General features: G+C 73.5%; 189 protein-coding genes, 4 pseudogenes and 1 riboswitch (1 of these 194 only partly in view). Of the genes and pseudogenes, 107 read left to right on the forward strand and 86 right to left on the reverse strand.

Annotated features, from left to right (window positions below; translation table 11 throughout):
• Positions 1 to 286: 286 nt before the first annotated feature.
• Positions 287 to 2,065 (reverse strand): B12-binding domain-containing radical SAM protein, encoded by a 1,779-nt coding sequence (locus ACZ3ZE_RS26655; protein ID WP_361625946.1) that lies wholly within the window; start codon positions 2,063 to 2,065, stop codon positions 287 to 289.
• A 350-nt stretch (positions 2,066 to 2,415) separates the two neighbouring features.
• Between ACZ3ZE_RS26655 and ACZ3ZE_RS26660 the strand changes: the two genes are divergently transcribed.
• Genes ACZ3ZE_RS26660 through ACZ3ZE_RS26675 form a run of 4 tightly spaced genes read left to right on the forward strand, consistent with a single transcriptional unit; the run spans position 2,416 to position 6,319 of the window.
• Positions 2,416 to 3,501, forward strand: coding sequence for a sugar ABC transporter substrate-binding protein (locus tag ACZ3ZE_RS26660; protein WP_361167647.1), 1,086 nt, complete (start codon positions 2,416 to 2,418; stop codon positions 3,499 to 3,501).
• A 15-nt stretch (positions 3,502 to 3,516) separates the two neighbouring features.
• A complete protein-coding gene (locus tag ACZ3ZE_RS26665; protein ID WP_361167650.1) occupies positions 3,517 to 4,326 on the forward strand; it encodes an ATP-binding cassette domain-containing protein in 810 nt (269 codons plus the stop codon).
• A complete protein-coding gene (locus tag ACZ3ZE_RS26670; protein WP_442304951.1) occupies positions 4,323 to 5,654 on the forward strand; it encodes a sugar ABC transporter permease in 1,332 nt (443 codons plus the stop codon). The genes ACZ3ZE_RS26665 and ACZ3ZE_RS26670 overlap by 4 nt, the downstream gene beginning before the upstream one ends.
• 56 nt (positions 5,655 to 5,710) lie before the next feature.
• Positions 5,711 to 6,319, forward strand: a complete 609-nt coding sequence (locus tag ACZ3ZE_RS26675) for a GNAT family N-acetyltransferase (protein WP_361167653.1) — start codon at positions 5,711 to 5,713, stop codon at positions 6,317 to 6,319.
• A gap of 83 nt (positions 6,320 to 6,402) precedes the next feature.
• Here ACZ3ZE_RS26675 and ACZ3ZE_RS26680 read toward each other — a convergent pair whose 3' ends face one another.
• Positions 6,403 to 7,617: a S8 family peptidase gene (locus tag ACZ3ZE_RS26680; RefSeq protein WP_361167656.1), complete on the reverse strand. Its 1,215-nt coding sequence runs from the start codon at positions 7,615 to 7,617 to the stop codon at positions 6,403 to 6,405.
• A gap of 364 nt (positions 7,618 to 7,981) precedes the next feature.
• On the opposite strand from ACZ3ZE_RS26680, the gene ACZ3ZE_RS26685 reads away from it, so the two are divergent.
• Positions 7,982 to 9,139 (forward strand): PP2C family protein-serine/threonine phosphatase, encoded by a 1,158-nt coding sequence (locus tag ACZ3ZE_RS26685; protein WP_361625949.1) that lies wholly within the window; start codon positions 7,982 to 7,984, stop codon positions 9,137 to 9,139.
• Positions 9,140 to 9,213: 74 nt separating this feature from the next.
• On the opposite strand, the gene ACZ3ZE_RS26690 is transcribed toward ACZ3ZE_RS26685, so the two are convergent.
• Positions 9,214 to 9,762, reverse strand: a complete 549-nt coding sequence (locus ACZ3ZE_RS26690; RefSeq protein WP_361625952.1) for a GNAT family N-acetyltransferase — start codon at positions 9,760 to 9,762, stop codon at positions 9,214 to 9,216.
• 110 nt (positions 9,763 to 9,872) lie between these two features.
• Between ACZ3ZE_RS26690 and ACZ3ZE_RS26695 the strand changes: the two genes are divergently transcribed.
• Positions 9,873 to 10,289, forward strand: coding sequence for a hypothetical protein (locus tag ACZ3ZE_RS26695; protein WP_361625955.1), 417 nt, complete (start codon positions 9,873 to 9,875; stop codon positions 10,287 to 10,289).
• A 115-nt stretch (positions 10,290 to 10,404) separates the two neighbouring features.
• The gene (locus ACZ3ZE_RS26700) at positions 10,405 to 11,025 is read left to right on the forward strand and encodes a DUF998 domain-containing protein (RefSeq protein ID WP_361625958.1); all 621 of its coding nucleotides are present in this window, start codon (positions 10,405 to 10,407) and stop codon (positions 11,023 to 11,025) included.
• Positions 11,026 to 11,084: 59 nt separating this feature from the next.
• Here the strand turns inward: ACZ3ZE_RS26700 and ACZ3ZE_RS26705 are convergent, their stop codons facing one another.
• From ACZ3ZE_RS26705 to ACZ3ZE_RS26715, 3 genes are all read right to left on the reverse strand, one after another.
• On the reverse strand, positions 11,085 to 13,883 hold the full coding sequence (locus tag ACZ3ZE_RS26705; protein WP_467260980.1) for an alpha/beta hydrolase: 2,799 nt from the start codon (positions 13,881 to 13,883) through the stop codon (positions 11,085 to 11,087).
• 193 nt (positions 13,884 to 14,076) lie between these two features.
• Complete coding sequence (locus tag ACZ3ZE_RS26710; protein ID WP_467260982.1) at positions 14,077 to 14,922, reverse strand: alkaline phosphatase family protein; 846 nt, start codon at positions 14,920 to 14,922, stop codon at positions 14,077 to 14,079.
• 151 nt (positions 14,923 to 15,073) lie between these two features.
• On the reverse strand, positions 15,074 to 17,203 hold the full coding sequence (locus tag ACZ3ZE_RS26715) for an alpha-galactosidase (protein ID WP_361167677.1): 2,130 nt from the start codon (positions 17,201 to 17,203) through the stop codon (positions 15,074 to 15,076).
• A 175-nt stretch (positions 17,204 to 17,378) separates the two neighbouring features.
• Here ACZ3ZE_RS26715 and ACZ3ZE_RS26720 point away from each other — a divergent pair, with 175 nt between their 5' ends.
• The 9 genes from ACZ3ZE_RS26720 (at position 17,379) to ACZ3ZE_RS26760 (ending at position 30,069) form a co-directional block, all read left to right on the forward strand.
• Positions 17,379 to 18,569, forward strand: a complete 1,191-nt coding sequence (locus ACZ3ZE_RS26720; protein WP_361167680.1) for an ROK family transcriptional regulator — start codon at positions 17,379 to 17,381, stop codon at positions 18,567 to 18,569.
• 159 nt (positions 18,570 to 18,728) lie between these two features.
• On the forward strand, positions 18,729 to 20,009 hold the full coding sequence (locus tag ACZ3ZE_RS26725; protein ID WP_361167683.1) for an ABC transporter substrate-binding protein: 1,281 nt from the start codon (positions 18,729 to 18,731) through the stop codon (positions 20,007 to 20,009).
• Entirely contained in the window at positions 20,009 to 21,058 is a 1,050-nt protein-coding gene (locus ACZ3ZE_RS26730) for a carbohydrate ABC transporter permease (protein WP_467260984.1), read from the forward strand. The genes ACZ3ZE_RS26725 and ACZ3ZE_RS26730 overlap by 1 nt, the downstream gene beginning before the upstream one ends.
• A 7-nt stretch (positions 21,059 to 21,065) precedes the next feature.
• On the forward strand, positions 21,066 to 21,908 hold the full coding sequence (locus tag ACZ3ZE_RS26735) for a carbohydrate ABC transporter permease (RefSeq protein WP_361179298.1): 843 nt from the start codon (positions 21,066 to 21,068) through the stop codon (positions 21,906 to 21,908).
• A gap of 106 nt (positions 21,909 to 22,014) precedes the next feature.
• Entirely contained in the window at positions 22,015 to 23,955 is a 1,941-nt protein-coding gene (locus ACZ3ZE_RS26740; RefSeq protein ID WP_467260986.1) for a glycoside hydrolase family 5 protein, read from the forward strand.
• A 69-nt stretch (positions 23,956 to 24,024) separates the two neighbouring features.
• Entirely contained in the window at positions 24,025 to 25,779 is a 1,755-nt protein-coding gene (locus tag ACZ3ZE_RS26745) for a beta-galactosidase (protein ID WP_467260988.1), read from the forward strand.
• Between the two features lie 76 nt (positions 25,780 to 25,855).
• Entirely contained in the window at positions 25,856 to 28,921 is a 3,066-nt protein-coding gene (locus tag ACZ3ZE_RS26750; RefSeq protein ID WP_467260990.1) for an alpha-mannosidase, read from the forward strand.
• Positions 28,918 to 29,595 carry an HAD family hydrolase gene (locus ACZ3ZE_RS26755; RefSeq protein ID WP_442304198.1) on the forward strand — a complete coding sequence of 226 codons (678 nt, stop codon included), beginning with the start codon at positions 28,918 to 28,920 and terminating at the stop codon, positions 29,593 to 29,595. Before ACZ3ZE_RS26750 ends, ACZ3ZE_RS26755 begins: the two co-directional genes overlap by 4 nt.
• A gap of 63 nt (positions 29,596 to 29,658) precedes the next feature.
• On the forward strand, positions 29,659 to 30,069 hold the full coding sequence (locus tag ACZ3ZE_RS26760) for a RidA family protein (protein ID WP_467260992.1): 411 nt from the start codon (positions 29,659 to 29,661) through the stop codon (positions 30,067 to 30,069).
• A 7-nt stretch (positions 30,070 to 30,076) separates the two neighbouring features.
• On the opposite strand, the gene ACZ3ZE_RS26765 is transcribed toward ACZ3ZE_RS26760, so the two are convergent.
• Together ACZ3ZE_RS26765 and ACZ3ZE_RS26770 are read right to left on the reverse strand one after the other, a co-directional pair.
• Entirely contained in the window at positions 30,077 to 32,686 is a 2,610-nt protein-coding gene (locus ACZ3ZE_RS26765) for a SpoIIE family protein phosphatase (RefSeq protein ID WP_467260994.1), read from the reverse strand.
• The gene (locus tag ACZ3ZE_RS26770) at positions 32,683 to 34,776 is read right to left on the reverse strand and encodes a SpoIIE family protein phosphatase (protein WP_467260996.1); all 2,094 of its coding nucleotides are present in this window, start codon (positions 34,774 to 34,776) and stop codon (positions 32,683 to 32,685) included. The genes ACZ3ZE_RS26765 and ACZ3ZE_RS26770 overlap by 4 nt, the downstream gene beginning before the upstream one ends.
• Positions 34,777 to 35,070: 294 nt before the next feature.
• Between ACZ3ZE_RS26770 and ACZ3ZE_RS26775 the strand changes: the two genes are divergently transcribed.
• From ACZ3ZE_RS26775 to ACZ3ZE_RS26790, 4 genes are all read left to right on the forward strand, one after another.
• Entirely contained in the window at positions 35,071 to 36,387 is a 1,317-nt protein-coding gene (locus ACZ3ZE_RS26775) for a globin domain-containing protein (RefSeq protein ID WP_467260998.1), read from the forward strand.
• Positions 36,384 to 37,187, forward strand: a complete 804-nt coding sequence (locus ACZ3ZE_RS26780) for a pyridoxamine 5'-phosphate oxidase family protein (protein WP_361628327.1) — start codon at positions 36,384 to 36,386, stop codon at positions 37,185 to 37,187. The genes ACZ3ZE_RS26775 and ACZ3ZE_RS26780 overlap by 4 nt, the downstream gene beginning before the upstream one ends.
• Positions 37,188 to 37,458: 271 nt before the next feature.
• Positions 37,459 to 37,613, forward strand: a riboswitch (cyclic di-AMP (ydaO/yuaA leader).
• 4 nt (positions 37,614 to 37,617) lie between these two features.
• A complete protein-coding gene (locus tag ACZ3ZE_RS26785) occupies positions 37,618 to 38,535 on the forward strand; it encodes a LysM peptidoglycan-binding domain-containing protein (RefSeq protein ID WP_467261000.1) in 918 nt (305 codons plus the stop codon).
• Between the two features lie 110 nt (positions 38,536 to 38,645).
• On the forward strand, positions 38,646 to 39,575 hold the full coding sequence (locus ACZ3ZE_RS26790; RefSeq protein WP_467261002.1) for an oxidoreductase: 930 nt from the start codon (positions 38,646 to 38,648) through the stop codon (positions 39,573 to 39,575).
• A 97-nt stretch (positions 39,576 to 39,672) separates the two neighbouring features.
• Here the strand turns inward: ACZ3ZE_RS26790 and ACZ3ZE_RS26795 are convergent, their stop codons facing one another.
• The 3 genes from ACZ3ZE_RS26795 to ACZ3ZE_RS26805 all read right to left on the reverse strand — a co-directional run bounded on the left by ACZ3ZE_RS26795 (position 39,673) and on the right by ACZ3ZE_RS26805 (position 43,440).
• Positions 39,673 to 41,016, reverse strand: a complete 1,344-nt coding sequence (locus tag ACZ3ZE_RS26795; RefSeq protein ID WP_467261004.1) for an amidohydrolase — start codon at positions 41,014 to 41,016, stop codon at positions 39,673 to 39,675.
• Positions 41,017 to 41,183: 167 nt separating this feature from the next.
• Positions 41,184 to 41,867, reverse strand: coding sequence for a GntR family transcriptional regulator (locus tag ACZ3ZE_RS26800; RefSeq protein ID WP_467261006.1), 684 nt, complete (start codon positions 41,865 to 41,867; stop codon positions 41,184 to 41,186).
• An 82-nt stretch (positions 41,868 to 41,949) separates the two neighbouring features.
• Positions 41,950 to 43,440 (reverse strand): MFS transporter, encoded by a 1,491-nt coding sequence (locus ACZ3ZE_RS26805; protein ID WP_361179326.1) that lies wholly within the window; start codon positions 43,438 to 43,440, stop codon positions 41,950 to 41,952.
• Positions 43,441 to 43,598: 158 nt separating this feature from the next.
• On the opposite strand from ACZ3ZE_RS26805, the gene ACZ3ZE_RS26810 reads away from it, so the two are divergent.
• Positions 43,599 to 44,102: a MarR family winged helix-turn-helix transcriptional regulator gene (locus ACZ3ZE_RS26810; RefSeq protein ID WP_361179329.1), complete on the forward strand. Its 504-nt coding sequence runs from the start codon at positions 43,599 to 43,601 to the stop codon at positions 44,100 to 44,102.
• On the opposite strand, the gene ACZ3ZE_RS26815 is transcribed toward ACZ3ZE_RS26810, so the two are convergent.
• From ACZ3ZE_RS26815 to ACZ3ZE_RS26830, 4 genes are all read right to left on the reverse strand, one after another.
• On the reverse strand, positions 44,045 to 45,241 hold the full coding sequence (locus ACZ3ZE_RS26815; protein WP_361179331.1) for an ABC transporter permease: 1,197 nt from the start codon (positions 45,239 to 45,241) through the stop codon (positions 44,045 to 44,047). The two genes, ACZ3ZE_RS26810 and ACZ3ZE_RS26815, sit on opposite strands and share 58 nt — an antisense overlap.
• Positions 45,238 to 45,960, reverse strand: coding sequence for an ABC transporter ATP-binding protein (locus ACZ3ZE_RS26820; RefSeq protein WP_361179429.1), 723 nt, complete (start codon positions 45,958 to 45,960; stop codon positions 45,238 to 45,240). Before ACZ3ZE_RS26820 ends, ACZ3ZE_RS26815 begins: the two co-directional genes overlap by 4 nt.
• A gap of 80 nt (positions 45,961 to 46,040) precedes the next feature.
• A complete protein-coding gene (locus ACZ3ZE_RS26825) occupies positions 46,041 to 47,129 on the reverse strand; it encodes a peptidoglycan-binding protein (RefSeq protein WP_361628315.1) in 1,089 nt (362 codons plus the stop codon).
• Complete coding sequence (locus ACZ3ZE_RS26830) at positions 47,126 to 47,827, reverse strand: hypothetical protein (RefSeq protein WP_363292018.1); 702 nt, start codon at positions 47,825 to 47,827, stop codon at positions 47,126 to 47,128. The genes ACZ3ZE_RS26825 and ACZ3ZE_RS26830 overlap by 4 nt, the downstream gene beginning before the upstream one ends.
• 155 nt (positions 47,828 to 47,982) lie before the next feature.
• On the opposite strand from ACZ3ZE_RS26830, the gene ACZ3ZE_RS26835 reads away from it, so the two are divergent.
• From ACZ3ZE_RS26835 to ACZ3ZE_RS26845, 3 genes are read left to right on the forward strand one after another with little or no spacing between them, the layout of a single operon-like run.
• Positions 47,983 to 48,672: a response regulator transcription factor gene (locus ACZ3ZE_RS26835; protein WP_361179337.1), complete on the forward strand. Its 690-nt coding sequence runs from the start codon at positions 47,983 to 47,985 to the stop codon at positions 48,670 to 48,672.
• Positions 48,669 to 50,252, forward strand: a complete 1,584-nt coding sequence (locus tag ACZ3ZE_RS26840; RefSeq protein WP_467261008.1) for an ATP-binding protein — start codon at positions 48,669 to 48,671, stop codon at positions 50,250 to 50,252. Before ACZ3ZE_RS26835 ends, ACZ3ZE_RS26840 begins: the two co-directional genes overlap by 4 nt.
• Complete coding sequence (locus tag ACZ3ZE_RS26845) at positions 50,249 to 50,770, forward strand: hypothetical protein (protein ID WP_361179342.1); 522 nt, start codon at positions 50,249 to 50,251, stop codon at positions 50,768 to 50,770. Before ACZ3ZE_RS26840 ends, ACZ3ZE_RS26845 begins: the two co-directional genes overlap by 4 nt.
• A 13-nt stretch (positions 50,771 to 50,783) precedes the next feature.
• Here ACZ3ZE_RS26845 and ACZ3ZE_RS26850 read toward each other — a convergent pair whose 3' ends face one another.
• Positions 50,784 to 51,167: a VOC family protein gene (locus ACZ3ZE_RS26850; RefSeq protein WP_361179344.1), complete on the reverse strand. Its 384-nt coding sequence runs from the start codon at positions 51,165 to 51,167 to the stop codon at positions 50,784 to 50,786.
• 76 nt (positions 51,168 to 51,243) lie between these two features.
• Between ACZ3ZE_RS26850 and ACZ3ZE_RS26855 the strand changes: the two genes are divergently transcribed.
• Positions 51,244 to 51,768: a hypothetical protein gene (locus ACZ3ZE_RS26855; protein ID WP_361628303.1), complete on the forward strand. Its 525-nt coding sequence runs from the start codon at positions 51,244 to 51,246 to the stop codon at positions 51,766 to 51,768.
• Here the strand turns inward: ACZ3ZE_RS26855 and ACZ3ZE_RS26860 are convergent.
• Positions 51,761 to 52,723 (reverse strand): SMP-30/gluconolactonase/LRE family protein, encoded by a 963-nt coding sequence (locus tag ACZ3ZE_RS26860; RefSeq protein ID WP_467261335.1) that lies wholly within the window; start codon positions 52,721 to 52,723, stop codon positions 51,761 to 51,763. The two genes, ACZ3ZE_RS26855 and ACZ3ZE_RS26860, sit on opposite strands and share 8 nt — an antisense overlap.
• 125 nt (positions 52,724 to 52,848) lie before the next feature.
• Here ACZ3ZE_RS26860 and ACZ3ZE_RS26865 point away from each other — a divergent pair, with 125 nt between their 5' ends.
• Entirely contained in the window at positions 52,849 to 53,286 is a 438-nt protein-coding gene (locus ACZ3ZE_RS26865) for an Lrp/AsnC family transcriptional regulator (RefSeq protein ID WP_361179348.1), read from the forward strand.
• Positions 53,287 to 53,358: 72 nt separating this feature from the next.
• On the opposite strand, the gene ACZ3ZE_RS26870 is transcribed toward ACZ3ZE_RS26865, so the two are convergent.
• A complete protein-coding gene (locus ACZ3ZE_RS26870) occupies positions 53,359 to 54,672 on the reverse strand; it encodes a nitric oxide synthase oxygenase (RefSeq protein WP_361179350.1) in 1,314 nt (437 codons plus the stop codon).
• Positions 54,673 to 54,805: 133 nt separating this feature from the next.
• Here ACZ3ZE_RS26870 and ACZ3ZE_RS26875 point away from each other — a divergent pair, with 133 nt between their 5' ends.
• Entirely contained in the window at positions 54,806 to 56,077 is a 1,272-nt protein-coding gene (locus ACZ3ZE_RS26875) for a phospholipase D-like domain-containing protein (protein WP_467261010.1), read from the forward strand.
• A gap of 40 nt (positions 56,078 to 56,117) precedes the next feature.
• The gene (locus tag ACZ3ZE_RS26880; RefSeq protein WP_361628294.1) at positions 56,118 to 56,522 is read left to right on the forward strand and encodes a type II toxin-antitoxin system PemK/MazF family toxin; all 405 of its coding nucleotides are present in this window, start codon (positions 56,118 to 56,120) and stop codon (positions 56,520 to 56,522) included.
• Positions 56,523 to 56,635: 113 nt separating this feature from the next.
• On the opposite strand, the gene ACZ3ZE_RS26885 is transcribed toward ACZ3ZE_RS26880, so the two are convergent.
• Positions 56,636 to 58,633: an ABC transporter ATP-binding protein gene (locus tag ACZ3ZE_RS26885; protein ID WP_467261012.1), complete on the reverse strand. Its 1,998-nt coding sequence runs from the start codon at positions 58,631 to 58,633 to the stop codon at positions 56,636 to 56,638.
• A gap of 126 nt (positions 58,634 to 58,759) precedes the next feature.
• Positions 58,760 to 59,191: a hypothetical protein gene (locus tag ACZ3ZE_RS26890; RefSeq protein ID WP_467261014.1), complete on the reverse strand. Its 432-nt coding sequence runs from the start codon at positions 59,189 to 59,191 to the stop codon at positions 58,760 to 58,762.
• A 198-nt stretch (positions 59,192 to 59,389) separates the two neighbouring features.
• Between ACZ3ZE_RS26890 and ACZ3ZE_RS26895 the strand changes: the two genes are divergently transcribed.
• Positions 59,390 to 60,652, forward strand: a complete 1,263-nt coding sequence (locus tag ACZ3ZE_RS26895; protein WP_361628285.1) for a sensor histidine kinase — start codon at positions 59,390 to 59,392, stop codon at positions 60,650 to 60,652.
• Complete coding sequence (locus ACZ3ZE_RS26900) at positions 60,637 to 61,302, forward strand: response regulator transcription factor (RefSeq protein ID WP_361628282.1); 666 nt, start codon at positions 60,637 to 60,639, stop codon at positions 61,300 to 61,302. The genes ACZ3ZE_RS26895 and ACZ3ZE_RS26900 overlap by 16 nt, the downstream gene beginning before the upstream one ends.
• A 57-nt stretch (positions 61,303 to 61,359) precedes the next feature.
• Here ACZ3ZE_RS26900 and ACZ3ZE_RS26905 read toward each other — a convergent pair whose 3' ends face one another.
• The 4 genes from ACZ3ZE_RS26905 to ACZ3ZE_RS26920 all read right to left on the reverse strand — a co-directional run bounded on the left by ACZ3ZE_RS26905 (position 61,360) and on the right by ACZ3ZE_RS26920 (position 65,914).
• Positions 61,360 to 63,039, reverse strand: coding sequence for an alpha/beta hydrolase (locus tag ACZ3ZE_RS26905; protein ID WP_467261016.1), 1,680 nt, complete (start codon positions 63,037 to 63,039; stop codon positions 61,360 to 61,362).
• A 231-nt stretch (positions 63,040 to 63,270) separates the two neighbouring features.
• Positions 63,271 to 64,614, reverse strand: a complete 1,344-nt coding sequence (locus tag ACZ3ZE_RS26910; protein WP_361628276.1) for a sensor histidine kinase — start codon at positions 64,612 to 64,614, stop codon at positions 63,271 to 63,273.
• A gap of 56 nt (positions 64,615 to 64,670) precedes the next feature.
• Positions 64,671 to 65,345 (reverse strand): response regulator transcription factor, encoded by a 675-nt coding sequence (locus ACZ3ZE_RS26915; RefSeq protein WP_361179370.1) that lies wholly within the window; start codon positions 65,343 to 65,345, stop codon positions 64,671 to 64,673.
• Positions 65,346 to 65,350: 5 nt separating this feature from the next.
• Positions 65,351 to 65,914 carry an NUDIX hydrolase gene (locus ACZ3ZE_RS26920; RefSeq protein WP_467261018.1) on the reverse strand — a complete coding sequence of 188 codons (564 nt, stop codon included), beginning with the start codon at positions 65,912 to 65,914 and terminating at the stop codon, positions 65,351 to 65,353.
• 397 nt (positions 65,915 to 66,311) lie between these two features.
• Between ACZ3ZE_RS26920 and ACZ3ZE_RS26925 the strand changes: the two genes are divergently transcribed.
• Complete coding sequence (locus ACZ3ZE_RS26925) at positions 66,312 to 67,730, forward strand: amidase (RefSeq protein ID WP_361628270.1); 1,419 nt, start codon at positions 66,312 to 66,314, stop codon at positions 67,728 to 67,730.
• A 160-nt stretch (positions 67,731 to 67,890) separates the two neighbouring features.
• Positions 67,891 to 68,964 (forward strand): chitinase, encoded by a 1,074-nt coding sequence (locus ACZ3ZE_RS26930; protein WP_467261020.1) that lies wholly within the window; start codon positions 67,891 to 67,893, stop codon positions 68,962 to 68,964.
• A gap of 145 nt (positions 68,965 to 69,109) precedes the next feature.
• Here the strand turns inward: ACZ3ZE_RS26930 and ACZ3ZE_RS26935 are convergent, their stop codons facing one another.
• Both ACZ3ZE_RS26935 and ACZ3ZE_RS26940 read right to left on the reverse strand, forming a co-directional pair.
• Positions 69,110 to 70,681, reverse strand: a complete 1,572-nt coding sequence (locus ACZ3ZE_RS26935; RefSeq protein WP_467261022.1) for a glycerol-3-phosphate dehydrogenase/oxidase — start codon at positions 70,679 to 70,681, stop codon at positions 69,110 to 69,112.
• On the reverse strand, positions 70,678 to 71,277 hold the full coding sequence (locus ACZ3ZE_RS26940; protein WP_361179383.1) for a TetR/AcrR family transcriptional regulator: 600 nt from the start codon (positions 71,275 to 71,277) through the stop codon (positions 70,678 to 70,680). Before ACZ3ZE_RS26940 ends, ACZ3ZE_RS26935 begins: the two co-directional genes overlap by 4 nt.
• 74 nt (positions 71,278 to 71,351) lie before the next feature.
• Between ACZ3ZE_RS26940 and ACZ3ZE_RS26945 the strand changes: the two genes are divergently transcribed.
• Together ACZ3ZE_RS26945 and ACZ3ZE_RS26950 are read left to right on the forward strand one after the other, a co-directional pair.
• A complete protein-coding gene (locus ACZ3ZE_RS26945) occupies positions 71,352 to 72,947 on the forward strand; it encodes an FAD-binding oxidoreductase (RefSeq protein ID WP_361628264.1) in 1,596 nt (531 codons plus the stop codon).
• Between the two features lie 68 nt (positions 72,948 to 73,015).
• On the forward strand, positions 73,016 to 73,897 hold the full coding sequence (locus ACZ3ZE_RS26950) for a diacylglycerol/lipid kinase family protein (RefSeq protein ID WP_361179387.1): 882 nt from the start codon (positions 73,016 to 73,018) through the stop codon (positions 73,895 to 73,897).
• On the opposite strand, the gene ACZ3ZE_RS26955 is transcribed toward ACZ3ZE_RS26950, so the two are convergent.
• Positions 73,881 to 75,062, reverse strand: coding sequence for an alpha/beta hydrolase (locus ACZ3ZE_RS26955; RefSeq protein ID WP_467261024.1), 1,182 nt, complete (start codon positions 75,060 to 75,062; stop codon positions 73,881 to 73,883). The two genes, ACZ3ZE_RS26950 and ACZ3ZE_RS26955, sit on opposite strands and share 17 nt — an antisense overlap.
• Positions 75,063 to 75,147: 85 nt before the next feature.
• Between ACZ3ZE_RS26955 and ACZ3ZE_RS26960 the strand changes: the two genes are divergently transcribed.
• The 3 genes from ACZ3ZE_RS26960 (at position 75,148) to ACZ3ZE_RS26970 (ending at position 78,653) form a co-directional block, all read left to right on the forward strand.
• Entirely contained in the window at positions 75,148 to 76,116 is a 969-nt protein-coding gene (locus ACZ3ZE_RS26960; protein ID WP_361628258.1) for a winged helix-turn-helix domain-containing protein, read from the forward strand.
• 261 nt (positions 76,117 to 76,377) lie between these two features.
• Positions 76,378 to 77,529 carry a tetratricopeptide repeat protein gene (locus ACZ3ZE_RS26965; RefSeq protein ID WP_361179393.1) on the forward strand — a complete coding sequence of 384 codons (1,152 nt, stop codon included), beginning with the start codon at positions 76,378 to 76,380 and terminating at the stop codon, positions 77,527 to 77,529.
• Positions 77,530 to 77,630: 101 nt separating this feature from the next.
• A complete protein-coding gene (locus ACZ3ZE_RS26970; RefSeq protein ID WP_361179434.1) occupies positions 77,631 to 78,653 on the forward strand; it encodes a polyprenyl synthetase family protein in 1,023 nt (340 codons plus the stop codon).
• Positions 78,654 to 78,780: 127 nt separating this feature from the next.
• Here ACZ3ZE_RS26970 and ACZ3ZE_RS26975 read toward each other — a convergent pair whose 3' ends face one another.
• The gene (locus ACZ3ZE_RS26975) at positions 78,781 to 82,140 is read right to left on the reverse strand and encodes a S8 family peptidase (RefSeq protein ID WP_467261026.1); all 3,360 of its coding nucleotides are present in this window, start codon (positions 82,138 to 82,140) and stop codon (positions 78,781 to 78,783) included.
• A 395-nt stretch (positions 82,141 to 82,535) separates the two neighbouring features.
• Positions 82,536 to 83,006: an Lrp/AsnC family transcriptional regulator gene (locus ACZ3ZE_RS26980; protein ID WP_329417861.1), complete on the reverse strand. Its 471-nt coding sequence runs from the start codon at positions 83,004 to 83,006 to the stop codon at positions 82,536 to 82,538.
• A 147-nt stretch (positions 83,007 to 83,153) separates the two neighbouring features.
• Between ACZ3ZE_RS26980 and ACZ3ZE_RS26985 the strand changes: the two genes are divergently transcribed.
• Together ACZ3ZE_RS26985 and ACZ3ZE_RS26990 are read left to right on the forward strand one after the other, a co-directional pair.
• Positions 83,154 to 84,107, forward strand: a complete 954-nt coding sequence (locus ACZ3ZE_RS26985; RefSeq protein WP_467261028.1) for a DMT family transporter — start codon at positions 83,154 to 83,156, stop codon at positions 84,105 to 84,107.
• Complete coding sequence (locus ACZ3ZE_RS26990; protein WP_467261030.1) at positions 84,100 to 85,275, forward strand: amino acid aminotransferase; 1,176 nt, start codon at positions 84,100 to 84,102, stop codon at positions 85,273 to 85,275. Before ACZ3ZE_RS26985 ends, ACZ3ZE_RS26990 begins: the two co-directional genes overlap by 8 nt.
• 75 nt (positions 85,276 to 85,350) lie before the next feature.
• Here the strand turns inward: ACZ3ZE_RS26990 and ACZ3ZE_RS26995 are convergent, their stop codons facing one another.
• The 3 genes from ACZ3ZE_RS26995 to ACZ3ZE_RS27005 form a co-directional block, all read right to left on the reverse strand.
• Entirely contained in the window at positions 85,351 to 86,871 is a 1,521-nt protein-coding gene (locus ACZ3ZE_RS26995) for a carboxylesterase/lipase family protein (protein ID WP_442304216.1), read from the reverse strand.
• A 178-nt stretch (positions 86,872 to 87,049) separates the two neighbouring features.
• Complete coding sequence (locus tag ACZ3ZE_RS27000; protein WP_361179401.1) at positions 87,050 to 87,520, reverse strand: hypothetical protein; 471 nt, start codon at positions 87,518 to 87,520, stop codon at positions 87,050 to 87,052.
• 94 nt (positions 87,521 to 87,614) lie between these two features.
• The gene (locus tag ACZ3ZE_RS27005) at positions 87,615 to 88,232 is read right to left on the reverse strand and encodes a hypothetical protein (RefSeq protein WP_442304217.1); all 618 of its coding nucleotides are present in this window, start codon (positions 88,230 to 88,232) and stop codon (positions 87,615 to 87,617) included.
• Between the two features lie 47 nt (positions 88,233 to 88,279).
• Here ACZ3ZE_RS27005 and ACZ3ZE_RS27010 point away from each other — a divergent pair.
• A pseudogene (locus ACZ3ZE_RS27010) lies at positions 88,280 to 88,488 on the forward strand (GNAT family N-acetyltransferase); the annotation flags it as partial.
• Positions 88,489 to 88,529: 41 nt separating this feature from the next.
• Here ACZ3ZE_RS27010 and ACZ3ZE_RS27015 read toward each other — a convergent pair.
• From ACZ3ZE_RS27015 to ACZ3ZE_RS27025, 3 genes and pseudogenes are all read right to left on the reverse strand, one after another.
• Positions 88,530 to 88,847: a YqfO family protein gene (locus ACZ3ZE_RS27015; protein ID WP_361179405.1), complete on the reverse strand. Its 318-nt coding sequence runs from the start codon at positions 88,845 to 88,847 to the stop codon at positions 88,530 to 88,532.
• Between the two features lie 57 nt (positions 88,848 to 88,904).
• Positions 88,905 to 89,186, reverse strand: a pseudogene (locus ACZ3ZE_RS27020) (SDR family NAD(P)-dependent oxidoreductase); the annotation flags it as partial.
• 74 nt (positions 89,187 to 89,260) lie between these two features.
• The gene (locus tag ACZ3ZE_RS27025; protein WP_361179408.1) at positions 89,261 to 89,854 is read right to left on the reverse strand and encodes a TetR/AcrR family transcriptional regulator; all 594 of its coding nucleotides are present in this window, start codon (positions 89,852 to 89,854) and stop codon (positions 89,261 to 89,263) included.
• Between the two features lie 88 nt (positions 89,855 to 89,942).
• Here ACZ3ZE_RS27025 and ACZ3ZE_RS27030 point away from each other — a divergent pair, with 88 nt between their 5' ends.
• Both ACZ3ZE_RS27030 and ACZ3ZE_RS27035 read left to right on the forward strand, forming a co-directional pair.
• Positions 89,943 to 90,293, forward strand: coding sequence for a hypothetical protein (locus tag ACZ3ZE_RS27030; protein WP_361179410.1), 351 nt, complete (start codon positions 89,943 to 89,945; stop codon positions 90,291 to 90,293).
• A gap of 110 nt (positions 90,294 to 90,403) precedes the next feature.
• Entirely contained in the window at positions 90,404 to 92,986 is a 2,583-nt protein-coding gene (locus tag ACZ3ZE_RS27035) for a DUF7507 domain-containing protein (RefSeq protein ID WP_467261032.1), read from the forward strand.
• 84 nt (positions 92,987 to 93,070) lie between these two features.
• Here the strand turns inward: ACZ3ZE_RS27035 and ACZ3ZE_RS27040 are convergent, their stop codons facing one another.
• The gene (locus tag ACZ3ZE_RS27040; protein ID WP_361179414.1) at positions 93,071 to 93,865 is read right to left on the reverse strand and encodes an SGNH/GDSL hydrolase family protein; all 795 of its coding nucleotides are present in this window, start codon (positions 93,863 to 93,865) and stop codon (positions 93,071 to 93,073) included.
• Positions 93,866 to 94,224: 359 nt separating this feature from the next.
• Between ACZ3ZE_RS27040 and ACZ3ZE_RS27045 the strand changes: the two genes are divergently transcribed.
• The 7 genes from ACZ3ZE_RS27045 to ACZ3ZE_RS27075 all read left to right on the forward strand — a co-directional run bounded on the left by ACZ3ZE_RS27045 (position 94,225) and on the right by ACZ3ZE_RS27075 (position 102,816).
• On the forward strand, positions 94,225 to 95,658 hold the full coding sequence (locus ACZ3ZE_RS27045; protein ID WP_467261034.1) for an aminotransferase class V-fold PLP-dependent enzyme: 1,434 nt from the start codon (positions 94,225 to 94,227) through the stop codon (positions 95,656 to 95,658).
• On the forward strand, positions 95,634 to 96,977 hold the full coding sequence (locus tag ACZ3ZE_RS27050; protein ID WP_361179418.1) for an ABC transporter substrate-binding protein: 1,344 nt from the start codon (positions 95,634 to 95,636) through the stop codon (positions 96,975 to 96,977). The genes ACZ3ZE_RS27045 and ACZ3ZE_RS27050 overlap by 25 nt, the downstream gene beginning before the upstream one ends.
• A gap of 2 nt (positions 96,978 to 96,979) precedes the next feature.
• A complete protein-coding gene (locus tag ACZ3ZE_RS27055) occupies positions 96,980 to 97,987 on the forward strand; it encodes a carbohydrate ABC transporter permease (RefSeq protein WP_361628231.1) in 1,008 nt (335 codons plus the stop codon).
• The gene (locus ACZ3ZE_RS27060; RefSeq protein WP_361179422.1) at positions 97,984 to 98,799 is read left to right on the forward strand and encodes a carbohydrate ABC transporter permease; all 816 of its coding nucleotides are present in this window, start codon (positions 97,984 to 97,986) and stop codon (positions 98,797 to 98,799) included. Before ACZ3ZE_RS27055 ends, ACZ3ZE_RS27060 begins: the two co-directional genes overlap by 4 nt.
• 5 nt (positions 98,800 to 98,804) lie before the next feature.
• Entirely contained in the window at positions 98,805 to 100,658 is a 1,854-nt protein-coding gene (locus tag ACZ3ZE_RS27065) for a glycoside hydrolase family 36 protein (protein WP_467261036.1), read from the forward strand.
• A gap of 69 nt (positions 100,659 to 100,727) precedes the next feature.
• Positions 100,728 to 101,756 (forward strand): LacI family DNA-binding transcriptional regulator, encoded by a 1,029-nt coding sequence (locus ACZ3ZE_RS27070; protein WP_361179427.1) that lies wholly within the window; start codon positions 100,728 to 100,730, stop codon positions 101,754 to 101,756.
• Between the two features lie 103 nt (positions 101,757 to 101,859).
• On the forward strand, positions 101,860 to 102,816 hold the full coding sequence (locus ACZ3ZE_RS27075) for an IS481 family transposase (protein ID WP_467261038.1): 957 nt from the start codon (positions 101,860 to 101,862) through the stop codon (positions 102,814 to 102,816).
• A gap of 4 nt (positions 102,817 to 102,820) precedes the next feature.
• Here ACZ3ZE_RS27075 and ACZ3ZE_RS27080 read toward each other — a convergent pair whose 3' ends face one another.
• Complete coding sequence (locus ACZ3ZE_RS27080) at positions 102,821 to 103,246, reverse strand: MarR family winged helix-turn-helix transcriptional regulator (protein ID WP_361177177.1); 426 nt, start codon at positions 103,244 to 103,246, stop codon at positions 102,821 to 102,823.
• A gap of 136 nt (positions 103,247 to 103,382) precedes the next feature.
• On the opposite strand from ACZ3ZE_RS27080, the gene ACZ3ZE_RS27085 reads away from it, so the two are divergent.
• The 4 genes from ACZ3ZE_RS27085 to ACZ3ZE_RS27100 are packed head-to-tail and all read left to right on the forward strand — an operon-like array spanning position 103,383 to position 108,014.
• Positions 103,383 to 104,246: a crotonase/enoyl-CoA hydratase family protein gene (locus tag ACZ3ZE_RS27085; protein WP_467261040.1), complete on the forward strand. Its 864-nt coding sequence runs from the start codon at positions 103,383 to 103,385 to the stop codon at positions 104,244 to 104,246.
• Entirely contained in the window at positions 104,243 to 106,264 is a 2,022-nt protein-coding gene (locus tag ACZ3ZE_RS27090) for an acetoacetate--CoA ligase (RefSeq protein ID WP_467261042.1), read from the forward strand. The genes ACZ3ZE_RS27085 and ACZ3ZE_RS27090 overlap by 4 nt, the downstream gene beginning before the upstream one ends.
• A complete protein-coding gene (locus ACZ3ZE_RS27095) occupies positions 106,261 to 107,145 on the forward strand; it encodes a 3-hydroxyacyl-CoA dehydrogenase NAD-binding domain-containing protein (protein WP_467261044.1) in 885 nt (294 codons plus the stop codon). Before ACZ3ZE_RS27090 ends, ACZ3ZE_RS27095 begins: the two co-directional genes overlap by 4 nt.
• Positions 107,146 to 107,153: 8 nt before the next feature.
• The gene (locus ACZ3ZE_RS27100) at positions 107,154 to 108,014 is read left to right on the forward strand and encodes an amidohydrolase family protein (protein ID WP_467261337.1); all 861 of its coding nucleotides are present in this window, start codon (positions 107,154 to 107,156) and stop codon (positions 108,012 to 108,014) included.
• 65 nt (positions 108,015 to 108,079) lie between these two features.
• Here ACZ3ZE_RS27100 and ACZ3ZE_RS27105 read toward each other — a convergent pair whose 3' ends face one another.
• From ACZ3ZE_RS27105 to ACZ3ZE_RS27130, 6 genes are all read right to left on the reverse strand, one after another.
• Positions 108,080 to 108,487: a rho GDP-dissociation inhibitor gene (locus tag ACZ3ZE_RS27105; RefSeq protein ID WP_361177185.1), complete on the reverse strand. Its 408-nt coding sequence runs from the start codon at positions 108,485 to 108,487 to the stop codon at positions 108,080 to 108,082.
• Positions 108,488 to 108,698: 211 nt separating this feature from the next.
• Positions 108,699 to 108,854 carry a hydrophobic protein gene (locus tag ACZ3ZE_RS27110; protein WP_361177187.1) on the reverse strand — a complete coding sequence of 52 codons (156 nt, stop codon included), beginning with the start codon at positions 108,852 to 108,854 and terminating at the stop codon, positions 108,699 to 108,701.
• 221 nt (positions 108,855 to 109,075) lie between these two features.
• A complete protein-coding gene (locus ACZ3ZE_RS27115) occupies positions 109,076 to 109,666 on the reverse strand; it encodes an SRPBCC family protein (protein WP_467261046.1) in 591 nt (196 codons plus the stop codon).
• A 160-nt stretch (positions 109,667 to 109,826) separates the two neighbouring features.
• Positions 109,827 to 110,135, reverse strand: a complete 309-nt coding sequence (locus ACZ3ZE_RS27120; protein WP_361177438.1) for a hypothetical protein — start codon at positions 110,133 to 110,135, stop codon at positions 109,827 to 109,829.
• A 62-nt stretch (positions 110,136 to 110,197) separates the two neighbouring features.
• Positions 110,198 to 110,821 carry an RNA polymerase sigma factor gene (locus ACZ3ZE_RS27125; protein WP_361627262.1) on the reverse strand — a complete coding sequence of 208 codons (624 nt, stop codon included), beginning with the start codon at positions 110,819 to 110,821 and terminating at the stop codon, positions 110,198 to 110,200.
• A 380-nt stretch (positions 110,822 to 111,201) separates the two neighbouring features.
• Positions 111,202 to 111,981, reverse strand: coding sequence for an NAD(P)H-dependent oxidoreductase (locus ACZ3ZE_RS27130; protein WP_361177193.1), 780 nt, complete (start codon positions 111,979 to 111,981; stop codon positions 111,202 to 111,204).
• Between the two features lie 137 nt (positions 111,982 to 112,118).
• Between ACZ3ZE_RS27130 and ACZ3ZE_RS27135 the strand changes: the two genes are divergently transcribed.
• Together ACZ3ZE_RS27135 and ACZ3ZE_RS27140 are read left to right on the forward strand one after the other, a co-directional pair.
• Positions 112,119 to 112,982 (forward strand): helix-turn-helix transcriptional regulator, encoded by an 864-nt coding sequence (locus ACZ3ZE_RS27135; RefSeq protein ID WP_361177195.1) that lies wholly within the window; start codon positions 112,119 to 112,121, stop codon positions 112,980 to 112,982.
• Between the two features lie 100 nt (positions 112,983 to 113,082).
• On the forward strand, positions 113,083 to 113,760 hold the full coding sequence (locus tag ACZ3ZE_RS27140) for a DUF998 domain-containing protein (protein ID WP_467261048.1): 678 nt from the start codon (positions 113,083 to 113,085) through the stop codon (positions 113,758 to 113,760).
• 9 nt (positions 113,761 to 113,769) lie between these two features.
• Here ACZ3ZE_RS27140 and lanL read toward each other — a convergent pair whose 3' ends face one another.
• The gene (gene lanL, locus ACZ3ZE_RS27145; protein WP_467261049.1) at positions 113,770 to 116,313 is read right to left on the reverse strand and encodes a class IV lanthionine synthetase LanL; all 2,544 of its coding nucleotides are present in this window, start codon (positions 116,311 to 116,313) and stop codon (positions 113,770 to 113,772) included.
• 2 nt (positions 116,314 to 116,315) lie between these two features.
• Entirely contained in the window at positions 116,316 to 116,498 is a 183-nt protein-coding gene (locus tag ACZ3ZE_RS27150; RefSeq protein ID WP_361177201.1) for an SflA family class IV lanthipeptide, read from the reverse strand.
• Between the two features lie 212 nt (positions 116,499 to 116,710).
• Here ACZ3ZE_RS27150 and ACZ3ZE_RS27155 point away from each other — a divergent pair, with 212 nt between their 5' ends.
• Entirely contained in the window at positions 116,711 to 117,901 is a 1,191-nt protein-coding gene (locus tag ACZ3ZE_RS27155) for a M20 family metallopeptidase (protein WP_467261051.1), read from the forward strand.
• Positions 117,902 to 118,050: 149 nt separating this feature from the next.
• On the opposite strand, the gene ACZ3ZE_RS27160 is transcribed toward ACZ3ZE_RS27155, so the two are convergent.
• Both ACZ3ZE_RS27160 and ACZ3ZE_RS27165 read right to left on the reverse strand, forming a co-directional pair.
• Positions 118,051 to 119,280, reverse strand: coding sequence for an FUSC family protein (locus ACZ3ZE_RS27160; RefSeq protein WP_361627277.1), 1,230 nt, complete (start codon positions 119,278 to 119,280; stop codon positions 118,051 to 118,053).
• Positions 119,281 to 119,608: 328 nt separating this feature from the next.
• Entirely contained in the window at positions 119,609 to 120,343 is a 735-nt protein-coding gene (locus tag ACZ3ZE_RS27165) for an SOS response-associated peptidase (protein WP_361627280.1), read from the reverse strand.
• Between the two features lie 188 nt (positions 120,344 to 120,531).
• On the opposite strand from ACZ3ZE_RS27165, the gene ACZ3ZE_RS27170 reads away from it, so the two are divergent.
• The 4 genes from ACZ3ZE_RS27170 (at position 120,532) to ACZ3ZE_RS27185 (ending at position 124,689) form a co-directional block, all read left to right on the forward strand.
• Entirely contained in the window at positions 120,532 to 121,395 is an 864-nt protein-coding gene (locus ACZ3ZE_RS27170; protein ID WP_361177209.1) for an isocitrate lyase/PEP mutase family protein, read from the forward strand.
• Between the two features lie 680 nt (positions 121,396 to 122,075).
• Positions 122,076 to 122,609: a peptidoglycan-binding domain-containing protein gene (locus ACZ3ZE_RS27175; RefSeq protein WP_467261053.1), complete on the forward strand. Its 534-nt coding sequence runs from the start codon at positions 122,076 to 122,078 to the stop codon at positions 122,607 to 122,609.
• A gap of 124 nt (positions 122,610 to 122,733) precedes the next feature.
• On the forward strand, positions 122,734 to 124,137 hold the full coding sequence (locus ACZ3ZE_RS27180) for a choice-of-anchor A family protein (protein ID WP_467261055.1): 1,404 nt from the start codon (positions 122,734 to 122,736) through the stop codon (positions 124,135 to 124,137).
• A gap of 72 nt (positions 124,138 to 124,209) precedes the next feature.
• The gene (locus tag ACZ3ZE_RS27185; protein ID WP_361177214.1) at positions 124,210 to 124,689 is read left to right on the forward strand and encodes a hypothetical protein; all 480 of its coding nucleotides are present in this window, start codon (positions 124,210 to 124,212) and stop codon (positions 124,687 to 124,689) included.
• Between the two features lie 54 nt (positions 124,690 to 124,743).
• Here ACZ3ZE_RS27185 and bla read toward each other — a convergent pair whose 3' ends face one another.
• From bla to ACZ3ZE_RS27210, 5 genes are all read right to left on the reverse strand, one after another.
• The gene (gene bla / locus ACZ3ZE_RS27190) at positions 124,744 to 125,706 is read right to left on the reverse strand and encodes a class A beta-lactamase (protein WP_467261057.1); all 963 of its coding nucleotides are present in this window, start codon (positions 125,704 to 125,706) and stop codon (positions 124,744 to 124,746) included.
• On the reverse strand, positions 125,703 to 126,854 hold the full coding sequence (locus ACZ3ZE_RS27195; protein WP_467261059.1) for a hypothetical protein: 1,152 nt from the start codon (positions 126,852 to 126,854) through the stop codon (positions 125,703 to 125,705). The genes bla and ACZ3ZE_RS27195 overlap by 4 nt, the downstream gene beginning before the upstream one ends.
• A 112-nt stretch (positions 126,855 to 126,966) precedes the next feature.
• Positions 126,967 to 128,586, reverse strand: a complete 1,620-nt coding sequence (locus tag ACZ3ZE_RS27200; RefSeq protein ID WP_363291989.1) for a hypothetical protein — start codon at positions 128,584 to 128,586, stop codon at positions 126,967 to 126,969.
• Positions 128,587 to 128,683: 97 nt separating this feature from the next.
• Entirely contained in the window at positions 128,684 to 129,472 is a 789-nt protein-coding gene (locus ACZ3ZE_RS27205) for a hypothetical protein (RefSeq protein ID WP_467261060.1), read from the reverse strand.
• Positions 129,469 to 130,257 (reverse strand): hypothetical protein, encoded by a 789-nt coding sequence (locus tag ACZ3ZE_RS27210; protein WP_363291987.1) that lies wholly within the window; start codon positions 130,255 to 130,257, stop codon positions 129,469 to 129,471. The genes ACZ3ZE_RS27205 and ACZ3ZE_RS27210 overlap by 4 nt, the downstream gene beginning before the upstream one ends.
• 223 nt (positions 130,258 to 130,480) lie before the next feature.
• Between ACZ3ZE_RS27210 and ACZ3ZE_RS27215 the strand changes: the two genes are divergently transcribed.
• The gene (locus ACZ3ZE_RS27215; protein ID WP_467261062.1) at positions 130,481 to 131,230 is read left to right on the forward strand and encodes a 4Fe-4S single cluster domain-containing protein; all 750 of its coding nucleotides are present in this window, start codon (positions 130,481 to 130,483) and stop codon (positions 131,228 to 131,230) included.
• On the opposite strand, the gene ACZ3ZE_RS27220 is transcribed toward ACZ3ZE_RS27215, so the two are convergent.
• Positions 131,205 to 132,446 carry a macro domain-containing protein gene (locus tag ACZ3ZE_RS27220; protein WP_467261064.1) on the reverse strand — a complete coding sequence of 414 codons (1,242 nt, stop codon included), beginning with the start codon at positions 132,444 to 132,446 and terminating at the stop codon, positions 131,205 to 131,207. The genes ACZ3ZE_RS27215 and ACZ3ZE_RS27220 overlap by 26 nt on opposite strands.
• 196 nt (positions 132,447 to 132,642) lie before the next feature.
• Here ACZ3ZE_RS27220 and ACZ3ZE_RS27225 point away from each other — a divergent pair, with 196 nt between their 5' ends.
• The 4 genes from ACZ3ZE_RS27225 to ACZ3ZE_RS27240 are packed head-to-tail and all read left to right on the forward strand — an operon-like array spanning position 132,643 to position 139,461.
• Positions 132,643 to 134,979: a serine/threonine protein kinase gene (locus ACZ3ZE_RS27225; RefSeq protein ID WP_467261066.1), complete on the forward strand. Its 2,337-nt coding sequence runs from the start codon at positions 132,643 to 132,645 to the stop codon at positions 134,977 to 134,979.
• On the forward strand, positions 134,976 to 136,760 hold the full coding sequence (locus ACZ3ZE_RS27230) for a hypothetical protein (protein ID WP_467261067.1): 1,785 nt from the start codon (positions 134,976 to 134,978) through the stop codon (positions 136,758 to 136,760). Before ACZ3ZE_RS27225 ends, ACZ3ZE_RS27230 begins: the two co-directional genes overlap by 4 nt.
• Entirely contained in the window at positions 136,757 to 138,946 is a 2,190-nt protein-coding gene (locus tag ACZ3ZE_RS27235) for an AAA family ATPase (RefSeq protein WP_467261069.1), read from the forward strand. The genes ACZ3ZE_RS27230 and ACZ3ZE_RS27235 overlap by 4 nt, the downstream gene beginning before the upstream one ends.
• Positions 138,943 to 139,461 (forward strand): FHA domain-containing protein, encoded by a 519-nt coding sequence (locus ACZ3ZE_RS27240; RefSeq protein WP_361627322.1) that lies wholly within the window; start codon positions 138,943 to 138,945, stop codon positions 139,459 to 139,461. Before ACZ3ZE_RS27235 ends, ACZ3ZE_RS27240 begins: the two co-directional genes overlap by 4 nt.
• A 100-nt stretch (positions 139,462 to 139,561) precedes the next feature.
• On the opposite strand, the gene ACZ3ZE_RS27245 is transcribed toward ACZ3ZE_RS27240, so the two are convergent.
• The 3 genes from ACZ3ZE_RS27245 to ACZ3ZE_RS27255 are packed head-to-tail and all read right to left on the reverse strand — an operon-like array spanning position 139,562 to position 144,491.
• Complete coding sequence (locus tag ACZ3ZE_RS27245) at positions 139,562 to 140,227, reverse strand: RES family NAD+ phosphorylase (RefSeq protein WP_361177238.1); 666 nt, start codon at positions 140,225 to 140,227, stop codon at positions 139,562 to 139,564.
• The gene (locus ACZ3ZE_RS27250) at positions 140,227 to 140,865 is read right to left on the reverse strand and encodes a hypothetical protein (protein WP_467261071.1); all 639 of its coding nucleotides are present in this window, start codon (positions 140,863 to 140,865) and stop codon (positions 140,227 to 140,229) included. Before ACZ3ZE_RS27250 ends, ACZ3ZE_RS27245 begins: the two co-directional genes overlap by 1 nt.
• Positions 140,862 to 144,491, reverse strand: coding sequence for a CHAT domain-containing protein (locus ACZ3ZE_RS27255; protein ID WP_467261073.1), 3,630 nt, complete (start codon positions 144,489 to 144,491; stop codon positions 140,862 to 140,864). The genes ACZ3ZE_RS27250 and ACZ3ZE_RS27255 overlap by 4 nt, the downstream gene beginning before the upstream one ends.
• A gap of 299 nt (positions 144,492 to 144,790) precedes the next feature.
• Between ACZ3ZE_RS27255 and ACZ3ZE_RS27260 the strand changes: the two genes are divergently transcribed.
• The 3 genes from ACZ3ZE_RS27260 to ACZ3ZE_RS27270 all read left to right on the forward strand — a co-directional run bounded on the left by ACZ3ZE_RS27260 (position 144,791) and on the right by ACZ3ZE_RS27270 (position 148,296).
• Positions 144,791 to 145,093 (forward strand): hypothetical protein, encoded by a 303-nt coding sequence (locus tag ACZ3ZE_RS27260; RefSeq protein ID WP_361627335.1) that lies wholly within the window; start codon positions 144,791 to 144,793, stop codon positions 145,091 to 145,093.
• Positions 145,090 to 145,743 (forward strand): hypothetical protein, encoded by a 654-nt coding sequence (locus ACZ3ZE_RS27265; RefSeq protein ID WP_361177245.1) that lies wholly within the window; start codon positions 145,090 to 145,092, stop codon positions 145,741 to 145,743. Before ACZ3ZE_RS27260 ends, ACZ3ZE_RS27265 begins: the two co-directional genes overlap by 4 nt.
• A 291-nt stretch (positions 145,744 to 146,034) precedes the next feature.
• Positions 146,035 to 148,296 (forward strand): WD40 repeat domain-containing serine/threonine protein kinase, encoded by a 2,262-nt coding sequence (locus tag ACZ3ZE_RS27270; RefSeq protein ID WP_467261075.1) that lies wholly within the window; start codon positions 146,035 to 146,037, stop codon positions 148,294 to 148,296.
• 12 nt (positions 148,297 to 148,308) lie between these two features.
• Here ACZ3ZE_RS27270 and ACZ3ZE_RS27275 read toward each other — a convergent pair whose 3' ends face one another.
• From ACZ3ZE_RS27275 to ACZ3ZE_RS27285, 3 genes are all read right to left on the reverse strand, one after another.
• Positions 148,309 to 148,890 (reverse strand): hypothetical protein, encoded by a 582-nt coding sequence (locus ACZ3ZE_RS27275; protein WP_467261077.1) that lies wholly within the window; start codon positions 148,888 to 148,890, stop codon positions 148,309 to 148,311.
• Positions 148,891 to 148,916: 26 nt separating this feature from the next.
• Positions 148,917 to 149,903: an aldo/keto reductase gene (locus tag ACZ3ZE_RS27280; RefSeq protein ID WP_361177251.1), complete on the reverse strand. Its 987-nt coding sequence runs from the start codon at positions 149,901 to 149,903 to the stop codon at positions 148,917 to 148,919.
• A gap of 171 nt (positions 149,904 to 150,074) precedes the next feature.
• Entirely contained in the window at positions 150,075 to 150,479 is a 405-nt protein-coding gene (locus ACZ3ZE_RS27285; RefSeq protein ID WP_361177253.1) for a VOC family protein, read from the reverse strand.
• Between the two features lie 211 nt (positions 150,480 to 150,690).
• Here ACZ3ZE_RS27285 and ACZ3ZE_RS27290 point away from each other — a divergent pair, with 211 nt between their 5' ends.
• The 5 genes from ACZ3ZE_RS27290 (at position 150,691) to ACZ3ZE_RS27310 (ending at position 164,051) form a co-directional block, all read left to right on the forward strand.
• A complete protein-coding gene (locus ACZ3ZE_RS27290; protein WP_361177255.1) occupies positions 150,691 to 151,557 on the forward strand; it encodes a DUF4132 domain-containing protein in 867 nt (288 codons plus the stop codon).
• Between the two features lie 5 nt (positions 151,558 to 151,562).
• Positions 151,563 to 156,467, forward strand: a complete 4,905-nt coding sequence (locus ACZ3ZE_RS27295; RefSeq protein WP_467261338.1) for a DNA-binding protein — start codon at positions 151,563 to 151,565, stop codon at positions 156,465 to 156,467.
• 191 nt (positions 156,468 to 156,658) lie between these two features.
• A complete protein-coding gene (locus ACZ3ZE_RS27300) occupies positions 156,659 to 157,813 on the forward strand; it encodes an ATP-binding protein (RefSeq protein WP_467261079.1) in 1,155 nt (384 codons plus the stop codon).
• A complete protein-coding gene (locus ACZ3ZE_RS27305; protein ID WP_467261080.1) occupies positions 157,810 to 162,135 on the forward strand; it encodes a DUF5682 family protein in 4,326 nt (1,441 codons plus the stop codon). The genes ACZ3ZE_RS27300 and ACZ3ZE_RS27305 overlap by 4 nt, the downstream gene beginning before the upstream one ends.
• A complete protein-coding gene (locus ACZ3ZE_RS27310; protein WP_467261082.1) occupies positions 162,132 to 164,051 on the forward strand; it encodes a hypothetical protein in 1,920 nt (639 codons plus the stop codon). The genes ACZ3ZE_RS27305 and ACZ3ZE_RS27310 overlap by 4 nt, the downstream gene beginning before the upstream one ends.
• A 114-nt stretch (positions 164,052 to 164,165) precedes the next feature.
• On the opposite strand, the gene ACZ3ZE_RS27315 is transcribed toward ACZ3ZE_RS27310, so the two are convergent.
• Positions 164,166 to 164,729, reverse strand: a complete 564-nt coding sequence (locus ACZ3ZE_RS27315; RefSeq protein WP_361177263.1) for a hypothetical protein — start codon at positions 164,727 to 164,729, stop codon at positions 164,166 to 164,168.
• Between the two features lie 273 nt (positions 164,730 to 165,002).
• On the opposite strand from ACZ3ZE_RS27315, the gene ligA reads away from it, so the two are divergent.
• Complete coding sequence (gene ligA / locus ACZ3ZE_RS27320) at positions 165,003 to 167,078, forward strand: NAD-dependent DNA ligase LigA (RefSeq protein ID WP_361177265.1); 2,076 nt, start codon at positions 165,003 to 165,005, stop codon at positions 167,076 to 167,078.
• Between the two features lie 20 nt (positions 167,079 to 167,098).
• Here the strand turns inward: ligA and ACZ3ZE_RS27325 are convergent, their stop codons facing one another.
• From ACZ3ZE_RS27325 to ACZ3ZE_RS27340, 4 genes and pseudogenes are all read right to left on the reverse strand, one after another.
• Positions 167,099 to 167,539, reverse strand: a complete 441-nt coding sequence (locus tag ACZ3ZE_RS27325) for a VOC family protein (RefSeq protein WP_361177267.1) — start codon at positions 167,537 to 167,539, stop codon at positions 167,099 to 167,101.
• 256 nt (positions 167,540 to 167,795) lie between these two features.
• Positions 167,796 to 168,071 (reverse strand): annotated as a pseudogene (locus ACZ3ZE_RS27330) (EF-Tu C-terminal domain-related protein); the annotation flags it as partial.
• 45 nt (positions 168,072 to 168,116) lie between these two features.
• A complete protein-coding gene (locus tag ACZ3ZE_RS27335; protein WP_442304239.1) occupies positions 168,117 to 169,067 on the reverse strand; it encodes a M56 family metallopeptidase in 951 nt (316 codons plus the stop codon).
• A 12-nt stretch (positions 169,068 to 169,079) separates the two neighbouring features.
• Positions 169,080 to 169,472, reverse strand: a complete 393-nt coding sequence (locus tag ACZ3ZE_RS27340; protein WP_361177271.1) for a BlaI/MecI/CopY family transcriptional regulator — start codon at positions 169,470 to 169,472, stop codon at positions 169,080 to 169,082.
• A gap of 80 nt (positions 169,473 to 169,552) precedes the next feature.
• Here ACZ3ZE_RS27340 and ACZ3ZE_RS27345 point away from each other — a divergent pair, with 80 nt between their 5' ends.
• Positions 169,553 to 170,260 (forward strand): DedA family protein, encoded by a 708-nt coding sequence (locus ACZ3ZE_RS27345; RefSeq protein WP_467261340.1) that lies wholly within the window; start codon positions 169,553 to 169,555, stop codon positions 170,258 to 170,260.
• Positions 170,261 to 170,340: 80 nt separating this feature from the next.
• The gene (locus ACZ3ZE_RS27350) at positions 170,341 to 171,177 is read left to right on the forward strand and encodes an undecaprenyl-diphosphate phosphatase (RefSeq protein ID WP_361177274.1); all 837 of its coding nucleotides are present in this window, start codon (positions 170,341 to 170,343) and stop codon (positions 171,175 to 171,177) included.
• Between the two features lie 57 nt (positions 171,178 to 171,234).
• Here ACZ3ZE_RS27350 and ACZ3ZE_RS27355 read toward each other — a convergent pair whose 3' ends face one another.
• Positions 171,235 to 171,654, reverse strand: a complete 420-nt coding sequence (locus ACZ3ZE_RS27355) for an ArsI/CadI family heavy metal resistance metalloenzyme (protein ID WP_361177276.1) — start codon at positions 171,652 to 171,654, stop codon at positions 171,235 to 171,237.
• A gap of 90 nt (positions 171,655 to 171,744) precedes the next feature.
• Here ACZ3ZE_RS27355 and ACZ3ZE_RS27360 point away from each other — a divergent pair, with 90 nt between their 5' ends.
• From ACZ3ZE_RS27360 to ACZ3ZE_RS27370, 3 genes are read left to right on the forward strand one after another with little or no spacing between them, the layout of a single operon-like run.
• Positions 171,745 to 172,128, forward strand: a complete 384-nt coding sequence (locus ACZ3ZE_RS27360) for an ArsR/SmtB family transcription factor (protein WP_361177278.1) — start codon at positions 171,745 to 171,747, stop codon at positions 172,126 to 172,128.
• Entirely contained in the window at positions 172,125 to 172,898 is a 774-nt protein-coding gene (locus ACZ3ZE_RS27365; RefSeq protein WP_361627368.1) for an MIP/aquaporin family protein, read from the forward strand. Before ACZ3ZE_RS27360 ends, ACZ3ZE_RS27365 begins: the two co-directional genes overlap by 4 nt.
• Positions 172,898 to 173,317: an arsenate reductase ArsC gene (locus ACZ3ZE_RS27370; RefSeq protein WP_361177282.1), complete on the forward strand. Its 420-nt coding sequence runs from the start codon at positions 172,898 to 172,900 to the stop codon at positions 173,315 to 173,317. The genes ACZ3ZE_RS27365 and ACZ3ZE_RS27370 overlap by 1 nt, the downstream gene beginning before the upstream one ends.
• 57 nt (positions 173,318 to 173,374) lie before the next feature.
• Here the strand turns inward: ACZ3ZE_RS27370 and ACZ3ZE_RS27375 are convergent, their stop codons facing one another.
• Entirely contained in the window at positions 173,375 to 174,625 is a 1,251-nt protein-coding gene (locus ACZ3ZE_RS27375; RefSeq protein WP_467261084.1) for an MFS transporter, read from the reverse strand.
• Between the two features lie 161 nt (positions 174,626 to 174,786).
• On the opposite strand from ACZ3ZE_RS27375, the pseudogene ACZ3ZE_RS27380 reads away from it, so the two are divergent.
• Positions 174,787 to 175,206, forward strand: a pseudogene (locus ACZ3ZE_RS27380) (HAD-IA family hydrolase); the annotation flags it as partial.
• A gap of 87 nt (positions 175,207 to 175,293) precedes the next feature.
• Here the strand turns inward: ACZ3ZE_RS27380 and ACZ3ZE_RS27385 are convergent.
• From ACZ3ZE_RS27385 to ACZ3ZE_RS27400, 4 genes are read right to left on the reverse strand one after another with little or no spacing between them, the layout of a single operon-like run.
• On the reverse strand, positions 175,294 to 176,364 hold the full coding sequence (locus tag ACZ3ZE_RS27385) for an acyl-CoA dehydrogenase family protein (protein ID WP_361177286.1): 1,071 nt from the start codon (positions 176,362 to 176,364) through the stop codon (positions 175,294 to 175,296).
• A 49-nt stretch (positions 176,365 to 176,413) separates the two neighbouring features.
• A complete protein-coding gene (locus ACZ3ZE_RS27390) occupies positions 176,414 to 177,454 on the reverse strand; it encodes an acyl-CoA dehydrogenase family protein (RefSeq protein ID WP_467261085.1) in 1,041 nt (346 codons plus the stop codon).
• A complete protein-coding gene (locus ACZ3ZE_RS27395; protein ID WP_467261087.1) occupies positions 177,454 to 178,623 on the reverse strand; it encodes an acyl-CoA dehydrogenase family protein in 1,170 nt (389 codons plus the stop codon). The genes ACZ3ZE_RS27390 and ACZ3ZE_RS27395 overlap by 1 nt, the downstream gene beginning before the upstream one ends.
• Positions 178,623 to 179,480, reverse strand: a complete 858-nt coding sequence (locus tag ACZ3ZE_RS27400) for an enoyl-CoA hydratase (RefSeq protein WP_361177292.1) — start codon at positions 179,478 to 179,480, stop codon at positions 178,623 to 178,625. Before ACZ3ZE_RS27400 ends, ACZ3ZE_RS27395 begins: the two co-directional genes overlap by 1 nt.
• A gap of 45 nt (positions 179,481 to 179,525) precedes the next feature.
• Between ACZ3ZE_RS27400 and ACZ3ZE_RS27405 the strand changes: the two genes are divergently transcribed.
• The 4 genes from ACZ3ZE_RS27405 to ACZ3ZE_RS27420 all read left to right on the forward strand — a co-directional run bounded on the left by ACZ3ZE_RS27405 (position 179,526) and on the right by ACZ3ZE_RS27420 (position 183,342).
• The gene (locus ACZ3ZE_RS27405) at positions 179,526 to 180,695 is read left to right on the forward strand and encodes an acyl-CoA dehydrogenase family protein (protein ID WP_361177294.1); all 1,170 of its coding nucleotides are present in this window, start codon (positions 179,526 to 179,528) and stop codon (positions 180,693 to 180,695) included.
• Positions 180,692 to 181,480, forward strand: a complete 789-nt coding sequence (locus ACZ3ZE_RS27410) for an SDR family oxidoreductase (protein WP_363293034.1) — start codon at positions 180,692 to 180,694, stop codon at positions 181,478 to 181,480. The genes ACZ3ZE_RS27405 and ACZ3ZE_RS27410 overlap by 4 nt, the downstream gene beginning before the upstream one ends.
• Positions 181,477 to 182,082 (forward strand): TetR/AcrR family transcriptional regulator, encoded by a 606-nt coding sequence (locus ACZ3ZE_RS27415; RefSeq protein WP_361177298.1) that lies wholly within the window; start codon positions 181,477 to 181,479, stop codon positions 182,080 to 182,082. The genes ACZ3ZE_RS27410 and ACZ3ZE_RS27415 overlap by 4 nt, the downstream gene beginning before the upstream one ends.
• Before the next feature lie 102 nt (positions 182,083 to 182,184).
• Positions 182,185 to 183,342 (forward strand): acetyl-CoA C-acetyltransferase, encoded by a 1,158-nt coding sequence (locus ACZ3ZE_RS27420; protein WP_467261089.1) that lies wholly within the window; start codon positions 182,185 to 182,187, stop codon positions 183,340 to 183,342.
• A gap of 187 nt (positions 183,343 to 183,529) precedes the next feature.
• On the opposite strand, the gene ACZ3ZE_RS27425 is transcribed toward ACZ3ZE_RS27420, so the two are convergent.
• The 4 genes from ACZ3ZE_RS27425 to ACZ3ZE_RS27440 are packed head-to-tail and all read right to left on the reverse strand — an operon-like array spanning position 183,530 to position 187,024.
• Entirely contained in the window at positions 183,530 to 184,594 is a 1,065-nt protein-coding gene (locus tag ACZ3ZE_RS27425; RefSeq protein WP_361177302.1) for an NAD(P)H-dependent flavin oxidoreductase, read from the reverse strand.
• Positions 184,591 to 185,385 carry a CoA-transferase subunit beta gene (locus ACZ3ZE_RS27430; protein ID WP_467261091.1) on the reverse strand — a complete coding sequence of 265 codons (795 nt, stop codon included), beginning with the start codon at positions 185,383 to 185,385 and terminating at the stop codon, positions 184,591 to 184,593. Before ACZ3ZE_RS27430 ends, ACZ3ZE_RS27425 begins: the two co-directional genes overlap by 4 nt.
• On the reverse strand, positions 185,382 to 186,230 hold the full coding sequence (locus tag ACZ3ZE_RS27435) for a CoA transferase subunit A (RefSeq protein WP_442304263.1): 849 nt from the start codon (positions 186,228 to 186,230) through the stop codon (positions 185,382 to 185,384). Before ACZ3ZE_RS27435 ends, ACZ3ZE_RS27430 begins: the two co-directional genes overlap by 4 nt.
• Before the next feature lie 14 nt (positions 186,231 to 186,244).
• The gene (locus ACZ3ZE_RS27440; protein ID WP_467261093.1) at positions 186,245 to 187,024 is read right to left on the reverse strand and encodes an enoyl-CoA hydratase family protein; all 780 of its coding nucleotides are present in this window, start codon (positions 187,022 to 187,024) and stop codon (positions 186,245 to 186,247) included.
• A gap of 78 nt (positions 187,025 to 187,102) precedes the next feature.
• Here ACZ3ZE_RS27440 and ACZ3ZE_RS27445 point away from each other — a divergent pair, with 78 nt between their 5' ends.
• From ACZ3ZE_RS27445 to ACZ3ZE_RS27480, 8 genes are all read left to right on the forward strand, one after another.
• Positions 187,103 to 187,879, forward strand: a complete 777-nt coding sequence (locus tag ACZ3ZE_RS27445; protein WP_361627398.1) for an SDR family oxidoreductase — start codon at positions 187,103 to 187,105, stop codon at positions 187,877 to 187,879.
• A gap of 25 nt (positions 187,880 to 187,904) precedes the next feature.
• Positions 187,905 to 188,816 (forward strand): SDR family oxidoreductase, encoded by a 912-nt coding sequence (locus tag ACZ3ZE_RS27450; RefSeq protein WP_363293040.1) that lies wholly within the window; start codon positions 187,905 to 187,907, stop codon positions 188,814 to 188,816.
• A gap of 535 nt (positions 188,817 to 189,351) precedes the next feature.
• On the forward strand, positions 189,352 to 190,137 hold the full coding sequence (locus ACZ3ZE_RS27455; protein ID WP_467261095.1) for a 2-keto-4-pentenoate hydratase: 786 nt from the start codon (positions 189,352 to 189,354) through the stop codon (positions 190,135 to 190,137).
• A gap of 7 nt (positions 190,138 to 190,144) precedes the next feature.
• The gene (locus tag ACZ3ZE_RS27460; protein WP_467261097.1) at positions 190,145 to 191,056 is read left to right on the forward strand and encodes an acetaldehyde dehydrogenase (acetylating); all 912 of its coding nucleotides are present in this window, start codon (positions 190,145 to 190,147) and stop codon (positions 191,054 to 191,056) included.
• A gap of 12 nt (positions 191,057 to 191,068) precedes the next feature.
• Positions 191,069 to 192,091 (forward strand): 4-hydroxy-2-oxovalerate aldolase, encoded by a 1,023-nt coding sequence (gene dmpG, locus ACZ3ZE_RS27465; protein WP_467261099.1) that lies wholly within the window; start codon positions 191,069 to 191,071, stop codon positions 192,089 to 192,091.
• A 33-nt stretch (positions 192,092 to 192,124) separates the two neighbouring features.
• Positions 192,125 to 193,276, forward strand: coding sequence for a Rieske 2Fe-2S domain-containing protein (locus tag ACZ3ZE_RS27470; protein ID WP_467261101.1), 1,152 nt, complete (start codon positions 192,125 to 192,127; stop codon positions 193,274 to 193,276).
• 1 nt (position 193,277) lies between these two features.
• Entirely contained in the window at positions 193,278 to 193,583 is a 306-nt protein-coding gene (locus tag ACZ3ZE_RS27475; protein ID WP_361177320.1) for a hypothetical protein, read from the forward strand.
• Positions 193,576 to 194,622, forward strand: a complete 1,047-nt coding sequence (locus tag ACZ3ZE_RS27480) for a 2Fe-2S iron-sulfur cluster-binding protein (protein WP_467261102.1) — start codon at positions 193,576 to 193,578, stop codon at positions 194,620 to 194,622. Before ACZ3ZE_RS27475 ends, ACZ3ZE_RS27480 begins: the two co-directional genes overlap by 8 nt.
• Before the next feature lie 108 nt (positions 194,623 to 194,730).
• Here ACZ3ZE_RS27480 and ACZ3ZE_RS27485 read toward each other — a convergent pair whose 3' ends face one another.
• Positions 194,731 to 195,612, reverse strand: a complete 882-nt coding sequence (locus ACZ3ZE_RS27485) for an IclR family transcriptional regulator (protein ID WP_363293044.1) — start codon at positions 195,610 to 195,612, stop codon at positions 194,731 to 194,733.
• Positions 195,613 to 195,796: 184 nt separating this feature from the next.
• On the opposite strand from ACZ3ZE_RS27485, the gene hsaA (ACZ3ZE_RS27490) reads away from it, so the two are divergent.
• From hsaA (ACZ3ZE_RS27490) to ACZ3ZE_RS27525, 8 genes are all read left to right on the forward strand, one after another.
• Positions 195,797 to 196,984 carry a 3-hydroxy-9,10-secoandrosta-1,3,5(10)-triene-9,17-dione monooxygenase oxygenase subunit gene (gene hsaA / locus ACZ3ZE_RS27490; protein ID WP_467261104.1) on the forward strand — a complete coding sequence of 396 codons (1,188 nt, stop codon included), beginning with the start codon at positions 195,797 to 195,799 and terminating at the stop codon, positions 196,982 to 196,984.
• A gap of 294 nt (positions 196,985 to 197,278) precedes the next feature.
• Entirely contained in the window at positions 197,279 to 198,448 is a 1,170-nt protein-coding gene (gene hsaA, locus ACZ3ZE_RS27495; RefSeq protein WP_361177328.1) for a 3-hydroxy-9,10-secoandrosta-1,3,5(10)-triene-9,17-dione monooxygenase oxygenase subunit, read from the forward strand.
• Between the two features lie 12 nt (positions 198,449 to 198,460).
• On the forward strand, positions 198,461 to 199,333 hold the full coding sequence (gene hsaD / locus ACZ3ZE_RS27500; RefSeq protein WP_467261106.1) for a 4,5:9,10-diseco-3-hydroxy-5,9,17-trioxoandrosta-1(10),2-diene-4-oate hydrolase: 873 nt from the start codon (positions 198,461 to 198,463) through the stop codon (positions 199,331 to 199,333).
• Positions 199,334 to 199,358: 25 nt separating this feature from the next.
• Positions 199,359 to 200,252: a VOC family protein gene (locus tag ACZ3ZE_RS27505; RefSeq protein ID WP_361177332.1), complete on the forward strand. Its 894-nt coding sequence runs from the start codon at positions 199,359 to 199,361 to the stop codon at positions 200,250 to 200,252.
• Positions 200,240 to 200,728: a flavin reductase family protein gene (locus ACZ3ZE_RS27510; protein ID WP_361177334.1), complete on the forward strand. Its 489-nt coding sequence runs from the start codon at positions 200,240 to 200,242 to the stop codon at positions 200,726 to 200,728. Before ACZ3ZE_RS27505 ends, ACZ3ZE_RS27510 begins: the two co-directional genes overlap by 13 nt.
• 404 nt (positions 200,729 to 201,132) lie before the next feature.
• Entirely contained in the window at positions 201,133 to 202,812 is a 1,680-nt protein-coding gene (locus ACZ3ZE_RS27515) for an FAD-dependent oxidoreductase (RefSeq protein ID WP_467261108.1), read from the forward strand.
• Positions 202,813 to 202,885: 73 nt separating this feature from the next.
• Entirely contained in the window at positions 202,886 to 203,650 is a 765-nt protein-coding gene (locus tag ACZ3ZE_RS27520) for a glucose 1-dehydrogenase (protein ID WP_467261110.1), read from the forward strand.
• Positions 203,647 to 204,561 (forward strand): alpha/beta hydrolase, encoded by a 915-nt coding sequence (locus ACZ3ZE_RS27525; protein ID WP_467261112.1) that lies wholly within the window; start codon positions 203,647 to 203,649, stop codon positions 204,559 to 204,561. Before ACZ3ZE_RS27520 ends, ACZ3ZE_RS27525 begins: the two co-directional genes overlap by 4 nt.
• Before the next feature lie 83 nt (positions 204,562 to 204,644).
• Here ACZ3ZE_RS27525 and ACZ3ZE_RS27530 read toward each other — a convergent pair whose 3' ends face one another.
• The 4 genes from ACZ3ZE_RS27530 to ACZ3ZE_RS27545 all read right to left on the reverse strand — a co-directional run bounded on the left by ACZ3ZE_RS27530 (position 204,645) and on the right by ACZ3ZE_RS27545 (position 209,176).
• Entirely contained in the window at positions 204,645 to 206,366 is a 1,722-nt protein-coding gene (locus tag ACZ3ZE_RS27530; protein WP_467261114.1) for a flavin-containing monooxygenase, read from the reverse strand.
• A gap of 12 nt (positions 206,367 to 206,378) precedes the next feature.
• Positions 206,379 to 207,935: a FadD3 family acyl-CoA ligase gene (locus ACZ3ZE_RS27535; RefSeq protein WP_467261116.1), complete on the reverse strand. Its 1,557-nt coding sequence runs from the start codon at positions 207,933 to 207,935 to the stop codon at positions 206,379 to 206,381.
• Positions 207,936 to 208,009: 74 nt separating this feature from the next.
• Entirely contained in the window at positions 208,010 to 208,195 is a 186-nt protein-coding gene (locus ACZ3ZE_RS27540) for a hypothetical protein (RefSeq protein ID WP_361177448.1), read from the reverse strand.
• 123 nt (positions 208,196 to 208,318) lie between these two features.
• Positions 208,319 to 209,176, reverse strand: a complete 858-nt coding sequence (locus ACZ3ZE_RS27545) for an alpha/beta fold hydrolase (protein WP_361177346.1) — start codon at positions 209,174 to 209,176, stop codon at positions 208,319 to 208,321.
• Between the two features lie 75 nt (positions 209,177 to 209,251).
• Between ACZ3ZE_RS27545 and ACZ3ZE_RS27550 the strand changes: the two genes are divergently transcribed.
• On the forward strand, positions 209,252 to 210,094 hold the full coding sequence (locus ACZ3ZE_RS27550) for an AraC family transcriptional regulator (protein WP_467261118.1): 843 nt from the start codon (positions 209,252 to 209,254) through the stop codon (positions 210,092 to 210,094).
• A 199-nt stretch (positions 210,095 to 210,293) separates the two neighbouring features.
• On the opposite strand, the gene ACZ3ZE_RS27555 is transcribed toward ACZ3ZE_RS27550, so the two are convergent.
• A complete protein-coding gene (locus ACZ3ZE_RS27555; RefSeq protein ID WP_467261120.1) occupies positions 210,294 to 210,698 on the reverse strand; it encodes a DUF4345 domain-containing protein in 405 nt (134 codons plus the stop codon).
• 86 nt (positions 210,699 to 210,784) lie between these two features.
• Between ACZ3ZE_RS27555 and ACZ3ZE_RS27560 the strand changes: the two genes are divergently transcribed.
• A complete protein-coding gene (locus ACZ3ZE_RS27560; RefSeq protein WP_467261122.1) occupies positions 210,785 to 211,405 on the forward strand; it encodes a TetR/AcrR family transcriptional regulator in 621 nt (206 codons plus the stop codon).
• A gap of 52 nt (positions 211,406 to 211,457) precedes the next feature.
• Here ACZ3ZE_RS27560 and ACZ3ZE_RS27565 read toward each other — a convergent pair whose 3' ends face one another.
• A complete protein-coding gene (locus ACZ3ZE_RS27565) occupies positions 211,458 to 212,216 on the reverse strand; it encodes a DeoR/GlpR family DNA-binding transcription regulator (protein WP_361177354.1) in 759 nt (252 codons plus the stop codon).
• Positions 212,217 to 212,264: 48 nt separating this feature from the next.
• Between ACZ3ZE_RS27565 and ACZ3ZE_RS27570 the strand changes: the two genes are divergently transcribed.
• The 5 genes from ACZ3ZE_RS27570 to ACZ3ZE_RS27590 all read left to right on the forward strand — a co-directional run bounded on the left by ACZ3ZE_RS27570 (position 212,265) and on the right by ACZ3ZE_RS27590 (position 216,173).
• A complete protein-coding gene (locus tag ACZ3ZE_RS27570) occupies positions 212,265 to 212,648 on the forward strand; it encodes a DUF4406 domain-containing protein (RefSeq protein ID WP_361177356.1) in 384 nt (127 codons plus the stop codon).
• Complete coding sequence (locus tag ACZ3ZE_RS27575) at positions 212,645 to 213,319, forward strand: NUDIX domain-containing protein (protein ID WP_361177358.1); 675 nt, start codon at positions 212,645 to 212,647, stop codon at positions 213,317 to 213,319. Before ACZ3ZE_RS27570 ends, ACZ3ZE_RS27575 begins: the two co-directional genes overlap by 4 nt.
• Before the next feature lie 121 nt (positions 213,320 to 213,440).
• A complete protein-coding gene (locus ACZ3ZE_RS27580; protein ID WP_467261124.1) occupies positions 213,441 to 214,238 on the forward strand; it encodes a lysostaphin resistance A-like protein in 798 nt (265 codons plus the stop codon).
• 73 nt (positions 214,239 to 214,311) lie between these two features.
• Entirely contained in the window at positions 214,312 to 215,577 is a 1,266-nt protein-coding gene (locus tag ACZ3ZE_RS27585; RefSeq protein WP_467261126.1) for a sensor histidine kinase, read from the forward strand.
• Positions 215,529 to 216,173 (forward strand): response regulator transcription factor, encoded by a 645-nt coding sequence (locus tag ACZ3ZE_RS27590; RefSeq protein WP_361177364.1) that lies wholly within the window; start codon positions 215,529 to 215,531, stop codon positions 216,171 to 216,173. The genes ACZ3ZE_RS27585 and ACZ3ZE_RS27590 overlap by 49 nt, the downstream gene beginning before the upstream one ends.
• 59 nt (positions 216,174 to 216,232) lie before the next feature.
• On the opposite strand, the gene ACZ3ZE_RS27595 is transcribed toward ACZ3ZE_RS27590, so the two are convergent.
• The 5 genes in view from ACZ3ZE_RS27595 to ACZ3ZE_RS27615 are tightly spaced (at most 11 nt apart) and all read right to left on the reverse strand, a layout consistent with a single transcriptional unit that may run on beyond the window.
• Positions 216,233 to 217,315, reverse strand: a complete 1,083-nt coding sequence (locus ACZ3ZE_RS27595) for a Rieske 2Fe-2S domain-containing protein (protein WP_361177366.1) — start codon at positions 217,313 to 217,315, stop codon at positions 216,233 to 216,235.
• Positions 217,312 to 218,367 (reverse strand): MDR family NADP-dependent oxidoreductase, encoded by a 1,056-nt coding sequence (locus ACZ3ZE_RS27600; protein WP_361177368.1) that lies wholly within the window; start codon positions 218,365 to 218,367, stop codon positions 217,312 to 217,314. Before ACZ3ZE_RS27600 ends, ACZ3ZE_RS27595 begins: the two co-directional genes overlap by 4 nt.
• Positions 218,364 to 220,007 carry a phytoene desaturase family protein gene (locus tag ACZ3ZE_RS27605; RefSeq protein ID WP_467261342.1) on the reverse strand — a complete coding sequence of 548 codons (1,644 nt, stop codon included), beginning with the start codon at positions 220,005 to 220,007 and terminating at the stop codon, positions 218,364 to 218,366. Before ACZ3ZE_RS27605 ends, ACZ3ZE_RS27600 begins: the two co-directional genes overlap by 4 nt.
• A gap of 11 nt (positions 220,008 to 220,018) precedes the next feature.
• Positions 220,019 to 221,704: a phytoene desaturase family protein gene (locus tag ACZ3ZE_RS27610; protein WP_361177370.1), complete on the reverse strand. Its 1,686-nt coding sequence runs from the start codon at positions 221,702 to 221,704 to the stop codon at positions 220,019 to 220,021.
• Positions 221,691 to 227,157, reverse strand: the 3' portion of a protein-coding gene (locus ACZ3ZE_RS27615) for an amino acid adenylation domain-containing protein (protein WP_467261128.1). It continues 3,920 nt past the right edge of the window; only the last 5,467 of its 9,387 coding nucleotides appear in the window; the start codon falls outside the window, past its right edge — the gene reads right to left on this strand; the stop codon is at positions 221,691 to 221,693. The genes ACZ3ZE_RS27610 and ACZ3ZE_RS27615 overlap by 14 nt, the downstream gene beginning before the upstream one ends.

Raw genomic sequence — 227,157 nt, forward strand, 5'->3', positions numbered from 1 at the left:
TCCTCCACACCTACAACCACCACCGCAGCCACACCGCACTCGACGGACACCCGCCCATCAGCCGCGTCAACAACCCTGCAGGTCAATACACCTAGGGCCTGCCGTCAAACTCCCGTCTGCCCCACGACGCCTGGCACGCGCTCTCGCCGCACCGGGCGAAAGCCCAGGTACGGTCCAGTACGAGGGCTTCCACCCGGCACACCGAGAGCACGCACCAGACGCCGCGGGGCCGCCCTTCGGGCAACGACGGGAGTTTGACGACAGGCCCTAGCGGGCCGCCGGCCGGTCAGGCGTCCACCGGCCACGTCCCCCTGCGGACCATTTCGGTCACCTTGTCGGCGCCGTTGGCCCGCACGAGGAGTTCCAGGCGCATCCGCTCGATGTCCTCCGCGCTCCACTTCTCCGTGGCCATGGTCGCCTTCTCGTGCGACCAGCCGTTGTCGTAGTGCCGTACGACGTAGTCCTTCTGGAAGTCCCACATCTTCGTGCCCGGGAGCGGGGTGACGATGAACGGGTTCGCGTACGCCATGCCGTGGCCCATCAGCGTCACCGCGTAGTCGATGGTCTTCTCGATCTGCTCCAGCGACTCGACGTACGGTGCGACGCCGGGCCGTTCGGGCGGATTGACGAAGCCGAGCATGAATCCGCCGGTGACCTGGATCCCGTACTCGGTGAACATCTCGACGATCTCGCCGGTGGCCTGCTGGAAGGCGTTGAGCCGCGGCTTGCCCGACTGCTCCAGGCTGTCCTCGTTGGCGCTCTCCACCGCGAGGTACACGCTGTAGCAGCCGCCGTCGGCCATCGCCTTGATGAGGGCCCGGCAGGTCAGCCCGCCGCGCATCGCGGCCAGCACGTTGCGGAAGTTGGGGTTGCGCCGCTCCGACTCGGCCATGGTGGCGGCGAACTCCTCGCCCAGGTGCAGCAGCACCAGGTTGAACAGGCTCAGGCCGCCCTCCTCGACCCACGGCAGGTCGTGCTTGCGGAGCAGCTCGAAGACCCGCATCGCGTACAGCGGATCGTGCAGCAGGTGGTCGTCCTCGATGAGGACCTCGGTCACGCCGTGCTTGGTGATCTCCCCGAGGTGCAGGTCGAACCAGTCGGTGCCGAGCGCCCGCCACGGCCCGTTGACCATCGGGATGTAGCAGAAGTCGCAGCCGACGTTGCAGCCGATCGTCGAGAAGATCTGCGCCCACGAGCCGTGCGCCCGCACCCGCTTGCCGGAGGAGTGGTACGCCTGCCCGTACTGGCCCATGTCCAGCAGCCCGAAGTCGGGCAGCGGCATCATCCCGAGCCGCTGGTCGAGCCCCTGACGCTTCGGCAGGATCCGCATGTACGGGGAGGAGGCCGTCGTCCGGACCACGGCGCCGTCCGCGCGGCGGTACGCGAGGCCCGGTACGGCGTCGATGTCACCGCCCTCCTCGGTCAGCGCCTGCAACAGGGCGGTGAAGGTCTGGTCGGCCTCGTTGATGACCACGTGGTCGAAGGGGGAGTCGGGCACCGAGTAGCGCCAGTCGCCGCTGGGGTGCGCCCCGCCGGTGACCGTCACGATCGACGGGTCGATGTCCTTGACCAGGTCGGCGAGGGCCCGGGCGTTGCCCCACTGGACGGTGTAGATGCACTGGACGCCGACCACGTCAGGATCGAACTCCTCGATGATCGCCCGGAGTTGGGCGTCGTCGAGGCCGTAGCGGACCAGGTTGCTGCCGCCCCCGAGGTCGACCAGGTGCCGCTCCTGCTCCCAGCCGGCGAAGGGCGAGTCGACGATCTTCACCTCGAAGCCGGAGAGCCGGGCGTTGGTGGCGATGCGCAGCAGACCGATCGGTGTGCCGGCCCGCTTCATGACCTCGAAGGTGTCCAGGCCGAGCGCCCGGAAGCTGCTCCGTTCCGGGGAGGGCTCCACGACCCGCGTGTACGAGGGCACGAGCAGCAGGACCCGCGGCGACTCGCCGCGGGCGCGCCGCCGGGCGCCGGAGACCGAGGTGCGCAGAGAGGGGCGGCCCAGGTGCCGCAGCGGCCGGCGCTGCGGGGCGCTGGAGAAGGTGACGGAAGGGTTCTCGATGAGCACGGGCGAAGGGGAAACGTTTCGCGACACGAGCGCTCCATCTGTCCGATGCGAATGGACAATGAGCTCAGATCGTGACCCCCCGCGGACCACCGGGGCGGTGTTTCCCCGGTCAATGGCGTGAATTCACGCGCCCGAAGCCCCACGCGTCCGAATCCGACGGAAAGTCCGGTACGGCCCGTGACTCCGCGGCCACCCCAGGTGAAACGGGACTCCGCCCCCGAGTCCCCCGCGCCGGGCGCGAAATGGTCGCCGCGGGGGGTTGGGGCTAATGTCGAGATATAGGCCAGAGGTGCGCCCGCGCCCCCGCGGTCTCGGAGGCGGACTCGCGCGGCGTGCGAAAGGAGCCTCCCATGACCCGTACATTGCGCGCCGCGATCGCCCTGGCGGGGACCGCGGCCCTCTCCCTGGGAGTGGTGTCGACCAGCGGGGCCCTGGGCTCCGCGCCGACGAAGGCCGACGAGGTGAAGATCGGCCTGCTGCTGCCGGAGAGCAAGACCACCCGGTACGAGAAGTTCGACCGGCCGTACATCGAGGCGAAGATCCAGCAGCTGGCGCCGGGTGCCCATGTCGACTACTACAACGCCGCGGAGAGCGCCACGACCCAGCAGCAGCAGGTCAACACCGCGCTCGCCAAGGGCGACAAGGTGCTGATCCTCGACGCGGTGGACGCCAAGTCGATCCAGTCCTCCGTGCAGAAGGCCCATGACGCCGGCGTGAAGGTCGTGGCGTACGACCGCCTCGCGCAGGGTCCGGTCGACTCCTACGTCTCGTACGACAACCACGAGGTCGGCAGGATGCAGGGCATGGCGCTGCTCGACGCGCTCGGCGCCAAGGCCCAGAGCGGCGAGATCGTGATGCACAACGGGTCGCCGACCGACCCCAACGCGGGCGAGTTCAAGGCCGGTGCGCACTCCGTGCTCGACGGCAAGGTGAAGATCGGCAAGGAGTACGACACCCCCAACTGGGACCCGAACAACGCCAACCAGCAGATGTCCGGCGCCATCAGCGCACTCGGCAAGGACAAGATCGTCGGTGTCTACTCGGCCAACGACGGTCTGGCCGCCGGTATCTCCACCGCCCTCAAGGCGGCGGGCCTGAACGTTCCGTTGACCGGCCAGGACGCCCAACTCGACGCGATCCAGCGGATCCTGCTGGGCACGCAGACCATCACCATCCAGAAGCCGTACAAGCCCGAGGCGGACATCGCGGCGACGATGGCCGTCGACTTCGCCCAGGGCAAGTCGCTGCCGGCCGACCTGACCCCCGTCACCAAGACCAGCGGCAGCGGCCAGAAGGTGCCGTCCAACCTGCTCAAGCCGGTCGTCGTCAACAAGGACAACATCAAGGACACGGTCGTCAAGGACGGCATGTACACGGTCCAGGAGATCTGCACACCGACCTATGCGGCAGCGTGCAAGCAGGCCGGCCTGACGTAGTCGGAGGCGGTGGAATTGCCGGAAGCACCTGTGCTCACCCTGCGGGGGGTCTCCAAGCGGTTCGGCGCGGTCCAGGCCCTGTCCGGGTTCGACCTGGAGGTCCATCCCGGTGAGGTCGTCGCCCTGGTCGGCGACAACGGCGCCGGGAAGTCGACCGCCGTCAAGACGATCGCCGGGGTCAACCCGCCCGACGAGGGGGTCATCGAATGGCAGGGGCGGCCGGTCTCGATCGGCCGCCCGCACGACGCCCAGAACCTCGGCATCGCGACCGTGTACCAGGACCTCGCCCTGTGCGACAACCTCGACGTGGTCGGCAACCTCTTCCTCGGCAGGGAGCTGCGCCACTTCGGCGTGCTCGACGAGGTCCGCATGGAGCAGCGCTCCCGCGAACTGCTGGAGACCCTGTCCATCCGCATCCCCAGCGTCCGCATCCCCGTGGCCTCCCTCTCCGGCGGCCAGCGCCAGACCGTGGCGATCGCGCGGTCCCTGATCGGCGACCCCAAGGTCGTCATCCTGGACGAACCGACCGCCGCGCTCGGCGTGGAGCAGACCGCCGAGGTCCTCGACCTCGTCGAACGGCTCCGTGTCCAGGGCCTGGGCACCATCCTCATCAGCCACAACATGGTCGACGTGATGGCCGTCGCCGACCGGATCGCGGTGCTCCGGCTCGGCCGGAACAACGGGTTCTTCGACAAGCGCTCCACCACGACCGAGGAGATCATCTCCGCGATCACCGGAGCCAGCGACAGCGCCGTCACCCGCCGCCAGGCCCGTATCCGCGAGGAGCGGGAGGCGCGCGGGGAGCGTCGGGAGGAGGAGCGATGAGGCGCGCCGGAGGTCCCGACGACCGGGACCGCGAGTTCGGCGGTCCGGCGGGCGGCGGCGAACGCGCCGCCGCCGACGCGGCCGCGCAGCGGGCCGCCCCCGAGGCGATGCCCGCCGTCGACAGCCGGCTGATCGTCCGTGAGGAGGGACTGCGCGGTTACGCCGCCGAGTTCCGCCGCAAGCTGCGCAGCGGCGAACTGGGCTCGCTGCCCGTCGTGGTCGCCGTCATCATCATCTGGACGGTGTTCGGCAGCCTCGACAGCGCGTTCCTCTCCGCGCAGAACCTCTCCGACCTCAGCCAGCAGATCGTCGGCACCGGCATGATCGCCGTCGGCATCGTCTTCGTCCTGCTGCTCGGCGAGATCGACCTGTCCGTCGGCTCGGTCAGCGGCCTGTGCGCCGCCATCTTCGCCGTGCTCAACGTCATCAACGGCATGAACCAGTGGCTCGCGCTGCTGGTCGCGCTCGTCGGGGGAGCGGTCGTCGGTCTCATCCACGGATTCTTCTTCGCCAAAGTGGGCGTGCCCGCCTTCGTCGTCACCCTGGCGGGCAACCTCGCCTGGAACGGCCTCATGCTGCAGGTGCTGGGCAGCAGCGGCACCGTCAACATCCCCAGCGAGAGCATCGTCTCCAAGCTGTACTCGACGATCTTCCACAGCCCCGCGACCGCCTATGTCGTCGCGGGCGTCGGCGTCGGCCTGTTCCTGCTCGCCTCGCTGCTCGACGCCAAGCGCCGCCAGGCGGCCCGGGTGCCGTTCCGGCCGGTCGCCGAGATCGTGCTGCGCACCGTCGTGATCGGCGCGATCGCCTTCGCCACCGCGTACATCCTCAACCAGTACCAGGGCCTCCCTCTGGCGCTGCTCATCTTCCTGATCCTGCTGGTCGTCCTGGACTTCGTGCTGCGGCGCACCCGGTACGGGCGTCAGATCTTCGCGGTCGGCGGCAACATCGAGGGTGCCCGGAGGGCCGGCATCAGCGTGCCGTTCATCCGGATGAGCGTCTTCACCATCTCCGGTCTGATGGCGGCCGTCGGCGGTCTCTTCCTGGCGGGCCAGATCCAGTCCGCGAGCCAGACCTCCGGCGGCGGCAACCTGCTGATGAACGTCATCGCGGCCGCCGTCATCGGCGGCACCAGCCTGTTCGGCGGCCGGGGTTCGGTCTGGTCGGCGCTGCTGGGCGCGCTGGTCATCGGCTCGATCCAGTCGGGCATGAACATCATGGGTGTCAGCAACGCCGTCCAGTTCATGATCACCGGCGCGGTGCTGCTCGCCGCCGTGGTCGTCGACTCGGTGTCCCGGCGCAGCCAGAAGGCCGCGGGACGCGCCTGACGACGAAGGGGGACCCCGCGCGGGATTTCAAGATCATCTCGTGCAGAATGAGCCGTATGACCCTGACGAACATACCCAAGACGGCCACGGTCGACGACGCTGCACTCATCAGCGCCCTTCTGACCAGCGCCTTCGACGACGATCCGATGATGCGCTGGTTCTTCCCCGAGGACGCCTCCCGCGCGGCCTCGCTGAGCCGCTACTTCACCACGATCTTCACCCGCCAGTACGTCCACCACGGCGTGTGCGAGCGCACCGACGCGGCCGTCTCGTTCTGGGTGCCCGCCGAGGCGCAGGAGAAGGCCGTGCCCGACGCGGACACCATCGAGGAGCTCAAGAGCATCCTCGGCGACCGTGTCGCGCAGTTCGGCGCGGCCGTCGAGACCGCCGCCGCGCACACGCCCCAGGAGCCCCACTGGTCCCTGTCGCTCATCGGCGCCGACCCGGCCGCCCAGGGTCAGGGTCACGGCTCCGCGCTGCTGCGCTCGGGTCTGGCCCAGGCCGACGCGGCCGGCATGCCGGTGTACCTGGAGTCCTCCAAGGCGGCCAACCTCCCCGTCTACGAGCACTTCGGCTTCACCGTGCGCGAGGAGGTGCCGCTGCCCGGCGACGGCCCGATGCTCTGGGGCATGTGGCGCGAGCCGCGCCGCCCGGCCGACGCGTAACGGGAACAACGGGAACAACGGGAAGGGGTAACGCCCCGGAGGCCGCTGGGCCTCCGGGGCGTCGCCGCCGTCCGCGGCGGTGCTTACGGAACGAGGCGCAGCAGGCGGTTCGGGGAACCGCTGCCCGGGCTGGTCACCTTGTTCGGGGTGGCGCCGTTGACCAGGGCCGCGGCGACCTGTGCCGGAGTGGCGGAGGTGTGGCCGGCGAGGTAGACGGCCGCGGCGCCCGCCACGTGCGGGGTGGCCATCGAGGTGCCGGAGATGGTGTTGGTCGCCGTGTCGCTGGTGTTCCAGCCCGCGGTGATCGAGACGCCGGGGGCGAAGAGGTCGAGCACCGACCCGTAGTTCGACCAGCTCGCCTTGGCGTCCGCGCTGTCGGTGGCGCCGACGGTGAGGGCGGCGGCGACCCGGGCCGGGGACGAGGAGGACGCGTTCGTACCTGAGTTGCCGGCGGCGACCGCGTACGTGACGCCGTCCGCGATGGAGTTCTTCACCGCGTTGTCGAGCGCCGTGGAGGCGCCCCCGCCGAGCGAGAGGTTGGCGACGGCCGGCGCGCCCGCGGCGTGGTTCGCCGTCACCCAGTCGATGCCCGCGATGACCCCGGCGGTGGTGCCGGAGCCGTTGTTGTCGAGCACCCGGACGGCCACGATCTTCGCGGCCTTCGCCACGCCGTACGTCTTCCCGGCGATGGTGGTGGCGACGTGCGTGCCGTGCCCGTTGCCGTCCTGCGCGACGGAGTCGCCCTCGACCGCGTCGTACCCGTTCACGGCGCGCCCGGCGATCTCGGTGTGGCTGATCCGGACACCGGTGTCGATGACGTACGCGGTGACGCCCGCACCCGCGCTGTCCGGGTAGGTGTACGTGCCGGAGAGCGGCAGGGCGGCCTGGTCGATGCGGTCCAGGCCCCAGGGGGCGTTGGACTGCGTCGCGTCGGCGCGCACGACCTGGTCCTGCTCGACGGACGCGACGGCCGGGTCGGCGGCGAGGCGGCGGGCCGCGCCGGCGTCGAGCCGGGCGGTGTAGCCGTTGAGCGCCGAGCCGAAGGTCTTGCCGACCGTGCCGCCGTAACCGGCTATGAGGCCACGCCCCTTGGTGGAGGCGGCCTTGAAGCCGGCGCCCTGCTTGAGGGTGACGATGTAGCTGCCGGGCACCGCGTCGGCCGAGCCGGCGGCGAGCACGACGCCCTCGGCGGGGGCGGCCTGGGCGGGCAGGGCGGCGAAGGTGCCCAGGAGGGCCGCCGCGGTGGCGGCGGAGAGCGTCACGGCCAGGCGGGTCTTGGAGTTCTGATGAAGTGCCATTACGAGGGAGTCCTCCTCTTGGCGGCGCACCCGGGGCGGGCGGCGCGACGGTGGGGGTGGCGTGCGCTCGCACGCACCGCCGGGGACGGGGGTGTTCCGTTCCCGGCGTGAGCAGCAGCCTGGTCGCGCCACGGGCGGTAGCTCAAGGGAGTTGGGGTCTTGTCATGCATCCGCCATGCCGCCGCAATCGAAGCGGTGATGAACGCGGAGGAACCGGACGGTGAAAGGGTGAAGCCCGGCCATGGCCGTAAACGGCCGACGGGGCGGAACCGCCGGGCCCGCCCTCGGGGGCGCGCCCGCGCGTGCCGCGCCGTGAGTCGGGGCAAACGGGACATACTCCCATCTCCTGGGGTATGCCTTTCACATGGATCCCCACCGGCAGGCCTCCGCCGCCCCCCGCCTCACCCGGCGCGGCGGCCGACTGCTGCTCGCCGTGCCCTTCGCGATCATCGCGGTGGTCACCGTCGTGGACGTCCTGTCACCGCCCGACGTGCACCTGGGGCCGTTCCTGATCGCCGCCCCCGCCGTGACGGCCTCGTTCGCGGGCGCGCGCATGACCGCCTTCGTCGGCGCGGTCGCGGTGGTCGCCCAGTCGGTGGTGGCGGTCTCGCGGACCAGCATCACCGACCTCAACCACACCTACCAGATCATCGCGCTGGTCCTGATCTCGGTCATCGCGACCTTCTTCGCCCACCTGCGCGAGCGGGACGAGGAAAGGGTGCGGCGGCTGCGCTCCATCGCCCACGCCGCGCAGAGCGTCGTCCTGCGCCCCCTGCCGCACCGCGCCGGGCCGCTGCACATCGCCTCCGTCTACCTCGCGGCGGAGGAGGAGGCGCAGATGGGCGGCGACCTGTACGCGGCGGCCCGCACCGCGGACGGGACACGGCTGCTGATCGGGGACGCCCGCGGCAAGGGCCTCGACGCGATCGGCGAGGCCTCCCTCGTCCTGGGCGCCTTCCGGGTCACCGCCCGCCGCGAACAGGAGCTGCCGGACCTCATCGGGCACCTGGAGGCGGGCGTCGGCTCGGGCGAGGTGAAGGAGGAGGAACCGGGCACGGGAGCCGGAGCCGAGGAGGCGGAGGACACCTCGGACGAGGCCTTCGTCACCGCGCTGGTCCTCGACATCCCCGACCGCGAGCCCGTCGTACGGCTCGTCAACTGCGGGCACCCGCCGCCGCTGCTCCTGCGCCAGGGCCGGGTGATCCCCCTCGACACCGCCGACGCGAGCCCCCCGCTGGGCCTGTCCGACGTCCTCGCGCCCGCCGTCACCGTGGAGACCTTCCCCTTCGACGTCGGCGACGTGCTGCTCCTCTACACCGACGGGGTCGTCGAGGCCCGGGACACCTCCCGCGCCTTCTACCCGCTGACGGAGCGGCTCACGGCCTGGGTCGGGGACGACCCGCCGACCCTCCTCGGGCGCCTGCGCGCCGACCTCCAGGCGTACGCGGGCGGCCACCTCGGCGACGACGCGGCGCTCGTCGCCGTCGAGCGCCTCGCCCCGGAGCCGCGGCCGAAGCCGTAGTCGAAGTCTCAGCCGTAGCCGTAGCCGTAGCCGTAGCCGTAGCCGTGCCCGTGGCCGAAGGGGCCGCGTACGGCTCAGACCTCCGGGAGCGACGGGTGGGGCGTCCACGGCTGCGGCGCGCTGATCGCCCAGCGCTCGTGGTCCCGCCAGTCCCCGTCGATGTAGAGGTAGGCGGGCGACATCCCCTCGTACCGGAAGCCGAGCCGCCGGACCAGCGCCAGCGACGGCTTGTTCCCCGGCTGGATGTTGGCCTCCAGCCGGTGCAGCCGCAGCTCGGTGAAGGCGTGCTCCATGATGAGGGCGATCCCCTCGGACATGTACCCGTGCCCCGCGGACGGCGCGAAGGCCGCGTAGCCGAGGGACGCGCCCTGGTAGCGCCCCCGGATGATCGAGTTGATGTTGACCGTCCCGGCGGCGGCACCCGTCTCCCGGACCCGGATCAGGAAGCCCCGGTTGGAGTCGTCGTCGAAGCGGCGCATCCAGACCCGGAACGCGTCCGCGGTCGCGGGCAGCTGCATCCACGGCCCGTACAGCTCGGCGCTGGCACGCACGAGCGCGCAGAACTCGTCCTGGTCGGACAGGGTGAGCGGGTGGAGTTCGACCCGTGGCGGAGAGTTGACCATGGGGCCAACGGTAGGGGACCGCTCCCCGAGGCGTACCGCCACCGGGTCCGCCGCGGCCGTCACGTCCGGGGAGCGCAACCGAGGGAGGCGCGCCCGCGTCCCTGCCGGGTATGAGCGACGAACCGGCACCGGCCGAGCGAACGCCCGCGGACGGGGAGGCCCATGACGTGGCGTCCGCCGACGGCACCACCGCCGAGAGCGCGGGCGGCTGCCTGCTGACCGCCGCGGGAGCCCTCGCGGGGCTCGTCTACTGGGCGCCGCGGGCCTCCTTCAGCATCGACGGCGGTTTCGAGGGGCACGCACGCGACCTGAGCGTGGTCTTCGTGGACCTCCCGCTCATCCTCCTCGGCGCCACCGTGCTGCCTCTCGTCGCCTGGCTGCTGACGCTCCGCCGCGGGCACCGGCCGCGCGGCCCCTGGACGGCCGCCCTCGCCGCCCTGCTCGTCCTCGCCCTCTTCCTGTACGGCGTGGACGCCTGCTGGCACCCCCGGCAGCTGCCCGACCCCGGCTACCGGGGAAGGCTCTGAGCATCCGGCGGGGGAGGGACGGCGGCGGGGCCCGGCGCGTACCGTTCGGACCCACCTGCCCACGCGAGCGCGCCGGAGAAACGATGCGGCCCACCGGCGTGGTTACGGTGGGCCGATGCGACGCGTTCCCCGGTGGGCCCTGTTCTCCTCGGGGTGCGCCCCGATCCTCCTGATCGGCGGCTGGACGATCGCGGGCCTGCTCCAAGGGCCCGGCTACGACCCCGTCAGCCAGACCATCAGCGTCCTCGCCGCGTACGGGGCGCCGGGTTCGTGGGTGATGACCGGTGCGCTGTTCGGCCTCGGCGTCTGCCACCTGTTCACCGCCTGGGGGCTGCGGGCCGCCGCGCTCGCCGGACGCGTCGCCCTGGCCGCCGGCGGCGTGACCGCGCTGGTCGTCGCCCTGCTCCCCGCGCCCCTCAGCGGAGGCTCCCTGCGGCACGGCTCGGTCGCCGCCGTCGGCTTCGCGCTCCTGGCGGTGTGGCCCGTGCTCGCCGTCGAACGCGCGGGACCGGCGCCGTGGGGCCTGCGGCCCGTGCCCGCCGTCGGGGTGACGGCGCTGATGGGGCTCGGCGCGGGCTGGTTCCTCGTCGACATGCAGCGGCACGGCGCCGTGGGCGTCGCCGAACGCCTGGTGACCTGCGTGCAGTCCGTCTGGCCCCTGGTGGTCGTGGTCTCCTGCCTGCTGTACGCGAAAGGCGGACACCGGCCCCCGAAGGGCCCGGCGTCCGCCTCCTGATCAGGTCAGGTCAGGTCGGGTCAGTCAGTTCAGTTCAGTTCAGTTCAGGTCAGGGCGCGTCACACCGCGTCCCGCACCGTCCCCGTGACCACCGGGCCCAGGACCGGGTCCCAGTTGGCGTCGTACGTGGTCAGCTGACCACGCAGCGACTCGGCCGGCTCGGCGATCCCGTCCTTGACGGTCGGGATCCGCAGTTCCGTGCTCGTCTGCCCGGCCGCGATGTTCATCCCCAGGTACAGGCCGCTGCCCTCCATCGCCTGCGACAGCGCCACGGGCGGGTCCGGCACGTGCCCGAGCTGCTCCTCCAGCCAGGCCCGGTCGACGTCCGCCGTGGACAGCTCGGCGCCGCCGGTCACGGGCTCCAGCACGAGCGCGCCCATGATGTCGACGTCGGCGGGCTCCGAGAGCTTCATCCGCCAGGTCAGGGCCGCGCCCTCGGTCACGTCGTCCGCGACGGGCGTCAGGGTCACCTTCGGCATGGGGTCGTCGTTCCGCGCGGTCACCCCGCCGCGGTGGGCGCCGACCACGACGCCGCGCACCGCCTTCACGAACGCGTCCTGCGACAGGTCGTAGCCGAAGCGGGTGTTGCCCCGCACCGTGACCGGGACGACGATGTCCTGGCGCCCGGGGCGCACCGTCACCAGACGGGAGGTCACCTGGTCGCTGTCGGGCTTGGGGACGAACAGGCGCACCTGGCCGCTGCCCTGGCCGGAGACCCGGACCGGCACCCGGTACGTGCGGACCCCCGAGTCGCCCTCCTTGACCGACAGGCGCCCGATGTCGACGCGCGCCAGCGCGGCCGGGCGGACCGCCGGAGTACCCGGGCGCCAGCCCCACGCGTCCATCAGCCAGGCACGGCCGTCGCGGCTGCGCGGGGTCAGTTCGAGCGAGACGACGCGCTTCAGGTCGAGACGGGCCCGGGACGCCGCGGACAGCGGTACGCGGATCTCGCGCGCCCACGAGGACGCGGTCCGGGGGCTGCCCGGCATGCCGTCGACGCGGGTGCGGCCCAGCACCGCGCGCTTCCCTGCGGCGTCGGTCACGGCGACGTCCAGCTCGGTGCCGGTGCTGTTCGGCGGCACGATCAGACGCAGCGCCAGGGACTCGGAGCCGGCCAGCGAGACCGGCCGCTTCGAGCGGACGGAGACAGGCGTGCCCGGGCGGACCCAGCGCAGCGCGACGGCGTCACGGCCGGGTTCGGGCGAGGCCTCCCAGTACACGAAGTGCGGCGAGCCGCCCTCCTCGGGCGGCAGGCAGGAGCGGGCGGCGTCCGGGTCGACCTGGGCGCACAGGCGCCCGCCGCCGCCGGACACCGTGACCGAGGGGCCCGGCAGGAAGGCCGGTGTGCGCTGCGCGCCGACGGCGTGGGTGAGGACCTGCGCCGGGTCGGCCGAGGGGGCGCGCCGGCCGGTGCCGTCGAGGAGCGGCCGGACCTTGTCGTCCCCGCCGACGAACAGCCGGGCGGCGGCGGCGATGTAGGTGGCGCCCGCGGTCTGCTGCTGCGGGGCGGTCAGCCGGGTCCGGGTGCCGGGGGTGCAGAGCGGGTCGGTGCCGTCCTCGGACGAGAAGTCGTCGTAGGCGAACGCCTTCGCCTGGCCCGGGGTCCACTCGCTGTTGAAGTAGTTGTGGTTCGCGCCGACCATGTAGACCGCGCTGTGCAGGGCGGCGCCCTGGCTGACGCCCCGGGTGCCGTCGACGTACACCTGGCCCTGGAGGTCGGACACGTCGCCGTCGCAGCCCGGCAGGATCGTCGCGGAGGGCACGTCGGGGGCGGGGTTCTGGCCGAAGATCGTGGGTCCGATGAGGACGTTGCCGCGGATCTTCCAGCGCACGGGGCCGCGGTAGCCGTCCTGGTCGGCCGGGGCCGGGTACAGGCTGTCGAGCGCCGCCCGGTTGACGCCCTCGCCGCCACGGGAGTGGCCGACGAGCAGGACGCGGGAGAGGTCGGCGGGGGCGGTGGCGCGGACGACGGCCGGCGCGGAGGGCCGGTTCGCCGCCCACGTGGCCCAGCGGGCGAGGTGCTGGCGCACGAGGGAGGAGCGGGCCTGCGCGCCGCCGTCCTCTGCCTGCCAGTCCTGCCCGTTGATGCCGTTGGCGGAGACGGACACCGTCACGTAACCCTGTGAGGCCAGCAGCTTCTGGGCCTTGAGGTACCCCTGGTGGCTGGGTATCGGCTGGGTGCCGGCGGCGCAGGGCCACTCGCCGGTCATGTCCTCGGTGCCGGGCTTGTAGCAGGTGGCGTGGCGGCCGTGCAGGAACAGGGCCACCGGGCGCCGGCCCGGAGCGTCGGTCGGGCCGACGACCATGGCGCGCATCTCGACGGGCTTGGCGAAGCCGGGCAACGAGACGGAACGCAGGGCGTATTCGCCGCTGGTCGTCCGGTACGGGCCGGACTTGCCCGGGTCCACCGGGTTCGCGGGCAGCGAGGCCCGCGGCCGCGCGGCCGGGGCCGACGGGCGGTTGTGGGCCGAGCGGGCGGGCGCGGCGGCGTCGAGCCGCCGGCCGCCGGCCGTCACCCGCAGGTCGGAGTCCTTGTCGATCCGGACGTCGCCGAGGGGCAACCGGAAGGTCCGGCCGTCCCCTTGGGCCTCCGGAAGGCCGAGCAGCCGGTCCCCGGCGCGGAACTCGACCCGGGCGTCGCCCATGCGGACGGGCTCGGGCGAGGTCCACACCAGGTGGCTGTCGGCGCCGGTCCCGGAGATCTGCCAGCCCGCGGGGAGGCCGGAGTCCCCGGCCCGGCTCCCCGGCGACGCCGACGGTGATCCCGGTGACGGCTGCGCGAACGCCGGCAAGGGCGACGCAGCCGCCAGGGCGAGCAGCGCCACGGCGGTGGTCACGCCGCGTGTGACACGTATCAAAGCGGTCTTCCTCACGATCGGTCTCGTGAGGGCACCTGCGGTGTCCCGGTCCCCCGGGGATCCCCCGTCCCTGGTGCCCCCCTCGTCCCGTGAGGACGGTGGGAGAGACCTGTGGGTTGCCTCAAGACAGCGTCAAAAACCCGCCAGGGAAAGGAAAAGACTTCCGGCCGCGTGCGAGTGGGGTGGGGACGGCTCAGACGGCGAAGGGCCGGCCGTCCAGGGTCCAGTGCGAGTCCGGGGCGATGCCGAGAGCGGTGTAGACGTGGGCGGCGACGTCGGCGTGGTGCAGCGGGCCCGACGGGGCCTTCCCCGCGGGCAGACCGGGGCCGCACGCCGCGATCCAGGCGGTGCGCTCGAGCGCGCTGCGCCCGCCGTGGCCGCCCTCGTCCCGGTGCCCGTGGTCGGTGACCGCGATGACCGTCCACTCCTCGCCCGCGCGCTCGCGCCGCGCGCGCACGGCGTCGAGGACGCGGCCGAGGCGCTGGTCCGCGGCCTCGACCGCCGCCCGGTACTCCTTGCCGCAGCCGACGAAGTGGGCGGTCTCGTCGACGGCGCCGAGGTACACGAAGCCGGCGTGGAGTTCCTCGTCGAGGCCCAGGAGGTGTTCCGCCTCGGCGGTCACCCGCTCGTCGACCTCCTCCCAGGCCTCGGGGGTGTCCGCGGCCGGGGCGACGTAGCCGAGGCGGGTGGGCGCGACGAACAGCGGGCCGCCCTCCTGGGCGAGGAAGAGCGGCGCCCACCCGCCGACCGCGAAGGTCCGGCGTCCGCACTCGGCGGCGAGGCGGGTCGTGAAGTCCGGGAAGACGTCGAGGCGGTTGCCGTCGAGGCGGTTGCCCCAGACGCCGTGCTTGGTGACGCCGACGCCGGTGACGATCGTCGTCCAGCAGGGGCCCGACATCGTCGGGGTGACGTCGTCCACCTCGACGGGTGCGAGGAAGCCCGCGCGGGCGATCCCGTCGAGGTGCGGGGTGTCCAGCTCCGGGAGCAGGTCGAGGCGTACGCCGTCGATGCCGATCACCAGAACGCGGGAGGTCTCCATGGGTGGTCCAAAGGGTCGTGGGTGGGCGCGGGACAGGCGCCGGGCGGTCGCGGGAGCGGCCCGGCGACCGTACGGTCAAGGGGGACGAGCAGGGGGAGGGGGGCGACGGAGCCGCCAGGACACCCGACGCCGGCGCGGGGCGTCCGCGCGCTCAGGCGGGTGTGACGCGCCGCAGCCGGATCAGCCGGCTCGCGTGGTCCCCGTCGGGCAGGCGCGGGTCGATGCCCTGGTGGACCAGGACGGCCCCGCTGTGCGTCTCGTCCAGGTCGAGGTCCAGGTAGCGCGCCGTCGGGTCGAGCGCGGGCAGCCGCACCGGGGCCGGCGCGTGGCCGAAGCGGGTCGTGGGGCGCCAGGCGAGGAGCACGTGGTCGCTGCCGTCGGGCGCCGCGTAGTGGACGGCCCGGACCGGTCCGTCCGGGGCGACGCGATGCTGGATCCCGCGCTGGACGAGCGGACGGATCTCCTTGTAGAGCGCGACGAGTTCGGCGGCCTCCGTCAGCTCCTCGTCGGTCCACTCGGTCAGGTTCCCGCCGATGCCCAGGGCCCCGGCCATGGCGACATGGAAGCGGAAGCGCAGCGGGGTGCGCCGGCCGGTGGTGATGTTGGGGCTGTCGGTGACCCAGGCGGCCATGGCCCGCGCGGGGAAGAGCTGGCTGAAGCCGTGCTGGATGCCGATGCGGTCGACGGGGTCGGTGTTGTCGGAGATCCAGGCCTGGTCCGTACGGGAGAGGACACCGAGGTCGACCCGGCCGCCGCCGCCCGCGCACGCCTCGATCCGCAGCCCGGGGTGCTCGGCCCGCAGCCGGTCCATGATCCGGTAGAGGGCCCGGGTGTGGTCGATCCAGAGGCGGTCGGGGTCGGGATGACCGGCCCATCCGGCCTCGGTGAAGGCCCGGTTGGCGTCCCACTTGAGCCAGTCGACCCGGTGGGCGCGCACCAGTCCGTCGAGGGTCTGCCAGGCCCAGGCCTCCACTTCGGGGCGGGCGAAGTTCAGCACCAGCTGGTTGCGGAGTTCGGTGGCGTCGAGCTCGGGGGAGTGGAGGACCCAGTCGGGGTGCGCGCGGTAGAGCTCGCTGTCGCGGTTGACCATCTCCGGCTCCACCCAGAGCCCGAAGTCCATGCCGAGCCGGTGCACCTCGTCGGCGAGCGGGGTCAGGCCCTCGGGGAAGGCCTCGTGGCGCGGGGTCCAGTCGCCGAGTCCGGCCTCGTCGCTGCGGCGGGCGCCGAACCAGCCGTCGTCCAGGACGAACAGCTCGGCCCCGAGACCGGCGGCGAGCCGGGCCAGCCGGATCTGCCCGGCCTGGTCGACGTCGAAGCCCGTCGCCTCCCAGGAGTTGTAGAGCACCGGCCGGTCCCGCTCGGGCTCGGGCAGCACATGCCGGCGCAGGTGCTCGTGCCAGCCGCGACTGGCCGCGCCGAAGCCGTCCCCCGTGTACAGACCGGCGTACGTCGGGGTGCGCAGCGTCTCGCCCGGGGCCAGCGTCCAGCGGAGCCCCTCGTGGCCGAAGCCGCCGGTCCAGGTGGTGCGGCCGACCGGGTCGCGGTGGACGGTGACGCGCCAGCTGCCGCTCCAGGCGAGGGCGGTGCTCCACACCTCGCCGCGCTCCTCGGTGGTGGTGCCGTCGTCCAGGGCCAGCCAGGGGCCGGCGTGGTGGCCGGTGATCCCCCGACGGCTGGTCAGCACGGTCTCGGCGACCGGGAGCCGGTCGCCCTGGAGCTGGAACTCGCTGTTCCAGCCGCCCACCAGATGGCTCAGGCGGTAGTCGGCCAGCGGGGGCGCGGTCCACGAGGCCGAGTCCAGCCGTTCGACGGTGACGGGCAGCGCCGGATCGGCGTCGGGCGCGGTGTGGGTGAGCTCCGTCCAGCGCTCGACGACGTCGCTGTCGGGCCGGACCCGGTAGCAGAGCTCGGTGCGCAGCGGGCGGCGCCGGTCGTCGAGCCGCAGCCGCAGTTCGCCGCCGTCGACGGAGGCTCCCGCGAAGCGCCACTGAACGCCCCGGGTGCCGTCCGCGAAGCGGACCTGGAGGCCGGCCGGACCGAACCGGGCGCCGCTCTGGGGCGCGAGCTCGTCGGCGGCCGCGTCGGCCTCGAAGCTGCTCGCGGCGGGCGACACCGCCTGCGGGAGCGCGGCGAGGGCGGCGCTGTCGAGCGGACGCCCCCAGTACAGGTGCCGCGGACTGCCGTCGGCGCCGATGAGCACCGCGTACAGGCTGTTCGGCGTGCGCAGGACCGCGAGGCCGAGCGCGGGATCGAAGGTGACGGGCGGGAGCGTGTCGAGCACGGATGAGTCCCCTGACGTGCGGAGAGGTACGGGGGTGGGCCGGGGCTGCGTGGCGTGAACGCGCCGTCGGCGAAGGCCCCTTGGCGGAAGGCACGGAGGCGGCCACGAGCGTAGGGCGAGCCCGGTCGTGAAATCAATACTGGAAGAAGTTATTTATTTGCTCTAGGTTTCACCCGTGTTTCGACATCACTCCCGGCCTCTGGTCAGCGCACCCGCCGAAACCGCGGTCCTCGCCCTCCTGTTGGCGGAAGGACCGCTCAGCAGGGTGGAGCTGGCACGACGCACCGGACTCTCCTCGACGGCCGTCACCAAGGCGGCCCGGCCGCTCATCGACGACGGCTACCTCTACGAACTCCCGCCGGAGCGCACCGCTCCCGGCGCCGGACGGCCCGTCAACCCCCTGGCGGTCTCCCCCGACCGGGAGTTCTTCGTGGGCGTCAAGGTCAGCCCCGACCACCTCTTCGGCGCGGTCTGCGACCTGCGGGCCGGGATCCGTGTCACGGCGAGGCTGCCCCTGGCCGACTGCCGGCCCGACACCGTAGCGGCGGTGTTCAGCGCACTGCTCGACGAACTCCTTGACAACCAGCCGGAGTTCCGCGAACGTACCCGGCACGTCGGGGTCGCCGTCTCCGGTGACGTCGACCGCGAATGCGGCCTGGTCCGCCACTCCGGCCTCCTCGGCTGGAGCGACGTCCCGCTCGCCGCACTGCTCACTGCCGCCACCGGCCTCGCCGTCACCGTGGAGAACGACGTACGGGCCCTGACCGTCGCCGAGCACTGGTTCGGCGAGGGCATCGGCACCGGCTACTTCGCCCTGGTCACCATCGGCGCGGGCATCGGATCCGCCCTCGTCGTCAACGGGGAGCTGCTCCGGGGCGCCTACGGCGTCTCCGGCGAGGTCGGACACATCTGCGTCGACCAGACCGGACCGCGCTGTCGCTGCGGCGCGAACGGCTGCGTCGAGGCTTTCGCGTCCACCGAGGCGATCCTCCACGCGGTCCGCGACGCCACCTCACGGCCCGATCTGGCCTTCGAGGAGGTCGTCGAACTGGCCCGCGAGGGCGACCCGGCGGCCCGCGAGGCCTTCGCACGGGCGGGCCGCGCCATCGGCGTCGGCATCGCCACCCTGGTCAACCTGGTCGGCCCGGAACGCGTGGTGGTCAGCGGGGAAGGACTCGCCGCCTACGACCTGTTCGGCCGCCACATCAAGGACGCCTTCGCCGCCCACGCCTTCGGCGCGGCCTCCCGGTGCCCGCTGCTGCTCCGCCCGCTGCCCTGGGAGGAGTGGTCCCGCGGCGCCGCCGCCGTCGCCATCCAGGCGCTCTTCCCGCAGTACGCGGCCACCGCCGCGACCGGCTCCGGCTGAACCGCCGGACCGCCACCACGGCTCGCGCGGCCCACCCCGTTCGCGCGCGGCCACCCCGTACCACTCCCTGGCCGACGCCCTCCACTGCCGGCAAGCACTGTCGAAGGCGCCGGCCAGGTAGCACACCCGCCCCGCCCCACCCTCACAGAAGGATGCGACATGAGCGCACGCAGAGCCGAGCTTAGCCGACGGGGGTTCCTCACCGGATCGCTGCTGGTCGCCGCCGGAACCGTCCTGACCAGCGCCTGCAGCACCGACCCCACCGGCGCGTCCGGTTCCGGCGCGAAGACCACCCTCAACGTCTGGTACCACGCCTACGGCGAGACCGGCACCCAGCAGGCCGCGCTCCGCTACGCGACCGCCTTCACCAAGGCCCACCCGGACATCGCGGTGAAGGTCACCTGGGTCCCCGGCGACTACTCCGGCAAGCTCAACGCGACGCTCCTCACCGACGCCGCCCCCGACGTCTTCGAGATCGGCGACTTCAGCGAGGGCATGGCCCGCCGCGGCCAGCTCGCCGTCCTGGACGACGTGTACGGCACCGCCAAGACCGACTTCAACAGCAACGCGATCGACTCGGTCACCGTCGACGGCAAGCTGTACGGCGTCAAGATGATCGACGACGTCATCATGCTGTACTACCGCAAGAGCGTCCTGGCCAAGGCCGGCATCACCCCGCCCACCACCTTCGACGGCCTCGTCGCCGCGGCGAAGGCCCTGACCACCTCGAAGAGCAAGGGCCTGTTCGTCGGCAACGACGGCATCGGCGACTCCGCGAGCAACGCCGTCTGGTCCAACGGCGGCGAACTCGTCAGCCGCGACGGCAAGGTGGGCTTCGGCACGCCCCAGGCCCTGGAGGCACTGACCGGGCTGCGGCGCCTGCACGACGACAAGTCACTGCTGCTCGGCTTCACCACCGACTGGTGGGACCCGGCCGCCTTCAACCAGGGCGTCGTGCCGATGCAGTGGTGCGGCCTGTGGGCCATGCCCGCCGTCAGGGACGCCCTCGGCGACGACTTCGGCGTCGTCCCGTGGCCCGCCTTCAAGGCCGGCGGCACGCCCGTCGTCCGGGTCGGCGGCTGGACCAGCTGCGTCAACGCCAAGAGCGCGAAGATCGACGCGGCGAAGAAGTTCGTCCAGTGGCTGTGGGTCCAGCAGGCCGACCTGCAGAAGGACTTCGCCGAGAGCTACGGCTTCCACGTGCCGCCGCGCAGGTCCGTGGCGGCCACCACCAGGAAGCTCTCCGACGGCACCGCCAAGGAGACCGTCACCCTCGCCGACCGGTACGGCAAGCACAACCCGGGCACCTGGGACACCGCCGTCAGCAGCGCCTTCAACGCCGCCGCCGTCAAGATCGCCGCAGGCGACGGCGACCCCGCCGCCCTCCTCGCCGAGGCGGTCAAGAAGGCCCAGGGCGAGATCGACAAGCAGCGCGCCTGATGGAACCGGCTCCGGAACTCACCCTTCCGTCCGCGCGTGCCGGGGGCCCCGCGCCCGGCACGCGGGGCGCGGACCGCATCCGCCGTCCCGGCGCCGGCCGACCGAGCGGCGGCCGGCGCCGGGACGGCCGGCCGCCGGCCCACCGGCCCCGCGCGGGCCGGTCCGGATGGCTCGCCTTCGCCCTGCTGACCGCGCCCATGCTGGTCGGCCTGGCGATCTTCAAATACGTCGCGATCGGCTGGAGCTTCCTGCTCAGCCTCAGCGACGCCCGCGGCAGCATCGCACTCGGCCACTGGGTCGGACTCGACAACTACACCACCCTCCTGGCCGACCGGGCCTTCCGCGACTCCCTGGTGCAGATCCTCGTCTTCACCGCCTTCATCGTGCCGGTCACCTTCGCCGCCTCCCTCGGACTCGCCCTGCTGGTCCACCGGGTGCGGCGGGGCCGGGCCCTGGTGCGCACCGCCTTCCTCATCCCGACGGCCGTCTCCTACGTCGCGGCCTCGCTGCTGTGGAAGATGAGCCTGTTCAACGGCCTGCCCGCCGGCATCGCCAACACGATCGGCGGCTGGTTCGGAGCGGACCCGGTCCCCTGGCTGCAGACGACGTCACCCCCGCTGTACTGGATCGTCCTCGTCACCCTGCGGCTATGGCTCCAGGTCGGCTTCTACATGGTGCTGTTCCTCGCCGGACTCCAGGCCATCCCCAGGGAGATCCACGAGGCCGCCGTCCTCGACGGCGCCACCGGCTTCAAGATGTTCCGCAGGATCACCCTGCCGTTGCTCCGCAACACCTCCGTCGCCGTCCTGATGCTCCTGTTCATCGCCGCCTTCCAGGCCTTCGACGAGTTCTACAACCTCTTCAACAGCGGCCTGTCCGGCACCGGCACCGCCCCCGTCCAGACGCCGCTGGTCCACCTGTACAACACCGCCATGGGCAGCCAGAACTACGGTCTCGGCTCCGCCGGAGCCTTCGTGCTCACCGCCCTCATCGTCGGAGTGACGCTGATCCAGGGCCGGTTCACGGGGTTCGGCAAGAGCGAAGGATGAGCCACACATGACCCTTCCCGGACTCTCCCGAGCCCTCCGCCTCGTCACCCGCGGACTCCTCGTCGGCGTCCTGACGGCGGTCTTCCTCGCGCCGTTCTACCTGATGCTGCGCAACTCGCTGATGGACTCCCAGGGCCTGACCGCACCCGACTGGACGTGGTGGCCCTCGACCACTCACTTCGAGAACTTCACCGCGCTCTTCGACGACCCCACCGTCTCGATGGCGCAGGCCCTCGGGAACTCGCTGCTGATCGCCGCGATCACCGCCCCCGTCTCCACCCTGCTGGCCTCCGCGGCCGGCTACGCCTTCGCCCGGATCCCCGTACCGGGCCGCGGCGTCCTGCTGGCCCTGGTGGTGGCCACCCTGATGATCCCGGGCTCGGTCACCTTCGTGCCGACCTTCGTCGTCGTCGGCTCCATGGGCGGCGTGAACACGCTGTGGGGCATCATCGTGCCGGGCCTGTTCAACCCCTTCGCGGTCCTGCTGTTCCGCAACTTCTACCTCCAGTTCCCGGCCGAGATCGAGGAGGCCGGACGACTCGACGGCCTCGGCTGGTTCGGCCTGTACGGGCGGATCGCCCTGCCGAGCTCCGGGGCGATGCTCGCCTCGCTCGGCGCCCTGTCCTTCATCGAGAGCTGGAACTCCTTCCTGTGGCCCCTGGTCATCGGGCAGGACCCGTCGGCATGGACCGCGCAGATCGCCCTGTCGACCTTCCTCACCTCCCAGACCGTCAACCTGCCGGGCCTCTTCGCCGGCGCCGTCGTCACCATCACGCCCCTGGTCGTCATGTTCCTGGTCGCCCAGCGGTACATCGTCGAAGGCATCGCCACCAGCGGCCTCAAGGGCTGACGCACCCCCGCACCCCGTACCCGCAACCCGGTACCGCACCCCCCGTACGCGTACCCCGCACCCTTCCCCCAGAGCAGGCACCACACCCCCTCCACAAGGAGCCCCCGTGATACCTGGCACACTGCTCCGACGCGCGACCGCGGCCCTGGCCACGGTCTCCGCGCTGCTCATCGGCGCCCCCGTGGCGGACGCCGCCCCCTCCTCCGAACCGGCCGTCGCGGCGGCCCCCACCGTCCTCACCGGGCCGCAGCTCGCCGCCTCCTGGACCGGACCGCTCAGCACCCGCGGCCGGTGGGTCGTCGACGCCACGGGCAACCGCTTCAAGCTGAAGTCCGGCAACTGGGCCGGCGCCCAGGGCACCTACGAAGGCAGCGGTGACGTCAACGACGTCACCAACCACCAGGCCGACCAGATGTCGCACAACATCCCCCTCGGCCTCGACCGCACCCCGATCGACCGGATCCTGGCCGACTTCCACGCCCTCGGCCTGAACAGCATCCGGCTCCCGTTCGCCAACGCCGTGGTGCACGACACGGTCCCCGTCCCCGACTCCGCGGTCACCGCCAACCCGCAGCTCAAGGGCAAGACGCCGCTCCAGGTCATGGACTCCGTGGTCGCCGCGCTCACCGCCGACGGCTTCGCGGTCATCCTGAACAACCACACCACCAGCTACCGCTTCTGCTGCGGCCTGGACGGCAACGAGCGCTGGAACAGCGGCCAGACCACCCGCCAGTGGATCGACGACTGGGTGTTCCTCGCCAAGCGGTACCAGAACAACACCCGCGTCGTCGGCGCCGACCTGCGCAACGAGGTCCGCCGCGACACCTGGAACGACAGCAACTGGGGCTGGGGCAACGACTTCGACCTCAACAAGGCCTTCGAGGAGGCCGGCAACGAGATCCTCCGGGCCGACCCGGACCTCCTGATCGTCATGGAGGGCATCAACTGGCAGGGCATCCCGACCGACATCTCGCCCCACGGGCGCCCGATGCTCACCCCCGTCGCCACCCTCTCCAACACACTGATCCACTCCGACAAGCTGGTGTACGCGGCGCACTTCTACGGCTACACCGGCCCGAACCACACCGGCGCCACCGGCACGGGCGAGACCCACGACCCGCGCTACGAGGAGCTCACCCCCGAGCAGCTCGTCAAGGCCGTCGACGACGAGGCCCTGTTCGTGACCCGCGAGGGCCAGCACTTCACCGCCCCCGTCTGGATCAGCGAGTTCGGCGCCGGCGGCCGGGGCGCCGTCGACGCCCCGGAACGCGCCTGGTTCGCCCGCTTCACCGACATCCTGGTCCGCAACGACTCCGACTTCGCGATCTGGCCGCTGGTCGGCTGGACCAACGCCGCCGGCACGAACCAGGACACCTGGGCCATGGTCAACTACAACGCGGCCGGAACCCGGCTCGGCGTCCTCGACCCCGGTGACTGGCGCGCCGCCGACTGGACCAAGCTGGTCGAGGCCCCCGCCCGCTCGGGCCGCGTCGACGTCACGCCCCGCTGGAACATGCTCAACCTGGACTACGGCGACTACGACGTCTCCGCCACCATGCTCGCCAAGCCCGACTGGTCCGCCGGCAACCGCAAGGGCAACTGCCCCGACACCCAGCGCCTGGTCGGCCTCGGCCGCAGCGACAGCCGCGGCCTGTGCACCGACGCCGGACAGCCCGCCAAGGCGACCGGCGCCTGGACCACCGTCACCGACGAGCGGTACGTCACCGGCGGCGACTGGGCCGCCGGCTACAACAAGCTCCAGTGCCCCGACCGCACCTTCGCCGTCGGCTACAGCGTGAAGAGCAACGCCATGTCGGCCCTGCTCTGCGCGCCCGCCACGGCCACCCTGCCCACCAACGGGCGCGTGCTCTGGTTCGACCACGGCGACAACCGGCCCGCCACCGGCGGCTCGAACGCCAGCGACTGGGCCCCCGGCTACTACAAGGGGCAGTGCGCCGACGGCGAGTACCTCGCCGGAGTCGCCTTCACCTGGAAGTGGAACCACGGCGGCGTCCCCGACGCCCTGCTGTGCCGGCCGCTCGCCTGACCAGCAGCCCGACGCACACCCGATCCACCTGAACACGCTTCGCTGAGCTCCCCGAGGAGTACCACCGCCATGCCCCGACTGGAGATCGCCGACGACGGCTTCCGTCTCGACGACCGCCCGTTCCGGATCGTCTCCGGCGCCCTGCACTACTTCCGCGTCCACCCGGAGCAGTGGGCGGACCGCCTCCACAAGGCACGGCTCCTCGGCCTCAACACGGTCGAGACCTACGTCCCGTGGAACCTGCACGCCCCGCACCCCGGGGAGTTCCACTGGGACGCGGGTCTCGACCTGCCCCGCTTCCTCGACCTGGCCGCCGCCGAAGGACTCCACGTCCTGCTCCGGCCCGGCCCCTACATCTGCGCGGAGTGGGAGGGCGGCGGCCTGCCGTCCTGGCTGCTCGCCGAGGACGACATCGTCCTGCGCAGCCGCGACCCGCGCTTCCTGAGCGCCGTCGACGCCTACCTCGGCGCCCTCCTGCCCCCGCTCCACCGGTACCTCGCCGGCAACGGCGGACCGATCCTCGCCGTCCAGCTGGAGAACGAGTACGGCGCCCACGGCGACGACACCGCCTACCTGGCCGCACTCGCCGAGCTGCTGCGCCGGCACGGAGTCGACGTCCCCCTCTTCACCTGCGACCAGCCCGCCGACCTGGCCCGCGGTGGCCTCGACGGCGTCCTCGCCACCGCCAACTTCGGCAGCCGCACCGCCGAGGGCCTCGCCGCGCTCCGCGCCCACCAGCCCCGGGGCCCGCTGATGTGCTCCGAGTTCTGGATCGGCTGGTTCGACCGCTGGGGCGGCATCCACACCCGCCGCGACCCCGCCGACGCCGCGGCCGAGCTGGACACGCTGCTCGCCGCCGGAGCCTCCGTCAACATCTACATGTTCCACGGCGGCACCAACTTCGGCTTCACCAACGGCGCCAACGACAAGGGCACCTACCGCCCCACCGTCACCTCCTACGACTACGACTCCCTCCTCGACGAGGCCGGCGACCCGACCGACAAGTACCGCGCCTTCCGCGAGGTCATCGCCCGCCACGCCCCCGTGCCCGACGAGCCCGTCCCCCCGGCCGCCCCCAAAGCCGCCTACGGCAGGGTCGAACTCCCGTACACCGCACCGCTGCTGGCACAGGCCGACGCCCTCGGCACCCCCGAGAAGGCCGGCCGGCCGCTCACCATGGAGGAGCTCGGCCAGTCATTCGGCTTCGTCCTGTACGAGACCGAACTGACCGACCCCGGACCGGCGCTGCTGCACGCCGAGCGGGTCCACGACCGCGCCCAGGTCTTCGTCGACGGGCAGCCGGTCGGCGTCCTGGAGCGCGAGAACCACGAACACGCCCTCGCCTTCACCGTGCCCCGGCCGGGCGCCACCCTCACCGTCCTCGTCGAGAACCAGGGCCGGGTCAACTACGGGGCGGCCCTCCACGACCGCAAGGGCCTGCTCGGCCGCGTCACCGTCAACGGGCACCGGCCCGCCGCCTGGCACAGCCGCGCCCTGCCCCTCGACCGCCTCGACACCCTCGCGTACGCGCCCTTCGCCCCCGGGACCCCGCCCGTCGGGCCCGCGTTCCACCGCGGCACCTTCACCGTCGACGCACCCGCCGACACCTACCTGCACCTGGACGGCTGGACCAAGGGCCTGGCCTGGATCAACGGCTTCCCGCTCGGCCGCTACTGGTCCCGCGGCCCGCAGGCCGCCCTGTACGTCCCGGCGCCCGTCCTGCGCGACGGCGAGAACGAGCTCACCGTCCTCGAACTCCACGCCTCCACCGGCCGCCACGTCCGGCTGAGCGACACCCCCGCCCTGGGCGCCACCGAGGAGTGACCCTCGGCGCGCCAGCCACGGCCGCGCCCGCCCGCTCCTCCCGTTCCCCCGCCCCGACCGCCCCGACGGAGCCGCCATGCACAGCAACCGACGCCTGATCGAACAGCGCCTCGACCGCGTCCTGAACCAGCGCATCCGCCCCGCCGCCCACGCCCGCACGACCCCGCTCCAGGTGCGGATCTGGGACGTCCCCGGCGAGCCCGTACCCGTCGCGGAGGGCCTGGCCGCCCCCTACCGGCCCGTCGCCGTCGGGCACCGGTGGGGGCCGGCCTGGACCACCAGCTGGTTCGAGGTCAGCGGGCGGGTGCCCGCGGAATGGGCGGGGCGGCGGGTCGAGGCCGTCGTCGACCTCGGCTTCGACGTGACCGGCGCGGGCTTCTCCACCGAAGGCCTCGTCCACCGGCCCGACGGCACCGTGATCAAGGCCCTCAACCCGCGCAACTCCTGGATCCCCGTCGGCGACCCCGTCACCGGCGGCGAGACCTTCACCTGCTACGTCGAGGCCGCCGCCAACCCCACCGTCCCCTTCCCCGGCGAGGGCCAGCACGCCCCGACCCTCGCCGGGGCCCGGCCCGACTGGCTCACCGGCGGCGACGACAGCCGGGGCGCCGGGGAGGACCCGCTCTACCGGCTCCGCCGCGCCGACCTCGCCGTCTTCGAGCAGGACGTCTGGGAACTCGCCCAGGACCTCGACGTCCTCGGGCAGCTCATGCACGAGCTGCCCGAGGGCTCCGAGCGCCGCTGGCAGATCCTGTACGCGGTCGAGCGCGCCCTCGACGCCGTCGACCTCCAGGACATCGCCGGGACCGCGCCCGCCGCCCGCGACGCCCTGCGGCCCGCGCTCGCCGCCCGCGCCGCCGACAGCGCCCACCGGGTCTCCGCCGTCGGCCACGCGCACATCGACACCGCCTGGCTGTGGCCGCTGCGCGAGGCGTCCCGCAAGGTCGCCAGGACCGTCTCCAACGTCACCCAGCTCATGGACGACCACCCGGACTTCCGCTTCGCCATGTCCCAGGCCCAGCAGCTGGCCTGGCTCAAGGAACGCCGCCCGGAGATCTACGCGCGGGTGCGCGAGAAGGTGGCCGCCGGGCAGTTCCTGCCCGTGGGCAGCCTGTGGGTGGAACCCGACACCAACATCACCGGTGGCGAGGCCTTCGCCCGGCAGCTGATCCACGGCAAGCGCTTCTACGCGCGGGAGTTCGGCGTCGAGACCGAGGAGATGTGGCTCCCCGACACCTTCGGCTACAACGCGGCCATGCCCCAGCTGATGAAGCTGGCCGGGGTGCGCTGGTTCCTCACCCAGAAGATCTCCTGGAACACCACCAACAAGTTCCCCCACCACACCTTCTGGTGGGAGGGCATCGACGGCACCCGGATCTTCACCCACTTCCCGCCCTCCGACACGTACAACGCCGAGGTCACCCCGGGCGAACTCGCCCACGCCGTCCGCAACTTCCAGGACAAGGGCGCCGCCAACAGCTCCCTCCTGCCCTTCGGCTACGGTGACGGCGGCGGCGGCCCCACCCGCGAGATGCTCGCCCGGACGCAGCGCCTCGCCGACCTCGAAGGCGCCCCCAAGGTCGTCGTCGAACCGCCGTCCGACTTCTTCGCCCGCGCCCACGCCGAGTACCCCGACGCGCCCGTCTGGCTCGGCGAGCTCTACCTCGAGTTCCACCGGGGCACGCTGACCAGCCAGCTGCGCACCAAGCAGGGCAACCGGCGCAGCGAGCACCTGCTGCGCGAAGCCGAACTGTGGGCGGCCACGGCGACCGTGCGCACCGGCACCCCCTACCCGTACGACGCCCTCGACCGGCTGTGGCAGACGGTCCTCCTCCACCAGTTCCACGACATCCTGCCCGGCTCCTCCATCGCCTGGGTGCACCGCGAGGCCGAGGAGACGTACGAGGCCGTCACCGGCGAGCTCGAACGGCTCGTCGACACGGCCCAGCGCACCCTCGCGGGCCCCGGACCCGGCACCGTCGTCTTCAACGGCGCCCCCTTCGCCCGGGGCGGCGTCGACGCCTTCGGCGCCACCCCGCGCGCCGAAGACCCCCACCCGGCCGTCCCGCCCGTGCCCCACGGCACCGGGCACCTGCTCGACAACGGCCTGGTGCGCTTCGAGATCGACGCCCGCGGTCTCGTCGTCTCGGCCGTCGACCTCGACGCCGGCCGCGAGGCCCTGGCCCCCGGCACGGCCGCCAACCTGCTCCAGCTCCACCAGGACTTCCCCAACGAGTACGACGCCTGGGACATCGACGCCTTCTACCGCAACACCGTCCGCGACCTCACCGAAGCCGACTCCGTGACCGCCGTCGACGAAGGCGTCCTGGTCCTGCGCACCTTCGGCGACTCCCGCGTCCGCCAGCTCCTCTCCCTGCGCGAGGGCGCCCGTCGCCTCGACATCGACACCGAGATCGACTGGCACGAGCGCGAGAAGCTCCTGAAGGCCGCCTTCCCCCTCGACGTCCGCGCCGACCACTCGACCGCCGAGATCCCCTTCGGCCACGTCAAGCGCCCCACCCACACCAACACCAGCTGGGACGCCGCCAAGTTCGAGATCTGCGCCCACCGCTTCCTCCACGTCGGCGAACAGGACTGGGGCGCGGCCCTGGTCAACGACTCCACCTACGGACACGACGTCACCCGGGACGTGCGCGAGGACGACGGCGGCACCACCACGACCGTCCGCCTCACCCTCCTGCGCGCCCCCCGCTTCCCCGACCCGGACGCCGACCAGGGCCGGCACCGGCTGCGCTACGCCCTCGTCGTCGGAGCGGACATCGCCGACGCCGTCCGCGAGGGCTACGCCGCCAACCTGCCCGAGCGGGCCGTCCCCGGCTCCGCACCCGTGGCGCCGCTCGTCGGCACGGACCACGCGGGCGTCGTCGTCGAGGCCGTCAAGCTGGCCGACGACCGCTCCGGCGACGTCGTCGTCCGCCTCTACGAAGCCCACGGGGCCCGCGCCCGCACCGTCCTCACCACCGGCTTCCCCTGGACCGGCGTCACCACCACCGACCTCCTGGAACGCCCCCTCGACGCCGAAGCCCCCGAGGGGCCGGCCGCGACGGGCGACCGCGGGCTCCCCCTGACCCTGCGCCCGTTCGAGATCCGCACCCTCCGCTTCACCCGGGAGGACGCGTGAGAGCGGTCCTCTTCGACATGGACGGCACCCTCGTCGACACCGAACGCCTCTGGCAGCAGGCCGTCGAGGAGGAGGCCCGACGGCTCGGCCTCACCCTCGGGGACGCCGACATCGCCTTCGTCCGCGGGCGAGCGATCGACGACACCGCCCTGCACCTCGCCGGGCTCACCGGCGCGCCCACCGACCCGCCCCGGCTCTCCGCCGCCCTCGGGGAACGCTTCGCGGAACTCGTCCGAGGACAGGTCGTCCCGCTGCCGGGCGCCCTGGAACTGCTGGCCGCGCTCCGCACCGCCGGCGTGCCCACCGCGCTCGTCTCGGCCTCGCCCCGGCCCGTCGTCGACACCGTCCTCGACACCCTCGGACGCCACTGGTTCACCACCTCCGTCGCCGAGGGCGAGACCCCGCGCACCAAGCCCGCCCCCGACCCGTATCAGTCGGCCCTCGCCACCCTCGGCCTCACCCCGGACGCGTGCGTGGCCGTCGAGGACACCCCGACCGGAGTCGCCTCCGCCGAAGCGGCGGGGTGCGCCGTCGTGGCCGTCCCCTCGCTCACCGCCATCGCGCCGGGACCGCGCCGCCGGGTGGTCCGCAGCCTGCTGGACGTGGACCTCGCGCTGCTGCGGGAGGTGGCGGCGGACCCGGGAAATCCCGTCGAGCGCGCGGGCGATCTCTGACAGGGTGACCCCCGTCCCGTAACGCCGCCCGATCCGCCCGCTCACCCCCTGAAAGGGCCCTCCATGCCGAGTGCCGTCGAGTTGATCCGCTCCGCCTCCCTGTCCGACGTCGCCGAGTACGCCTACGCGGCCACCGCCCCGGCCGAGGCGCGGCTGATCTTCCTCGCCGGGGCCTGCCCGCTCGACGCGGACGGCGCCACCGTGGCCGTCGGGGACGTCGCGGGACAGGCCGCCCAGGCCGTGGCGAACCTGCGCACCGCCCTCGCGGACGCCGGCGCCACCTTGCAGGACGTCATCAGCACCCGCGTGCTCGTCGCCACCCACCGGCAGGCGGACCTGGTGGTGGCGTGGGAGGTGGTCCGCGACGCGTTCGGCGACCACGACGTGCCCAGCACCCTGATGGGTGTGACGGTGCTCGGCTACCACGACCAGCTCGTGGAGATCGAGGCCGTCGCGGCGGTGCTCGACTCCTGAGGACCCGTCAGCGCGGGAGCTCCTGCTCGGCCCAGATCGTCTTCCCGCGACGGCTGTAGCGGCTGCCCCAACGGGTCGTCAGCTGGGCCACCAGGTACAGACCCCGGCCGCCCTCGTCGGTCAGCCGCGCCCGGCGCATGCGCGGGTGGGTGGCGCTCGGGTCGGACACCTCGCAGATCAGCCGGCCGGCCCGGATGAGACGTACCTCGACCGGGCCGCCCGCGTAACGGATCGCGTTGGTGACCAGCTCGCTCAGCACCAGCTCGGTGGTGAAGACGAGTTCGTCGAGATCCCACGCCCGCAACTGCGCCGCCGCGGCCTCGCGCACCTGCCCGACCGCCGCCGGATCGGCCTCCACCGGCCAGGAGACCGCGTCCTCCGGCGGGACCGTACGGGTACGGGCCAGCAGCAGGGTCACATCGTCCGCGAGCCCGACGACGGGCCGGCCCGCCACGATCTCCCGGCCCAGCTCCCGCAACGGGCGCGCCAGGGCACCCGGCCGGGCCAGCCGGGCGGCCAGTTCGGCCATGCCCGCGTCCAGGTCGCCGTCCCGGCCCTCGATCAGGCCGTCGGTGTACAGCGCGAGGACGCTGCCGGGGGCCAGGTCGACCTCCGTGGCCTCGAACGGCAGTCCGCCGACGCCCAACGGCGGCCCCGGGTCAACCGGCAGATACGACACATGGCCCGCCGGATCCGCCACCACCGGCGGGGGATGCCCGGCGGACGCCACCGAGCAGCGCCGCGAGACCGGATCGTAGATCGCGTACGCGCAGGTCGCCCCGGTCGTCGAGGAGGCGTGCCGGTCCCGCCACCCGTCGGCGTCCGGGTCGTCGTCGTCCGCGGGGTACGCCGGGTCCGCCGGGTCCGACGGCTCCTCGGACTCGGCCGGCAACTGGGCGACCAGGTCGTCCAGATGGGCGAGCAGCTCGTCGGGTTCGAGGTCGAGGTCCGCGAGGGTGCGCACGGCCGTACGCAGCCGGCCCATCGTCGCGGTCGCCGCCAGGCCGTGCCCGACCACGTCGCCCACGACCAGGGCGACCCGCGCGGACGACAGCGGGATCACGTCGAACCAGTCCCCGCCGACCCCGGTCGCGGTCCCGGCCGGGAGATAGACGGCGGACGTGCTCGCCCCGGGCGTCTCGCTCTGCGTCGGCGGCAGCATGCTCCGCTGGAGCCCCACGGCCGCCCGGTGCTCCCGCGTGAACCGCCGGGCGTTGTCGAGCGCGAGGGCGGCCCGGGCGGCGATCTCACGCAGCAGATCCCGGTCGGGCGCCTGGTAGGGTCCCCGGTCGGCGTTCCGGCCCAGCGACACCCGGCCGAGCACCATCCCGCGCGCCCGGAGCGGGACGGTCATGGTCATCGGATAGCCGCCGACCGCCTGGATGTCGACACCCGGCCCGGTGAGGGGGCTGTCGCCGGCGGGGACGGCGGCCAGGACGACGTCGGCGGGGAGGAGGGGGACGGGGTCGGCGGGTGTCCCGGTGCCGGGGGACGGCCCGGGGTTCGCGCGGCTTGCGGCGGGGCCGGCTTCCGGCCCGCTGTCGAAGGGCCCGGCGGGTCCGGCGTCCGTGCCGCTCCCGGGGCGGCTGGTGGTTCCGGTCGTGGTTCCGCTCCCGGGGTGGCCGGCCGCTCCGCTCGCCGCGCCGCTCCCGCCGTCCCCGGCCGCGTCCGGCAGGCGTCCCGCCACCGCGGTCCGGCGCAGCAGCAGGCGGCCCTCGCGGTCGGGCACCGGTTCCTCGCCGTGGGCCACGCCGTCGGCGATCTCCACGACGGCCAGGTCCCCCAGGCCGGGCACCAGCGCGGCGGCCAGTTCCCGGCCGGTGTCGGTGACCGACAGGGAACGCCCGACGGACGCGGTGGCGCGGTGCAGCAGCGCGAGGCGTTCGGCCGACCGGCGCAGTTCGGTCATGTCGGTGAACAGCGCGGTCAGTCCGAGGACCTGCCCGTCGGGGGACAGGAGCCGGAACGCCGAGATGGAGATGACGACGCCGCCGCGCGGGTCGTCGAGCGTGCGCAGGACCTCCTCGACCCCGAGCAGCGGCTTGCCGGTGCGCAGCACCCCGCGCAGCTTCTCCTCGATGGCGTCCGCGTCCCCGGGCCACAGGAAGTCGCCGAGGCGCCGCCCCCGCAGGTCGGGCGGCACGCCCGTGTACGGCAGGAGGTGGGTGTTGGTCCGCAGCAGCCGCAGTCCCGGGTCGAACACGGCGAGCCCCACCCGGTCCTGGAGGAACAGCTCCCGGACGAAGGCCCGGTCCTGGTGCTTGCGGACGGCCCGGGCCCTCGGGGTGGCCAGCACCAGGCACCCGGCCGGACCGCCGTTCCCGGCGAGGTCGAACGCCTGGAAGACCACCGGCAGTTCCGCGCCCCGGCTGGTCCGCAGGACCGCGTCGCCGCGCCGGACGCCCGCCCGGTACGCGGCGGCCAGCGCCGGCCAGGCCGAGGGGTCGGCGAGGAGCGCGCGGGCGGAGTGCCCGACGACGTCGGTGGCGGACCGGCCGATCAGGGACCCGGCCTCCGGCGTCCAGCCGTCGATCCGGCCCCGGCCGTCGAGCAGGGCGGCGGCGCTGTCCTCGGTGAAGGGCGGCAGGCCGTCGTCCGGCGGGCGCGCGTCGTTCACGGGGCCCCCTCTCCGTGCGGCTGCCGGGCCCGGGCGATCAGCAGCGCCACGTCGTCGTGGTCGTCGGCCCCGCGCAGCGCGCCGAGCAGCAGGTCGCAGGTCTGCTCCAGGGGGAGCGGGGCGCGGTCCAGGAGGTCGGTGAGGGCGGCCAGCCGTACGTCGATGTCCTGGTCCCGGGTCTCGACGAGGCCGTCGGTGTACAGGACCAGGTCGTCGCCCGCCACGAACGGGATCTCCCGGGTCTCGAAGGGGACGCCGCCGACGCCCAGGGGCGCGCCCGCGGGCAGGTCCAGCAGGCGGGGCGCCCGCCCGGCGGTGACGTGGACGGGCGGCGGGTGGCCGGCGTTCGCGATCCGGCAGCTCCCGCTGTACGGGTCGTACACGGCGCACACGCAGGTGGCCATCGCGTCGTCGAGTTCGGCGGCGGTGCGGTCCAGGTGCTCCAGGACCACGGCCGGCGCGAGCCCGAGCGCGGCGAGGGTGCGGGCGGCGGTGCGGAACTGCCCCATGGTCGCGGCCGCGTTGATGCCGCTGCCCATCACGTCGCCCACCACCAGCGCGGTCTTGCCGTCGGGCAGCGGGATCGCGTCGAACCAGTCGCCGCCGACCTCGACCGACTCGGAGGCGGGCTGGTAGCGGTACGCGACGTCGAGCCCGTTGAGCCGGGGCGGCCCGTGTGGCAGCAGGTGCCGCTGGAGGGCCAGGGCGGCCTGGCTCTGATGCCGGTACCAGCGGGCGTTGTCGATGGCGACCGCCGCGCGGGCCGCCAGCTCCCCGGCGAGCAGGACGTCGTCCTCGTCGAACGGCACGGAGTTGCGGGCCCGCTTCAGGTCCAGCACCCCGAGGACCACGCCGCGGGCGCGCAGCGGGACGGCGAGGTACGAGTGGATGCCCGCGAGCCGCAGCAGCGCGGCGGCGGCCTCGCCGCGGGCGATCCGGGGCAGGTCGCCGTCGGTGACGTGCCGCACGAGGACCGGGCGGCCGGTGCGGGCGCACTGGGTGACCAGCCGCTCGGCGCCGTACCGGGCGGGCTCGCCGACGGGGTCGGCGGCCTCCTGCGCCGGGGTGGTGTACGCGGCCTTCACCGCGAGCGCCCGGAACACCGCCGGGCCCGAGGTCCGGGCGGGCCCGGCGTGCGGGCCGGTCAGGATGGACTCCAGGACGTCGACGGCGGCGATGTCGGCGAACTCCGGCACCACGAGGTCCGCCAGCTCGTGGGCGGTGAGGTCCAGGTCGAGCGTGGTGCCCACCCGCTCGGAGGCGTCCGCGATCACCGCGAGCCGGCGGCGGGCCCGGGCGGCCGTCCTGGCCGCCTGGTGCTGGTCGGTGACGTCCCTGACCGCGACGGCGACCCCCATGATCCGTCGCTCGGGCGTCTGCAGCCGGTAGAGCGAGACCGTCCACACCCGCTCGGTGCCGTCGGGCCCGGCCACTCCCCGCATGCTCCGGGCGAGGACCGGCCGCCCTGTCTCCAGGACCTCGCGGAGTGCCGTCTCCAGGGCCTCCGCGTCCGGCGACGGCACCGCCTCCCGGACCGTGCGCCCCTGGTGGGCCTCGGCGGCGAGGCCGTCGATCCGTTCCAGCGCGGGGTTCACCAGGACGAAGCGGAGGTCGTGATCCAGCACGGCCAGGCCGAGCGGGGAGTGGGTGACCAGGAGCGAGGAGAGCGACAGGTTCTGCTCCACGCCCCGGACCGTGGCCCGGTCGGAGGCGAGCCCGAGCGCGTACGGCCGCCCCCGCTCGTCCTGGACGCGGGTGTTACGGAACTCCACCAGGATCGTGCGGCCGTCCTTGTGCCGTACGGGGAAGACCCCGGCCCAGGGCCCGGCGCCCGCCATCACGCGGGCGAACAGCGACTGCACCAGGTCCCTCCGGTGCTCCTCCACCAGCAGCGTGACGGCGGGCCGGCCGAGGGCCTCGGCCGTCGGGTAGCCGAAGACCACCTCCGCCTGCGGGCTCCACAGGACGATCCGTCCGTGCTCGTCCAGGACCACGGCGGCGACCCCGAGCACGTCGAGGAGACCGCCCGGCTCCATGGCGAGATCGCCGTCCGCCGGGTCCGGGACGGCAGGGAAGGCCGCTGCGCTCATCCAGACCGTGTCCCTCCTCCACCCCGCAGCCCCTCCATCATCCCGCCCCGGAAGCGGACCGCCAGTCGTGAAAGCCGTGCACGACATGAAGACGGGCGTCGGGAAATGTGGAGGAGTGCTGACAGGTCCGTGAGTGTTCCGTCGGGAAATTCCGAACAGATTGCTGCCGGAGTCGGTCCGCGAATTGCCTGACTCGCCAGTAACACGGCCTTGACCTGGCAGAACAGGGAAATTGTGGAGGTAGAGGCGCGTCGCTGGACGGAGAGCGGACGACAGGTATGGTCGGGCCCGTTCATGCGTCGATTCGTCTCGGGAAATTCCGTGGTGGAGAGGGGAAAAGGGGCACACGGGGCTCCGTGGGCGAAGACCGACCAACGACGTTCGAGGCGAGGCAGAACGATGGAAGCTGGTGCTGACGGGCGGCAAGGGGGCTGGTTCGGGCCAAGCCCGGGCGGGCGGCCCACCGCGACGCCCGCGCCGGACGACGCGTCCGACGCCGCGCTCCTGCGCCGCACGATGGCCGAGATCGAACCGATCGCGGACAAGGTCACCTCGTACTTCTACGCCCTGCTCTTCCTCCGCCACCCCGAGCTGCGGGCCCTCTTCCCGGCGGCCATGGACACCCAGCGCGACCGCCTTTTCAGGGCGCTGCTCACGGCCGCCACGCACGCCGAGGACACCGCCACCCTCACCGCGTACCTGACCGGGCTCGGCCGCGGCCACCGTAAGTACGGCACGCGGCCCGAGCACTACCCGGCCGTCGGCGAGTGCCTGATCGGCGCCCTCGCCCAGCACGCCCCGCACAGCTGGGGCCCGCGGACCGAGGCTGCCTGGGTGGGCGCGTACACCACCCTCTCCCAGATCATGATCGACGCGGCGGCCCAGGACGAGCTCCGCGCCCCCGCCTGGTGGCAGGCGGAGGTCGTGGCCCACGAGCCGCGCACGCCCGACGTCGCCGTCGTCACGGTCCGCCCCGACCAGCCGTACCCCTTCCGTGCCGGGCAGTACACCGCCCTGGAGACGCCCTGGTGGCCGCGGGTCTGGCGGCACTACTCCTTCGCCTCCGCGCCCCGCTCCGACGGGCTGCTCTCCTTCCATGTGAAGGCCGTGCCCGCGGGCTGGGTCTCGAACGCGCTCGTGCACCGGGCCCGGCCCGGGGACGTCCTGCGGCTCGGCGGCCCCACCGGCTCGATGACCGTCGACCACCACACCGACAACGGGCTGCTGTGCCTCGGCGGCGGTACGGGCATCGCCCCGATCAAGGCGCTGGTCGAGGACGTGGCCCAGCACGGCCGGCGCCGCTCCGTCGACGTGTTCTACGGCGCCCGCAGCAATGAGGACCTGTACGACATCGAGACCATGCTGCGGCTCCAGCAGTCGCACCCCTGGCTCTCCGTGCGCCCCGTCGTGGACGACGGGGCCGGCGGAGCCCTGTCCGGCGGCCTTCCCGGAGCCGTCCGCGAGTTCGGTCCGTGGCACACGTACGAGGCGTACCTCTCCGGCCCGCCCGGCATGATCCGTCGCGGTGTCGACACCCTCGTGGGCATCGGCATCCCCACCCACCGCATACGGCACGACTCCATCGAAGAACTGGTCGGGACGAGGAATTGAGCACCTTCGAGCACACCGGTCCGCGCTCGGCGACGCCGCCGCGCACCATCCGCCCGGGCAGCGACGGCGAGCACCTGGTCCAGCGGCGTACGGGCACCACCGAGCGCGCCGACCGGTTCTACGCCGAGCAGGTCCTCGACCGGCTCAACCCCCGGATGCGGGAGTTCGTGGCCCGCCAGGAGATGTTCTTCCTGGCCACCGCCGACCGGCACGGCGCCTGCGACAACACCTTCCGGGCGGGACCGGCCGGCTTCCTCCACGTCCTGGACGAGCTGCGGCTCGCCTACCCCGAGTACCGGGGGAACGGCGTCCAGGCCAGCCTCGGCAACATCGAGGAGAACCCGCACGTCGGCCTCCTGATGGTCGACTTCCTCCGGGACCGCGTCGGACTCCACGTGAACGGCACGGCCCGGGTCGTGGCCGACGACGTGATGCGGGCCGACCACCCCGGACTCACGGTCGACCCGGTGCCGGGGCGGCGCGCCCTGAGCTGGGTGGAGATCACCGTGGAGGAGGCGTACATCCACTGCGCCAAGCACATCCCGCACCTCCAGAAGGTGCCGCGGCACGGTCCCGGCCGGGCGTGGGGCACCGACGACGTCCGGCGCAAGGGTGGCGACTTCTTCGGCGCCGCCGCGGACGCGCCGGAGCGGGGACCGTTCCTGCCGCCGCCCCGCGCGGGCGCGGAGACCTGGCGGGCGGAGGCCGAGCGGGCGCTGGAGCGGGCGGAGCGGCGACGCCACCCGTCCGAGGGGTTCAGCGGCTGGTTCCGCAGGGGCACCGAAAGCCGGATTCCCTAAGCTCTCAAATCAATCGGATCCGGACATGTCCGATTAAGTGCGGGCCGGTGATCTGAGTCACGGTCGGACATTCCGCCGGAATGCTGTCGCGGCGTCATGCGCGAACCCCCGGGAACCAGTTGGAGAAAAGGATCACGGCACGCCGATTGATCCTTTTCCGACCCATAAAAGATCTGCTTGCTTTTGCGAATCAGGCCCTTGTTCTCGCTGTTCGCCTTCGCCTACGGTCACCCGTCATCCGGACGGAACGCCGAATCCTGCCGCCGCCCGGGTACCGCACTCACCCACTCGTACGGCAGGAGCGGGGGACCCAGGTTCGCCGCCGTCCCGGTCTCCGGGGCGGCTCGGGGTGAAGCCGCGCGCCGCGCGGCCGGGCAGCTCCTGCCCGAACCCGACAGCTCACCTCGCAGGCGAAGGAGAGGAAATCGCCATGCGTGGACACGGGAAGCACCGCCGCCCCAAGAACACCCCGCTCGCCCGCGGACTGGCCGTAGCCGGCCTCGCCGGCAGCGCCGCACTCGCCCTGCCGCTCGCCGGGGCCACCGGCGCGGCGGCCGAGACCCCGCGGGCGCCGCAGACGGTCCAGTCCGTCGCGTCCGTCGGGTCCGTCACGTCCGTCGGGTCCGTCACGTCCGTCGCAATCGAAAAGGCGGCGGCTCGGACGGTGAAGGCGAACGGTCTCGTGCGCTATTCCGTGGTCGCCGGCGACTCGCTCTCGAAAATCGCCCGGAAGCACCACGTGAGCGGCGGCTGGAAGACGATCTACCGCGACAACCGCGCCGCCGTCGGCGCGGACCCGGGCCTCATCCGCCCTGGCCTGCGACTCGCCATCGACACGCGGAACGCCCAGAGCACCCAGGCCGCCGAGAGCGCGGAGCGTCCGGCGGTGGCGCGTTCGGGTGCCGCGAGCGGCACCGCCGCCGCGCGTCCGGCGGTCGCGCGCCAGGCGTTCGCCGTGTCGCCCGCCGTGGCACGGGCCGCGGCCCAGGCGCCCGCCGTCTCGTCGGCGACCTCGGCCGTCTCGTACACGAACGACCTGGACGGCTGGATCCGCGAGTCGCTCTCCATCATGGCCAAGAACGGCATCCCGGGCAGCTACGACGGCATCTACCGCAACGTCATGCGCGAGTCCTCGGGCAACCCGCTGGCCATCAACAACTGGGACTCCAACGCCCTCGCCGGCACCCCGTCCAAGGGCCTGCTCCAGGTGATCGAACCCACCTTCCAGGCCTACCACGTCGCCGGCACGGCCTTCGACCTCTACGACCCGGTCGCCAACATCACCGCCGCCTGCAACTACGCGGCCGCCCGCTACGGCTCCATCGACAACGTCAACAGCGCCTACTGACGGGACCGCGCGGCCGCCCGGCCGAGGCGTCCGCCGAAGGTGTCCCTATGATGGCGTTACCCCCGGTAGCGGCAGCATGGGGACACCACGGCCGGAAGGAGCGCCCGGAGATGACGGGCTGGAACGCGCGGAACATCCCCTCCCAGGGAGGGCGGACAGCGGTGGTCACCGGAGCCAACAGCGGCATCGGATACGTCACCGCCCGCGAGCTGGCCCGCGCCGGTGCACACGTCCTCCTCGCCTGCCGCAGCCGCACCCGCGGCGAGGCGGCCCTGTCCCGGCTGCGCGACGAAGTCCCGCGGGCGTCGGCCGAGTTCGCGCCGCTCGACCTCGGCGACCTCGCCTCCGTACGCACCTTCGCCGCCGCCCACGCCGAGCGCGACCAACGGCTCGACCTGCTCGTCAACAACGCGGGCGTGATGGCCCTGCCGCACGGCCGCACCGCCGACGGCTTCGAGACCCAGTTCGGCGTGAACCACCTCGGCCACTTCGCGCTCACCGGCCTGCTCATGCCGCTGCTGCTGCGCACCCCGGGCGCCCGGATCGTCAGTCTCTCCAGCGGCTTCCACGCGCTGGCCGACCTGGACCACACCGACCTCAACGCCGAACGCCGCTACCGGCGGTGGATCGCCTACGGGCGCTCCAAGACGGCCAACCTCCTCTTCGTCCACGAACTCTCCCGCCGCCTGGCCGCCGCCGGCTCCGGGATCGTCGCGGCCGCCGCCCACCCCGGCTACGCCGCCACCAACCTGCAGACGGCCGGCCCCCGCCAGGAGGGCCGCAGGACCGCCGCGCGCCTGATGGAGCTGGGCAACCGGATCATCGCGCAGCCCGCCGCCGGCGGAGCCCTGCCCACCCTGTACGCCGCCACCGCACCCGGCGTGCGCCCCGACGCCTTCATCGGCCCCAAGCTGGGCTGGCGCGGCGCGCCCACCCGGTCCTGGCGGGCCGGGTGGACACTCGACGACACCTCCGGCGAACGCCTCTGGACCGCGTCCGAGGAACTCACCGGCGTCCGGTACCCGTCACTGGCCGGCTAGGAGCCCGCGCCCCGGCCGCCGTTCCTCAGACGCCCGCGAGGCCCGTGGCTGAGGCGCCCGCGAGGCCCGTGGCTGAGGCGCCCGAGCGGCCCGCGGCTCAGGCGAGGAACTCCCCGTCGCGGGCCACCACGACGCCGCCGTGCACGACCAGGTCCCGGCGCGGCATGTCCACCACGACCTGGGGCAGGCACTCGCCGCGTACGAGGACGAAGTCGGCGGGCGCCCCGGGCCTGAGGTCGGCGTGCGGCAGGCCCATGACGTCCGCGCCGCCGTTCGCGGCGACGCCGTAGCAGTCGCTCAGCTCGTCGTCGAGGCGGACGTCCGTGACCCAGCCGAGAAGGTGGGCGCGGTGCATCATGTCCGCGTTGCCGAACGGGCTCCAGGAGTCCCGCACGCCGTCGGAGCCGAGGCCCACCCGTACACCGTGCTCGCGGAGCCGGGCGATCGGCAGGACCAGCGAGTCGGAGGGCGCGACGGTCGTGAGGGCGATGTCCTGGGCGCCCAGATCGGCGGCGATCGCACCCAGATCGCGGTCGGAAAGGGCGGGCAGACAGAAGACGTGGCTGACGGTGACCTTGCCGGCGAGCGACAGGGCGCGGGTGCGGTCGATGATGCCGCGCATCGCCTTGAGCCCCTTCTCGCCACGGTCGTGCAGGTGGATGTCCACGCCGACGCCGTGGCGGTCCGCGATGCCGAAGACCAGGTCGAGCTGCTCGTCGAGGGCCTGGTCGAAGCCGATCGGGTCGATGCCGCCGATCATGTCCACGAGTCCCTGGCGGGCCGCGTCCTCCAGCAGCTTCGCCGTCCCCGGGGTCCGGATGACACCGTGCTGGGGGAACGCGACGATCTGGACGTCGAGCGCGTGCCGCAGCCGCGCCCGCGCGTCGGCGACGCCCCGCACGCCGGCCAGGCCGTACGCCGGGGCCACGTCGGCGTGGGCGCGCATCGCCCGGGTGCCGCGGGCGACGGCGTGGGACATCAGCCCGTACGCCCGCTCGGCGACCGGCCGGCGCTGGCTGCGGAACAGCTCCACGTCCTGCGCGACGTAGTCGGCGATGCCGCTCGCCGGGCGCCGGGACACCCAGGAGCCGCCCCAGGTCGTCTTGTCGGGGTGGATGTGCGCGTCCACCAGAGCCGGCAGCGCGATCCGGCCCCCGCCGTCGATGACCTTCGCGCCACGCGGCGCGGGGCCGTCCGAGACGAGCCCGTCGACGACCACGAGGTCCGTCGCCTTCGCCGCGCCGAAGACGCGCACATCGCGGAAGACCACCGTCTTGTCGCGCTGCCGTGCGGCACCGGCGCCAGTGGCGGTCGCGGCTTCGGCGGGTGCGGCCGTCGCGGGGGCGGCGGCGCCCACGGTGGCCGTCGTACCGGCCAGGGCGGCGGCGCCGGCCAGCATCGTGCGACGGGAGAGCGCGGGGGAGGGGGACGACGGCTGCATGGGGACTCCTTGGGGAGGGGTCAACGGCTCCCCGTTTTTGTATACCAAGCAGTGCGTGCCGAACAAGAGAGGAAGGTCGGAGGCGGAGAATCCCAGATGAGAGCCGATGGTGAGGGTGTGAGTAGGGAGGGCTAGAGCTGGGCCCCACTCTTGGTATACAAAGTCTCTCAGGCGTCGCCGAAGAGGGAGCGCAGGGCGACCGCCCTGCTGTCCCGTACGTGCAGCAGCGTGCTGGCCCCCGCGGCCTCCGCGTCCCCGGCCGCGATGTGCCGGAACATCTCGGCGTGCTGGGCCCGCATGTGGGCGGGCTCCTCGCGGAGTCCGAAGAGCAGGCGCAGCTGCCAGCTCAGCTGCTCCATCATGCGCGCGAGCAGCGGATTGCCGGCCATGGCGACGACACCCTCGTGGAACGCCGTGTGCGCGGCGACCTCCCGCGCCCCTTCAGCTTCGGCCGCCGCCGACTCGGCCTGGTGGAGTGTCGCCTCCAGCGCGGTCAGCCCCTCGGCGTCGCCCGCCGCCGCGATCCGGGCCGCGAGCCGCGAGGCCTGGACCGCCAGGGGCTCCCACACCTCGTACAGGTGCTCCACGTCGGTGCGCTCCAGGCGTCGTACGCGCACCCCGCTGTGCGGGAGCAGTTCGAGCAGGCCCTCGGCGACGAGCGCGCGGAGCGCCTCGCGGACCGGTACGCGCGACATGCCGAGCTCCTCGGCGACCTCCCGCTCGACGAGCCGGGCACCCTGCTCGTACCGCCGGTCGACGATCCGCTGCAGGACGGCCTCGCGCGCCCGCGCTCCGAGCGGGCCCGATCCGGCCTCCTTGGCCGTCGCCCCGGTCCTGCTGCTGTCCGCCACCTGTCCGACCTCTTCCGTCCTCCGCCGGGACCACCCGGGCCCGCCGCGCCGAGGATACGACGGGCGGGCCCGGCCGGCCGGATCAGACGGCCGCCGGTTCCGCCGTCTGATCGGCGGCGGGCGCGGGCGTCGCCGTGGCGCGGGGGCCTTGGGCGGCGCGCAGACCGAACCGCGCGATGACGGCGACGAGGGCGAAGGCCGTCGCCCCGATCCAGAAGGTGAGGGTGAAGCCGGACTCCGCGGGCAGCGGCGGGACGCCCGCCGGCAGGTGCTCCACGGTCTTCGACGCCAGGATCGTGGTGACGACGGCGCTGCCGATCGCGCTGCCGGTGGAGCGCGAGATGGAGTTGATGCCGTTGGCTATGCCGCTCTGGTGGTGCGGGACGCTCGCCATGATGACGGCCGGCATGGCCGCGTAACCGAAGCTGACGGCCGCGCCGACGATCACGCCGGCGCCGATCACCGAGAGGGTGTGGCCGTGGTCCAGGGCGAGCCAGCCGAAGCCCACGGCGCCGAGCGCGGCGGCCAGGATCAGTGCCGTGCGCGGACCGCGGTGGCGGACCAGCTGGCCGCCGACGGGGGAGGCGAGCAGCGAGACGATCGCGCCGGGCAGCAGGAACTGCACGGAGGCGCGCAGGATCGACGCGTCGAACCCGTACCCGGTGAGGGCCTCGGGCATCTGGACGAGGTACGAGACGCCCAGGAAGTTCGCGAACATGCCGAAGCCGACGAGGATGCCGGCCAGGTTGGCCATGAGCACCGGCCGGTGCACGAACATGCGCATGTCGACGAGGGGCTCGCGGACCTTCAGCTCGATCAGCACCCAGACGCCGGTCATGACGGCAGCGCCCACGAAGCTGCCCAGCGTACGGCCGGAGGTCCAGCCCCACTCGTGCCCCTGCGAGATGGGCAGCAGCAGGAGCAGCAGGGTGATGCCGAGGGCCAGCGCGCCGAGGAAGTCGGTGCGGCCGCCCGTCTTGTGGCGGGTCGCGGGGACCAGGAAGAGGACCCCGAGCAGGGCGAGCGCGGCGAAGCCGGTCGCCATCCAGAAGGCGCTGCGGTAGTCGGCGTCCGGGCCGGAGGTCAGCAGGCCGGTGGCGACGAGCGCGAGACCGCTGCCGAAGGCGAGGGTGCCGCTGACCAGGGACATGGCGCCGGGCAGCTTCTGCGGCCTGACCTCCTCGCGCAGGACGGACAGCGCGAGCGGGAAGATCGCCGTCGCCGCGCCCTGGAGCACACGGCCCAGGATCAGCAGGGGCAGCGAGGTCGCCAGGGCGGCGACGACGGAGCCGACGACCATGACGCCGAGCACCGCCACGAGGGTGGGCTTCTTGCCGTGCTGGTCGCCGAAGCGGCCGAGCAGCGGCGTGAACACGGCGGCGGAGAGCAGCGTGGCGGTGGTCACCCAGCTCACCTCGGCCGTGGAGACGCCGAGGTCGGCACGGATCAGGCCGAGGATCGGGACCGGCAGGGTCTGCATCATCGACACGACCATGGCGGCCAGGCTCAGCGCGAAGACGATGACGGTCTCGCGTCTGGCGTCGGCCGTGGACGGCGGGGTGGTGGTGCTCATGTGGGGGCCTTCTCCATGCCTCATCGCTCCGTCCCTCATCGCTTCAGGACGTCGATGTTTGATGTCATCAAGTAGTTCATCGATGACGGTAGACCTCGATATTTAAGGCAGTCAAGTAAACAATTGATAATGTGAAAGATCTTGAGTACGCTCGAACCATGAGCGCGACGGCCCCCGAGACCCCCAGCAAGCTCCAGCTCCTGGAGCTCCTCGCCGCCATCGGTACGGCCCAGTGGCGGGACTTCGCCGCGGCCGCGGCCCATCACGGCCTCACCTCCACCCAGGCCAAGGTCCTCGCCCAGCTCGACGCCCCGCTGCCGATGCGCGCCCTCGCCACCCTGTTGGTGTGCGACGCGTCCAACGTCACCGGGATCGTGGACCGCCTCGAAGCCCGCGAGCTCGTGCGCCGCGAGCCCGACCTCACCGACCGCCGCGTCAAGAACGTGGTGGCCACGGACAGCGGCCGGGAGATCATCCGCCGCGTCCGCGAGGAGATGCAGGCCACCCACGGCGCCCTCGACACCCTCACCACCGCCGAGAGCGCCCTGCTCTACACCCTCCTGGGGCGCCTGCGCCCGGGCATGGAGCAGGGCGACCGACCGGCTCAGGTCGCGTTGAGCGCCGTCGTCGGGTCCAGACGGGACGCCCGGACGGCGGGATAGAGACCCGCCAGCGCCCCGATCACCAGGGTGGCCGCGAGACCGCCGCCGAGCGACCAGAGCGGCACCACCGGAGTCCAGCCCTGCACCAGGGCGAAACCGTGCGTGGCCGCCGCACCCAGGACCGCCCCCGCCACCCCGCCGAGCGCGGACAGCAGCAGCGACTCCGTGAGGAACTGCAGCCGGATCGCCCCCCGGGTGGCCCCGAGGGCCCGTCGCAGCCCGATCTCCTGCCGCCGCTCCAGCACGGACACCACCATGGTGTTCGCGACACCGACGCCGCCCACGAGCAGCGCCACCGCCCCGAGGCCCAGCATCAACGCGGTGAGGCCCTTGTCGGTGGCGGCCTTCGCGGCGAGCGCGTCGGACGGGCGCGAGACCTTGACCCCGGTCGGGTCGCCGGGGCTCACCGTGCGGGCCAGCACCGCGCGCACGTCCTCGACGGAGGCGTCGGAAGAGCGCTCGAAGACGGTGGACGGGTGCCCGTCGAAGCCGAAGTAGCGCTCGGCCGCCGGGAATCCCACGAGCGCCACCCGGTCCAGGTTGGGGACCAGTTCGATCGGTTCGAGGATGCCGACCACCACGACGTACACGTCGTTCATCATGATCTTCTCGCCGGGTTCGGTGACGCCGAGCCGCCGCGCCGCGACCGCCCCGAGCACGGTCACCGGAAGCCGCTCGTTCGCACGGTTCAGCCACACCCCACGACTGATCTCGGCCCCCAGCGCCGTCAGCAGATCCGGCCGGGCGGCCTGCGCGGTGACGCCCGCCGTCCGTTCCTCGGGCACGACGTCGCTGCGCCGGATCCGCGCGTCCACGTCGGCGGTGGCCGTCGCGTGCTGGACCGGGCCGATGCGACGCACCATCGCCACCGCGTTCTTCGGCAGGGTGACCTCCTGACCGTACGGATCCCGGCCGGCCTCGGCGGTCAGCAGATTGGTGCCGAGCCGGTCGAGACGGCTCATCAGATCGGCGCGGCTGGAGGTCGAGAGACCCACCACGGCGATCATGGTCGCGATGCCGATGGCGATGCCGAGCGAGGACAGCACCACCCGGGTACGGCGGGTGCGCAGGCCGATCGCGCCGGTACGCAGCACGTCACGGGGAGCGAGCCGCGCGGGCCGAAGGGGCGCGGAGCTCATGCCCTTACCTCCTTCTGATGTCCAGGAGAGGCTTCCCGGGATTCGTCCCTCCCGGAGTCGTCCACGACCGCGCCGTCGCGGAAGCGCACCCGGCGGGGCAGGGAGTCGGCGATGTCGTGGTCGTGGGTGATGACGCACACCGCCGTGCCGGCGGCGTTCAGTTCGTGCAGGAGCTCCATCACGATCCGTCCGGACGCGGTGTCGAGCGCGCCGGTCGGTTCGTCGGCGAGCAGCAGGTCCGGCGCGCCCACGAGCGCCCGGGCGATGGCGACGCGCTGCTTCTCGCCGCCGGACAGCTCGGTGGGCCGGTGGCCGAGGCGGTGCCCGAGCCCGACCCGTTCCAGCGCGGCACGGGCCCGCGCGCGGCGCTCCCGTGGGCCGACGCCCGCGTAGAGGAGCCCGTCGCCGACGTTGTCGACGGCGTCGCGCCCGGCGGACAGATGGAAGTGCTGGAACACGAAGCCGATGTGCCGGGCTCGCAGGGCGGACAGCTGCGCGTCCGACAGCGCCCCGACGTCCCGACCGGCGACGTGGACGGTGCCGGTCGTGGGCCGGTCCAGGGTGCCCATGATGTTGAGCATGGTCGATTTGCCGGACCCCGACGGGCCGACGATGGCGAGGAGCTCGCCGGCCTCGACGGTCAGGTCCACCGCGCGCAGCGCGTGCACCGGTCCCGGGTGGGTCTTCGAGGCGCCACGGAGCTCGACGACCGGAGGCACGGGGGCGGCGGAGCCCGCCGCACCACGGGGGACGGGCGCGTCGGCGCCGTCCGGGGCGACGGATCGACGACGGCGGGCGGTCACGGAGCCGCCACCCCCACCCGCATCCCCTCGCGCAGCTGGGCGCCGCTGACCTCGATCTTCCCGTCGGCGGTCATGCCGGTCTCCACCCGCACCATCCGGCTCGTGCCGCCCTCGACGACTTCGAGTCCGTAGCCGCCGTTCTCGCCGCGCAGCGCCACCACCGCCTCGACGGGCACCACGAGCACCCCCTTCCTGCTCTCGCTCACGAACTTCACGCTCGCCGTGGCCCGGGCGTCCTCGCCCGCCGGCGTCCCGTCGTCGAGGGTCACCTCGACGGTGATCCCCTCCCGGGCACCCCCGCCCCCGGCCCCGTCCCCACCGCCGGCCCCGTCGCCGCCGGGCCGTACCGTCCCGGTCACCTTCCCCCGTACCGTCGCCCCACTGGGCAGCGTCACCTCGACGCGGGTGCCCGGCGCGGTCAGCGGCGCATCCGCCTGGTCGAGATCGGCGCGTACGACGGGACGGGGCGAGGCGACGGTGAGCACCGGCTTGTCGGGCCCGACCTGGTCGGCCAGGACCGCGTCCGCCGAGACGACCCTGAGGCGGCCCGGCTGGAAGACCACGTCCCCCTTGCCGACCCGCCCGGTCGGCTCCCGGTTGAGCGACTTCTGCCACCGCTTGACGGCGGCCTCCGTCGCCGCGTCGAACCGCGGGTCCACGTACATCCCGGCGCCGAACCCGAGGTCGCGCAGATTGCGTTCGAGCTGGAGGACATCGGTACCCCGGTCGCCGGTCCGCATCTCGCGGAACATGGGCACCGGCCCGTACAGCAGGGTGACCGGCTTGTCGTCGAGCTCGTACAGCGCCTGCCCCTGCCGTACGGTCGCGCCCTCCTCGGCGGCCACCGTGACCGTGCCCGGGACCGCCGCCTTCACCGGCCGCCGGCCCGCGAAGTCGAGCCGGCCGTCGACGGTCTTGCTGCTCACCAGGTCGGTCCGTACGACGGTGGCGGTGGCGGGCGGCAGCCCCTGCCCACCGCCCGCAGGCTCGGCCTCCGGCCCGGCGCCGAGCACGACGGTCCCGGCACCGCCCGCGAGGGCCACGGCCAGCGCGCCACCGAGAAGAAGGGTCCTGCGGCGCGTCACTGCATGCCGTCCAGGCCGTCGAGGAGCTTGTCCTTGCAGGCCGCGACGGCCTGCTTGTAAGCGGGGGAGCGATGGTCGAACGACGGGCTCGCCGGGTTCGGATCGCCGCCGGGGATCACGTTGCCACCGGACATCGTCGGGTTCTGGAACCGCGACACGCCCTTCTCGCGCATGCACTGGGCGTGCGCCAGCATCGACTCGTACTCCGTCTGCGCGTCCCGCTCGGGCTCCTGCTGCGACGCCGCGGTCATCTCGGTCACGCAGACGCCGTTCTTGCCGCCCTTGGACACCTCCGGGTACGTGGGGCTCAGCTCGTCGATCTTCGTCCAGTCCAGGTAGCCGCTCAGCTTGGGGTCGGGGAACTCCTTCACACCGCCCTTGCCGCGCATGCACCGCACGTAGTTCATCTGCGCGTCGTAGAAGGCGCCCTTGCCGCCGGCCGCCGACGATCCGGCACCGCCGGCACCGCCCGTGCCGCTCGGGGTGGCGGAGGCCGCCGTCGACTCGTCCGGGACGGTGGCGACGCCGGCCTCCTTGACCCCGCCCTCGGAGCCACAGGCGACGGCGAAGGCGAGGACCGGGAGCGCGAGGAGCGCGGCGAGGACGGCACGGGGACGGGGACGGGTGCGCGTACGGGCGGCGGAGCCGCCGGCGGAGGCACGCGAGGTGGTCGGGGCGTTCGAGGCGTTCGATGTCATGCGGACGACTCTCAGGCGCGCACGTGACGGTCTCTCCCGCCCCGCTGCATGAACACGTAACACCACATGATGAGGAGGTAACAATGCCGGCCGGCCCGCGGATCCGGGCCCTGAGCTGGGGGTACCCGGCGAAATCCTCACCCATAATCGGACGCATGCCCCATGTGCTTCTCATCGAGGACGACGCCGCCGTGCGCGACGGCATGGAACTCGTCCTGCGCCGACACGGCTACGACGTCGACACCGCGGCGACCGGTGAGGAAGCACTCGCCCTCCTCGACAGCCCGGCCGGGACGGCCGTCGAGCTCGTCGTCCTCGACCTGATGCTGCCCGGCATCGACGGCTTCGAGGTCTGCCGCCGCCTCCGCGCCCGCTCCACCCTGCCCGTCATCATGCTCACCGCCCGCGGCGACGACGCCGACATCGTGCGCGGCCTGGAGGCCGGCGCCGACGACTACGTCGTCAAGCCCGTCACCGCGCCCGTCCTGGAAGCCCGAATCAAGGCCGCCCTGCGCCGGGCCGAGCCGCAGCCCGCGCACCCCGAACGCTCCGAGTACACCGGACTCGTCCTCGACCGCGCCGGCCTCACCGTCACCCGGCACGGCACCCCCGTCGCCCTGCCGCCCACCGAGCTGCGCCTGCTCCTGGAACTCTCCGCCTCACCCGGCCGGGTCCTCAGCCGGGAGCAGCTCCTCGCACGCGTCTGGGACCACGACTACCTCGGGGACTCGCGCCTGGTCGACGCGGCGGTGGGGCGCCTGCGCGCCAAGATCGAGGACGAGCCGGCGCGACCGCGCTACATCCAGACGGTCCGCGGCTTCGGCTACCGCTTCGGCCCGGTATGAAGCCACGACGCCCCTCGCCGCCGGGCCCGGCCCCCGAACACGGCACCGGCTCCGGACGGTCCCGCCGCCCCCGCGGGCCGTGGCTGGGCAGCCTGCGCACCCGTCTCGTCGTCACCTTCGTCCTCGTCACCCTGACCGGCTCCGCCACGGCGACCGTCCTCGCGTACCGGGAGGCGCGCACCGCGATCCTCAAACGCGCCCAGGACTCCTTCCAGGACAACCTCCACGACCGCGTGACGGCCATCGCCCCCGACGTCGACCTGCCGCCGACCGAACGCGGCCTCACCGAACTCGCCGAACGCGTCTCGCAGAGCCTCGACGGCGCCCCGCTCGTCATCAGCCGCTACCGCGAACTCCAGGGCACCTCCGACGGGCTCGCCGACCCGAGCAGGATCACCCCGGAACTGCGCGAGGCCGTCCGCACCCGCTCGGCCATGAGCTTCCAGCGCGTCACCCGCCACGACACCCCGTACCTCGTCGTCGGCACCCCCGTCACCTTCGGCGACGACGGGCGGGCCTCGGGCCTGGAGATCTACGCCGTCACCTCGCTGCGACCCGAGCAGGACGACACGGCGGCCCTGCTCACGGCGGTACGGGACGGGGTCGTCCCCGTGGTCCTGCTCTCCGCGCTCCTCGCCCTGCTCTCCGCCCGAGCCGTCCTGCGCCCGGTACGCGACCTGGGACGGGCGACCAGGAAACTCGCCGAAGGCGACCTCTCGATCCGGGTCACGGTCAAGGGACGCGACGAACTCGGCAACCTGGCCCAGGACTTCAACGAGACCGCCGACGAACTCCAGTCCTCGGTCACCCACCTGCGCGACCAGGAGGAACGCGCCCGGCGCTTCGTCGCCGACGTCTCCCACGAACTGCGCACCCCGCTCGCCGCGATGACCATGGTCGCCACCGTCCTGGAGGAGGACGCCGACCAGCTCCCGCCGGACACCGCCCAGGCCGCCCGCACGGTCAGCGCCGAGACGGCGAAGCTGTCCCGCCTGGTCGACGACCTGATGGAGATGTCCCGCTTCGACTCCGGCGTGGCCCGCCTGACCCTCACCGACACCGACCTGGCCGAGGCGATCCGGGCGAGCCTGGCCCTGCGCGGCTGGAGCGAGGCCGTCCGTACCGCACTCCCCGACGGCGTACGCGCGCCGCTGGACCGGCGCCGCCTCGACGTCATCATCGCCAACCTGGTGGGCAACGCCCTGCGCCACGGAGCGCCCCCGGTGACGCTCACGCTCACGAGCACACGCCACCAGGCAGTGGTCACGGTCACGGACCAGGGCCCCGGACTCTCACCCGAGGCGCTCACCCACGTCTTCGACCGCTTCTACAAGGCGGACGCGGCACGCACCCGCTCCGAAGGCAGCGGCCTCGGCATGGCCATCTCCCTGGAGAACGCCCGCCTGCACGGCGGCACGATCGAGGCGGCGAACCGCCCCGAGGGCGGCGCCGCCCTCACCCTCAGCCTCCCCCTGCCCGAGCCCGAGCCCGAGCCCGAGCCCGAGCCCGAGACAGAGACAGAGACAGTGGCCGAGCCCGATACCGTCACCGAGACCGAGGCGAAGGCCCCCACCGCATGACCCCCACATCCCCGGTCGTCCGCCCCCTGACAGCCACCGTCGCAGTCCTGCTGACGGCCGCGCTGACCTCCTGCGGCATACAGCCGAGCGGAGTGATCGGCGCGGGCGAACCCCCGACCGGCCTCACCAAGGGCCTCCGCCTCTACTTCGTCTCACCGACGGGCCACTTGGAAGGCGTCTCGCGCCCCGACGTCCAGATCACCGAACTGGACGCGGCCCTCAAACTCCTGGCCGCCGGCCCCACCGAACCGGAACAGAAAAGGGGCCTGACCACCCTCGTCAGCCAACTCCCGTACGACGCCACGGGACAGGGCACCCGGGTGACCCTCAGCTCACCCGGCACCACCTTCTCCGGCAACCGCCGCGACGACCTGGTCAACGGCCAAGTCGTCTGCACCCTCGCCCGCGCCCAGTCCGCCCTCCACCCCACGATCCGCCCGGACGACGTCCAGGTCACCCTCAACGGCGAGGGCCGCCCCCTGGGCCCGTACCGCTGCTCCCAGTTCATGGGTGACTAGCCGCCGCGGGAGTTCAGAGCGGCTGGATCCGGGCGTGGAGGAGGCAGAACTCGTTGCCTTCGGGGTCGGCGAGGACGTGCCAGTTCTCGGTGCCGGTCTGGCCGACGTCGGCGGGCTTGGCGCCCAGGGCGAGCAGTCGCTCCAGCTCGGCGTCCTGGTCGCGGTCGGTGGGGTTGACGTCGATGTGCAGGGGCAGCTTCCCGGCCCGGGGAGTGTCGCTGGGGCTGAGGATGAGCGTCGGCTGCGGGCCCCCGAACCCGGTTTCGGCCGGGCCGATCTCGATGCTTCCGTCCTCTTCGCGGTCGAGCTCGACGTAGCCGAGGACCTCGCTCCAGAACGAGGCGAGTCGTTCGGGATCGGCGCAGTCGATGACCAGTTCACTGATGCGGCATGCCATGCGGGTGAGTGTAGGGGGCGGGTGGCGCGTGCGTCCCCGTGTCGTACGCAGGTCCTGGACAGCGGTCCGTGGCGCGGTGCGACCCACGCGGGCCGACCCCCGGCTCCGGACCCGCCTCCAGCGCTTCGACCACGAGGTCCGCGCGATCATCAGCGCCAACGGCGCCCGCCCGGGCACCTCGACCCTCCTGAACGGCGTCTTCTGGTCCTCCGACCCGGAGGAGGCCACCTACGAGCGCTCGCGCAGGTTCGACGTCGACCAGGTCGGCCGCGACGGGGTCCGCCACATCGCCGGCGTCATCGCCAAGCGGTACGACCAGGAGGCGGTGCTCACGTTCCGCTGCCTGCCGAGGACGTCGCCGGAGACCGACGCGGTCGAGATCCAGGCCCCCGGCGTCAGCCAGGCCGACCTGCACGGCGCACTCCTCGCCGACCCCGAGGACCGCGACGCCCTCGGCGGCGGCTCGACCACCCTCGACGGGCGCCTCGTCCTCGTCGCCCCGCTCGCCGACCTGCCGATGGCCCGGAAGTTCACGAAGGCGCTCGGCGTCGACTGGAACGACGCCGAAGTCCGCTACGGCGATGAGGAGTTCGTCAGCTGAGGTGCAAGGTGTCCGGCCATGGCCGCTGCCCGGGCCCCGTCGGGTGGGTCCCGGTGACGGCCATGACGGCGGAGTAGAGGCTGGTCTCGGCGGTGATGAAGAGACGGTTGCGCTTGGCGCCTCCCCAGGAGATGTTGGCGACCGCCTCGGGGACGTCGAGGCGCCCGATGAGGGTGCCGTCGGGGTCGTAGCAGTGCACGCCGTCGTCCATCGCCGCCGCCCAGAGTCGGCCGCCGTCGTCGAAGCGCAGGTTGTCGAAACGGGCCCGGGGGCGGGCCGAGGCGTCGGCGAAGACCTTGCCGTCCGAGAGGGTGCCGTCCTCGCGCACGTCGAAGACCCGGATGAATCCCGCGCGCGTGTCGGAGACGAACAACTGCCGCTCGTCGGCGGAGAAGACCAGCCCGTTCGGCGCGCCGAAGCCGTCCGCCACCAGACGTACCGAGCCGGTCGAGGGGTCGACGCGATAGACGTTGTTCGCACCGATCTCGCTCCGCGCGCGGTAGCCCTCGTAGTCGCTGGTGATGCCGAAGTCCGGGTCGGAGAACCAGATCGAACCGTCGGACTTCACCGTCGCGTCGTTCGGGCTGTTCAGCCGCTTGCCCTCCCAACGGTCCGCCAGCACGGTGACGGTGCCGTCGTGCTCGGTCCTGGTCACCCGGCGATTGCCCTGCTCGCAGGTGATCAGGCGGCCCTCGCGGTCGAGGGTGTTGCCGTTGGTGTGGCCGGCGGCGCGCCGGAAGACGCCGACGGCCCCCGTCTCCTCGTCCCAGCGCAGCATCCGGTCGTTGGGGATGTCGCTCCAGATCACCTGCCGCCAGGCGGGCAGGTAGACCGGTCCCTCAGCCCAGCGGCAGCCCGTGTACAGGACCTCCAGATCCGCGTCGCCGTTCATGCACCTGTCGGTACGGAACCGCTCGTCGAACATCTCGTACAGGGCGGGGCGTTCGCCGGACATGGGCACGGGCACGGGAATGGGCATGCCGTTCTCCTCGCGATGAGAGCTACCGAATCACCTTCGGTCTGTGAGTGAGACTGATGGATGGGATACGGTCTCGGCAAGACGAAGCCGAACGGAGAGTTGTGGATCACATAGATCGCGCGCTGCTGGCACAGCTCCAGCAGGACGCCACCCAGTCCTATGCCGCACTCGGCCGGGCCGTGGGCCTCAGCGCCGGCGCCGCCCACGAACGCGTACGCAAACTGCGGGAGTCGGGCGTCATCCGGCGCACCACCGTCGAGGTGGACCCGGCGGCGGTGGGCCGTGGCGTCCTCGCGTACGTGATGGTCGACTCGACCGCCTGGATGGGCGATTCGGCGCGGGACTTCGCCGCACTCCCCGAACTCGTGGAAGCGCACGTCATCGCCGGGAGCGCCTCCGTGCTGGTGAAGGTCCGGACGGCGACCACCGAGCAACTCCAGGACGTGCTGCGCCGGATCTACGCGATCGACGGGGTCAGCGGGACGCAGGCCACGGTCGTCCTGGAGACCTTCTTCGAGCGCCCGGTCCCGCCCGGGTGAGTTCCCGCCCCCCCCCGCAGGGCGGGCGGCCCTCCGCCGGCCGCCCTGCCGTGGTCGCGGGCGCGCGGCGGTTCACGCCTCTCGGGGGAGGAACGCGGGGCGGACGGCCGGGTCCACGGGGTCGTAGTAGCGGTGGAAGACGGAGGTGGCGGAGCCGGAGATCGGGGGGACGATCCAGCTCCAGTCGGCCGGGGTGGACCGGCCGAGGCGGGTCTCCTGGGCGATGTGGCGCAGGAACCGGTCCGACTCGGTGTGATGGTCGGCCATCGTCACCCCGGCCTCCTGGTAGGAGTGCAGCACCGCCACGTTGAGCTCGACCAGCGCCCGGTCCCGCCACAGCGTGCGCTCCGACGTCCGGTCGAGGCCCAGCCGGTCCGCCACCACCGGCAGGAGGTCGTAGCGTTCGGGGTCGGCGAGGTTGCGGGCGCCTATCTCCGTGCCCATGTACCAGCCGTTGAACGGCGCCGCCGGATACCGTACGCCGCCGATCTCCAGCGTCATGTCGCTGATCGCGGGCACCGCGTACCAGCGCAGCCCCAGCTCCGCGAACCAGGCGTGATCGGGGTGCCGCAGCGGGACCTCCAGCACCGTGTCGTCCGGCAGCTCGTACCAGTCCGGTCGCAGGCCGGGACGTTCCTGCACCATCAACGGGAGCGTCTGGAAGGCCTCTTCGTCGCGCTTCCAGCCCAGGTGCCGGGCGCGGGCGGTCAGGAGCGAGGTGCGCGGGTCGCCGATCCAGTCGCCGTCCGCGGTGCGGTGTCCGGCGTACCGTACGAGCTGATCGTTGACGATCCGCGGCGCCGGCCTGTCCGGCCGCTCGGGGGCGAAGACGGACAGCGTCGGGCGGATGCGGCCGCCGTTCCCGGCGAGCCGCAGGTGCTCGAAGCACGCGGCGGCGATGGCGTCCGCGTCTGTCAGGTGACGCAGGTCCCGCACCACCATGCTGCGCCAGTACAGCCGCCCGATGCACCGCGCCGCGTTGCGCCAGGCGACCCGCGCGCCGAAGGCGAGCTCGGCGGGGGAGTGCTCGTAGGTACCGGTCCGGTCGATCTCGTCCAGGACCGCCCGGACCCTGCGCTCCACGTCCCCCTCGCCCGGCTGCTCGTGATGGAACTGCCGGACGAAGCTCTCCGCCTGCCGCCGGTCGGCGAGACCGGACGAGGCCTCCGGCCCGGACCGGACGCGGGCCACGGCGGCGGGTACGTCGTGCCCGGGGGTGGACGACGTATAGGGGCAGGCGCTGCTGACCGGCACGGACGCGGGCGTGGGCGCGGCCGTCGACACGGAAGCGGACGCGGGCGTGGTCGCGGGTGCGGATATGGATGCGGATACGGACTTGCGGCGGCGGCTCAGGCTGAAGACCAAGGTGTTCCCTCCCGCGCTCATGATTACCCCATGGAGCCACGCGAGTGTGGAGAGTAGTCAAACCGGCCCGGAGGTGAGGTGCCGCTGGTAGGGTGCCCGGTTTGTGCTGCGGCTAGGGTCGTTCCTTCAACCAGCAGCAGATCGAGGGGGATTCATGCGTTCCAGCATCCGCCGACGCATAGGCGTCACCGGACTGGCTCTCCTGCTCGCGGCCGGCGTGCTCGGCCCCGCGCAGGCGGCGAGCGCGCGGGACGGAGCGGTGCCGGCCGGGACGGCGGCCGAGGACGTGGTCGCCGGGTCGCCGCAGATGGGCCCGGTGTTCAACGACCCGACGTCCGCCGACCCGGCGCGGCAGAACGCCGTCCGGGACCGTGCGCGCGAGTTCATCGCCGCCGCCGACACCGGGTCGACGATCCGGATGGCGATGTACCACCTGTGGGACACCACCGTCGCCCAGGAACTGTCCGACGCGCACACCGCCCGCGGCGTGAACGTCCAGGTCGTCCTCGACGAGACGAGCTTCAGCGACCCCGCGGGGAGCCCCGCCTCGTACGACACGCTGAAGGCGGCGCTCGGCACCGACATCACCAAGAGCTCGTACGTCACCCTGTGCGCGGCGGGCCGGTCCTGTCTGGGGGCGAGTACGAGCGGGATCAACCACAACAAGTTCCTACTCTTCAGCAGCGTCGGCGGCGGCGCGGTGACACAGGCGGTGCTGCAGATGACGTCCAACCTGACGCCGTCGAACTACTCCCGCTACTGGAACAGCGCCGTCGCCTTCGCCGGCAACCCCACCCTGTACTCCGCGTACACCTCCTACTTCACGGCACTCGCCCAGCAGGACCGCGCCCACTGGACCTACACGTACGCCGGAGCGGGCGACTACAAGGCGTACTTCTTCCCGCGCGCCGGGACCACGGACGACACCGACACCGTCGTCAACGCCCTCGACAACGTCGGCTGCACCTGGACCGACTCCGCCGGAACCCACCGCACCGCCATCCGCGCCGCCATGCTGAAGATCACCCGGCAGGCCGTCGCCGACAAGCTGCGGGCGCTCGCCGCCGCCGGATGCACCGTCGACCTCGTCTACAGCGAGAGCGACAGCGGCACATGGAACGCCCTGCACGGCCAGACCCGTCTCACCACCCGCTGCTACCAGCACGACCACGACGCCGACCCCGGCACCCCGAACCGCATCGTCCACTCCAAGAACCTCATGATCGACGGCATGTACGCCGGGGTGCTCGACAAGCTGGTCTTCACGGGCAGCCACAACTGGAGCGGCCCGGCGCTCCGCGACAACGACGAGGCGATGCTCCGGATCACCACACCGTCGGTGTACGACGCCTTCGTCACCAACTTCGGGCAGGTGCGCGCCGCGGCCTACCCGGGCACCTCCGACGACACGGCCGCCTGCCGCTGATCGCCCCCGTTTCCACTGCGGTCTCGTGCCAGGAGGACATATGCAGAGCGGCGAAGTCTGGTGGGTCGAGTTCGAGGAGCGACGGCCGGTCGTGCTGCTGCCGGGAGGCGAGGCGTCCGGGCTCCGGGCGATGCAGGTCGTCGCTCCGGTGGGCGTCGACATCAGCGAGCTGGGCGTCGAAGTGGCCGTGGGTGCTACGGAAGGACTGCCCTTCGAAGGAGTGCTGCGGTTCGCGTTCTCGCGTCCAGGCTTCACCCCTTGCACGTGGCTGACCACCGTGTCCCGTGACGACCTGGTCGAGCGGGCAGGCGTGCTGTCCGCCGCGAAGCTCAGCGAGATCGAGGACGCCCTCCGTGTCGCCGAACAACCGAGGGAGTGGACCGCGACGGCAGCCGCGAAGCTCAGCGAGATGAAGGATGCCCTCCGCCTCGGTGGAGTGGAGTGAGCGGGCCAGGGACGGACGCCGCCGATGGTGTGGGCGATCCCGTCCAGATGATCGACGTTGGTCATCTCCGCGGCGCCCCTCACCAGCAAGATCACGATCTACGGGCTGGAGTACTAGGCGGTCGCGCCCGTACCCGCGTCGGACCCGGAGGGGTCCGACGCGCGCTGCGCGGGGATCCCCCGGTCGTTCTGGAGCTCCAGCAGCTCCCGGAACAGGCCGGGGAGCGCGGCCAGTTGTGTGTAGGTGCCCTGCTGGATGATCCGGCCGTGGCTGAGCACGATGATCCGGTCGGCCACGGCGACGTTGGCGAGGCGGTGGGTGACGAGGACGACCGGGCGGTCCTTCGCGATCTCGCGGAGTCCGGCGAAGATGCGGTGCTCGGCGCGGGCGTCGAGGGCGCTGGTGGGCTCGTCGAGGACGAGGAGGCCCGGCCGGTAGAAGGCGCGGGCGATGGCGAGGCGCTGCCACTGGCCGCCGGAGAGCTCGACGCCGCCGAACCACTCGCGCGCGAGCAGCGTGTTCCAGCCGCTGCGCAGGCCCTGGACGACCTCGGCGGCGCCGGAGCGTTCGGCGGCCCGGTGGAGCGATTCCCGGGCGTCGCCGCGCGGCTGGCCGAGGGTGATGTTCTCCTCGGCGGTGAGCGGCCAGTGGGCGAAGACCTGCGGGACGACGGCGGTGTGCCTCCACATCGCGTACGGGTCGAGCGTGCGGACGTCCCGCGCGTCCCAGGTGACCGTGCCCCCGGTGGGGAGGTAGAGCCCGGCGAGCAGCTTGGACAGCGTGGTCTTGCCGGAACCGTTCTCCCCGACCAGCGCGATGACCTCCCCGGCCCGCACCTCCAGGGTGATCCCGTCGAGGGCCGGCTCGTCCGCCTCGGGATAGCTGTACGTCAGGTCCTGGGCCCGTACCGTCGAGGGCGGGTCGGGGACGACGGCACCCCGGTCCAGACGATGGCCGCCGGCCTCGGTGATGAAGTCGACCCAGTCGTCGACGTACAGGCCGGTGCGGAAGATCTGGGTGCCGTAGCCGACGATCCCGTACAGGTTGTTGCTCACGGTCTGCAACGCGAAGACGGCCGTTCCGGCGGTCGCGAGCGTCATCCGGCCGGTGGCGAGCAGCCCGACCAGCGCGCCCCACATGACCGCCGAGGCGACCCCGCCGGCGAGCGACCCGGCGAACGCCCAGCGCGCGCCCCGGTGGATGGCCCGGTCCGTGACGGCGTCGACGCGGGCGCCGATCTCGCGGTACCGGCCGAGCAGGAAGCCGAACATCGTGCCCGCGCGGAGCTGGTCGGCGATCTGCCGGTCGGCGATGTACCAGCGCAGATGCCCGAGCGTGCGCCGCTCGGCCGAGACGGCACGGCTGCTCTCCCAGTGCAGATGGGCGCCCTTCATCCGGGCGAGGGCCTGGGGGAGCACGGCCAGGACGAGCAGGGGCAGCAGCACGGGGTGCAGGACCGTGACGACGCCGGCCGCGGCGACGATCGAGGCGAGACAGGACATGAGCATCTGCGACTCGGTGATCAGGTCCTTCGCGACGTCCGCACCCCGGTCGGCGTGGTCCCACTTGTCGTTGAAGCCGGGGTGGTCGTACGCGGTGAGCTCGGCGTTCGCGGCGGCGTGCAGCATCTCCAGTTCGGCCTCGCGGGAGATCCGCGGCGACAGGCGCGAGGAGACGTTCGAGATGACGATGCCGAGCACGGCACGCACCGCGACGGCGGCGCCGATGAGCACGATCGACGGCAGCGCCTCCGCCAGCCGCTCGTGGATGTCGCCGGCGGAGACGAGCGAGGTGATGGTGCTGCCGGTGGCCACGAGCCCCGCCGCCTCCAGGACCGCCGAGAGCGCCTGGCAGGAGAGCAGGACCGTCACGGCACGGCGATCCACCCGCCAGCCGAGCGCGAGCCCTCTGCGGACGAGCTGGGGCAGGCGGCGCACCATCACCCACGGGGACGTGGACTTGCCGTCGAGCGCGGCCAGTTTGGGCTGGACGTAGCGGTACTGCTCGGTGGGTGGGGCGGAGTCGGTGACGGACTCCGCAGGGTCGGCGCTTTCGCCGATGCCGATGCCGATGCCGGCGCTGTTGCTGTCGCTGTCGCTGTCGGAAGGCAAGGGTCCGGTCCCTTCGGTGGAGTGGCGACGGAAGGAACGGGCTACCCGGCCCGGAGGCCCCGCGCACCCACGCCCGCCGGGATCACCCCAGGGGGTGACCGACCCGCCTCCAGGCCCGACGCCACGTCAGCGCGCCGTACGGAACGCGGCCCGCGTCCCCGCCCCGTTGAGGGGAACGGCGGCCGCGCCGACGGCCACGGCGCAGACCGCCTGGAGCGCGATGAACCAGGCCGGGAGCGTGCCGGGGAGCACGTCGATGACGACGATCGCGAAGGGCATCACCACCGCGATGATCCGTACGCGCACATACGCCCATCGCGCTCCGCGCGCGGCGGCGACGGTCAGCCAGTAGGCCACGGCGGCGCTGACGAGGACGCCCGCCGAGCGGCCCCACATGAACGAGCTCACCGCGTGCCCGGTCATGGCGCGGACCACGACCACGGCGAGGACGGCGGCACCGAGCGCGCCGTAGACGGCGACGTACGCCCTCGCCCTCCCGAAGGCCTGACGGGTGGCGACGGTCCCGGTCGTGCTGCTGCTGTGCGTGTGGGTCTCCATGCCCGGCGACGCTACGGAGCACCGGACGGCGCCGGTATCGGCCTGGACCCACAGAGGGGTGGGGCTGGACCCACTCCCCGGCGCAGCGGGCCGTCGGAGGGCTTGGCGCGAGGCAGAGTGGAGGCACGCACCGGACGGAAGCGAAGGCGCGGGCCGGGCGGAAGCCGTGGCCGAGGCGCGGAAGGCGGAGGAAGGAACATGAGAGAGCCGGGTTCGTGGCCGCAGCGGATCGCTGTCGGGGTCGTACGGTCCTGTGCCGTGGCCGCCGTCACCCTGCTGGTTCCCGCCGTATGGGCCGCCGCCCTGGCGCTGGGGATCCACTGGGGCGCGGGGAACCCCTGGTCGTGGTCGGCCCCCGCGGTCCTGGTGTGCGTCGCCACGCTCGCGCTGTCCCGCCCCGTCTGCCGGGCGGTCCGCTTCCTCGTCGCGCGGTGGACGGGCACCGTCATCCCCGCCGGGTACCGGCAGGCCGCGCCGGTGACGGAAATGGGCACCGGCTACTGGTGGAACGGCTTCGGCTACGAGCGCACCCGCCGCGACGCCGTCATGGACCAGCGGATGCGCATCCGCTGGAGCGACCCCGCGACCTGGCGTGACCTGCGCTTCACCTGCGTCGTGCCGTTCACGGCCGGCCTGGTGGCCTGTCTCCCGCCCGCGGGACTGGCCGCCGCCGTCCTCGGGCTCGCCCGGCCGGAACCGGCCGCCCGCCTCGCCGGAGCACTCGCACTGATCGCGGCCGCCGGCGTCTCCCCGTACGCCTGGCGGCCCGTCGAGCCGGTGGCCGTCCGCTTCCTGCGCCCGTCGACCGCCATGGCCCTGGCCGACCGCGTCGGCGAACTCAGCACCCAGCGGGCGGACATGACGATCACTCAGGCTGCGGAACTCCGCCGCATCGAACGTGACCTGCACGACGGGGCGCAGGCCCGTCTGGTCGCCCTCGGCCTGTCCCTCGCGACGGCGGAGAAGCTGATGGAGACCGACCCCGACCGTGCCAGGGCACTCCTGCGCGACGCGCGAGCCGGCGCGGGCGCCTCGCTCGCCGAACTCCGGGAACTGGTGCGGGGCATCAGCCCTCCGGTCCTGAACGAGCGCGGACTCGTCGACGCCGTCCGCGCCCTCGCCCTCGACATCCCCCTCGACGTGACCGTCAGCGCCGGGCCACCGGGGATCCGCCTGGAGGCGCCGGTCGAGTCCGCCGTGTACTTCGGCGTCGCCGAACTCCTGACCAACGCCGCCAAGCACGCCCGGGCCACCCGCGCCCACGTCACCCTCACCCGCACCGGCGCGGTCCTCGTCGCCGACGTCGAGGACGACGGCAGGGGTGGCGCCGACGTCCGGCCCGGCGCCGGTCTCGACGGGCTGCGCCGCCGCCTGGCCGCCTTCGACGGCAGGCTGGACGTCGACAGCCCGGCGGGCGGCCCGACCCGTATGAGAATCTCGGTGCCATGCGCGTCGTCGTAGCCGAAGACCTCTACCTCCTGCGCGACGGGATGGTCCGCCTGATCGAGGCGTACGGACATCAGGTCGTCGCCACCGCGGGCACCGGACCCGAGACCCTCGACGCGCTGCGGACCTGGCGCCCGGACGTGGCCGTCATCGACGTCCGCATGCCGCCGAACCAGACGGACGAGGGCCTGCGGGCGGCCCTCACCGCCCGCCGTGAGACCCCCGGACTTCCGGTCCTGATCCTCTCCCAGCACGTCGAGCAGCTGTACGCCCGCGAGCTGCTGGCCGACGGTTCCGGCGGCGTCGGCTATCTCCTCAAGGAAAGCGTCTTCGACGCCGACCAGTTCATCGGCGCGCTCGAACGCGTCGCGGGCGGCGGAACCGCCATGGACCCGGCCGTCATCGCCGCACTCCTCGGCGGCGGCTCCCCGCGACGCGCACTGGAGCGCCTCACGGAACGCGAGTACGGAGTGCTCGGCCTCATGGCCGAGGGCCTGTCGAACCGCGCCATCGGCGAACGTCTCTTCCTCAGCGAGAGCGCGGTCGGCAAATACACGACCTCCATGTTCGGCAAGCTGGGGCTCGCCTCCGACGACGACACCAACCGGCGCGTGCTGGCCGTTCTCGCGTACCTGAACAACTCGGGGGAGAAGAAGCCTGGTTGATCCACCATCCGCCCCGAAGCGCCGTCGCCCGTCCGCGTCCCCGGCGCGTCCGGTCCTTCACGGAGCGCAGGTCGTGCCGGGCGTGACCTTCGCGAGGGACACCAGGTACTCCTCGACCTTCCGGTCGACGCAGGCGTTACGGCCGTAGCCGGTGTGGCCCGCCGCCTCGAAGGACAGCAGCATGCCACCGGGGAACTGGCGCGCCAGGCTGACCGCCTCGCCGTACGGGGTGGCCGGGTCGCCCTCCGTGCCCACGACGAGCACGGGCGGGACGCCGGCCGCGTCCACCCGGTGCGGTTGTTGGCGACCGGACGGCCAGTCCTTGCAGACCAGCTCGCCCGTCAGGCCGGACGTGCCGTAGACGCCCGCCGCCTTGTCGGCGGGGGCCAGCGCGTCCCAGTAGGCCCGCTCGTCGCGGGGGTGGGGGACGTCCAGGCAGTTGACGGCGATGAGGGCGGCGTCGCTGTTGTCCTCGGGGACGGAGGGCTGCCCGGAAGGGCTCTCCTCGGACTGGCTCTCGTCGTCCGACGCCGTGCCCGACTCCTGCTCCTCCTCCGTCTCCTCTTCCCCTCCCGTCCCCAGAGCCGCCAGTTTCGTCCCGTCCCCGCCGTCCGCCTCCCGCAGCGCCTCGGACAGGCCCTGCCACTGCGCCTCCGGTGTGTACATGGACAGGCTGAGCGCGGAGACCAGGCCCGCCGCGTCGAGCCCGTCCTCGGAACCGTCCACCCGCAGCGGCTCCGTCCGCGTCCGCCGGAGCAGCCGGTCGATCAGCGCGCGTATCTCCTCGGGCGTGGCGCCCGGGCAGGCGTCGCCGACCGTGGCGGCGCAGGAGTCCGCGTAGTCCGCCACGGCGTCCCGGAAGCCCTTGGCCTGGCCCAGCATCCGCTGCCGCCAGTCCAGCGACGGGTCGACCGCCCCGTCCAGGACCATCGCCCGGACCCGGCGCGGGAACTGCTCGGCGTACGAGGTGCCCAGGCTCGTCCCGTACGACCAGCCGACGTACGTCAGCTTCCGGTCGCCGAGCGCCGCCCGCAGGACGTCCAGGTCCCGGGCCGCGTCGTCCGTCCCGACGTGCGGGAGCAACGGCCCACTGGCCTTCCGGCAGGCGTCGGCCGTGGCCCGCGCGCCCGCCAGGGCGTCAGCGCGTTCGGACGCGGTACGGGGGTAGAGCGGCATGGCGGCGGCTGCCGGGGACGCGTCGTCCGACTCCGTTCCGGTGCGGCAGGTCAGGGCCGGCCTGCTCTCGCCGACCCCGCGCGGATCGAAGGCCACGATGTCGAACCGCTCGCGGACCCCGCGCCCGAGGTCGTCGGCGAGCCCGTCCTTGAGTGCCTGCACGCCACGCTCTCCCGGACCGCCCGGGTTGTAGAGGAGGGAGCCGATCCGCCGGCCGGCGGTGGACGTGGCGGCCTTCGCCACGGGCAGGACGAAGGTCTTGCCGTCGCCGGGCCGGGAGTAGTCCATCGGCACCGTGAGATCCGCGCACTGATAGGAGTCGCCGCAGGCCCGCCAGGCGAGCCGCTGACCGTAGAAGCGCCGCAGGTCGGGGCGGTCGGCGGGATCGGCGGAGGCGGCCGTGGCTCCTGGGCGGCCCGGCGCGGCGGTGCTCCCGGCCGTACAGGCCGCCAGGGACGTGGTGCCGAGGACGGCGAGGGCGATGACGAAGGCCTGACGGCGGCGTGCGGCGGCGCGGATCACGAGGTACTCCCGTAGCTGGTCGGACCAGGGAATGATCACGCGCGGATGCTGAGGATTTGCTGAGGCGGTGGCGGGTGCGCGCCGGAGACGAGCCGGGTGCCTGTGGGCAGCTCCGGTCGCCCGATCCGCGACCCGGGAGCCTCGCCCCTTCCCGAGAACCGGCAGTCCCGCCCCCGAGACCCGGCCGCTCCGGCGTCGCCGAGAACCGGCCGCCCCACCCCTGCGGCCCGGCGGCCACCCCCCCCGATGCCTGCCGGTCCCGGCCGGGCGTCAGTCCGACGTCGGCAGTCGCAGCACGAACCGGGCCCCGCCCAGCCCGCCCTGTTCTCGGGGCTCCACCGTCAGCGTGCCGCCATGGGCGTGGGCGACCCAGGACGCGATGGACAGACCGAGCCCCGTGGACCCGGACCCGCTCCGGAAGCGTGCGAACAACGCGCCCGCGACCTCCGGCGGCAGCCCGGGACCGGCGTCCTCGACCGTCAGCGTCCCGTCCCGGGTCACCGTCACGAGCACGTCCGCCGGAACGCCCGGAGCGTGCCCGTGCGCGAGCGCGTTGCCGAGGAGGTTGCCGACGGCCCGGCGTACCAGATCGGGGTCGGCCACCACCACGGTCTCCTCGGCCTCGACGCGGACCCGGTGGTCCGCGACCGGCGCCTCGTCGACGACCGCCTCCGCCAACTGGTCGAGCCGCAGCGGCTGACGGGCCACCGTGGCCGTGCCCGACATGAGCCGGGCCCGGGTCAGCAGCCCGTCGACGAGCCGGCCCATGCCCTCCGCCAGGCGCAGGGTGCGCCGGTGCACCTCCGCGCTGTCCGTCTCGCCGCGCAGCGCCGTCTCGGCGAGCGTCCGGAGCGAGGCGGCCGGGGTGCGCAGATCGTGCGCCGCGTCCGCGAGGAACGCCTCCTGCCGGCCCAGTGCCGCGAGCGCGGGGCGTACCGCCCAGCCGGAAAGGACGTGCCCGACGGCCGCCGACAGCAGCACGAGCACCGCGCAGCCGCCCGTCACGATCCACACGAGCCGTTGGTGGTCGGAGCGCGGTCCTGCCGCGTCGGCCACGGTGACGAGCACGCCCTGCGGGCCCTCGTCGTCGGTCGCCTCGGGCGCGTAGAAGGGCTGGGCGAAGACCCGTACCGGCCTTCCGTCCCGCGTGCGCCGGTCGAAGGCCAGGGTGTCGTCGGCGCGGGCCGCCGCCCGCCCGGCCGCCAGGACCACGGCGGGGCTCACGTCCAGACAGGCCTTGGCCGGCGCGTGCTGGACGGTCACGTCGTCCGGGTCGTCGGCGTTCACGAGGAGCACGGTCAGGGGAGGGCAGTCGGTGGTGACCGTCTCTGCCAGGACGCCGGTGTCCAGCCGCCCGTCCTCGTCGGTCTCCAGGAGCCCGAGGGCCCAACTGGTGTCCGCGTCCATCGAGTGGTCGAGCTGCTCCCGCCACCGCGCGCTGTCGCTGCGCACGGCCAGCGCGCCCATCGCGATCAGCCCGACGGCGCTGGTCAGCGCGAACAGCAGACTGATCCGCCGCCGCAGCCGCACCACCCGCGCGGTCGGAGTGAGCGCGCTCGTACGCCCAGCGGCCGGTATGTGCCCACCATCCCGCGTACGCCCGGAGACCCGCATGCGCCCACCGGCCGATATACGCCCGCCGCCCCGCGTCCCCCCGGACAAGCCGGACCTCACCGCGCGTCGCCGTCCGGAGCGAGCCGGTATCCGACTCCGCGTACGGTGTGGATCAATGCCGGGCCGCCCAGCTTCCGCCGCAGCTGGGAGACGAGCACTTCGAGGACGTTGGACTGTGGCTCCGCCATCTCGTCCCAGCAGCTCTCGATCAGTTCGGTACGGGAGACCGCCTGGTCCGCGCGCGTGGCGAGTACTTCGAGGACCGCGAACTCCCGGCTCGTCAGCATCAGCAGCACCCCGCCTCGCCGCACCTGCCGCCGTGCGGTGTCGACCTCCAGGTCTCCGACGAGGTGCACCGGCGGGCGCACGGTGGCCGCCCGCCGGCACAGGCTGCGCACCCGGGCTACCAGTTCGGGCACGGCGAACGGCTTGACGAGATAGTCGTCGCCCCCGCTGGCGAACCCCTCCACCCGGTCCGCCACCGTGTCCCGCGCGGTCAGGAACAGCACGGGCACGGCCTGGCCGCCACGCCGCAGCCCGTCGACGAAGGCCGCGGCGTCCCCGGACGGCAGCATCCGGTCGAACACCGCGCAGTCGTACGCGGTGACGAACAGCGCCTCGTCCGCCTGCGGCAGATCGGCGACCTCGTCGACGGCGAGGCCCGCCGCCCGCAAGGCGGCGGCCACACCGAACCGGAGGTTTTCGTCGTCCTCGACGAGCAGTACGCGCACGCCGTTCACCCTAGCCGGGGCCCCGGAGGCCCAGCCTCCAGGCCGGGGACCAGGCACAACCGGTCGAAGGCGGAGTGGTACGCGACGGGGTCGCCCGGCTCCTGGAAGTGGACCGCGATCCGGCTTCCCGCCCGGTACGCGTCGAGTCCGGCCCGGCAGTAGGCGACGATCGGCTCCGGCAGCGCGTCGAGCGGGAACCAGTCCATGCCGTCGCACACCGCCGGCTCCATGACCCGGGGCACGCCCTGCCAGCGGCGCACCTCGAAGAAGAACCCGACCCGCGCCCTCCCGGCCGGAGCGCGATGGTGCACGGTGAGCGCCGCGCGTACATCGCCCGGATCCACCACGAGCCCCGTCTCCTCGTGCGCCTCGCGTACGGCGGCGGTGACGACGTCCTCGTGCGGCCCGTCGAGGTGCCCGGACGGGAGATGCCACATCCCCGCCGCGTACACCCCACCGGCCCGACGCGAGAGCAGCACCTCGACGCCCGCCGTGCCCGCGCCTTCCCGGACGGCCATCAGGTGCACGTCGAGCGGCTCGGTGTGCCGTGGGGCGGGGGAGACCGGCATGTCAGGACCTCCGGGAGTTCGGGTTCGGGTTCGGGTACGGCGCCCGGCCGCCCTGCCGCGGCACGGACGCCCGCAGGAACCGGTCGGCCTGTAGTCGGTACGCCTCTCGGAACGAACGGGTCCCGGTGGTTCAACGAAGCAGCCGGGTTCCTCGAACACATGTATTTCGGACGTGTCGCGAACCCCATGACGGAGCGAAAATGCGTTCGTGTCGGATGCATCGACCCTTGCGGCGCGAGCGTCGCGCCCTCTTGCTCGGGTGGCCGAATCGCCGACACTCGCCCACCTGTCCGAGGAATCGGGCGGGGCGGCGCGGGGCGTCAACCCTCGCCTGTTACTCGGCGGTAAGTCATGATGGCCGTCACCATGCACACGACGATCGGGGACTGAGGTAACGGTGACGACTTTCGAGGAGAAGGCCACGGTGCACGCCTTCCGGGACGACGCCCTGGGGGAGCACGACGCCGTCGGTCTGGCGGCGGCGATCCGGCGCGGCGAGGTCGGCGCGGCGGAGGCCGCCCGGGACGCGGCCGAGCGTGTGCGGGCGGTCGAGGAGCGGCTGCACGCGGTGCAGGTGCACCTCGACACCCCCGCGCCGCAGGCGGCGTCCGGCACCGGCGCCCTCGCCGGGGTGCCGACCTTCGTCAAGGACAACACGGACTACCTGGGGCTGCCCACCGGACACGGCAGCGCGGCCTTCGCGCCGCGCCCCGCCCGCCGGCACGCGCCGTTCACCGGTCAGTTCCTCAGCAGCGGTGTCACGGTGCTCGGCAAGACCCGGCTGCCCGAGTTCGGGTTCAGCCCGAGCACGGAGTACGAGGGCGCCGAGCCGGTCCGCAACCCGTGGAACACCGGTTTCTCGGCGGGTGGTTCGTCGGGCGGCAGCGCGGCGCTCGTCGCCTCGGGAGCGGTCCCGATCGCGCACGCCAACGACGGCGGCGGATCGATCAGGATCCCCGCCGCCTGCTGCGGCCTGGTCGGCCTCAAGCCGACCCGCGGCCGGGTCGTGACCAACGCCCAGAGCCGCCAACTGCCCCTGGACATCGTCTCCGACGGCATCGTGAGCCGCTCCGTACGGGACACGGCCGCGTTCCTCGCCGCCGCCGAGACCCACTGGCGCAACCCCAAGCTGCCGCCCGTGGGCCTGGTCGAAGGCCCCGCCGAGCGCCGACTGCGCATCGGCTTCCTGGTGGACTCGCCGAACGGCGTCCACGCCGACCCCGCCACCCGCGCGGCGGTCACGGAGACGGTGACGCGGCTGGAGCGCCTGGGCCACACGGTGACGCCGGTGGAGCTGTCGCTCGACCCCCGCTTCACCGACGACTTCCTCACCTACTGGGGGCTGTTGTCCTTCCTCCTGGGCGTCACCGGCCGCACCCTGGGCGCCGACTTCGACCGGCGCCGCATGGACGGCCTCAGCCGGGGCCTGCGCGAGGCGTACGTGAAGGACTGGCGGCGCACGCCCGGCGTCCTGCGACGGCTGAAGCGTACGAAGGAGGCGTACGCGGCCTCGTTCCGCGGCCTCGACCTCGTGCTCTCGCCCGTGCTCGCCCACACCACCCCGCCGATCGGCCACCTCAGCCCGACCGTTCCGTACCCGGCACTGATCGAACGGATCCTCGCGTACGTCGCGTTCACCCCGGTCAACAACGTCGTCGGCACGCCGTCGCTCTCGCTCCCCGCCACCGGTGCGACGGACGACGGGCTGCCCATCGGGGTCATGTTCTCGGGCCGTCCGGGCGCCGAACGCACCCTGCTGGAGCTCGCGTTCGAGCTGGAGGCGGACCGCCCCTTCCGTCGCATCCAGGACCTGTGACGCCGGGGGCGCTGAATCGCAGGCTTCGCGCCCCCGCACCCATCGAAGTCCCAACTATCCACCGTCACAGACCTGTTGACGAATGGTCTGGACCAACCTACCGTCGGCTTGAGTGCACGCCCAGGACCTTCTCCATCCCCCCACGTCCCAAGGAGCACCCATGCCAGTCCGCCGGATCGCCCGCGCCCTCGGCGCGGGCCTCGCCGCCCTGACAGCCTTCACCGCGCTCGCCGCCCCCGCCGCCCAGGCGGCGTCCTCGCCCGCCGCGCCCGCGGCGGACACCTGCGCCCTCAAGCCGAGGCCCGCCGGCAAGGTGCTCCAGGGATACTGGGAGAACTGGGACGGCTCGGCGAACGGCGTGCACCCGCCGTTCGGCTGGGCGCCCATCGACGACCCGCGTTTCGCCGCCCACGGGTACAACGTCGTCAACGCCGCCTTCCCGGTGATCCGTTCGGACGGGACGGTGCTGTGGGGGGACGGCATGGACGCCACCGTCCGGGTCTCCACCCCGGCGCAGATGTGCAACGCCAAGGCCGCCGGGGCCACGATCCTGATGTCGATCGGCGGAGCCGCCGCGGGCATCGACCTGAACTCCCGCGCGGTCGCCGACCGGTTCATCGCGACCATCGTCCCGATCCTGCAGAAGTACAACTTCGACGGGATCGACATCGACATCGAGACCGGCCTGGTCGGCAGCGGCAGCATCGGCACGCTCTCCGCCTCGCAGGCCAACCTGACGTACATCATCGACGGGGTCCTGTCCCGCATGCCCGCCGGGTTCGGCCTCACGATGGCGCCGGAGACGGCGTACGTCACGGGCGGCAGCGTCGCCTACGGCTCGATCTGGGGCGCGTACCTCCCGATCGTCAAGAAGTACGCCGACAACGGGCGCCTGTGGTGGCTCAACATGCAGTACTACAACGGCAGCATGTACGGCTGCTCCGGCGACTCCTACGCGGCGGGCACCGTCGCCGGCTTCGTCGCGCAGACCGACTGCCTCAACAAGGGCCTGGTGGTCCAGGGCACCACGATCCGGGTCCCGTACGACAAGCAGGCCCCCGGCCTGCCCGCGCAGCCGGGCGCGGGCGGCGGCTACATGTCGCCGTCCCTGGTGGCCCAGGCGTGGAACCGTTACGGCGGGCAGCTCAAGGGCCTGATGACCTGGTCGGCCAACTGGGACGGCTCGAAGGGCTGGACCTTCGGCGACAACGTCAAGGCCCTCCAGGGCCGCTGACCCGCGGACCCGCCCGACCCCGAACCCCCCACGGGGCAGCGGGCGTTCCTCCCGCGCACGGCGGCGCCGTGCCGGAGGAGCGCCCGCGTGGACGTGTCCGGGCGCCGTCGGCTCCCCGGCGCGGCGTGCGCCCGTTCGCCGTCGGTCAGCCCACCCGCGCGCCCCGCGCCAGCGCGTCCCGGGCCGCCTCCTCGGCGACGGCGCGGTCCTCCGGCACCAGGCCGACGCGCGTACGGCGGTCCAGGAGGTCGGAGGTGTCCAGGGCGCCCTCGTGGCGGACCGCCCACAGGAGTTCGGCGCCGGTGACGGGGTGGCCGGGCACGATCGGCCGCGCGAGCGCGGGGTCCTCGACGCCGAGCGCGTGGACGCCCGCCGCTTCGGTGCCGTACCGCTGCACGAGGCGGGGCGGGAGGTCGAGACCGGCGAGGGTCCGCGGGCTCGCGGCGCCGACGAGGGGGAGCGAGGCGGTCCTGCACGGGCCCGCGGTCAGGCCGCGGGCTGCCACGGCGGCGTCGACGGCGTCCTGGGCCATGCGGCGGTAGGTGGTCAGCTTGCCGCCGACGACGGTGACGACGCCGTCGGGCGAGGTCAGCACGGCGTGCTTGCGGGAGATGTCGGCGGTGCGGCCGCCTTCGTCCCGGACGTCGAGCAGGGGCCGCAGGCCCGCGAACGCCCCGACCACGTCGGAGCGCTGGACCGTGACGTCCAGCGCGGAGCCGAGCACGTCGAGCAGGAAGCCGATGTCGGTCTCCGGCACCTCCGGCACGTCGGGGACCTCGCCGTCGACGGGTTCGTCGGTGAGACCGACGTACACGCGCCCGTCGCCCTGCGGCAGGACCAGCACGAAGCGGTTCGTCTCGCCGGGGATCGGGATGTGCAGCCCGGCGGAGAGCACGCCGAGGGTCTCGGCGCGCAGCACGAGGTGCGTGCCGCGCGAGGGCCGCAGGCGGATGTCCGGGACGAGGCCGCCCGCCCAGACGCCGGCCGCGTTGATGACCGTACGGGCGCGGATGCGCAGCTCCTGGCCAGTGGTCTCGTCGCGGACCAGGGCCCCGTCGCCGTGGAGTTCCAGGGCCCGGGTGCGGGTGAGGACGCGGGCGCCGTGCGCGGCGGCGGTGCGGGCGATGGCGGTGACCAGGCGGGCGTCGTCGGTGAGCCGCCCGTCCCACGAGAGGAGCCCGCCGCGCAGCCCGACCGGGCGCAGGGCCGGGGCGAGGTGCCGGGTCTCGACCGCGGAGAGGGTGCGCGGCCGCGGCAGCGTGCGGCGCGAGGTGCGGGCGCCGACGCGCAGCAGGTCGCCGGCGACGAACCCGGCGCGCGCGAGGGCGGCCTGGCCGCGGCTGACGAGCGGGGTGAGGGGCAGCACGAACGGCTGGGCGCGCACGAGGTGCGGGGCGGTGCGCTCCATGAGGACGCCGCGTTCGACGGCGCTCTCGTGGGCCACGTCGAGCTGGCCGGAGGCGAGGTAGCGCAGTCCGCCGTGGATCAGCTTCGAGCTCCAGCGGGACGTGCCGAACGCGAGGTCGTGCGCGTCGATCGCCGCGACGCTGAGGCCTCGGGTGGCCGCGTCGAGCGCCGCTCCGGCTCCGGTGGCGCCGAGCCCGACGACGAGGACGTCGACGACGGTCTCGCCGTCGGCGAGCCGCTCCAGTTCGTGCCGGCGCCGCTCGGCGTCCAGAGAGGAACCGGGGCGGGCGGTGCTGCTCGTGGGGTTCATGGGGTGAGGGTCCTCTCCAACAGGGTGCGCAGCTCGTCGAGGAAGGCGGCTTCGCTCAGTTCGGGATCGGTCTCGTCGGTCATGGTGCGCATCGACAGCGTGAAGGACTGGACGACGAGCAGCAGGGAACGTGCCTGCAGGTCCGGCCGGACCTGCCGCACGGAGCCGTCCTCGTGCCCGTCCTCCAGCGCCGTGTGGAGGAGCCCGAGCAGGGCGTCCTGGCTGGCGCCCCGGCGGTCGAGGATGTACGGCAGCAGCAGCTCGGGGTCGACGTCGAGGATCTTGGCGAACAGCGGGTGCGCCCGGAACGCGGCGGCCCCCTCGACCAGTCCCTCGACGATCCGCTCCCGCTCGGGCCGGGCGTCGTCGGAGGGCGGCATGGCGCCGGCGGCGACGGCGATCCACTCACGGGTCATCAGGTCGCCGACGAGGCTGCGCACATCGGGCCAGCGCCGGTAGAGCGTCATCCGGGACACGCCGGCGCGCCGGGCGACGTCGGTGAGGGTCGTCCGGCGTACGCCGACGGCGAGCACGCAGTCGCGTGCGGCGTCGAGCACGGGATCTGCGTCCGCATGGTTGTGACGAATGGGCGTCATCTGTCACAGTGTAATGCCAGCGCAGGCCGTTCGGCAGCGCCGTCCGTGAAACAGACCGTGAGGAACCTCTCGAAGTGGACATGTTGTGGAGCGGCTGGGGCGACCCGGCCAAGGCGGCGCCCCTGCCCGAGTCGGTCACCGGCCTCCTGCGGGACCTGCTCGGTGTCACCCCGCGCGAGAGCGGCCCGTCCGCCCTCGACCAGATCGAGGCGCCCGCCCCGGCCCTGACCGACGAGGCGAACGACGCGCTGCGCGCCGCCGTCGCCGCACCGGACGGCGTACGGGACGACGCCGAGAGCCGCATCCGGCACACCCGCGGCAAGTCCACCCCCGACCTGCTGCGCATCCGCGCCGGCGAGGTCGACGACATCCCCGCCGTCGTCGTCCTCCCCGGCAGTCACGACGAGGTCCTCGCCGTGCTGCGCGCCTGCGCCGAACACGGCCTGTCCGCCGTCCCGTTCGGCGGCGGCACCTCCGTCGTCGGCGGCCTCGCGCCCACGACCGAGCGGCCCTTCGTCGCGCTGGACCTGCGCCGGCTCGACCAGCTCCTCACCGTGGACGAGGTGTCGCGCACCGCGACCCTCCAGCCCGGCCTGCGCGGCCCGCGCTGCGAGGAACTGCTCAACGAGCGGGGCTGGACGCTCGGACACTTCCCGCAGTCCTTCGAATGGGCCACCGTCGGCGGCTTCGCCGCGGCCCGCTCCAGCGGCCAGGCCTCCTCCGGCTACGGCCGCTTCGACGAGATGGTCCTCGGCCTGACCGTCGCCACCCCCGAAGGCACCCTGGAGACCGGCCGGGCCCCCCGCTCGGCCGCCGGCCCCGACCTGCGCCAGCTGATCCTCGGCTCCGAAGGCGCCCTCGGCGTGATCACCGCGGTCACCGTGCGCATCCGGCCGCTGCCGCGCACACGGGTCTACGAGGGCTGGCGCTTCGCCTCCTTCGAGGCCGGCACGGCCGCCCTGCGCCGCGTCGCCCAGGACGGCCCGCGGCCCACGGTCCTGCGCCTGTCCGACGAGTCGGAGACCTTCATCGGCCTCGCGCAGCCCGACGCCATCGGCGACTCCGCGCTCCCGGAGAACCCGGGCTGCATGGCCATCGTCGGCTTCGAGGGCACGGACGAGGACACGGCCGCCCGCCGCGCCGCCGTCCGCGAACTCCTCCTCGCCTGCGACGGCGAGTTCATCGGCGAGGAACCCGGCGACAAGTGGGAGCACGGCCGCTACAACGCGCCCTACCTGCGGGACGCGCTCCTCGACGCCGGCGCGTTCGCCGAGACGCTGGAGACGGCCGCCTTCTGGTCCGCGATCCCCGGTCTGTACGCGGCCGTCCGCGACGCCCTGACCCGCACCCTCACCGAGGCCGGCACCCCGCCGCTCGTCATGTGCCACATCTCGCACACGTACGAGAACGGCGCCTCGCTCTACTTCACGGTCGTCTCCGCGCAGGGCGAGGACCCCGTCGCCCACTGGGCGCCGGTGAAGCGGGCGGCCAACGACGCGATCCTGGCGGCGGGCGGCACCATCAGCCACCACCACGGCGTCGGCACCGACCACCGCGACGGTTACGCCCGCGAGATCGGTCCCCTCGGCATCCGCATGCTGCAGGCGGTCAAGGCCGAGGTCGACCCGTCCGGCGTGCTGAGCCCCGGGGTCCTGATCCCGATCCGCTGAACAGCACACGCACCGCTCCTTCTGCTCCCTCCTCCCGACCCTTCTCCTGCCGCCCGGAGGCCAGATCCATGCGACAGTTCACCGCCGTCGTCAACCCCACCGCAGGGGGTTCCAGCGGCACGGCGGGCCTCCTCCCGCTCGCCCGGCTGCTGCGGGAGGCGGGCGCGGAACTCGACACCGTCTACAGCCGCAGCCTGGAACACGCGCGGGAACTCGCCAGGGAGGCGGGAGCGAAGGGGCACGTCGTGCTCGCCGTCGGCGGTGACGGCATGGCCGGCACCGTCGGCGGCGCGCTCAGCGGCACCGACACCGTCTTCGGTCTCGTCCCGGCGGGCCGCGGCAACGACTTCGCCCGCGCCCTGGAGCTCCCCACCGACGCCCCGGGCCTCGCCAAGGTCCTGCTCCACGGGGAACCGCGGGCCGTCGACACCATCGAGGTCGAGTCCGCCCGGCACGAGCGGACCTGCATCCTCGGCAGCGTGTACGCGGGCGTCGACGCGGTCGCCAACCGCCACGCCAACGCCTCCCGCGTCCTGCGCGGCGCCGCGTCGTACTACGCGGGCGGCCTGCGGGCGGTCCTCGCCTGGAAGCCCGCCACCTACCGGATCACGATCGACGGGACACGCCACGAACGCACCGGCTACACCGTGGTCGCGGCCAACTCCGGCTTCTACGGTTTCGGCCGGAAGGTCGCGCCGGGCGCCCGCGTCGACGACGGTCTGCTCGACGTCGTCGTCATCAAACACGCGCCGAAGCACCTCTTCTTCGCCCTCATGAACGAGCTGAAGACAGGGGCGCACGTGCAGCGCCCCGAGGTCGAGATCCTGCGGGGCAAGGAGATCCGGATCGAGGCCGACCGCCCCCTCCCGTACGGCGCCGACGGCGAGGTCGACGCGACCCTGCCCGTCACCCTCCGGGTCCGCCCCGCCGCCCTCAAGGTCCTGGCCTGACCGACCAGGCCGTACGGTCACGCCGTCGTCCCGCTGCCGTCCCCCACCCCCGCAGGAGGTGCCGCGCGAAGAAACCCCCGACCCGGAGCCGGAGCTCCGCCCTGGTCAGAGCCGGGTCGCCCCCGCCGACCAGCGTGGTCCGCGCGGCGTCCGTGACGAGCCCGGCGGCGTGCAGCTGCGGGACGAGCGCCCCGTAGTCGGTGAACGCTCCGTGGTTGCTGTGCGGGAGCAGGGCGCGGTGGGCGCGCAGGCCTGCCCAGGAACGGTCGATGCGGGCGGCGGCCTCGAAGCCGTCGGTGCGGAAGAGCAGCAGGGGCCGGTCGAAACGGGCCGGGGCGTCGAGAGGGCGCAGGTCGAGAAAGCCCTCCAGGTTCGCCACCGCGCGGATCCGCGCGTCGTCGTGCGCCGCGTACACGGCGGCGGTGCCGCCGGCCGAGTGCCCGTACGCCCCGATCCGCCCCTGGTCCATGACGGAGGCCGTCGGCAGGCCGCCGAGCCGGTCGAGGACGAACCGGAGGTCCGCGACGCGGGTGTCGATCATCGTGCGGAACGTCGCGGGGTCCGGCGGCCCGAAGAGGACCGTGGTCCGCAGCCCGCCCGGCAGCTCCACCTGGGTCGCGTCCCCGGGATGGTCGACGAGGACGACGACCCGGCCGTGGCTCGCGAGATCCTCGGCGAGGCCCGTGCCGAGGGTGCGGGAGTCGCCGCCGCCCGGGCTGTACAGCAGCACCGGCCGCCGGCCCGGCAGCGGCGGAGCGCCCACATGCCCGTGGGTCAGGACCGCGCCCCAGTCGACCGTCCCCGGCTCCGGCAGCCCGGGATGCACGAGCGGGGCGTAGTCGGCGAAGACCCCGGCGGCGGTGGCGGAGAGCTGCGGGGCGCGCGGGAAGCCCCGTACGGTACGGGCCGGATACAGGACCGTGAGCATCACCTCCCGCACCCCGCCCACCCACGGATCGGTACGGGAGGGGTCGGTCAGATGGACGGTGCGCAGGCCGACGGGGTGGGGCCCGGTCGGCGCCGGAAGCCGGAGCGGCGCCCCGGCGCGCCCGGCGGCCGAGGCCCCGGCGGGCGCCGCCCCCGCCGCGGCGAGGACAGCGGTCGCGGAGCCGAGGAGCGCGCCCCTGATCAGGGTGCGGCGGCTGATGGCGTGGTTCGTGGTCATGACGGCATCCTTGGGGCGGGAGGGGGCTCCGTGCGAGGGTTCAGGCCCTGACCGAAAGGCTGGTGGCGAGCGAGGAGGGGTGCGGGTGCTGCGGATCCACTGCACGGCGGACGACATCGCGGGGCTCCGCCTCGCGCCCCGCCCGGCCCCCCTGCAGGAGCTGCACGCGGCCCTGACGACGGCCCTCGCACCCCACGGCGCGCCGCTGTTCGCACCGTGGCGCGGGCGGGTGCTCCGCTCCCTGCCGGCCGCCTCCGAACCGCTCGCCGACCTCGTCCCGGCGGGCCGCCCGCCCACCTTCCTCGACCTCGGCGCCGAGGGCGACACGCTCGCCGCCGGCTTCGCCCGCATCCGCTCGACGAGCCCCGGCACCGTCCGCTCGGAACTGGAGCGGGTGTACGGGGCGGCGCCGGCGCCCCGCTGGATCCGCGGCCTGCACGCGGGCGAGGAGACGGCGTGGCGCACCGTGCGCCGGGCCCAGCACGCCGCGTACGAGACGGTGCTCGCCCCGGTGTGGTCCGTCGTGCAGGACCTGCACCGCGACGAGTTCGCCCGCCACGCCCTGGCCGTCGCGGAACACGGCGTGGCCGCCGCGCTGACCGCGCTCGCCCCGGGCAGCCGCTTCCACGAGGGCGTGTGGGAGTGGCCGGGCGCCCCGACCCGCGACGTGCGCCTCGCCGGCCGCGGCCTGGTCCTGCTGCCGACCTTCCACCACCCGGCGGGCCCGCTCCTCCAAGACCTGCCGGGCCGCCCGGTGGTCCTCACCTACCCGGCGGGCCCCGGCCTCCCGCCCGTACCGGACGGGCCGGCCCCGCGCGACGAGGCCCTGGCGCCCGTCCTCGGCCGCACCCGCGCCGAACTCCTCCGCCTCCTCGCCGCACCCCACACCACGACGGACCTGGCCCGCGCCCTGCGCGTCAGCAACGCGACGGCGTCCGCCCACGCGGCGGCGCTGCGCGGCGCGGGCCTGGTCACGACGCGGCGCACGGGGAGGTCGGTGACGCACGAGCGGACGCCGCTCGGGACGCTGCTGGTCGTCGACACCGGCCCGTAGGGGACCTCGGGCCTCCGCCCCGCCGTCGGCCGGGCCCGGCACTGCGTGAACCCCGAGCAGGCAGTGCCACGCCCCGTGCCACCTCCCACCGCCCCCTGGCGTCCCTCTTGTTGAGGACCGGCCGGCCCCCGCGTAGCACTTGAGGATGACCCCGTGCCCCTACCGAGAGGGATCTTTGCGGCCGAGCGGGAACCCCGGGGCGTGAGCACCGTCTTGATCCTCGTGCCGGCTTGATCGTCGAGCCGGCCTGAGGAGGGTCTGATGGCAGGTCAGGTGGGCGCGGTGACGCGGGAGAAGGCGTCCGCGCCGGAGTATCAGGGGGCGCTCGGGTCGCTGTCGGTGAACGCTTCCCTGCCCGAGGTGCTCGCCAAGGGCATCGAGGAGCTCCGGTCGGCGGAGCGGTCCGGCGACCTCGGCGAGGTGGCGCGCTGCGGGCTCGCCGTGGCCGAGGCATGCCGCAGGCTCGGGCGGATCGAGGAGGCCGACCGGGCCTGGAAGGCGAGCTACCGGGCGGCGCGCGGGGCCGGGCACGAGGGGGCGATGGCCTGGGCCCTGTGGAGCGGCGGCACGCTGGCCCGGCAGCGCGGCGCGCTCCGGCTGGCGTACCGGCTGCTGGGACTGGCGGCCGAGGCGGGCGAGCGGGGCGGGGACGTCGTCGTGCGCGGCTACTCGTTGGCCGGGCTCGCCGAGACCGGGCGCATCCAGGGCGACTACGAGGCCGTGGGCAGGCTGCACGAGCAGCTGCTCGCCGAGGCCCGCCGCCGCGGCGAGGCCCGGCACACGGTGTGGGCGCTGGAGGGCATAGCCCAGATGCACCGCAACACCGGCTCCTACGACAAGGCTCTCGCCCTGTTCGAGGAGGCGGCCGAGACGGCGTCCCGCGCCGAGGACCGGCGCGGCTGGGCGTGGGCCCTGCGGGGGATAGCCGACGTGGTGTCCGTACGGGACGGGGACGTGGACCGTGCCCTGTCCCTGCTGTCGCGGGCGGAGGAGGCCTGCCGGGAGATCGAGCTGGCCGGCGCCCTCGCGTACAACCACAAGATGCGCGGCAACGTGTTCTACCGGGCGGGCCGTTACGCGGAGGCCCGCGACCTGTACGCGCAGGCGCTGGAGGAGTTCCGCGGCATGGAGGAGCCGCGCGGGACGGCGCTGTCGCGGCTGGGGCTCGTCAAGTCCGAGGCCCGCCTGGGCCGCGCCACCGCGCACACCGCCGCCGACCTGACCGAACTGCGCGCGACGCTGGACCGCATCGGGCTGCGGCACGCCCGCGACATGGTCGACAAGGCCGCCGCCGAACTCGGGGTCGGCCCGCTGCCGGACCCCGCCACGGACGGACGGGGGCCCACCGAACCGGTGCTGCCCGCCGTCGGGGCGGAGGCCCTGCGCGCGGCCGACGTGGCGGCGCTGCGGTGAACGCCCTCCCCACGCAGCCCCCGCCGGTCCGCACATCCGCGGGACCGGCAGGCGGCCCGGCCCCGACCGTCCCCCGCGCCTCCCGCCGTCCCGCCCCGGCCGTGCCCGGCGTCCTGGAGCGCGCCCGCGAACTGACCCGGCCCGCACTGGCGGAGGCGGTCGGCCGCCTGCATCCCTGGATCGGCGAGATGGCGGCGTACGGCCTCGGCTGGGCCGACCGGTCCGGCACCCCGGACCCCGGCGGATCCGAGGGCAAGGGCGTCCGGCAGGCCCTCGTCGTCCTGGGCGCGGAGGCCGTCGGGGCCGACGCCGCCGACGCCGTCCCGGGAGCGGTGGCGGTCGAACTCGTCCACACCTTCTCCCTCCTCCACGACGACATCATGGACGCCGACGCGTTACGCCGGCAGCGCCCCGCGGTCTGGAAGGCGTACGGGACGGGCCCGGCCGTCCTGGCGGGCGACGCGCTCCACGCCCAGGCCGTGGCCGTCCTGGCCGAAGCCCCGGGCCGCCACGCGGGGGCCGCGGTCCGGCGCCTCTGCGGGACCCTCAATGCCCTCGTGTCCGGGCAGGCGGAGGACCTGCGCTTCGAGCAGCGCCCCTGGCACGGGCCCGGCGCGGTCGCACCGGAGGAGTACCGGTCGATGGCCGAGCACAAGACCGGGAGCCTGCTGGGCTGCGCGCTCGCGCTCGGCGCGGTGCTCGGCGGCGCCCCGGACCGGACCGTGACCGCGCTCGACCGGGCCGGGCGCCATCTCGGCCTCGCGTTCCAGGCGGTGGACGACATCCTCGGCATCTGGGGCGACCCCGCGGTCACCGGCAAACCCGTCCACGCCGACCTGCGCCGGTCCAAGAAGACGTACCCGGTCCTCGTCGCCCTGGCCGGCGGGGGCGAGATCGCCCGCGCACTCGTCCCGCTGCTGTCGCCCCCCGGGCCGGTCGACGCCGCCTCAGCCGAACTCGTGGCGGCGCTCGTGGAGGAGGCCGGCGGGCGCGCCGCGACCCGGGACGAGGCGCGCCGGCACCTGGACGCCGCGCGCGGTGCCCTGCGTGACACCCCGCTGGCGCACCCGGCCGTACGGCAACTGGACGCGCTGTTCACGCACGTGCTCGACCGCACCTGGTGACCGGCGGCTCCCCGCCGGCCGCCCGTACATGACCGAACGGCGCCACCACCCGGGGGTGGTGGCGCCGTGTCGGGCCGTGTCGGCGGCCCGGTCGGTCAGCGCGTGAGGCGGAGGGGACGCGTCGGCGTCACTTCCCGTACCACGCGTTGTGGATCGTCAGCGTCGACGTGTTGCCCTGCTTGTCCGTGACCTCGGCGGCCAGCGAGATGCCGCGGTCCTTCGCCGGGCTGACCACGGCGATCCGGCCGTCCCGGACGGCGACCCGCTGCCAGGTCTTCCCGTCGTCGTAACTCACCGACACCGAGAGCGACTTGAGGTTCTGTCCGGCCGCCGCGCCCTGCACGGTCACCGGGACGAGGACCGGCAGGCGCTCCGGGGCGCGCGAGGTGAGGTCGACGGGGGCCGCGAAGCGGACCGTGGACACCGGCAGCGCCGTGGTGGCCGCGACCTGCGCCGAGCGGAACGTGAAGCCCGTCTCGATCCGGGTGGAGGCGGAGGCCAGGGCGGCCGAGCGCTCCACGGAGGTCGTCAGCCGGTACTCGGCGTCGCCGCCGTCGACCGTGAAGGCCTTCAGGCCGGTCAGCGGGTCGTCGTTCTCGGCGACCTTGACACCGTTGCGGTACAGCGTCGACGTGGCCGAGGTGGACGGGCTGTACCCGCTGTGGCCCTTGCCGTCGGCGAACAGGGACAGGGCGCCGACGATCTGCTGCTCGCCCGTCGCCGGGTCGGGAGCGGTACGGAAGACGCCCTCCTTCTCGTTCAGGAGCGGGCCGAAGACACCGGTGTTGAAGGTCTCGCCGTAGGTGCGTCCGGACTCGTAGCGCTTCGCCCGGGTCATCTCCAGGCTGCCCTCGAAGGCCGGGTAGCCCCACTTGTCGGGCGGGCCCTCCTGGCCGAAGCGGGTGAGCCACTTGACGCCGTCACCGGTGGAGACGTAGAAGGTGCGTGTCCCCGGCGCCGCCTGAGCCGCCCAGAACCCGTTGCCCTCGGGCGCGCCCGGCAGCTGCGGGAACGGGGAGACAGCGGCGTTCTTCCCGGGGGCGGAGGCCCCGAGACCGACCTTGAGCGTCGCCAGCTCGTCGGCCTTCACGTGCTTGGTGTAGCCGGTCGCGACCGTGTTCACCGGGCCGCCGTAGGCCACCGAGTACTGGCTGGTGGCGTCCTTGAGGAAGTGCGCGTCCCAGGTCTGCAGGAGCGAGCCGTCGGTGACGGCCGGACCGAGGTGGGCGGTGCGGAAACCGGTGAAGCCCCGCAGGACCCAGCCGTTGCCGACGCGACCGCTCTCGGTGTTGCGCTCGTAGTACGTGCCCGCGAAGTCGGCCCGCTCGATGCCGGGCACGGTGAGCTCCACCGGCTTGGTGGTGCGCGCGTCCGCGACGAGGGTCATGTCACCGGTGACGTCCAGCTTGGGCTGGGCGATCCAGTCGGTGCCCTTGCTGTAGTCCGACGGGTCCACGTAGACCGCCGTGTTGAAGGTGTACGAGCCCTTCGGCACCCGGATCTTGTGGGTGCCCGGCTCGTTGTCGACGCGGGTGTAGAAGCCCGCGGCGGAGCCGCCGACACCGAGGAGGGTGCTGGCGAAGTTCTGCGCGTCGGCGCCGTCGCGGCCGATGGTCCTGAGCGTCACGTCGTACGACTCGGCCTCCCGTACGGCCACCGCGGCCGTACGGACGGACTGACCGCCGGCGGTGGCGGTGACGTAGCCCGAGTAGGTGCCGTCGGCGTCGCCGATGCGGGTGTCGGCGACGAGGTCGACCTCGGCCGTCCCGCCGGCGGGCACGGTCACCCGCGAGGCGCCGAGCGTGAAGAACCCGGCCGGGGCCGGCTTGCCCGCCGGGTCCGTGGTGGCCACCGACAGGTCGAGGGTGACGTCGGTGGTGCCGAGGTTGCGGTAGGCCAGCTTCTTGGAGACGGGCCGGTCGTCGGCGTGCGGCCACTGCGCCGTGCCGTAGTTCAGCGACACCGGCTCGGCGACGACGCTCTGCTCCAGGGCCTTGTCGACCTGGACGCGGCCCGAACCCTGCTGGAACGCGGTGTAGGCACCGCCCTTGGTGGAGCCGGTCAGCGCGCCCTTGAGCTCGGCGGCCTTCCACTGCGGGTGCCGCTGCTTCAGGATCGCCGCCGCGCCCGCCACGTGCGGGGTCGCCATGGAGGTGCCGTCGATCTGCAGGTAGCCGGGTGCCGGATGCGGCGTGCCGGGACGCAGGTCGATGATGCTGCCGGCGGCGGCCGCCGCGGTGATGGCGACGCCGGGCGCGGTCAGGTCCGGCTTGACGGCCCCGTCACCGGCGCGCGGGCCGATGCTGGAGAAGGGCGCGAGCCGGTCGTCCTTGTCGACGGCGCCGACGGTCAGCGCGGCGTCCGCGCTGCCGGGCGAGCCGACCGTCGAGCTGCCGCCCTCACCCTCGTTGCCCGCCGCGATGGCGAACAGGATGCCCTTCTCGGCGGTCAGCCGGTTCACCGTCTCCTCCAGCGGGTCGACGCCGGGGAAGTCGCCGCTGCCGAGGCTGAGGTTGACCACGTCCGCGCCCTCGGCCGCGGCCCACTCCATGCCCGCGATGACGGCGGAGTCGTCACCGAAGCCCTGGTCGTCGAGGACCTTGCCGCTGATCACCTTGGCGCCCGGGGCGACGCCCTTGAACCGGCCGCCGGACTGGGCGCCGGTGCCCGCGGCGATGGACGCCACGTGCGTGCCGTGTCCGACCCGGTCCACGGTGTCGGGGGAGGAGGAGAAGTTCTTCTCGCCCACGACCTGGGTCTTGAGGTCCTCGTGGGTCTTGTCGACGCCGGTGTCGAGGACGGCGATCTTGACGCCCTTGCCGTCGTAGCCGGACGCCCACGCCTTGTCGGCGCCGATCTGCGGGACGCTGCGGTCCAGGCGGGCGCCGCGCACGCCGTCCAGCCACACCTTGGCGATGCCGGAGGCGGTGGCGCGCAGGCCGGTCCGCTGGCGGTCGGTCAGCGCGTTCCACACCCCGGCCAGGTCGTCCTGGGAGGCGCGGACGGCGTCGGCGTTGAGGGTCGGGAAGGTGCGCAGCGACGGCGTGGCCCCGGCGGCGCGGAGCTCGGCCCGCGCGGCGGTGGCGCCCCCTTCGTACTGCACGATCAGCTTGAGCCCGGCGCGGTGGCTCGCGCGCAGCCGCGGGTCGGTCAGCACGGAGAGGTCGAAGAGCCGCTGGTCGAGCCGGCCCGAGGCGATGAGGCTCTGCGCGTCGCTGGGCACCACCAGGGTGCGGCCCTTGATGCGCTGGATCTGCACGGGTATGCGCTCACGGCCCTCGGCGGCCTCGAAGGCCACCATGCGGCCCTGGGCGTTCACCACGACGGTGTCGCCGGTGACGAGCGGGATCCGCTCGTTGCCGCCGATGCGCGTGGTGTCGGGTGCGGTGGTCGCGTGTGCGGCGATCGCCGTCGCGGGGCCGGTCATTCCCGCGACGAGGGCCACCGATGTGGCCGCCGCGATGGTGAAGGCGTGTGCTCGCTTCACATGTGGACGCAAGTCTCCCCCAGGAGCTTGTGATGAAGTCGTGTGGTCGATTCCGGCCAGGGGGCGCAACGTCGCCCGCCGCCGGTCCGCGCAGTATGCGAGGCCGGAACGGGCGTGATCAACGCCGGTACGGGCGCCGGGCGTTGATCCCTATGACTTCAGGCCACCGTGGCGGCGCGCAGTTCGATGGGACGACGATGGGCGTGTGACCGTTGTGTGACCGCCGCGCGACCCTTGTGCGACAGCGGTGCACGTCGGGCCCGTCGGATGGGCGTCAGGGCGGGCCTCCGCGCGCTTTCCGCGGACGGGCCCGCCCGAGCTCGGAGCGTGGGACTCCGATTGGCTGTAATCGAACGGAGGGGAAACCGCCTCCTGTTCCGGGGCGGGGGCCGGCGTCAGCGGGACGGCTGCTCCGGGCGCGGGTAGACCCGGGACTGCTTGACGCTGCCGAAGGCGAAGCTGGACTCGATCGACGCGATACCGGGGATGGCGTGGATCCGGGTGCGGACGAGCGCTTCGTACGCTTCCAGGCTCTCGATGACGACCCGCAGCAGGTAGTCGCTGCTGCCGGCCATCAGGTAGCAGTCCTGGATGTGGTCGATGAGCCCGACGTGCTCCTCGAACACGTTCACCGCCTCCGCGGTGTGGCGTTCCAGCCGGATCCGGACGAACACCGTGATCGGCAGGCCGAAGGCGACCTGGTCCACCGTGGCCGTGTAGCCGCTGATCAGGCCCGCGTCCTCCAGGCGCCGCACCCGGCGCAGACAGGGGGAGGGGGAGAGCCGGATCCGGTCGGCGAGGTCCTGGTTCGACAGGCGCCCGTCGGCCTGCAACTCGTGGATGATCTGGAAGTCCACGGCGTCCATCGTCACTCCTTGGCAGATTCTGCCCCCAGGCTATGTCCGGAGGGCAGAACTAGCAATCATCTGCCCACCGGAAAGCTCTACGGTTGCTCATCGGGGGAGTCCGGCTGTCGGTTCCGCCTGAACGGATCCGAGCGGGAGGAATCTTTGGTGGCGGCAACGCGAACGACGGAGGCGCGGCCGGTGGAACCGCCGCCCGCCCGGCGGCTCTCCCCACGGGCCGTGGGCATGGCCGCCCTGCTGCTCACCGTGACGATCTGGGCCGCCTTCGCGCTCAGCGCCCGCGCTCTGAGCACCTCCACCCTGCTGCCCGCCGACGCCGCCCTGCTGCGCTTCGGTGTACCCCTGGTGGTCCTGGCGCCCGCCCTGTGGCGGCGCAGGCGCCGCCTGGCCGCGGTGCGCCCGGGCCCCGCCCTGAAGATCATCTGCGGTGCCGGGGTCCCGTTCTTCCTCGCCGCCATGTACGGCGGCTCCCTGACCTCGGCCGCGTTCGTCGGCGCGATCGTGCCCGGCATGGTCCCGCTGTTCGTCTCCGCCCTCGTCGTCGCCGGCGGGAAGAGCGTTCCGCGCGGCACGCAGGCGGCCGGCCTCGCCCTCATCGTGGCGGGCGTCGCCGCCCTGGTGTGGCGCCACCTGGCGGCCTTCGACGCGGACGCCCTGCTCGGCACGGGAACGCTGCTCGTCGCCAGCGGCCTGTGGGCGCTCTACACGGTGGGCCTGCGCGAAGTGGATCTGGACCCCATCGGATCCATCGGCCTGCTCTGCCTGCCCTCGCTCGCGGTCATCGCGCTGCTGACCCTGACCGGCGTCCTGCCGTCCGGACTCGCCCACGCCACCGGCGCCGACATCACCCTGTTCCTCGTCGTGCAGGGCCTGGGCGTCGGACTGTGCGCGGGACTGCTGTACGCCTTCGCCATCCGCAGGCTCGGCCCGGAACGCAGCTCCGTCGTCGGCAGCCTCAGCCCGGCCGTCGTCGTCCTGCTCGCGACGCTCCTCCTCGACGAGCCGCCCACCCTGCCCGTCGTGGTCGGCGTCCCCCTCATCACCCTCGGCGTCGTCCTCGCCAACCGACGCCCCCGAGCCGAGGTTTCCCCCGATGCTTGAGCTCCTCCCCGCCCCGCCCGTCGACCCGCTGTGGGACCTCACCGCCGAGTACGCGTCCGACCCGCGCCCCGAGCGGCTCAACCTCGTCCTCGGCGTCTACCGCGACCAGACCGGCACCACCCCCGTCATGACCGCGGTCAAGGAAGCCGAGATACGCCTGGCGGAACGTTCCGGCTCCAAGGAGTACCTCGGCCTCTCCGGCAACGCCGCCTTCAACCGCGCCATGCTCACCATGGTCCTCGGCGGCGAGGACCTCACCGGACGGGCGACGGCCGTCCAGACCGTGGCGGGCACCGGCGCCCTGCGCCTCCTCGCCGACCTCGTACGCCAGACCCGCCCGGGCGCCACCGTGTGGATCAGCGACCCCGCGTACGTCAACCACCGCCCCATCCTGGAAGGAGCGGGCCTCAGGGTCCGCACGTACGGCTGGCTCGACCCCGCGCGCATGCTCGCGGACCTGCGGGAGGCCGGGCGCGGTGACGTCGTCCTGCTTCAGGGTTGCTGCCACAACCCCACCGGAGTGACCCCCTCCGCCGACGCCTGGGAGGAGATCGCCGGCCTCGCCGCGGCCAACGGCTGGGTCCCCTTCGTCGACCTCGCCTACCACGGGCTCGGCGACGGCCTCGACGCCGACCTGGCCCCGACCCGCCTGCTGGCCGAACGCCTCCCCGAGGTGCTGATCGCCGTCAGCTGCTCCAAGAACTTCGGCCTCTACAGCGACCGCACGGGCTGCGCCATCGTCCTCGGCGGCTCGGCGCGGACGCTCCGGCACGTCGAGACCACCCTGCAGAACGCCGCCCGCACCCTGTACTCGATGCCGCCCGACCACGGCGCCGCCGTCGTCGCCACCGTCCTCGCGGACCAGCGGCTCCGGACCGCCTGGCGCACCGAACTCGAGACGATGCGCCTGCGCATCACCGCCCACCGCGCCGACCTCGTCGCCCACCTGAGCGCGCTCGGCCACGAGCGGCAGGCGAGCGCCCTGGCCCGGCAGAAGGGCATGTTCTCGATGCTCCCGCTCAGGCCGGACCAGATGGCCCGCATGCGGCGCCGCTCCGGCATCTACGGCACGACCTCCGGCCGCATCAACATCGCGGGCGTCCCCGCCCACCGCATCCCCTTCCTGGCCCAGGGCATCGCCGACGCCTTGGCGACCGGCGAGGTGTGACGGGCGGCGCCCGGACGCGCGGGCGTCGGCGCTGACGGGCGGCGCCCGGACGCGCGGGTGCTGGTGGCGGTCCCGTCAGGCGCGCAGCAGCGGGAACGCGGCCCCGGCCCACAGGGCCCGGGCGCCGGCGGGCCGGTCCCGGACGGTGCGGGTGTCGTCCGTGGTCCAGGTCATCTCCCGGGCGGCGCCGTCGCCGACGGCGGGCCAGCCGGGATCCCCGGTACGGGCGAAGTCGGCCCAGGCGCGGACCATGCGGTCGGCGAGGGCGTGGTCCTCGGGCGTGGGCGTGCCGCCGATGAGGAAGGCGAGGGCGTCGTCGTGGAGGTTGCCGAAGGCGAACGGGATGTCCGCGCAGTGCCAGGCGCGCACGGTCGTACCGGTCGCGCCGGGGCCGCCGCGGCGTCGGTCGAAGCGGGAGAGGTGGGCCCGGCCGCCCGCTCGGGCGTGGTGTGCGGCGAGCCGGTCGGCGTACGCGCCGAAGAGCAGGTCGCCGAAGACCGCGAGATAGACGTCGAGGACCGGGGCCTGGGGCGCGGCCTCCCGGTAGGCGTCGACCAGGCCGTCGGGAAGCCCGAAGTCCCGCGCGAACGCGGCGAGTCGCTCCTCGGTGTCGACCTTGGCGCAGCTGCCGACGGCGTCGAGGAGCCAGTACTCCTCGGTCGTGTGACAGACCAGCAGGTCGACGTCCCGGCTCAGCCCCTGGTCCATCCCGGTGAGCGGGTCGACGGGCAGGGTGTCGCCGTCGAGGACGGGGGCGTAGAGCGAGGGGTCGTAGTGGCGTGACCCCGATCCCGGGTTCCGCCGGTACTCCTCGACGACCCGGTCGCCCGCGCGGACCAGGGCCTCGGGGGCGGTGGCCGTCAGCCCCTCGGGCGTGGCGGGGCAGCCCGCCGCGGCGGCGATCTCGCGGGTGGTCGCGGCGGCGATCTCCGGCGTGTAGCAGGGGCTGGCGGGGCTGTGCGCGATCGCCCGCCGGAACAGCCCACGGGCCCGGTCCATCACCATCAGGCAGGCCACGGAGGCCGCCCCGGAGGACTGGCCGGCGACGGTGACGTTGCCGGGATCGCCACCGAACGCGGCGATGTTCCCGCGCACCCAGCGCAGCGCCGCGATCTGGTCGAGGAGCCCCCGGTTGGCGGGGTACGCGACCCCGTCGGCCGCCGGTACGTGGCCGAAGCCCTCGAAGCCGATCCGGTAGTTGAGGGTGACCACGACCAGACCGGCGCGGGCGAGCGCGGTGCCGTCGAAGTCGGGCTGGGCCGAGGACCCGAAGGTGTACGCGCCGCCGTGGATCCACACCAGCACGGGCAGCTCGCCGGGGCCGCCGTCCGTGGCCGGGGTCCACACGTTCACCGTGAGGATGTCCTCGTCGCCGGGCGCCCACACGGGTGCGCCCGGCAGCTCCGCCGACTGCGGGGCGACGGCCCCGAAGCGGGTGCAGTCCCGCACCCCGGCCCAAGGCGCGGCGGGGCGGGGCTCCTTGAACCGGTCGGCGCCGAACGGCGGTGCGGCATAAGGGATGCCGAGCGCGGCGACGACCTCCTCGGCAGCCCGAAAGCCCCGCACCCGGCCGCTGCCCGTCTCGAAGAACACCACGTGGACTGCCTCTCGCTCAACGCCGTACCGCCAGGAAGGGGCGGCGGCCCGCTCAGCTTCACATCGGCAGCCCTGCGCGCACCAACACCAAGATCATGACGATTGACGCACTCACGATGTGAATCCGACAACCTCCGTACGGGCTGGAGGACGAGGGCCGGGAGGGTGGCGTCTGCCCCTACTTGATCAACGCGTTGGCCACCGCGATAGCCAGCCCGATCGACGCGTCCGCCAGACCCACGAGCACGGCCGAGCGGCGCCGGTAGCCGGACTTGAGCGCGGCGAAGGTGCCCCAGGCGCCGAGCAGCAGGGTGTTGAGGGTCAGGCCGACCGTCGTGACCGGCCCCTCGTCCCAGTGCGCCGCCCCGGCGAGGAGCAGCAGCACCACGGTGGGCAGGACGGCGACGACGAGAGGCCATTCCTCTCCGAGCGCGGTGAGCAGACGCCGCCAGCGGACGGAGGCGCTGCCGGTGTGGTGGGTGGCCATGTGGTGCGCGTACCCGTGCACCAGGCCTGCGGCGATCGCGGTGACCAGGATCCACAAGGCGTCGTAGACGGGCGTGAAGAGTTCGCCCTCGCTCTGCAACGCCGCGAGCAGGGCACTTGCCAGGACTGTCCCGTAAATTCCACCAAACATCCAGTTTCGCATGATTCACTACCGTACGGGACACCTGCCCAGCCCCCAGAACCGGGCCGTTACCTGGGCTTTATGCGCCGACATCCTCACGGAGGGCGCGGGGGTCTCAGTGCGAAGGGAGAGGGGCCTCGGCCCCGAGCAGGTGGTCGACGCGCCGCGGGAGGTCGGACCACGGCCGCGGGGCGACCACCGGCACCCCGGCCGCGCGGGCCTGCCCGGCAAGCCACCGCCCGTACAGGACGCTGATCCGCGCACGATGGTGCTGCGGCCCTTCCTGAGGCTCGCGGGCAAGGTAGTTGGAGACCACCCGCGCCTCGCTGTCCTCGTGGACGACGACACCCCGCACCGGGCCGCCCGCCGCCGCGAGCCCGGGAAGGACGTAGTCCCCTTCGAGGATCACCGGGGTGTCCGTCTCCACATGGTTGGCGACGACCGCCTCGACCGCCGGCGCGAGGGCCCGCGCGATCGCGATCTGCCGCTCGACCACGAACTCCGGTTCCCGGTGGGCGGCTTCCGGGTGCGTACGCCAGTAGTGGACCTCGGGAAGGTGCTCGGGCCGGGTCACCGCGAGCAGCGCCTCCACGATGTCGTCGAGCTCGACGACGGGGACGCCGTACCGCCGCGCCAGGTCCCGGGAGACCCGGGTCTTGCCCATGCCCGACGCGCCTCCGACGATCAGCACGCGCCATTCAGGGCTGTTTCGTACATATGTGTCACTGTCCACGCGGGAACTGTAGTGCGCGCCCCGGAAGCCGATCCAGGTCGAGCGCGGACTACGCCGAACTGGTCGGCAACGTGGCCCTCAAGGGCGCGGCGGCCGGGAAGCCGGCGGCCGAGGCCGGTTACCGGACCGCCGCGCGCGCCCGCGGGCGGGGCGTGGCGCCCCGCGCCCTGGAAGCCGTCACCGGCTGGGCCTGCCCGCGACCCCGCCGGCCTTCCCGCTCGACGGACACCTGCACGTACGGCACAGGGACGCCTGACGCCCGCCGTAGGCGACGCCGGGCGCACCCGCCGACGTCGCCTACGGCTCGTACAGCGGCAGGAAGTGGATGACCGGCTCCTCGTAGGGATGGGCGGCGCGGACGGCCTGCTGGACGGCGCGGGCCTGATCCGTGTCGCAGAACGACTCGATCCGGCACTCCTCGCTGTGCTGAACGGCGCCCACCGCACCGTCGTACGGCCGAGCGGCGGGCAGGGCCTGCCAACTGCCGGTCACCTTCCAGATGCTGGAGCACCGCGCGTACTCGCCCAGGCGTCCCGCACCGGCCACGTGGAGAGCCTCGATCACGGCCTCCGCATGACTCTCCGGGACGGAAATCTCGATCTTCAGGCGCGTCATGCCTGGACCCTAGCAACCGTCCGACCAGCACTCGCCCAGGGAGTGAGCGACTGGGGTCTACAGCTGCTCGAAGGGGAAGGAGCGGATGAAGCAGTCCCGCGGCTGGCCGATCGCGAAGAGGACGCAGTCGAGGACGGAACGGGCGGTCAGCGGGTCGTCCGCCGTCCGGGAGGCCTGCTCCCAGGTGGAGTGGAGCGGGTCGCCGTCCGTGAAGTCCGGCGGGTAGAGCGAGATGACCCGGATCCCCTCGGGGCGGAGCCGATGAGAGAGCACGTCGGCGAAGCCGGCCTGGGCGGCCTTGGCCGCGTAGAACGCGGGATGCGCCGGAGACCGGTGGTTCCGGAGGCGACGGTGTCGCTGACCTTCTCGTTCTCGATCATGCCGAGGGTAACCGCGGTGGTGGCGCGCACGTCCTACTCGGCCCTCACCGATGCCCAGATGCGGTCCGACAGGATCCGGGCCGCCCGGTCGAGGTCGAGTTCCTCCGGGGTGGCCAGCCAGCGGTGGGCGGCGACCGCTACCGGGCCGACGACGAGGACCTCCAGGAGCGGGCCGGGGAGCGGGGCGAGTTCCCCCGCGTCGGTCCAGCGCTTCAGGTGGTCGGCGACCCGGGGGAAGTGGTCCGGCGGGACGCCGCGGGCGCGGTCGGCGTCGACGGCCAGGTAGCTGGAGTACGCCGAGCCGTGCAGGTAGCGGGCCACGGCCGGGTTCTCCTGGATGTGGCGCAGGTACGTCGTCACGAACGCGCGAATGCCGGTACGGGCCGTCCGGGCCCGGTCGACGGCGCCGAGGGCCGCCGCGTACGTCTGCTGCAGGCAGTGCCCGTACAGGGCCGCCGCGAGCCCGTCGAAGCTGCCGAAGTGGTGGTACAGGCTGCCGAGACTGACCCCGCTCGCCCGGGTCACCGCGTGGACGGTGAACCCGGCCTGCCCGGATGCGGCGAACACCTCCAGTGCCGCGGTCAGGAGGCGTTCGACGGTGGCCTCGCCACGGGACTGCTTTGCCATGGGGGGAGTATAGGCAGACGTGAAGATCTCGAATATTTTTCTAGAACTAAACTTTAGAACAGTCGTCGGCGGGTCCATACTGGCGGCCATGAATGACGTGATGATGAAGCTCGTCTCCGCCGCCCTCACCGGCGGCCTCGTAGCCCTGGTCGGATATGCGGGCGCCGCCCGCCGCCGCCGGCAGGCCGCCCGCGCCGAAGCCGTGCGGACCTCGACCGAGGACCCCACCCAGGCCCTGCTGCGGGACGCCGAGGAAGCCGACCGCCACCGGGACGAACTGGTCGCCCAGGGCCGCCTGTCCGAAGCGCTCGACCACGCCCGCGAGGCCGTCGACCACTGGACCGCCCTCACCCAGGCCCGCGTCGGCCGGTTCCAGGCCGAACGGCAGTCAGCGCTGCGCCGCTTCGAGGAGCTGCGCAGCCGCACCGGGTCGGCCTGAGGGCTGTTCCCGGTGAGGGGGAGCCGCCGCGGGCGTCGCAAAGAAGTAAATATGGACTAAACAGTAGCATTATGTGATAGATCGCTACGCTCGGTGTCCATAGTCTTGTCATGACGAGAAGCAACTGTGGACCCCCGAGGTCGCGTACCCGGACGCCCCGCGTCGTGACGGCGGCGGCGATCCTCGGGCTGCTGGGCAGCGGACTGGCCGGCTCCCTCGCTCACGCCGCGGGCCCCGCCGACCGCCCCGCGGCCCCCACCCCCCGTGCGGGTGCCCCGCTGCTCAACGAGACCTTCACCGGCGCCACCGCCGACTCCCGGTTCACCGCCGTCGGCGCGGCCTGCCTCACCGGCGCCGCCCCCGCCCCCGGTGGCTCCGGCAACCATCCGCTCTCCGGCTGCCCCACCCCCGGCATCGGCCCGGTGCCCCCGCAGAACGGCGCCCCCCACGGCTATCTGCGGCTGACCGACTCCCGGAACGACCAGAGCGGGGCCGTCCTCTTCGACCAGGCGCTCCCGGCCGGCAACGGGCTCGACGTCACCTTCGACCAGTGGCAGTACGGCAGCACCACGCCCAACACCCCGGCCGACGGCATCTCCTTCTTCCTGGTGAACGGCGACGTCTCGCTCGACCACCCCGGAGCCTTCGGCGGCAGCCTCGGCTACGCCCAGAAGCTCCCCGACGACAACCCCAACCTCGAGTTCCTGCCCGGCGTCGACCGCGGCTACCTCGGCGTCGGCCTCGATGTCCTCGGGAACTACTTCGGCGACTGGGAGCAGCGGGGCAACGGCTGTCCGACCCGCTCCCCGGCCGGCACCGGCTTCCGCGTCCCCGGGCCCGGCCGGAACATGGTCACCGTCCGCGGCCCCGGTGACGGCACCGTCGGATACTGCTTCCTGACCGCGACGACCAGCAACTTCACCACCACCGCGCCGTGGCCGTCCACTCTGCCCGGCTCCCTCCAGGGCCCGCTCACCACCCTGCCGGCCGATGTGACGCCGCAGCAGGCGGAGACCCTGCTCGAACCCTCGCGGCGCCGGGTGAACGTGCACCTCACCCCGGCCCCCTCCCCGGTCCTCACCGTCTCGGTCGACTTCAACGACGGCCAGGGCATGCGCCAGGTCCTCCAGACCCAGGCCCCCGAGCCGGTGCCGTCGACCTACAAGTTCGGCTTCGCCGCGTCGACGGGCCTGTTCACCGACGTGCACCTGATCCGCAACGTCTCGGTCAGCACCGAACAGCCGCTGCCCGAACTCAACCTGGTCAAGCAGGTCCACGAGCCGAGGCCGGGCGAACTCGTCGTCGGCACCCCCGTCGCGTACGACTTCGTCGTCACCAACGCCGGCAACACACCGATCAACGACATCGCGGTCCACGATCCGACGGTCGGCGACATCGACTGCCCGGTCACCGTCCTCGAACCGGGCCGGACGATCACCTGCACCGGCACCTACCTGGTCACCGCGGCGGACGTGGCCCGGGGCCACGTCACCAACACCGCGCGCGCCACCGGCACCTCCGGCGGCGACCCGGTCACCTCCCCCGACTCCACCGTCAAGGTGCCCATCGAGGCGCCCCCCGGCATGACCATCGTCAAGAGCGTCGGCGCCGCGGGACCCTTCGACATCGGCGACACCGTGCCGTACGGCTACGTGGTCACCAACGAGGGCGGCACCGAGATCACCGGCCTCGCCATCACCGACAACCGCGTCACGGGCATCACCTGCGACTCCGCCACCCTGGCCCCGGCCGGCAGCCCCGGTGACAGCACCACCTGCAGCGGCACCTACACGGTGACCGCCGCCGATGCCCAGGCCGGACACGTCACCAACACGGCCAAGGCCACCGGTACCTCCGACGGCCGGCCGATCGAGTCCCCGCCGACCGAGGCCACCGTCACCGTCGTCGGCACCTCCTCCCTCGGTCTCTCCAAGAAGGCCGACACGGCGGGACCGGTCCGTGTCGGACAGACCGTCAGCTACACGTACACCGTGACCAACACCGGCCGGACGACCCTGGACCACCTCGCCGTCCAGGACGACCACGCCCCCGACGTCACCTGTGAAGCCACCACCCTGGCCGCCGGCGAGCACACCACCTGTCGGGCCACCTACCGGGTGACCGAGGCCGACCTCGCGCTCGGCCACCTCACCAACGAGGCCCGGGCCACCGCGACCGACCCGCGCGACGAGACCGTCGTCAGCCCGTTCGCAGAGGTCACCCTGAAGGGCGTCGGCGCCTCGAAGCTGACCGTGACCAAGAAGGCCGACACGGCCGGACCGGTCGAGCCCGGTGACCGGATCACCTACACGTACGACGTGGCCAACGAGGGCTCGACCTCCCTCGAAGGCATCGCCGTCACCGACGACCGTGCCGCGGACGTCGTCTGTGAGCCGACGACGCTGGCACCCGGCGCCCACGCCACCTGCCGCGCCACGTACACGGTCACCGAGGAGGACGCCCTCGCCGGCCACGTCACCAACACCGCCAAGGCCACCGGCACCGATCCCGACGGCGCCACCGTCGAGAGCCCCCCGGTCCGGCTCCGCATCCCCGCCGCCTGCCCGCCCAAGGGTTACGGCTACGGCGACGCCGGATGCGAGGCGGGCGGACATGAGAGCGGATACGGCGATGGCTACGGCGAGGGCCGCGACAAGACCGCGAAGCGGCCCGGGAAGGAGGCCGCGCGCTGATCCGACCCCGACGTGACACGGGACCGGACCGAGCCGCGGAGCGGCCGGTCCGGTCCCTTCGTGCAGGGCGCTACCGGGCAGTGGTCAGACGGCGGAACGGAAGGCGGGCAGGTATCCGCCCGACTGTCCGGCGGCCTTGGGGTGGTAGGAGTTGTAGACCGGAACGGACAGGCTGTGCAGCCAGGAGTCCGCCGAACAGATCTCGTGGCCGGTGAACTCGTCGACGACACTGGAGAAGGTGAATCCCGCGTTCGCCGCCTGCTTCGCCAGAACACCGTTCAGGGTGTCGGAACCCCGATTGATCGCCGCTCGCTCGGTCTCGCTGAGTCCGGCGACACAGCTTCCGGACAGCTTGTAGAACCTGGGGTACCCGAGGACCACCACGCGCGCCTGGGGTGCGCGGCTGCGGATGTCCCCGTAGAGGGCGGACAGGCCCCCGGGAAGCGTGCCGTTCATCTTCGTGATGGCGGTGTTGACGGCCGCGACGCAGGTGGCCTCGCTGTTGAGCACGCATGTCTGCATGATGTCCGCGAACCCGACGTCGTTGCCGCCCGCCGTGACGCTGACGAGGGTCGTGGTCGCGTTCAGGGGGCCGAGCTGGCCGCTGCGGACGGATCCGGTGGTCGCACCGGAGCATGCGGTGAAGGAGAACGAGGAGGGGGAGTTGGCCGCTGCCCACAGGGAGGGGTACGAGTTGGTGCTGCGACGGCAGTCGCCGCTGTCCGAGAGGTAGCTGCCGGCGCCCACGCCGGAGGAGTACGAGTCGCCGAGGGCCACGTAGCGGTGGCCGGCGGCGCCGGCCGGCTGGGCGATTCCGAGGGCCGTGGCGGCCATGGCGAGCGCGGTGGACGCGGACAGCGCGATTCTTCGCCAGAGCATGGCGATCAGCCTCAAATCCAGAGCGTGGGGGGTGAGTTGATTGAACGCGACACTTCTAGCAGGGCGCATGTACCGGCGGGTAGCCCCTGGCGCGGATGTCGTCCGCTTTGGGCGCATGTTTAATTCTCCGCGCGTAGATGCGTCCTGATTGCGCCACATACGCGCGACGAGCGGCGTCGACCCCGCGGGCGGGCTCGGCGGCAACAGGCCGCTCGTCGACGGCGCTTCGGCATCGGCGGCGTACGTCGCTCTCTCGCCGAAACCTGTCGCCCGACCTCTTGTCGGGGCGCCTTCGCCTCTCTAATGTGAACCTTCAAATTCCAGGGATGCCATGGCCCTGGCTTCTTGAGGGGCAAATTTTGAACGATCAAATTCGTCTACGGGGCGGCCCGCCGGTCGGCTACCTCGACTACGCCCGCGTCGGCCCCCTCACCCCCGAGTCCGCCACCGCGCTCGCCGACGCCGTCACCCTGGCCGGCCGCTGCGCACCCGGCGACATCGACCGGCTCTTCGCCCTCAGCGACGCCGCCCGCGTCTCGGCGGCCCGGCTCCTCGACGCCCGCCCCCACGAGATCGCCCTCGCCCCGTCCACCAGCAACGGCCTCTTCACCGCTGCCGCCGCCCTGCGCGGACCCGGAACCGTCCTGGTGCCCCGGGACGAGTTCCCCGCCAACGTCTACCCCTGGCTCCGCTTCGCCGGGCGCGGCGGCCCCGACGTGCGGTTCGTCGAACCGGACCGGCAGCGGCACATCACCCCCGACCTCCTGCGCCGCCACCTCACCCCCGACGTCACCGCACTCGCCGTCAGCGCCGTCGACTCGCTCACCGGACACCTGGCGCCGCTCGCCGCCCTCAAGGAGGTCCTCGGGCCGGACCGCCTGCTGATCGTCGACGCGATCCAGGGACTCGGCGCCGTCCCCCTCGACGCGGACGCCGCCGACATCCTCGTCGGCGGCGGCCAGAAGTGGCTGCGGGCCGGCTGGGGAGCAGCCCTGCTGCTGATCCGCGACCGGTGCGCCGAGCGGCTCACCCCCGGGCTCGGCGGCTGGGCCGGTGTCACGGAGCCCTTCGCGGCCCACCATCCGGCAGCGCCGCTGCCCGGGGCCGCCGCGCACCTCGCCACCAACCCGGACTTCCCGGCCGCCGCCGCCCTCGGCGCGGCCCTCGACTCGCTGCTCGCCCAGGGCGGTCCCGCCGCCCTGGGCACCCGGATCCGCGCCACCCTCACCGAACTCCTCGACCGTGCGCGGCGGGCCGGCGCGGATGTCCTGCTGGACGGACTGGGGGAGCGGGAGCGGGCCGGCATCGGCACCTTCCGCCTCCCCGGCCACGACCCCGCCGCCGTCCACCTCGCCCTCGAAACGGCGGGCGTGACCACCACGCGCCGCGGCGAGTGGATCCGGCTGTCGCCCCACGCCACCACGACGCCCGCCGCGCCGGAGCTGTTCGCCGACGCGCTGGGCGCGCTCACCCGGCACGGGAGCCACATCCCCGCGAGCGATGCCCCCACGGGCCACATCCCCGCGAGCGGTGTCCCCACGAGCCACGTGGCCACGGGTCATGTCCCCGCGAACCACGTGCCCACGGGCCATGTGCCCGCGAGCCACATCCCCGCCAGCCACATCTCCACGAGCGATGTCCCCAAGGGCCATGTCCCCGCGAACCACGTGCCCACGAGCCATGTGCCCACGGGCCATGTGCCCACAAGCCACGTGCCCACGACCCACATCCCCACCACCCCCGACCGCCCCCGTAGCCAGGAGCCGACATGTCCCACCACGCCCACCCCCTGACCCGCCGCCGGATACTCCAGCTCGCCACCGCCTCCGCCGCCGGACTCGGCCTGACCGCCTGTGGCAGTGGCGGTTCGGGTGGGGGTGCCGGTGGGGCCGACGGGGACAGCGGGCCGATCACGGTCTGGAGCTGGACCACCGCGGCCGAGGCGCTGCGGGGCGTCGTCCCGTCCTTCGAGCGCGACAACCCCGGGATCAAGGTCGACGTCCAGGACCTCGGCAACCCCGCCATCTGGGACAAGATCACGGTCGGTCTCGCCTCGGGCGGCAAGGGCCTCGCCGACGTCCTCCACATCGGCGTCGACTACCTGCCCGGCTACATGGAGAAGTTCCCGCACGGCCTCGCCGACCTGTCCCGGCTGGGCGCCGACCGGCACAAGGACGCCTTCGCCGACGGCCTGTGGCCGACCGTCGTGGGCAAGGACGGAGCCGTCCACGCCCTCCCGTGGGAGGTCAACCCGCTGGGGCTGTTCTACCGGCACGACTACTTCGAGAAGGCCGGCGTCGACCCCGCGTCGATCACGAGCTGGGACGATCTGATCGCCGCGGGGCCGAAGATCCGCGCCGCCACCGGCGCGCTGCTGCTCGGGCTCGACATGCCCGGCTCCAACCAGGACGTGGACTTCTTCCAGAACCTGATGCAGCTCCAGGGCGCCTTCTACTTCGACGCCGAGGGCAGGGTCACGCTCGCCTCCCGGCCCGCGGTCGAAGCCCTCACGGTCATCAAGCGGCTCAACGACGCCGGCCTCGCCTCCGACATCGCGGGCGAAGGCACCTGGAAGCGGCTGGTCGGCCAGGGGAAGCTGGCCACCGCCCCCGACCCGGCCTGGGCCGTCGAGTACCTGGCCACCAAGTTCCCCGCGCAGAGCGGCAAGTGGCGGGTGATGCAGCCGCCCGCCGCCGTGCCCGGGGGAGGGCGCAGCGCCCTCGTCAACTCCACCTACCTGGCGGTGTCCGCCACCAGCAAGCGCCGCAAGGCCGCCTGGCGGTTCATCGAGTACGCGCTGACCAAGCCGGCCGAGATCAACCGGATGTTCGCCTCGGGCGGCGTCTTCCCGGCCCTCAAGAAGGCGTACGACGACCCGAAGTTCAGCGCGCCGCACCCCTTCTACGGCGGCCAGCGGGTGCTCCGTTCGTTCGTCTCCTCGCTCGGTTCGGGGACGAAGGCCACCAACTTCACCGGCGACTACAGCCGGGCCCTGAAGTTCGCCGCCGACGCCCAGACCCAGGTCCTGCTCAAGGGCGCCGACCCGGCCACCGTGCTCAAGGCCGCGGCCGATCAACTCGCCCAGCAGACCGGCCGGAAGCTGGCGGGCTGACCATGTCCCTCGCCCCGTCCGAACACCTGGGCGCCACCGGGGACTCCGCGGGTTCCGACCCGGCGGACCGAGCCGCCCGGAGACCCGCGGTACCGGTCCCCACGCGCCGACGGCCGCGCCCCGGCTCCGCCCGTCCCACCGGTCGCCGCCGGCTGCTGACCCGCGGCTCCCTCCCGTACGTCCTGATCATGCCCGCCGTGCTGGGTTTCGCCGTCTTCAAGGCGTACCCGATCGCCGCCTCGTTCTGGATCAGTCTCACCACCGGCAACGGCGACTCCCAGCGCTTCGCCGGACTCGCCAACTACCGGCGCCTCCTGGCGGACCCGCTCTTCTGGACGGCGCTCAGGAACACCGCGCTGATCCTCGTCGTCCAGGTCCCGCTGATGCTCGGCCTGGCCCTGCTCGTCGCGCTCGGCCTCAACCACTCCAAGGTGTGGCTGCGCCCGCTGTGGCGGCTCGGTGTCTTCATCCCGTCCCTGACGGGCCTGGTCGCCACCGGCGTGATGTTCTCCGTGATCCTCAACCGGGACGCCGGACTGCTGAACTGGGTCCTCTCCCTGTTCGGCGTCGACCGGGTCAACTGGCTCGGCAGTTCCTTCTGGGCCCGTATCGGCGTCGTCCTCGTCCTCACCTGGCACTACACCGGCTACAACGCGGTGATGTACCTCGCCGGCCTCCAGGGCATCCCCAAGGAGCTGTACGAGGCCGCGATGGTCGACGGCGCCGGACCGGTCCGGCGCTTCCTCTCCATCACCCTTCCCCAGCTGCGGCCGATCCTCCTGCTCACCGTCGTGCTCTCGACCATCGGCACCCTGCAGCTCTTCGACGAGCCGTACGTCCTCACCGGCGGCGGCCCCGACAACGCCACCCTGACGGTCACCATGTATCTCTACGACAACGGCTTCAAGTACTTCGACTTCGGTTACGCCTCGGCCCTCGCCTACGCCCTCGCACTGATCGTGTCCGTGCTCGGCGTCCTCCAGGTCCGCCTGATGGGAGAGCGCCGATGAAGTCCCGCGCCCCTCTGCTCACCGTCCTGCTCGCGGGTGCCTTCGGGCTCTGCGTCGGCCCGTTCTACTGGCTCGCCATGGCCGCCACCCAGGACGACAAGGACGTGTTCTCCTGGCCGCCCAAGCTGCTGCCCGGCGGCCACCTCATGGAGAACCTCCAGGGCCTCCAGGACTCCATCGGCCTGACCCGCGTCCTGCTCAACAGCCTCGTCGTGGCGGGGCTCCAGACCGTCGGCGCGGTCGTCGTCTCGGTGCTGGCCGGCTACGCCTTCGCGAAGTTCGACTTCCGGGGACGCAACCTGTTCTTCGTCCTGCTGCTCAGCACCCTGGTCATCCCCGACACGGTGATGCTGATCCCGATCTTCCAGATGATGATGGACCTGGGCCTGATCGACTCGTACCAGTCCGTCATCCTGCCCGGCCTGGTCACCCCGTTCGGCATCTTCCTGATGCGGCAGGCACTGCGCTCCATGCCCGACGAACTCCTCGACGCGGCCCGCGTCGACGGGGCGGGCGAGCTGCGGGTGCTGTGGCGGATCGTCATCCCGGTCAACCGGCCGGTCATCGCCGCGCTCGCGCTGTTCGTCTTCCTCGGCGGCTGGAACCAGTTCGTCTGGCCGCTGATCGCGCTGCGCAGCCCCGAGATGCAGACGCTGCCCGTGGCCACCGCCACCCTGCAGGGCCTCTCGACCACCAACTTCGCGCAGGTCCTGCTCGCCGGCGCCCTCGCCGCCATCCCCGTGATGGCCCTCTTCCTCGTCCTGCAGCGCCAGTTCATCTCCGGCCTGCTGGCCGGCGCGACCAAGGAGTGACCGCCGTGACCACCACCGCCCCCCAGCCCGTACCGGCCTGGCGGCCGAACACGCCGGGGGAGGACGCCTCCGGCACCGCCCGCCCCGTCGTCCACCGCAACCTGGCCACCGACCTGCTCCACTCCACCGGGGCCCCGCTCACCGTCCACCTCACCGGGCTCGGCGGCGCCGGCTGGCAGGCGGCCGTCAGCCGGGTCGCCGACGGCGTGGCGCTCGTCGAGGTCACGGCGACGGAAGCGGTCACCGTCCGCGCCGAATGGCGGGTCCCCTGCGTCGGGGCCGTGGCCTACTGGACCCCCGACACCAACGCCACCCGCTGGCTCCCGCCCTCCTGGAGCGCCCCGCGCACCGTCTCGCTCGCCCTGGGCGCCCCCGTCGCCAGCCTGGTCGGCACCGGCGACCGGGCCCTGTGCACCGCCGCGGCGGGCGAGACGACCGCGCCCGTACGGGTCGGGGCCGGCGTGGTGGAGGAGAGCGGCGAGTTCGCGTTCACCGTCGAGCAGGAACTCGCCCCGGGCGGGCCCCCGTTGCGGGTGCGGATCGACCTCAGCGGCCGGCACTTCGCCGCGACCCTGCGGGCCGTCACCGACTGGTGGGCGGCCGAGGGCCCGGAGCACCCCGGCGTCGCGCCCGCCGCGCGGATGCCCGCCTACTCCACCTGGTACAGCCTCCACCAGAACGTCGACACCGCGACCGTCGAGCGGCAGGCGGCCCTGGCGGCCGCCGTCGGCTGCGACAGCATCATCGTCGACGACGGCTGGCAGACCGCCGACCGCGCCCGCGGCTACGGGCACTGCGGCGACTGGGACATGAACCCGACGGCCTTCCCCGACCCCGCCGGCCACGTCGCCGAGGTGCGGCGCCTCGGCCTCGCCTACCTCCTCTGGTACGCGGTGCCCTTCATCGGGCGCCACAACGAGGCCTGGGACCGCTTCAAGGGCCTGATCCTTCGCGAGACACCGCGCCTGGACGCGGCCGTCCTCGACCCCCGGCATCCCGAGGTCCGCGGCTACCTGATCGACAAGATCGCCCGTGCCGTCGAGGAGTGGGGCATGGACGGCGTCAAGCTGGACTTCCTCGACCTCTTCGCCGTCGCCGAACCCCCGCCCGCCCCGGCCGGCGCCGATCACGACACCGTCCACGAAGGCGTACGCCGGCTCGTCGCCGACCTCGACGCCCGGCTGCGCCGCGCCCGGCCCGACGTGATCGTCGAGCACCGCCAGCCGTACGTGGGCCCCGGCCTCTGGCCGTACGCCACCATGGTCCGCGCCACCGACTGCCCGCTCAGCCCGGCCGAGAACCGCCAGCGCACCGTCGACTGCCGGCTCGTCGCGGGACCGCTCGCCGTCCACGCCGACATGATCATGTGGCACGCCGCCGAGACGCCCGAGGCGGTGGCCGTCCACCTCGTCAACGCGCTCTTCTCGGTCCCGCAGATCTCCGTCGACCTCGGCACCCAGACCCCGGACCAGCTCGCCACGCTGCGCTTCTGGCTCGGCGTCTTCCGCCGGTACGCCGACGTCCTGCAACTGGGTGCCCTGGAGCCCACCCGCCCCGACCTCGGCTACCCCCTGATCCGCGCCCACGACCCCCGTACCACCGTGGTCGCGCGCTACGCGCCGCTGCCCGTGGCGCTCCCGGACCGGGGCGAGGGGGAGGCCCCGTGGACGCTGCTCGTCGCCAACGCCGACAGCGACCCCACGGTGCTCCTCACCGCCGCACGGCCGGAACGGGCCCTCGCCCTCGTCCAGGACTGCCGTGGTGAGATCCTGTCCGAGACCGCGCTCGACCTCGTCGCCGGGGTGAACCCGGTGACCGTGCCGACCGGCGGACTGCTCACCCTGACCCGCGAGGACTGAACGACGGCGGGCCGGGGCGGCGCCGACGCCGTCCCGGCCCGCCGGCCACCCCGCCCCCACAGAGGAACGATGACCGCTCACCAGGTGACCATCGAGGACGTCGCCCGCGCGGCGGGTGTCTCCCGCCAGACCGTCTCGAACGCCCTCAACGCCCCGCACCGGCTGCGCGCGACCACGCTCGCCCGGGTCACCGCCGCCATCGAGGAACTCGGCTACCAGCCCGACCAGTCCGCCCGCAGCCTGCGCACCGGCACCCGCAAGGTCATCGGCTATCCCGCGCCCGCCGACAACCCGGCCGACCCCAACCCGCTGATGGGCGGCTTCCTCCAGGCCCTCGTCAGCGCCGCCGACGCCGTCGGGCACCGCGTCCTGCTGTTCCGCTGCGACCCCCAGCAGGGCGCCGGGGCCGTCGCCAAGTCCTTCAACGGGCTGATCGCCGCCCGCCAGGTCGACGGGTTCGTCCTCTCCGACGTCGTCCACGACGACCCCCGGGTCGACGTGCTCGCCGAGGCCGGGTTCCCGTTCGTCGCCTTCGGCCGTACGGCGCCCGGACGCCCGCAGAACTGGGTGGACATCGACTCCGCCGCCGCCACCGCGGACCTCGTGGGCCTCCTCCTCGGCCAGGGCCACCGCAGGATCTGTTACGTGAACTCCGCGGCGTCCCTGCCCTGGCTGGCCGACCGCCGGGCCGGCCTGCTCCAGGCCGCGGCCGCCGCCCCCGACGGCGCCTTCGAGGTCGGCGTCCCCGACGACGACCCGGCCGCCCTCTCCCAAGCGCTCCAGCGCCTGCTGGCCGGCCCCGACCGCCCCACCGCCCTCGTCTGCGCGAGCGACTGGCTGGCCCTGCCCGCCTATCAGGCCATCCGCGCGGCCGGTCTCACCGTCGGCGCCGACGTCGCCGTCACCGGCTTCAACGACATGCCGCTGTGCACCCTGCTCCAGCCCACCCTCACCAGCGTCCGCCTACCCCTGCCCGCCATCGCGCAGGCCCTCCTCGACCGCCTGATCAGCGCCGTCGAGGACCGCGACGCGACCGCGACGCAGGGGCTGCTGCTCCCGGCGGAACGCGTGGTGCGCGGCAGCACGCCGAGCCGCTAGGTGTATTGATCACGAGCGTTGTTGACACTGGTCTGGTCTTGAACATGGCGAAGACCTCCGGTGTGGTGGGAGCTGTCTAGGAACTCACCGCACGGAGGTCTTCGTGCCCCACCGTAATGCCCGGCTGACCGTCTTCGGTAGGAGACTGCTGGTCGAACGTGTCTGCTCTGGCCGTCCGGTCGCCCATGTGGCCGCCGAGATGGGCATCTCCCGGGCCACGGCCCACAAGTGGATCCGCAGGTGGCGGTCCGAGGGCCAGGCCGGCCTGCATGACCGGTCGAGCCGGCCACGCACCACCCCGCACCGGACCGCGGCCGCGATGGAAGAGCAGGTCTGCGAGCTGCGGCGGACCCGCAAACTCGGCCCCGCCCGGATCGGTCCGATCCTGGGCCTGCCCGCATCGACCGTCCACCGGATCCTGACCCGCCACCGGCTCAACCGCCTGGCCTGGCTCGACCGCCCCACCGGCACGGTGATCCGCCGCTACGAACGCGACCGTCCCGGCGAACTCGTCCATGTCGACGTGAAGAAACTCGGCCGGATCCCCGACGGCGGCGGACATCGCGTGCTGGGCCGGCAGGCCGGCCGGGCCACCCGCTCGGCCATGGGTTTCGACTACGTCCACTCCGCCGTCGACGACCACTCCCGCCTCGCCTACAGCGAGATCCACCCCGACGAGAAGGTCGCGACCTGCGCGGCCTTCCTGGCCCGCGCGGCCGCGTTCTTCCAGGCCTGCGGCATCACCCGCATCGAACGCGTCCTGACCGACAACGCCTGGGCCTACCGCAAGGGCCTGGCCTGGAAGACCGCCCTGGCCGACCTCGGCGCGACCGGCAAACTCACGCGTGCCTACCGACCGCAGACCAACGGCAAGGTCGAACGCTTCAACCGCACCCTGCTCGACGAATGGGCCTACCAGCGGCCCTACACCTCAAACCACGAACGGACCGAAGCCCTGGCAGACTTCCTCCACACCTACAACCACCACCGCTGCCACACCGCACTCGACGGACACCCACCCATCACCCGCGTCAACAACCTTCCGGGTCAATACAGCTAGGGCGCTACCCGAGCGCCGCGCGGGCGCGGTTGAGGTAGTCCCGGAAGGCCGTGCGCTCGCGGGCGGCGAAGCCCTTCAGCATCTCGTCCTCCAACTCCCGGACGGCCGGGGCGTGCAGGTCCAGCAGGGCGCGCCCGGCGTCGGTGAGGCCGATGACGTGGCGGCGCCGGCTCACCGGGTCGGGGGTCCGGGTGATGAGGCCGCGCCGCTCCAGCGCGCCGACCAGGTCGGACATGGACTGGGGGGTGACGAAGGAGTTGCGGGCGAGCTCGGCCGCGGACATGCCGTCCCGGCGTTCGAGCACGGTCAGCGCCGTGTACTGGAGGGCGGTGACCCCCGAGGGCTTGAGCAGCTCGTCGAGCCGGGCGCGGGTGGCCAGCTCGACCTGCTTCACCGAGTACAGCAACGACGGCGGAGCGACGTCCTTCACTTACTCTCCCCAACGCCAGGAATCCTGTCGAATCCCCATCATCAGGAATCCTGTCGAAAATTCTAGCCCACCCCCCTTGCCCGGCGGCGGCCCGGCCTTCGATACTCAGGATTCCTGATGATTGAGGAGCTTTCCCTTGAGCACGCTTTCCATTGACCGGCGCGACGGAATGGCGGTCCTGACGCTCTGCCGTCCGGCCAAGCGCAACGCCCTCGACGACGCCACGGTGCTGCGCATCGAGGAGTTCTTCCGCAAGCCCGGCCCCGACGTGCGGGCCGTCGTCCTGGACGCCGAGGGCGACCACTTCTCGGCCGGACTCGACCTCGGCGAGCTGACCGAGCGCTCCACCGAGGAGGCCCTGGAGCACTCGCTCATGTGGCACCGCGTCTTCGACACCATCGAAGGCGGCCGGGTCCCCGTGGTCGCCGCCCTGAAGGGCGCGGTCATCGGCGGCGGCCTGGAACTTGCGGCCGCCGCGCACCTCCGCGTGGCCGACCCGACCACGTTCTACGCCCTCCCGGAAGGGCAGCGCGGGCTCTTCGTCGGCGGCGGCGGATCGGTCCGCGTCCCGCGCCTGATCGGCGCCCACCGGATGGCGGACATGATGCTCACCGGCCGCGTCCTCGACGCCGCCGAGGGCCAGGCAGCCGGCCTCTCGCAGTACCTGACCGGCGAGGGCGGGGCGCGCGCCAAGGCCCTGGAACTCGCCGAACGCATCGCGTCCAACGCGCCTCTGACCAACTTCGCCGTCCTCCAGGCCCTCCCCAGGATCGCCGAGGCCTCGCCGGCCGGCGGCCTGCTGCTCGAATCCCTCATGGCGGCCGTCGCCGCCGGCAGCGGCGACGCCCAGGCACGGATGCGGGCGTTCCTGGACGGCCGCGCCGCGAAGGTGACCGCCACGAAGGAGACCGGCACGCACGGGACCGGCACGCCCGGCGGCGCCGCTCCGCGGGCCGAGGCCCCCGCCGCGCAGGCCACCCCCGGAAAGGCCGCCCGATGAGCGAGATCCTCAGCACCCCCGGCCCCACCGTCAGGGACGACTCGGAGATCGGCCGCTACCTCCGCTGGCTGGAGACGGAGCGACAGCTGAGCTTCCCCGACTACGCGAGCCTGTGGCAGTGGTCCGTCACCGACCTGGCCGGCTTCTGGTCCTCGGTCTGGGAGTTCTTCGACGTCCGCCCGCACACCCCGCCCACGGCCCCCCTCGGCCGCACCTCCATGCCCGACACCGAGTGGTTCCCCGGCGCGACCCTCAACTACGCCGAGCACGCCCTCGGCCGCGACGAGGACCTCGACGCCGTCGCGGTCGTCGCCCACTCCCAGACCCGGGCGCCGGTCGAGCTGACCTTCGGCGAACTCCGCGAGCAGGTCGCCAGGGCCCGGGCCGGGCTCCTGCGCCTCGGCGTCGGCAAGGGCGACCGGGTCGTCGCGTACCTGCCGAACATCCCCGAGACCCTGGTGGCCTTCCTCGCCACCGCGAGCATCGGCGCCGTCTGGGCGGCCTGCGCCCCGGAGTTCGGCTCCCGCAGCGTGGTCGACCGCTTCGCCCAGCTCGAACCGAAGGTGCTGCTGACCGTCGCCGGCTACCGCTACGGGGAGCGCGCCATCGACCGCCGCGCCGAGGTCGCCGAGATCGCCGCCCGACTCCCCACCGTGGAACGGATCGTCCACGTCCCGTACGGGGAGAACACCCTGCCCGACGCGCTGAGCTGGACCGACCTGCTCGCAGGGCCGGCCGGGACGGCTGAGCGGCCGGAACTCGCCTTCGAGGCCGTGCCGTTCGACCACCCCCTGTTCGTGCTCTTCTCCTCCGGGACCACCGGCATCCCCAAGGCGATCGTGCACCGGCACGGCGGCATCCTCGTGGAGCACCTGAAGAACAACGCGCTCAGCTGGGACCTGAAGCCGGGCGACCGGATGCTCTGGTTCAGCACCACCGCCTGGATGCTGTGGAACACCCTCGTCTCCGCGCTGCTCGTCCGCGCGTCCATCGTCATGATCGACGGCAACCCGGTCCACCCGGACCTGCGCGAGCAATGGCGGATCGCGGCGGAGACCGGCGCGACACTGATGGGCGTGAGCCCCGGCTACCTGATGGCCTGCCGCAAGGCCGGGATCAGGCCCACTGAGGAGTTCGACCTGTCGCGGCTACGGCAGCTCGGCGCGGCGGGCAGCCCGCTCGCCGCCGACGGATTCCGCTGGGTGGCCGAGCAGTTCGGCGACCGGGTGCTCCTCAACGTCGGCTGCGGAGGCACCGACGTGTGCACCGGCATCCTCCAGGGCAGCCCGCTCCAGACCGTGCGCGCCGGCGAGATCTCCGGGCCCTGCCTGGGCGTCGCCGCCTACGCGTACGACAGCGAGGGCGAGCGGGTCGTCGGCGAGCTGGGCGAGCTGGTGATCACCGAGCCGATGCCGTCGATGCCCGTCGGCTTCTGGGGCGACACCGACGGCTCCCGCTACCGGGCCGCGTACTTCGAGGAGTACCCCGGCGTGTGGCGGCACGGCGACTGGGTGCGCTTCGCACCCGAGGGCCACTGCGTCGTCGCCGGCCGCTCCGACGCCACCCTCAACCGCGGCGGGGTCCGGCTCGGCACCGCCGAGTTCTACGCGGTCGTCGAGGACCTGCCCGAGGTCGACGACAGCCTCGTCGTCCACATCGAGGACCCCGAGGGCGGCAACGGGGAACTGCTGCTCTTCGTCACCGGGCCCGAGGAGCTGGACGACGCCCTCCGTACGCGCATCGCCCGAACGCTGCGGACGGCGCTGTCGCCGCGGCACGTCCCGGACGTCATCGAGCGGGTGCCCGCCATCCCGCGCAACAGGACCGGCAAGAAGCTGGAGGTCCCGGTCAAACGCATCCTCCTCGGCGCCCGCCCCGACTCCGTCGCCAGCACCGACGTCCTCGCCGACCCGCACTCCCTGGACCCCTTCGTCACGTTCGCCGCGGCCCGCGCGGCCGGACACGCCGTTGACGGGGCCGCCGGCAACCCCGCCCAGGGCGGGAGGAGCGCGTCATGAAGGTCGCCGTCGTAGGGACCGGAGTCATCGGCGCCTCCTGGACGACCCTCTTCCTGGAGTACGGGCACGAGGTCGTCGCGACCGACCCCGCACCCGGCGCGGAGGCGCGGCTCCGCGCGGCGGTCACCGCCCCGCAGGAGCGTCTGTCCTTCACCCCGGACCTCGCCGAGGCCGTCGCGGACGCCGGCTTCGTCCAGGAGAACGGCCCGGAGCGCCCCGAGCTGAAGGACGAGGTCTTCGCCGTCCTCGACGCCGCCGCCCCGCCCGGCACCATCCTGGCGAGCAGTTCCTCGGGACTGCTGCCGTCACGGATCCAGCAGGCCTGCGCGGCCCACCCCGAACGGGTCCTCGTCGGCCACCCCTTCAACCCGCCCCACCTGATCCCGCTGGTCGAGGTCGTCCCGGGCGAGCGGACCTCCGAGGGCGCCGTCGATGCCGCCATGGCCTTCTACCGCACCCTCGGGCGCCACCCCATCCGGCTTCGCCAGGAGCTCCCCGGCCACGTCGCGAACCGGCTCCAGGCGGCGCTGTGGCGGGAGGCGTACTCCCTGGTCGAGCGGGGCGCGGCGAGCGTCGCCGACATCGACGCGGCCATCGCCCACGGCCCGGGCCTGCGCTGGGCGCTGCTCGGCCCGTTCCTCAACCAGCACCTGTCGGGCGGCCACGGCGGCATCGCGCACGTCCTGGAGCACCTCGGCCCGCCGATGGAGGAGTGGTGGGCCGACCTCGGCGCCCCCCGTCTCACGCCCGAACTGACGCGCGCGATCACCGAGGGCGTCGCCGATGAGCTGGGCGGCACGCCGGAGGCCGAGCTGGTCGCCGCGCGCGACACCCTCCTGAACCTCCTCCTCGACGCCAAGAAGAGGACCGACCACCTGTGAGCACCCCGATGAACCCCGCCGACCTGGCCGCGATCGACTTCCACGTCCACGTGGAGCAGGACGCCCACGGCCACCTCGCGCTCGACGCCGAGCTGATGGACGCCTCGGCCGCCTACTTCAAGGCCGGCCAGGACCGCACCCCGACCGTCGAGGCGATCGCCGCGCACTACCGCGAGCGCCGGATGGCCGCCGTGATCTTCACGGTGGACGCCACCACGGGCCTGGGCCACCCCGCCCTGTCCAGCGAGGAGATCGCCGAGGCCGCGGCCGCCCACCCGGACGTCCTCATCCCCTTCGGCTCGGTCGACCCGCACCGCCCCGACGCCGTCGCCCGCGCCCGCTCGCTCGTCCGGGACCACGGCGTCCGCGGCTTCAAGTTCCACCCGAGCCTCCAGGCGTTCGCGCCGAACGCATCCGAGCACTACCCCCTCTACGAGGCCCTCCAGGAACTGGGCGTCCCCGCCCTCTTCCACACCGGGCAGACCGGCATCGGCGCGGGCCTGCCCGGGGGCCGCGGCATCAAACTGCGCTACTCCGACCCGATGCTCCTGGACGACGTCGCCGCCGACTTCCCCGGCCTGACGATCGTCCTCGCCCACCCGTCGGTGCCCTGGCAGGACGAGGCGATCTCCATCGCCACGCACAAGGCCAACGTGTACATCGACCTGTCGGGCTGGTCCCCGAAGTACTTCCCGCCGCAGCTCGTCAAGGCGGCCGGTTCCTTCCTGCGGCACAAGGTCCTCTTCGGCTCGGACTTCCCGGTCATCACCCCCGACCGCTGGCTCGCCGACTTCGACACCCTCACCATCAAGCCGGAGGCCCGCCCCCTGATCCTCAAGGAGAACGCCCTCCGCGTCCTGGGCCTGTGACACGAGCGGAGCGCGCGGGGCAGCCCGCGCGCTCCCTTCCGGTGCCGTGCCCGGGGCCGTACCGGCTACGTCCCGCTCGTGGCCGTCTGGTGCACCAGACGCATCCGGTGGTGCAGCGCCGCCAGTTCACGCCCGTCGCCGTCGGTGAAACGGCAGGTCACCTCGTACACGCCGCAGTGCGCCCGGCCGACCGGCAGCCGCTCCGGGGGCAGCCGCACCTCGTACGGGCCGCCGGTCCGGAAGCCGCCCAGCACGGTCCGCGCGGTCGAGAGCACCGTCCCGTCCATGGTCCGGGTCTCCTCGAAGGCCAGCCCGTCGATGTCCCGGCCCAGCCGGAACGTGATCCCGACGGTGACGACCGCGCCTTCGGGCAGCGGCAGGGGCATCCTGTCCGCGCCGCCGGGCAGGTCCACTTCGAGGCGCCCCAGCTCCTCCGCGTGCAGGGAGAAGTCCACCAGTTCGAAACCGTCCATCACGGTTCACCGCCTCGTGCCGCGTCGGCGCGTGTCCTGCTGGGCGAGTGCCCGGGACGGCGGGAAACACGCCTGCCGCCGGGACCGGGGCCGCCGGCGCCGACGATGTCGGGACAGGACGGCCCGCCTGACCGCGGAGGCCTGGCGGGCCGAGAGGGAGGGGTGAGCCGGCGGACGGCTCGGCGCGGGCTGCTCACCCGCGGTAGACGGCTCACCAGCGGTACCAGCGCCCGTCGGAGCTGCGGAACAGGAACCCCAGCAGCCAGACCACCAGCACGGCGATCGCGATGTACCACAGCACGTGCAGGGCGAAGCCACCGCCGAAGAGCAGCAGGAGCACCAGCAGAACGAGTAGGAGTGGAATCATGACAGCCTCCTCGGCGTCTCTCCGGCCCCGCCGCCAAGGCGCTCACGCGGACGCCTGTCGGTCACGCGGACATCCGTCCCACGTGGCGGGAACCTCGGTCGCCAGCGCGGCTACCCCCGGCCGGGGCCGCTAACCGTCGATCCGCGGCCGAAGCGGAGCGTGCGGCCGCGGGAGGCGGGTACCCGCGCGGGATTCGGCCGCCCGCCACCGCCCTCGCCCGATCAGATGTGGGGCGCGCCTTCCGGCGGGTCCGGCAGCGTCCCCGGACCAGGGCCGGGCCGCTCGAACGGTTCCGGCGAAGGCGGAGGCGCCGGTGCCGGTTCCTGTGTCGCTCCCGGTGCCTCGCCCACGCTGTCGACCGGACGCAGCCGCCCGCGCCAGCCGCTCCCGGAGCCGCCCTCCTCCTCCACGTACTCCTTGAAGCGCATCAGGTCGCCCCGGACGCGCTCCTCCAGGAAGCCGAGGGCGTGACCGGCCTTCTCGACGATCCCCTGCGGCTCGACCTCCATGGCCAGGCTCACCCGCGTGTGCTCCTCGTCGAGGCGCTGGAAGGTGACGACGCCCTTCTGCTTGACCCCGTCGCCGACGGTGCGCCAGGCGATGCGCTCGTCCGGGAGCTGGTCGACGATCTCGGTGTCGAACTCCCGGGTCACCCCGGCCACCCGCGTGCGCCAGTGGCAGAGACGGTCGTCGACCTGGCGTACCTCCTCGACGCCGTCCATGAACCGCGGGAAATCCTCGAACCGGGTCCACTGCCCGTACACGGCGCGCAGCGGGGCGGTCACCCGGATCGTCTCCTGCACCTTGCTCATGGTCTCCTCCTCCGGCCGTGTCCCGCGCCCGGCGCACGTGCGACGCCGGGGGCGGAAATCCTCTCTGGGCCCGTGCGCATACCCGCTCCGACCACGCGCACGCGCTCCCCAACGTGCTCCGCGCGTACCGCTCTGGACCTCGCCCGCCCGGGGGACCGCCTCACCCGGCCCGGCGCGGCGGCGAGGGCCTGACGGGCGCTTCGTGCGCCGCCGGTACCGCCGGGTGGGTCCGGGCGAGGGTGCAGACGCCGTCCTCGCACTGGCGTCGCAGCCGCCCCCGGGACACGGTCTGGGCGAGGCCGACGGCCCAGCAGGTCGGGCAGCCCCGGAAGGCGATCAGGGCCAGCGGGGCCGCGAGCAGAGTGACGGGTCCGGCGAAGGGCACGGCGGCGATCGAGCCGATGATCAGCCCGAATCCGACGGCGCCGCGTGCCAGGTGGCGGGGGACGGAGGCGCTGGCGAAGTTCATCGCACCCGCCGCGGGCGGTGCGGTGGTACGGGCTTTGTCGTCCTGCGGGATCTGCGCAGTCTTCACGACGGGTTTCCTCCGACGGGTGGGCCGGTGGTGGGACCGGCGGTGGGGCCGGTGTCCCGGCCGGGTGCTTCCAGGGCGTCACGCAGGGCGGTACGTGCCCTGTGCAGCCGCGACTTCATCGCGGCGGTGCTCAGGCCGAGCGCGTCGGCGACGGTCTTGCCGGGCAGGCCCTGGACGTCCCGCATGATCAGGACCTGCCGCTGGTCGCGGGGGAGCGCGCTGACGGCGGCCGCGATCCGCTCGGCCTCCAGCCTGCGCAGCACCGCGTCCTCGGCGGACGGCTCCGCGCCCGCGTCCGGCTCGGCCTCCGGCTCGTCCGGCTGCCCGGCGCGTTGGGCGGCCACGAGCAGCCGCACCTGCCGGAGACATTCGTTGCGCACGATCCGGAACATCCACGAGGCGAGCGCCCCGGTCGCCCGCAGGGTGCCGATCTTCCGGTACAGGATGATCAGAGCCTCCTGCGCCGCGTCCTCGGCGTCCTGCGGGGAGGCGCACAGCGACAGGGCGAACCTGCGCACATGCGGCTGCGACCGCATGACGACGGTGGTCAGCGACGGGACGTCGCCGTCCTGGGCGGCTCTGATCAGCCGCTCGTCGGGCCAACTGGAGCGATGGTTCATGGGCGGGCTACTCGCAATCACAAGACGTTCCGAGCGGTGGGCGCCGGTCAGACGCGGCTCTTGTAGCGCCGCAGCAGGTGCCAGCCGCACGCGCCCACGAGCAGGACTGCGACCACTGCGAGACCGATGACCATCATGGGGGTTCCTCCTGGTTCCGCCGGCCCGTCCGGCCGGTGCACTCACAAGAGGCGGCGAGGCCGGAAAAGGATTCACGGAAGGTGTCATCGAGGACCTGACGCGCTCCTCCTCCAGACCCCCGAGTCCCTGCACGCCCGCTTCGCCCTGGACGTACGGACCTCGACGGCGGCTACCTCACCTGGAACGCCGCCCGCGACACCCGATGAGATCCGCCGCCCGTGTCGAGTCGCGTTCAGTCGCGTTCAGTCGCGCACGTGCAGCCCGAAGCCCGTGCGGCCGGCGGGCTCCAGGCCCTCCTTCAGGCGCAGCGAGGGGATCTCGTAGTCACCGAAGTTCTGCCGCCGGAACGGGATCGGCTCGGTCGACTCCAGGGTGAGCAGACGCTCCTGCCACGCCTTGGCGACCTCCGGGTACTCCTCGACGCCCAAGCGGTCGGAGCCGTACAGCACGAACGGCGGCAGCACGTCGAGGCCCGGGTAGTAGAGGGTGCCGTGCTGGATCGGGAACAGCAGATCGTCGATGGGGCCGTTGATCCCGCGCGCCGAGTAGTGCGACTCCGGTCCGCCCGTGGTCACCGACAGCAGGGCCCGCCTGCCCGCGAGGGTGCCCTCACCGAAACGCTCGCCGTACTTGGTGTCGCTGTGCTCGCCGACGCCGTACGCGAAACGGTAGGTGAACACCCGGTCCATCCAGCCCTTGAGGATCGCGGGCATCGAGTACCACCACAGCGGGAACTGGAAGATGATCGTGTCGGCCCACAGCAGCTTCTCCTGCTCGGCGCGGACGTCCGCCGTGAGCTCGCCCGCTTCGAAGGCCCGGCCCGAGTCCGCGGCGACCCTCAGCGGACTCGAGGCGTGGGGGCCGTAGTCCTCGGCGTCCACGACCGCCTTCCACCGCATCGCGTACAGATCACTCACCCGCACCTCGTGCCCGGCGGCCTCCAACGTGGACACCGCGAGGTCCTTCAGCGAGCTGTTGAGCGACCTCGGGTCCGGGTGGGCGTGGACGATCAGCGTCTTCATGGGAACTCCTTCGCATCGGATGCCCCGATCCTGGCCGCCGCGGCGCCCGGCGTTCAGGGGCTGCTCTTCCGTAGGACGGGACTTCCTGGTACTGGCGGGGCCACCCTCACCGGCGTCGCCGAAGCCATACTGGAGCGATGGACGATCTGGCAGGCTTCCTGCGCACCCGTCGCTCCCGAGTGGACCCGGCGTCCGTCGGCATCCCCACCGACACCCGCCGCCGGGTCGCGGGGCTGCGCCGCGAAGAGGTCGCGCACCTGTCCGGAGTCAGCGTCGACTACTACGTGCGCCTCGAACAGGGCCGCGCGACCCAGCCCTCCGCGCAGGTCCTCGACGCGCTCGCCCGCGTCCTCGGCCTCGACGAGACCGAGCGCGACCACCTCGACCGGCTCGCCCGGCAACCCCGCCGCCCCGCCAGGACCCCGGGCGAGCGGATCCGCCCCGAACTGCTGCGCGTCCTCGACCTCGTCGCCGACGCACCCGCGCTGATCATGAACCACCGCCTGGACGTCCTCGCCGGGAACCGCCTGGCCGGGCTCCTCTTCGGCCGCCCGGCGCCGGGCCTCAACATCGCCCGCAACCTCTTCCTGGAGGAGGCCGAGGACGGCCTCTACGCGGACTGGGACGCCTGCACCCTCGACGTGGTCGGCCACCTGCGGCTGGCCGCCGGCACGTACCCCGACGACCCCCGGCTCGCCTCCCTCATCGGCGAACTGGCCATGGGCAGCGAACGCTTCCGCCGCCTCTGGGCCCGCGCCGACGTACGCGCCCGCACCCACGGCCGCAAGGCGTACCGGCACCCGCTCGTCGGCCCCCTGGAACTCCACCAGGAGAACTTCGCCCTCCCCGACGCCTCCGGTACGGAACTCCTGGTGCTGTCCGCGGCCCCCGGCACCCCCGCCGAGGACGGACTGCGCCTGCTCGCACGCCTGGGCACGGCCGACGGCGACGCGCATCCCCAACGGGGCCGGCGGACAAGCGAGTCGGCCGAACCGCGGTAGGGCCTGCCCCACCCCGCTCCAGGGGGCCCGTCGGAGTGCCCGGGCCCCACGCCGGATGATCAGCTGTCCGCACGGGACGCACGGAGCGGAAGGTGGACAGATGAGAGTCCGGATCGGATACGCGGCATGGATCGCGGGCGTGGTGCAGTTCTTCGCCCTCCACGTGATGACGGAGTCGGCGTGGGCCAGACCGTACAGCTGGGCGCGGAACAACATCAGCGACCTGGGAAACGCCCACTGCGCGCTGCAGGCGGCGCCCGAGCCGCGGTACGTCTGTTCTCCCGAACACGGCCTGATGAACGGTTCGTTCGTCGCCCTGGGCGTGCTGCTCGTCGTCGGCGCGGCCCTGACCGGCGGCGCCCTGTGGCGCGGCGGCCGGACCGCTGCCGCGGCCCGTCTGCTGCTCGCGGGCGCCGGGCTGGGATTCGTGCTGGTCGGGCTGGCTCCCGCGGACGTGAACGAGAACCAGCACGTCCTGGGCGCCCTCCTCATCATGGCGACGGGCAACATCGGCCTGATCCTGGCGGGGTTCGCCCTGGCGGAACACACACCGACGTACCTCCGGTGGGGCACCGGCCTGCTGGGAGCCACCGCGGTCACGGCCTTCGGACTGTTCCTCTCCCACCACTACGTCGGTCTCGGCATGGGAGGCATGGAACGGGTCGCCGCCTTCCCCGTCCTGCTCTGGGCGCTGACCGCAGGCGTCCGCGGCCTCGTACGCCGGACGGGCGGGTTGTACGGGGCGACCCCGAGGCAGGGTCTCAGCCACGCGGGCTGAGCGCGCCGGTCAGGCGGGGAGGCCGAGCCGCGGACCGCCCCGGTCGTGCAGCCGCCGGAAGAAGGCCAGCACGCCCGCCGAGCCCCCGGCCCAGGTGGCGCTCGCCCGGGCGAGACCGGCGTCCGGGAACACGGGCCGCGACCACGTACCGCCGCTCCGGCTCAGGATGAGCAGCGCGACGGTCTCGGCCGCGTCCCGGAACTCCTCGGCCCCGGACGCCTCCGCGACGTCCACCATCAGGTCGCCCACCCCGGCCAGTCCGCAGCACTGGGTGACCAGCGGCATCCGCGGTGCCAGTACGGCGCAGGCACGGGCGGCCCGCTGGGCGAGGTCGAGGTACCCGGGCTCGTCGAGGTGTTCGGCCGCCTGAAGGAGTACGGTCCCGATGCCGGCCAGCCCCCGGCACCACGAGCCGTACCGGCGGGTCGCGCCCGGTGCGGCGGCCGCCGCGATGATGTCCGGCGTCACGGCGGCCAGACGCGCGGCGGCCTTCTCGGAGCGGCTGATCGCGTCGGGGTCCCCGGTCGCGGCGCCGTAGGCGAGCAGGAAGCAGGCGACACCCGCCTCCCCGTGCGCGAGGCCCTCGCGGAGTGCGGCGCTGCCGGCCGTGTCCGGACCGGCCGGGGTCAGCCGGGCGGTGCCCGACGCCAGCATCCGGTCGCACTCGGCGGCGACGGCCAGGTGCCGGTCCGCGGCGTGGCCGTCCCCGGACCGGAGGGCGTGACGGGCGAGCAGCAGCCGCCCGAGCCCGATGCCGGCGGCGCCCGCGATCAGGTCCGCCTCCGGGGGCCCGCCGTCCGGTGCGCGATCCGGGAGAGCGGGATGGCCGGAGTGGGCGGGGGAGTCCGTACCAGACCCCAACCCCGCCTCCGCGAGGAAGAGTTCGACGCCGGTGCGTCCCGTGTAGAAGGCGGGCGACAGGTTCCTGGACTGTGCCGCCGTCCACTCGGCCAACGCGGTGACGGCGGCGCCCACGTGGGGCCGGTGCGCGTGCCGGAGGAGTTCCAGTCCGAGTCCCGAGCTGCCGCCGTAGACGTCGATCGAGGTGGGGACGTTCAACCGCGCGGCCCGTTCCGGGTCCACGATCGCCTGGGCTTCCCCGACGCAGTACGCGGTGGTGTGCGCGATGACCTCGTCCAGCAGGGCGCTGTCGATCCGGGGGCGCGCGGGCCGGTGCGCGGTTCCGGCCGTGCCGGTGCGCAGACGGTCGGCGGCGGCGGTCCGTACGGCCGGGTCGAAACTGAGGAGACCGGCGATCGACGCCCGGATGTCCCGATGGGCGCGCCCGGGCAGTGCCCATTCCAGGCAGGCCAGGGTCCGGTCCCGGTTGACCTCGTGGTCGGGGTCGACGATCACCGGGTCCATGCCGGTGGCGGCGAAGAAGAGGGTCGCGCCGAGGGAGTAGTGATCGTCGGCGGGGGTGGCCGGACCGGTCGTGCGTAGAATCGGTTCGCTGTATCCGGGGGTCGCGCCTCCGGGACCGTCCCCGTTCCACTCGCTGATCCCGAAGTCGATCAGGTGGCAGTGGCCGGGGCCCGAGGCGTCGAGCACGACGTTGTCGGGCTTGAGATCACGGACGACCACGTGCCGGCCGTGGATCGCGTCCAGGACACGCAGGAGCCGGGAGGCGAGCTCGGACAGGGCGCGCACCGGCCGGGCGCCGTCGTCCCGGTAGGGGCCCTCCCGCAGCACCTCCCTGCGCAGGTCCCGGTCGCCGCAGCTGCTCATCACCAGGTACTCGTCCGACTGGTGGGCGAAGTAGTCCAGCGCGCGGGGCACGCCCGCGACGCCGTCGAGCGCGGTGAGGACCACGCGCTCGTTGCGCAGCCGGTGGCGGCCGTCCGTACCGGCTTCGTCCTCGCCGACGAAGGCCCGCGCCTGCTTGACGACCACGGGGAGCCCGAGCGTGCGGTCGACCGCACGGTAGACGTTGCCCCGGGCCGAGCGCGCGATGCCGGCGGTGACCGCATAGCGCCCGCCGCCGAAGCCGGCCGCAGGCGTCTCGGCATGACGTCCGTCGCCGGCGGCGAAGGGATCCTCGGCCCACGGCGGACACCGGTAGCGGCCGACGGCCAGGCCGTCGAAGATCCGGCCGTCCGGCCCGGTCATGACGGATTCGAGCCGCCCGCTCCGGCCGGTCCGGTACTCGCCCGTGAAGGGGCCGTAGCGGTAGTAGACCGGAGCCCGCGGGTCGACCCGCCGGTCGCTGACGACCTGCGGGCCTTCCCGGTCACGCAGTACGGCGGCGAGTTCCCGGGCGACCTCGACCACGGTGCCGTCCAGGGGGTACACGGTGATCGCCTTGCCGACGGCTCCGGCGCTCACCACCCCGGAGTTGAGACGGCGCAGTGTCTCCGGGTCACGCGCGAACTTCGCGTGACAGACGTGCCGCTCCAGCACCGGCAGGACGAGCCGGATCACGGCGTCGAGGTCGCCGGGACGCGCCGAGATGTGCAGTTTCCAGCCGTGTTCCATCGCCGGCATCCGCGGATCGTTCAGATACGTCCACGTGTCATCGGCCCCACCAATGCGGCCGGTGATGGAAACGGCCACCGTTACGAGTTCAGATCACAGGCGAAGCGGGTGGTGGCGGTCACCCACGGGTCGGCAAGACACGCCGAGTACTCACGGTCGCTGCGGTCGTCGTCCTCGAACACGATCGCCTCGTCGTCGATCACCAACGGACCCGCGTCGCGGAAACCGTCGACTTCCAGAACGTCCGGCACGGCTACGGGCATGTGACGCCTCCATATGTCTGTCGTGCGCTGAGGAACAGGAAAATGGCCGGCACGGGCCGGTGGACCCGATGGGCCAAGGACTCGCTGGACCAAGGTAGGTAGGGGCGCAGGTGCTGACAAGAGGGCATCGGCACTGCCCTTCGAAGCTGCCGCCGAGGGCAGACCGCCCTCGCCCGCCGCCGGTACGCACGACGGACGAGTTGGGGAGAAACGTGAACGAGAACCTCCGGTGCGCGGACGAGGCCCGCACGGCCTCCGTCGTCGAGCTGGCCCAGGAGCTGATCCGGCGTCCGAGCCGGGGCGGCGTCGACCCGTACGGGCCTGTCCTGGGCGTGCTGGAGGAGTGGCTCGACGCCCGCGAACTGCCGCACCGGCGCCTGCGCGACGCGGCGGGTGCGCCGGTGGGGCTACTGGTGGAGGTCCCCGGCGGGCGGCCGGGACCGTGGTGGACGCTGGACGCGTGTCTGGACACCGCCCCGTACGGCGACGAGACAGCCTGGACGTTCCCGCCGGCCTGCGGCGACGTCGTGGACGGTCGGCTGCGCGGCCGGGGTGCGGCGGACTCCAAGCTGGCCGCCGCGATGTTCTGCCACATCGCGGCCGACCTCGCCCCCCGGGCCCACGAACTCGCGGGCGGTCTCGCCGTTCTCCTGGACGTCGACGAGCACACCGGCGGCTTCGGCGGCGCCCGCGCCTACCTCGCCGACCCGCACGCGGCCCGCCCCGCCGGGGTGATGATCGGCTACCCCGGCATCGACGAGGTCGTGGTCGGCGGCCGGGGCCTGTGGCGGGCCACGATCACCGTGCACGCCCCCTCCGGGCACTCCGGCTCCCGCAGCACCACCGTCGGCGCCGTCACCCGAGGCGCCCACCTCGTACGCCTCCTGGACGCCGCCGACCTGCCCGGCGGCGATGACGGGTCGGGGTTCCCGCTGCCGCCGAAGCTGACGGTCACCGCCTTCCACGGCGGCCAGGGCTTCTCCGCCACGCCCGACCGGGTCGACATCCATGTCGACATCCGCACCACCCCCGGCTTCGACGCACATGCCGCTGAGACCCTCGTACGCGAGGCCGTCACCGCACTCGACACGGCCCTGCCCGCCCCCCTCCCCACCGCCGTCACCCCGGTCGCCGCATGGCCGCCGTTCCGCCTCGCCGAGGACGCACAGCCCGCCGCCGCCCTCCTCGGCGCCGCCGCGAAGGCGGGGCTCACGGTCCGGGCGAAGACCGCGGGCCCGTCCAACATCGGCAACCTGCTGGCGGGGGAGGGCATCCCGGCGACGGCCGGCTTCGGCGTCCCCTACGAAGGCCTCCACGGCATCGACGAACGCGCCCACCTGGCCGAGCTGCCTCAGGTCTACGCGGTCTACCAGCGGGCCGTCCTCGAACTCCTCGGAGGGTGAAGGGCCGAGCGCGTACGGGGGCGGGCGCGGTGGCCCTCAGTGCGGAATCACCCCACCCGGGCGCGTTCCGGCGGCTCAACCCGGGCGGATTCTGCGCCGTCCCGCAGGGTGTCCGCCCTCGGCGACGCGAGCGGACACAGCGCGGCCGGTCATCCGTCGGCGCGGGTGGCCCGGCGGGCGTCCCAACGGTCACGCAGGGTGAGCCGGCGGCGGCGCTCGTGGCGCTCGCGCACCCGCCGGTCCAGCTCCTCCATCAGCCGGCGGCCCCGGTGCTCGGGGTCGAGTTCGTCGAGGATCCGGTCGACCTCCGCGAGCAGCGCCCCGTACAGCTGCCAGCGCCCGGGGTCGGCGAGCGCGAGGGCGAGGAGCCGGTCGGCGGCGGCGTCCCGGCAGGCCCTGGCCGCCCGCAGCTCGCCCGCCAGACGGGTCTCCGCGGCCTCGGCGCCCTCGCTGCCGCGCGCCGTGACGAGGACGCCGAAGCTGACGAGGGCATCGGCCGTGTACTGGGCGGTCTCCCGGACGGCGAGGGCGGCCCGCTCCGGCAGCAGTTCGTTCCCGCCGCGGTGTTTCGCCAGGTCGGTGAGGGTACGGGCGAGGACCCGCAGGACGACGGCGCAGATCTCCAGGGTGTCGAGGCCGGTACGCAGCACCACCCGGTGCAGCAGGCCCTCCTTCACACGGGGGTTGAGCCGCAGACTGTCCTCGGCGGTGCGCAGCGCCCCGTCGACGTCGGCGACGTCGTTGTCGAGGCGGCGGGCCTCGTGCAGCCGGGCGGCGGCCTGCTCGACGGGCGGCGCGCCGGTGAACGCGTCCGCCACGTCGAGCAGCAGCAGGCGCATCCGCCGGGCCAGGTCCTCGATGGAGTCGCCGGCGGTGTCGACCCAGACGGGCGGGGCGAGGACCAGGTTGAACAGCATGCCGACGACGGCGCCGATGAGGGTCTCCAGGACGCGGTCCCAGGCGGTGTCGGAGACCTGGGTGACGCCGAGGACGAGCATGGCGCTGATCGCGACCTCGGGAACGAACTCCTCGACCCGGACGAGCCGGCCGACGAGCAGCGAGGCGAGGATGACGAGGGCGAGGCTCCACCAGGACAGGCCGACGACGACGCTGAACGCGATGGCGATGAGGACCCCGACGACGACCGAGTTCACCCGGCGGAGGCTGGTGGTGAGGGTCGAGTAGAGCGTGACCTGGACGACGAGAAGGGCGGTGAGGGGCGCGGTGAGCGGGACCGGTTCGCTGCTGAGCCGCAGGGCGACGACGTAACTGAGGGTGGCCGCCGCCGTGGACCGTACGGTCTGGACGGCGAAGGGATCGCGGCGCAGACGCGCGATCAGCCCGTCGTCCCGGTCGTCCCGGCCTCCGCCCCGTGCCACGTCCCACCTCGTCCCGTCGCCGCCGCCCCGCAGGGGCCGTCTGGACGACCGCCTGCCCGGACGGCCCCGGGCTCATGCGCGGGGTGCGTCGATCAGCTGCTTGCCGTCACGGACGGCGAGGATGTCCGCCGGTTGCTCCGTGACGTGCCCAAGCTGGCACGGAACGCCCTCGCCGACGATCGGGGCGAGGCATTCGGCCCAGGGGCGAGGGTCGGTGGCCGGGACCCGGCCACCGAGGAGCGCGGGCGTTCGCTCATGCGTGCGAAGCTCCGGTTGTGCTCGGCGGCATGCTGAACCGTGCTCCGTTCGGCGAAGTCGGCCCCGTAGGTCAGGTGGCCGCGTCGACGAGGTGGGGGCCGTTGTTGCGGACGTTGTTGACGGCCGGGGAGACGGGGTGGGCGGTGAGGCGGCCGTCGGCGGGCTGGGTGAGCAGGGCGCGGAGGTCGGCGGTGTCGGTGTGGTGGGGGTCGAGCCAGGTGTCGTAGTGGTCGGGGGAGAGGGCGAGGGGCATGCGGGGGTGCACGCGGCCTGCCGCGTCGGTGGCGTCGGTGGTGATGATCGTGCAGGTCGTCAGCCAGGCCGCCGGGTCGTCGCTGTCGGCGACCTCGGGGTCGCGCCAGAACTCGTACAGGCCGGCCATGGCCATGACCTGGCCGTCGGCGGGCCGGATGAAGTACGGCTGCTTGCGCACCTTGCCCGTCGCCTCGTCCTTGACCGGATCCCACTCGTAGAAGCCGTCGGCCGGCAACAGGCAGCGGCGCTTGGCGAAGGCGCGCCGGTAGGCGGGCTTCTCGTGCACCGTCTCCACCCGCGCGTTGATCATCCGCGCGCCGCCCTTCGGGTCCTTCGCCCAGGACGGCACCAGACCCCACTTCAGCGCCCTCAGCTCCCGCCGCACCTCCTCGCCGTCTTCGCGCGCGCCGCGTTCGAGGACCGCGTAGACGGCGTCGGTGGGGGCGACGTTCCAGCTGGGCGCGAGCGTCTCCTCGGGGCGCCACTCGGTGACGTCGAAGAGCCGGGTCAGGTCCTGTGGACTGCGGGAGGAGGCGTAACGACCGCACATGACCGCAACTCTGCCACGCCACCGGACCCTGCCGCTCGAACCGCGAGGTAACGATCTCTGGCTTGCGCGGAGCCCCGCGAGGCGAGGCACCGCCGGCGGACCGATGTGTGCGCCACGTCGCCGTCGGGTAGCAGGGTGGGGGCCGGTGAGGGAGTTCCGCCCGGGAGCCGGGCACGGGGGAGGATCCGTTGTCGTCAGCAGGCACAGCCTTCAAGAGGCTCCTGGAGGGCGGGGAGATCGTCCTGGCGCCGGGGGCGGCTGACGCGGTCACCGCGCGGCTCGTGGAGGCCGCGGGCTTTCCCGCGGTGTACATGACGGGGTTCGGGGCGACGGCCAGCCGGCTCGGCATGCCGGACATCGGTCTGCTCAGCCAGACCGAGATGACCGAGCACGCCCGGAACATGACGCGGGCGGTGTCGATCCCGGTCATCGCGGACGCCGACACCGGCTACGGAGGGCCCAGCAACATCGACCGCACCGTGCGCGAATACCTGCAAGCCGGCGTGGCGGCGATCCACCTGGAGGACCAGGCCATGCCCAAGCGGTGCGGGCAGACGAACGGCGTGCGCCTCGTGGACGCGGACACCGGTGTCAAGCGCCTCCGGTGCGCCGTACAAGCGCGCGGATCGGCCGACCTGCTGGTCATCGGCCGCACCGACGCGCTGCCCGTGGAAGGCGTCGACGAGGCGGTCCGGCGGGCCCGGCTGTACCTGGACGCGGGCGCCGACCTGGTCTTCGTCGACGGGATCAAGAGGATCAAGGACCTGGAGGCGGTGGCCGCGGCGGTCGAAGGGCCCAAGGTGGTGTCCCTCGTCGACGGCAACGAGACGGCCGCCCTGACGGCCACGGATCTCCAGGAACTGGGCTTCTCGCTGGCCTTCTACGCACTGACCGCCCTGTTCGCCGCCACCCGCGCCGCCGCCGACGCCCTGGCCCACCTCCGGGCGGCCGGCACCCCCGAGGGCGGGCCGCCGCGGCACAGCTACGAGGAGTTCTCCCGGATCGTCGGCACCGGTGTCCACCAGGACCTCGACGAACGCTTCGGCGGCTGACGTCACGAGGAGAGTTCAAGAGTTGTTCTTCGAAAATCCAACTCCTCTTTGATAAAGGCGACTTGCTGCTCCACGTCTGTCTCGCGGGGGCGGGTGCGTGACGTGCGTCACTTATTAAGGGTTGTTTAAGAATCAACGTCGTGAGTGCCCGCTTTTGCGCCGCATGTGCACAGTTGACGCTTACTTTGAACGCCGGTCAGAGTCTCCTCGGCATCCCGCGTATCTCCGCGTCCTCGCCACATCGACCACAGCTTCACCACTTCTGGAGCCCCCGCATGCGCAACAGGACTGCCCTGACCGCAGCAGTCACGTCCAGCGCCCCTGAGCCGCCGTCACACCCCGGGCAGGACAGCCTCGTATTCGGAAAGATCGCAGGACCCGGCGCCGACGGTACGGGCGCCCGCGCACAGGACGTCGAACTCTTCGACACGACCTTGACGCTGACGCCGCCGAACGTCCCCCGGGAAACCCGGCCCCGTGGACGCCACGGGGCCAGGAAGTCGCGGCACGCACGCAACCCGTCGCGGTCACGGACCGCCGCGAGGAAGCCGGAACGCCAGCAAGGCGCCGGGCTGTCGCTCCCGCTCCTGATCGCCGGAGCCCTCGCCGCGGGGATCGGGCTCACGGTCGGTCTCACCTCCGGACTGGACCCGCAGCCCCCGGACAGCCGATACCTCACGATGCCCGATCTCCCGCACCTCAGCCCGCCCGCGGACACCGAACCGCCCACCGTCACCCACGTATCCGCCCCACCGTCGGCGACCACCACCTCGGCGACCGCGGAAGCCACCCCGACGCCCTCGCACGCGCCCTCCAGCCCCCGGACTCCGGCCCGCACTGCCCCGCCGCCGCCCCCGACCCACCCGCCCGCCTCCTCGCCCCCGCCGCCCCGCAACCCGCCGCCCGCCGAGCGGCCGGACACGGACGTCCTGAGGCGCGGCAGCTCCGGCCCCGAGGTCGAGGACCTCCAGCGCCGCCTCGCGCGCCTCCACCTCTACCTCGGGTCCACCGACGGCAGGTTCGGCGCGTACGTGGAGGCGGCACTGATCCGCTTCCAGGCCTCCCGAGGCATCCCGGAGGAGCTGGGCGTCTACGGCCCGGCGACCCGCGCGGCCCTGCGGGCCGAGGCCGACCGAGAGGCCGGGGCGGACCGAAGCCCCTGGGGCGACGGGAACGACTGGGACAACGCGGACCGGGACGGCCGGGGCGACTGACCCCGCCCTGCGGCCCCCGACCCTCGCGGTACCAAACGCACCCCTCCCGTCCGATCCCCCTTCCCCCCTCACCTGCACATTCACCTCCACTTTCACCTCCCCCCTCACAGAGAACGGCACAGCCATGTCCCAGACAGCCACCATCGGCATGCGCACCGGAATGCGGAGCGCCGTGGCGCTCGCCTTCGTCCTCGGTCTCTCGACCCCCTGCGTCGCCCAAGCCGCCCCGCTCGTCCCGGCGGCCGGCCAGGTCCCCGCGTGCCCGGCGGCCGGAAAGGAGCCGGGGATCGGACACGACCCCCGGTTCACCGACGCCAACGTGGCCCTGTACGCGGGCGGCGACTACACCGCGGACGGCGGTACGGCGGAGGCCGAGGGCCTGCTGGTCGTCGGCGGGAACGCCACCTTCGCGAAGACGTCCGGGGGTGTGTTCAACGTCGGGCGCGTGGGCGCCGGTTCGGGCATTCTGCCCCCGTCGGGCTCGGTGATGCTCGCGGTCGGCGGCGACCTGAGGATCGCCGCGGGGACGACCGTCGACGTGGGCCACGGCCTGACGGCGGGCCCGCGCTACGGCGGCTCCGTCCAGGTGGGCGGGGACATCGACGAGAAGGGCTCCCTGGAAACGAACGGGGGGTCCCGTACCTCCGGCATGGGCTCGCGTACGGCCCTGAGCCCCCACGCCTCGTTCGGCGACACGGTCCGCCGCGAGTCCGCCTCGCTCGGCGCGCTCAAGCCCACCGGGTCGAGCACCCGGTCGGGCGACACGGTCACCTTCAAGGGAGGCGGGGGAGCGGGCAGCAGCCCGCAGGTCTTCGCGATCACGGCGGAGGAGCTCGACGGCGCGTCGACGTTCCTGTTCACGTCGATCCCCGCAGGGGAAGCGGTCGTCGTCAACGTGACGGGCGGCCGGCCGGTGGGCATCTCGCCGATGTCCGTCGGGTTCAACGGGGACCGCGCGGACACGTACGACTCCGCGCGCTTCGGCGAGGCCGCGTCGCGGATCCTCTACAACTTCGAGGACTCCACCTCGATCAGCCTCGGCGGCGGAGGCAACTTCATGGGCTCGATCCTCGCGCCCAAGGCGACCGCGGACCTGACCGCCAGCACCAACGGCCGCGTGTACGTCGGCGGGGACATCCGCACCCACGGCTCGGGCAACGAGAGCCACAACTACCCGTGGACCGGCACGTCGACGTTCGACTGCAAGCCCACGACGCCGGCACCGGAGACCCCGGGAACGACCCCCACCACCCCGCCGGCCCCCTCCCGGCCCACCCCGACGCCCACTCAGCCGGGCGAGGAGACCACGACCCCCCCGGGACCGGGCACCGCCACCCCGACGCCGGGCAGCCCCGAGCAGCCGACGCCCTCGTCGTCCACGACGCCTCCCCCGGGCGGCGGCACGGACGACGGCTCGCTCGCGACGACGGGGGGCCAGGTCGCGCCCTACCTCGTCGCGGCCGCCGCACTGGGGGCGGCGGGCGCGGCCGTACTGCTGGTCACGCGCCGCCGCCGCACGCGGCACTGACCCGGCCTCCGGCGGTCCGGTGCAGCGCAAGGCACTGGTGCGGGCGGGGGCGGTTCGGTCAAGCTGCGACGCATGGACTGGACGCCCTTGCTCTCCACGTTGACCGGTGCCGTGATCGGTATCGCCGCCACCTTGATCGCCGACCGGAACCGGTGGCGGCGGGAGGAGGCCCGGCACGCTGTGGAAATGCGGCGCGCCGTGTACACGGAGTACGTGTCCGCCCTCAAGGCCGCCGGTGAGGAGATCCGCGCCGTCGCCCTGGGCGACCACAGGTCGGAGGCCGTACGCGACGCGGCGGTGCGGGAGGCCGTGCGCGGCACCGGCATCTACACGGCGAGCGAACGCCTCTGGCTCGTGGGACCGCCGCAGGTCGTGGCGGCGGGCAACGAGGCGTTCCACTCCTTGCGCGCGATCCGCGACGCCTACGCCCGTGGAGCGGCCGTCGGCTCGGCCGACGACGCGCCCCTGATCGAGCGGCGGCGCAAGGCCATGGCGCAGATGCGTCGCCTCATGCGCGAGGACCTGGGCATCGGACCCCTCGGAATCGAGTGAGTGCGCCACCGGCCCGGCAGCCGCCCCCGCGCCGCCACGCGGGGACGGGCGCCGTCAGGACAGCGCTTTGACGGCGACGGAGGCGGCTTCCGCGATCAGTGCGTTGTCGTAGCCGGCCGCTTCCGTACCCCGATTCGACATGATCGCCATGACGATGGGTGCGGCGTGGGGCGGCCACACCACGGCGATGTCGTTGCGGACGCCGTAGTCGCCGCCTCCGCCGGTCTTGTCGCCGACCACCCAGCCTTCCGGCACTCCGGCCCTGATCAGCTCGGCTCCGGTGGTGTTGGTCCGCAGCCACGTCGTGAGCTGCGCGCGTTCGTCCTCGCCGAGGGCGTCCCCGAGCACGAAGGCCCGCAGGTCTCCGGCGAACGCGCGGGGCGTGGTGGTGTCCCGTGTCGCACCGGGTGCCCATTGGTTGAGCTCCGGTTCGCGGCGTTCCACGAGCGTCGTCGTGTCGCCCACCTCCCGCAGCGCGGCGGTCAGGCCCTTCGGCCCGCCGAGCGCGTCGAACAGGAGGTTCGCCGCGGTGTTGTCGCTGTAGCGGACGGCGGCGTCGCACAGGTCGCGCAGCGTCATCCCGGTCCCGACGTGCTTCTCGGTCACCGGCGAGTGGTCCACCAGGGCTTCCTTCGTGTACCTGATCACCTTCTCCGTCCCGCTCAGGGTGTACCTGCGCAGGACGGCAGCGGCGGCCAGCGCCTTGAACGTCGAGGCGTAGGCGAACCGTTCGGTGTCGTTGTGGACCACCTCCCGCCCGCTGCCGGTGTCGACGGCGTAGACCCCGAGCCGGGCGCCGTAGGCACGCTCAAGCCCCTTGAAGTCGCCCGTGTACGGAGCCGGGGGCGGGGGAGTCGTCGAAGCCCGGGTGGCGGCCGGGGCGCCGGGCCGCGGCCCGGCGTGGCCGCAGGCCGCGAGCGGGAGCACGGCCAGCGCGGCGACGACTCCGAGAGCGAGACGCCGCACGCGTACAGCCGCGCAGGGGTACCGCACGGCCACCCGGCCCTTGCGCGTCATTTGTTCGGGCCCCGAAAGAGGCCGAACGTCTTCGTGAGGGCCTTCAACGGCGAGGCGTCCGGCTTGGCAGCCGCGGGTGACGGAGTCCGGGCGGTGCTGTCGCCGCCGGTCGCCTCGGCGAGTGCGGCCAGCGCCGACTCGGCCGCCTCCCGGTACAGGTCGCAGGACGAGGTCATGGCTTCCAGCGCCTTCGCGTACCTGGTGACCATGGCCCGCGCGTGGACCAGCTCCTCGTCCGGGGTGAGCAGGTGCCAGCCCTGACGCAGCCGGGTCAGGGCCTGTTCGGCGTCGGCCGGCATCGGCTGCGGCAGCGCGGCGAACTCCTTGATCTTGTCGAGGAGTTCGGTCGGCTCCGTACCGTCCAGGAACACATTGCGTACCGTGAAACGCTGCGCGTCCTGGCCGGGCGCCTGCGGTGCGGTCGGCAGGACGACGGCGCCGCCACGCGGTATCCCCACACCCAGCTCACGCTTCAGCACGAAGTCGGCGGACAGCGCCTGCTCCGGCGTCGCCCGGTGCTCCACCACCCGGTGCCGCAGGCTCGGCGGCAGGAACGCCGTGATCGGCCGCCGCCCCAGGGTGTCCGGCGTCATCGCCTCGTGCACCAGGACGTGGACGAACCAGCTCTGCCGGGTGCAGTCCCGCAGCAGACGGCGCAGCTCGTCGTCGTCCTTCGGCAGGTGGTTCGTCGTCCGCAGGCGCACGCCCGGCACCTTGTCGTGGTCCCAGGCGACCTGATCACTGTCGGGCCAGAACACGGTGGCCGGTGAGGGCCAGTCCGCTTGCCACGCCCGCTCCGCCTCGGCGGCGAGGACCCAGGTGACACCCTCGCTCTCCATGCGCCGGGACTCGGGGTCGTAGGTGGTCAGCTGCGCACGCACCGTGATGCCGTCGGCCACCTGCCAGCGGGCCTCGAAGAGGCGGCGGGCCCCCGGGCCGGGGTCGGCGGACTCGTCCCGGGGGTACAGGTCGGTGGAGAGGGCCGCCTCGACGGGGTCGAGATCCAGGAAGTCGTCGATCACTCGGGCCGCCTTGAGAGCGATCAGGTTGCGCCGGACGTCCCGCTCGGGCTCGGCCCCGAGGTGACGCCCACGCCCGAGCCAGGTGGTGTCGGGGACGGTGGTCGATGAAGCGCTGTTCTTGGCCATGGAACCGTTCAGTCGGTGATGCGGGCCCGACCAGTATGGTCCGTGGCCCGGGCGAGGGAAGTGGTACCCCGTCCATGCCGTCGCGATTCCTCCGCCACTCCGCCCCACCGCCTCATTCGGCGGCGCGTTCCCGTACCGCCGCGAAGGGAACCAAGGGCCACGTGTTCGACAGCTTCATCGCCGCCTCCGTGACCGCCGGGTCCGACGATCCCTCGGCCACCCCCATGAGGTACGCGTGCGCCACCGACTCGTAGAGGCTCGTCGCCGCCCTCTGCCGTTGTCGGCTCGCGTCCGCCCGCAGCTCGGAGCCGTCGTTCACCGACTCCGCCGTCGCCCGTGCCCGCTGGGCGCGGACGGTGGCGGCCTCCCGCTCCCGCTGGAGGCGGCCGGTCTCCTCCACGTGGGAGCGGTAGGTGTCGAGGGCGGGGTGTTCGCGCAGCAGCCCGGTCAGGAGGCCGATGCCGCCGGACAGGACGAGGAGCGCCACGAACATCCAGGTCACGGTGGTCTGTTCGAGGTGAAGGCTGCCCAACAGGCTGGTCGGACGGTGCTCGCTGAGGTCCTGCACTCCGGGGACCGTCGAACCGGCGGGGCTGCTGCGGAACACCAGTTTGGTCCGCAGGTGTGCCAGGGCCCAGGTGGAGAAGCCCCACGCGCCGAGGAGCGCGAGGGCGGGCAGGTTCGCCCACTTCGACGCACCGGTGCCCGAGCTGCCGCGCAGGACCCGGCCCGCCAGGTGCGGGACGACGACCATGACGAGCGCCGCCGACACGGCGAGGGTGCCCGTCAGGGTGTCGGCCCCCTTGCTGCCGACGCCGTGGAAGGGCTGGAACGCCATCCAGTAGATCGGCACTTCCACCGCGGCGACGACGACGAGAAGGGCGACGACCATCCAGCCGGGCAGGCCCGGGCGGCTCTGGAGGCCGGGCCACCGGGCGATGTCCGTCTGCGCGGACGCGGCCGTATGCAGGTCCGGCAGCGCGAGCGGGTCGGATCCGGGGCCGGGTGCCGTGTCCGCGGCGGCGGGGACGGAGGTCTCTGGGTCCTCGTCCAGGTTCTGGTACTCCTCGTCATCCGCCGACGATTCCTCCGGCGTGGCGTCGGCCCGCCCCGCGGGGCGGGGCTTCGGCGTGCCGGCGCGGTCGTCCGCCGGCACGCCCCCGGCCCCGGGCGCCGGTCCGTCCCCAGCGCCGTGCCCGTCCTCCGGCCCGCGCTCGCCGTCCGCGCCGTGTCCGGGGCCACCGCCGCGCCCGTCCTCCGCCCGCCGACCGGCCGTGTCCTCGTCGCGCTCGTCGGCCGAGTCGTCGAACCGGTCCTGGAGCCGGCGGCCCTCGACCAGCTCCCGTACGCGGTCCCGGTACCGCTCCCACCGTACGGACCGGGCGGCGAGCTGGTCGAGCTGTTCGCGGTTGGTCAGCAGCCACCGCGCGTTCTCGGCGAGCTCCCGGTCCAGCCGCAGGACCTCCTGGTCCGCGTTGACGGCGGTCCCGCGCGCCAGTGCGCGCCGGACGCTCAGCCGGTGCTCCTCGCGCGCGTGCTCCTCGGCGATCCGGGCGTGCAGGAGGTCGCGCACGGAGGCCAGTTCCGCGAAGTAGGGGACGCGGTCGCCGCTGCCGAGGATCCACGGGTTCAGGTAGCGGCCCCTGGCGGCCTTGCGGCCGCGGCGGTTGGCCCGGTGGCGGAGGCGTACCTCGTGCCGGGTCTCCGTGGCGGACGGGACCCTGCGCTGCACGGTGAGGTCCTCGGCCTGCCGGATCCTGCCGCCCCCGCGGCCGGTCCCGCGCGGGAAGGGAACGCCGAACCGGGCCCTGCGGGGCGTCCGTCCGGGGTCAGCGCCGGTAGTCGTCGTGGACACGTGCCTTGCCCCTCTTCGTCAGGATCTCCGTCCAGAACGCGTCGAACGGCTCGAACTCGCTCGGCTTGGCCTTCCGGTTCATGCCGTAGCCGACCGGGAAGACGTCCATGCCGGTGATCGGCGGGACGCCCCGGGAGGCCATCAGCTTGTCGACGGATTTCGTGCGGGCCTCCGGGGTGGCTATGGACTTCGCGGTGAGCCCGAACTCCGGGTCGTACTGCTCGAAGTCGCTGACCACGAGCAGGGCCCTGCGCCCGTCTCCCGCGCCCAGGGTCTCCGCCGCCCGCGCGATGCCGCCGAGGACGTCGGAGCCGCCGTTGGTCTTCTGTGCGCAGGCCAGCATGGTGTGGGCGGCGAGCACGGCCTGGACCCGGGCCTCGTGGCGGATGGCCTCCACGTCGTCGGTGCTCTCCGTGGCCGGGTCGAGGTTCACGTCGTTGGCGTGGCACGGGGACGCCTTGGACGAGGAGGTGATCGGCGCGTACGCCAGCGAGCGGCAGTGCTGTTCCTTCATGAACGGCACGATCGTCGCGTCGAGTTTGGCCTTCGCGTCGAAGCCGTTGGCCGCCGATCCGGAGCCCGAGCCGTCGAGGACGACCGCGCACACGGCGTCCAGCTTCTCGGCCTGCCGGCTGGAGCAGCCGGTCGCGGCGAGCAGGAGGGCCGCCAGGGGCAGGGCTGCCGCCAGCGGCCGGACCCGGCGCCGGGCGCGCGGCGGGCGCGGGCGCGGGCGCGGGCGCGGGTGCGCCTGGTGGGACGTCATCGGGTTCCCCTCCCGGGGGCGTCGGTGGTGTCGTGGTGCGGCTGCGTGTCGAGGATCTGGAGCGCCCGCGCGACGGCGTGGGTGCGGTCCCGGGCCGCGACGGCCCCGGTGGGTACGGGGCCGGAGAACAGCCAGGTGTCGAGGTCTTCCCAGGTGGCGTCGAGCGTGACCCGGCCGGGCAGCCAGTGCTCGGGGCGCGCGGCGAAGGCCGGACGGGCGGGGAGGCCGGCCTCGGGGACCCGCCCCCGATGACGCGCCGCACCCGCCTCCTCGGCCCGCATCCGGTGGACCGTCAGCCAGACGGCGTCCCAGTAGCAGGCGAGCCGCTGGTTGGCCTCGTGGGTGAGCGCGACGGCCCGGGCCCGGCACACCTCGGCGTCGGCCCGCCAGGCCCCGATCCACTCCCCGTACCGCGCGAGGGCGGCCGGAAGGGGTGCGCCCCGCCTGTCGTACTGGGTCACCACGCGCACCGACTCGGCGTGCAGGCGGGCGATCGCCGCCCGCCGGTCCTTCAGCAGGCGGGAACGCAGCTGGCCCACGGCGCGCAGCGTGTCCGCCCGGGTCTCCATCACGAACGGGGTCACGAGGTCCGGGAGGTTCGGAAGGCCGGGAACGGCGGAGGGACCCGGCAGGTCCGGGGCGGCGTCGGGCTCCGGCGGGTGCGCGGGGAGCAGGGGACACAGGCCGGGGGCGTCCCGGCGGCCGCGCCGGCGGGCCCGGAGCGCGGCCACCCCGCCGAGCCGGGCCCGGCGGGCCGGACCTCTGATCTGGTCCGTGGTGATCATGACGACGGATTCCCCCTTCTCCGCTGCCCTCGTTCCGGATGGAGGGCTACGCGAAGGAAAGCAGAAAGGGGCCGTTCGTTCGAGACGCGTTCCGGGTTCCCACCGGCCCGCCCCGAATCCGTCCGGGAGCCGCCCGGAAAACGACCGGAAGATTCTCCGGAATTGTTTGCCGTGCGAGGCCGAATACGTTGATACTCGATTTCGGTCCAAGGGGGAGGGCGCGATGCGCATCAGGATCGGCGGGACGCATTTCCCGCTGGAGACACTCGGCCCCGGCCGGCGCCTCGGCGTGTGGTTCCAGGGCTGCCCGCTGGCCTGCGCCGGGTGCATGTCCCGGCACACCTGGGACGCCCAGGGTGGCCGGGAATCGTCGGTCGGGGAACTCCTCGGCCTGTGGCGGGCCGCGCTCGCCCAGGGCGCGGAGGGGCTGACGGTCAGCGGCGGGGAACCCCTCGAACAGGCCGCGGGACTGGCCGAGTTCTTGTCCGGAGCCGACGCGGCGCGCGACGAGGCGGGGCGTGAACCGCCCGCCGACATCCTCGTCTACACCGGGTACGAACAGGACGAGTGGGACCCGGAGCGGCTGCGGGCCCTGCGGCACGCGGACGCGGTGATCGCCGGCCGGTTCAGGGTCGCCCAGCCGACCGGGCTGGTGTGGCGGGGCTCGGCCAACCAGCGGCTGCTGCCGCGCACCGCGTTAGGCCGGGCCCGCTACGGACCCCACCTGCACCGGCGGACCACGGGGCCGTCGGTGCAGGTGGTGGTGGAACCCGCCGGTGAAGCCGTCGGGGCGTCGGTCGGAGGGCCCGTCGCGGGGCCGGCCGGGGAGCCCGCGGGCGAGCCCGCCGGGACGCCCGTACGGTCACCGGCCGCTCGCCTCCTCGGCGTACCGGCCCGAGGGGAACTCGCATTCTACGAAAGGTGGTTGGGGGACCGTGGGCTGCGACTCAGGGAGCGGAGCTGGCGCCCGTGAGCAGCGGGGCGAGTGCGGGATCGCGGGTCACGAAGTGCACCGCCCAGCCCGGGTGGCGGCCCAGCTCCTCCTGGACGGCCCAACTCAACCAGCGGGCGGCCTTCACGGGGGTGAGGCCGCCCTGCCCGGAGCCGAGCAGCGGGAAGCACAGGGACCTCAGGGGCGGGTCGTAGGCGTTCCGTTCGGCCTCGGCCAGGGCGAAGACCGCAGCGACGGCGTCGACGAGCGTCTCGGGGTCGGTCCGGTACACACCGCCGTCGTCGACCGGCCGGACGACGGCCGCGTGGTAGACGCGGCGCACGCCCCGCCCGGCGAGGGCGCCCGCCGAGGTCGGGGCGACCGTGCCGGGCCGTACGGGCAGGCCGGTGCGGCCGTGCGACCGCATCCACGCGGCGAGTTCCCTGGCGAGCACGTCGTCGGTGATCTCGCCGACCTCGTTGCGCAGGGCCGCGGCCCTGCGCAGGGCGCCGGAGACGGTGGGCCGGAAGGTCTTCGACATCTCCATGTGCGTGTTCTCCGACGACACCAGGATGTCGATGTCCCGGAGCAGTTCCAGGGAGGAGAAGTGCACGGTGACCCGGTGTGGGGCGGCCGGTGCCGGCCCGGATCCGCCCGCCCGTCGCGGCGGGTCGGGGACCGGATCGGGCGCCGGGTCGGGCACCGCGCGCCGAGGCTCGGTCCCGCCGCCCGCGGTGCCGGACCGGGTCCGTCCCGAGGCGGCGTCCCGGGCCAACGCCAGGGCGGCTGCGGCGAGTTCCGCGATCACCTGCTGCTCCTGGCCTCGGCGGAACCGCTCGGGCGTGACGCCGTAGACGGCGGCGGCCGCTTTGCGGCGTTCCGGGGCCGGTGCTCCGCGCCGGCCGGGCAGCAGGCCGAAGGTGTGCGCGGCGGCCCGGGCGAGCGGGTCGACCGTCCGGTCGTCCGCCAACTCGCCTATGGAAAGGGCCTCGTCGGCATCACCCTGGGGTCGGGCGAGCCGCTGTACGGCCGCTTCGAGAAGGGCCTCGATTCCGGAGGCCTCGTCCGTGCCGGCCGGCGTGTGTCCGGTGGCCCGGGCGACCCGGTCCAGGGCCCGGGGGCGCAGACTCCGGAGCGTGGCGAGGCCGGGGCGGCGCAGCGCGGCCAGTTCCTCGGCCAGGGCGGCGTGGGGCGGCAGTCCGGGGCCGCCCGGAGCGGAGCGCCCTTCCGGCTCCGAGGGGGGATTCTGCGGGCTCATGGCGGTCACCATAATCCCGGCCGCCGGATTCCGTGGCGGGTGCCAGGAGAACTGGCCGGAATGATCTTCTTCCGTTCTGCGGTCCCTTTCCCGGGAAAAGGATGTCCGTGTGTGATACGCATCGGGTGGCCAGGGTGAATGCTCCCGAAAGTTCCCCGATTTTGCGCGTGTTCCCGTCCGGTGAAAGGCGGAGACCATGACGACCGTGCCGCCGACGGAATGGGACCCCGAGGGATTCACCGGCCGTGCCGATTCCCGTCCCGCGGAGACCCGCAGCCCGCGTGACGGCCTCCCCGTCCCGCTCGGCGGGCGCTTCGACCTCACCGAGGTCCTCTCCGAGGCCGCGAGCCCCACGCAGGCGGTCGTCCTGCGGGTCAAGGACCGCGAGGCCCGGCACGACGACGCCGCCCTGCCCCTGGTCCTCAAGTGGTACCACCGCGCCTACGCGCCCGACGCGGAGGCGAGCCGGGTCCTCACCGGGGAACTCGGGCACGTCGTGCGCGTCCTGGAGCGAGGGACCGCCGCCGGGCACCCGTACGAACTGATGCCGTCGTACGGCGAGACCACCCTGGCCCACTACCGCGACCGGCACCCCGGTCCGCTCCGCCCGGAGCTCGTCCACGCCGTCGTGGCCCAGCTGCACGAGGCGCTGACCGCCCTGCACGACGAGGAACTGGTCCACCGGGACGTCGCCCCCGACAACATCGTCCTGAGCACGCAGAACGAGGACCGCCTCGACCTGGTCCTCATCGACCACGGCGCGGCCGTCCACCTCGGCCGGGACGAGGACTCCCCGAGGCTCCGGGACTGGCTGGGCAAACCCCACTACCTCGCCCCCGAGGCCGCCATCCACCAGCAGAGCGTCACCCCCGCCGTCGACTGGTGGTCCCTCGGGATGGTCGCCGCCGAACTCGCCGGCGGGCAGCACCCCATCGACTACCTCAGCAAGGAGGAGACGCTCCGGGAGATCGCCACGCACGACCCCGACCTCTCACGCGTCACCGACGCCCGCCTGCGGATGCTCTGCGAGGGGCTGCTGACCCGCGCACCCGAACACCGCTGGGGCACCGAGCAGGTGGACCGCTGGCTCTCGGGCGGCTCCCCGCCGGTCGCACCGCGCACCGTCGGCGGACACGCGCCGCCACCGCCCGCCGTGGAACCCTTCGCCTTCCAGGGCCGCGACTTCACCAGCACCGAGCTGCTGGCCAGACAGTTCGACACCCAGTGGCAGACCGCCGGACGGCTGCTGTCCCGGCGCCGCGGACGCGAGCGACTCGCCGCCTGGCTGGGCCAGTTCACCGACGCGCCGGGCCGCACCGACGAGGACGCCGCCGAACTGGCGGAGCTGCGCGAACGCCTCACCACCCCCCTGGACCCCCCGGCCATGCTGAGCCTGCTCAACTGGATGGGGCCCGAGCGGCTCGCCTCCTGGCACGGCGCCGAGCTGGACCCGTACCACCTGGCGGAACTGACACGGGCGGCCGAGGACGGCGACCACCCCGCCAGGGAGCTGGTGATCGCCCTGACACGCCACGAACTGCTGCCCCTGCTCGCCGCCCGCCCCGGCGGAGAGGGCCTCGACGCCGTCCAGAGCCGCTGGCAGAGCCACCGGGCCGGCTGGGACGCGGCGGTCGCCGACCTGCTCGTACGGGGCGGCCCCGCCGCCCGCGGCGAAGCCACCCGACGGCTCCGCCACACCGTCGAACTCGACGCGCGGCTGCTGCGCCTCGCCCAGGAACCCGAGCGCACCCGGAACCACCTGCTGGCCGCCGGAACCTGGAACGCGGCCGACGGCACGGAGCCGCCCTGGTACCGCGCGCTCCGCGCCGACGAGGACAACCCGCTGCGGCTCCTCGCGGCCGCCCTGCTCCTCGGCGTCGCCCGGAACGAGGCGGCGGAGCAGCGGGCCACGGAATGGGAACGGGAGTGGGAGCGGCAGCTCGCCAGGGAGACCGGAGCGCGCTTCGAGGTGCTGCGCCGCCTCGACCGGCAGCCCACCCTGGGCTGGGCCCTGCTCGGCGCGACCCTGGTCACCGCGCCCTGGACCTTCCTCATCGGCCTCGCCGACCTGATCGACCGCGCCGACCAGCGCCAGGTCGTGCTCGCCTGGATGCTCGCGCTGCCCGCGGCGACCGTCGTCTACGCCCTGGAGCTGTGGATCGCCCTCGCCCTCGGCGCACTCGTCTACCACCCGGCCCGGTCCCTCGCCGGGCTGCTGATCCCCGCCGCCGAACGGCCCTTCGGCGCCGCCCGTTCCCGGGGCCGGATCGGGATCGCGGTGGCCGCCGCCTGCCTGGCCGCCCTCGGCGCGCTGGGCGTCTGGGCCGTCGTCATGGCGCCCTGGGCCTGGCCCGCCGCGACCGTCCTGGGCCTCGCCGGGTGGACCGTCCACCGGTGGCTGGCGTGGCGGCGGATCGCCCGGGAAGCCCGCCTGGACCCGGCGGCCCGGCCCACGGACCGGAACCGGTCGGGCCCCACGCCGCCCCGGCCCGTCGCACCGCGGGGGCCCGCACCCTCCAGGAGGAACACATGAGCCAGGGCCTGGTCTTCCCCTCGATCGCCGAGATCGTCCCCACGGTCGGCTACCCGGCCTCCGCCACGCCCGGGACCGTCGACTTCGCCTCGCTCACCGACGCCGGGCAGAGCGCCGGCCACGCGGTCGACGGCCTCGGCCAGGGATTCGGACACGCGGCGGACGGCCTCGGCCAAGGCGTCGGACACGCCGTCGACGGCCTCGGGCAGGGCGTCGGTCATGCCGTCGACGGCGCCCAGGCGGCGGCCTCGCACGCCCTCGACGCGGCCGGTCACGCCCTCCAGGAACTCCTGGAGCCCGCCGCCGTCGCCCTCGGCGCCCTCAGCGGGGCGCTCCTCGTCTGCCGGGCCGCCATGGCCGGCACCCGGGTCCTCGCGGCGGCGGCGGGCCGGGCCGCCGAGGAGCAGCGCTGCCTCGAACGCGTCCAACGCGCCGCGACGGCCGCCACCGCCCAGTGGGAGGCCGCCGCCTTCGCGGCCGTACGGGCCAACGCCCGCCGCGCCGCGCTCCTGACCCGCGTACGCCGGGCCGCCGTCCACACCGCGCCGGACACACCCCCGCCCCCACCGCCCGACCTGCCGCCCCCGCTCACCTGCGTCGGCACCCGGCTGGACGTCCTGCGCCGCGAACTCGCCGTACTGGAGGAGGCCCTGACCACGGCGGAGGCCGCCCAGGACCGGTGGACGCTCGCGCAGACGCTGCACCTCACCGGCGGCCCGGAGGACGAGGCGTGGCGGCGCCGCACACAGGAGCGCCGCGAGGCCCTCGTACAGGCCCTCCAGGACCCGTCGACGGCGGATACGGCGGCCCTCCCTCAGGCACCGGCGGTCGAAGGGCTCGGCCGGGAACGGGCCGAGGAATCGGGCGCCGAACTCCTCGCCCGGCTGGCACCCGGGGCGGACGGCAAGGACGCCGAACTGGCGGTCGCCGCCGTGCGGCTCGCCGTCGCCTGCGCGGACGACCGGCCGGCCAAGGCCCGTAACCACCTCCGGGAGGCACGCCAGTTCGTCAGGGACGCCAACCGGGCCGTACGGTCCCGGCTCGCCGCACGGGAGAAGGCCGCCGTCCAGCTCGACTGCCTCCTCACCCAGGCACCACCCGGCGAACCCCCGCTCGCCCCGGCCGGCGAGGAGATCGCGATCCTGCGCGCCGCCCTGGAGAAGGGCCGCGCGCCGACCCCCGAGGAACAGCGCGCGGTGGACCAGCGGATCCGGGAGCGGACCGCCGACCTGGAGTGCCGCTACACCACGGAGCTCATCGGCCTCGCCGTCGCCCGGCTCGCCGACCCGGACGCCGCCCGCCTGCCGACGGCCCGGGGAGGCACGGCGGCGGACGGCGACGGCACGGCGGGCGCGGCCTCCGACGGGTCCGACGGGCCGCTGTGCTTCGACCTGACCCCGGCCGGGTGGTGGCCCGACCACTGGCTGCGCATCACCGTGCGCGACGACGCCACCGAGATGGTCACCATGCACACGGAGCGCCCCGGGCCGTCCGGCGCCGTACAACAGGCGCTGGACGCCCGCCGCTGCCACGAGGCCCGCGGCCACCTGGACGAGCTGCGCGAAGCCGGGCGCCGCTGGGGCATCGACCTCCCGGTGACCTTCCGGGAGAGCGGCGCGGCCGTGCCCGGAGTCCGGGGCGGCGACGGGGCGATCGTGCTCGACCTCGCCGACGCCCGGGAGCGGACGGAACCGGACACCGCGGCACGCGACGACCGCCGCACGAGCGAACAGCCCAAGGCGCGCCACGTCGACGACGACCGGAGGACCACGGGACGATGAGCGTCCACGACCTGACCAAGACACCCCGGGACGCCTCGGACCACGACGGTCCGGTCCCGCGCCGGGAGACGGCGCGGGACCGGCGGGTCCCGCTGTTCGTCGAGGAGCTCACCGGCACGCTCAGCGTCCACGCGCAGTACGTCCTCCACGGCAACGTCGACGACCTCCACCTGGTACGGCCCCGCGGCACCGACAGCCACCACGGGCTGGTCACCGTCCTGTGGAACTCGCTGCGCGCGCAGGGCTACCGGGCGCTCGTCCGGTACGACCAGATCGACGGCTTCCGCGTGGCCGGGCCCCGGTCCGGCCCCGACCTCGACATGGTCCGGCACCTGCTGGCGGAGAGCGGCCCCACCGCGCTCCCCAGGATCGGCCGCTCCGCACGCACCTCTCCGCTCCTGGAGGTCGTACCGCAGTTCCAGGAGCTGGTACGGGGGTGGGCGCAGCGGCGGGCGGCCGGCACGGCCACGCAGGAGGCGGGTCCGCTGCGGGTGGCCCTGCTCGTCGACCACGCCGGGCGGCTGCCGACCGACCCGGGGCGACTCAGCGAGGCCGAACGGGACTTCTTCCTCGCCTGCCTGAAACTGGCCGGCTCCGCCGAGCCGCTCGCCCCGGACCCTGCCGCCACCCTCGCGATGCCCGAACACCCCACCCCGCCCGCGCTGTTCAACCCCGTCATCTGGCTCACCCCGGGCGAACGCGACCTGCCGTCGTGGTTCGTCTCCGGGAGCAACCGGATCCGCAGGATCGCCGTCCCCGAGCCCGACGCCGACGAACGGCGCCGCATGGCACGGCTCCTGGAGCGCGAACACGCCGCGGAGTCGGGCCGGCCGCGCCGCGCGGACGTGCGCGGAGCGGAGAGCGGGGCCGGGGTTGGGACTGGGATGGGGACTGGGGTTGGGACCGGGGCTGGGGCTGGGGGTGGCGCCGGGATCGGGATCGGGATCGGGATCGGGATCGGGAGCGGGAGCGCGGAGGGAAGCGTCCTCGCGGACGACTTCGCGCGGGCCGCGCAGGGCATGAACCTGCGCGCCATGCGGGAGAGCGTCACCCTGGCGGTGGCACGCGGGATGCCGTTCGCGGCGATGCCCGACGCCGTGCGCGTCTACCGGCTCGGAGTGGAGAAGAACCCGTGGCGCCGGGAGGAGATCCGGCAGCGGATCAAGGAGGGCGAGGAACGGATACCGGCCCGGGTCCTCGGCCAGGACGCGGCCGTCGGGATGACCCTCGCCATCCTGAAACGCGCCGCGCTCGGCCTCTCCGGCGCGCAGGCGAGCACCCCGGGCCACCGGCCGCGCGGCACGCTGTTCTTCGCCGGGCCGACCGGCACCGGGAAGACCGAACTCGCCAAGGCGGTCGCCTCGGTGCTGTTCGACAGCGACCAGGCGTACCTGCGCTTCGACATGAGCGAGTTCTCCGCGCCGCACTCCGCCGACCGGCTCGTCGGCGCGCCACCCGGGTACGTCGGCTTCGAGGCCGGGGGAGAACTGACCACGGCGGTACGGGCCAACCCGTTCCGGGTGATCCTCTTCGACGAGATCGACAAGGCGGACAAGGGCGTCCTGGACAAGTTCCTCCAGGTCCTCGAAGACGGGCGCCTCACCGACGGGCAGGGCGTCACCACGTACTTCAGCGAATGCGTCCTGATCTTCACCTCGAACCTCGGCGTACAGCGCACGGACCCGGTGACCGAGGAACGCGAATGGATCGTCGAACCCGGAACGCCCTACCGGGAGCTGGCGCACCAGGTGAAACGCAACGTGAAGCACCACTTCGAGGCGGTCGTGGGACGGCCCGAACTGATGAACCGCATCGGCGGCAACGTCGTGGTCTTCGGGTTCATCACGGAGGAGACGGCCGCCCGGATCCTGGACCTCCAGATCGGCAACATCCGGCGCCAGCTCGCCGCCGAGCACCAGCTCCGGCTGGAGCTGTCCCGAGGGGCCCGGGCCCAACTGGCGACGTACTGCACCCGGGACCTGTGGAACGGTGGCCGGGGCATCGGGATGGTCCTGGAGACCCACCTGCTCAACCCGCTGGCCGGCGCGCTGTTCGACCGCCCCGGGACCGGCCCGGGGGAGACCGTCCTGGTGCACGGGGTCCACGAGACCGAGGACGGGCACGTGGAGATCGACGTGGAGATCGATGGGGAGACCGACGTCGAGACGCTGCCGGGGGAGCGATGAGCGCGGTGGAGGGCGTCGACTGGGAGGACCTGGACGGGAATGGGGACGGGGACGGGGGATGGGAGGACCTGGACGCGGGGGAGCGGTCTGACTCTCTGGGGGCGGTGGCCGCCGCACCGGTGCCGGTCGCGCCGGTGTCCGTGGCGCCGGGGCCGCCGGCGGCCCCGGCTCGGCTGCGGTTCGAGGAGGTCGCGCTGACGGTGACGGTCCTCCCCGGCACCGTGGCCGGCCTCGGCCGCGACCCGGAGTGGGCGCCGGCCACCGCCGCCGCGCTCGCCGCGTACCCCACCGTCTCGCGACGCCACGCGAGCATCGCGGTGGCACCGGACGGCACCGCCACCGTCACCGAGGAACCGTCGACCGCCGCCAACGGCACGCGTCTCGCGGGCATCGACCTGGTGGCCGGACGGCCCTACCCGGTCACCGACGGCGACCGCCTGCAACTCGGGGCGCGGATCGGCTGCGTGATCACCTTGGGGCGTGGTCGGGGGCGACCGGAGACGGCCGAGGGCTGACCGGGCGGAGTCGGTGGACCGCCCGTGGGCGGTCCACCGGGGACGGTCCACCAGAGGCGCTCCGACCCTGGGGCCGGTCCCTGGGCCGGACCGCGCCGGTTCAGGCCAGGTCGTCCGGGACCGAGATCCGGGCGCGCAGCGGCTCCAGGAGGGCGTTCACCTCGCGGACGTCGACCGGGTCGTCGAGGCGCAGGGTCGCCTCGGTTTCGGGACGCAGCCATTTCCCTTCGCAGCGGTCGCCGAACAACTGGAGGGCGGGGCGGGGACGGCAGCGCTTGGACTGCCACAGCAGTCCCTTCGGTTCGGGGCAGTGCTCGCGGATCAGCCGCGCCCAGTAGCGGGTCTTCGGATAGTCCGCCTCCTCGCAGTCCACCAGCCAGCCGTCCTGCCAGACCGCGGCCAGCCCCTCGGCCGTCGTGAGGTCGACGAGCTTGAGCTCCTCGGTGGTGCGCAGGACGGACAGGCGGTAGCGGGAGGCCTGCGCCCAGGGCACCAGCCGGGTCCCGGTCGCGTCGTCGAAGTCGATCGACCGCAGCAGGACCTCGGAGAGCGCGGTCACCGGGTCGAGGGCCGCGTAGAGGTAGGAGTAGGGGTCCTTCTCGGTGGCGTCGAAGCGGCTTCCCCGGAAGAACTCGTGGGCGAGCCGGGGATTGAACTCCTGCGCCCCGTACTCGTGCAGGTGCAGCCGCCACAGGCGGGTGCCGGCGTCCAGTGTGTGGACGACGGGCAGCATCGGGGCGCCGGTGGGCGGGATCTGGCCTGGCATCAGAGGTCGCCCTCCACCAGTTCGCGTGCGGCCAGGGTCAGTTGCGCGTCGGGGACGGAGCCGAGGAGGTCCGCCGGTACGCCGCCGAGCCAACGGTTGCCGCCCAGCCACCAGCCGGCGGCACCCCACGGGTCGCGGTCCGCCATCAGCAGCCGGTTGATCACGCCGACCACGGGAAGCGGCCGGTCCGTGCCCGCCTCGAACTGGAACAGCGGGTAGCGGTCGCCGAGTTCGGGATGACGCAGCCGGATGAGTCCGGGGTCGCCGGTGGCCGCCCCGATGTCGGCGGCCGGCCGGGAGGGCGCGGCGAGGAGCCGCGCGCGGACCGGGTCCAGCGGCGGCGGGCCGTGCAGGGAGCCGAGGAGCGCGAGGAGCGGCTGCCGGTCGAGCACCGGGGCGTCGGCGGTGCCGGCGAAGCGGACGCCTTCCCGCAGGGCCCGGGTCACCGGGTGCTCGTCGGGAAGGCCCCGCAGGACCCGCCGCAGACCGCGCAGGGCCGCCTGCACGGCCTGCGGTTCGGTGCTGTCGGCCAGCTTCCGCAGGGCCGTCGCCAGTTCCTCGCGGGCGGCCGGGTCGAGCTCTGCGAGGGTCCGCGGCCAGTGGTCGCGGAGCAGGGCCACGAACTCGTCGGGGGTCATGCGGCCGGCTCTCCTTCCCGGTGGGGGTGCCCGGTGGCGGGCGGGGACGTGCCGTCGGTACGGGGCGCGGGGTTGCCCTGGTGGATGAAGGCGCCCCAGTAGGCGGGCCCGGTCGATTCGGGCCGGGCGGCGGTGCGTCGCAGCGGCGGGGTCAGGCCGGGCACCTCGGGCCGGAGCGCGGCGGGGGCCAGCATCCAGCGTTGCGCGGCGCGCAGGGCGTCGGGCGGCGCCAGGCCGGCGGCCACGTGGTGGTGGAAGACGGTCATCAGGACGGCCGAGGCGTCGTCGCTGACCTTCCAGCGCGAGCCGACGGCGTCCGCCGCGAGCGCGTGCACGAAGGCGGTGGTCACCGTGAGCGCCTCGTCGTGGTCGTGGGTGCTCAGGTCGGTCTCGCAGGCGCTGAGGACGACCAGCGGCCGGCCCGCGCCGTCCGGTCCTGAGCGCGTGTCGAGGAGCCGGGTCACCGACAGGCGCCCGGCCGCGGGCTCCGCGCCCGCGGGGCGGCCCAGTTCGAGCACGGACGAGCCGGGGTCGGACCCCGCCGTGCCGTGGCAGACCAGGTGGACGACGGCGACCGGCCGCGCCCCGGGGGCCTGGGCGCCGAGCAGCCCCAGCACCTGCGCCGGTGTGCCCGCGGGCGGCGGCGACGCGAACGCGCGGGTGTCGTACTCGCCGTAGAGCGCCGCCTGTGGGTAGTAGGCGTCGTGGACGGCGAGGATCTCGTCCTCGGCCATGTCCAGATCGGCCGGTACGCAGACCAGCGCCTGCCCCTGGGCGAGCGGCAGCCGCCGGGCGCGTACCGCCCGCAGGAACTCCCGTCCGGAGGCGGCGTACGTGAGCACGGCGGGCTCGCAGGCCCGTACCGTCGCGGGCGCCCCGGCGGCCTGCCACCGCTCGGGCACGGGGAGCCGGGCCGCCTGCCACGGCACGACGCCCAGGTTCCCGCAGGCGATGACGGCCAGCCGTACCGGCGGGGTGGTGGACGCCGCACCGTCGAGCAGCCCGGCCTCGGCCAGGCCCCGCTCCCACAGGCCGAGCGCGTCCAGGAGGGGGCTCATGACGCCCTCGCCCGCCCAGTCGCACAGGGCGTCGAGCGCGGCCTCCCACCGTTCGGCGCCGCGCCGGGCGGTGAAACGGCCGGCGGTGGCCTCCAGATAGGCGGCGACCGGCGCACGACCCGCCCCGGACAGGGCCGGCAGCGGCAGCGTCCAGGGGTCCCGGCCCGGAGCCACGACCAGGGCCCACCCCTCGTCCGCCGCCTCGCCCGGCAGCAGGTAGACCAGGGCCTCGGCGCCCGACCGGGCGACCGCGTCCCGCAGTACGGCGGCCTCGGGCACCCGGCCGTCCCGGCCGTCGCTCTGTCCGCGCAGGCGTGCCAGTACCTCGCGGCGCAGTCCGCTGGGCAGGAGCCGTGTGTCCGACCCGCCGTCGAGCAGCGTCGCAAGCAGCCGCTCCGGGTCCTGCGCCGGAGCGGTGACCGTGCCGTCCGGCCGGGCTTCCCGCCACTGCCGGGCCAGTTCCTCCTCGCCGAGTTCCACGAGCCGTTCCGGCACGGTGGCGGAGACGGCCGCGGCCCCGAGCACCAGGGCCCGCCCGGCCTCCAGACACGAGACCGCCTCGTCGGGACGCCCGGCCCGGACGGCCCACGCCGCGGCCCGCAGCCCCCGGGCGGCGCCGCCACGGGCGACGTCCAGACCGTGCTGGACGCCCTCCTGGAGCAGCACGTCGTCGACGGTGGCCCGCAGCGAGGCGCGGGCGTCGGCGACGGCGCGGTCGAGGTCGGGCCCCGCGCCGCTCCCCGCCCGGGCGGCGTACGCCTCCGCGAGATCCCAGTGCAGCGCGGCGGCCACCTGGGCGGTGCCGCCGTCCAGTTCGGCGCGGGCGCGCTCGAGCTCGTCGATGATGTCGTCGAGGACCGCCGGATCCCGGTCCGCACCCCCCTGGAGGGACAGCGCCAAGGCGATGCCCATCCGGGTACGGATCCGCTGGTCGGCGACGACGGGGTTGCCGTCGAGGGAGGCCCTGGCCCGCCCCACCGCCTCGGCGACCCGCTCCGGGGCCGGGTCCAGATAGGAGGTGAGGGCCAGCAGCGGCGCCGCGAGAGCATCCATGAGCCCCCGCGCGAACGGCACGGTCTCCGCCGCCTCGTAGGCCTGGTCCAAGTAGTGACCCGCGCGACGCAGGGGCTCGACGTCGGAGGTGGCCCGCGCGAGGGCGAGATGGCCGTAGCAGAGCAGGAACAGCGGCATGAACCGCCGGACGTCCGCCCCGCCGGGGTCCTCGGTCTCGTCGGTCTCGTCGGTCTCGTCGAGTTCGTCGAGTTCGTCGAGGACCTGCCCCATCAGCTCGTCGAGGGCCTGCGCGTCCTCCGCGTCGGCGGCCTGGTTCAGGCGCCCCATCAGCAGCAGGCTGCGGTTGGTCCGCAGCAGGTCGTCGGCGCCGGGCCGGTCCCCGTAGGGCTGGGGCGCCGGCTGCTGCCCGTCCCCGGGCGCGAGGATGGTCTCCAGCAGCTTCCCCGCCATGTCGAGATCGAGGTGGCTGCCGCCGGTCTGGGCGACTCCGGCGAGCAGCCCGGGCAGCACCCCGCGCACGAGCCCGCCGATGTCGTCGTCACGGCCGTCCTGGGCGGATTCGGCCCGCAACAGGCCGAGTGCCGCCTCGATCTGACCGGCGTCGCCCGTACCCACGCCGAGCATCGCGCGGACCATGGCGAGCATCGGGCCGGGGATCCGGTTGTCCGCGAGCGGGCCGGGAGTCCCGGCGGCGTCGAGGAGGGAGGTCATCTGCTCGACGGAGACGGCGCCGGGCTCGGCGGCCGTGGTGAGGATCCCGAGCAGCGTCCCGAGGCCCTGCTGTTCGTCCCTCGTGGGGAGGCGCATCGCTTCCGGCGTCAGCCCTTCCGCCGTGGGCGGCAGCATGTTCCGCAGCAGCCCCACCAGCGGAGCGACGGGCCCCAGCAGACGCTTGTCGAGACTGTCCGCCTGACGCAGGAGGGCGTGCAGAGCCGCCGGGTCGTCGGAGAAGAGAGCGGCTTGGAGCTCTGTCTGGAAGGCGAGGAAGTCCGCCGCGCCCTGGGGCAGTCCGTCGGGTGTGGCGGCGCCGATCTCGTGGACGAGCCGCTCGATCTCGGGGGCGGCCTCGATGACGCCGAGTCCGCCGTTCGCCTGGGGGACGGAGGCGTCGATGATGGACTGCACCATGTCCATCCCGAGCGGCCGGCGCTCGGTGAACGGGCCCGCGAGCAGCACGAGCAGGTTCCGTGCCGCCTCGGTGTGCCTCCCGACGTCGAGCAGGCGCCCTTCCCGTGCCCGGCGCAGCAGGTGGATGGCCTCGGCGCGGTCCGCCTCCTCGCGGCGGTCGACCCAGCGGGTGCCGATGAGCGCGCCGAGGCGTTCGAGGCACGCGGCGAGCAGCACCGGCTCGCCCGGAACACCGTCACCCACCTCCCGTATCAACAGGCGGAACTCCGCCACGAGCGCGTCGCGTTCACCCTCCGACGGCGCCGCCGCAGGAGGCTCCTGCCCGATCGGGAGCACCTTCGCCCCCGCGGCACGCCGCACCAAGTCGGCCACCCGGCTTCCGATGTCACCGCCGGAGGACTCCACCGCTTCGCCTTCGATCCCCAACACCCCTCCTCAGCAAGCCGATACGGCCCATCATGGCCCGCTCGTCCGAGGCGCGGCACGTGCTCGCGCGAGTCAGCGGAAACCGTCCGGCGATCGACCGGATCATGGCCGGAAGAGCCCGGCCGATCGGCGGGACGCGTGACACGATCGAGTACGAAGGCCCCCGCGTGCGGCCCAGGGCCACCGGCGCGGGGGCGATCGAGTTCGAAGGCCCCGCGCGAGGCCCAGGGCCCGCCGGCGCGGGGGTCGGCCCGCGTCCCGACCCCCTCCTCCCCTCACGCTTCGGAAGGTGACCGCCCTTGCCCCGGCTTCCCTACCTTGAGGTCACCGCCGCCTCCTACGCCGACGCGTACACCGCCGGGCTCCAGGTGACGGACACCCGGGACGGTGCGGTGCTCAGCGGCTCGTGCCCCCGCTGCGCCTGCCCGTTCGACTTCACGTACACCCGCCGAGTCTTCCGGTATCCGCGCCCGGGCGGCCGCTACGCGCCGGCCGTCACCGTGCCGGTCCTGTGCGTGTGCGAGACCCCGCACGAGGGGCGCCCGGCCGACGAGGAGGGCTGCGGCGCGTACTGGAACGTCGTCCTGGAGCGGACGTCGTGACGCCGTGGCGGGCCCGCTCCGGTCCGGCCGGGACACCCGCCGACCTGAGGGCCGCACGCGGCGGCCGACGGCTGCTCCGCGAGGAGCTGCCCCGGGTCCGTGAGACGGCGCTGGCCTGGCGCAACGGCCTGGGCGCGCTGCTCCTCGGGCTGATCGGCTTCGGGCTGCTGAAGGGGCGCACGGACGTGGGGGCGCTCGCCGCACCCTACGGCGCGCTGGTCGGCGCCCTGTTGCTGTGCGCGCTGCTCAGCGGGGCGACGGGCGGGATGCTGCTGCTGCGCGCCGCGCACGGGCGTCCGGCGGCCTCGACGGTGCCCGACCCGGCACCCGGCAGCCTGCCCGCCGGTCCGGTGACCTCCGGGCACGAGGAGGCGCTGCGCGCGGCACGGGCGCTGACCCGGGGGGTGGTGGCCACGCTCGGCTGCGCGGCGCTGCTCACGGCCGCCGTCGCCCTGACCTGGTACGGCCCGGCCGGCGAGGGCCCACGCCTGACCGTCACCACGCCGTCCGGCACCTTCTGCGGGGAGCCGCTCCGCACGACCGGCGGCCGCCTCGCCCTGCGGACCTCCACGGGCGAACTGAGCATCGACCTGTCGACCACCCTCTCCCTCCGCCCGACCCCCTCCTGCGCCCCGCCGGGCGGTCCGTGAACACCGGGGCACCGACGGCTCGCGGGCGGAGGGAGCCGGCCCGGATCTGCCCGGCCTCACCGCCGATGCCGGTCGGGCCGGGCCGTCGTACACGCGGTCGCGGCCTCAGGCAAGGCCCCGCCGAGAAGCCTCCGCCCGAGGGCAAGCCTCCTTGTGTGCAGGGGGTGTGAACAGATCCACTAGACGGGCGCGGCGATGCGTGCAAGGGGGGTTTCATGTGCCCCGAGTCGTGTGGACGTGGTGACGAGGCAGAGAGGTCCGATGGAGCTGTTAGGGGATGCGGACCGGCCGGTGACCGGTCCGTACCGGCTGGTGGCCGAGCTGGGGCGTGGCGGGATGGGGCGGGTGCTGCTCGGCGCCACCCCGGATGGGCGCCTGGCCGCGGTCAAGGTGATGCGCTCGGAGTTCGTGGAGGACGACGGGTTCCGTGTGCGCTTCCGCCGCGAGGTGGGGGCGTCTCGCCGGGTGTCCGGCGTGTATACGGCCGCCGTGGTCGACGCGGACGCGGACGCGCCGCTTCCGTGGCTGGCATCGGTGTTCGTGCCCGGGCCGACACTGCGTGAGGTCGTGGAAACCACCGCACCTTTACCGACGGAGGGAGTGGTACGCCTGGCCGCAGGCCTCGCCGCAGCGCTGACCGAGATCCATCGGGCGGGTCTCGTCCACCGTGACCTCAAGCCGTCCAACGTACTGCTCGCAGCCGACGGGCCCCGGGTCATCGACTTCGGGATCGCCCGCGCCACCGACAGCGAGGGCGGTACCGAGATCACCGGCACGGGCCGGCTGGTCGGCTCCCCGCCCTTCATGTCCCCGGAACAGGCCGAGGGCCGTGAACTCACCCCGGCCAGCGACGTGTTCTCGCTCGGCGCGGTACTGGTCCACGCGTGTACCGGGCGGTCCCCGTTCGCCGGTCCGTCCACGCCGCAGACGCTCTACAACGTCGTGCACGCCGCACCCGACCTCGCGCGACTCCCGGACCGGATGCGCGGCCATGTCGCGCGCTGCCTGGCCAAGGACCCGTCCCGGCGCCCCGCTCCCGACGAGATCCTGGAACTCCTCGGCAGGATCCCCCCGTCCGCGCGGCCCTGGCCCGACGCCGTGCACGCCCTCATCGACGCGCAGCATGCCGAGATCGCCCGGGTCCTCGCCCTGTCCCAGGACCTTGGCGTGCCCGTGGAGTCCCGGACCACGCCGGCAGCGGGCGGATCCCCGGACCGGCCCGAAGACCCGCCACCGGCCCCACGGCGTCCCGACCTCCTGCCCGGCTCCGCTACCGCGGAACTGCCGACCCAGACCGCTGCCCCGGCTGCCCGGACGGCCCCGCCGTCCGGCGCCTCGACGGCTCGGGCAGCCGACGGGCAGTCGGACCGTCCAGGGCGTCGGGTCCCGAGCCGTCGCGCGCTCCTGCTCGGCGCGCTCGGCGCCGGTGCGGCTGTCGCCGTCCCGCTCACCGTGGACCGGCTCTCGGGCCCCTGGGCCGCGGGGAGGTCCGGGGCGGACCCGTCGCCGAGCACCTCACCGCCACCGACCGCGAGCACCAGCCCGTCGCAGAGCGAGTCCCCCACCGGCCCTGAGCAGACCTCCCGCTTCGTCCTGTCCGAGAAGTGGCCGACATGGCTGACCGTGGCGCGGTTCAGCCGGGACGGGAAGCTCATCGCCGTCGGTGACAGGGACGGAGGCATCGTGCTCCGGCACAGCCCCACCCTGGAGATCGCGGCTGTCCTCAGCGGTCCCGGCGACACGGGAATCGACAACATCACCGGCGATCTGGCGTTCAGCCCGGACGGCAGGCTCCTTGCCAGCGTCGACGCATACGCGTCCATCACCCTGTGGGACGTCGTAGCCCGCAAGAAGACCGGAACGCTCCAGGGCGACGCGAGCCAGAAGAGAACCCCCACCGTGAACTGCCTGTTGTTCAGCCCGGACGGAAGAACGCTTGCGTTCAGCGCGAACCGTACGATCACGCTGTGGCGTGTCGCCTCTCGTGAGCGGACGGCCATTCTGGCCGCGCCCCCGGACGCCGACGCGGAATACCCTGCCGCGGAACACGTGGAGAGCGTGGGCTTCACCCGGGACGGCCGCACCCTCGTCTTCTCCACCGGAGTCGGGAAACTCCGCTATTGGGACATCCGGAAGGGAAAGGTCACCGCCATGCTCCGGGGGCCCGATTCCGATATCGCGGTCAGCCCGGACGGCCACGTCCTCGCAGCTGCGGGGGTGGGGGAGGTCAAGCTCTGGCACGCAGAAAGCCGGACGGAGATCGAGACCCTGTCACTCCCGGGGAGGACCGTCTGCGCCGTGGCGTTCAGCCCGGACGGCACGTCCCTGGCCGCCGTCGCGCATGGCGGCGAGGTGGAGGTGTGGTCCACCAGCACCTGGAATCCCGTCCGCAGGTTCGACCCGGAACGGGTAGAGGGGGCGACGGAGTCCCTGAAGGGAGCCAGGAGGGACTGGACCACTCCGGATTCCCTCTCTTTCAGTCCCGATGGCGCCTACCTGGCCGAACCTCTGGACGACCGTCTGGTCCTGTGGAAGCTCACCAGTCGGACGTAGGCGACGCGATGGTCAGAAGCCCACGTACTGGTAGCGCCGCAGGAGGGATCCGGCGGCTTGTTCGGTCGTGCCGAGTGCTTCGGCGACCCGGGGTACCGCGCCCTCCCTCGCGCCCGTGATGAAGCGGGTGGCCATGAGGCCGAAGGAGGCGAGGTCCGTCTCCAGTTCGCCGACGGCCCTCAACACGGTGAGCGGATGGGCGTCGACGAGCTCGTCCAGGCGCTCGTGCAGCCGCTTCAGCAACTCGGCGACGTCCTGCGGCAGGGGTACCGAGCGGGACACGACTTCGTCCAGGTGGGCTTCCCAGTCCTCCCGCGGCCCGGATACGTCGTAGGCGGCGAGGTCGCCGCGGTCGACCTTCGCCCAGTCGATGGGGAACTCGCGCCCGCCGCGCCATCCGCACGCACACCTTCCCCGCATCGCGGTGGCCGTCGGCCTGCGCAGCTCGCCCGTGTACACCCACCAGTCCGTCGACTCGTGGAAGTACGTGCCGCCGCCCATGTCGAAGGAGACCGGCCCGGGCTCACTGCCGTCCGCGAGCAGCACCCCGACCGCGCCCTCGTGCGAATCGAAACGCTCACGCTTCCAGCTCATCCGGAATCCCTCCTCATGGGCCCAGGTCAGTTGTCGACGAACGTGAGGCTGGTCGCGTCGTACCGCGTGCCCGCCACCTGCTCGGGCGGCGCGGCGGCCTCGATGGCGGCGAGGTCGTCGGGGGACAGTTCGACAGCGAGGGACGCGAGGTTCTCCTCCAGGTAGCGCCGGCGCCGGGTGCCGGGGATCGGCACCACGTCGTCGCCGCGATGCTGCACCCACGCCAGGGCCAGCTGACCGGTGGTGACCCCCTTCGCCTCGGCCAGCTCGTTCAGCTTCGCGACGATCGCGAGGTTCCGTTCCAGGTTGCCGTCGGCGAACCGCGGCTGGCCGCGCCGTACATCGGTCTCGGCCATCGCCTCGACCGAGGCGTACCGGCCCGTCAGGAAACCCCGCCCGAGCGGGGAGAACGGAACCAGGCCGATGCCGAGTTCGCGGCAGACCGGGGCGATCGTCGCCTCAAGGTCACGGGTCCACAGCGACCACTCGCTCTGCAGCGCGGCGATCGGGTGCACGGCGTGCGCCTGACGGATCGTCTGCGCGCCGGCTTCGGACAGCCCGAGGTGCCGGACCTTCCCGGCCCGCACGAGTTCGGCCATCGCGCCGACGGTCTCCTCGATCGGCACCCGCGGATCGACCCGGTGCTGGTAATAGAGGTCGATGTGGTCGACCCCGAGCCGCCGCAGCGACGCCTCGCACGCCTGCCGTACGTAGGCGGCGTCGCCGCGGACCAGGGTGGGCTCGCCCAGGCGGTTGGCGAAGCCGAACTTCGTGGCCAGCACGACCTGGTCGCGGCGCCCGGCGACGGCCCGCCCGATCAGCTCCTCGTTGTGCCCCGCACCGTAGAAGTCGGCGGTGTCCAGGAGGGTCACCCCGAGGTCGAGAGCGCGGTGCAGGGTCGCGATGGACTGCGCGTCGTCCGTGGCACCGTAGCCGTGACTCATGCCCATGCACCCCAGGCCCTGCGCGGACACCGCAAGGCTGCCGAGGTGCCGGGTGGGAAGGTCGGTCATGCTGTTGCCTCCTGAGCTCGGAATCATGCTCAGAACGCTAGGTATTGGAGCGCACTCCAAGTCAACCCGGTCGGATCAGGCGTGGTCAGCACCGCGAACGATCCGCCGAGCCACGCCGGCGGCCCGGTCTCTGTGAGGACCGCCACGGCCAGGACGGCCGGCCCCTCTCCGTCACGGTGAGACACCGGCCGCGGGGGCCAGCGCGAAGGTGTGCCCCGCCGGGTCCATGTACCGGCGTACGTCCGTGCGCCGGTCCGTCCGGGTGCCGTTCTGTTCGGCGGTCAGGGGGCGCGCGCCCAGGGAGACCGCTTCGCGTTCGGCCTCGTCGAGTGCGTCGGGGGCCACGACGATCCACAGATGGGACTGCTGGGAGTCGTCCGGCCGGGGCCAGCTCGGTGGCGCGTGGCCCACGTCGCGGTGGATTCCCAGCAGGATGCCGGTGGTTCCGGAGAGCAGCAGCAGGTCGCCGTCGCCGCTCGGTTCGACGGTGGCGTCGAGGAGCGCGGCGTAGAAGCGGGCGAGGGGCTCGGGGTCGGTGCTGTCGAGGACGAGGAGGCCGGTCTTGGAGACAGTCATGGTCTGCGTCTGCCCGCTCACATCCCTTACACGCGGGGGGAGTCGTGACCGGCCGGTCCGTTTCGGGGGCGCAGGCCCGGGGCGTTGTCAGTGCCTCTCGTTAGTCTCCCCACATACCGCAGCTCCGGGGCTTCATGCCCCCCGTTTCGTGCTGCGCTGACACAACTGACACAACTGACACAACTGACGGACTGGCGGAGGGGCACGGCTGATGGCGTGGCTGGCAGTGGATGAGGGGTACGAGGTCACCCTCGAGGACGGGCGTGTGGTCGCACGCCGCAGCGGGGGGCGGCAGTTGAAGGCGCTGCCGAAGGCGTTGCGCGACAGTCCCGAGGTCGACCGGCTGCGGCAGCTCGCCGAGTGGCTGGACCGGCACGCCGTCTCCTGCGTGGCGCAGGTGGACGCGTGGATGGTGTCGTCGCTCCCGGTCCCCACCGAGCTGATCGCGCGGGTATGGCCGGACGAGGCATGGCAGACGGCGCTGCGGGACATGGCCGTCGTGGGCGACGACCCGGACGAGGTCGGCTTCCTGCGGGACGTCACCGCCGACGGGGAGCTCAAGGTGGTCGACCTGGACGGCGAGACCGTGCGGCTGTCACCGCGCACGGTGACGCTGCCCCACCCCGTGCTCCTTCCGGACCTGGACGACGTACGGGACTTCGCGGCCGACCTCGGCATCACCCAGAAGGTGGAGCAGATCCACCGGGCCACGTGGCGGAAGCCGGACGGGCCGGGCGCGGGGCGTCCGGAGACCGCGACGGAGGTACGGGACTACGCGGGCGGCAAGTTCGCCTCGCGCTTCGGTCTCGCCGCGCGCGCCACGGGGCTCGGCTACCGGGTGTCCGGCGGCTACGCCACGTGCAAGGTGCGCGACGGGGGGCGGAGCACGGAGGCGTCGGTGTGGATCGGCGAGCCGTACTGGGACGGGGAGTCGGAGACCGGCGGGCTGAGCTGGCACGACGAGGACGGCCGCGCGGTGCGGCTGGGCGAGGTCGGGCCGGTGGCCTGGTCCGAGGGAATGCGCATGGCTGCCGCGCTGTACGCCGGCCGCACGATCGAAGAGGGTGGGGACGCGTGACCGGCATGCATGTCAACGACAACAAGGAGCTGCTCGCGGCAGGAGCGGTGCTCCCGGCCGACGCGCGGGACGCCGGCCCCTCGGCGGTCGAGCTGACCGCACGGGCCTACCGCCACGCGGTGTTCGGGGAGGACCGGGTCGTCGTACGACTGGCCGCGGCCGAACTCGGCCCCGCCGAGGATCTCGCCGCCGGCTTCCTCGGACTCGTGCCCGAGGGCGAGCCGGCCGTGGTCGGTCTCGGACGGCGCCAGGAGCTCGGCTTCCCCGAGTGGGTGCTGGTGCACCACCCGGAGGACGGCCACCACGCCCTGGCGGTCGTGCCTGAGCTGGACCGGCTGGCGCGGCAGGCCAGGACGAAGCCCAAGGCCGCCCTGGACGCCTGCCACGAGCTGGCCGGCCGGCTCGCCTCGGCCGTCCCGCACTTTCTCCCCGTCTTCTACGAGCAGGCCGCGCGGGTCTTCCTCGGCGTCGAGAACACCACGTACGCCGGTCAGCTGTTCGGCCGTGCCCGCACGAGCGAGGCGCAGCACGGGCTGACGGTCGACGAGGACCGGCTCGACGCCGTGTTCCTGGAGTTCGCCCTGGCGGGCGCCCTGCCGGTCAAGGTGCTCACCGGCTACGGCAAGGAGCTGTCGGCGCGGCTCGCGCCCGTCGAGGCGTACGAGCGGTTCCGGCGCCTGTGCGTGCGCCGGACGGCCGGCGGGCTCGCGCCGTCGGCCCAGGCCGCCGTGGAGCTGAAGCGGCTGGCCCGCGCCGCGGACCTGCCGGGGAGCGAGGCGGAGCAGGACTACCTCGCCGAACTCCTGCCGCTGCCGGCGACGCTGCGCGCGGCGGCCGGCTGGTGGAAGTCGCACCGCGGCGCGCTCGTCGCGCTGGCCCGGCGCGTCCCGGCCGTGCGGGGCACGCTCCTGACGATGACCCCGCCCGGGGACAACGGGGACATGACCGAGCTGTGGCTGGGGATCCTGGCGGACTCGGGTGCCGACACCGGTCTCGTGGACGCGGACCTGCCGCCGGAGGAGCAGTGCTCCGACGGCGCGGCGGGCTGGCTGGAGCGCTTCCACAGCGCCCGGCACCGCGGTTGGGGCCCGCGCCCCACGCCCCCCGCGCTCCTTGAGCTGGTGGCGCGGGCCGGCGGCAGGCTGCGGGCCGATCTCGCCGCCCGGCCCGAGGGCCGGCGGTTCCTGCGGATCGGCGTCGAGGACGTTAACCTGCTGGACCTCCTGCTCTCCCTGGGGGTCGCGGTCGCCGACCCCGAGGAGAAGCAGGCCCGCAACCGGCGGGGCGACGCCCTGAACCTGTCGGACTGGGCACGCGGCGAGGAGCCCCGGGACCTGGTCGCGCTGGCGGCCGACCCGCGTTTCCGTCCCGCCTTCCGACGTGGCGCGGACAGCTACAACAGCGGGTCCTCCGGCACGGACGTGATGCGACGCCTCGCCGGCTCGCCCGGCGGACGTCCGATGCTCACCGAGTGGATGCGACAGGTGGCCGAATCCTCCGTGGCGGCAGGGCTGCCCGGACTGCCGAGTGCCATCGAGCGGCTGTCCTGGCTGCCCTCCGAGGCCCTCGCGCTCGCGCCCCGGGAGGTCGCGGCCGCAGCCGGTGCCGACCTCGGCGCGACCGTGGCACGCACCCTGCGCGGCGGCCTGTGGGAGGAGCTGAGCTGGCCGGCCTGGGAGGAGGCGCTCACGGAGCTGGCGCCCGGCCGGCACAGCACCGAGGGCCTGACCGTCGCCGAGGCCTGGCCGTACCTGATCGTCGCCAACGCGACCCAGGCACGCGTCATCGACGCCGACTCCACCGTCCTCGTACACGACCTGCGCATGCCGACCACCTCCGTGTGGCGGACGGGCTTCCACTACGTGGACGGTGCGCTGCTGGTCTTCTGGAGCACCTACGGCAACCGAGCGCCGCAGGGCTACTGGCACACCGCGCCCGACACCGTGTTCGACCTCGCCGGCGCCGACTCCTGGACCATGCGGTCGCACCACCCCAGCCTGCAGCTCCCCGGCGGCGGCCGCACCACCGGCGGCGGGGTCCTGCACCGCGGCGACACGAAGCTGCCGGCGGAGCGCTCGCTGGTCTCCGACGGCACGTCGTACTGGGTGTGGCGGAGCGGTGACGGCGAGGACGGGGGCGGCTGGCTCGAGTACGACCCGGTGGGCGGCGCCTACGGCCGTCGTTCGCAGCCCGGCTTCCTCGCCGACGCACTGCGACGGCACGCCCCCGGCACCGAGTTGGCCGCCGGCTCGTCCTGGCTGCGCCCCGCCCCCGCGGTGGACGGCGCGGCTCAGGGACGCTCCGCGGACGGACTCCTCGGCTGGCGCGTCGTACGCCTGCCCGACGGCAGCCACCACGGAGAGGACACCACCGGACGGACCGTCACGCTCCCGAAGGCCGCCGACAGGCCGGTCGCCGCGCTGACGTTCCCCGGCGACGACCGGCCGCGGGCGCTGACCCAGCAGTGGCGCGAACTGTCGCTCAGCGACCCCGAAGGCGTGGTCACCACCACCGCCAGGAACGACCACCGCGACGAGCTGTACGGCACCGCGGGCCACGCCCTGCCGCCGCTGCCGTACCTGTACATGCTGCGCGCCCGGGACCCGCAGGGCTCGGCGGCGCTGCGGGCCGCCGACGCGGAGTCCGCCGGCGTCCTGCTCAAGGCGGCCATGGCGGCGGAGCGGGCGGCCGACCTGCCCGGCCTGGTGAGCGCCGCGCTGCCCCGGCTCGCGGCGCCCGAGCTGATCGCCGGCGTCGTGAAGGTGCTGCGCTTCGCGGTGCGGCAGCAGAAGGCCCTGGACGGCGTGGCCGCCCGGCTCGACCCGACGGCCGGGGCCGCGGAGGCCCGTGTCCCGGGGCCGAGCGACCAGCTCATCGGCAAAGCCCTCCAGGGCATCGTCGGCGCCGGCTACCACCGCTACGGCTCGGACAGCGACGTCACCCACCGCTACCTGGAGGCGCTGGCGACCGTACGGGCGGACACCGCGGCCGAGGCACGGCCGGGGCGACTGCACTTCGACGTGCCGGCTCTGCCGTACACCGGGCTGCCCTTCGTCTCCCTCCTCGACGATCCGGCCGCCATCGCCTACCGCGCCGTCGCTCCCGGCACCGACCCCGCGCACCGGGCGGCCCTGCTCGGAATCCTCGACCAGGTCGACGCGCTGGGGCTGGCCTCGACGGCGGCGTCGGCCGGTCACTGGCGCCGGGTCCTGGTGCACCTGACACCGCCCCACCTGCACACGCCCGACGGGCAGGGGCGCAACGTCTCCCACCGCAGCGTGCTGCCCCTGGGCGGCGGCGCGGCGCTCGGGATCACCACGGACACCGAGAGCGTCGCCGACGGGCGGGAGTTCGGTGCGCTGCTCCACGACCCGAGCGGTCGCTTCGACGTGCCCGGCCCCTACACGGTGCGCCGTGAAGCGCCGGTCGGCGACCGGGCCCGCGGCGCCCAGTGGCTGGCCGACTTCCTCACGGAGGCACGGGCGCGTGCGGAGGCGCCGTTCCTGCCGGACGCCGCCGACGAGTTCAGCCGCCTCACGGGCGTGTCCGGGGCGCTCGCCCGGATCGTTCTCGTGGGCATGCCCGACGTGGACAGCTGGGAGAACAACTTCCTGCCCACCGAACTGCGCAACACGCTCGGCCTGAAGGTCGCCGAGGCGGGCCACGCCCGCGACGAACTGCGCGCGCTCACCGTCGAGGTGCGCCGGGCGGTGCTCGCCGCGCTCCTGCCCGAGGACCCGGCCCGACTGTGGACCGAAGGCCCGGACGTGGTCAAGGCCGCCGCCGTGTGGAACGAGAAGGTGGGACGGCGCCGGCACGTGCCCGACTGGCTGGCGGCGGAAGCCGCGCGCGGCGCCCGCAGCGGCTGGCCCGTGCACCGGGCGCTCCCCGCACTGCTCGACCCGGCGTCCTCCCCGGAGCTCGCCGTCGACGTGCCGTGGCACATCGAGGGCGACCACCCGGCGACGGCGACCCCGGCCGAGACGCCGTTCACCTCGGCGGTGCTGACCGGCTCGATCAGCCTGACGGCCTGGCTGGCCCACCGGCTGCCCGCGGGCGACCCGGTACGGGCCGCGCTGCCCAGCGCCCTGACCGCCGTACGGCAGCGCCTCGCGGCACCCGGACTGCTGCTCTCCGCCGGCCACTACACGAGCCTCCCCGACTTCCGGAAGGTGGCGGGCGCTCCGACGGAGACGGCACCGGACCACGAGCGGTACGGCGCGGTGCTCATGGCCACGCAGGACAACCAGCCGCAGCCCGCCGTACGGCCCGCGCTGCTGGACTCCACCGGCTCCGACCCGTACCTGGTGGCGCTGCGCGGCGACGACCAGCAGCCGACGGGCGTCGAGACGGCCCTGCGACGCGCGCACGACCCGGCGTTCGCCCGCCTGCTGGCCGACCCCGGCGCACCCGCGGCAGGCGCGACGGACGACGACGGCCAGTGGTGGCCGCAGGACCCGTCACGTTCGGTGCCCGAGCTGGTGGCCGAGGTCGCCGGGGCCCGCGCGCTGAGCGCCGACGCGGCGACGCTGTACCTGATGCTGCTGGCCATGCCCGACCCGACGGACCGCACCACCGCGCGGTGGACGGGCTGGAAGCCCGCCCGCCTCAAGGCGGCCCGCGCCGAACTGGCCGACACGGACCTGGTGGTGACGGCGGTACGGGCCCGGGCGGGACGCTCACTGTTCCTGCCGGGCGCCTGGACGGAGCAGTCGGCACCCGTCCTGCCCGTCGAACAGTGGAAGCTCCCGATGTACGGGGTGGCCACGGGCACCCGGCCGGCCCTGGGCGCCCTCGTGCCGACCGAACCGGCCGCGGAACTGTTCGCCCGCGCCTGGCAGCGGATCCTCGACGGCGACGTCCCTCGCTTCGAGGAGCTGAAGGTCCGGCGGACGAGAAGGCGGCGCTGAGGCACAGCCACCACTGACCGGCCGTGACTGGCGTCAGCACGGCGCGGCGCACCCGCCCAGGGTGCGCCGCGCCGGCCGACCACGCTTCCCTGCACCCCCGCCGTACGCACGCCCCAATGGCGAACATGTGCACGCACGCATGCGCGCAGGCGTTTCGCGTAGGCGTTTCACACGATAAAGAAGGATCCCGAATGACCGTCACCGCACAGACCACCCGCGTCCGGCAGGGCCAGCCGGCCGAGGAACGCCACGCCGCCGAGCTCGCCTTTCTCGCCGCCCAGGACCCCGGCCCGCGCCCGCCCGGCTGGGCGCTCACCCCGCGCGCGGTCGTCACGTTCGTCTGCGGCAGCGACGGTGTGGCGCTGACCCTGCCCGAGCGCCACGCGGAGCTGCCGTCGAAGCTGACGATCGCCCCGAAGTTCGTCGGCGAACGCGCACTGGTCGAACGCTGCGTGGTCACCCTCGCCGGAGAGCGCGGGCTGCTGCTCACCGGCGAACCCGGAACGGCCAAGTCGATGCTGTCGGAGCTGCTCGCCGCCGCCGTCAGCGGAAGCAGCGCCCTCACCGTGCAGGGCACCGCGGGCACCACCGAGGACGCGTTCCGCTACGGCTGGAACTACGCCCTGCTGCTCGCCCAGGGCCCCACCCCGCAGGCCCTGGTCGACTCACCCGTCCTCGCCGCCATGCGAACCGGGCGCGTGGTGCGGGTCGAGGAGATCACCCGCTGCCTGCCCGAGGTCCAGGACGCCCTCGTCTCCCTCCTGTCCGACCGCCGGATCAGCGTGCCCGAACTGACCGCGACCGAGGACGCGGTCGTCCGCGCCCTGCCCGGCTTCACCGTCATCGCGACCGCCAACCTGCGGGACCGGGGCGTCTCCGAGATGTCGGCCGCGCTCAAGCGCCGCTTCAACTTCGAGACCGTGGACCCGATCGCCGACGCCGACGCGGAGGCGGTCCTGATCCGCCGCCAGGCCGTCGCCGCCGTACAGCGCGCGGGCGCGGCCTTCGCCGTCGACGACGCCGTCCTGGACGCCCTCGTCACCGTCTTCCGCGACCTGCGCTCCGGCCGCTCCACCGAGGGCTGGGACGTGGAGCGGCCCGGCACGGTCATGTCCACCGCCGAGGCCGTGCAGGTGGCGGCGTCGCTGGGAGTCGCGGCGGCCTACCTGCCCGGCGGGGACGTGCTGGACTTGCTGCCCGGCCACCTGCTGGGCGTGGTCCGCAAGGACGACCCGGCCGACCACGCACGGCTGCTGGGCTACTGGGACGGCCCGGTGCGCCGTCGCGCCGAGAACGGCTCGGCGATGTGGCGCCGCCTCTGGGACCTGCGCGGGAGCCTGCGTTGACGACCGTCGATCCACGAGTGGCCGTGGACGCGCTGGCCGCGTCGCGCGCGCCGTACCTGCTGGGAGTGCGCCACCACAGCCCGGCACTCGCCGCGGTCGTCCCCGCCCTGCTGGAGGAGGCGCGGGCCGAGGTGGTCTGCGTCGAACTGCCGGCCGACTTCCAGCCCTGGCTGGAGCACCTGGCCGACCCCGAGACCGTCGCCCCGGTCGCCCTCGCGGGTGCGGGGGAGGGCGGTGCGCTGGCGTTCTACCCGTTCGCGGACTTCTCACCGGAGCTCGCCGCGGTCCGCTGGGCGAGGCGCAGCGGGGTGGAGGTGCTGTGCTGCGATCTTCCCCTCGGGGACCCGGGGTGGTCGGCGGAGGCTGTCGATCTGTGGCGTCTGGATGGGGGGGACGGGGCCGGGGCTGAGGACGGGGTCGGGGCCGTACCGCCGGATGGCGACGTGCCCACGCGGGCCGGTGCGCCGGCGCACGCGGACGCTTCGGAGGACGCCGTAGGGCCGCCGGCGGGAGTGGATGCGTCCGAGGGGACTGCGGATGCGCTCGTCGTCGACCCTGGCGACCGCGCGGCGCGGGGGCGACGTTCCTACGCCCAAGCGCTCGTCGCCGCCGGGACCGGTCGCGACGGTGACGACCTGTGGGACCGCGTGGTGGAGGTGCTGGCCCCGGGGTGCACCCCGGACGCGGTACGCCGGGCCGCGCTGGGTGTGGGCTGGGCCCTGCGCGCCGACGCCGCCGTGCCCGCCACCGACCTGGCGCGGGAGGAACGGATGCGGCAGGTGATCGCTTCCGCGTCGGCGGGCGGGCGCCGGGTGGCAGCGGTGATCGGGGCCTTCCACGCGCCCGCGCTCCTCGTGACCGCCGAGGCGTGCGACGCGGCCAGGACGACTGATGGTGCAGGAGCGGGCTCGGCTGAGGGGCTTCCCGTCTCCGACGCTGCGGGGAAGGCGAGCATCCCTGCGCAGGCCGGGGCGGTCGGCGCGGACGGCCGCGCGGCGGGGTCTGGTACAGATGCGCGGGGCGGATCCGGCACGGCCGTACCGGAGGGGTCCGGCACGGATGCGTGGGGCGGATCCCGGGTGGGCGTACCGTATGGGTCCGGCACGGATGCGCGGGACGGGTCCCGGGTGGGCGTACCGGATGCGTCCGGTCTGGATGGGCAGGGCGGATCCAGCACTGGCGCACCGCCCGGGTTCGGCACGGACGCGCAGGACGGATCCAGCACGAACGCACCGCACGGACCCGCTACGGATGCGCACGTCGGCTCCAGCACGGGCGTACCGCCCGAGTCCGGTACGGACGCGCCGCCGGGACCCCGCACGGCCGCGCCGTCGGGATCCCGCACGCGCGCACCGCACGCGTCCGATACGGACGCGGAAAGGCCCGGCAGCGCAGCCACCAACACCGGAGGAGGCGGGAAAGCCGGGCGCCAGGGCTCCGGAGGGGGCGACGGCTCGGCGGTGACCTCACTCGTCCCGTACTCCTTCGACCTGCTCGACTCCCGGTCCGGCTATCCCGCCGGAATCCGCGACCCGTTGTGGCAGCAGGCCGTGCTCACCGCGGCCGGCGATCCGGAACGGATCCGGGAGGCGGCGGCCGACGCGCTGACCGGCCTGTGCCGGGAGATGCGCCGCGCCGGTCACACCGCGGGGACCGGCGAGGCCGCCGAGACGCTGCGCCTGGCCTGCGACCTGGCCGCCCTGCGCGGACTGCCCGCACCCGGGCGCGGCGAGCTCCTTGAGGCCGTCACCACCGTGCTCGGCCAGGGCGAACCCCTCGGCCGGGGCCGGGCTCTGGCCCGCGCGCTCGAGGCCGTGTTCGTCGGTACGTCGCGCGGCCGGATCAGCCCGCACGCGCCACGGTCCGGGCTCGGCCCCTCGGTCGAGGCCGAGCTCGCGGAGCTGCGGCTGCCCCGCCCGGACGACCCCGACCGCCGCGACCTGCGCCTCGACCCGCTCCGTTCGCCCCTGGACGCCCGCCGCGAGGTGCTGCTCCAGCGGCTGCTGGTGATCGGCGCCTCGTACGGCGAACCCGTCGCCGTCGCGCGTACGGGCGACGGCACGGCGCTCGGCACCAAGTGGCGTGCGGCGTGGACGCCGTCCGTGCCCGCGCGGCTCGACCTGGCGGGAGTACGCGGGGTCACGGCGGCCCAGGCAGCCGCCGGCACGCTCGCCGCGACCGCGCGCCGCGAGGCCGCCGAGGGCGGCCCCACTCCGGACCAGATCCTCAACGGCCTGGCCGCGGCGGCCCGTTGCGACCTGCCCGAACTGGTCGAAGCGCGCCTCCACGAGGCTTCCACCGTGCTGCCCGACAGCGCCGACCTGCCCCAACTCCTCCAGGCCCTCGACCTGTTGGAGGGAGTACGGCGAGGCCACTACCCCGGCACGGAGCCGGAGGCCCGCACGGCGGCCGGCGCGCTCACGGAGGAGCTGCTGGAAGCCGCCGTGCGGTCCCTGCCCGGCCTCGCCGGGAGCGACAGCGTCGCCGACGCCGGGGCGCTGGTGGCGCTGGCGGACCGGACGGCCGCACGTCACCTGGGCCTCCGCTTGGACCGGGCCCTCGCGGAGCTGGCCGCGGGCGGCTCCCCGCTCATGCAGGGCGCCGCCCCGGCCGTACGCGTCCTGCTCGACCTGGACGACGCGGCCGGGCTGGGCGAGCGTACGGCCGGCTGGATCGACGGGGCCACGGCTCCCGACACGCGCCGGGCGCTGACGAAGCGCCTCACCGGGCTGCTCACGGCCGCCGGACCTCTGCTCCAGGCCTCACCGGACGCGCTCGCCCCCCTCATGGACCGGGTCGACGAGCTGGCCGACCAGGAGTTCCTCGATCGGCTCCCGGCGCTGCGGGGCGGGTTCGACACCCTGACACCGGCCGCGCGTGACCGGTTGCTCACCACCGTGACGGAATGGCTCGGCGACCGGCTCGACCTGTCGCTGGACGCCCCTCCCGAGCTGCTGGCCGTGTGGGCGGCGGCCGACGCGGCCGGATCGGCCGCGCTGAAGGCCCTGGGCCTGTCGGGGACGGACGCGTCCGCCGGCCCCCGCCCCGAGGACTCCCCGGAATCGGCTGCGACTCCCGCTCGTGCGACTGCCGCCGAAGGCACGCGCACGGACACCGAGGGCACGGACACCGAGGACGCGGCGACGCCCGACCCGCCCGCCCCCGCGACCGGCACCCGTGCCACGGCCGACGCGGTCAGGCGGCTCGGCCGTGCCGACCGCTGGCGGTTGCTGCTCGGCCGCCACAAGGACCGGCTCACCGGCGACGCGCGCCGATACGCCCACGCCCTGGACGAGCTCTACGGCCGGGGGCGCGGCGAGGGCGCGCAGGACCTGGACGGCGGAGCGGCCGGCCAGGGAGGCGGCCAGGACCCGTCCTTCCCGACCGCACGGGAGTGGGCGCGGGAACTGGAGGCCCTCTTCGGCGCGGACGTACGCGAGGAGGTCCTCGCCGAGGCCGCCGACGCCGGACGCACGGACGTGCTGGCGCAGCTCGATCCGGACGCGGTACGCCCATCCGTGGAGCTGCTCAGTTCCGTACTGTCGCTGGCCGGCGGCATGCCCGAGGCCCAACTCGCCCGGCTGCGGCCGCTGGTGAAGCGGCTCGTCGACGAACTCGCGCGGGAGCTGGCCACCCGTCTGCGTCCGGCGCTCTCCGGACTGGCCACCCCGCGCCCCACCAGGCGTCCCGGAGGACGCCTCGACCTCCCCCGTACCCTGCGGGCCAACCTCGCCCACACCCGGCGCGCCGAGGACGGCCGCCTCGTCGTCGTACCGGAGCGCCCGGTGTTCAGCACGCGGGCGAGCAAGGAGGCCGACTGGCGCCTGATCCTCGTCGTGGACGTCTCCGGTTCGATGGAGGCCTCGGTGATCTGGTCGGCGCTGACGGCCGCCGTCCTGGGCGGGGTGCCGACCCTGTCCACGCACTTCCTGGCCTTCTCCACGCAGGTCATCGACCTGACGGACCGGGTCGAGGACCCGCTGTCGCTGCTGCTCGAAGTCCGGGTCGGCGGCGGCACGCACATCGCGGCGGGCCTCGCGCACGCGCGTTCGCTGATCACCGTGCCGAGCCGCACGCTCGTCGTCGTGGTCAGCGACTTCGAGGAGGGCGCACCCCTCGGCGGGCTGCTGGGCGAGGTACGCGCCCTGGCGTCCTCCGGCGCCCACCTGCTGGGCTGCGCGGCACTCGACGACACCGGCGCACCGCGCTTCTCGGTGTCGGTGGCGCGCCAGCTCGTCGCGGCCGGTATGCCGGTGGCCGCCCTCAGCCCGCTCGCCCTCGCCCGCTGGGTGGGCGACCGCCTCCGTGGAGAACCCCGTTGAGCACCGAACTCCTGCCACCCGTCGCCCCCGACGTCCTCGCCGACGCCGTCGAGCAGCTCAGCGCCCGCCTGCGCAAGAAACTGGACGCGGCGATCGCGGGCTGCGCCGACCAGGCCTCCGCCGCTCCCGACGGATCGATCGAGGTGCGCTTCGGCGAGGACGCCACGGTCACCCTGCGCCCGGGCCCGTCGGGCGCGGTCACCCAGACCGAACAGGCCGCCTGTACCTGCCTGTTGGCCCCACGCTGTCTGCACCGGGCCGCCGCCCTGGGAGCGGCCCCGCTTGCGGAGGGGCAGGGCGACGACCCGGGCGCGGGTACAAGGGACGGCTCCTGCGAGGATCCCGCCCCGGGAGACGGCGAGGCCAGCGACGCGGGCACACACTCCGAGGTGGGTACGGGTACGGGTACGGGTACGGGCGTGGGCATGGCCGTGGGGGAGGCCGTGTCGGGCGCGGTCTCCGACACTCGCGCACTCCCCGCCGGGGACCCACCCACCCCCCTCACCCCCACCCAGATCCGCGCCGCCACCGCACTGTGGAACGCCGCCGCCGAGGCACTGTCGGCCGGTGTCACCGCGGGTGGCGCGGTGGTGCAGGCCGAGCTGCTCCGTGCGGCCCACACCGCGCGGCTGGCCGCGCTGCCGCGGGCCGAGGCCGCCGCGCTGCGTGTCGTACGGGGCCTGCGGGCCGCGCGGGAGCGGAGCGAGGGACAGCGGCTCGGCGACCTCGCGAACGCGTTCCGCGAGCTGCTGGCCGGCGCCGCCGTGCTCTCCTCCGGCTCGGTTGACGCGGGGGCGGCGGGTTCCGTACGCCGGGCGTACGAACAGGGCGGCAGCCTGCGGGTGTACGGGCTGTGCCGGGAGCCGGTGCTGTCCGCGACCGGGTACGGCGGCGTGACGACGCACCTGGTCGGTTCGGACGGCGCCGGGTACACGGTGTCCGACGTGCGCCCCGGCGGCCTCGCCCGCGTGAAGGGCGCGGGCTCCGCGTCGGTGGCGCTCGGGGGCGCCGTCCTCGACCATGCCGGGCTGGCCCGCGGGGGCCTGCGTATCGTCGGTGCGACCGTCTCGGCGGACGGGCGGCTGGGGGCCGGGCGGGGAGTCGGCGCGACGCCGCTGCGCGGGGTGGACTGGTCCGAGGAGCCCGCCGCCGCTCTCTTCGCCCGGCCGGTGCGGGAGGCGATGGCCGCGGCGCTCGCGGACGGCTTCGAGGCGGAAACGCCGCCGACGGCACTGCTGGGCTGTGACGTGGAGGTGATCGGCGCGGCGGGCGACGCTGTCGTCGTCCGCGTCGCCGCGCAGGGACCGCTGCTACGGCTCCGCCCCGCCCACCCCCATCCGGAGCTGCCGCACGCGGCCAACCTGCGCCGGATCGCCGGGCATCCCGGCCTCGTGCTGCGCGTGCTCGGGCGTCCCGACCTGGACCGGGCGGCGACGCTCCGGCCGTTGGCGGTCGGGCCGGTGCCCGGGGCGACCGCGACGCTGCGGCTGCCGGACGAGTGGAAGGGGCATGCGGACCTGGGTTACGACCGGCTGCAGGGCGAGCACTTCCCCCGGGAGGCGGCGGGGGGCGCGGCCGCCGGGCCGGTGCCGGTGGGGCCCGACCCACTGGCGGACGCGCCCCTGTGGCGGGTGCGGCGCCTGCTGGAGACGGGCGTCGCGGGTGGCCGCCGGGCCGTGGCGGAGGCGGGTCGCGGGACGGACACGGCCTCGCTCGTCACCCGGCTGACCCGGGCGGGGCTCGGCGGAGCGGCGCATCTCGCGCAGGCGCTGACGGCGGAGGCGGGCCGCCGCCCCCGCGACGCCTTCGGCCGCCTGACCGACGCCTCGGCCGACAGCTACGCGCGCGCCTGGCTGGCCTCGGCCGTCCATCTGAAGGCCGCGGAAAGGACGCTGGTGGCCGCGTCCTGGTCCTGACCACGGCAACGCCCACCGGGTCGCTCCCGCACGGTGGGCGTTGCGTCGCGTGCGTCTCGAAGGCGCTCCTCGTCGTATCCGGTCCAGGCGGCAGGGCGGGCCGTGTCACTGTCCTCAGCTGAGCGTCGGCGACGGTTCTGCCGGCGGCGGCTCGGGGGAGTAGCGGGCCCCGCGGAAGTTGAAATGAGACAGGTAGTACGTGGTGCCGTCGAGGTGCAGCTCCATGGGCGGCGGGTCGGTGACGAAGCGGGCGGGCCAACGGGGGAGGCCGTCCACCCGGGCCTCCATCGTCGGCGTGTTCCATGACCGCGCCGAGCTCTCGGCCTGTTCGGGGGACCACAGGAAACCGGCGCCGACTTCTTCCTCGCCGGGTTCCAGTTCCATCAGCGCGCGGAGCAGTGCCGGGCTGTAGATGGCGCGGACCCGGAAGTTCGTCAGGAAGCGGCGTTCGATCACGATCCGCATGTACCGACGGTGGTTGCGCCGATGGCGTCCGGCCACGATGACCCGTTCGCCTCCGTCGCCCCAGGCAGGCGGCGCGATCCACACCTTCGCCCCCGGCGCGAAGTGCCGCAGCCCCTTGCGGATCTCCAGCCCGCCTTCGCCGTGGCTGGTCTCCGGAGCGACATTGCCCACGATACATACGCCCAGTGACTCGGGTCCGGTTGCATCCGTCATGGCAGCCATGATCACCCAGCCGGACCGCAGGGGCGACGGAGTTTCTTGCGGTCGGCTCCGGCAACGGCCGGACGGGCGCCGGTCCGCCGCCGGAGGGCGCACCGGCCGGCCGCCACGAGGCCCAATGGCCCGCCCACACCGCGGCATCCGCAGCCGCCGGCCAACACCTCCACCCCCGACGACCGAGTGGGCAACACCCCGCCCGTACAAGAGCGCTCCTGGCTGCCTCGCACCTCGACGGGCGTTGTCAGACCCTCACGACATGATGCGTGTATGACCGCACTTCCCGCCGCTGAGGCGTCCTTTGCCCTGTCCACCGCCGTCGACTACGCGTCCGCGCTCGACCGGCTCCGTGAGGCGTCGCACGCCTACTACGGCGGCGGCAACAGCCCGATGGACGACGCGTCCTTCGACGCGTTGCGCCGCGCCGTGCTGGAGTGGGAGGCCGCGCACCCGGGCGAGACGGCCGGTTCGCCGACCGGGCTGGTCGCCGACGGCGCCGCTCCCGAGGGTGACGTCCCGCACACGTCGCGGCTGCTCAGCCTGGACAACGTCTTCAGCCCCGAGGAGCTGGCCGGGTGGGAGGCGTCGCTGGAGCGGCGGCTCGGGCGGGCGGCCGAGGGGGGTTTCACGGTCGAGCCGAAGCTGGACGGTGCGGCCGTCGCCGTCCGCTACCGGGGCGGGCGGCTGGTGCGGATCGTCACCCGCGGCGACGGCAGCCACGGCGAGGACGTCAGCCATGTGATCGGCAGCATCGTCGGTCTGCCGGAGCGGCTGGCCGAGCCGGTGACGTTCGAGGCGCGCGGCGAAGTCCTTTTCACACAGGCGCAGTTCGAGGCGGCGAACGAGGTGCGCGCCGCGCACGGGGCGTCGCTGTTCGCGAACCCGCGCAACGGGGCGGCCGGAACGCTGCGGGCCAAGGACCGGCCCTACCGGCTGGCGATGACGTTCTGGGCGTACGGCGCGGTCGACCTGGACGGCGAAGCGTTCCTGCCCGCTGGGGCGACGCACGCCGAGGCACTGGCCGCCGTCGCCGCGGCGGGTGTGTCGACCACGGCCGCGACGCCCGCCGGCCTGCACGTCGTCGGCACCATAGCGGAGGCCCAGGCGCAGGTGGACGCCATCGCCGCGATGCGCGCCGGGCTGCCCTTCGGGATCGACGGCGTGGTCATCAAGGCCAACAGCGCCGCCGAGCAGGAGGCCGCCGGGCTGGGCAGCCGGTTCCCGCACTGGGCGATCGCGTACAAGCTCCCGGCCGTCGAGCGGCAGACCGTGCTGGAGGACGTGGTCTGGGAGGTCGGCCGCACCGGCGTGCTCGCCCCGACGGCCCTCCTCGCACCCGTCGACATCGACGGCTCGACGGTCTCCCGCGCCACCCTGCACAACCCGGCCGACATCGCCCGGCGCGGGCTGCACCTCGGGGACACCGTGACCGTCTACAAGGCGGGCGACATCATCCCCCGCGTCCAGGCCCCCGTCGTCGAACTCCGCCCCGAAGGCGCGCTGCCGGTCCCGCTGCCCGAGGCCTGCCCGAACTGCGGCGGAGTCATCGACAGGAGCCAGGAGCGGTGGCGCTGCGCCAAGGGCACGGCGTGCGCACTCGCACCGCTGGTCGAGTACGCCGCCGGGCGCGACATCCTCGACATCGACGGCCTCGGCAAGACCTACGTCAAGGCCCTGATCGACTCTGGGCTCGTCCGCGACGTGGCGGACCTGTTCGCCCTGACCGACGAGCAGTTGACCACGGCCTCGGGCAGCGCCAAGCGCGGTGCGAAACTGGCCGAGCAGCTCGCCCTGGCCAAGGGCCGCCCGCTCAGCCGCGTCTTCTGCGCGCTCGGCATCCCCGGCACCGGCCGCAGCATGTCGCGGCGGATCGCCGCGCACTTCGGCACCATGGACGCGATCCGTACGGCGACCGCGGAGGACATCCAGGCCGTGGAGGGCATGGGCCCCGAGAAGGCACCGGTCGTCGTCGCGGAACTCGTCGCCCTCGCGCCGGTCATCGACAAGCTGATCGCGGCAGGCGTCAACATGTCCGAACCCGAACAGGCCTTCGTCGCCACCGGATCCGTGGCCGAGGGGCAGGGGCCGCTGGCGGGCAGGACCGTCGTCGTCACGGGCAAGATGACAGGCCGCCTCGACGGCCTCGCCCGCACACGGATGAACGAACTCATCGAGCGCGCCGGCGGCCGAGCCGGAAGCAGCGTCAACGCCAAGACCTCCTACCTCGTCGCCGCTTCCACACCGGGCGGCAAGCCGAGCTCGAAGGCCGTAGCCGCCGAGAAGCTGGGCGTCGAGGTCCTCACCCCGGAACAGTTCGCCGACCTCATCGCCGACTACCTCCCCTGACGGCCCCCGGCACAAGAGGATCAGCTGATCTGTTCGGCGAGCGCGAGGAGGATGCCTGAGGGGCCGCGGAGGTAACAGAGGCGGTAGATGTCCTGGTACCGCGCCACCTCGCCGATGAGTTCGGCGCCATGGGGGCGCAGGCGGGCGATGGTGTCGTCGATGTCGTCGACGGCGAACATGACCCGGTGCAGGCCCAGTGTGTTCGGCGGCGGGTTGTGCGCCCCGTCCCTGATGGCGGCGGGGTTGTGGTACTGCGCGAGCTCCAGCTTGGCGTGGCCGTCCGGGGTCCGCATCATCGCGATGTCGCTGCGTACTCCGTCGAGCCCGACGGACTGATCCGCGAAGAGGCCCTCGATCTGTGCCCTGCCTTCGACTTCCATGCCCAGTTCGGTGAAGAAGGCGACGGCGGCGTCCAGGTCTTCGACAACGATGCCTACGTTGTCCATCCGCTGAAGCGTCATGACGGTTCTCCCTCTGCGTTGCGCGGCTCTTCGAAGCCACCGGTATACCGGGGACGGAACCGGCGGCCCGTTCTCGACACCCGTAAACGGGAACGGGGCGAGTAGCCGTGGACGGACGGGTGGAGGTCGCCGCTGATCCGCCGGCGTTCCCCGTGGCCCAGGCGGCTGGGCTCCGTCGAGGCTCCGCGCGACTGAGCAGGCTTCGGGTCCGCTTGCTCGTCCTGCACTAGGTAGGGAGGGCCCCAAGGGTCGGGACTCAACGCGGGAGTCGAGTCACGGTGCCGGAGCCGGCGGCGCGACCGTGGTGGCGGAACGCGAAGGGCTGGCCTTCCTCCAGTGCGACAGACTCTTCGAGTGCCACGGTCACCACGGCTCCGTGAAGCGGCCGGATCGCATCAGTGCCCTCGGGCAGCGTGACGGTGCCCCGGACTGCCGCGGTGCGGACGTAGAAGCAGAGGCGATCGCCCGAGAAGACATCCGCGGAGCCCTGCTCCTCGGAGAGCAGGGAGATGCCGGCGGTGAAGTCGGCATGCGCGCGGACTGATCCTGGCGTTACGAGGACCTGGCCGACGTCGGCCTACCAAGCGCCCAAGGCCCGCAGCAGCGCGTGCAGGTCGTGCGTCGCCTCGGCCGAGGCGAGGGTCGCGGCGGCCAGTACCGCGACCGTGACCGCCGCGAGGGCGGGGTGGAGGGTGAGGGGTGGTGCGAGGAGGGCGGCTACGCGGCGCGGTACGGGGCCGATCGGGCGTCGCCCGCCGTGCCGTTCGAGTCGTTGGCGCAGCCCGAGGAAGCCGAGCGCGCCCCCGGGCGCGCGGCCCGGGTGGCGCTGGGCGGCGAGTGCGGCTTTGCCGACCGTGTGAGCGACCTTGCGTCGGTCGCCCGTGGCGGTGGCGGCGTTCTCGTCGGCCCAGCGTTCGATGGTGTACGTGACGGCCCGGGCAAGGGGGCGGAGCAGCGGGTTGGCGGCCGCGCCGAGTTGGGCGGTGGCGACGAACGCGTAGTGGTGGGCGGTGAGGTGGGCGCGTTCGTGGGCCAGGAGGATCCGGTGCTCGTCGGCGTCGAGTGTCCGCAGCATGCCGGTGGACACCACGACCCGGCCGGGGAGCCCGGGCAGGGCGAAGGCGTCGGGTGTCTCGTCCTCGACGACGACCAGGCCGTTGCGGGTGGGCATGCAGGCGGCGTCCAGCGCGGCGGCGGCGAGCGTGCGGGCGCGCCGGAGCAGGAACCGTACGGCCATCACGGTGGCGCCGCCCAGGAGCAGGCCGGCCGCCAGCGCGACGGGCAGGGCCGCCGGGTCGTCGTGCGCGGTGAGGGGGGCCCAGTGGCCGAGCGCGGCCAGCTGGGGGATGCGGACGAGGCCGGTGAGGGCGAGCAGGCCGAGGCACAGGGTGCTCGCCGTGCCGAGGACGAGCGCGGAGGCGGACAGCAGCCAGGTGGCCAGGCGTGGCTCGCACCGTTCGGCGATCAGGCGGGCGCCGAGCGGCGCGAGCAGGGGGAGCAGCAGCGGCAGGTAGACGGCGAAGCGCATCGACGGGCTTCCTTACCGTGGGTCGCCGTTGCCGGCGTCGCCGAGCATCTGGCGCAGGAGTTCGGCGTCGGTGTCGGAGAGTTCGTCGGCGAAGCGGGCCAGGACGGCCTCGCGGTCGGGCCGGGCGTCGAGGACCGAGCGCATCCGGCGGGCGGCGAATCCGGCCTCGTCGGTGACCGGCTCGTACGCGTAGGCCCGGCCGCGCGGCGAGCGGTGCAGCATCTGCTTGCCGTGCATGCGGGTCAGGATCGTCACGACGGTGCTGTACGTGAGGTCGCCGCCGAGCCGCTCGGCGACCTCGCCGGGTGTCAGGGCGCCGTCGGCCCGCTGGAGCAGCTCGAGGATCTGCGTCTCCCGTGCGCCGTTGGGCCGCCTGGGTGCCTGATCGCGCGTGTTCGCGTCCATGGGTTTGGCGTTCTCCCGATCATCTTCTACAGTCGCGTAGAAGTTCTACGCACGCGTAAATGCTGTTCCATGAGTGTGCCATGCGCCCGTACCCGGAGGCAGTCGCCCGGCCCGCGCACGGCGGAAAGGAACCCCGGGTGCTCCTGGCCCTCAATCCGCTGGATGCCACATCCCTGCTGACCGCCTTCGGCACGGTCGGCGTCTTCCTCGTCCTGTACGCCGAGACCGGCCTGCTGATCGGCTTCTTCCTGCCCGGCGACTCCCTGCTGTTCACCGCCGGCCTGCTGTGCACCACCGGCACTCCCGACACGGCGGGCGCCCACCTCGCCCTCCCCGGCGTCCTCGTCGCAGCCGCCGCCGGCGCCCTCCTCGGCGCGCAGACCGGCTACCTGATCGGCGCCCGGGCCGGCCGCCCCCTCCTCGAACGCACCCGAAGCCGTCACCTGCGTGACGGCGCCGCCCGCGCCGAGGACCTGCTCGCCCGATACGGCCACGGCAAGGCCATCGTCCTGGCCCGGTTCCTCCCCGTGGTCCGCACGGTACTGAACCCGCTCGCGGGCATGGTCGGCGTGCCCGCCCGCACCTTCGCCCTCTGGCAGGTCACGGGCGGCCTCGTGTGGACGACGGGCCTGGTCCTCGGCGGCTACGCCCTCGGCTCCAGCATCCCGAACGTCGACCACTACCTCCTCCCCGTGATCGCGGCGATCGTCGCCGTATCCCTGTTGCCGCTCGCCGTGGAGTTCCGGCGCGCCCGCCGGGCCGCGCGCTGCGCCGGCGCCGGTCGCTGACACCGCACCCGTACCCCTGCTCGCGTACGCGCGTACGCGGCGTCCCCGCGTACGCGATCCCCTCCTCAGACAGGACCTTGATGAGCGCCATCAGCCTCGGTCAGGCCACCATCCTCGGCATCGTCGAAGGCATCACCGAATTCCTGCCCGTCTCCTCCACCGGCCACCTCAAGATCACCGAGGGGCTCATGGGCATCCCGGTCGACGACGCCTCCGTGGTCGGCTTCTCCGCCGTGATCCAGGTCGGCGCGATCGCCGCCGTCCTCGTCTACTTCTTCAAGGACATCGTCCGCATCGTCACCGCATGGGGGCGCGGCCTGGCCGACAAGGAGGAGCGGTACCACCACGACTACAAGTTCGCCTGGTGGATCATCTTCGCCACGATCCCGATCGTGGTGGTCGGCCTCGCCGCCAAGCCCCTCATCGACGGACCGCTCGCCTCCCTCTGGGTGGTCGCCGGCTCGCTGATCGTCGGCAGCGGCGTGATGTGGGTGGCCGACCGGATGGGCCGCCACAAGCGCGGCGAGGACGACACCGGCTTCAAGGACACGATGCTCGTCGGCTGCGCGCAGATCCTCGCCCTGCTCTTCCCCGGCTTCTCCCGCTCCGGCGCCACCATGTCCACCGCCCTCCTCCTGGACCTCGACCGGGTCGCCGCCACCCGTCTGTCCTTCTTCCTCGGCATCCCCGCCCTCACCGGTGCCGGCGTCTACGAGCTCAAGGACGCCGTCGGCGCGAGTGTCGGCCTCGCCCCGCTCGCCGTCGGGACCGCGGTGTCCTTCGCCGTCGCGTACGCCTCGATCGCCTGGCTGCTCAAGTACGTCGCCCGGCACTCCTTCAACGCCTTCGTCATCTACCGCGTGATCGTCGGCGTGCTCCTGCTGGGCCTCCTCGGCACGGGGATCATCGCCGCCTGAGGGGCGGCGTCACTGCTGGTCGGATGGGCGCTGGCCGGGAGGGTGCGGGCGCCCCGGTCAGCTGCCGCAGCAGGCCTCGGGGGCGGCGTCGGCGCTCTTGCCGAGGGTGTCGGCGTCGGCCTTGACGACGTAGACCTCCCACGGCTCCTTGCCGGGGCCGGTGACCCACACCTTGTCCTGGAGGGCGTAGCAGCAGGAGGTGTCGTTCTCCTCGAAGGTGGCCAGGCCCGCGTCCTTGAGGCGGGTGGTGGCGGCGTGGACCTGCTCGGTGGAGGCGACCTCGACGCCGAGGTGGTCGAGGCGGGTGTCCTCGCCGGCCTCGCCCTCGATGAGGACCAGCTTGAGCGGGGGCTCGGTGAGGGCGAAGTTGGCGTAACCCTCGCGGCGCTTGGCCGGTTCGGTGCCGAAGAGCTTGGAGTAGAAGGTGATCGAGGCTTCGAGGTCGGCGACGCGTAGGGCGAGCTGAACACGGGACATGGCGGTCTCCCAGCAGAGAACGGACTTGCTTCGACGTTCGTCGATACAGTCGACCTTGCCCTCGGGATCGACGCCTGTCAATATTGAAGAATGTCGAAACAAGCTGGTCTGGTAGTGCTCGGACAGGACGACGGGGCGGCGTGCTGCGCGCCGATGGTCCGCGAGCCACTGGGCGAGGAGGCCGCGGCCGAGCTGTCGCGCATGTTCAAGGCGCTGTCGGACCCGATCCGGCTGCGCCTGCTCTCCCTGATCGCCTCCCACGAGGGCGGCGAGGCGTGCGTGTGCGACCTGACCGGCCCGTTCGACGTGTCCCAGCCGACGATCTCCCACCATCTGAAGGTGCTCCGCGAGGCCGGTCTCGTCGGCTCCGAGCGGCGCGGGACCTGGGTGTACTACTGGGTGCTGCCCGAAGCCCTGGCGAAGCTGTCCGCCCTTCTCCAGATCCCCGCCGTGTCCGCGAAGGCCCCCGCGTGAGCGCGCCGGCGCCACTGCTGCGGCGGGCGACGGCCGAGGGGCTGGGGACGGCCGCGCTGGTCGCGGTGGTGGTCGGCTCCGGGATCCAGGCCACCGAACTGACCCATGACGTCGGGACGCGGCTGCTGGCCAACTCCCTCGCCACCGTCTTCGGCCTGGGCGTGCTGATCGCCCTGCTCGGCCCGGTGTCCGGTGCGCACTTCAACCCGGCGGTCACCCTCGCCGCCTGGTTCACCGGCCGCCGCACCGGCGAGGACACCACCCTGCGCGACGTCGCCGCGTACGTACCCGCCCAGATCGCCGGAGCGATCACCGGCGCGGTGCTCGCCGACGCCATGTTCGGCAAGCCGCTCGTGCGCCTCTCCTCGCACGACCGGTTCTCCGGCCAGCTGTGGCTGGGCGAGATCGTGGCCACCGCCGGGCTGGTCTGGCTGATCTTCGGCCTGGCCCGCGCCGGACGGGGGCACCTGGCGCCGCCGCTGGTCGCCTCCTACATCGGCTCGGCGTACTGGTTCACCTCCTCCACGTCCTTCGCCAACCCGGCCGTCACGATCGGCAGGGCGTTCACCGACACCTTCGCCGGCATCGCCCCCACCTCCGTGCTGCCCTTCCTCGCCGCCCAGGTGCTCGGCGCCGCCGCCGGACTCGGCCTGGTCGCACTCTGCTTCGGCCGCCCCGACGGCGAGCGCGAGGCCGAGACCGTCGTGCCCCACGAAACGCAGCGGCCCGCCGCCCCCACCCGTCCCCCCGAAGAAAGCGCCCTCGCCTGATGGACCCCTCCACCGCCCCGTCCGTGCTGTTCGTGTGCGTGCACAACGCAGGCCGCTCCCAGATGGCCGCCGCCTTCCTCAGCCACCTCGGCGGCGACCGCGTTCAGGTCCGCTCGGCCGGATCCGCCCCCGCCGACACGGTGAACCCGGCCGTGGTGGAGGCCATGCGCGAGGCCGGCATCGACATCTCCGCCCAGACCCCGAAGATCCTCACCACCGAGACGGTGCGGACCTCCGACGTCGTGATCACCATGGGCTGCGGCGACGCCTGCCCCTACTTCCCCGGCAAGCGCTACCTCGACTGGACCCTCGAAGACCCCGCCGGGCAGGGCGTCGCGGCGGTACGGCCGATCCGCGACGAGATCGAGCAGCGCGTCCGCGGCCTGCTCACCGAACTCCACATCGAGCCCGCGGCATGACCGCCGCCGGTACGGGCACCGGCGTACGCATCGGCCGCCACCACGGCACGTGGCGCGTCATCTCGTCGCTTCCGCGGTGACCCCCGGCTGCGGCCGGGTCCGCATACCCCAGCGGGCAAGAGCTGGGCCGGCGGCACCCAGCATGGCGAAGAACAGCGCCAACAGCAGCCAGCCCGCCGTGCCGAGACCCAGCACCACCGTGGTGAGGATCGCGGGGGCAAGAGCCTGGCCCGCGTTGAAGCCGAGGCCGAAGACACCTTGGTACTGGCCCTGGGCATGGTCGGGGGCGAGACCGAAACCCAGGGCGAAGGCCGCCGAGGACTCCCAGACCTCTCCCAGGCTATGGACGAAGATCGCCGCCAGGACCAGTCCTGCTGCCGCCCAGACAGGGGCGTACGCCGCCAGCGCCATCATCGGACAGCTGACGAGGAAGAGCAGCCCCGCGGTGCGAAACGCCCTGCCGCCGTCGTACGGGGTCTCGATGCGGGAGCCGATCCTGGTCTGCATCAGTACGCAGAAGGCGGAATTGACGGCGAACAGCGCGGCCACCGTCCAACGCGGCGCTTCCGTGTGCTCGGAGATCCAGATCGGCAGGAGCAGGGAGACCACCGGGTACTGCAGTCCCATGGCCCCGTAGAGGGCGGTGAACGTCAGGAACGGGCGGTCCGCGAAGACGAGCCAGCGCCGCTGCTGCGGCGGCGCTGCCAGCACCGGATAGCGGGGCAGCAGAAGCAGAAGCACCGCGCACAGGGCGAAGCTCGCCGCGTTGCCGAGAATCAGCGTGACATAGGCGCCGCGGGTGTCCGCGGCCAGCGCCAGCCCGGCACCCATCGTTCCCAGGACGACGCCCAGGTTGACGAAGGTGCGCAGCTTCGCCCGGAACACGGCCGGCCGCTCACCGCCGACCCTGACCACCAGAGCCCCCCACGCCGCCCCTCCGACCGCCGCGGCGATCTGGTCGACCGTCGCGATGAGCGTGAGCGCGGCCCAGCTCTGGACGAGTACGAGGGCCGCCATCGATACCGCCTGGACCGCGAGGGCCAGCATCATGATCACGCGTGCGCCGCGCCGGTCAGCGAGATGACCCCCGGGTATCCCCGCGCACAGGCCGATCACTCCGGCGATGGTGAGCGCGCCGCCGACCTGCACCGCGGGCAGGCCCACGACCAAGGTGAAGTAGAGCGCCGACGCCGCGTTGAACAGACCGTTGCCGACCCGGTTGACGAAACTGGCGGCGACCAGCACGCGCTCCGGCCCGCTGTCCCCCGCCATCCGGCCTGTTCGACCGGCCAATCCGCCCTTGATCATGGACCGCAGGCTAACAGCGCCGCAGAACCCGCCGCAGGCGTACGAAGATCGCGTGCCCTGACGGTTGCCCCCTGCACCGGCGAACTGCTGTCCGCCGTGAAGCTCATGGTGCAGACCCTCGCCGACCTCTTCACCCGCTACGACCTGCTCCTCATGCCGAACTCCACCGGGAGGCCGTGGACGCCGAACTCGCCCCGGTCGACGGCCTGCCGGAGGCACTCGACGCACTCACCCTGCCGACCTGCGTCGCCTCCAGCGGCTCCCACGTCAAGATGCGGCACACCCTCGGCCGTACCGGGCTCTACGAGCGCTTCGCCGGCCGCGTCTACAGCGCGTCCGAGGTCGCCCGAGGCAAGCCCGCCCCCGACCTTTTCCTGTACGCGGCCCGGCAGATGGGCGTCGATCCGGCCGCCTGCGTCGTGGTCGAGGACAGCCGGCCCGGCGTCCACGCCGCCCGCGCGGCCGGCATGCGCTCCCTCGGCTACGCCGGCGGGCTGACCCCGGCCGAACGCCTCGAAGGCCAGGACACCACGGTCTTCCACGACATGCGCGAACTGCCTTCGCTCATCGCGCGGTTGTAGACGACGGGGCGGCGCCTCTCAGCCTGAACGGCAACCCCGTCGCCCCCACACCCCGCACCGGTCGCAGAGTGCGGGGGCGCCGGCGGATCACGTCACCGCCAGCCCCAAGTCGGCCGCCAGGCGGGCGCGGTGCCAGGACGGCGGGCCGAAGAGCTGGGCCGAGCCGTGGGCCCGCTTGAAGTAGCGGTGGGCGTCGTGTTCCCAGGTGATGCCGATGCCGCCGTGCAACTGGATCATCTCGCCCGCGACCGCCGAGAACGCCTCCGAGCAGGCGGACTTGGCGGCGGCCGCGAGACGGGTCCGCTCCGGGGCGCCCGCGGCGGCGAAGGTGGCTCCGAGGGCGGCCGAGCGGGCCGATTCGACCAGGACGTACGCGTCCGCGAGGCGGTGTTTGACGGCCTGGAAGGAGCCGATGGGCCGCCCGAACTGGACCCGCTCCGCGGCGTAGGCGAGCGTGAGTTCGAGGCAGCGCGAGGCGGCGCCGACCTGCTCGGCGGCGAGCGCCGTGCAGGCCAGGTCCAGTACGTGCGCGAGGACCTCCTCGCCCGCTCCTTCCGCTCCGACGAGCCGGCCCTCCGCCGCCGCGAGCACCACGCGGGCCTGTGCCCGGGTGGAGTCCATCGGGACGGCCGCCTCGCGCTGTACGCCCGTTCCGTGCACGGGCACCTCGAAGAGCGAGACCCCCGCTTCCGAACGCGCCGCCACGAGCAGGACCCCGGCCTCCGCCCCGTCCAGCACATGCTCCTTCGTCCCGGTGATCCGCCACGTCCCCCCGGGCCCGGGGCGCGCCTCGGCCCGTACGTCCGACGGGTCCCAGGAGCCGTGCTCGGCCCACGCCAGGGCGCCCACCACGGCCCCCGAGGCCAGGTCCGGCAGCAGCCGCGCGCAGGCCGCCGCGTCGTCCGAGGCGAGCAGCGCCCGCACCGTGAGCACCGCCGAGCCGAGGAACGGTACGGGGCTGAGCTCCCGGCCCAGCTCCTCCAGGACCACGTGGACCTCCTGCGCCCCGTACCCGGCACCGCCGTACTCCTCGGGGACGGCGAGGCCCGCGACGCCGATCTGCTCGGTCAGCGGGCGCCAGGCGGCGGCCCCCGCGTGTCGTCCGAGCACGGCCCGTACGGCGGACCGCAGCTCTTCCTGTTCCTCCGTCAGCCTCACGCCTCTGCTCCTCTCGATGGGGGACGGGTACGGTGCCGCTCGCGCGGCGTCAGGAGCCGAGCACACGGGCGCGGCAGGCCGCGGGGGTGCCCCAGGCGTCGCGGAGGGGGCGGGCCTTGCGGATCCACAGGGCGAGGTCAAGCTCCTCCGTGTAGCCGACGGCTCCGTGGAGTTGCAGGGCGGTGCGGGCGGCGGCGTACGCGGCCTCGCCCGCCGTGACCTTCGCCGCGGCGACCTCGGCGGCGCTGTGGTCGGCTCCTTCCGCCAGGGCCAGGGCGGCGGAGTGGAGCAGCGGCTGCGCGAACTCCAGCGCGATGAGCGTGTCGGCGAGGCGGTGCTTCACCGCCTGGAAGGAGCCGATGGCGACACCGAACTGGGTGCGCTGCCCGACGTACGCGACGGTCCGGTCGAGGAGGGCACGCCCGAGGCCGAGGGACTGGGCCGCGGTGGCCAGGGCGGCGACCTCGGCGGCGTACGCGGCGGCGGCGGTCACCTTCGGGCCGCGCGCCAGGACGGATCCGCCGAGCGGGCGGGCCAGCCGGCGCGCGGGATCGGCCGAGGGCTGGACGGGACCGGCCGTCGCCGCCAGACGTACGGTGTCGCCCTCGACGACGAGTACGGTGTCGGCGGCGTCCGGGTCGAGGGCGTAAGGGCTGCCGGCGGCCGGCACGCACAGGGAGACGACCGCCTTGCCCGAGGCGATCTGCGGCAGCCACGCGGCGGCGGCACCATCCGCCCCATCCGCCCCGTCCGTGCCGGAGCCCTCCGCCCCGCCCCCGCCGACGCCGTCGAGCCGGTCGAGCAGCGCCGCCGCGGCGACCGTCTCGACCAGTGGCCCGGGTACGGCGTGCCGGCCCAGTTCGGTGAAGGCGACGGCCAGTTCGAGGGGCAGCGGGCCGAGCCCGTCGTGCCGTTCCGGTACGGCGAGGGCGAAGACCCCCGCCTCCGCGAGCCGCGTCCAGAGCGCGCGGCCGGGCGCGGTGTCCCCGGCCGCCCAGGCCCGTACGGCCCCGGGGGTGTCGGCCGCCGAGAGCATGCCGTCGAGGGAGCGGGCGAACTCCCGCTGCTCGTCGTCGAGGAGGAACCGCATCACCGGCGTCCCTTCGGGAGGCCGAGCAGCCGCTCGGCGATGATGTCGCGCTGGATCTCGTTGGTGCCGGCGTAGATGGGGCCGGCGAGGGAGAAGGTGTGGCCCTCGGCCCAGGCGCCGTGCGCGGGCGCGTCCCCGGCCGCGTCGGCCAGTTCGCCGTACGGCCCGAGCAGATCGAGGGCGGTCTCGTGGAGCGCGATGTCGAGCTCGGACCAGAAGACCTTGTTGAGGCTGGACTCGGCGCCGATCGAGCCCCCGGCGGCGAGGCGTGAGGCGCCCGCGTAGGCGGACAGCCGGTAGGCGCGGGCGCCGATGACGGCATCGGCGACCCGGTCGCGCAGGGCGGTGTCGGACGGGTCGGCGGTCTCCCGCCACAGCGCCGTCAGCCGCTCGGCGGCGCTCGTGAACCGGCCCGGGCTGCGCAGGGTCAGGCCCCGCTCGTTGCCGGCGGTGCTCATCGCGACCCGCCAGCCCTGCCCCGGGGCGCCGATCACGTCGTGGTCGGGCACGAACACGTCGTCGAGGAAGAGCTCGGCGAAGGCGGGCTTGCCGTCGAGGCGCCCGATGGGCCGTACGGTCACCCCGTCGGCGTCCAGCGGGAACATCAGGTACGTCAGTCCCTGGTGCGGCTTCGCGGCGTCGGGGTCGCTGCGGAACAGTCCGAAGGCGCGGTCGGCGAAGGCCGCCCGGGAGGACCAGGTCTTCTGGCCGTTCAGGAGCCAGCCGCCGTCGGTGCGTTCGGCGGTGGAGCGCAGCGAGGCGAGGTCGGAGCCGGACTCCGGCTCGGACCAGGCCTGGGCCCAGATGACCTCGCCGCTCGCCATGGACGGCAGGACGCGGGCACGCTGCTCGTCGCTGCCGTGCTCGAAGAGGGTGGGGGCGAGCAGGTTGATGCCGTTCTGGCTGACCCGGCCGGGGGCCCCGGCCGCGTAGTACTCCTCCTCGAAGATCAGCCACCGGAGGAGGGAGGCGCCCCGGCCGCCGTACTCCTCGGGCCAGGAGACCACCGACCAGCGGTCGGCGAACAGGGTCCGCTCCCAGGTCCGGTGGGCCGCGAAGCCCCGCTCCGTCTCCAGGGAGGGCAGGGGGGTCTCGGGTACGTGGGCGGTGAGCCAGGCGCGGGCCTCGGCCCGGAAGGCGTCCTCCGCCGTGGAGAGGTCGAGGTCCATCAGGCTCCCGCCGCCTTCATCGAGCGTATGTCCATGCCGCCGAGCGCGTCGGGGGCGGTCTCGGCGTTGTGCGCGTGCGCGAGGTGGTGCAGTCCGAAGACCGAGTCCACGCCGGTGTGCAGGCCCTGGAGGTCCTCGGCCTGGTTGACCGCGCGCTTGGTCAGGGCCAGGCCCATGCGGGGCATCTCGGCGATCCTGGCCGCCAGCTCCATGGTCCGCTCGGCCAGTTCCCCGGTGGGGACGACCCGGTTGACCATGCCGACCTCGTAGGCGCGCCGGGCGCCCATCCGGTCGCCGGTGTACAGGAACTCCTTGGCGATCCGCGGGGGCATCACCCAGGGGTGGGCGAAGTACTCGACGCCGGGGATACCCATGCGGACCACCGGGTCGGCGAAGAACGCGTCCTCGGCGGCGACGATGAGGTCGCACACCCAGGCGAGCATCAGGCCGCCCGCGACGCAGGCGCCCTGCACGGACGCGACCATCGGCTTGGGCAGTTCGCGCCAGCGCCGGCACATGCCCAGGTAGACCTCGGACTCGCGGGCGAAGCGGCTCTCCGCGCCGCTCTTGTCCGAGTGGTCCCACCAGAGTCCGGCCCTGCGGTCGAACGGAAGGTGGGCGTCCCGCTCGGGGGTGCCGATGTCGTGGCCGGCGGAGAAGTGCTTCCCGGCTCCGGCGAGCACCACGACCTTGACCGCGTCGTCGTCGGCCGCGCGGTAGAAGGCGCGGTCGAGGGCGTAGGTCATCGCGGAGTTCTGGGCGTTGCGGTAATCGGGCCGGTCCATGGTGACCACGGCCACGGGGCCCTGGCGTGCGTAGCGGACGGGCTCCGTGGATGCGGTGCGGGCAGCGGACATCCGCCCTCCTTCCCTAACAAGTGTTTGGTAGGTTAACGTACCGTCATGAGCGACGTCGAGGAGTTCCGCAGAGAGGCCCGCAGCTGGCTGCGCTCCCACCTCACCGGTGAGTTCGCCGCCCTGCGCGGGCGCGGCGGCCCCGGACGGGAACACGAGGCACACGCCGAACGCCTCGCCTGGGAGCGGCACATGGCCGCCGCCGGATGGACCTGCGTGGGGTGGCCCAAGGAGTACGGCGGCCGGGGCGCGACCCTCGAACAGCAGGTCGCCTTCCACGAGGAGTACGCCCTCGCCGACGCCCCCGCCCGCGTCAACCACATCGGCGAGCAGCTCCTCGGACCCACCCTCATCGCCTTCGGCACCCCCGCGCAGCGCGAGCGCTTCCTCCCGCCGATCGTCGCCGCCGAAGAACTGTGGTGCCAGGGCTACTCGGAGCCGGACGCCGGCTCGGACCTGGCCAACGTGCGGACCCGCGCCCAGCGGGACGACGGGGGAGAGTGGGTGATCACCGGGCAGAAGGTGTGGACCTCGCTCGCGCACGAAGCCGACTGGTGCTTCGTCATCGCCCGCACCGAACCGGGATCGACCCGCCACCAGGGCCTTTCCTACCTCCTCGTCCCCCTGGACCAGCCCGGCGTGGAGATCAGGCCGATCGTCCAGCTGACCGGGACCTCGGAGTTCAACGAGGTGTTCTTCGACGGGGCCCGCACCCGCGCCTCCCACATCGTCGGCGCCCCCGGCGACGGCTGGCGGGTGGCCATGGCCACCCTCGGCTTCGAGCGCGGCGTGTCCACCCTCGGCCAGCAGGTCGGCTTCCGCCGCGAACTGGAGGCCGTCATCGAGCTGGCCCGGCGCAACGGCGCGGCGGCCGACCCGCTGATCCGCGACCGGATCGCCCGCGCCTGGATCGGCCTGGAGACCATCCGGTTCAACGCCCTCCGCATGCTCGGCGGCGTCGCGGCCGGGGCCCCGGGCCCCGAAGCGTCCATCGGGAAGATCTTCTGGGCCACCTGGCACCGGGAGCTGGGCGAACTCGCCATGGACGTCTGTGGCGCCGAAGGCATGCTGGCCGCCGGCGAGCCGTACGACCTCACCGACTGGCAGCGGCTGTACCTGTTCTCCCGCTCCGACACCCTCTACGCCGGCTCCAACGAGATCCAGCGGAACATCATCGCCGAGCGCGTCCTCGGCCTGCCCAAGGAGGTCCGCCCATGACCGGCACCCCACCCCCCTACGTGCCGGGCCACGGTCTGCTCGCGGGCCGCGGCGCCGTCGTCACCGCGGCCGCGGGCGCCGGCATCGGCGGAGCGACCGCCCGACGGCTCCTGGAGGAAGGCGCCCGGGTCGTCCTCTCCGACGCCCACGCCCGCAGACTGAAGGAGTCCGAGGCGGAGCTGGCCGCGGAGTTCGGCACGGACCGCGTCGCCGCCCTGCCCTGCGACGTCACCGACGAGAACCAGGTCAACGCCCTGTTCGACCTCGCCGAGGAGAACCACGGACGCCTCGACATCGTCGTCAACAACGCGGGCCTCGGCGGCACCGCCGAGCTGGTCGACATGGCCGACGAGCAGTGGGACAAGGTCCTCGACGTCACCCTGAACGGCACCTTCCGCTGCACCCGCGCCGCACTGCGCCGGATGAAGGCCGCGGGCGCCGGCGGCGTCGTCGTCAACAACGCCTCGGTGGTCGGCTGGCGGGCACAGAAGGGCCAGGCCCACTACGCCGCCGCCAAGGCCGGCGTCATGGCCCTCACCCGCTGCGCCGCGCTGGAGGCCGCCGAGTACGGCGTGCGGGTCAACGCCGTCTCCCCGAGCCTGGCCATGCACCCGCACCTGGTGAAGGTCACCACCCCCGAACTCCTGGCGGAACTGACCTCCCGCGAGGCCTTCGGGCGCTACGCCGAGCCATGGGAGGTGGCCAACGTGATCGTCTTCCTGGCCAGCGGATACTCCTCGTACCTGACGGGGGAGGTCCTCTCCGTGAGCAGCCAGCACCCGTGAGACCGGCGCCGGAGCGGCGCCGCGAGATCCTGGACACGGCGGCCGAGGTGTTCGCCGCCCAGGGGTACGACGCCACCACCGTCCGCCGCGTCGCCGACGCGGCCGGCCTGCTCGCGGGCAGCCTCTACTACCACTTCGACTCCAAGGAGTCGATGCTCGACGAGATCCTCCGCGGCTTCCTCGACGACCTGTGGGCCCGGTACGACGCCGTGCTCGCCGCGGAGCCCGGCCCCCGGGAGACCCTGGAAGCCCTCGTCACCGAATCGTTCCGGGAGATCGACCGGCACCGCGCCGCCGTCGCCATCTACCAGAAGGAGTCCGGACACCTCCGGGAACAGCCGCGCTTCGGCTATCTCGCGGGCTCCCAGCGGAGATTCGAGGAGACCTGGCTCAGGACCCTGGAGCGCGGCGTCGCCGCCGGGGTCTTCCGCACCGACCTCGACGTCCGGCTCACCTACCGCTTCGTCCGCGACACCGTCTGGGTCGCCGCGTCCTGGTACCGGCCGGGCGGCCGGCACAGCCCCGAGGAGATCGCCCGCCAGTACCTGTCGATGGTGCTGGAGGGCGTCGCTGTCCGGGACGGACATCGGACGGGCGAATGACCCCCGCATGGCCACGCTGACCACGCTGACCACGCACGACCCACGCACGCCCACGAACGACCCACACGTGACCCACGTATGACGCGCGAACGAGGAGTGACCATGGCCGAGGCATACATCGTCGAAGCGGTACGGACCCCGGTCGGCCGGCGGAAGGGCGGACTCTCCGCCGTCCACCCGGCCGACCTCGGGGCGCACGTGCTCAAGGCACTGATGGAACGCTCGGGTGCCGACCCGGCCGCCGTCGAGGACGTCGTCTTCGGCTGCCTGGACACCGTCGGCCCGCAGGCCGGCGACATAGCCCGCACCAGCTGGCTGGCCGCAGGACTGCCCGAGGAGGTCCCCGGGACGACCGTGGACCGGCAGTGCGGCTCCTCCCAGCAGGCCCTGCACTTCGCCGCGCAGGGCGTCCTGTCCGGCACCCAGGACCTGGTGGTCGCCGGCGGCGTGCAGAACATGTCGCTGATCCCCATCGCCTTCGCCAGCCGGCAGGCCGCCGAACCGCTCGGCCTCGCCGAAGGCCCGTACGCCGGATCCGAGGGCTGGCGGGCCCGCTACGGCGACCAGCCGGTCAACCAGTTCCACGGGGCCGAGCTGATCGCCACCAAGTGGGGCATCTCCCGCCGGGACATGGAGGAGTTCGCCCTGCGCTCCCACCAGCGGGCCGCCCGCGCGATCGACGAGGGCCGCTTCGACCGGGAGATCGTCCCGTACGGGAACGTCACCGCCGACGAGGGCCCGCGCCGCGACACCACCCTGGAGAAGATGGCCGGCCTGAAGCCGGTCGTCGAGGGCGGCCGGCTGACCGCCGCCGTCTCCTCCCAGGTCTCCGACGGGGCCTCGGCGATGCTGATCGCCTCGGAACGCGCCGTACGGGAACACGGACTGACCCCGCGCGCCCGGGTCCACCACCTGTCCGTACGGGGCGAGGACCCGATCCGCATGCTGTCCGCGCCCATCCCGGCGACGGCGTACGCGCTGAAGAAGGCCGGGATGACGCTCGACGACATCGACCTGGTGGAGATCAACGAGGCCTTCGCCTCGGTCGTCCTGGCCTGGCTGAAGGAGACCGGCGCCGACCCGGAGAAGGTCAACGTCAACGGCGGCGCCATCGCCCTGGGCCACCCGCTCGGCGCGACCGGCACGAAGCTGATGACGACCCTGCTGCACGAACTGGAGCGCACGGGCGGCCGCTACGGCCTCCAGACCATGTGCGAGGGCGGCGGTCAGGCGAACGTGACGATCATCGAGCGGCTCTGACGGGGAAACGGCCGCAGACAGAGGTCCGCCGGGGGCGACGGTGCCCCCGGCGGACATGTGCGTGACGCGCCGGACGGTGACGGGCCTGGTGGTGACGGCGGGACGGTGCCGGCCGGACGGTGACGGGCCGGGCAGGTCGGGCGGGGCCGCGGCGGGCCGGACCAGGGCGGTCCGGCCCCCGAGCGCGTCAGTCCGCGCCGGGCAGGCCGCGGAGCGTGGCCCGTGCCTCGGCCATGACGCGGTCGAGGAGTTCGGCGCAGGACGGGAGGTCGTCGATCAGGCCCGCGACCTGCCCGGAGGCCATCACGCCCAGATCGGTACGGCCGTCGACCATGGACGCCTTCAGCAGCATCGGCGTGTTGGCGGCCAGCAGGATCTGGCTCCACGCCAGCTCCTTGCCGTGCCGCATCGCCAGCCCGTCACGGACCATCTCCGCCCAGCTCATGCCGGACTCGCGCCGGAAGGCCGCGGCGTGCCGGACCGCCCGCAGCAGTGCGGCCGCCCGGCCCGAACGCTCCAGCGCGTCGACCAGCTCCGTACGCAGCATCCGGTGCGGCAGCCCGTCCACCTTCGTGGTGACGGTGACGTCCGTGACCGCCGCGGCGAGGTAGCGGGCCTTCACCGCGTCGGGGACCGTACTGTCGGAGGTGAGCAGGAAGCGGGTGCCCATGGCGATCCCGGCCGCGCCGTAGGCCAGCGCCGCGACCAGGCCGCGCCCGTCGTGGAAGCCGCCGGCCGCGACGACCGGGATGTCCACGGCGTCCACGACCTGCGGGAGCAGTACGGAGGTGGCGACGCTGCCGGTGTGGCCGCCGCCCTCCCCGCCCTGCACGATCACCGCGTCGGCGCCCCACGCCGCGACCTTCTCGGCGTGCCGTCTGGCTCCGATGGAGGGGATGACGACGACCCCCGCGTCCTTGAGCCGTGCGATCAGCTCGCGGGACGGGGCGAGCGCGAACGAGGCGACCCGTACGCCCTCGTCGATGATGAGGCGCACCCGCTCGGCCGCGTCCCCGGAGTCGGCCCGCAGATTCACCCCGAAGGGCGCGTCCGTGCGGGACCTGACCTCGCGTATCGCGGAACGGAGCTGGTCGACGCTCATCGTCGCCGACGCCAGGATGCCGAGCGCGCCGGCGTTGGCCGTCGCCGAGACCAGCCGGGGGCCGGCCACCCACCCCATGCCGGTCTGGACGACCGGGTGACGTACGCCGACGAGTTCGGTGAGGGGGGTGGCGATCGTGAGGTCGCTCATGCGGGGACCTCGCGGTCGCGCAGCCCCTTCGGGTCGATCTCCTCGCGGATCAGGCGCAGTTCCTCGACGGTCGGCTCGCGGGTGTACGGCACGTCGTCGGGGAAGGCCAGCGCGAAGCCGGTCGCCTCCCTGACCTGCTCGACGGTGACGCCGGGGTGCAGCGAGCGCAGCCGCATCGTGCGGTCCGGGGTCTCGAAGTCGAAGACGCCCAGATCGCTGATGACGTCCGGGATCCGGTGGTAGCGGGTCGCGGTGGGGCCGGCCGCGGCGGCCCGGTCGTAGCCGACACCACAGACCATGTCGACCCGCTCGACGAAGACGCGCGTCGAATGCTTGGGGACCCAGTAACTGGTCGGGTTGTTGAGGGTGTTGACCGGCGCGCCCCGCACGCCGAGGAGCTGTCGCTTGGGCCGTGCCCAGTCACCGACGCAGCTGATGTTCTGGTTGCCGTACCGGTCGAGCTGGCTCGCGCCCATCATCACGTGCCGGCGCCCGGTGGTGACCATGGCCAGGTGCTGCCGGTACGGGAGCCAGCCCTCCACGACGCGGGGCGCGGCGCCGACGGCGGGTACGTCGCCGATGAGCAGCGCCTCGCCGTCGGTCAGGAGCAGATCGGGGGAGAAGGTGAGTTTGGCGAGGCGGGCGCCGATCGTGGGGACGGTGCCCATCGGGCTGGCCAGCACCTCACCCGCGTCCCGCCAGGCCTCGGCGCAGGCGACGACGCAGTACTCCGCCCGCGTCGCGGTCGCCGTCGCGGCCGTGGAAGGGGTGCCGGTTCCGGTGCCGCTCATGCTTCCTCCTCGTGGAACGCCGCGACCGCGGCCTGGTAGGCGTCCTCGTCGCCGGACAGGAACCGGGCGGTGAACTCCCGCCAGGCCTCCGGGTCCCGGGCCGCCTTGACGTAGGCGCGCTGGAAGGCCTCGTCGCGGTCGTGGTCGGGGGCGCAGGAGGTGAAGTGGGCGCCGTTCGGGGTCTCGACGACACCGTCGACGAAGGCGCGCTTGACCAGCAGCGACTGCGGTCCCGCGTCCTTGAGCAGCTCCGAGGTCTCCACGATCCGCTCGCAGGAGACGTACGCGGCGTCGGCGGCCTCGCAGAACAGGTCGTCGAAGTACGGGTCGGGGCCCAGGTACTGGCCGTTGCCGTGCGCGTCGGCACGGTTGACGTGGACCAGCGAGGCGTCCAGGCGCAGCGCGGGGACGGCGACGAGTTCCTCGCGGTCGCCGTACGGGGACGTGACGGTCCGCAGCGCCGGGTTGACGCTCATCACGTCCGAGCCGAGCCCGGCCCGGATGGGCATGAAGGGCAGCCGGTGCACGGCGGCGGTCAGCCCCCACATGACCATGGCCTCGTCCAGCTCCACCAGTTCGAAGGCGCCGCGCTGCCGGGCCGCGCCGAAGTGGGGTTCCAGAGGGATCGAGTCGAGCGTCGCGAAGGCCGCGACCAGCTTGCGGATCTTCCCGGCTGCGGCCAGCAGCCCGACGTCCGGGCCACCGTACGAGACCACGGTCAGATCGGTCAGGTCGGACCGCAGCAGCGCCCGTACCAGCGCCATCGGCTTGCGCCGCGAGCCCCAGCCGCCGATGCCGATCGTCATCCCGCTGCGGAGCCGGCTCACGACCTCCTCGGCGGTCATCGTCTTGTCCCTGCTCACGACTGCTGCTCCTGTTCCGTGTCGACGGCCGTGCCGTTGTCGTTGCCGAACGTGTCGCGGACGCGGTCGGCGACGCCGTTGAGGTTGGCCTCGAAGGTGAAGCCCTGCTCGAAGCGGTAGCTGCGGCGCACGTCGACGGGGTCGATGCCGTTGATCGCGGCCTTGGCGAGCCGGATCAGCTGCCCGTCCTTGGCGGCGATCTCCCGGGCGAGTTCGAGCGCCGCGTCGAGCAGCTGCTCGCGCGGGACGACCCGCCAGACCGAGCCGTGCCGGTGCAACTCCTCGGCGGTGACCGTGCGCGAGGTGTAGTACAGGGCCCGCATCAGCTGCTGCGGGACGAGCCTGGACAGGTGCGTGGCCGCGCCGAGGGCGCCCCGGTCCAGCTCGGGCAGGCCGAAGGTCGCGTCCTCGGAGGCGACGATCGCGTCGGCGTTTCCGACCAGGCCGATGCCGCCGCCGAGGCAGAAGCCGTGTACGGCGGCGACCACGGGCACCTCGCAGTCGTAGACGGCGGCGAAGGCCTCGTAACAGCCGCGGTTGGCGCCCAGGAGGGCGTCGTGTCCGGCGGTGCGCTGGATCTCCTTGATGTCGACGCCCGCGTTGAAGCCGCGGCCCGCCGCGGTGAGCACGACGCAGCGCACCTCGGGATCGGCCCCGGCGGCGCGCACCGCGGCGGCCAGGTCGTACCAGCCGTGTACGGGGAGGGCGTTGACCGGCGGGAAGTCGACGGTGACGACGGAGATGCCCTTGTCCGGGGCGGAGGTGGAGACACCCATGAGCAGATCAGCTACCTTTCCACCAAACGTTTGTTAGGTGGAAGATAGCAGCGGTTCGCTCGCTGCGGGAGGTGCCCATTGGCAGTCACCATCGACCTGTCGGGATCCGTCGCCGTCGTCACCGGCGGCACACGGGGCGTCGGCGCCGGGATCGCCAGAGCCCTGCTCGAAGCCGGGGCGGAGGTCGTGACCTGTGCGCGACGGGCCCCCGACAAGCCCGTCGAGGCAGCCGGGCGTACCGCCCGCTTCCTCCCCGTCGACCTGCGCGACCCGGCCGCCGTCGCGGAGTTCTTCCGCCGGGTGCGCGACGAGCACGGACGGCTGGACGTCCTGGTCAACAACGCCGGAGGAACACCGTTCCGGATGCTCGGCGACGGGACGGCCGAGCAACAGGCCCGGGTCGTCGAACTGAACCTCGTCGCCCCGCTGACCGCCTCCCTCGCCGCCTACGAGGTGATGCGGCATCAGGACGGGGGAGGGACCATCATCATGATCGGCAGCGTCAGCGGCACCCGCCCCTCACCGGGCAGCGCCGCCTACGGAGCCGCCAAGGCGGGCCTGGACAACCTCGCCCGGTCCATGGCGGTGGAGTGGGCGCCGCTGGTGCGCGTCAACACCCTCGTCCTCGGCATGGTGCGCACCGAACTGTCCCACCTGCACTACGGCGACGAGGACGGCATCGCCGCCGTCGGCCGCACGGTGCCCCTCGGCCGGCTCGCCGAACCCGCCGACATCGGCGACGCCTGCGTCTTCCTCGCCTCCGGCCGGGCCGCGTACCTCAGCGGCGCCAGCCTGCTCGTACACGGAGGCGGCGAACGCCCCGCCTTCCTGGACGCGGCAACGGCCAACCACTGAACCCACTCACCGAAAGGCACCCACCATGACAGGACTGTGCAACGGACGCGTCGCGATCGTCACCGGCGCCGGCCGCGGTCTCGGCCGCGCGCACGCGCTCGCCTTCGCCGCCGAAGGCGCCAAGGTCGTCGTCAACGACCTCGGCGTCGGCCTGGACGGCACCGGAGGCGGCGCCGGGCCCGCGCAGCAGGTCGTCGACGAGATCACGGCGGCGGGCGGCGAGGCCGTCGCCCACGGCGGCGACATCGCCACCGCCGACGGCGCCGCCTCGCTCATCGCCACCGCCCTGGACACGTTCGGCCGCCTCGACACCCTCGTCAACAACGCCGGCTTCCTGCGCGACCGCATGCTCGTCAACCTCGACGAGGACGACTGGGACGCCGTCATGCGCGTCCACCTCAAGGGCCACTTCCTGCCGCTCAAGCACGCCGCCGCGCACTGGCGGGCGGAGGCCAAGGCCGGACGCACGCCCGTGGCGCGGGTCGTCAACACCAGCTCCGGAGCCGGCCTCCTCGGCAGCGTCGGCCAGGGCAACTACGCCGCCGCCAAAGCCGGGATCGTCGGCCTCACCCTCGTCGCGGCGGCCGAGATGGGCCGCTACGGCGTCCAGGTCAACGCGATCGCCCCCGCCGCCCGGACCCGGATGACCGAACAGACCTTCGCCGAGACGATGGCCGCCCCCGAAGGAGCGGCCTTCGACGCCATGGCCCCCGAAAACGTCTCCCCCCTCGTCGTCTGGCTGGGCTCCGCAGCCTCGGCCGGCGTCACCGGCCGCGTCTTCGAAGCCGAAGCCGGCCGGATCACCGTCATGGAAGGCTGGCGCCCCGGCCCGACAGCCGACAAGACCGCCCGCTGGACCCCGGCGGAAGCGGGCGAAGCAACCCTGAAACTCCTCGCCCAGTCGGAGCCACCGCACCCGGCATACGGCAGCCACTGAAACACCACCCCGGTCACGGACACCGCCCCGCCAAACCGGCCCCCCTCTCGGCCCCCCTCTCGGCCCCCCTCTCGGCCCGCTGCGGTCAACGCCCCGCGGAGGCGCTGTCGGCGCTCCCGATGGGCAACGGTCCGCTGAGCCGGCGCCCACTCTTCCGGTGCGGCGCCCACTCTTCCGGGCCGCCGCCCCGCTCTTTCGGGCTCGCGCCCCGCGGTTGTCGGCGGTCGCCCAGCCGCCGTTGTGGGCAGCCGCTCGGGGAGGGCCCGCCGCACGCGTGGCCCACGCGCCTCGGGGCGCGGGTACCGGCCTGGCGGCAGGGGTGCCGGACTGGCGGGGGCGGGGCAGTACGGCGGGGGGGCCGGCCGCACGGGTGCGGGGCGCGCGTATCGGGGGAGGCCCCGGGGCGGGCGGTGAGGTCCAGGCGGACGGACGCCCAGGGGGCTTTCCCGCTCAGCGGGATCCGGTGCTCCCCGGCACCCCCGCCCCAGGCCTAGCCTCGCCGCACACCCCCAACCGCCCCAGGAGGGACCTCGCCATGCTCACGGACCGCCAGAGACACGAGGCGGCCGAGCTCCTGCGCTCCGCCGAACACGGTGTCACCCCGATCGCCCCGCTGAGCGCCGCTTTCCCGGCCATCGACGCGGAGGACGCGTACGAGATCCAGCTCGTCAACATCCGCCGCCGCCTCGCGGCCGGGGCGGAGGTGCGCGGGCACAAGGTCGGTCTGTCGTCCCCGGTCATGCAGCGGATGATGGGCGTCGACGAACCGGACTACGGTCACCTGCTCCACGACATGGAGTTGCGGCCCGACGTCCCGGTCCCCGCTGCCCGTTACTGCCACCCGCGTGTCGAGGTCGAGGTCGGCTTCGTCCTCGGCGAGGACCTGCCGGGGGAGACCTGCACCCCGGCGGACGTTCTCGCCGCCACCGAACGCGTCGTGCCTGCCCTGGAGTTGATCGACAGCAGGATCCGGGACTGGCGTATCACCATCGCCGACACCATCGCGGACAACGCCTCCTCCGCCGGATACGTCATCGGCGAGGGCCGCGACCCCCGCGAGCTCGATCTCGGGGCGATCGACGCCCGGCTGACCGGCGGCGACGGCGCGCTTCTCGCCGAGGGCCGCAGCGACGCCGTCCTCGGCGACCCGGCCCGCTCCGTCGCCTGGCTCGCCCGTACCGTCGCGCGTTTCGGCGTGTCCCTGAAGAAGGGGCACCTGGTGCTGCCCGGCTCGTGCACCCGGGCCGTGGACGTGGCCGCAGGGGCGACCTTCACCGCCGGGTTCAGCGGGCTCGGCTCCGTCTCCCTCTCGTTCATCTGAGGTGATCATGACCATCAAGGCAAAGGCGACCGCCGCCATCGTCGGCTCCGGCAACATCGGCACCGACCTGCTGTACAAACTGCTGCGCTCCGCACATGTCGAACCCCGCTGGATGATCGGCGTCGACCCCGAGAGCGAGGGTCTGGCCCGCGCCGCCGGGGCGGGCCTGGAGGCCAGCCACGAAGGTGTCGACTGGCTGCTCGCCCAGGACGAGAAGCCCGACATCGTCTTCGAGGCCACCAGCGCCCACGTCCACCGGGCCAACGCCCCGCGCTACGCGGAACTCGGCATCAAGGCCGTCGACCTGACACCGGCGGCCCTCGGCCCCGCCGTCGTACCGCCCGCCAATCTCCGCGACCACCTCGACCAGCCCAACGTCAACATGATCACCTGCGGCGGGCAGGCCACCATCCCCATGGTGTACGCGGTCTCCCGCGTCGTCCCCGTGGCGTACGCGGAGATCGTCGCCTCGGTGGCCTCCGTGTCGGCCGGCCCCGGCACCCGCGCGAACATCGACGAGTTCACCCGCACCACCGCGCGCGGCATCGAGACCATCGGCGGTGCCGGGCGCGGCAAGGCCATCATCATCCTGAACCCGGCCGACCCGCCCGTCATCATGCGGGACACCGTCTTCTGCGCCATCCCCGAGGACGCCGACCGCTCCGCCATCACGCTCTCCGTCAAGGAGATCGCGGACCAGGTCGCCGCCTACGTACCCGGCTACCGGCTGCGCGCCGAACCGCAGTTCGACGACCCGAGCCCGGAGAACGGCGGGATGGCCCGCGTCGCGATCTTCCTGGAGGTGGAGGGCGCGGGCGACTACCTGCCGCCCTACGCCGGAAACCTCGACATCATGACCGCCGCCGCCACCAAGGTCGGCGAGGAGTTCGCCAAGGCGCTCCTCGCCCCGGGCGCGTAAGGAGCGCATCGCATGCCCTACTCGGACACCCTCGACATCCGCGTCACCGACTCCTCGCTGCGCGACGGCTCGCACGCCAAGCGGCACCAGTTCACCCCCGAGGACGTACGGTCCGTCGTCGCCGCCCTCGACGACGCGGGCGTCCCGGTCATCGAGGTGACGCACGGCGACGGGCTCGGCGGCTCCTCGTTCAACTACGGCTTCTCCAAGACCCCCGAACAGGAACTGATCAAGGTCGCGGTGGACACCGCGCGGCGGGCGAGGATCGCCTTCCTCATGCTCCCCGGACTCGGCGTCAAGGACGACATCCGGGCCGCCCAGGCGAACGGCGCGAGCATCTGCCGGATCGCCACCCACTGCACCGAGGCCGACATCGCCGAGCAGCATTTCCGCCTCGCCCGGGAGATGGGCCTGGAGACCGTCGGCTTCCTGATGATGGCCCATTCCACGCCCCCCGAGAACCTGGCGCGGCAGGGCCGGATCATGGCCGACGCGGGCTGCCAGTGCGTGTACGTGGTCGACTCGGCCGGCGCGATGGTCATGGACGACGTCACCGGCCGGGTCGAGGCCCTGGTGGCGGAGCTCGGCGACGACGCCCAGGTCGGCTTCCACGGACACGAGAACCTGGCCCTCGGCACCGGCAACTCCATCGCCGCGATCAAGGCCGGAGCCCGGCAGATCGACGGCTCCACCCGCCGGCTCGGCGCCGGCGCGGGCAACACCGCCGTCGAGGCCCTGGTCGCCGTCTGCGCCAAGATGGGCATCCGTACCGGCATCGACGTGCTGAAGATCATCGACGCGGCCGAGGACGTCGTCCGCCCCGTCATGGACGAGGAGTGCCGGCTCGACCGGCTCGCGCTGCTGATGGGCCACGCCGGCGTCTACTCCAGCTTCCTCAAGCACGCCTACCGGCAGGCCGAGCGCTACGGCGTCTCCGGCGCCGAGATCCTCCTGCGCGCGGGCGAACGCCGTCTGGTCGGCGGCCAGGAGGACCAGCTCATCGACATCGCCGTCGAACTCGCCGCACAGCACTGACCGACGGACGCGACAGAAATCAGGAGGGACGAGATGACTGCTCTCAACGACGAGGTCCGCGTCATCGACACGGGCAGGCCGCCGGCACGCTTCGCCCGGGGCTGGCACTGCCTCGGCCTCGCCGACGGCTTCAAGGACGGACAGCCGCACGAGATCGAGGCCTTCGGGACCAAGCTGGTGGTCTTCCAGGGGCAGGACGACGGACAGCTCCACGTCCTGAACGCCCACTGCCCGCACATGGGCGGCAACCTCGCCCAGGGCACCGTCAAGGGCGACGCCGTCGCCTGCCCCTTCCACGACTGGCGCTGGTCGGGCGACGGCCGCTGCGCCGGCATCCCGTACGCCCGCCGCGTCCCGCCGCGCGCCCGGACCCGCGCCTGGCTCTCCCTGGAACGCAACAAGCAGCTCTTCGTCTGGAACGACCCGGAGGGCAACCCGCCGCCCCCCGAGGTGACCGTCCCCGAGATCGCCGGCGTCCACGGCCCGGACGCCGGACAGTGGAGCGACTGGACCTGGAAGACCCTCCGTGTCGAAGGCGCCCACTGCCGCGAGATCGTCGACAACGTCGTGGACATGGCGCACTTCTACTACGTCCACTACGCGTTCCCCGAGTACTTCAAGAACGTCTTCGACGGCCACGTCGCCACCCAGTACATGGAGAGCAGCCCCCGCGGGGACATGGAACTCGGCACCCTCAGCTCCGGCCGCCTGCGCTCCGACGCCTCCTACCACGGACCCTCGTACATGATCGACCACCTCTACAGCGACGTCGGCGGCGCGGAGATGGAGATCGTCCTGATCAACTGCCACTACCCGATCGACGCGAACAGCTTCCTGCTCCAGTACGGGGCCATCGTGAAGCGGCTGCCCGGCATGACGGACGAGCAGGCCGCCGACGCCGCACGGCTCACCGCCGAGGGCGCCACCGTCGGCTTCGAGCAGGACGTCGAGATCTGGCGGAACAAGACCCGGATCGACAACCCCCTGCTCACCGAGGAGGACGGCCCGGTCTACCAACTGCGCCGCTGGTACGAGCAGTTCTACGTCGACGTCGCCGACGTCAAGGACGAGATGACCCGCCGCTTCGAGTTCGAGATCGACACCCGGCGCGCCAACACGGCCTGGCGCGCCGAGGTCGCCGAGAACCTCGCGCACCGCGCGACGGAGACGGGAACCGGAGCCTGACATGCGAGCGGTGGAGTGCGCGGCCTGCGGCAACCAGGTCCTGTGCGAGAAGTTCAGCGTCGCCCACACCTCCGTGCAGTGGACGGCCGACGCCGCCGTCACCTGCGCGGAGTTCCGCGACCGGGTACGCCCCGGCGTGACCACCGCCCGGATGCGGACCTGCGGGGCCCTGCGGGCGAGCATCGCCCGCGCGACCGAGGACGGAACCCTGACGATCGGCACCCTCGATACCGGCTCCCCGGCGCCCGGCTCCCTTCAGTCCGGCACTCCGGGCCCCGGCAGCACCCCGGAGGCCGCCGATGCCTGACCCCACGACCGGGACCCGCACCCACCGGCTGCGCGTCGTCGAGGTCATCGCCGAGACGGCCGACGCGCGCTCCCTGGTGCTCCGCCCGGCACCCGAGAGCGCGGACCGCTTCACGTACCGCCCCGGGCAGTTCCTCACCCTGAAGCTGCCCGGCGCGGACGGGAGGCCCGCCGCCCGCTGCTACTCCCTCGCCAGTTCGCCGCACACCGGTGAGCCCCTGAAGATCACCGTCAAACGTGTCGCCGGCGGGTACGGGTCGAACTGGGTCTGCGACCGGCTGGCGGCCGGCGACGAGCTGGAGGTGCTGCCCCCGGCCGGCACCTTCACGCCGGGCTCCCTCGACGGCGACCTGCTGCTCGTCGCCGGAGGGAGCGGCATCACCCCGGTCCTGTCGATCGCCAAGTCGGCCCTGGCCGCCGGCCGGGGCCGGGTGGTGCTGCTGTACGCCAACCGCGACGAGGCCTCGGTCGTCTTCCGCGACGAACTGCGGGCGCTGGCCCAGGACCACCCGCACCGGCTGCTCGTGATCCACTGGCTGGAGTCGCTCCAGGGCCTGCCCGCCGTGGACCGGCTCGCCGCCGCGCTCGCGCCGTACGCCGGCCGGGAGGCCTTCGTCTGCGGCCCGCAGCCGCTCATGGACGCCGTCGAGCAGGCCCTGCGGACGCTCGGCGCACCCGGCGACCGGATCCACCGCGAGCGGTTCTTCTCCCTCGGCGCGGACGTCTTCGACGCCCCGGCGGTGCCCCGGGGTACCACGGCCGAGGGCGGCGGCACGGCAGAGGTCGAGCTCGACGGCGCGACCCACACGGTCGCCTGGCCGGCGGCGGCCCCCCTGCTCGACGCGCTCCTGGCCGCGGGCGTGGACGCCCCGTACTCCTGCCGGGAGGGCGCCTGCAGCGCCTGCACCTGCCGGGTCGTGGCGGGAGAGGTCACGATGCTCCGCAACGACGTCCTGGACGACCAGGACCTCGCCGAGGGGTACGTCCTGGCCTGCCAGGCCCTCCCGCTCACCGACCGGGTCGAGATCACCTACTCCTGATGCCTACTCCTGACGCGGCTCCTGACGCGTCCTCCCTGACGAGGAGATCGGGCAGCACACCCCAGCCGTCCCCGGCGGACCCGTACCGGTCCGCCGGGGACGGCGGCGTCACATCCAGTCGCTGAACCGCAGCCAGGCCATCATGTTGTCCATCGAGGGCTGGGAGAGCCCCGCGGCGGACCCGGCGCCGACGGGCTGAGCGCGCTTCTCCGACTGGCGCCCCGGCCCGAACATGGCCTGCCACACCGACCGCGCGCAGCCGCGCACCGCCGGGGCGAGCCGTTCCATCTCCCGGTGGACGCCGTGCCCGCTCACCGAGATCGCGGCGATGGCCCGGCCGGCGCCGCGCAGCGGCGCGGCCACGCAGAAGACGCCCCGGTAGCCCTCCTCGTGGTCGAAGGCCACCCCGCGCTCCCGCGTGAGCGCCAGCTCGCGGCGGAAGGACTCGGGGCGGGTGAGGGTGCGCGGGGTACGCGGCCGCAGCCCGTCCCGTATCACCTGCTCCACCGGCGCGCCGTCCCCGAACGCCAGGATCGCCTTGCCGGAGGCCGTGCAGTACGCCGGCTGCCGCCCGCCCATCCGCGACGGCACGACGGAGTCGTCCGACCCGCCGATCCGCTCCAGATAGACCACCTCGGAGCCGTCGAGCACCGTGAGGTGCACCAGATGCCCGGTGGACTCGTGCAGCGCGTGCAGATGCGGCAGCGCCGCCCGGCGGAGCCGGTTGTGGTGCGAGGCCATGGCCCCGAGCTCCAACATGCCCATGCCCAGACGGTAGTCGCGCCCCTCGCGCTCCAGCCAGCGCAACCGCACCAGCTGATCGAGGATGCGGTGCGCGGAGGACCGGCGGATGCCCGAGCGCTGCACGACCTCGGTCAGGGTGAGCCGGGGCCCCGCGCTCTCGAAGGCTCTCAGCACCTTCGCCGCCTTCTCCAGCAGGGACAGAGGCGGCATCCCGGCCTCGACAGGCTCGACAGCACTGGTCGTCATCGGCACCTCCCACACGGACGGCACAGCCGAACGACCCCTGGCCGCGTCCGTAATCTCCGGTATTGCGTGGAGATTGCCAGAGGATGACAGGCACTGGGAAGGGGGAGTTCCGTCTCGGAACAGTAACGCGTAGGTTCCCTCTCGTCACGGCGGGACCGGACCGGAATCCGAGAGGGGGGCGCTCATGCGCGACGACGAAGTGCTCGCGGCGGTCCGCGCCCTCGCCCCCGCCTTGCGCGAGCGCGCGACCGAGGCGGAGGCCCTGCGGCGGGTGCCCGACCCCTCCGTCGAAGAACTGGAGGGCGCCGGCTTCTTCCGGCTGCTCCGGCCCCGGGCGTACGGCGGACTCGCCGCCGACCCCGCCGTCTTCTACGCCGCCGTGCACGAGATCGCCAAGGCGTGCGGATCGACCGGCTGGGCGGCGGCGGTCCTCGGCGTCCACCCCTGGTACGTCGCCCAGTTCGACGCCAAGGCGCAGGAGGAGGTCTGGGGCACGGACGCCGCCATCCGGATCTGCTCCTCCCACGCCCCCACCGGGAAGGTCACACCCGTCGACGGCGGATACCGGCTCTCCGGCCGGTGGCACTTCTCCGCCGGCTGCGACCACGCCCGCTGGGCGCTGCTCGGCGGCCTCGTCACCGACGCCGAGGGCCGCCCGGTCGACATGCTGACCTTCCTGGTGCCGCGGGCCGACTACCGCGTCGACGACGTGTGGGACACGGTCGGCCTGCGCGGCAGCGGCAGCAACGACCTCGTCGTCACGGACGCCTTCGTCCCCGCCCACCGGACGCTCGGCTACGGCCCGGTGACCGCGCTGCGCTGCCCCGGGCACGACCTCCACCCCGACCCGCTGTACCGGCTGCCGTACGCGGCCGTCTTCACCACCGCCGTCTCCACCGCGATGGTCGGCATCGCCGAAGGCGCCCACGAGGACCAGGTCACCGCGGCCCGCGAGCGCCTGCGGGCCGCGCCCGGCGGGTGGGCCGCCCCCGGCCCGCGGGTCGCCGAGGACCCCTTCGCCCAGGTACGCATCGCCCGCGCGGCCGGTGAGATCGACGCCGCCCGGCTGCAACTCGCGCGGAACATGGCGGAGTTGTACGCGCTCGCGCGCCGCGGCGCGGAGATCCCGAGGGAACTGCGCGCCCGCACCCGCCGGGACCAGGCGCTCGCCACCGAACGCGCCCTCACCGCCGTGGACCTGCTCATGGAGAACGCCGGCCGCGGACCGCTGAGCGTCGGCGACGACGTCCTCCAGCGCGCCTGGCGCGACCTGCACACCGGCCGCGGCCAGGCGGCCAACGACGTGGACCGGGCACTGGTCCTGTACGCCCAGGACGCCCTGGGCATGGACGTCCAGGACCCCATGCTCTGACGTGCTCCGACCCGGCGCACAGGCCCCGGCAGACCGACCTTGCCGGCCCCTGCGGCCCCTGCGGATCGATCCCGCCGGCCCTTGCCGTCCCCGCCCCCGGCGGACTGACCCCGCCGCCCCGCCGCCCCCGGCGGTCTGGCCGCCCCTCGCCTGCCCGTCCCGCCGCCCCCCACCGACCTCGCCACCCCTTCCCCGCCGCCCCTTCCCGCTCAGTGGGAGCACCCCATTTCCCCGCCCGACGGCACCCCGTACGGTCCTGGCATTCCCCCACCACGACCCGAAAGGGGATGCCCCATGGCCGATGACGTCCTGGCAGCCATCCGTGACCTGGCCCCCGCCCTGCGCGACCGCGCGGCGGAGGCCGAGGCGCTGCGCCGGGTGCCCGACATCTCCGTCAAGGAACTGGAGGACACCGGGTTCTTCCAGCTGCTCCAGCCCCGGGCCTTCGGCGGCCGCGCGGCCGATCCGGTGCTCTTCTACTCGGCGGTCAAGGAGATCGCCAAGGCGTGCGGTTCGACCGGCTGGGTCGCCTCCGTGGTCGGCGTCCACCCCTGGCACGTCGCCCTGTTCGACCCCCGTGCCCAGCAGGAGGTGTGGGGGCAGGACCCCAAGACCCGGATCGCCTCCTCGTACGCCCCCACGGGCAAGGCCACCGCCGTCGACGGCGGCGGTTTCCGGCTCTCCGGCCGGTGGCACTTCTCCTCCGGCTGCGACCACGCCCAGTGGGCGCTCCTCGGCTGCCTCGTCACCGACGGCGAGGGCAACCCGGTCGACATGCGGGCCTTCCTGATCCCCCGGTCCGCCTACCGCGTCGACGACGTGTGGGACACGGTCGGCCTGCGCGGCACCGGCAGCAACGACGTCGTCGTGGAGGACGCCTTCGTCCCCGAGCACCGAGCCCTGAGCTTCGGCCCGGTCACCGCCCTGAAGGTGCCCGGCCACGAGATCAACCCCGAGCCGCTGTACCGGCTGCCCTACGCGGGCGTGTTCACCACCACCATCACCACCCCGATCGTCGGCATCGCCGAGGGCGCCTACGACTCGTACGCCGAGGCCACCCGGCAGCGGATCCGCGTCTCGTACGGGCAGAAGGTCGCCGAGGACCCCTTCGCGCAGGTCCGTATCGCCCGCGCCGCCGGTGACATCGACGCGAGCTGGCTGCAACTGACCCGGAACATGGGCGAGATGTACGCCCTCGCCGCCCGCGACGAGGCGATCCCCATGGAGCTGCGCACCCGCGCCCGGCGCGACCAGGTGCTCGCCACCGAACGCGCCGTCGCGGCGGTCGACCTGCTGATGGAGAACTCCGGCGGCAGCGCGATGCGTACCGGCCCCGGCGTGCTCCAGCGCGCTTGGCGCGACGCCCACACCGGCCGCGGCCACGCCGCCAACGACCCCGAGCGGGCCCTCGTCATGTACGGGCAGTGCGCGCTCGGCATCGAGATCCACGACACGATGGCCTGAGAGGCGCCGACGATGACCGAGCTCACGTACGAGTCGACCTCCCGCACCGCCAAGGCGGCCGGGCTCACCCTCCACTACCACGAGGCCGCCCCCGCCGGCGGGACGGCCGACACCCCGGTCGTGATCATGCTGCACGGAGGCGGTCCCGGCGCCTCCGCCTGGAGCAACTTCGGCCGCAACCTCCCTGTCTTCGCCGGACAGTTCCGTACGCTCCTCGTCGACCAGCCCTGCTTCGGCCGCTCGGACAAGCCGGAGCCGGACCGGGACTACTTCAGCTTCAGCGCGAACGCCGTCGCCGCCCTCATGGACGAACTGGGCATCGTCCGGGCGCACTTCATCGGCAACTCCCTCGGCGGCGGCACCGCCGTCCGCATGGCCCTGAACCACCCGGACAAGGTCGGCAAGCTCCTCCTCATGGGCCCCGGCGGCGTGTCCGTCAACCTCTTCGCCCCCGACCCGACCGAGGGCATCAAGCGGCTCTTCGAGTTCAACGCCGCGCCGGAGCCCACCCGGGACGGGCTCCGCGCCTTCCTCGGCGTCATGGCGTACGACCGGTCGATCGTCACCGACGAACTCGTCGAGGAACGCTGGGCCTCGGCCACCGACGCCGACACCCGGCTCGGCAGCGCCCGGATGGCGGCCTCCTTCGCCAACCCCGCGTGGGCCGAGGACGTGATGCTCTGGCGGGAGGCCCACCGGATCACCCACCCGGTGCTCCTCACCTGGGGCCGCGAGGACCGCGTCAACCCCCTCGACGGCGCGCTGGTCGCCCTCAAGACCATCCCCGACGCCCGTCTGCACGTCTTCCCGCACTGCGGCCACTGGGCCCAGACCGAGCAGGCCGACGAGTTCAACCGCCTCGCCGTCGACTTCTTCTCCCACTGAACCTTCCACCGAAGAGGTGCACCCCATGGACATCCGTGCGCTCGGCTACCTGCGCCTGGAGACCACCACCCTGGACGAGTGGCGCCGCTACGCCCTCGACGTCCTCGGCATGGTGGAGGCATCCGGCACCACCGAGGACACCCTCTGCCTCCGCCTGGACGACCGCGCCTACCGCATCGTCATCCAGGCGGGCGCGGGCGACCGTCTCCTCGCGGCCGGCTGGGAGGTGGCGAACGCCGCCGCACTCGCCCGCGCCGCCGAGGAGCTGGAGGCGGCCGGTGTCGCCGTCAAGGCCGCCGACCCCGCCGAACTCACCGAGCGCCGCGTGCGGGGCCTGATCCACGTGACGGACCCGGGCGGCAACCCGCTGGAGATCTACTGGGGCCAGGCGGAGGACCACACCGCCCTCGGCACCCCGTACGGCAACCGCTTCGTCACCGGAGACCTGGGCCTCGGCCATGTCGTCCTCCCCGTGCCCGACATCGAGGCGGCCCTCGACTTCTACGAGAACCTGCTCGGCTTCCAGCTGCGCGACTCGATGAAGCTGCCGCCGCAGGCCGTGCCGACCGCCACCGAGCAGCGGGACTTCCACTGGATGCACTTCCTCAGCCCCAACCGCCGCCATCACAGCCTCGGCCTCTACCCGGGCGCGCTGCCCCCCGGCATCGTGCACTTCATGGTGGAGCTGGAGACCCTCGACGACGTGGGCCGCGGCCTCGACCGCACGCACGCCGCGGGCATCCCCATCGCGTCCAGCCTCGGCCGCCACACCAACGACCGCATGGTGTCCTTCTACGCCCAGGCGCCCGGCGGCTTCCAGGTCGAGTACGGCTGGGACGGCCTCGTCGTCGACCCGGCCGCCTGGGTCGCGAAGGAGATCACCGCCGACAGCTTCTGGGGCCACCAGTGGAACGGCTGATCGCGCCCTCCGAGTTCCGGGACGTCCTCGGCCGCTTCGCCAGCGGCATCACGGTCGTGGCGACCCTGGACGCCGACACCATGGAGCCCGTCGGCTTCGCCTGCCAGTCCTTCGCCTCGCTCTCCCTCGACCCGCCGCTGGTCATGCTGGCCGTCGGCAGGAACTCCACCAGCTGGCCGAGGATCGAGCGGACGGGCCGCTTCTGCGTCACCATCCTCGCCGAGGACCAGCAGGCCACCTGCGCGGCGCTCGGCCGCAGCGGCCCCGACAAGTTCGCCGGGATCGGGTGGAGCACCGGCGAGCACGGCACCGTACGCGTCGACGGAGCCCTGGCCCACGTGGAGTGCGAACTCCAGGCCGTGTACGAGGCCGGGGACCATCATCTCGTCACGGCACATGTGGTGGCGCTCGACGCTGGCGAGGACGCCCGACCGCTGCTGTTCTACCGCAGCCGCTACGCCGTGGGCGCGTTCTGATGCCGCTCGACGTCGAGTAGGCGTTCGCCGCGCCGCCGGCGCGGACCCAGGTCACCTGGGACGAGCGCCACGCCTGACGGCCACCGCCGCCGAGCGCGCGGACGCGCCGGTCCTCACCGACGCGCGGATCACCGCGCGATGACCCGGCGGCCGGGGCGGGGGGCGGCCCCCCCCCGCCCCCCCCCCCCCCCCCCCCCCCCCGGGGGCAAGCGATGTAACACCCCTGGGGCCACAACAACCCCCGGGGGGCGCCGCCCCCCCCGGGCCCCCCCCCCCCCGCGGCGGGGGCGGGCCCCCCCGCCCCCCCCGGGGGGGGGGCGGCGGGGGGCGGGGGGGGGGGGGGGGGGGGGGGCCCCCCCCCCCCCCCCCCCCCGACCCACCCCACCCCGACCAGGGAGAACGCGATGAACGACCAGTGGGACCACACCTACGACGTGGTGGTCGTCGGCTCCGGCGCCGCCGGCCTGGCCGCGGCCCTCACCGCCCGGCTGCGCGGACTGACCGCCCTCGTGGTGGAGAAGACCGACGTCTACGGCGGCTCGACCGCCCTGTCCGGCGGCGCGATCTGGGTCCCGGGCAACTTCCACCTGGACGCCGCCGGGCTCGGCGACACCCCGGAGAAGGCCCGCGCCTACCTGGACGCCACGGTCGGCGACCGGGTCCCCGCCGAGCGCAAGGACGCCTACCTCACCCACGGACCCCGGATGGTGCGGGAGTTCCACGACCGTACGGCCGTGCGGTTCGTCTACACGCCCGGCTACTCGGACTACTACCCCGAGCGGCTCGGCGGCTACCCGCAGGGCCGCTCCGTCGAACCGCAGGTCTTCGACTTCAGGAAGCTGGGCCCCGAGCAGCGCGCCACCATGCGCCGCGCCGGACTGCCCACCTACGGCCTCACCATCACCTCCAAGGACTTCCGGCACCTGAACATGGCCGGACGGACCTGGGCCGGCCGCTGCACCGCCGTCAAGGTCGGCGCCCGGGCGGTCAGGGCCCGGCTCACCGGCCGGCAGCCGCTCTCCCTCGGCGAGGCGCTCATCGCCCGCATGCGGCACTCCCTGGACACGCTCGGCGCCGACCTGTGGCTCTCCGCCCCGCTGACCGGACTGGTCGAGGAGCACGGCCGGGTCACCGGCATCCGGATCACCCGGGGCGAGCGGGAGCTCACCGTCCGGGCCACCGGCGGCGTCGTCCTCGCCTCCGGAGGCTTCTCGCACGACCAGCGGCTCCGCGAGAAGCACCTCCCGACGCCCACCTCCACCGCGTGGAGCTCCGCGTCCGACGGACAGACCGGCGACGTCCTGGAACCGGCCGAGGCCCTCGGCGCCGCGACCGACCTGATGGACCGGGTCTGGGGCGCTCCTTCCGTGGTGCCCCCCGAGGGGAAACCGTTCTTCCTCGTCGCCGACCGCGGCATCCCCGGCATGGTGATCGTCAACGCGGCGGGGGAGCGCTACGCCAACGAGGCAGCCCCGTACCACGAGTTCGTCGACGCCATGTACGCCGCGGACCGGCCGGACGCGACCACCGTGCCGTCCTGGCTGATCCTCGACGCCACCGCCAAGGCCCGCTACTTCTTCATGGGCCTCTTCCCGGGGCAGCCGTTCCCGAAAACGTGGCTGGAGAGCGGCTTCGTCAAGAAGGCCGCGACCGTCGAGGAGCTGGCCGCACGCATCGGCGTCCCCCCGGGGCGGCTGCGCGCCACCGTGGACCGGTTCAACGGCTTCGCCCGCGCCGGCCGCGACGACGACTTCCACCGGGGCGACAGCGTCTACGACCGCTACTACGGCGACCCGACGCTGCCCCACCCCAACCTCGCGCCGCTGGAGAAGGGGCCGTACCACGCGATCCCCGTCCACCCGGGCGACATCGGCACCAAGGGTGGCCTGGTCACCGACGCCACCGCCCGCGTCCTGCGCGAGGACGGCACGCCCATCGACGGCCTGTACGCCTCCGGCAACGTGTCGTCCGCCGTCATGGGGGAGACGTACCCCGGCCCCGGCGCGACCATCGGCCCCGCCATGACCTTCAGCTGGCTCGCGGCCGGCCACATCGCCCGTACGCGCCCCGCCGGGGCCCGGTGAGCCGCCGCACCCAGGACCCGCGCGCCGGACGGGCGACCGGCCCGGCCCGCCGACCGAACAAGGAGAACCCCTGATGCCCGTCGACCTGACAGGAAAGGTCGCGCTGGTCACCGGCGCGGCACGCGGCATGGGCGAGGCCGAGGCCCGGCTGTTCGCCGCCCTCGGCGCGAAGGTCGTCCTCACCGACGTCCTGGAGCCGCAGGGCCGGGCCACGGCCGCCTCCCTCGGCGACGCCGCCCGCTTCGTACGCCACGACGTGACCGACACGCACTCCTGGGCCGCCGCGGTCGCCGCCACCTTGGACGCCTTCGGCCGGCTCGACATCCTCGTCAACAACGCCGCGATCTACTCCACCTCACCCATCACCGAGGAGGACCCCGACCGCCTGGAGGCGATCCTCCGCGTCAACCTGATCGGCCCTTTCCTCGGCGTCCGAGCGGTCGCCGGGGCGATGCGGGACGGCGGCGGCGGATCCATCGTCAACATCTCCTCGCAGGCCGGCCTCCAGGGCATCTGGGGCCACGGGGCGTACGGAGCCGCGAAGTGGGGGCTGCGCGGGCTGACCAGGACGGCCGCTCTGGAGCTCGGCCCGGACGCCATCCGGGTCAACTCCGTCCACCCGGGCGCCATCGCCACCGCCATGACCGCCCACCTGGGCACCAAGGACCACCCCGGCACCCCCCTGGGACGCGTCGGCGAGCCCGAGGAGGTCGCCCACCTCGTCGCCTTCCTCGCCTCCGACGACTCCTCCTACCTGTCCGGCGCCGAACTCGCCGTCGACGGCGGCGCGTCGGCGGGCCGCATGCCGCTCCTCACCCCGAAGGGAGGAGGCGCGTGAACCGGCCCGACCCCGAGGTCCAGGCGGTCATCGACCTGGCCACCGCCGGCTTCCCGCCGCTCGCGACGGAGATGACGGACATCGCCGAGGTGCGCGCCTTCTTCGCCGCCCGCCCCCGGCCCGACGCGCCACCGCTCCCCGTCGACCGCGTCACGGACCGGGACGCCGACGGGGTGCCCGTACGCGTCTACGACCCGGGCGTCCACGCGACCGCCCCCGTGATCGTGTTCTGCCACGGGGGCGGCTTCGTCCTCTGCGACCTCGACAGCCACGACGCCTTCTGCCGCGCCCTCGCCCGCGCGACGGAGGCCGTCGTCGTCTCCGTCGACTACCGCCGCGCCCCCGAACACCCCTTCCCCGCCGCCCCCGAGGACGCGTACACGGCCCTGTCGTCGACGGCGGCGACGTACCCGGGCCGGCGCATCGCCGTCGCCGGCGACAGTGCGGGCGCCAACCTCGCCACCGTCCTGACCCTGCTCGCCCGCGACCGGGGCGGCCCCGAGATCGCCTGCCAGGCGCTCTACTACCCGATGCTGGACCCCACCCGCTCCCGCCCCTCGCACCGCGAGAACGCCCAGGGCTACTTCCTCACCGCCGACCATCTGCGCTGGTACTGGGACGCCTACCTGCCCGACCCGGCGGCCCGCGCCAGCCCCTACGCGGCCCCCCTGGCGGGCGCCGACCTGTCGGGGCTTCCGCCGGCCCAGGTCGTCACCGCCGGCTTCGACCCCCTGCGGGACGACGGCCTGGCCTACGCGGACGCCCTCGCCGCCGCGGGCGTCCCCGTGACGGCCCACCACCACGCCGGGATGTTCCACGGCTTCCTCTCCATGTCGGGCGCCCTGCCCGCGGCCGCCGAGGCCCGCGCGACCGCCTTCGCCGCCCTGCGCGAGGCCCTCGCCGCCCGCTGACCGGCGGACCCGCACGCGTGCGCCCCGCCCCCACCTGATCCGGTGGGGGTGGGGCGCTCTCCCGTTCCCGTACGGGCCCGGCGTCAGCCGCCTATCAGCGTGAACCCCTTGTACCCCGAGGCCGCGACGTCCGCGAGGATCTCCCCGTACACCCCGAAGCCACCGATGAACGGCATGAAGACTCGGGGCTTCCCGGGGATGTTGGCCCCCAGGTACCAGGAGTTCGCCGCCGGGAACAGCGTGGCCGCCGCCCGGTCGCGGCACTGCGCGACCCACTCCTCGACGGCCTCCGCGGTTGCCTCGATCGCGCGGTGCCCGTGCTCGTCCAGATGGCGCAGACAGTCGGCGAGCCAGTCGCCGTGCTGCTCGGCACAGAGCACGACGTTGGCCATGACGGACGGGCTGCCCGCGCCGGTCAGGTTGAACAGGTTCGGGAACCCGTCGACGCCCAGGCCCAGATAGGTGCGCGGACCCCCGCTCCACACGTCCTTCAGACGCCGCCCGCCGCGCCCCCGGACGTCCACCCGGTCGATCGCCCCGGTCATCGCGTCGAAGCCGGTCGCGTACACCAGCGCGTCCAGCTCCACCCGCGTGCCGTCGGCCAGCACGATCCCGGTGGCGTCGATCCGCGCGATCGGGTTCTCCCGCAGGCTCACGAGGCGCACGTCGTCGCGGTTGAACGTCTCGTAGTAGTGCGAGTCGGTGACGATCCGCTTGGTGCCGATCGGATGGTCCGTCGGCACCAGCAGATCGGCGACGGCCGGGTCCTCGATGAGCGCGCGGACCTTCCCCTCCCAGAACGCGCGCGCCTCGTCGTTCGCCGCCCGGTCGGTGAGCTGGTCGGGGAAGGTCTTGGAGTACAGGACGCCGCCGAGCTCCCACCGCTCCTCGAACGCGGCCCGCCGCTCCTCGGGGGAGACGGCGAACGTCGCCGACGGGTGCGCCGTGTGGGGCGAGCCGCCGCCGCTGAGCCGGGACAGCCGCCGCCGCTCGGCGTAGCCGGCCTTCTGCCGGCGGCGCGTCTCCTCGTCCAGGGGCGCGTTGCCCGCCGGGATGCTGAAGTTGGCGCTGCGCTGGAAGACGGTCAGGTGCGCCGCCTGCTCGGCGATCAGGGGCACGGCCTGGATGCCGGAGGACCCGGTGCCGATCACGCCCACGCGCAGCCCGCCGAAGTCCACGCCCTCGTGCGGCCAGGCCCCGGTGTGGTAAGTGGCGCCGCCGAACTCCCCGGCCCCCGGGATGTCCGGCACGTGCGTACTGGAGAGGCAGCCGACGGCGAACACGCAGTACCGCGCCGACACCACCTCGCCCCTGTCCGTGCGCACCGTCCAGCGCAGCGTCTCCTCGTCCAGTTCGGCGGAGGTCACCGAGGTGCCGAAGGCGTAGCTGCGGCGCAGGTCGAAGCGGTCGGCGACATGACGCAGATAGCGGATGATCTCCGGCTGGGCGGCGTACTTCTCGCTCCAGTCCCACTCCTGCTGGAGCTCCTCGTCGAAGGAGTACGAGTAGTCCACGGACTCCACGTCGCAGCGGGCGCCGGGGTAGCGGTTCCAGTACCAGACGCCGCCCACGTCGTCCCCGCGCTCGAAGCCGCGCACCCGGTGGCCGAGACCGCGCAGCTTGTGCACGGCGTACAGTCCGGTGACGCCCGCGCCGATGACGACGACATCGACGGCATCGACGACATCGACGACGTCAGCAACACCGACGGCATCGACGACGTCAGCAACACCAACAACATCGACGACGTCAGCAACACCGACGGCATCGACGACACCGACGGACTCGGTGATTCTGTCGTTCACTTCGTGCTCTCCTCATCCGGTGGTGGTGTTCCCCGCCGACCGCCGCAGCGCGTGCTTGTCGACCTTGCCGGCCGCGTTGTGCGGCAGCGCCGGCACGGAGTGGAAGGCCCGCGGGACCTTGAAGTTGGCCAGCCGATCACGCGTGTACGAGGTCAGCTCGGCCGCGTCGCCCGCGGCGGCCGGGGCCCCGGCCGCCGGCACGCAGTACGCGACGCCGACCTCCCCGAGCCGCGCGTCGGGGACGCCCACGACGGCCACGTCCAGGACGGCGGGGTGGCCGCGGAGCACCTGCTCCACCTCCGCCGGGTACACGTTGAAGCCGCCCACCACGAACATGTCCTTCAGCCGGTCGGTGATCCGCAGGAAGCCGCGCTCGTCGAGGACACCCACGTCCCCCGTGCGCAGCCAGCCGTCCGCGTCCACGGCCTCCGCGGTGGCCTCGGGGTCGTCGAGATAGCCGTGCATCACGTGGTACCCGCGGGTGAGGATCTCGCCCGGCTCCCCCCGTGGCGCGTCCACGCGCAGCTCCGTACCCTCCAGGGCCGTCCCGGAGGTGCGGGCCAGCGTCTCGGGGGACTCGTGCGGCGGGCAGATCGCGACCACGCCCGTCGACTCGGTCAGCCCGTAGGCGGTGTTGACGCTCCGGGCGCCCAGGGCCGTCCTGATCTGCTCGATGAGCGCGGTGGGGATGTTCGCCGCGCCCGTCACCGCCATCCGCATCGAGCTCAGGTCGTACGCCGCGCGCTGGGGATGGTGGATGAGCGAGCTGAAGACGGTCGGCGCGCCGGTCAGGACGGAGACACGCTCGTCGCGTATCCGGCGCAGTACGGCCTCGGCGTCGAAGACCCGCTCCGGGAGGATCGTGGCCCCGCGCAGCAGACAGGCGAGGACACCGGCCTTGTAGCCGAAGGTGTGGAAGAACGGGTTGACGAGGAGATGCCGGTCGCCGCGCCGGAGCGTGACCGTCCGGGCCCAGGCGTCGTACACGCGCAGGTTCTGGCCGTGGGTGGCGGGCACGCCCTTGGGACGGCCGGTGGTGCCCGAGGTGAAGAGGATGTCGGCGGTGTCGCCCGGGTCCACGGCCGCGGTACGGGCCAGCCGCTCCCGGCCGCTCACCTGGTCCGCACCCGCCAGGAAGCGTGACCAGTCCGCGGAGTGCAGGGTCACCGTCCGTTCCAGGAGCGGGAGTTCCTCGCCGGAGTCCCGGAGCAGCGCCCGGTAGTCCGTTCCGAGGAAGTCGTGCTCGGTGAAGAGCAGCCGGGTACGGGAGCGGCGCAGGATGTCCGCGGCCTCGGCCGCCCTGTACCGGGTGTTCACCGGCACCAGCACCCCACCGGCCGCCACCGCGCCGAGCGCCGCGACGACCCAGCGCGCGCTGTTGGGCGCCCACACGGCGACCGAGTCGCCGGGCCGCACCCCGTGGGCGATCACCGCGCGGGCCGCCCGGTCGACCCGGTCACGAAGCCCGGCGAACGTCCAGCGCTCGTCGCCGAAGACGAGGGCCTCCTCGTCCCCGTATCTCTCCGCGGCCCAGTCCGCGAGCCGGGCGATGGTCTGCGCGCCTTCCATGATCTGTCCCGTCCTCCCTGCTGCCTCGCCCCCAGTCGGGCGCGGGCGGTGGATCCACAGCGGATCGGAGCTTGTCAGGGAGAGGCAGCCCGGCGCAGGTGGCGGTTCCCGCTCAACGGGAAGGTGGTGCCTTCACCTCCTTCACCTCCTTCACCGCCGTCACCCGCGTCGGGCGAGAGCGCGGTGATCGAGTAGGCGAAGAGGTACGCGACGTCGTCGCGGGTGGTGTCGTAGCAGATCTCGCTGAGGTCGTCGCGCATGCTCTCGGCGCGCGCTCTACGACGGTCACGGAGAAGCCGTGCCGGGTGAGCCAGGAGGCCGGCACCGGACCGGCGACGCCCGCTCCGGAGACGAGAACGCGCGGGGCGCCTCTCCTTGTCATGTCAGTCCGCCCGTACGGAGTGGACCGCGGTGAAGGCCAGCAGGGGGACGGCGGTCCGTGCGGGGTCCTCCAGGAGGGGGGAGTGACCGAGGCCGGGCAGCAAGGTGACCTGCGCGCCCGGGACGACGCGGTACTCGGCGGCGGAGGAGGACCGCCACCTGCGGTCGTCCTCGCCGAAGACCACCAGGAGCGGCTTGCGGAGGGCTGCCAGCCGCTCCGGGAGCGCCTGCCGCATCAGGTAGTCGCGGGTGGCCTGCATGGTGCTGGTGAGCGTGTGGAGGGTCATGCGGCGCACGTCGTCGAGGAGTTCGGAGGGGACCCGGTAGCCCGGCCGGCTGAATCCGGTGCTCGCGAACAGGCGGAGCTGCTCGTCGGTCGGCGGCCACGGGGGGAGTCCGGCCGCGTCGCCCGGCGGTGCGATGAAGGCGTGCAGGCCGGGGCCGGTGTTGATGAGGACGAGGGCGCTCACCAGGTCCGGCCGCTCTTCGGTGAGGGCGGTGGCGACCGCCCCGCCGCTGGAGTGACCGACGACCACGGCGTGTGCGACGCCGAGCCGGTCCAGTACCGTGCCGACCCGGCCCGCCTGGTCCGGCAGCGCGTAGCTGCGGTCGTCGGGCGTGGCCGAGCGGCCGTGCCCGAGCAGGTCGACGCGGATCACGCGGTGCGCTCCGGACAGCAGCGGCACCAGCGGGTCCCACGAGCGGGTCGAGGAGGCGGAGCCGTGGATGAGCAGGAGTGCGGGGGCGTCCCGAGGGCCGTCCTGACACACGTGGATGTCGCCGTCGTCCAGCGACAGAAGCGCATGCTCGGTGGTTTCGGCGCCGTTGTGGAGGGGCGGTCCGCCGTGGGAGTCAGTCATGCGTCCACTGTCACCGCGGGCACCCGCCGACGGATTGGACGAATGTTCCGCCACCGGTCCAAGTACCCCGGGAAGATGGCCAGTTTCGTGCACGGCGAGGCCGTATGGGACGTCGCGTGCCCGCGGCGGCCCAGCCCGGTGTCCGGTCTCTCCATGGCAGGGTTCCGCGTCCGTGACCTGGACGCGCTCCGGATGGTCCCGCACCCGGCCGTGACCCTGCTCCTGGAGTTCGGCGCGGGCACGCCGGTCCTCGACTGCGCCTCCGGGCGCCAACAGCGGGGGAGCATCGTCGCCGGGCCCGGATTCGGGTCCGGAGGCGCGGTCCGGGCGAGTGGAGAGAACGTCGAGTGCGTACAGGTGCGCCTGTCCCCGGTGATCGCGCGCGCGGTTCTGGGAGCCTCCCTCACCGACCTCGACGACGCCGTCGTACCCCTGGACGAGCTGTGGGGCCGGGAGGCGTCCCGGATCCGCGAGCGGCTCGGGGACATCGCGTCCTGGCAGGACCGCTTCGCGTGGACGGAGGCACTGCTCGCCCGCCGGTACGAGGCGGGGCCGCCGGTGGACCCGGAGGTCGCCTGGGCCTGGCACCGCATCGCCGGCAGCCGTGGCCTGACCCGGGTCGACGCGCTCGCCGCCGAGGTCGGATGGAGCCGCAAGCGGCTGTGGTCCCGGTTCCGTACGCAACTCGGCCTGCCGCCCAAGCACGCCGTGAAGCTGGTCCGCTTCGACCACGCGGCCCACCGCCTGGTCGCGGGAGAGGCCGCGGCCAGGGTCGCCGCCGAGACCGGCTACGCCGACCAGTCCCACCTGCACAGGGACGTCATGACGTTCACCGGGGCGCCCCCGGCGAACATGGCCCGCGAGCCGTTCCTCGCCGTCGACGACCTTGCATGGCCCGGCCGCGGAGCGACCCCGTAGCCGCACCTCTCCGGGCTCCTGCCGCGCGGTGTGACTAGGGCCTGTCCGGCGGATCATGGCCGGGGCCGCGGCGTCTGGCACGGCACCTCGCCGCGTTGCCGAAACGCCCCGATAGCTCCGCTATCAGGACGCTCCGGCGCCTTGCGATGCACCGCACCAGACGCCGCGACCTACCCGACCCTGATCCGCCGGACAGGCTCTAGGCGTCGGCGGGCAGACGCTCGCGGGACGAGCGCTCACCGGCGTCCGCGAGGAGGAAGAGGACGGGCGGCAGCAGGAGTTCGATCACGGTCAGCGCCACCTGGAACCAGTGCGGCCACCCGTTCACGGCCAGGGACAGCAGCCGCCCCACGGCACCCAGCAGGAACACCGCCGCCAGCCACCGGACCGCGCGCGCCGGAACCGGGTCCTGGCGGGCGGCCCACAGCCAGGCCACGCCGTAGCCGGCGAAGACCGCGCCGAAGAACCGGCCGAGGCTGTCCACGGTGGGGCCGGCGTCTTCCGCGCCCGGGATCGCGGCATTGCCGGCGACCACGTGGAAGAGCCCGATCGCCGTGCACGCGAGGCCCATTGACCACGCGAGTACCCGCAGCGTCCTGACCATGACCCCATGCCCCCTTTAGTTGACGTGTGTCTACTAAGCCCCACGGTACGGCCCCTTGGTAGACACATGTCAAGTACCCTGGCCGGGTGCCGCCCCGCAGACGCCTGACCCCCGCCGACCGCCGCGCCCAGCTCCTGGCCGTGGGCGCCCAGCTCTTCTCCAGCACCCCGTACGACAAGGTGCTGATGGAGGAGGTCGCCCAGCAGGCAGGGGTGTCCCGCGCCCTGCTGTACCAGCACTTCCCGAGCAAGCGGGCGCTCTTCGCGGCGGTCTACCAGCAGGCGGCCGACCGGCTGCTGGAGGCGACCCGGCTCGACCCCGAAGCCACGCTCACCGAGCAACTGGCGCAGGGCCTGGACGCTCACCTCGGCTACTTCATCGCGAACCGCCACGCCGTACTCGCCGCCAACCGCGTGCTCGCCGGCGACCCGGTCATCCAGACGATCATGACGAACGAACTCGACGCCCTGCGCTCGCGCCTGCTCGGCGTGCTCCCGCTCACCGACGCGGACACGCACGCCGCCGTCTCCGCGGTACTGAAGGCCTGGCTCGTCTTCGTCCAGGTCCTCTGCGTGGACTGGCTCACCCACGAGACGTGCACCCGCACCGCACTCCGGGACGCCTGCGTCGGCGCCGTACTGGGCGCCCTGCGGCCGTTGCTCCCCGCCGGCCCGACCCCCGACCGGCCGCCCGCCGCCCACGGCTGACCCCCGGCCGCCGGGACAGTGCCGCGACCGGCTCGCGGCCGTCAGTCGGCCGTCAGTCGGCCGCCACGACCGTCACGCCCAGCGCCGTGAGCTGCTCGACGACGGGGTGCCGAGGGCCGGCGTCGGTGATGACTCCGGTGACCTTCTCCCAGGGCAGCACGCGGAACCGCGAAGCGGTGCCGATCTTCTCGGACGAGGCGAGGATGTACGTGTCGGCGGCCCGTGCGGACAGGGCGCGCTTCATCGCCGCTTCCTCGGCGTCCGCCGTGGTCAGGCCCGCCTCGGGGTGGACGCCCGTGACGCCGAGCAGGCAGAGGTCCGCGGAGACGTTCTGCGCGGCTTCGACCGCGGCGGCGCCGCAGGTGACCGCCGAGTGCTTGAAGACGCGGCCTCCGAGCAGGTACAGCTCCGCCACCGGATGGTCGATCAGGGCCGTGGCGATCGTCGGGCTGTGCGTGATCACGGTGCAGGTGAGGTCCCGGGGGAGCGCGTGGGCGACGGCGAGGGCGGTGGTGCCGCCGTCGAGAATCAGCGCACTGCCCGGCCGGACCAGCCCGGCCGCGGCCGAGGCGACCTTCCGTTTGCCGTCCGGGGCGACGGTCTGCCGGGCCTCGTAGTCGACCACCGCCGGGGACACGGGCAGCGCTCCGCCGTAGACCCGCTGGCACAGCCCTTCGGCGGCGAGATCGCGCAGATCCCGCCGCACGCTGTCCTCGGAGATGCCCAGTTCGGCGGCGACGTCCTTGGCGACGATCTTTCCCGTACGCGCCAGCAGACCGAGCAGGTGCTCGCGCCGTTCAGCAGCCAGCATTCACGTTCCTTCCTGTTCTTGCACACTTCTGCATGTATCTTAGCGGCCGTGACCGACAAACCCATGCTCATCCTGATAGCGGGCCCCTACCGCTCCGGCACCGACGGCGACCCGCAGGCGATGGCGGCCAACCTCGCCCGCCTCGAAACCGCCGCCTGGCCCGTCTTCGAGGCCGGCCACCTCCCCGTGATCGGGGAGTGGATCGCCCTGCCCGTCCTGCACTCCGCCGGCGCGACCCCCACCGACCCGCTAGCCGACCAGGTGCTCTACCCGGCCGCCGACCGCCTGCTCGCCCACTGCGACGCCGTACTGCGCCTGCCCGGGGACTCCGCCGGCGCCGACCAGGACGTCGCCACCGCCCGCCGTCGCGGCCTGCCCGTCTACCACGACGTGGCCGAGATCCCGCGCCGTACCCAGCGGGAGACCGCATGACGAACCGTCCCGGCATCGACACCCCCGACCACCGCGGACGCACCGGCCTCGACCGGACGGGACGCGACCTGGACCGCAACCCCGACGTCCGCGTCCGCGACGTCGAACTCACCTCCCAGGGCTGGCACGTCCTGCGCCGCACCACCTTCGACTACCGCCGCCGCGACGGACGCTGGGAGTCCCAGCAGCGCGAGACCTACGACCGGGGCAACGGCGCCGTCGTCCTGCCGTACGACACGGCCCGGGGACGCGTCCTGCTCACCCGCCAGTTCCGCTACCCGGCCTACGTCAACGACCACCCCGACGGCATGCTCGTCGAAGCGGCGGCGGGACTGCTCGACGCCGACGACCCGCTCACCGCGATCCGCCGCGAGAGCACCGAGGAACTCGGCGTCACCCTGGGCCCGCTCACCCACGTCCTCGACGCCTACATGAGCCCCGGCTCCGTCACCGAACGCCTCCACTTCTTCGCCGGCCCCTACACCCCCGCCGACCGGACCGGCACCGGCGGCGGACTCGAAGAGGACGGCGAGGACATCGAGGTCCTCGAACTCCCCTTCACCCAGGCCCTCGCCATGACCCGCGACGGACGCATCACCGACGGCAAGACCATCCTGCTCCTCCAATGGGCCGCCCTGGACGGCCCCTTCGCCCGACACCGCCACCTGTGAGGACCGACGGGGTGTACCTGGGTGCACCCCGGTTCGGGATCCGTGTCCAGCGCCGGTGCCCGCGCGGGGCGGAAGACTCGGTGCTGACACGGACGGACCGAGCGGTGGGGTGGACAGAGACATGAGGTCGTGGGGCTGGAAGGCGGAGGCGGGGGTCTTCCTCGGCGTGGCGTTCGTCGCGGCGGGGGTGTTCGGCGCGGTGCAGCCGGCGACCGGGATACCGCCCGAGGTCGTGCAGTTGACGCAGTTCGGGCCCGCCGTGGCGGTGCTGGCGCTGGCGGTGCTGTGGCCCGCGCGGATCCGGCGGCGTCTGACGGGGACGCCGCGCGCGGACACCCGGGGCGCCCGGGCCGGGGCGCCGGGCGGGTGGCTGCTGCTGACCGCGCCGCTGATCACCGCGCTGTCGGCGGGCGCGTACGCCCTCGTGCACGCCGGGCCGGTGTTCACCGACCCCCGCGCGCTGTCGCACCCCTTCCTCCTCGTGGCGCTGGCGCAGTGGGTGGGCGCGTGCGGCGAGGAGCTCGGCTGGCGCTGCCTGCTGCAACCGCTGCTGCGGACCCGCTTCGGCCCGCTCACCGCCTCCGTGCTCGTGGGTCTCGTGTGGGGCGTCTGGCACGTCGGCGTGTTCACGCGGGCCCCCGCGTACGCGGCCGGGTTCCTGGCCGCGACGGTCGCGATGTCCGTGGTCCTCGGACTCGCCCTCGAACGGATCCGCAAGGGCCGTCTGCTGCTCACCGGCGGCTTCCACGCCCTGGTCAACCTCGGGATGCTGCTGTTCATGGACGAGGAGTCGGGCGCGGTGGTACCCATGCTCCTGTTCGGGGCGGCCAGCCTGGCCGCGGCGGCCCTGTGGGCGGTACGGGCGGGGGCGCGGACACCGGGGGTTACGATCGCGGCGGCGCGACACAGCGCGCTCTGACATGGGGGAACGACCGGTGAGGACAGGGCGGGGAGCCGGGGCGGGCGGCGGACCGGAGGCTCGGACGGCCCTCGTGCGATGCCAGCGACACTCGCTGAGCGCCCTCGTCCTCCCCCTCTACGGCGCCGCGGTGGTCGGCGCCCTGCTCCTCCTGCCCATAGGCCTCGGCTTCCCGCTCCTCCCGCGCGCGGCGGCGGCCCTGCGCCGCCGCGCCGACCGGCAGCGGCAGCGCACCGCCGACTGGTCCGGCGGCCGGGCCGCTCCGCCCGCGCCGCTGCCCGGCACCACCAGGGCCCTGCTCGGCGACGAGACCTTCTGGCGCGAGCTGCGCTGGGCGTGGCTGGAGCCCGTCACGGGCGGCCTGATCGTGGCGGCCCCGCTGTGCCTGTTCTGGTACGGGGCGTTCGCCGTGCTCGTACAGCCCTTCGCGTGGCGGGAGTTCGGCGAGGGGAACTGGTACGCGTTCGTGCCCGTCCGCTCCACGGCGACCATGACGGCCGCCCTGGCCCTGGGCCTCGCGTTCGCCGCCGCCGCCGTGGCCCTCGCGCCCCGGGCGCTCGCCGGGCACGGCCGCTGGAGCGTCCGAGCCCTCTCCGCCCCGTACACCACCGAACTCGTCCGCAGGATCGACCACCTGACCGGCACCCGGGCCGACGCCCTGGACGTACAGGCCGCCGAACTCCGCCGCATCGAGAGGGACTTGCACGACGGCGCGCAGGCCCGCCTGGTGGCCCTAGGGATGACGCTGGAGGAGGCGACCCGGCTCCTGGAGACCGATCTGCCGACGGCCCGCGCCCTGCTCGTCGAGGTCCGCGCGACCTCGGAACGGGCCCTGCAGGACCTGCGTGAGCTCGTGCACGGCATCCTGCCGCCGGTCCTCGCCGACCGGGGCCTCGGCGACGCCGTCCGCTCGCTGGCGCTGGACAGCTTCCTCGACGTGCGCGTGGACAACGCCCTGCCGCCCGGACGCCTCCCGGCAGCCGTCGAGTCCGCCGCGTACTTCGCCGTCGCCGAGCTGCTCGCCAACGCGGCCAAGCACTCGGGCGCCCGACAGGTCGCCATCCACCTCGGCCACCACGGCGGCGTCCTGCGGGTCAGCGTCACCGACGACGGCCGAGGCGGCGCCGCCGCTGGCCCCACCGCCGCAGGCCCCACCGACGGCCGCCCCACCGCCGCCGGCCCCACCGGCAGCGGACTGGCCGGTGTGCGCCGCCGCCTGCTTGCCTTCGACGGAACCCTCACCCTCCACAGCCCACCGGGCGGACCCACCCTCGCGACCCTGGAGATACCGTGCGCGTCGTCCTCGCCGAAGACCTCTTCCTTCTCCGCGACGGACTGACCAGGACACTGCGCGAGCACGGCTTCGACGTGGTCGCGGCCGTGGACAACGAGCCCGAGCTGCGACGCGCGCTGCGCGAGCGGCGGCCGGACGTCGCCGTGATCGACGTCCGCCTGCCGCCGGGCTTCACCGACGAAGGGCTGCGGGCCGCACTGGACGCCCGCCGCGAACAGCCCGGCCTGCCGGTGCTGATCCTGTCCCAGTACGTCGACCAGCTCTACGCCCAGGAGCTGCTGGCCGGCGGCGAGGGAGCCGTCGGCTACCTCCTGAAGGACCGGGTGACCCACACCGCCCAGTTCGTCGACGCGGTGCGGACCGTCGCCGCCGGCGGCACCGTCCTCGACCCGCAGGTCGTGGCCCGGCTCCTCGCCCGCAGCGACGCCCGCGGCACCACCGCCACGCTCACCCCACGCGAACACGACGTGCTCCAGCAGATGGCCGAAGGCCGCTCGAACGCCGCGATCGCCCACACCCTCCACATCAGCGAGAGCGCCATCGCCAAACACACCGCAAGCATCTTCACGAAGCTGCACATCGAACCGTCCGCCGACGACAACCGGCGGGTCCTCGCCGTCCTGGCCTACCTGCGCCGCTGACCGGCACGGCGGGTGCGGCCGATGCCGGTCGGCGACGGCACGACGCACCCGGCCACCCCTCAGGTCGCCCTGCTCCCCTTCGCCGCGCGCACCGACGACGGCACGTGCGCCCGCAGCGGGTCCGCCGGATAGAACTGGCGGGCCCAGTGCCGGAACGGGCCGATCGGGCCGTCGCCCCGGGCCAGCCGGGGCGGGGACTGGTAGCGCTTGGTCGCCCACACCGGGAAGTCCTGGGCGACGAACTCGCAGTTCCCCCGGAACATCACCCCGGCAAGAAGCCGCGCCGCCGAACGGCTCAGCCAGCGGGCCACCGGCGCCGGAAGCGCCCCCGGCTCGGCCACGTCCACCCAACTCGCCTGCCGGAGCTGGAACGCGCCGGGCGTGATCATCGTGGTCGCGTACATGGCGCAGGTGCGCACACCGAACCTCGGGAGGGCGGTGCACACATGGACGCGGCTGATGCCGCAGCCCTCCATCGTCACCTCCAGGGGGCTCTCGCCCAGCAGGGGCACCCGTTCGCGGGAGCGGACCGACACCCGGAAGCTCCGCCCCTCGAACGTGGCGGGTTCGGCGATCTCGGACTCGCCCCAGCCGTGCAGGGGGGTGAAATGCCCGGTGTCCACCGCGTTCTCAACCACGTCCTGGCTGTGGCCCGCCATCTCCCAGGTGGCGAGGCGGGGGGCCAGCGAGCCGAGGGTGTGCCAGGCCGGGAGCTCCCAGTCCGGTGACCGCCCGTCATGGTGCCGCCACACGAAGACGGCGTCGTTGACCTCGCACACCGGCAGCAGCGTCAGGTCGGAGGACGGCGGCGGTGGCGTGCCGTACCCCGTACGCACACAGGAGCCGTCGGGGCCGAAGGCGAAGCGGTGGAAGGGGCAGAGCAGGTCGTCCCCCTCCACCGAGCCGAGTCCGAGGTGGGCCCCCAGGTGGGGACAGTACGGGCGGACCGCCCGGACACCGCCGTCGCGGAGCCGGTAGAGCACCACGTCCTCGCCCTGGAGCGGCCGGGTCAGCACCGTGCCCGGCACCAGTTCCGAGGAGAAGGCCAGCGCGAACCAGCCGTCGGGGTACGGCAGGCTCGGCGCGTGTGCGTCGGCCGGGCTCGGGCCCTCGGTGAAAGGCCGGGTGTAGCCGCGGTTCACAGCTCGACCAGCACCTTGCCGAAGGAGCCGGCCCGGTCGGTGTACAGGCTGCGGTAGGCGGCGGGGATGCTGTCGAAGCCCCGGTGCAGGGTCTGCTGGTACCGGACCTCCCCGCCGCGGAACAGCGGGCCGAGGTCGGCGTGCAGGGCGGCCCAGTTCTCGTCGGTGAACCACTCCAGCGCGAAGATCCCCCGGATCGTGGTGCGGGGGAACATGATGTACGGCAGCAGGCGCGGACCGGACCACTCGCCGCCGACCTGGCTGGCCCACTGCCAGCAGACCGCGACCTGGCTGTCCACGTTGAGCATGGGGAACACGGTGTCGGTGATGACCCCGCCGAGGTTGTCGAAGTACTTGTCGACCCCGCCGGGGGCCGCCTTGGCGAGGTCCTCGCGCAGTTGGGCGGCGTCCCCGCCGTGCCGGAAGGCGACCACCGCGTCGAAGCCGAGCGCGGTCAGCCGGGCCGCCTTCTCCGGCGAGCCGGTGGTGCCGACCACCCGCGCGCCGGAGCGCTTGGCCAGCTGGCCGACCAGCGTGCCGATCGCGCCGGACGCGCCGCTGATCAGCAGCGTGTCGCCGGGCCGGATGGTCATGAACCTGTTGAGGGTGCCCCAGGCCGTCATGCCCGCACCGCCCAGGACGCCGAGCGCGGTGCTCAGCGGCAGCGCGTCGTCGTAGTGCGCCGGGTCCAGCCGGCGGTAGGCGGGGAAGACCATCGGGAAGGTCCCGGTCTGCCACAGCGCGGGGGCACCGTTGCTGACCAGGTGCGTGCGCCAGCCACCGAAGCCCTGGACCAGGTCACCGACGGCGAACCTGGCGCGCGGCCCGGCCGCCAGCACCTCCATGATCGAGTCGGCGCCCATGTGGTCGCCGACCGGGGTGTCCAGGGCGATGCCCTGGAGGTACGGGTCGACGGAGACGTACCGGGTGCGCAGCAGCATCTCGTCCTCGGCCAGCTCGGTGTCGAGGTCCTCCACCACCTTCACGTACATCCGGTCCACGTCCGGGACACCGTCGTTGTGCTCGCTGACGATCCACTTCTCGGTCTTCAAGGGGTTGCTCCTGCCGGGTCGATGAGTTGGACGGGAAGGGGGGCGCTGTGGTCGACGGTGGCGGTGAACGGCCGGCCGTCGTCGCGGCAGACGAACTGCATGACGTGCCGTCCGGACGCCGCGGCCCTGATCAGGCCGCCGGTGGTGGCCCAGACACCGGAGAGGTAGAAGTCGGCGAGCCCGGGCAGACCCGGTCCGTGGCGCTTGACCTCCTGCTCCACGGTCTCGCCGCTCGTCACGAAGGGCTGCCAGCCGAGCACCGTGCCGTCGTAGTTGCCCGTGTAGCGGACCTGCGTCAGGGGGGTCGAGACGTCCCGGACCGCGATCGCGTCCCGCAGGCCCGGGTGGCGCTCTTCGAGGAAGTCCGTGATCGTGTCCCGCACCTGCCGCTTGGCCCGCTGGTACGCGCGCCCGCGGCCGACCGGCAGGGTGTGCAGCTCCTCGCCCCGGCGCAGCCGCGTGGCCTGCTCGGGGCCGGTGCTCAGCTCCCGCCAGGGCGCGATGTCGCAGAAGTACGTGGCGTACACGACCGAGGTGCCCGGCGGCGACAGCTCGGGGTAGTGGCGGCTGCGGAACTGGACGTTGATGCTGGGGTGGCGGATCCCGGTGAGCCGGGCGGCGACGTCCTCGTCCAGCAGGTACGTGGTGCAGGGCTCGCCCTCCGGGAAGGAGCGGCGCAGCCCGAGGAAGACGGTGAGGTAGCCGGGGAAGACCATGTCCGGCTCGGTGATGGTGCTGGTGTAGAGCTCGCGGTACGTGTCGGTGAGGTACCGGCCCTTGAGCAGCTCCAGCAGGGTGGTGCGGCCGTCGCAGGCGGAGACCACGATGTCGGCCCTGAGCTCGGTCCCGTCGCTGAGCCGCACGCCGGCCGCCCGGTCCTTCTCGACCAGGATCTCCACCACCTTGGCGTTGTACGTGACCTCTCCGCCGAGCCCCCGGTAGCGCTGCTCGACCGAACGGGCCAGGCCGAGCGAGCCGCCCTCGGGCACGCCCGCCGACTGGCCGGCGTGCGCGGCGAGCTGGAAGTAGAACGGCAGGACCGGGAAGTTGGGGTGCTTCTCGTACAGGATGAAGTTGAACGCCTCGCGCAGCAGCGGGTCCTGGAACCGCTGGGAGTAGTCCCGCATCAGGACGGTGAGGGAGCGTCGGATCACGTTGAAGTACGGGATGAAGGAGGCCAGCATCCGCCACCGTTCCCGCCGCCCCATCAGCCCGACCGGGGTGAGGAAGGGGTACCGGGCCAGCGCACGCCGGAAGGTGCGCAGCCCGTCGCAGAAGTCCCGGATCGGGCGGGCGTCGGCGGGTGAGAGGGCGAGCAGATGGGCCTGCAGGCGGTCCGGGTCGGAGTAGAAGTGGACCGCCCGGCCGTCCCGGCCGCGCACGGTGTTGAAGACGTCGAAGTTGCGCATCCGCTTGCCCTGGAGGGCGCCGAGCTCCAGCCAGATCTGGTGCATCTCGTTGCCGGGGCCGCTGCCGAGCAGCCAGCTGACGCAGCAGTCCAGGGTGAAGTCGCCCCGGTCCCAGGCGGTGCAGGAACCACCGGGGAGCTCGTGTATCTCCAGCACCCTGCTGCGGTAGCCGTTCATCTGGGCGTAGCAGCCGGTGGACAGGCCGCCGAGACCCCCGCCGACGATCAGCATGGTCCTTCGGGTCATTCGGCCACCGCCGCCTTCCGGGCAGTCCGTCGCGGTTCGAGTTGCGGCAGCCGGCCCAGCTTCCCGGGATGCCAGGGTTCGGTCCCCTCGCTCGGCCAGGCCCGGAACTCCAGGCCCAGCTCGGCGCAGAGGTACTGGACGGCGTACCGGCCGCTGGTGGCCGCCCGGATCAGGCCGCCCATGCCGGTCCACTGCCCGGCCATCGAGAAGCCGCTCAGGCCCGGCAGCCGCATCCGGTCCCGGTTGACCAGCGCGGTCGACACGTCGTCGGCCTCGGAGAACGCCTTCCAGGCCAGGATGCTCCCGTAGGTGTTGCCGGTGTAGCGCTCCGTGGTGGCCGGGGTGGCCACGTCGACCAGCTCGATCCGCTCCTCGATGCCCGGGTGCCGCTCGGCCAGGAACCGGCGGAGGAAGTCGACGACCTGCCGCTTGCGCGCCCGGTACGCCTTGCGGTCGGCCGCGCGCAGCTCCTGCCAGGACCGGTGGTCCGTGAAGTACGTGCAGTGCAGGACCGACTTCCCGGCCGGCGCGAAGCCGGTGCTGTAGCCCGAACGCTGCTGGACCACCAGGCTGTGCTGCAGGCAGCCGGGCAGGGCGGCGCCCTGCTCCGGGCCGAGCAGGTAGGTGGTGCTGTGCGGTTCACCGGCGGGCAGGGGGCCGTCCAGGCCGACGAACGCGGAGACCACCGCCGGGTACAGGTTGCCCGGGCTGTCCAGCAGCTCGCGGTAGAGGCGGTCGGTACGCGGGCTGGTCCACCGCCCGTCCAGCATCCGGTCCAGGACCGTCGGGCCGTCGCAGGCGGCGATCACGTGGTCGGCGAAGTGCTCCTGCCCGTCGCGGAGCCGTACGCCGACGGCCCGCCCGTCCTCGACGAGGATGCGTTCCACCCGCGAGCGGTAGCCGACGTGCCCGCCGAGGCCGGTGTACCGCTCCTCGACCGAACGGGCCAGTCCGAGCGAACCGCCCTCCGGGAACCCGGCGTTGCCGTTGTACGCGCAGGACATGGTGAAGAGGTAGGGGAGCAGCGGGAAACCGGTGAGCTCCTGCAGGAACATGTTCGGGAACGCCTGGCGCAGCAGCGGGTCCTCGAAGCGGTCCGCGAAGCGGCGCATGGGGGTGGCCGCGGTGCGCCAGTACAGCCGGAACGCGGGCAGGATGCCGAGCAGCGTCCTGGCCTTCTCCGCCGCGGACTTCAGGGGCGGCGGCTTCAGCTCCCAGCGGGGGCCGAGGGCGGCGAAGCGCCGGAGGTCCCGGCAGAACGAGCGGATCAGCCGGGCGTCGGCGGGCGAGATCTCCAGCAGATGGTGCTGGAGCCGGTCGGGGTCGTTGTAGAAGGTGACGGATCTGCCGTGCGCGTCGACCACCCGGTTGAACTGGTCGAACGAGGTGATCCGCTTGCCGTCCAGCGCGCCGAGCTCGCGCCAGACGTCGTTCGCCCCGGTGCCGGCTGCGGTGCCGATCAGCCAGTCGATGCAGTAGTCGAAGAGGTAGCCCTGCCGGGCCCAGGCGGTACAGCAGCCGCCGGGGAGGACGTGCTTCTCGAAGACGCGGCTCTCCAGTCCGCTCATCTGCGCGTAGCAGCCGGCGGCCAGGCCCGACATCCCCGCGCCGATGATGATGACGCGCGGCCGTCCGCCAGGAGGCCGGGCGCCCCACTGGGGGCCGGTGTCACGCGCCGCCATGCGGGACACCCCCCGCCAGCAGGGTGCGGGCCAGCTCGGCGTTGCGGTCCAGGAACACGCCGTCGAGCATCTCGGCGTGCCGCCCGTGGCCCTGGTGCAGCGTGCAGCCGGCGGTGGAGGCGTTGTGCCAGCTGCCGGGCTCGCCCGCCGCGAAGTGGCCCAGCTTGTCCTGGTCCGCGATCACCACGATCGGGGCGCGGAGCACACCCAGGGCGGGATGGGCGCCGCAGTGGGCGAGGTACTCCCGGGCCTGTTCGACGGTCTCCCGGGCGACGATCTCCGACCCGGTGTGCCGGCGCAGGTGCCCGGCCAGCTCCTGCTCGAACTCGGCCAGGTGCTCCTCGCCGAGCGTCACGGCCTCCGTGATCCGGTACGAGTCCATGATGACCACGCTGCTCACCGTGCGGCCCCGCCGCTCCAGCTCCTCGGCGATCTCGAAGGCGAGGTTGCCGCCGAGCGAGTAGCCGAACAGCGTGTACGGCCCGTCCGGGTGCAGCTCCTCGGCCAGATCCGCGTACCGGGCGGCCTTGTCCGTGCCGGAGAGGTAGTTGAACGCGGCGAAGCGGTACTCGGGGATCAGGGCCGCGAGCTGCCGGTAGACCAGCCCGTGGCCTCCCGCAGGCGGCAGGCAGAAGACCGTCCTGGTCCGCTCCGCGCCGGGGTTGAACCACAGGTACGGCTCGGCACCGGGCAGCCGTCCGGTGACGACGTCCTCCAGGGTGCGGGCCATGCCGTGCAGGGTGCTGGTCCGGAACAGCCGGCCGACGGGGACGGCGGCGTTGAACTCGGTCCGGAGGTGGTGGATCAGCTCGATCAGCTTGATCGAGCTGCCGCCCGCCTCGAAGAAGTCGTCCCGCAGACCGGGCTGTTCGAGCCCGAGCAGGGCCTGCCAGTGCGCGGCCATCCGCTGCTCGTACAGCGTCACCGGCGGCTCGTGCCGGTCCGGTCCTGCCTCGGTGCGGGGTTCCGGGAGCGCGGCGAGGTCGACCTTGCCGTTCGCGGTGAGCGGCAGCGCCGGCAGTTCGGTGAAATGCGCGGGGATCAGGTACGTGGGCAGCTGCTCCGCGAGGTGCCGGCGCAGCTCCCGCGCGTCGAGCCCGGAGCCCTCCGCGGGCACGCAGTAGGCGCACAGCAGGTTCTCGCCGGCCTCGTCCCGCCGCACCGTGACGCACACCTGGGCGAGCTCGGGCCGGGCCGCGAGCCGGGCCTCGATCTCGCCGGTCTCGATCCGGTGGCCGCGGACCTTGACCTGGCCGTCGGCCCGGCCGAGGAGGTGCAGCACACCGTCGGCGTCCCAGTGACCGAGGTCGCCCGTCCGGTACAGCCGCACGGGTTCGCGGTCCGGCGTGAGGGTGACGAACCGCTCGGCCGTCCGCTCCGGTTCGCCGAGGTACCCGGTGGCGACCCCGGCACCGCCGATCCACAACTCGCCCGCCACGCCCGGGGGTACGGGCTCGCCGTGCCGGTCGAGGACGTACACCTCGCTGTTGGGCAGCGGCCGGCCGACCGGCACCATCCGGCCCGCCTCCAGGTGGCCGGCCGGACCCTCGAAGAAGGCGCTGTCGATGGTGCCCTCGGTGAGACCGTAGGAGTTCACCACCCGGGTCGCCGGGCCGCAGACGGCGATGAGCCGCTGGTGCTCGCCCGCCTTCCACGCGTCCGAGCCGACGATCAGCAGCCTCATGAAGTCCAGGCTCAGGCCCTCCCGCTCGCAGTACGCCAGGAGGCCGCGCGCCACGGACGGGACGAACTCTCCGCAGTCGACGCCCTCGGACCGCATGGTCCGGTACAGCCGCGCGGTGTCGAACAGCAGGTCGCGGTCGACCAGGACCAGGGTGCCGCCGGAGCACAGGGCCCGGACCACGTCTCCGGTGAAGACGTCGAAGGAGACGCCCGCCATCTGCAGATGGACCCGGGCCTCGGTGTCCAGCCGGTACTCCGCCTGCCAGGCCACGAACACCGAGGCGAGGTTGCGGTGGCTGACCTGGACGGCCTTGGGGCGGCCGGTGGAACCGGAGGTGTGGATCACGTACGCGGCCTGGTCGAGGCCCACGACGGGCTCCGGCCGGGCGTCGGCTTCGGGCCGGTCCAGCTCGTCGAGGGTCACCGGCCTGCCGGGCAGCCGGGACACCTCGTCCTGGAGCCGGTCGGTCACCACGAGCCGGGCTCCGGCGTGGGTCATCAGCTCGGCCAGCCGCTCGGCCGGGTGGTCCGGATCCAGCGGCAGGTAGGCGCCACCGGCCCGGAGGACCGCCACCAGGGCGATCACCAGCTCCGGGGACTTGTCCAGGCAGAGCGCCACCACCGTGCCCTCCCCGACGCCGAGTGCGCGGAGCGAGGCCGCCATGCGCCGGGAGCGGTGCTCCAGCTCCCGGTACCCGAGGCGCTGCCCGCCGGGCACGGACACGGCGACCGCCTCCGGGTACTGGGCGGCGATCTTGCCGATCAGCTCGTGCACCGGGACGTCGTGGTCGATCGTCCGGTTGCCGCCGCTGAACTCCGTGACGATCCGCTCCCGTTCACCGGCGCCGAGCATCGGCAGCCGGCCGGCCGGGCGCTCGCCGGGTGCGCGGGTGAGGCCGTCGAGGAGGTTGCGGTAGTGCCCGGCCATCCGCCGGACCGTCTCCGCGTCGAACAGGTCGGTGTTGTACTTGAGGACGCAGTGGAAGCGGCCGTCCGAACGGTCCTCGTAGGCGGACAGGGTGACATCGAACTGGCCCTCTTCCTCCGGGAGTTCGATGTACTCCAGCTCATAGCCGAAGCGTTCCGTGGCCACCTTGTGGGTGAGCAGGATGAACATCGCCTGGAAGACCGCCGAGCGGCTCGGGTCGTGCTGCAGGCCCAACTGCTCTACCAGCAGCACGAACGGGTACTCCTGGTTGTCCAGCCCGCCGAGGACGGTGTCCCGCACCCGTGCCAGCAGCTCGGACACCGTCGGCTCGCCGCCCAGGCTGACGTGGAGGGGCAGCGGATTGACGAAGTAGCCGTAGACGGAGGCGAACTCCTCCTCGGTACGCCCGGTGACGGGGCTGCCCACCACGATCTCGTCCTGCCCCGACCACCGGTGCAGCAGCAGGTAGTACGCGGTCAGCAGCACCATGTACACGGTGACGTTGTGCTCGCGCGCCAGCGCGTGCACGCGGGCGCTCAGCTCCTCGTCCAGCCGGAAGAACTCCGAGGCGCCGTTGTCGGTCTGCACCGGCGGGCGCGGCCGGTCGGTGGGCAGGTCGAGCGCCGGCACCTCGTCCGGCAGATGACCGCGCCAGTAGTCCAGCATCCGCCGCGCCTCCGGCCCGGCCAGGAAGCGGTTCTGCCGGTTGAGGAAGTCGAGGTAGCGGGCCCCGACCGGGGCCAGCTGCGCGGGCCGGCCCGTGCGCAGGCCGTGGTAGACCTCGAACAGCTCCTCGATGAAGGTGAAGGTGGAGATCGCGTCCGAGACGATGTGATGGACGGCCTTCATGAGGACCCAGCGGTCCGGGCCACGCCGGAACAGCCGCAGCCGGACCAGGGGATCGCGCTCCAGGTCGTACGGCCTGCGGTACTCCCCGACCAGCAGGGCGCGGATCTCCTCCCAGGACCGGCCCTCGACGTCGAACAGGCCGGTGTCGGCGCGGACCTCGCTCCGGATGCGCTGCACGGGGCGACCGGACTCGGTGGTGATGTTGGCCCGCAGGCTCGGGTGCCGCCCGATCAGGGTGCGGAACGCCTCGAACAGCAGCTCCGGGTCGAGTGCGGCGCGGACCTCCACCGCGCCGCCGATGTTGTAGGCGAAGCCGTCCGGGTTGAGCTGCCGCAGGAACCACAGGGCCTGCTGGTTGTGGGTGAGCGGGTGACGCTGCTCGTCGGTGAACAGCTCCACCGCCGTCTCCTGCGGCGCCCCGTCGGCCGACACCAGCTCGGCCAGTCCTTCGAGGAGCCGGCCGGTCAGCTCACCGACCGGCCCGTTGCTGAGCAGGGCCACCACCGGCAGCGAGACACCCAGCTCCGTGTGGACCCGGGCCCGCAGCTCCATCGCGAGCAGCGAGTCGAGACCGAGCGAGCCGAGCCGGCTGTCCGCGTCGATCAGCTCGGGACCCACCCGGAGCACCCCCGCCGCCAGCGCGGCGAAGCGCTCGCCGACCAGCCGCGCGCGAGCCGTCTCGTCGGAGCCGCGGAAGGTGTCGAGCAGGCTGCCGCCCTGCCCGGTCGGGGTGGCCCGCGCGGCGGCCGCCGCGAGGCCGGAGACCAGCTTCGGCGGCGTCGGGTACCAGGAGAGGAACACCGGCCAGTCCACGACGGTGGCGACGAGCAGCTGGGCCCGGTCCTGCCCGATCACCCGCTCCAGGACCGCCATCCCGGTGTCCGGTGCGAGCGAGCTCATCCCCCGGGCGTCCCGGTAGTGGGCGACCAGCCCGAGTTCCTCGATCATGCCGGTGGCCCACGGCCCCCAGTCCAGGCTGAGCGCGGGCAGGCCCCGCGCGCGACGGTGGTGGGCGAGCGCGTCCAGGAAGGCGTTGCCGGCGGCGTAGTTGACCTGGCCGGCCGTGGTCAGCAGAGAGGCGACCGAGGCGAACAGCACGAAGTGCTCCACCGGCTCCTCGGACAGCAGCCGGTGCAGGAGGAACCCGCCGTACACCTTCGGCCCGTAGCCGGCGTCGAAGGCCGCGCGGTCCAGCGACGGCAGCAGCACGTCCCGTACCTGCCCGGCGAGGTGGAACACGCCCCGCACCGGCGGCAGTCCACTGCTCCTCCGCTCGGCCAGCCAGCGTTCCATCGCCTCCGGGTCGGTCACGTCGACCGCCGCGACCAGCACCTCGGCCCCCAGGGCTTCGAGTTCGCGGAGGAAGGCGACCCGCTGCCCGGCGGGGCTCCGCGGATCGAGCCCGTGCCACGAGCCGCGCTCGGGTACGGCGGTACGGCCGAGCAGGACCAGGCGCCGGGCCCCGCGCCGCACCAGGGTGCGGCAGAGCAGCCGCCCGAGCGCCCCGAACGCGCCCGTGACCAGGTAACTGCCGTCCGCACGCAGCCGCAGCGGCAGCGGGCGGGTGAGACCGGCGGGCGGACGCAGCCGGCTGACGTGGCGACGGCCGCCACGCAGAGCGATCTCGTCCTCGCTGTCGTCGGCCGCCAGCTCGCGCAGGAGGGCTTCGGCTTCGGCCGATGACGGGGCGGGCGGGGGCGCGGCCGGTCCCGTGGCCGGTCCCGCAGCCGGTCCCATAGCCGGTCCTTCGGTCGGATCGAGGTCGATCAACTTACCGGCCTGGGCGATGAGCTCCTGCTGCCACAGGACCCGGCCGATGCCCCAGGCGGGTGCGCCGCACGGCTCCACCGGATCGCCCGGCCGGACGGCCTGGGTGCCCCGGGTGACGATGTGCAGCCGTCCGTCCGGTCGGGCCTCGGGCAGCACCTGGGCGAGCGGGACGAGCGAGAAGGCGCCGACGGTGCCGATCTCGGCGAGGTCCCCGGCGGCGACG

This window comes from Streptomyces sp. NPDC023157 (assembly GCF_055560575.1).

Excerpts from the sequence above, each read along its gene's own strand:
- ACZ3ZE_RS26660 (WP_361167647.1), top strand. The coding sequence starts at position 2,416 with ATGACCCGTACATTGCGCGCCGCGATCGCCCTGGCGGGGACCGCGGCC.
- ACZ3ZE_RS26670 (WP_442304951.1), top strand. The coding sequence starts at position 4,323 with ATGAGGCGCGCCGGAGGTCCCGACGACCGGGACCGCGAGTTCGGCGGT.
- ACZ3ZE_RS26675 (WP_361167653.1), top strand. The coding sequence starts at position 5,711 with ATGACCCTGACGAACATACCCAAGACGGCCACGGTCGACGACGCTGCA.
- ACZ3ZE_RS26680 (WP_361167656.1), bottom strand. The coding sequence starts at position 7,617 with ATGGCACTTCATCAGAACTCCAAGACCCGCCTGGCCGTGACGCTCTCC.
- ACZ3ZE_RS26685 (WP_361625949.1), top strand. The coding sequence starts at position 7,982 with ATGGATCCCCACCGGCAGGCCTCCGCCGCCCCCCGCCTCACCCGGCGC.
- ACZ3ZE_RS26690 (WP_361625952.1), bottom strand. The coding sequence starts at position 9,762 with ATGGTCAACTCTCCGCCACGGGTCGAACTCCACCCGCTCACCCTGTCC.
- ACZ3ZE_RS26695 (WP_361625955.1), top strand. The coding sequence starts at position 9,873 with ATGAGCGACGAACCGGCACCGGCCGAGCGAACGCCCGCGGACGGGGAG.
- ACZ3ZE_RS26700 (WP_361625958.1), top strand. The coding sequence starts at position 10,405 with ATGCGACGCGTTCCCCGGTGGGCCCTGTTCTCCTCGGGGTGCGCCCCG.
- ACZ3ZE_RS26710 (WP_467260982.1), bottom strand. The coding sequence starts at position 14,922 with ATGGAGACCTCCCGCGTTCTGGTGATCGGCATCGACGGCGTACGCCTC.
- ACZ3ZE_RS26725 (WP_361167683.1), top strand. The coding sequence starts at position 18,729 with ATGAGCGCACGCAGAGCCGAGCTTAGCCGACGGGGGTTCCTCACCGGA.
- ACZ3ZE_RS26730 (WP_467260984.1), top strand. The coding sequence starts at position 20,009 with ATGGAACCGGCTCCGGAACTCACCCTTCCGTCCGCGCGTGCCGGGGGC.
- ACZ3ZE_RS26735 (WP_361179298.1), top strand. The coding sequence starts at position 21,066 with ATGACCCTTCCCGGACTCTCCCGAGCCCTCCGCCTCGTCACCCGCGGA.
- ACZ3ZE_RS26745 (WP_467260988.1), top strand. The coding sequence starts at position 24,025 with ATGCCCCGACTGGAGATCGCCGACGACGGCTTCCGTCTCGACGACCGC.
- ACZ3ZE_RS26750 (WP_467260990.1), top strand. The coding sequence starts at position 25,856 with ATGCACAGCAACCGACGCCTGATCGAACAGCGCCTCGACCGCGTCCTG.
- ACZ3ZE_RS26760 (WP_467260992.1), top strand. The coding sequence starts at position 29,659 with ATGCCGAGTGCCGTCGAGTTGATCCGCTCCGCCTCCCTGTCCGACGTC.
- ACZ3ZE_RS26770 (WP_467260996.1), bottom strand. The coding sequence starts at position 34,776 with ATGAGCGCAGCGGCCTTCCCTGCCGTCCCGGACCCGGCGGACGGCGAT.
- ACZ3ZE_RS26775 (WP_467260998.1), top strand. The coding sequence starts at position 35,071 with ATGCGTCGATTCGTCTCGGGAAATTCCGTGGTGGAGAGGGGAAAAGGG.
- ACZ3ZE_RS26785 (WP_467261000.1), top strand. The coding sequence starts at position 37,618 with ATGCGTGGACACGGGAAGCACCGCCGCCCCAAGAACACCCCGCTCGCC.
- ACZ3ZE_RS26790 (WP_467261002.1), top strand. The coding sequence starts at position 38,646 with ATGACGGGCTGGAACGCGCGGAACATCCCCTCCCAGGGAGGGCGGACA.
- ACZ3ZE_RS26795 (WP_467261004.1), bottom strand. The coding sequence starts at position 41,016 with ATGCAGCCGTCGTCCCCCTCCCCCGCGCTCTCCCGTCGCACGATGCTG.
- ACZ3ZE_RS26805 (WP_361179326.1), bottom strand. The coding sequence starts at position 43,440 with ATGAGCACCACCACCCCGCCGTCCACGGCCGACGCCAGACGCGAGACC.
- ACZ3ZE_RS26810 (WP_361179329.1), top strand. The coding sequence starts at position 43,599 with ATGAGCGCGACGGCCCCCGAGACCCCCAGCAAGCTCCAGCTCCTGGAG.
- ACZ3ZE_RS26815 (WP_361179331.1), bottom strand. The coding sequence starts at position 45,241 with ATGAGCTCCGCGCCCCTTCGGCCCGCGCGGCTCGCTCCCCGTGACGTG.
- ACZ3ZE_RS26830 (WP_363292018.1), bottom strand. The coding sequence starts at position 47,827 with ATGACATCGAACGCCTCGAACGCCCCGACCACCTCGCGTGCCTCCGCC.
- ACZ3ZE_RS26835 (WP_361179337.1), top strand. The coding sequence starts at position 47,983 with ATGCCCCATGTGCTTCTCATCGAGGACGACGCCGCCGTGCGCGACGGC.
- ACZ3ZE_RS26840 (WP_467261008.1), top strand. The coding sequence starts at position 48,669 with ATGAAGCCACGACGCCCCTCGCCGCCGGGCCCGGCCCCCGAACACGGC.
- ACZ3ZE_RS26845 (WP_361179342.1), top strand. The coding sequence starts at position 50,249 with ATGACCCCCACATCCCCGGTCGTCCGCCCCCTGACAGCCACCGTCGCA.
- ACZ3ZE_RS26850 (WP_361179344.1), bottom strand. The coding sequence starts at position 51,167 with ATGGCATGCCGCATCAGTGAACTGGTCATCGACTGCGCCGATCCCGAA.
- ACZ3ZE_RS26860 (WP_467261335.1), bottom strand. The coding sequence starts at position 52,723 with ATGTCCGGCGAACGCCCCGCCCTGTACGAGATGTTCGACGAGCGGTTC.
- ACZ3ZE_RS26870 (WP_361179350.1), bottom strand. The coding sequence starts at position 54,672 with ATGAGCGCGGGAGGGAACACCTTGGTCTTCAGCCTGAGCCGCCGCCGC.
- ACZ3ZE_RS26875 (WP_467261010.1), top strand. The coding sequence starts at position 54,806 with ATGCGTTCCAGCATCCGCCGACGCATAGGCGTCACCGGACTGGCTCTC.
- ACZ3ZE_RS26880 (WP_361628294.1), top strand. The coding sequence starts at position 56,118 with ATGCAGAGCGGCGAAGTCTGGTGGGTCGAGTTCGAGGAGCGACGGCCG.
- ACZ3ZE_RS26890 (WP_467261014.1), bottom strand. The coding sequence starts at position 59,191 with ATGGAGACCCACACGCACAGCAGCAGCACGACCGGGACCGTCGCCACC.
- ACZ3ZE_RS26895 (WP_361628285.1), top strand. The coding sequence starts at position 59,390 with ATGAGAGAGCCGGGTTCGTGGCCGCAGCGGATCGCTGTCGGGGTCGTA.
- ACZ3ZE_RS26900 (WP_361628282.1), top strand. The coding sequence starts at position 60,637 with ATGCGCGTCGTCGTAGCCGAAGACCTCTACCTCCTGCGCGACGGGATG.
- ACZ3ZE_RS26910 (WP_361628276.1), bottom strand. The coding sequence starts at position 64,614 with ATGCGGGTCTCCGGGCGTACGCGGGATGGTGGGCACATACCGGCCGCT.
- ACZ3ZE_RS26920 (WP_467261018.1), bottom strand. The coding sequence starts at position 65,914 with ATGCCGGTCTCCCCCGCCCCACGGCACACCGAGCCGCTCGACGTGCAC.
- ACZ3ZE_RS26930 (WP_467261020.1), top strand. The coding sequence starts at position 67,891 with ATGCCAGTCCGCCGGATCGCCCGCGCCCTCGGCGCGGGCCTCGCCGCC.
- ACZ3ZE_RS26935 (WP_467261022.1), bottom strand. The coding sequence starts at position 70,681 with ATGAACCCCACGAGCAGCACCGCCCGCCCCGGTTCCTCTCTGGACGCC.
- ACZ3ZE_RS26940 (WP_361179383.1), bottom strand. The coding sequence starts at position 71,277 with ATGACGCCCATTCGTCACAACCATGCGGACGCAGATCCCGTGCTCGAC.
- ACZ3ZE_RS26950 (WP_361179387.1), top strand. The coding sequence starts at position 73,016 with ATGCGACAGTTCACCGCCGTCGTCAACCCCACCGCAGGGGGTTCCAGC.
- ACZ3ZE_RS26955 (WP_467261024.1), bottom strand. The coding sequence starts at position 75,062 with ATGACCACGAACCACGCCATCAGCCGCCGCACCCTGATCAGGGGCGCG.
- ACZ3ZE_RS26965 (WP_361179393.1), top strand. The coding sequence starts at position 76,378 with ATGGCAGGTCAGGTGGGCGCGGTGACGCGGGAGAAGGCGTCCGCGCCG.
- ACZ3ZE_RS26980 (WP_329417861.1), bottom strand. The coding sequence starts at position 83,006 with ATGGACGCCGTGGACTTCCAGATCATCCACGAGTTGCAGGCCGACGGG.
- ACZ3ZE_RS26990 (WP_467261030.1), top strand. The coding sequence starts at position 84,100 with ATGCTTGAGCTCCTCCCCGCCCCGCCCGTCGACCCGCTGTGGGACCTC.
- ACZ3ZE_RS27000 (WP_361179401.1), bottom strand. The coding sequence starts at position 87,520 with ATGCGAAACTGGATGTTTGGTGGAATTTACGGGACAGTCCTGGCAAGT.
- ACZ3ZE_RS27015 (WP_361179405.1), bottom strand. The coding sequence starts at position 88,847 with ATGACGCGCCTGAAGATCGAGATTTCCGTCCCGGAGAGTCATGCGGAG.
- ACZ3ZE_RS27025 (WP_361179408.1), bottom strand. The coding sequence starts at position 89,854 with ATGGCAAAGCAGTCCCGTGGCGAGGCCACCGTCGAACGCCTCCTGACC.
- ACZ3ZE_RS27030 (WP_361179410.1), top strand. The coding sequence starts at position 89,943 with ATGAATGACGTGATGATGAAGCTCGTCTCCGCCGCCCTCACCGGCGGC.
- ACZ3ZE_RS27035 (WP_467261032.1), top strand. The coding sequence starts at position 90,404 with ATGACGAGAAGCAACTGTGGACCCCCGAGGTCGCGTACCCGGACGCCC.
- ACZ3ZE_RS27040 (WP_361179414.1), bottom strand. The coding sequence starts at position 93,865 with ATGCTCTGGCGAAGAATCGCGCTGTCCGCGTCCACCGCGCTCGCCATG.
- ACZ3ZE_RS27050 (WP_361179418.1), top strand. The coding sequence starts at position 95,634 with ATGTCCCACCACGCCCACCCCCTGACCCGCCGCCGGATACTCCAGCTC.
- ACZ3ZE_RS27055 (WP_361628231.1), top strand. The coding sequence starts at position 96,980 with ATGTCCCTCGCCCCGTCCGAACACCTGGGCGCCACCGGGGACTCCGCG.
- ACZ3ZE_RS27060 (WP_361179422.1), top strand. The coding sequence starts at position 97,984 with ATGAAGTCCCGCGCCCCTCTGCTCACCGTCCTGCTCGCGGGTGCCTTC.
- ACZ3ZE_RS27070 (WP_361179427.1), top strand. The coding sequence starts at position 100,728 with ATGACCGCTCACCAGGTGACCATCGAGGACGTCGCCCGCGCGGCGGGT.
- ACZ3ZE_RS27090 (WP_467261042.1), top strand. The coding sequence starts at position 104,243 with ATGAGCGAGATCCTCAGCACCCCCGGCCCCACCGTCAGGGACGACTCG.
- ACZ3ZE_RS27095 (WP_467261044.1), top strand. The coding sequence starts at position 106,261 with ATGAAGGTCGCCGTCGTAGGGACCGGAGTCATCGGCGCCTCCTGGACG.
- ACZ3ZE_RS27100 (WP_467261337.1), top strand. The coding sequence starts at position 107,154 with ATGAACCCCGCCGACCTGGCCGCGATCGACTTCCACGTCCACGTGGAG.
- ACZ3ZE_RS27105 (WP_361177185.1), bottom strand. The coding sequence starts at position 108,487 with ATGGACGGTTTCGAACTGGTGGACTTCTCCCTGCACGCGGAGGAGCTG.
- ACZ3ZE_RS27110 (WP_361177187.1), bottom strand. The coding sequence starts at position 108,854 with ATGATTCCACTCCTACTCGTTCTGCTGGTGCTCCTGCTGCTCTTCGGC.
- ACZ3ZE_RS27115 (WP_467261046.1), bottom strand. The coding sequence starts at position 109,666 with ATGAGCAAGGTGCAGGAGACGATCCGGGTGACCGCCCCGCTGCGCGCC.
- ACZ3ZE_RS27120 (WP_361177438.1), bottom strand. The coding sequence starts at position 110,135 with ATGAACTTCGCCAGCGCCTCCGTCCCCCGCCACCTGGCACGCGGCGCC.
- ACZ3ZE_RS27125 (WP_361627262.1), bottom strand. The coding sequence starts at position 110,821 with ATGAACCATCGCTCCAGTTGGCCCGACGAGCGGCTGATCAGAGCCGCC.
- ACZ3ZE_RS27130 (WP_361177193.1), bottom strand. The coding sequence starts at position 111,981 with ATGAAGACGCTGATCGTCCACGCCCACCCGGACCCGAGGTCGCTCAAC.
- ACZ3ZE_RS27135 (WP_361177195.1), top strand. The coding sequence starts at position 112,119 with ATGGACGATCTGGCAGGCTTCCTGCGCACCCGTCGCTCCCGAGTGGAC.
- ACZ3ZE_RS27140 (WP_467261048.1), top strand. The coding sequence starts at position 113,083 with ATGAGAGTCCGGATCGGATACGCGGCATGGATCGCGGGCGTGGTGCAG.
- ACZ3ZE_RS27150 (WP_361177201.1), bottom strand. The coding sequence starts at position 116,498 with ATGCCCGTAGCCGTGCCGGACGTTCTGGAAGTCGACGGTTTCCGCGAC.
- ACZ3ZE_RS27165 (WP_361627280.1), bottom strand. The coding sequence starts at position 120,343 with ATGTGCGGTCGTTACGCCTCCTCCCGCAGTCCACAGGACCTGACCCGG.
- ACZ3ZE_RS27175 (WP_467261053.1), top strand. The coding sequence starts at position 122,076 with ATGCCCGATCTCCCGCACCTCAGCCCGCCCGCGGACACCGAACCGCCC.
- ACZ3ZE_RS27180 (WP_467261055.1), top strand. The coding sequence starts at position 122,734 with ATGTCCCAGACAGCCACCATCGGCATGCGCACCGGAATGCGGAGCGCC.
- ACZ3ZE_RS27185 (WP_361177214.1), top strand. The coding sequence starts at position 124,210 with ATGGACTGGACGCCCTTGCTCTCCACGTTGACCGGTGCCGTGATCGGT.
- bla (WP_467261057.1), bottom strand. The coding sequence starts at position 125,706 with ATGACGCGCAAGGGCCGGGTGGCCGTGCGGTACCCCTGCGCGGCTGTA.
- ACZ3ZE_RS27195 (WP_467261059.1), bottom strand. The coding sequence starts at position 126,854 with ATGGCCAAGAACAGCGCTTCATCGACCACCGTCCCCGACACCACCTGG.
- ACZ3ZE_RS27205 (WP_467261060.1), bottom strand. The coding sequence starts at position 129,472 with ATGACGTCCCACCAGGCGCACCCGCGCCCGCGCCCGCGCCCGCGCCCG.
- ACZ3ZE_RS27210 (WP_363291987.1), bottom strand. The coding sequence starts at position 130,257 with ATGATCACCACGGACCAGATCAGAGGTCCGGCCCGCCGGGCCCGGCTC.
- ACZ3ZE_RS27215 (WP_467261062.1), top strand. The coding sequence starts at position 130,481 with ATGCGCATCAGGATCGGCGGGACGCATTTCCCGCTGGAGACACTCGGC.
- ACZ3ZE_RS27220 (WP_467261064.1), bottom strand. The coding sequence starts at position 132,446 with ATGAGCCCGCAGAATCCCCCCTCGGAGCCGGAAGGGCGCTCCGCTCCG.
- ACZ3ZE_RS27225 (WP_467261066.1), top strand. The coding sequence starts at position 132,643 with ATGACGACCGTGCCGCCGACGGAATGGGACCCCGAGGGATTCACCGGC.
- ACZ3ZE_RS27230 (WP_467261067.1), top strand. The coding sequence starts at position 134,976 with ATGAGCCAGGGCCTGGTCTTCCCCTCGATCGCCGAGATCGTCCCCACG.
- ACZ3ZE_RS27235 (WP_467261069.1), top strand. The coding sequence starts at position 136,757 with ATGAGCGTCCACGACCTGACCAAGACACCCCGGGACGCCTCGGACCAC.
- ACZ3ZE_RS27240 (WP_361627322.1), top strand. The coding sequence starts at position 138,943 with ATGAGCGCGGTGGAGGGCGTCGACTGGGAGGACCTGGACGGGAATGGG.
- ACZ3ZE_RS27245 (WP_361177238.1), bottom strand. The coding sequence starts at position 140,227 with ATGCCAGGCCAGATCCCGCCCACCGGCGCCCCGATGCTGCCCGTCGTC.
- ACZ3ZE_RS27250 (WP_467261071.1), bottom strand. The coding sequence starts at position 140,865 with ATGACCCCCGACGAGTTCGTGGCCCTGCTCCGCGACCACTGGCCGCGG.
- ACZ3ZE_RS27275 (WP_467261077.1), bottom strand. The coding sequence starts at position 148,890 with ATGAGCTGGAAGCGTGAGCGTTTCGATTCGCACGAGGGCGCGGTCGGG.
- ACZ3ZE_RS27280 (WP_361177251.1), bottom strand. The coding sequence starts at position 149,903 with ATGACCGACCTTCCCACCCGGCACCTCGGCAGCCTTGCGGTGTCCGCG.
- ACZ3ZE_RS27285 (WP_361177253.1), bottom strand. The coding sequence starts at position 150,479 with ATGACTGTCTCCAAGACCGGCCTCCTCGTCCTCGACAGCACCGACCCC.
- ACZ3ZE_RS27290 (WP_361177255.1), top strand. The coding sequence starts at position 150,691 with ATGGCGTGGCTGGCAGTGGATGAGGGGTACGAGGTCACCCTCGAGGAC.
- ACZ3ZE_RS27295 (WP_467261338.1), top strand. The coding sequence starts at position 151,563 with ATGCATGTCAACGACAACAAGGAGCTGCTCGCGGCAGGAGCGGTGCTC.
- ACZ3ZE_RS27300 (WP_467261079.1), top strand. The coding sequence starts at position 156,659 with ATGACCGTCACCGCACAGACCACCCGCGTCCGGCAGGGCCAGCCGGCC.
- ACZ3ZE_RS27315 (WP_361177263.1), bottom strand. The coding sequence starts at position 164,729 with ATGACGGATGCAACCGGACCCGAGTCACTGGGCGTATGTATCGTGGGC.
- ligA (WP_361177265.1), top strand. The coding sequence starts at position 165,003 with ATGACCGCACTTCCCGCCGCTGAGGCGTCCTTTGCCCTGTCCACCGCC.
- ACZ3ZE_RS27325 (WP_361177267.1), bottom strand. The coding sequence starts at position 167,539 with ATGACGCTTCAGCGGATGGACAACGTAGGCATCGTTGTCGAAGACCTG.
- ACZ3ZE_RS27335 (WP_442304239.1), bottom strand. The coding sequence starts at position 169,067 with ATGCGCTTCGCCGTCTACCTGCCGCTGCTGCTCCCCCTGCTCGCGCCG.
- ACZ3ZE_RS27340 (WP_361177271.1), bottom strand. The coding sequence starts at position 169,472 with ATGGACGCGAACACGCGCGATCAGGCACCCAGGCGGCCCAACGGCGCA.
- ACZ3ZE_RS27345 (WP_467261340.1), top strand. The coding sequence starts at position 169,553 with ATGCGCCCGTACCCGGAGGCAGTCGCCCGGCCCGCGCACGGCGGAAAG.
- ACZ3ZE_RS27350 (WP_361177274.1), top strand. The coding sequence starts at position 170,341 with ATGAGCGCCATCAGCCTCGGTCAGGCCACCATCCTCGGCATCGTCGAA.
- ACZ3ZE_RS27355 (WP_361177276.1), bottom strand. The coding sequence starts at position 171,654 with ATGTCCCGTGTTCAGCTCGCCCTACGCGTCGCCGACCTCGAAGCCTCG.
- ACZ3ZE_RS27360 (WP_361177278.1), top strand. The coding sequence starts at position 171,745 with ATGTCGAAACAAGCTGGTCTGGTAGTGCTCGGACAGGACGACGGGGCG.
- ACZ3ZE_RS27370 (WP_361177282.1), top strand. The coding sequence starts at position 172,898 with ATGGACCCCTCCACCGCCCCGTCCGTGCTGTTCGTGTGCGTGCACAAC.
- ACZ3ZE_RS27375 (WP_467261084.1), bottom strand. The coding sequence starts at position 174,625 with ATGATCAAGGGCGGATTGGCCGGTCGAACAGGCCGGATGGCGGGGGAC.
- ACZ3ZE_RS27390 (WP_467261085.1), bottom strand. The coding sequence starts at position 177,454 with ATGCGGTTCCTCCTCGACGACGAGCAGCGGGAGTTCGCCCGCTCCCTC.
- ACZ3ZE_RS27395 (WP_467261087.1), bottom strand. The coding sequence starts at position 178,623 with ATGGACCTCGACCTCTCCACGGCGGAGGACGCCTTCCGGGCCGAGGCC.
- ACZ3ZE_RS27400 (WP_361177292.1), bottom strand. The coding sequence starts at position 179,480 with ATGTCCGCTGCCCGCACCGCATCCACGGAGCCCGTCCGCTACGCACGC.
- ACZ3ZE_RS27405 (WP_361177294.1), top strand. The coding sequence starts at position 179,526 with ATGAGCGACGTCGAGGAGTTCCGCAGAGAGGCCCGCAGCTGGCTGCGC.
- ACZ3ZE_RS27410 (WP_363293034.1), top strand. The coding sequence starts at position 180,692 with ATGACCGGCACCCCACCCCCCTACGTGCCGGGCCACGGTCTGCTCGCG.
- ACZ3ZE_RS27420 (WP_467261089.1), top strand. The coding sequence starts at position 182,185 with ATGGCCGAGGCATACATCGTCGAAGCGGTACGGACCCCGGTCGGCCGG.
- ACZ3ZE_RS27425 (WP_361177302.1), bottom strand. The coding sequence starts at position 184,594 with ATGAGCGACCTCACGATCGCCACCCCCCTCACCGAACTCGTCGGCGTA.
- ACZ3ZE_RS27430 (WP_467261091.1), bottom strand. The coding sequence starts at position 185,385 with ATGAGCGGCACCGGAACCGGCACCCCTTCCACGGCCGCGACGGCGACC.
- ACZ3ZE_RS27435 (WP_442304263.1), bottom strand. The coding sequence starts at position 186,230 with ATGACCGCCGAGGAGGTCGTGAGCCGGCTCCGCAGCGGGATGACGATC.
- ACZ3ZE_RS27440 (WP_467261093.1), bottom strand. The coding sequence starts at position 187,024 with ATGGGTGTCTCCACCTCCGCCCCGGACAAGGGCATCTCCGTCGTCACC.
- ACZ3ZE_RS27450 (WP_363293040.1), top strand. The coding sequence starts at position 187,905 with ATGACAGGACTGTGCAACGGACGCGTCGCGATCGTCACCGGCGCCGGC.
- ACZ3ZE_RS27455 (WP_467261095.1), top strand. The coding sequence starts at position 189,352 with ATGCTCACGGACCGCCAGAGACACGAGGCGGCCGAGCTCCTGCGCTCC.
- ACZ3ZE_RS27460 (WP_467261097.1), top strand. The coding sequence starts at position 190,145 with ATGACCATCAAGGCAAAGGCGACCGCCGCCATCGTCGGCTCCGGCAAC.
- dmpG (WP_467261099.1), top strand. The coding sequence starts at position 191,069 with ATGCCCTACTCGGACACCCTCGACATCCGCGTCACCGACTCCTCGCTG.
- ACZ3ZE_RS27470 (WP_467261101.1), top strand. The coding sequence starts at position 192,125 with ATGACTGCTCTCAACGACGAGGTCCGCGTCATCGACACGGGCAGGCCG.
- ACZ3ZE_RS27475 (WP_361177320.1), top strand. The coding sequence starts at position 193,278 with ATGCGAGCGGTGGAGTGCGCGGCCTGCGGCAACCAGGTCCTGTGCGAG.
- ACZ3ZE_RS27480 (WP_467261102.1), top strand. The coding sequence starts at position 193,576 with ATGCCTGACCCCACGACCGGGACCCGCACCCACCGGCTGCGCGTCGTC.
- ACZ3ZE_RS27485 (WP_363293044.1), bottom strand. The coding sequence starts at position 195,612 with ATGACGACCAGTGCTGTCGAGCCTGTCGAGGCCGGGATGCCGCCTCTG.
- hsaA (WP_467261104.1), top strand. The coding sequence starts at position 195,797 with ATGCGCGACGACGAAGTGCTCGCGGCGGTCCGCGCCCTCGCCCCCGCC.
- hsaA (WP_361177328.1), top strand. The coding sequence starts at position 197,279 with ATGGCCGATGACGTCCTGGCAGCCATCCGTGACCTGGCCCCCGCCCTG.
- hsaD (WP_467261106.1), top strand. The coding sequence starts at position 198,461 with ATGACCGAGCTCACGTACGAGTCGACCTCCCGCACCGCCAAGGCGGCC.
- ACZ3ZE_RS27505 (WP_361177332.1), top strand. The coding sequence starts at position 199,359 with ATGGACATCCGTGCGCTCGGCTACCTGCGCCTGGAGACCACCACCCTG.
- ACZ3ZE_RS27515 (WP_467261108.1), top strand. The coding sequence starts at position 201,133 with ATGAACGACCAGTGGGACCACACCTACGACGTGGTGGTCGTCGGCTCC.
- ACZ3ZE_RS27520 (WP_467261110.1), top strand. The coding sequence starts at position 202,886 with ATGCCCGTCGACCTGACAGGAAAGGTCGCGCTGGTCACCGGCGCGGCA.
- ACZ3ZE_RS27535 (WP_467261116.1), bottom strand. The coding sequence starts at position 207,935 with ATGGAAGGCGCGCAGACCATCGCCCGGCTCGCGGACTGGGCCGCGGAG.
- ACZ3ZE_RS27540 (WP_361177448.1), bottom strand. The coding sequence starts at position 208,195 with ATGCGCGACGACCTCAGCGAGATCTGCTACGACACCACCCGCGACGAC.
- ACZ3ZE_RS27545 (WP_361177346.1), bottom strand. The coding sequence starts at position 209,176 with ATGACTGACTCCCACGGCGGACCGCCCCTCCACAACGGCGCCGAAACC.
- ACZ3ZE_RS27550 (WP_467261118.1), top strand. The coding sequence starts at position 209,252 with ATGGCCAGTTTCGTGCACGGCGAGGCCGTATGGGACGTCGCGTGCCCG.
- ACZ3ZE_RS27555 (WP_467261120.1), bottom strand. The coding sequence starts at position 210,698 with ATGGTCAGGACGCTGCGGGTACTCGCGTGGTCAATGGGCCTCGCGTGC.
- ACZ3ZE_RS27565 (WP_361177354.1), bottom strand. The coding sequence starts at position 212,216 with ATGCTGGCTGCTGAACGGCGCGAGCACCTGCTCGGTCTGCTGGCGCGT.
- ACZ3ZE_RS27575 (WP_361177358.1), top strand. The coding sequence starts at position 212,645 with ATGACGAACCGTCCCGGCATCGACACCCCCGACCACCGCGGACGCACC.
- ACZ3ZE_RS27580 (WP_467261124.1), top strand. The coding sequence starts at position 213,441 with ATGAGGTCGTGGGGCTGGAAGGCGGAGGCGGGGGTCTTCCTCGGCGTG.
- ACZ3ZE_RS27605 (WP_467261342.1), bottom strand. The coding sequence starts at position 220,007 with ATGCTGATCGTCGGCGGGGGTCTCGGCGGCCTGTCCACCGGCTGCTAC.
- ACZ3ZE_RS27610 (WP_361177370.1), bottom strand. The coding sequence starts at position 221,704 with ATGGCGGCGCGTGACACCGGCCCCCAGTGGGGCGCCCGGCCTCCTGGC.